General features: G+C 71.2%; 202 protein-coding genes, 6 tRNA genes and 13 pseudogenes (2 of these 221 running past the window's edge). 104 read left to right on the forward strand and 117 right to left on the reverse strand.

Annotated elements, in window-relative coordinates:
- Nucleotides 1-153, reverse strand: the start of a protein-coding gene (locus tag ACTWM8_RS08765; RefSeq protein WP_446213355.1) for a phosphotransferase family protein. The gene continues 966 nt to the left of window position 1, outside the view; the window shows 153 of its 1,119 coding nt (coding positions 1-153); its start codon is at nt 151-153; its stop codon lies beyond the left edge, outside the window.
- Nucleotides 154-302: 149 nt separating this feature from the next.
- On the opposite strand from ACTWM8_RS08765, the gene ACTWM8_RS08770 reads away from it, so the two are divergent.
- Both ACTWM8_RS08770 and ACTWM8_RS08775 read left to right on the forward strand, forming a co-directional pair.
- Nucleotides 303-1,004, forward strand: coding sequence for an amino acid-binding protein (locus ACTWM8_RS08770; protein WP_446213356.1), 702 nt, complete (start codon nt 303-305; stop codon nt 1,002-1,004).
- Between the two features lie 88 nt (nt 1,005-1,092).
- A complete protein-coding gene (locus ACTWM8_RS08775) occupies nt 1,093-2,190 on the forward strand; it encodes a GNAT family N-acetyltransferase (protein ID WP_446213357.1) in 1,098 nt (365 codons plus the stop codon).
- A 293-nt stretch (nt 2,191-2,483) separates the two neighbouring features.
- Here ACTWM8_RS08775 and ACTWM8_RS08780 read toward each other — a convergent pair whose 3' ends face one another.
- The 3 genes from ACTWM8_RS08780 to ACTWM8_RS08790 all read right to left on the reverse strand — a co-directional run bounded on the left by ACTWM8_RS08780 (nt 2,484) and on the right by ACTWM8_RS08790 (nt 6,103).
- Nucleotides 2,484-2,888 (reverse strand): VOC family protein, encoded by a 405-nt coding sequence (locus ACTWM8_RS08780; RefSeq protein ID WP_446213358.1) that lies wholly within the window; start codon nt 2,886-2,888, stop codon nt 2,484-2,486.
- 20 nt (nt 2,889-2,908) lie between these two features.
- Nucleotides 2,909-4,474 (reverse strand): aldehyde dehydrogenase family protein, encoded by a 1,566-nt coding sequence (locus ACTWM8_RS08785; RefSeq protein ID WP_446213359.1) that lies wholly within the window; start codon nt 4,472-4,474, stop codon nt 2,909-2,911.
- 360 nt (nt 4,475-4,834) lie between these two features.
- Nucleotides 4,835-6,103 (reverse strand): LPXTG cell wall anchor domain-containing protein, encoded by a 1,269-nt coding sequence (locus tag ACTWM8_RS08790; RefSeq protein WP_446213360.1) that lies wholly within the window; start codon nt 6,101-6,103, stop codon nt 4,835-4,837.
- Nucleotides 6,104-6,257: 154 nt separating this feature from the next.
- On the opposite strand from ACTWM8_RS08790, the gene ACTWM8_RS08795 reads away from it, so the two are divergent.
- A complete protein-coding gene (locus ACTWM8_RS08795; protein WP_446213361.1) occupies nt 6,258-7,310 on the forward strand; it encodes a GlxA family transcriptional regulator in 1,053 nt (350 codons plus the stop codon).
- 13 nt (nt 7,311-7,323) lie between these two features.
- On the opposite strand, the gene ACTWM8_RS08800 is transcribed toward ACTWM8_RS08795, so the two are convergent.
- The 4 genes from ACTWM8_RS08800 to bioB form a co-directional block, all read right to left on the reverse strand.
- Nucleotides 7,324-8,553 (reverse strand): YbfB/YjiJ family MFS transporter, encoded by a 1,230-nt coding sequence (locus ACTWM8_RS08800; RefSeq protein WP_446213362.1) that lies wholly within the window; start codon nt 8,551-8,553, stop codon nt 7,324-7,326.
- A 141-nt stretch (nt 8,554-8,694) separates the two neighbouring features.
- On the reverse strand, nt 8,695-9,201 hold the full coding sequence (locus tag ACTWM8_RS08805) for a GNAT family N-acetyltransferase (RefSeq protein ID WP_088963257.1): 507 nt from the start codon (nt 9,199-9,201) through the stop codon (nt 8,695-8,697).
- 4 nt (nt 9,202-9,205) lie between these two features.
- Nucleotides 9,206-9,421, reverse strand: a complete 216-nt coding sequence (gene bsaP / locus ACTWM8_RS08810; protein ID WP_154942939.1) for a biotin synthase auxiliary protein BsaP — start codon at nt 9,419-9,421, stop codon at nt 9,206-9,208.
- Nucleotides 9,418-10,413, reverse strand: a complete 996-nt coding sequence (bioB, locus tag ACTWM8_RS08815; protein ID WP_238450585.1) for a biotin synthase BioB — start codon at nt 10,411-10,413, stop codon at nt 9,418-9,420. Before bioB ends, bsaP begins: the two co-directional genes overlap by 4 nt.
- A 212-nt stretch (nt 10,414-10,625) precedes the next feature.
- On the opposite strand from bioB, the gene ACTWM8_RS08820 reads away from it, so the two are divergent.
- Genes ACTWM8_RS08820 through ACTWM8_RS08835 form a run of 4 tightly spaced genes read left to right on the forward strand, consistent with a single transcriptional unit; the run spans nt 10,626 to nt 14,733 of the window.
- Entirely contained in the window at nt 10,626-11,762 is a 1,137-nt protein-coding gene (locus ACTWM8_RS08820; protein WP_446213363.1) for an 8-amino-7-oxononanoate synthase, read from the forward strand.
- Nucleotides 11,759-12,487 (forward strand): dethiobiotin synthase, encoded by a 729-nt coding sequence (gene bioD, locus ACTWM8_RS08825; RefSeq protein ID WP_446213364.1) that lies wholly within the window; start codon nt 11,759-11,761, stop codon nt 12,485-12,487. The genes ACTWM8_RS08820 and bioD overlap by 4 nt, the downstream gene beginning before the upstream one ends.
- Before the next feature lie 54 nt (nt 12,488-12,541).
- Nucleotides 12,542-14,071, forward strand: a complete 1,530-nt coding sequence (locus tag ACTWM8_RS08830) for a sensor histidine kinase (protein ID WP_446213365.1) — start codon at nt 12,542-12,544, stop codon at nt 14,069-14,071.
- An 11-nt stretch (nt 14,072-14,082) separates the two neighbouring features.
- Entirely contained in the window at nt 14,083-14,733 is a 651-nt protein-coding gene (locus tag ACTWM8_RS08835) for a response regulator transcription factor (RefSeq protein ID WP_280836525.1), read from the forward strand.
- 24 nt (nt 14,734-14,757) lie between these two features.
- Here ACTWM8_RS08835 and ACTWM8_RS08840 read toward each other — a convergent pair whose 3' ends face one another.
- From ACTWM8_RS08840 to ACTWM8_RS08855, 4 genes are all read right to left on the reverse strand, one after another.
- Entirely contained in the window at nt 14,758-15,558 is an 801-nt protein-coding gene (locus ACTWM8_RS08840) for an ABC transporter permease subunit (RefSeq protein ID WP_446213366.1), read from the reverse strand.
- The gene (locus ACTWM8_RS08845) at nt 15,555-16,478 is read right to left on the reverse strand and encodes an ATP-binding cassette domain-containing protein (RefSeq protein ID WP_446213367.1); all 924 of its coding nucleotides are present in this window, start codon (nt 16,476-16,478) and stop codon (nt 15,555-15,557) included. Before ACTWM8_RS08845 ends, ACTWM8_RS08840 begins: the two co-directional genes overlap by 4 nt.
- 611 nt (nt 16,479-17,089) lie before the next feature.
- Nucleotides 17,090-18,253: a cytochrome P450 gene (locus tag ACTWM8_RS08850; RefSeq protein ID WP_446213368.1), complete on the reverse strand. Its 1,164-nt coding sequence runs from the start codon at nt 18,251-18,253 to the stop codon at nt 17,090-17,092.
- Nucleotides 18,254-18,262: 9 nt separating this feature from the next.
- Entirely contained in the window at nt 18,263-18,931 is a 669-nt protein-coding gene (locus ACTWM8_RS08855; protein WP_446213369.1) for a class I SAM-dependent methyltransferase, read from the reverse strand.
- A 182-nt stretch (nt 18,932-19,113) separates the two neighbouring features.
- Between ACTWM8_RS08855 and ACTWM8_RS08860 the strand changes: the two genes are divergently transcribed.
- Nucleotides 19,114-19,941 (forward strand): hypothetical protein, encoded by an 828-nt coding sequence (locus tag ACTWM8_RS08860; protein ID WP_446213370.1) that lies wholly within the window; start codon nt 19,114-19,116, stop codon nt 19,939-19,941.
- A 49-nt stretch (nt 19,942-19,990) separates the two neighbouring features.
- Here the strand turns inward: ACTWM8_RS08860 and ACTWM8_RS08865 are convergent, their stop codons facing one another.
- Nucleotides 19,991-22,927, reverse strand: a complete 2,937-nt coding sequence (locus tag ACTWM8_RS08865) for a M36 family metallopeptidase (RefSeq protein WP_446213371.1) — start codon at nt 22,925-22,927, stop codon at nt 19,991-19,993.
- A gap of 221 nt (nt 22,928-23,148) precedes the next feature.
- Here ACTWM8_RS08865 and ACTWM8_RS08870 point away from each other — a divergent pair, with 221 nt between their 5' ends.
- Nucleotides 23,149-24,345, forward strand: coding sequence for an alkane 1-monooxygenase (locus ACTWM8_RS08870; RefSeq protein WP_446213372.1), 1,197 nt, complete (start codon nt 23,149-23,151; stop codon nt 24,343-24,345).
- A 151-nt stretch (nt 24,346-24,496) separates the two neighbouring features.
- Here ACTWM8_RS08870 and ACTWM8_RS08875 read toward each other — a convergent pair whose 3' ends face one another.
- Complete coding sequence (locus tag ACTWM8_RS08875; RefSeq protein ID WP_446213373.1) at nt 24,497-25,078, reverse strand: TIGR03086 family metal-binding protein; 582 nt, start codon at nt 25,076-25,078, stop codon at nt 24,497-24,499.
- Between the two features lie 151 nt (nt 25,079-25,229).
- Nucleotides 25,230-25,832, reverse strand: coding sequence for a TetR/AcrR family transcriptional regulator (locus ACTWM8_RS08880; RefSeq protein WP_446213374.1), 603 nt, complete (start codon nt 25,830-25,832; stop codon nt 25,230-25,232).
- A gap of 299 nt (nt 25,833-26,131) precedes the next feature.
- Between ACTWM8_RS08880 and ACTWM8_RS08885 the strand changes: the two genes are divergently transcribed.
- The 3 genes from ACTWM8_RS08885 to ACTWM8_RS08895 all read left to right on the forward strand — a co-directional run bounded on the left by ACTWM8_RS08885 (nt 26,132) and on the right by ACTWM8_RS08895 (nt 26,393).
- Nucleotides 26,132-26,204 (forward strand) — tRNA-Gly (locus ACTWM8_RS08885).
- Between the two features lie 34 nt (nt 26,205-26,238).
- Nucleotides 26,239-26,309 (forward strand) — tRNA-Cys (locus tag ACTWM8_RS08890).
- A gap of 12 nt (nt 26,310-26,321) precedes the next feature.
- Nucleotides 26,322-26,393 (forward strand) — tRNA-Val (locus ACTWM8_RS08895).
- Between the two features lie 162 nt (nt 26,394-26,555).
- Here ACTWM8_RS08895 and ACTWM8_RS08900 read toward each other — a convergent pair.
- Complete coding sequence (locus tag ACTWM8_RS08900; protein ID WP_446213375.1) at nt 26,556-26,795, reverse strand: DUF6458 family protein; 240 nt, start codon at nt 26,793-26,795, stop codon at nt 26,556-26,558.
- 161 nt (nt 26,796-26,956) lie between these two features.
- Between ACTWM8_RS08900 and ACTWM8_RS08905 the strand changes: the two genes are divergently transcribed.
- A tRNA-Gly gene (locus ACTWM8_RS08905) sits at nt 26,957-27,029 on the forward strand.
- Between the two features lie 9 nt (nt 27,030-27,038).
- Nucleotides 27,039-27,113 (forward strand) — tRNA-Val (locus ACTWM8_RS08910).
- A 258-nt stretch (nt 27,114-27,371) separates the two neighbouring features.
- On the opposite strand, the gene ACTWM8_RS08915 is transcribed toward ACTWM8_RS08910, so the two are convergent.
- The gene (locus ACTWM8_RS08915) at nt 27,372-27,965 is read right to left on the reverse strand and encodes a hypothetical protein (protein ID WP_446213376.1); all 594 of its coding nucleotides are present in this window, start codon (nt 27,963-27,965) and stop codon (nt 27,372-27,374) included.
- Between the two features lie 699 nt (nt 27,966-28,664).
- On the opposite strand from ACTWM8_RS08915, the gene ACTWM8_RS08920 reads away from it, so the two are divergent.
- Entirely contained in the window at nt 28,665-29,669 is a 1,005-nt protein-coding gene (locus tag ACTWM8_RS08920) for an NAD-dependent epimerase/dehydratase family protein (RefSeq protein ID WP_446213377.1), read from the forward strand.
- 87 nt (nt 29,670-29,756) lie between these two features.
- On the opposite strand, the gene ACTWM8_RS08925 is transcribed toward ACTWM8_RS08920, so the two are convergent.
- Complete coding sequence (locus tag ACTWM8_RS08925) at nt 29,757-30,731, reverse strand: Acg family FMN-binding oxidoreductase (RefSeq protein WP_446213378.1); 975 nt, start codon at nt 30,729-30,731, stop codon at nt 29,757-29,759.
- Between the two features lie 184 nt (nt 30,732-30,915).
- On the opposite strand from ACTWM8_RS08925, the gene ACTWM8_RS08930 reads away from it, so the two are divergent.
- Nucleotides 30,916-31,554 carry a response regulator gene (locus tag ACTWM8_RS08930; protein ID WP_154942955.1) on the forward strand — a complete coding sequence of 213 codons (639 nt, stop codon included), beginning with the start codon at nt 30,916-30,918 and terminating at the stop codon, nt 31,552-31,554.
- Nucleotides 31,555-31,627: 73 nt separating this feature from the next.
- Here the strand turns inward: ACTWM8_RS08930 and ACTWM8_RS08935 are convergent, their stop codons facing one another.
- The 8 genes from ACTWM8_RS08935 to ACTWM8_RS08970 all read right to left on the reverse strand — a co-directional run bounded on the left by ACTWM8_RS08935 (nt 31,628) and on the right by ACTWM8_RS08970 (nt 41,289).
- The gene (locus ACTWM8_RS08935) at nt 31,628-33,301 is read right to left on the reverse strand and encodes a GAF domain-containing protein (RefSeq protein WP_446214507.1); all 1,674 of its coding nucleotides are present in this window, start codon (nt 33,299-33,301) and stop codon (nt 31,628-31,630) included.
- A 96-nt stretch (nt 33,302-33,397) separates the two neighbouring features.
- Nucleotides 33,398-34,408, reverse strand: coding sequence for an Acg family FMN-binding oxidoreductase (locus tag ACTWM8_RS08940; protein ID WP_446213379.1), 1,011 nt, complete (start codon nt 34,406-34,408; stop codon nt 33,398-33,400).
- A gap of 263 nt (nt 34,409-34,671) precedes the next feature.
- On the reverse strand, nt 34,672-35,538 hold the full coding sequence (locus tag ACTWM8_RS08945) for a universal stress protein (protein WP_446213380.1): 867 nt from the start codon (nt 35,536-35,538) through the stop codon (nt 34,672-34,674).
- Nucleotides 35,539-35,569: 31 nt separating this feature from the next.
- On the reverse strand, nt 35,570-37,972 hold the full coding sequence (locus ACTWM8_RS08950) for a phosphoketolase family protein (protein ID WP_446213381.1): 2,403 nt from the start codon (nt 37,970-37,972) through the stop codon (nt 35,570-35,572).
- A 126-nt stretch (nt 37,973-38,098) separates the two neighbouring features.
- Nucleotides 38,099-38,929: a universal stress protein gene (locus ACTWM8_RS08955; protein WP_446213382.1), complete on the reverse strand. Its 831-nt coding sequence runs from the start codon at nt 38,927-38,929 to the stop codon at nt 38,099-38,101.
- Nucleotides 38,930-39,067: 138 nt separating this feature from the next.
- The gene (locus ACTWM8_RS08960; RefSeq protein ID WP_446213383.1) at nt 39,068-39,895 is read right to left on the reverse strand and encodes an oxidoreductase; all 828 of its coding nucleotides are present in this window, start codon (nt 39,893-39,895) and stop codon (nt 39,068-39,070) included.
- Nucleotides 39,892-40,452, reverse strand: a complete 561-nt coding sequence (locus ACTWM8_RS08965; protein ID WP_446213384.1) for a TetR/AcrR family transcriptional regulator — start codon at nt 40,450-40,452, stop codon at nt 39,892-39,894. Before ACTWM8_RS08965 ends, ACTWM8_RS08960 begins: the two co-directional genes overlap by 4 nt.
- A 30-nt stretch (nt 40,453-40,482) precedes the next feature.
- Complete coding sequence (locus ACTWM8_RS08970) at nt 40,483-41,289, reverse strand: PP2C family protein-serine/threonine phosphatase (protein ID WP_446213385.1); 807 nt, start codon at nt 41,287-41,289, stop codon at nt 40,483-40,485.
- Nucleotides 41,290-41,424: 135 nt separating this feature from the next.
- On the opposite strand from ACTWM8_RS08970, the gene ACTWM8_RS08975 reads away from it, so the two are divergent.
- The 10 genes and pseudogenes from ACTWM8_RS08975 (at nt 41,425) to ACTWM8_RS09020 (ending at nt 49,681) form a co-directional block, all read left to right on the forward strand.
- Nucleotides 41,425-41,661 carry a helix-turn-helix domain-containing protein gene (locus tag ACTWM8_RS08975; RefSeq protein WP_088963234.1) on the forward strand — a complete coding sequence of 79 codons (237 nt, stop codon included), beginning with the start codon at nt 41,425-41,427 and terminating at the stop codon, nt 41,659-41,661.
- A pseudogene (locus ACTWM8_RS08980) lies at nt 41,661-41,798 on the forward strand (Clp protease N-terminal domain-containing protein); the annotation flags it as partial. The gene ACTWM8_RS08975 and the pseudogene ACTWM8_RS08980, both read left to right, overlap by 1 nt.
- 237 nt (nt 41,799-42,035) lie before the next feature.
- A pseudogene (locus ACTWM8_RS08985) lies at nt 42,036-42,212 on the forward strand (Clp protease N-terminal domain-containing protein); the annotation flags it as partial.
- 244 nt (nt 42,213-42,456) lie between these two features.
- Nucleotides 42,457-43,464 (forward strand): diacylglycerol/lipid kinase family protein, encoded by a 1,008-nt coding sequence (locus tag ACTWM8_RS08990; protein WP_446213386.1) that lies wholly within the window; start codon nt 42,457-42,459, stop codon nt 43,462-43,464.
- Nucleotides 43,457-44,458: a YihY/virulence factor BrkB family protein gene (locus ACTWM8_RS08995; protein ID WP_446213387.1), complete on the forward strand. Its 1,002-nt coding sequence runs from the start codon at nt 43,457-43,459 to the stop codon at nt 44,456-44,458. Before ACTWM8_RS08990 ends, ACTWM8_RS08995 begins: the two co-directional genes overlap by 8 nt.
- A gap of 78 nt (nt 44,459-44,536) precedes the next feature.
- Complete coding sequence (locus ACTWM8_RS09000) at nt 44,537-46,027, forward strand: phosphatase PAP2 family protein (RefSeq protein WP_446213388.1); 1,491 nt, start codon at nt 44,537-44,539, stop codon at nt 46,025-46,027.
- A gap of 11 nt (nt 46,028-46,038) precedes the next feature.
- Entirely contained in the window at nt 46,039-46,848 is an 810-nt protein-coding gene (locus ACTWM8_RS09005) for an endonuclease/exonuclease/phosphatase family protein (RefSeq protein ID WP_446213389.1), read from the forward strand.
- A gap of 234 nt (nt 46,849-47,082) precedes the next feature.
- The gene (locus ACTWM8_RS09010; protein WP_446213390.1) at nt 47,083-47,862 is read left to right on the forward strand and encodes a hypothetical protein; all 780 of its coding nucleotides are present in this window, start codon (nt 47,083-47,085) and stop codon (nt 47,860-47,862) included.
- Nucleotides 47,863-47,936: 74 nt separating this feature from the next.
- Nucleotides 47,937-48,458 (forward strand): SigE family RNA polymerase sigma factor, encoded by a 522-nt coding sequence (locus ACTWM8_RS09015; protein WP_446213391.1) that lies wholly within the window; start codon nt 47,937-47,939, stop codon nt 48,456-48,458.
- Complete coding sequence (locus tag ACTWM8_RS09020) at nt 48,455-49,681, forward strand: hypothetical protein (RefSeq protein ID WP_446213392.1); 1,227 nt, start codon at nt 48,455-48,457, stop codon at nt 49,679-49,681. Before ACTWM8_RS09015 ends, ACTWM8_RS09020 begins: the two co-directional genes overlap by 4 nt.
- Before the next feature lie 81 nt (nt 49,682-49,762).
- On the opposite strand, the gene ACTWM8_RS09025 is transcribed toward ACTWM8_RS09020, so the two are convergent.
- The 3 genes from ACTWM8_RS09025 to ACTWM8_RS09035 all read right to left on the reverse strand — a co-directional run bounded on the left by ACTWM8_RS09025 (nt 49,763) and on the right by ACTWM8_RS09035 (nt 52,453).
- Nucleotides 49,763-50,662 (reverse strand): alpha/beta fold hydrolase, encoded by a 900-nt coding sequence (locus ACTWM8_RS09025; RefSeq protein WP_446213393.1) that lies wholly within the window; start codon nt 50,660-50,662, stop codon nt 49,763-49,765.
- Nucleotides 50,659-51,621, reverse strand: coding sequence for a TIGR03557 family F420-dependent LLM class oxidoreductase (locus tag ACTWM8_RS09030; protein WP_446213394.1), 963 nt, complete (start codon nt 51,619-51,621; stop codon nt 50,659-50,661). Before ACTWM8_RS09030 ends, ACTWM8_RS09025 begins: the two co-directional genes overlap by 4 nt.
- A gap of 265 nt (nt 51,622-51,886) precedes the next feature.
- The gene (locus ACTWM8_RS09035; RefSeq protein ID WP_446213395.1) at nt 51,887-52,453 is read right to left on the reverse strand and encodes a sugar O-acetyltransferase; all 567 of its coding nucleotides are present in this window, start codon (nt 52,451-52,453) and stop codon (nt 51,887-51,889) included.
- Between the two features lie 179 nt (nt 52,454-52,632).
- On the opposite strand from ACTWM8_RS09035, the gene ACTWM8_RS09040 reads away from it, so the two are divergent.
- Nucleotides 52,633-53,157 (forward strand): YcxB family protein, encoded by a 525-nt coding sequence (locus ACTWM8_RS09040; RefSeq protein ID WP_446213396.1) that lies wholly within the window; start codon nt 52,633-52,635, stop codon nt 53,155-53,157.
- A 31-nt stretch (nt 53,158-53,188) separates the two neighbouring features.
- Here ACTWM8_RS09040 and ACTWM8_RS09045 read toward each other — a convergent pair whose 3' ends face one another.
- From ACTWM8_RS09045 to ACTWM8_RS09075, 7 genes are all read right to left on the reverse strand, one after another.
- Nucleotides 53,189-53,704, reverse strand: a complete 516-nt coding sequence (locus ACTWM8_RS09045; protein ID WP_446213397.1) for a GNAT family N-acetyltransferase — start codon at nt 53,702-53,704, stop codon at nt 53,189-53,191.
- A gap of 128 nt (nt 53,705-53,832) precedes the next feature.
- Nucleotides 53,833-55,023: an RNA polymerase sigma factor gene (locus ACTWM8_RS09050; RefSeq protein WP_446213398.1), complete on the reverse strand. Its 1,191-nt coding sequence runs from the start codon at nt 55,021-55,023 to the stop codon at nt 53,833-53,835.
- Nucleotides 55,024-55,089: 66 nt separating this feature from the next.
- On the reverse strand, nt 55,090-55,482 hold the full coding sequence (locus ACTWM8_RS09055; RefSeq protein WP_446214508.1) for a YciI family protein: 393 nt from the start codon (nt 55,480-55,482) through the stop codon (nt 55,090-55,092).
- Nucleotides 55,483-55,596: 114 nt separating this feature from the next.
- Nucleotides 55,597-57,855: an alpha-galactosidase gene (locus ACTWM8_RS09060; RefSeq protein ID WP_446213399.1), complete on the reverse strand. Its 2,259-nt coding sequence runs from the start codon at nt 57,853-57,855 to the stop codon at nt 55,597-55,599.
- Between the two features lie 72 nt (nt 57,856-57,927).
- On the reverse strand, nt 57,928-58,839 hold the full coding sequence (locus ACTWM8_RS09065) for a carbohydrate ABC transporter permease (RefSeq protein ID WP_446213400.1): 912 nt from the start codon (nt 58,837-58,839) through the stop codon (nt 57,928-57,930).
- Nucleotides 58,836-59,792, reverse strand: a complete 957-nt coding sequence (locus tag ACTWM8_RS09070; RefSeq protein WP_446213401.1) for a carbohydrate ABC transporter permease — start codon at nt 59,790-59,792, stop codon at nt 58,836-58,838. Before ACTWM8_RS09070 ends, ACTWM8_RS09065 begins: the two co-directional genes overlap by 4 nt.
- A gap of 21 nt (nt 59,793-59,813) precedes the next feature.
- Nucleotides 59,814-61,139 (reverse strand): ABC transporter substrate-binding protein, encoded by a 1,326-nt coding sequence (locus ACTWM8_RS09075; RefSeq protein ID WP_377612660.1) that lies wholly within the window; start codon nt 61,137-61,139, stop codon nt 59,814-59,816.
- 278 nt (nt 61,140-61,417) lie between these two features.
- On the opposite strand from ACTWM8_RS09075, the gene ACTWM8_RS09080 reads away from it, so the two are divergent.
- From ACTWM8_RS09080 to ACTWM8_RS09090, 3 genes are all read left to right on the forward strand, one after another.
- Nucleotides 61,418-63,454 (forward strand): beta-galactosidase, encoded by a 2,037-nt coding sequence (locus tag ACTWM8_RS09080; protein ID WP_446213402.1) that lies wholly within the window; start codon nt 61,418-61,420, stop codon nt 63,452-63,454.
- A 40-nt stretch (nt 63,455-63,494) separates the two neighbouring features.
- A complete protein-coding gene (locus tag ACTWM8_RS09085; protein WP_446213403.1) occupies nt 63,495-64,271 on the forward strand; it encodes a DeoR/GlpR family DNA-binding transcription regulator in 777 nt (258 codons plus the stop codon).
- A gap of 135 nt (nt 64,272-64,406) precedes the next feature.
- The gene (locus ACTWM8_RS09090; RefSeq protein WP_446213404.1) at nt 64,407-65,369 is read left to right on the forward strand and encodes a sporulation protein; all 963 of its coding nucleotides are present in this window, start codon (nt 64,407-64,409) and stop codon (nt 65,367-65,369) included.
- 68 nt (nt 65,370-65,437) lie between these two features.
- Here ACTWM8_RS09090 and ACTWM8_RS09095 read toward each other — a convergent pair whose 3' ends face one another.
- Together ACTWM8_RS09095 and ACTWM8_RS09100 are read right to left on the reverse strand one after the other, a co-directional pair.
- The gene (locus ACTWM8_RS09095; protein ID WP_446213405.1) at nt 65,438-65,818 is read right to left on the reverse strand and encodes a hypothetical protein; all 381 of its coding nucleotides are present in this window, start codon (nt 65,816-65,818) and stop codon (nt 65,438-65,440) included.
- Nucleotides 65,819-66,010: 192 nt separating this feature from the next.
- Entirely contained in the window at nt 66,011-68,044 is a 2,034-nt protein-coding gene (locus ACTWM8_RS09100) for a glycerophosphodiester phosphodiesterase family protein (protein WP_446214509.1), read from the reverse strand.
- A gap of 183 nt (nt 68,045-68,227) precedes the next feature.
- On the opposite strand from ACTWM8_RS09100, the gene ACTWM8_RS09105 reads away from it, so the two are divergent.
- Entirely contained in the window at nt 68,228-68,650 is a 423-nt protein-coding gene (locus ACTWM8_RS09105) for a hypothetical protein (protein ID WP_446213406.1), read from the forward strand.
- A gap of 109 nt (nt 68,651-68,759) precedes the next feature.
- Here ACTWM8_RS09105 and ACTWM8_RS09110 read toward each other — a convergent pair whose 3' ends face one another.
- The 3 genes from ACTWM8_RS09110 to ACTWM8_RS09120 all read right to left on the reverse strand — a co-directional run bounded on the left by ACTWM8_RS09110 (nt 68,760) and on the right by ACTWM8_RS09120 (nt 73,405).
- Nucleotides 68,760-71,054: a HelD family protein gene (locus ACTWM8_RS09110; RefSeq protein ID WP_446213407.1), complete on the reverse strand. Its 2,295-nt coding sequence runs from the start codon at nt 71,052-71,054 to the stop codon at nt 68,760-68,762.
- Nucleotides 71,055-71,344: 290 nt separating this feature from the next.
- Nucleotides 71,345-72,889, reverse strand: a complete 1,545-nt coding sequence (locus ACTWM8_RS09115) for a tetratricopeptide repeat protein (protein WP_446213408.1) — start codon at nt 72,887-72,889, stop codon at nt 71,345-71,347.
- 57 nt (nt 72,890-72,946) lie between these two features.
- Entirely contained in the window at nt 72,947-73,405 is a 459-nt protein-coding gene (locus ACTWM8_RS09120; RefSeq protein ID WP_446214510.1) for a MarR family winged helix-turn-helix transcriptional regulator, read from the reverse strand.
- 50 nt (nt 73,406-73,455) lie between these two features.
- Between ACTWM8_RS09120 and ACTWM8_RS09125 the strand changes: the two genes are divergently transcribed.
- Together ACTWM8_RS09125 and ACTWM8_RS09130 are read left to right on the forward strand one after the other, a co-directional pair.
- Entirely contained in the window at nt 73,456-73,977 is a 522-nt protein-coding gene (locus tag ACTWM8_RS09125; protein ID WP_280836263.1) for a VOC family protein, read from the forward strand.
- A 25-nt stretch (nt 73,978-74,002) separates the two neighbouring features.
- Nucleotides 74,003-74,905 (forward strand): hypothetical protein, encoded by a 903-nt coding sequence (locus tag ACTWM8_RS09130; protein ID WP_446213409.1) that lies wholly within the window; start codon nt 74,003-74,005, stop codon nt 74,903-74,905.
- Here the strand turns inward: ACTWM8_RS09130 and ACTWM8_RS09135 are convergent.
- Nucleotides 74,865-75,392 carry a potassium channel family protein gene (locus tag ACTWM8_RS09135; RefSeq protein ID WP_446213410.1) on the reverse strand — a complete coding sequence of 176 codons (528 nt, stop codon included), beginning with the start codon at nt 75,390-75,392 and terminating at the stop codon, nt 74,865-74,867. The genes ACTWM8_RS09130 and ACTWM8_RS09135 overlap by 41 nt on opposite strands.
- 140 nt (nt 75,393-75,532) lie before the next feature.
- Nucleotides 75,533-75,712, reverse strand: a complete 180-nt coding sequence (locus ACTWM8_RS09140; protein WP_088963206.1) for a DUF4236 domain-containing protein — start codon at nt 75,710-75,712, stop codon at nt 75,533-75,535.
- Nucleotides 75,713-75,955: 243 nt separating this feature from the next.
- Between ACTWM8_RS09140 and ACTWM8_RS09145 the strand changes: the two genes are divergently transcribed.
- The 7 genes and pseudogenes from ACTWM8_RS09145 to ACTWM8_RS09175 form a co-directional block, all read left to right on the forward strand.
- Nucleotides 75,956-76,033, forward strand: coding sequence for a putative leader peptide (locus tag ACTWM8_RS09145; RefSeq protein WP_349881247.1), 78 nt, complete (start codon nt 75,956-75,958; stop codon nt 76,031-76,033).
- A 138-nt stretch (nt 76,034-76,171) separates the two neighbouring features.
- The gene (locus tag ACTWM8_RS09150) at nt 76,172-77,191 is read left to right on the forward strand and encodes an ABC transporter substrate-binding protein (RefSeq protein WP_446213411.1); all 1,020 of its coding nucleotides are present in this window, start codon (nt 76,172-76,174) and stop codon (nt 77,189-77,191) included.
- The gene (locus ACTWM8_RS09155) at nt 77,188-78,276 is read left to right on the forward strand and encodes an ABC transporter ATP-binding protein (protein ID WP_446213412.1); all 1,089 of its coding nucleotides are present in this window, start codon (nt 77,188-77,190) and stop codon (nt 78,274-78,276) included. Before ACTWM8_RS09150 ends, ACTWM8_RS09155 begins: the two co-directional genes overlap by 4 nt.
- Nucleotides 78,269-79,132 (forward strand): ABC transporter permease, encoded by an 864-nt coding sequence (locus tag ACTWM8_RS09160; protein ID WP_446213413.1) that lies wholly within the window; start codon nt 78,269-78,271, stop codon nt 79,130-79,132. Before ACTWM8_RS09155 ends, ACTWM8_RS09160 begins: the two co-directional genes overlap by 8 nt.
- Before the next feature lie 11 nt (nt 79,133-79,143).
- Nucleotides 79,144-80,478, forward strand: coding sequence for an LLM class flavin-dependent oxidoreductase (locus ACTWM8_RS09165; RefSeq protein ID WP_446213414.1), 1,335 nt, complete (start codon nt 79,144-79,146; stop codon nt 80,476-80,478).
- Nucleotides 80,475-80,993, forward strand: a pseudogene (locus ACTWM8_RS09170) (flavin reductase family protein); the annotation flags it as partial. The gene ACTWM8_RS09165 and the pseudogene ACTWM8_RS09170, both read left to right, overlap by 4 nt.
- Before the next feature lie 417 nt (nt 80,994-81,410).
- Nucleotides 81,411-81,938 (forward strand): annotated as a pseudogene (locus tag ACTWM8_RS09175) (malonic semialdehyde reductase); the annotation flags it as partial.
- A 24-nt stretch (nt 81,939-81,962) separates the two neighbouring features.
- Here the strand turns inward: ACTWM8_RS09175 and ACTWM8_RS09180 are convergent.
- Genes ACTWM8_RS09180 through ACTWM8_RS09190 form a run of 3 tightly spaced genes read right to left on the reverse strand, consistent with a single transcriptional unit; the run spans nt 81,963 to nt 83,849 of the window.
- A complete protein-coding gene (locus ACTWM8_RS09180) occupies nt 81,963-82,481 on the reverse strand; it encodes a GNAT family N-acetyltransferase (protein ID WP_446213415.1) in 519 nt (172 codons plus the stop codon).
- On the reverse strand, nt 82,481-82,936 hold the full coding sequence (locus ACTWM8_RS09185; protein WP_446213416.1) for an RrF2 family transcriptional regulator: 456 nt from the start codon (nt 82,934-82,936) through the stop codon (nt 82,481-82,483). The genes ACTWM8_RS09180 and ACTWM8_RS09185 overlap by 1 nt, the downstream gene beginning before the upstream one ends.
- A 22-nt stretch (nt 82,937-82,958) precedes the next feature.
- Nucleotides 82,959-83,849, reverse strand: a complete 891-nt coding sequence (locus ACTWM8_RS09190; RefSeq protein WP_446213417.1) for a helix-turn-helix transcriptional regulator — start codon at nt 83,847-83,849, stop codon at nt 82,959-82,961.
- Nucleotides 83,850-83,987: 138 nt separating this feature from the next.
- Here ACTWM8_RS09190 and ACTWM8_RS09195 point away from each other — a divergent pair, with 138 nt between their 5' ends.
- Nucleotides 83,988-84,767 (forward strand): SDR family oxidoreductase, encoded by a 780-nt coding sequence (locus ACTWM8_RS09195; protein WP_446213418.1) that lies wholly within the window; start codon nt 83,988-83,990, stop codon nt 84,765-84,767.
- Nucleotides 84,768-84,837: 70 nt separating this feature from the next.
- Here the strand turns inward: ACTWM8_RS09195 and ACTWM8_RS09200 are convergent, their stop codons facing one another.
- Complete coding sequence (locus ACTWM8_RS09200; RefSeq protein ID WP_007457244.1) at nt 84,838-85,269, reverse strand: SsgA family sporulation/cell division regulator; 432 nt, start codon at nt 85,267-85,269, stop codon at nt 84,838-84,840.
- 293 nt (nt 85,270-85,562) lie between these two features.
- Between ACTWM8_RS09200 and ACTWM8_RS09205 the strand changes: the two genes are divergently transcribed.
- Both ACTWM8_RS09205 and ACTWM8_RS09210 read left to right on the forward strand, forming a co-directional pair.
- Nucleotides 85,563-86,198 carry a TIGR02611 family protein gene (locus ACTWM8_RS09205; protein WP_446213419.1) on the forward strand — a complete coding sequence of 212 codons (636 nt, stop codon included), beginning with the start codon at nt 85,563-85,565 and terminating at the stop codon, nt 86,196-86,198.
- Nucleotides 86,199-86,281: 83 nt separating this feature from the next.
- A tRNA-Val gene (locus tag ACTWM8_RS09210) sits at nt 86,282-86,353 on the forward strand.
- A 640-nt stretch (nt 86,354-86,993) separates the two neighbouring features.
- Here the strand turns inward: ACTWM8_RS09210 and ACTWM8_RS09215 are convergent.
- The 7 genes and pseudogenes from ACTWM8_RS09215 to ACTWM8_RS09245 all read right to left on the reverse strand — a co-directional run.
- A pseudogene (locus ACTWM8_RS09215) lies at nt 86,994-87,959 on the reverse strand (site-specific integrase); the annotation flags it as partial.
- Nucleotides 87,959-88,156: an excisionase family DNA-binding protein gene (locus tag ACTWM8_RS09220; RefSeq protein ID WP_355055904.1), complete on the reverse strand. Its 198-nt coding sequence runs from the start codon at nt 88,154-88,156 to the stop codon at nt 87,959-87,961. The gene ACTWM8_RS09220 and the pseudogene ACTWM8_RS09215, both read right to left, overlap by 1 nt.
- Entirely contained in the window at nt 88,153-89,430 is a 1,278-nt protein-coding gene (locus tag ACTWM8_RS09225) for a replication initiator (protein ID WP_446214511.1), read from the reverse strand. Before ACTWM8_RS09225 ends, ACTWM8_RS09220 begins: the two co-directional genes overlap by 4 nt.
- A gap of 1,035 nt (nt 89,431-90,465) precedes the next feature.
- Entirely contained in the window at nt 90,466-92,751 is a 2,286-nt protein-coding gene (locus ACTWM8_RS09230) for an ATP-binding protein (RefSeq protein WP_446213420.1), read from the reverse strand.
- A gap of 434 nt (nt 92,752-93,185) precedes the next feature.
- On the reverse strand, nt 93,186-93,644 hold the full coding sequence (locus ACTWM8_RS09235; protein ID WP_446213421.1) for a hypothetical protein: 459 nt from the start codon (nt 93,642-93,644) through the stop codon (nt 93,186-93,188).
- A gap of 194 nt (nt 93,645-93,838) precedes the next feature.
- Complete coding sequence (locus ACTWM8_RS09240) at nt 93,839-94,186, reverse strand: hypothetical protein (RefSeq protein ID WP_446213422.1); 348 nt, start codon at nt 94,184-94,186, stop codon at nt 93,839-93,841.
- Between the two features lie 365 nt (nt 94,187-94,551).
- A complete protein-coding gene (locus ACTWM8_RS09245; RefSeq protein WP_446213423.1) occupies nt 94,552-94,740 on the reverse strand; it encodes a hypothetical protein in 189 nt (62 codons plus the stop codon).
- Nucleotides 94,741-95,218: 478 nt separating this feature from the next.
- Between ACTWM8_RS09245 and ACTWM8_RS09250 the strand changes: the two genes are divergently transcribed.
- Complete coding sequence (locus ACTWM8_RS09250) at nt 95,219-95,416, forward strand: hypothetical protein (RefSeq protein WP_446213424.1); 198 nt, start codon at nt 95,219-95,221, stop codon at nt 95,414-95,416.
- 429 nt (nt 95,417-95,845) lie between these two features.
- Here ACTWM8_RS09250 and ACTWM8_RS09255 read toward each other — a convergent pair whose 3' ends face one another.
- The gene (locus ACTWM8_RS09255) at nt 95,846-96,007 is read right to left on the reverse strand and encodes a hypothetical protein (protein WP_446213425.1); all 162 of its coding nucleotides are present in this window, start codon (nt 96,005-96,007) and stop codon (nt 95,846-95,848) included.
- Nucleotides 96,008-96,517: 510 nt separating this feature from the next.
- Here ACTWM8_RS09255 and ACTWM8_RS09260 point away from each other — a divergent pair.
- Nucleotides 96,518-97,072, forward strand: a complete 555-nt coding sequence (locus ACTWM8_RS09260) for a hypothetical protein (RefSeq protein ID WP_446213426.1) — start codon at nt 96,518-96,520, stop codon at nt 97,070-97,072.
- A 139-nt stretch (nt 97,073-97,211) separates the two neighbouring features.
- Here the strand turns inward: ACTWM8_RS09260 and ACTWM8_RS09265 are convergent, their stop codons facing one another.
- From ACTWM8_RS09265 to ACTWM8_RS09285, 5 genes are all read right to left on the reverse strand, one after another.
- The gene (locus ACTWM8_RS09265; RefSeq protein ID WP_446213427.1) at nt 97,212-97,523 is read right to left on the reverse strand and encodes a hypothetical protein; all 312 of its coding nucleotides are present in this window, start codon (nt 97,521-97,523) and stop codon (nt 97,212-97,214) included.
- A 134-nt stretch (nt 97,524-97,657) separates the two neighbouring features.
- A complete protein-coding gene (gene fxsT, locus ACTWM8_RS09270; RefSeq protein WP_446213428.1) occupies nt 97,658-101,635 on the reverse strand; it encodes an FxSxx-COOH system tetratricopeptide repeat protein in 3,978 nt (1,325 codons plus the stop codon).
- A gap of 695 nt (nt 101,636-102,330) precedes the next feature.
- Complete coding sequence (locus ACTWM8_RS09275; protein WP_446213429.1) at nt 102,331-102,531, reverse strand: hypothetical protein; 201 nt, start codon at nt 102,529-102,531, stop codon at nt 102,331-102,333.
- A gap of 421 nt (nt 102,532-102,952) precedes the next feature.
- Entirely contained in the window at nt 102,953-103,924 is a 972-nt protein-coding gene (locus ACTWM8_RS09280) for a hypothetical protein (protein ID WP_446213430.1), read from the reverse strand.
- 248 nt (nt 103,925-104,172) lie between these two features.
- Nucleotides 104,173-104,574, reverse strand: a complete 402-nt coding sequence (locus ACTWM8_RS09285; protein ID WP_446213431.1) for a GntR family transcriptional regulator — start codon at nt 104,572-104,574, stop codon at nt 104,173-104,175.
- 145 nt (nt 104,575-104,719) lie between these two features.
- Between ACTWM8_RS09285 and ACTWM8_RS09290 the strand changes: the two are divergent.
- Nucleotides 104,720-105,079 (forward strand): annotated as a pseudogene (locus tag ACTWM8_RS09290) (hypothetical protein); the annotation flags it as partial.
- The gene (locus ACTWM8_RS09295; protein ID WP_446213432.1) at nt 105,076-105,384 is read left to right on the forward strand and encodes a hypothetical protein; all 309 of its coding nucleotides are present in this window, start codon (nt 105,076-105,078) and stop codon (nt 105,382-105,384) included. The pseudogene ACTWM8_RS09290 and the gene ACTWM8_RS09295, both read left to right, overlap by 4 nt.
- A 291-nt stretch (nt 105,385-105,675) precedes the next feature.
- Here the strand turns inward: ACTWM8_RS09295 and ACTWM8_RS09300 are convergent.
- A pseudogene (locus tag ACTWM8_RS09300) lies at nt 105,676-105,798 on the reverse strand (DUF2332 domain-containing protein); the annotation flags it as partial.
- Nucleotides 105,799-105,833: 35 nt separating this feature from the next.
- Between ACTWM8_RS09300 and ACTWM8_RS09305 the strand changes: the two are divergent.
- On the forward strand, nt 105,834-106,487 hold the full coding sequence (locus ACTWM8_RS09305; RefSeq protein ID WP_446213433.1) for a DUF4304 domain-containing protein: 654 nt from the start codon (nt 105,834-105,836) through the stop codon (nt 106,485-106,487).
- Nucleotides 106,488-107,172: 685 nt separating this feature from the next.
- Here the strand turns inward: ACTWM8_RS09305 and ACTWM8_RS09310 are convergent.
- Nucleotides 107,173-107,934, reverse strand: coding sequence for a DUF1345 domain-containing protein (locus ACTWM8_RS09310; RefSeq protein ID WP_446213434.1), 762 nt, complete (start codon nt 107,932-107,934; stop codon nt 107,173-107,175).
- A gap of 33 nt (nt 107,935-107,967) precedes the next feature.
- On the opposite strand from ACTWM8_RS09310, the pseudogene ACTWM8_RS09315 reads away from it, so the two are divergent.
- A pseudogene (locus tag ACTWM8_RS09315) lies at nt 107,968-108,279 on the forward strand (transposase); the annotation flags it as partial.
- Nucleotides 108,280-108,281: 2 nt separating this feature from the next.
- On the opposite strand, the pseudogene ACTWM8_RS09320 reads toward ACTWM8_RS09315, so the two are convergent.
- From ACTWM8_RS09320 to ACTWM8_RS09350, 7 genes and pseudogenes are all read right to left on the reverse strand, one after another.
- Nucleotides 108,282-108,713 (reverse strand): annotated as a pseudogene (locus ACTWM8_RS09320) (transposase family protein); the annotation flags it as partial.
- A gap of 48 nt (nt 108,714-108,761) precedes the next feature.
- A complete protein-coding gene (locus tag ACTWM8_RS09325) occupies nt 108,762-111,239 on the reverse strand; it encodes an ATP-dependent Clp protease ATP-binding subunit (RefSeq protein WP_446213435.1) in 2,478 nt (825 codons plus the stop codon).
- Nucleotides 111,240-111,340: 101 nt separating this feature from the next.
- Nucleotides 111,341-112,351, reverse strand: a complete 1,011-nt coding sequence (locus ACTWM8_RS09330) for a mechanosensitive ion channel family protein (protein ID WP_446213436.1) — start codon at nt 112,349-112,351, stop codon at nt 111,341-111,343.
- A 477-nt stretch (nt 112,352-112,828) separates the two neighbouring features.
- Complete coding sequence (locus ACTWM8_RS09335; RefSeq protein ID WP_446213437.1) at nt 112,829-113,983, reverse strand: low temperature requirement protein A; 1,155 nt, start codon at nt 113,981-113,983, stop codon at nt 112,829-112,831.
- A gap of 133 nt (nt 113,984-114,116) precedes the next feature.
- The gene (locus ACTWM8_RS09340) at nt 114,117-114,617 is read right to left on the reverse strand and encodes an ATP-dependent DNA ligase (protein ID WP_446213438.1); all 501 of its coding nucleotides are present in this window, start codon (nt 114,615-114,617) and stop codon (nt 114,117-114,119) included.
- A gap of 224 nt (nt 114,618-114,841) precedes the next feature.
- Nucleotides 114,842-115,837 (reverse strand): hypothetical protein, encoded by a 996-nt coding sequence (locus ACTWM8_RS09345; RefSeq protein WP_446213439.1) that lies wholly within the window; start codon nt 115,835-115,837, stop codon nt 114,842-114,844.
- A gap of 383 nt (nt 115,838-116,220) precedes the next feature.
- Nucleotides 116,221-116,475: a hypothetical protein gene (locus ACTWM8_RS09350; RefSeq protein ID WP_446213440.1), complete on the reverse strand. Its 255-nt coding sequence runs from the start codon at nt 116,473-116,475 to the stop codon at nt 116,221-116,223.
- 639 nt (nt 116,476-117,114) lie between these two features.
- On the opposite strand from ACTWM8_RS09350, the gene ACTWM8_RS09355 reads away from it, so the two are divergent.
- The 3 genes from ACTWM8_RS09355 to ACTWM8_RS09365 all read left to right on the forward strand — a co-directional run bounded on the left by ACTWM8_RS09355 (nt 117,115) and on the right by ACTWM8_RS09365 (nt 121,098).
- Nucleotides 117,115-117,732 (forward strand): hypothetical protein, encoded by a 618-nt coding sequence (locus ACTWM8_RS09355; RefSeq protein ID WP_446213441.1) that lies wholly within the window; start codon nt 117,115-117,117, stop codon nt 117,730-117,732.
- 1,222 nt (nt 117,733-118,954) lie between these two features.
- A complete protein-coding gene (locus tag ACTWM8_RS09360) occupies nt 118,955-119,926 on the forward strand; it encodes an SRPBCC family protein (protein WP_446213442.1) in 972 nt (323 codons plus the stop codon).
- Nucleotides 119,923-121,098 carry a zinc-dependent alcohol dehydrogenase gene (locus ACTWM8_RS09365; RefSeq protein WP_446213443.1) on the forward strand — a complete coding sequence of 392 codons (1,176 nt, stop codon included), beginning with the start codon at nt 119,923-119,925 and terminating at the stop codon, nt 121,096-121,098. The genes ACTWM8_RS09360 and ACTWM8_RS09365 overlap by 4 nt, the downstream gene beginning before the upstream one ends.
- A 160-nt stretch (nt 121,099-121,258) precedes the next feature.
- Here ACTWM8_RS09365 and ACTWM8_RS09370 read toward each other — a convergent pair whose 3' ends face one another.
- The 4 genes from ACTWM8_RS09370 to ACTWM8_RS09385 are packed head-to-tail and all read right to left on the reverse strand — an operon-like array spanning nt 121,259 to nt 125,158.
- On the reverse strand, nt 121,259-121,786 hold the full coding sequence (locus ACTWM8_RS09370; protein ID WP_446213444.1) for a cytochrome d ubiquinol oxidase subunit II: 528 nt from the start codon (nt 121,784-121,786) through the stop codon (nt 121,259-121,261).
- Between the two features lie 56 nt (nt 121,787-121,842).
- The gene (locus ACTWM8_RS09375) at nt 121,843-123,351 is read right to left on the reverse strand and encodes an ISL3 family transposase (protein WP_446213445.1); all 1,509 of its coding nucleotides are present in this window, start codon (nt 123,349-123,351) and stop codon (nt 121,843-121,845) included.
- A 50-nt stretch (nt 123,352-123,401) separates the two neighbouring features.
- The gene (locus ACTWM8_RS09380; protein WP_446213446.1) at nt 123,402-124,463 is read right to left on the reverse strand and encodes an NAD(P)H-quinone oxidoreductase; all 1,062 of its coding nucleotides are present in this window, start codon (nt 124,461-124,463) and stop codon (nt 123,402-123,404) included.
- Complete coding sequence (locus tag ACTWM8_RS09385; RefSeq protein WP_446213447.1) at nt 124,451-125,158, reverse strand: IclR family transcriptional regulator; 708 nt, start codon at nt 125,156-125,158, stop codon at nt 124,451-124,453. Before ACTWM8_RS09385 ends, ACTWM8_RS09380 begins: the two co-directional genes overlap by 13 nt.
- A gap of 241 nt (nt 125,159-125,399) precedes the next feature.
- Here ACTWM8_RS09385 and ACTWM8_RS09390 point away from each other — a divergent pair, with 241 nt between their 5' ends.
- The 10 genes and pseudogenes from ACTWM8_RS09390 to ACTWM8_RS09435 form a co-directional block, all read left to right on the forward strand.
- Nucleotides 125,400-126,338, forward strand: a complete 939-nt coding sequence (locus ACTWM8_RS09390; RefSeq protein ID WP_446213448.1) for an ABC transporter substrate-binding protein — start codon at nt 125,400-125,402, stop codon at nt 126,336-126,338.
- A 183-nt stretch (nt 126,339-126,521) separates the two neighbouring features.
- Nucleotides 126,522-127,250, forward strand: a complete 729-nt coding sequence (locus ACTWM8_RS09395; RefSeq protein WP_446213449.1) for an ABC transporter permease — start codon at nt 126,522-126,524, stop codon at nt 127,248-127,250.
- On the forward strand, nt 127,247-128,011 hold the full coding sequence (locus tag ACTWM8_RS09400; RefSeq protein WP_446213450.1) for an ABC transporter ATP-binding protein: 765 nt from the start codon (nt 127,247-127,249) through the stop codon (nt 128,009-128,011). Before ACTWM8_RS09395 ends, ACTWM8_RS09400 begins: the two co-directional genes overlap by 4 nt.
- A gap of 86 nt (nt 128,012-128,097) precedes the next feature.
- Nucleotides 128,098-129,330 (forward strand): FAD-dependent monooxygenase, encoded by a 1,233-nt coding sequence (locus ACTWM8_RS09405; RefSeq protein ID WP_446213451.1) that lies wholly within the window; start codon nt 128,098-128,100, stop codon nt 129,328-129,330.
- 22 nt (nt 129,331-129,352) lie between these two features.
- Nucleotides 129,353-130,900 (forward strand): class I adenylate-forming enzyme family protein, encoded by a 1,548-nt coding sequence (locus tag ACTWM8_RS09410; protein WP_446213452.1) that lies wholly within the window; start codon nt 129,353-129,355, stop codon nt 130,898-130,900.
- Nucleotides 130,900-132,423, forward strand: coding sequence for an acyl-CoA mutase large subunit family protein (locus tag ACTWM8_RS09415; protein ID WP_357920498.1), 1,524 nt, complete (start codon nt 130,900-130,902; stop codon nt 132,421-132,423). Before ACTWM8_RS09410 ends, ACTWM8_RS09415 begins: the two co-directional genes overlap by 1 nt.
- A gap of 6 nt (nt 132,424-132,429) precedes the next feature.
- Nucleotides 132,430-133,149: a sulfite exporter TauE/SafE family protein gene (locus ACTWM8_RS09420; protein WP_357920495.1), complete on the forward strand. Its 720-nt coding sequence runs from the start codon at nt 132,430-132,432 to the stop codon at nt 133,147-133,149.
- An 82-nt stretch (nt 133,150-133,231) separates the two neighbouring features.
- Nucleotides 133,232-134,410: a thiolase family protein gene (locus ACTWM8_RS09425; protein WP_357920492.1), complete on the forward strand. Its 1,179-nt coding sequence runs from the start codon at nt 133,232-133,234 to the stop codon at nt 134,408-134,410.
- Nucleotides 134,411-134,424: 14 nt separating this feature from the next.
- Nucleotides 134,425-135,303: a 3-oxoadipate enol-lactonase gene (pcaD, locus tag ACTWM8_RS09430; RefSeq protein ID WP_446213453.1), complete on the forward strand. Its 879-nt coding sequence runs from the start codon at nt 134,425-134,427 to the stop codon at nt 135,301-135,303.
- Between the two features lie 50 nt (nt 135,304-135,353).
- Nucleotides 135,354-135,641 (forward strand): annotated as a pseudogene (locus ACTWM8_RS09435) (transposase); the annotation flags it as partial.
- A gap of 11 nt (nt 135,642-135,652) precedes the next feature.
- On the opposite strand, the gene ACTWM8_RS09440 reads toward ACTWM8_RS09435, so the two are convergent.
- The 6 genes from ACTWM8_RS09440 to ACTWM8_RS09465 all read right to left on the reverse strand — a co-directional run bounded on the left by ACTWM8_RS09440 (nt 135,653) and on the right by ACTWM8_RS09465 (nt 144,769).
- The gene (locus ACTWM8_RS09440; RefSeq protein ID WP_446213454.1) at nt 135,653-136,564 is read right to left on the reverse strand and encodes a hypothetical protein; all 912 of its coding nucleotides are present in this window, start codon (nt 136,562-136,564) and stop codon (nt 135,653-135,655) included.
- A 643-nt stretch (nt 136,565-137,207) separates the two neighbouring features.
- On the reverse strand, nt 137,208-137,357 hold the full coding sequence (locus ACTWM8_RS09445) for a hypothetical protein (RefSeq protein WP_446213455.1): 150 nt from the start codon (nt 137,355-137,357) through the stop codon (nt 137,208-137,210).
- Nucleotides 137,358-137,609: 252 nt separating this feature from the next.
- A complete protein-coding gene (locus tag ACTWM8_RS09450; RefSeq protein ID WP_446213456.1) occupies nt 137,610-140,147 on the reverse strand; it encodes a hypothetical protein in 2,538 nt (845 codons plus the stop codon).
- A complete protein-coding gene (locus tag ACTWM8_RS09455; protein ID WP_446213457.1) occupies nt 140,144-141,478 on the reverse strand; it encodes an SWIM zinc finger family protein in 1,335 nt (444 codons plus the stop codon). Before ACTWM8_RS09455 ends, ACTWM8_RS09450 begins: the two co-directional genes overlap by 4 nt.
- Before the next feature lie 967 nt (nt 141,479-142,445).
- Nucleotides 142,446-144,080 carry an MFS transporter gene (locus tag ACTWM8_RS09460; protein WP_446213458.1) on the reverse strand — a complete coding sequence of 545 codons (1,635 nt, stop codon included), beginning with the start codon at nt 144,078-144,080 and terminating at the stop codon, nt 142,446-142,448.
- Nucleotides 144,074-144,769 carry an SDR family oxidoreductase gene (locus tag ACTWM8_RS09465; RefSeq protein WP_446213459.1) on the reverse strand — a complete coding sequence of 232 codons (696 nt, stop codon included), beginning with the start codon at nt 144,767-144,769 and terminating at the stop codon, nt 144,074-144,076. The genes ACTWM8_RS09460 and ACTWM8_RS09465 overlap by 7 nt, the downstream gene beginning before the upstream one ends.
- A gap of 983 nt (nt 144,770-145,752) precedes the next feature.
- Here ACTWM8_RS09465 and ACTWM8_RS09470 point away from each other — a divergent pair.
- Nucleotides 145,753-146,145, forward strand: coding sequence for a hypothetical protein (locus tag ACTWM8_RS09470; RefSeq protein ID WP_446213460.1), 393 nt, complete (start codon nt 145,753-145,755; stop codon nt 146,143-146,145).
- A 189-nt stretch (nt 146,146-146,334) separates the two neighbouring features.
- On the opposite strand, the gene ACTWM8_RS09475 is transcribed toward ACTWM8_RS09470, so the two are convergent.
- Entirely contained in the window at nt 146,335-147,162 is an 828-nt protein-coding gene (locus tag ACTWM8_RS09475; protein WP_446213461.1) for a hypothetical protein, read from the reverse strand.
- Between the two features lie 502 nt (nt 147,163-147,664).
- Here ACTWM8_RS09475 and ACTWM8_RS09480 point away from each other — a divergent pair.
- Entirely contained in the window at nt 147,665-153,121 is a 5,457-nt protein-coding gene (locus ACTWM8_RS09480) for an ATP-binding protein (RefSeq protein WP_446213462.1), read from the forward strand.
- A gap of 783 nt (nt 153,122-153,904) precedes the next feature.
- Here ACTWM8_RS09480 and ACTWM8_RS09485 read toward each other — a convergent pair.
- Entirely contained in the window at nt 153,905-154,483 is a 579-nt protein-coding gene (locus tag ACTWM8_RS09485) for a hypothetical protein (RefSeq protein ID WP_446213463.1), read from the reverse strand.
- A 593-nt stretch (nt 154,484-155,076) separates the two neighbouring features.
- On the opposite strand from ACTWM8_RS09485, the gene ACTWM8_RS09490 reads away from it, so the two are divergent.
- Both ACTWM8_RS09490 and ACTWM8_RS09495 read left to right on the forward strand, forming a co-directional pair.
- Entirely contained in the window at nt 155,077-155,406 is a 330-nt protein-coding gene (locus ACTWM8_RS09490; RefSeq protein WP_446213464.1) for a hypothetical protein, read from the forward strand.
- Nucleotides 155,407-155,842: 436 nt separating this feature from the next.
- Nucleotides 155,843-156,943 carry a hypothetical protein gene (locus ACTWM8_RS09495; RefSeq protein ID WP_446213465.1) on the forward strand — a complete coding sequence of 367 codons (1,101 nt, stop codon included), beginning with the start codon at nt 155,843-155,845 and terminating at the stop codon, nt 156,941-156,943.
- An 845-nt stretch (nt 156,944-157,788) separates the two neighbouring features.
- Here ACTWM8_RS09495 and ACTWM8_RS09500 read toward each other — a convergent pair.
- Nucleotides 157,789-158,163, reverse strand: coding sequence for a YciI family protein (locus tag ACTWM8_RS09500; protein ID WP_446213466.1), 375 nt, complete (start codon nt 158,161-158,163; stop codon nt 157,789-157,791).
- Between the two features lie 239 nt (nt 158,164-158,402).
- The gene (locus ACTWM8_RS09505) at nt 158,403-159,467 is read right to left on the reverse strand and encodes a transposase (protein ID WP_446213467.1); all 1,065 of its coding nucleotides are present in this window, start codon (nt 159,465-159,467) and stop codon (nt 158,403-158,405) included.
- 1,134 nt (nt 159,468-160,601) lie between these two features.
- On the opposite strand from ACTWM8_RS09505, the gene ACTWM8_RS09510 reads away from it, so the two are divergent.
- The gene (locus tag ACTWM8_RS09510) at nt 160,602-161,021 is read left to right on the forward strand and encodes a DUF2267 domain-containing protein (protein ID WP_446213468.1); all 420 of its coding nucleotides are present in this window, start codon (nt 160,602-160,604) and stop codon (nt 161,019-161,021) included.
- Between the two features lie 1,066 nt (nt 161,022-162,087).
- Here the strand turns inward: ACTWM8_RS09510 and ACTWM8_RS09515 are convergent.
- The 3 genes from ACTWM8_RS09515 to ACTWM8_RS09525 form a co-directional block, all read right to left on the reverse strand.
- Nucleotides 162,088-162,396 (reverse strand): TetR family transcriptional regulator C-terminal domain-containing protein, encoded by a 309-nt coding sequence (locus ACTWM8_RS09515; protein WP_446213469.1) that lies wholly within the window; start codon nt 162,394-162,396, stop codon nt 162,088-162,090.
- Nucleotides 162,397-162,525: 129 nt separating this feature from the next.
- A complete protein-coding gene (gene glpK / locus ACTWM8_RS09520; protein ID WP_446213470.1) occupies nt 162,526-164,049 on the reverse strand; it encodes a glycerol kinase GlpK in 1,524 nt (507 codons plus the stop codon).
- A gap of 40 nt (nt 164,050-164,089) precedes the next feature.
- Nucleotides 164,090-164,857 (reverse strand): IclR family transcriptional regulator, encoded by a 768-nt coding sequence (locus tag ACTWM8_RS09525; RefSeq protein ID WP_446213471.1) that lies wholly within the window; start codon nt 164,855-164,857, stop codon nt 164,090-164,092.
- 194 nt (nt 164,858-165,051) lie between these two features.
- On the opposite strand from ACTWM8_RS09525, the gene ACTWM8_RS09530 reads away from it, so the two are divergent.
- The 4 genes from ACTWM8_RS09530 to ACTWM8_RS09545 all read left to right on the forward strand — a co-directional run bounded on the left by ACTWM8_RS09530 (nt 165,052) and on the right by ACTWM8_RS09545 (nt 169,674).
- Complete coding sequence (locus tag ACTWM8_RS09530) at nt 165,052-165,885, forward strand: MIP/aquaporin family protein (RefSeq protein ID WP_446213472.1); 834 nt, start codon at nt 165,052-165,054, stop codon at nt 165,883-165,885.
- A gap of 46 nt (nt 165,886-165,931) precedes the next feature.
- Nucleotides 165,932-167,446 carry a glycerol kinase GlpK gene (glpK, locus tag ACTWM8_RS09535; RefSeq protein ID WP_446213473.1) on the forward strand — a complete coding sequence of 505 codons (1,515 nt, stop codon included), beginning with the start codon at nt 165,932-165,934 and terminating at the stop codon, nt 167,444-167,446.
- An 82-nt stretch (nt 167,447-167,528) separates the two neighbouring features.
- Entirely contained in the window at nt 167,529-169,253 is a 1,725-nt protein-coding gene (locus ACTWM8_RS09540; RefSeq protein WP_446213474.1) for an FAD-dependent oxidoreductase, read from the forward strand.
- Nucleotides 169,254-169,278: 25 nt separating this feature from the next.
- Nucleotides 169,279-169,674 (forward strand): hypothetical protein, encoded by a 396-nt coding sequence (locus tag ACTWM8_RS09545; RefSeq protein WP_446213475.1) that lies wholly within the window; start codon nt 169,279-169,281, stop codon nt 169,672-169,674.
- Nucleotides 169,675-169,733: 59 nt separating this feature from the next.
- On the opposite strand, the gene ACTWM8_RS09550 is transcribed toward ACTWM8_RS09545, so the two are convergent.
- Together ACTWM8_RS09550 and ACTWM8_RS09555 are read right to left on the reverse strand one after the other, a co-directional pair.
- Nucleotides 169,734-170,759 (reverse strand): LLM class F420-dependent oxidoreductase, encoded by a 1,026-nt coding sequence (locus ACTWM8_RS09550; RefSeq protein ID WP_446213476.1) that lies wholly within the window; start codon nt 170,757-170,759, stop codon nt 169,734-169,736.
- A 16-nt stretch (nt 170,760-170,775) separates the two neighbouring features.
- On the reverse strand, nt 170,776-171,192 hold the full coding sequence (locus ACTWM8_RS09555; protein ID WP_446213477.1) for a nuclear transport factor 2 family protein: 417 nt from the start codon (nt 171,190-171,192) through the stop codon (nt 170,776-170,778).
- A 76-nt stretch (nt 171,193-171,268) separates the two neighbouring features.
- Here ACTWM8_RS09555 and ACTWM8_RS09560 point away from each other — a divergent pair, with 76 nt between their 5' ends.
- A complete protein-coding gene (locus ACTWM8_RS09560; protein ID WP_446213478.1) occupies nt 171,269-171,832 on the forward strand; it encodes a PadR family transcriptional regulator in 564 nt (187 codons plus the stop codon).
- A 235-nt stretch (nt 171,833-172,067) separates the two neighbouring features.
- Here ACTWM8_RS09560 and ACTWM8_RS09565 read toward each other — a convergent pair whose 3' ends face one another.
- The 4 genes from ACTWM8_RS09565 to ACTWM8_RS09580 all read right to left on the reverse strand — a co-directional run bounded on the left by ACTWM8_RS09565 (nt 172,068) and on the right by ACTWM8_RS09580 (nt 175,782).
- Nucleotides 172,068-173,282, reverse strand: a complete 1,215-nt coding sequence (locus tag ACTWM8_RS09565; RefSeq protein ID WP_446213479.1) for an RNA polymerase sigma factor — start codon at nt 173,280-173,282, stop codon at nt 172,068-172,070.
- Entirely contained in the window at nt 173,282-173,698 is a 417-nt protein-coding gene (locus tag ACTWM8_RS09570) for a YciI family protein (protein WP_446213480.1), read from the reverse strand. The genes ACTWM8_RS09565 and ACTWM8_RS09570 overlap by 1 nt, the downstream gene beginning before the upstream one ends.
- A gap of 249 nt (nt 173,699-173,947) precedes the next feature.
- The gene (gene prfH / locus ACTWM8_RS09575) at nt 173,948-174,637 is read right to left on the reverse strand and encodes a peptide chain release factor H (RefSeq protein ID WP_446213481.1); all 690 of its coding nucleotides are present in this window, start codon (nt 174,635-174,637) and stop codon (nt 173,948-173,950) included.
- Nucleotides 174,634-175,782: an RNA ligase RtcB family protein gene (locus ACTWM8_RS09580; RefSeq protein ID WP_446214512.1), complete on the reverse strand. Its 1,149-nt coding sequence runs from the start codon at nt 175,780-175,782 to the stop codon at nt 174,634-174,636. Before ACTWM8_RS09580 ends, prfH begins: the two co-directional genes overlap by 4 nt.
- Before the next feature lie 572 nt (nt 175,783-176,354).
- On the opposite strand from ACTWM8_RS09580, the gene ACTWM8_RS09585 reads away from it, so the two are divergent.
- From ACTWM8_RS09585 to ACTWM8_RS09595, 3 genes are read left to right on the forward strand one after another with little or no spacing between them, the layout of a single operon-like run.
- On the forward strand, nt 176,355-177,197 hold the full coding sequence (locus ACTWM8_RS09585) for a HalD/BesD family halogenase (protein ID WP_446213482.1): 843 nt from the start codon (nt 176,355-176,357) through the stop codon (nt 177,195-177,197).
- A 21-nt stretch (nt 177,198-177,218) separates the two neighbouring features.
- A complete protein-coding gene (locus ACTWM8_RS09590; RefSeq protein WP_446213483.1) occupies nt 177,219-178,070 on the forward strand; it encodes a hypothetical protein in 852 nt (283 codons plus the stop codon).
- 22 nt (nt 178,071-178,092) lie between these two features.
- The gene (locus ACTWM8_RS09595) at nt 178,093-179,898 is read left to right on the forward strand and encodes a choline/carnitine O-acyltransferase (RefSeq protein WP_446213484.1); all 1,806 of its coding nucleotides are present in this window, start codon (nt 178,093-178,095) and stop codon (nt 179,896-179,898) included.
- A gap of 6 nt (nt 179,899-179,904) precedes the next feature.
- On the opposite strand, the gene ACTWM8_RS09600 is transcribed toward ACTWM8_RS09595, so the two are convergent.
- The 6 genes from ACTWM8_RS09600 to ACTWM8_RS09625 all read right to left on the reverse strand — a co-directional run bounded on the left by ACTWM8_RS09600 (nt 179,905) and on the right by ACTWM8_RS09625 (nt 183,760).
- Nucleotides 179,905-180,075 carry a hypothetical protein gene (locus ACTWM8_RS09600; RefSeq protein ID WP_446213485.1) on the reverse strand — a complete coding sequence of 57 codons (171 nt, stop codon included), beginning with the start codon at nt 180,073-180,075 and terminating at the stop codon, nt 179,905-179,907.
- A gap of 81 nt (nt 180,076-180,156) precedes the next feature.
- Nucleotides 180,157-180,678, reverse strand: a complete 522-nt coding sequence (locus ACTWM8_RS09605; protein ID WP_446213486.1) for a tetratricopeptide repeat protein — start codon at nt 180,676-180,678, stop codon at nt 180,157-180,159.
- Nucleotides 180,671-181,255: a signal peptidase I gene (gene lepB / locus ACTWM8_RS09610; protein ID WP_446213487.1), complete on the reverse strand. Its 585-nt coding sequence runs from the start codon at nt 181,253-181,255 to the stop codon at nt 180,671-180,673. Before lepB ends, ACTWM8_RS09605 begins: the two co-directional genes overlap by 8 nt.
- A gap of 212 nt (nt 181,256-181,467) precedes the next feature.
- On the reverse strand, nt 181,468-181,656 hold the full coding sequence (locus ACTWM8_RS09615) for a hypothetical protein (protein ID WP_446213488.1): 189 nt from the start codon (nt 181,654-181,656) through the stop codon (nt 181,468-181,470).
- 76 nt (nt 181,657-181,732) lie between these two features.
- Nucleotides 181,733-182,407, reverse strand: a complete 675-nt coding sequence (locus ACTWM8_RS09620) for a cytidylate kinase family protein (RefSeq protein WP_446213489.1) — start codon at nt 182,405-182,407, stop codon at nt 181,733-181,735.
- A gap of 243 nt (nt 182,408-182,650) precedes the next feature.
- Nucleotides 182,651-183,760, reverse strand: a complete 1,110-nt coding sequence (locus ACTWM8_RS09625) for an IS110 family transposase (RefSeq protein ID WP_446213490.1) — start codon at nt 183,758-183,760, stop codon at nt 182,651-182,653.
- Between the two features lie 383 nt (nt 183,761-184,143).
- Between ACTWM8_RS09625 and ACTWM8_RS09630 the strand changes: the two genes are divergently transcribed.
- From ACTWM8_RS09630 to ACTWM8_RS09640, 3 genes are all read left to right on the forward strand, one after another.
- On the forward strand, nt 184,144-184,773 hold the full coding sequence (locus ACTWM8_RS09630) for a VOC family protein (protein WP_446213491.1): 630 nt from the start codon (nt 184,144-184,146) through the stop codon (nt 184,771-184,773).
- A gap of 235 nt (nt 184,774-185,008) precedes the next feature.
- Nucleotides 185,009-185,632: a hypothetical protein gene (locus tag ACTWM8_RS09635; protein ID WP_446213492.1), complete on the forward strand. Its 624-nt coding sequence runs from the start codon at nt 185,009-185,011 to the stop codon at nt 185,630-185,632.
- 227 nt (nt 185,633-185,859) lie between these two features.
- Nucleotides 185,860-186,816, forward strand: a complete 957-nt coding sequence (locus ACTWM8_RS09640) for an aminoglycoside phosphotransferase family protein (RefSeq protein WP_446213493.1) — start codon at nt 185,860-185,862, stop codon at nt 186,814-186,816.
- A gap of 242 nt (nt 186,817-187,058) precedes the next feature.
- On the opposite strand, the gene ACTWM8_RS09645 is transcribed toward ACTWM8_RS09640, so the two are convergent.
- A complete protein-coding gene (locus ACTWM8_RS09645) occupies nt 187,059-187,187 on the reverse strand; it encodes a hypothetical protein (protein WP_446213494.1) in 129 nt (42 codons plus the stop codon).
- Nucleotides 187,188-187,192: 5 nt separating this feature from the next.
- On the opposite strand from ACTWM8_RS09645, the gene ACTWM8_RS09650 reads away from it, so the two are divergent.
- From ACTWM8_RS09650 to ACTWM8_RS09665, 4 genes and pseudogenes are all read left to right on the forward strand, one after another.
- A complete protein-coding gene (locus ACTWM8_RS09650; protein ID WP_446213495.1) occupies nt 187,193-187,777 on the forward strand; it encodes a DinB family protein in 585 nt (194 codons plus the stop codon).
- A 45-nt stretch (nt 187,778-187,822) separates the two neighbouring features.
- A pseudogene (locus tag ACTWM8_RS09655) lies at nt 187,823-188,640 on the forward strand (IS5 family transposase).
- A gap of 23 nt (nt 188,641-188,663) precedes the next feature.
- A complete protein-coding gene (locus ACTWM8_RS09660; RefSeq protein WP_089014495.1) occupies nt 188,664-188,945 on the forward strand; it encodes a YrhB domain-containing protein in 282 nt (93 codons plus the stop codon).
- 315 nt (nt 188,946-189,260) lie between these two features.
- Nucleotides 189,261-189,971, forward strand: a complete 711-nt coding sequence (locus ACTWM8_RS09665) for a DinB family protein (protein WP_074311022.1) — start codon at nt 189,261-189,263, stop codon at nt 189,969-189,971.
- A 59-nt stretch (nt 189,972-190,030) separates the two neighbouring features.
- Here ACTWM8_RS09665 and ACTWM8_RS09670 read toward each other — a convergent pair whose 3' ends face one another.
- Together ACTWM8_RS09670 and ACTWM8_RS09675 are read right to left on the reverse strand one after the other, a co-directional pair.
- The gene (locus ACTWM8_RS09670; protein ID WP_446213496.1) at nt 190,031-191,188 is read right to left on the reverse strand and encodes an IS110 family transposase; all 1,158 of its coding nucleotides are present in this window, start codon (nt 191,186-191,188) and stop codon (nt 190,031-190,033) included.
- Nucleotides 191,189-191,422: 234 nt separating this feature from the next.
- On the reverse strand, nt 191,423-192,085 hold the full coding sequence (locus tag ACTWM8_RS09675; protein ID WP_446213497.1) for a hypothetical protein: 663 nt from the start codon (nt 192,083-192,085) through the stop codon (nt 191,423-191,425).
- Nucleotides 192,086-192,164: 79 nt separating this feature from the next.
- Here ACTWM8_RS09675 and ACTWM8_RS09680 point away from each other — a divergent pair, with 79 nt between their 5' ends.
- A complete protein-coding gene (locus ACTWM8_RS09680) occupies nt 192,165-192,428 on the forward strand; it encodes a hypothetical protein (protein WP_446213498.1) in 264 nt (87 codons plus the stop codon).
- Nucleotides 192,429-192,538: 110 nt separating this feature from the next.
- On the opposite strand, the gene ACTWM8_RS09685 is transcribed toward ACTWM8_RS09680, so the two are convergent.
- The 8 genes from ACTWM8_RS09685 to ccsA all read right to left on the reverse strand — a co-directional run bounded on the left by ACTWM8_RS09685 (nt 192,539) and on the right by ccsA (nt 199,616).
- Nucleotides 192,539-193,525, reverse strand: a complete 987-nt coding sequence (locus tag ACTWM8_RS09685; RefSeq protein WP_446213499.1) for a serine hydrolase domain-containing protein — start codon at nt 193,523-193,525, stop codon at nt 192,539-192,541.
- A 367-nt stretch (nt 193,526-193,892) separates the two neighbouring features.
- Complete coding sequence (locus ACTWM8_RS09690; RefSeq protein WP_446213500.1) at nt 193,893-194,480, reverse strand: carboxymuconolactone decarboxylase family protein; 588 nt, start codon at nt 194,478-194,480, stop codon at nt 193,893-193,895.
- A 300-nt stretch (nt 194,481-194,780) separates the two neighbouring features.
- Entirely contained in the window at nt 194,781-194,972 is a 192-nt protein-coding gene (locus ACTWM8_RS09695; RefSeq protein ID WP_446213501.1) for a hypothetical protein, read from the reverse strand.
- Between the two features lie 83 nt (nt 194,973-195,055).
- Nucleotides 195,056-195,952 carry a cytochrome c-type biogenesis protein CcmH gene (locus ACTWM8_RS09700; RefSeq protein ID WP_446213502.1) on the reverse strand — a complete coding sequence of 299 codons (897 nt, stop codon included), beginning with the start codon at nt 195,950-195,952 and terminating at the stop codon, nt 195,056-195,058.
- Nucleotides 195,949-196,515: a TlpA family protein disulfide reductase gene (locus ACTWM8_RS09705; RefSeq protein WP_446213503.1), complete on the reverse strand. Its 567-nt coding sequence runs from the start codon at nt 196,513-196,515 to the stop codon at nt 195,949-195,951. The genes ACTWM8_RS09700 and ACTWM8_RS09705 overlap by 4 nt, the downstream gene beginning before the upstream one ends.
- Nucleotides 196,512-198,461, reverse strand: coding sequence for a heme lyase CcmF/NrfE family subunit (locus ACTWM8_RS09710; RefSeq protein WP_446213504.1), 1,950 nt, complete (start codon nt 198,459-198,461; stop codon nt 196,512-196,514). The genes ACTWM8_RS09705 and ACTWM8_RS09710 overlap by 4 nt, the downstream gene beginning before the upstream one ends.
- Entirely contained in the window at nt 198,451-198,861 is a 411-nt protein-coding gene (locus tag ACTWM8_RS09715; protein WP_210778308.1) for a cytochrome c maturation protein CcmE, read from the reverse strand. The genes ACTWM8_RS09710 and ACTWM8_RS09715 overlap by 11 nt, the downstream gene beginning before the upstream one ends.
- Complete coding sequence (gene ccsA, locus ACTWM8_RS09720; RefSeq protein ID WP_446213505.1) at nt 198,858-199,616, reverse strand: cytochrome c biogenesis protein CcsA; 759 nt, start codon at nt 199,614-199,616, stop codon at nt 198,858-198,860. The genes ACTWM8_RS09715 and ccsA overlap by 4 nt, the downstream gene beginning before the upstream one ends.
- Nucleotides 199,617-199,755: 139 nt before the next feature.
- On the opposite strand from ccsA, the gene coxB reads away from it, so the two are divergent.
- From coxB to qcrB, 9 genes are read left to right on the forward strand one after another with little or no spacing between them, the layout of a single operon-like run.
- A complete protein-coding gene (gene coxB, locus ACTWM8_RS09725; protein ID WP_446213506.1) occupies nt 199,756-200,793 on the forward strand; it encodes a cytochrome c oxidase subunit II in 1,038 nt (345 codons plus the stop codon).
- A 17-nt stretch (nt 200,794-200,810) separates the two neighbouring features.
- The gene (ctaD, locus tag ACTWM8_RS09730; RefSeq protein ID WP_446213507.1) at nt 200,811-202,736 is read left to right on the forward strand and encodes a cytochrome c oxidase subunit I; all 1,926 of its coding nucleotides are present in this window, start codon (nt 200,811-200,813) and stop codon (nt 202,734-202,736) included.
- Entirely contained in the window at nt 202,733-203,359 is a 627-nt protein-coding gene (locus tag ACTWM8_RS09735) for a cytochrome c oxidase subunit 3 (protein WP_446213508.1), read from the forward strand. The genes ctaD and ACTWM8_RS09735 overlap by 4 nt, the downstream gene beginning before the upstream one ends.
- Complete coding sequence (locus ACTWM8_RS09740; RefSeq protein ID WP_280839647.1) at nt 203,356-203,760, forward strand: hypothetical protein; 405 nt, start codon at nt 203,356-203,358, stop codon at nt 203,758-203,760. The genes ACTWM8_RS09735 and ACTWM8_RS09740 overlap by 4 nt, the downstream gene beginning before the upstream one ends.
- Nucleotides 203,761-203,816: 56 nt before the next feature.
- Nucleotides 203,817-204,662: a cytochrome c oxidase assembly protein gene (locus ACTWM8_RS09745; protein ID WP_446213509.1), complete on the forward strand. Its 846-nt coding sequence runs from the start codon at nt 203,817-203,819 to the stop codon at nt 204,660-204,662.
- Nucleotides 204,659-205,051 carry a c-type cytochrome gene (locus tag ACTWM8_RS09750; protein WP_446213510.1) on the forward strand — a complete coding sequence of 131 codons (393 nt, stop codon included), beginning with the start codon at nt 204,659-204,661 and terminating at the stop codon, nt 205,049-205,051. The genes ACTWM8_RS09745 and ACTWM8_RS09750 overlap by 4 nt, the downstream gene beginning before the upstream one ends.
- Nucleotides 205,052-205,054: 3 nt before the next feature.
- Complete coding sequence (gene qcrC / locus ACTWM8_RS09755) at nt 205,055-205,855, forward strand: cytochrome bc1 complex diheme cytochrome c subunit (protein WP_446213511.1); 801 nt, start codon at nt 205,055-205,057, stop codon at nt 205,853-205,855.
- The gene (locus ACTWM8_RS09760; RefSeq protein WP_446213512.1) at nt 205,852-206,715 is read left to right on the forward strand and encodes a QcrA and Rieske domain-containing protein; all 864 of its coding nucleotides are present in this window, start codon (nt 205,852-205,854) and stop codon (nt 206,713-206,715) included. Before qcrC ends, ACTWM8_RS09760 begins: the two co-directional genes overlap by 4 nt.
- Entirely contained in the window at nt 206,712-208,490 is a 1,779-nt protein-coding gene (qcrB, locus tag ACTWM8_RS09765) for a cytochrome bc1 complex cytochrome b subunit (protein WP_446213513.1), read from the forward strand. Before ACTWM8_RS09760 ends, qcrB begins: the two co-directional genes overlap by 4 nt.
- 280 nt (nt 208,491-208,770) lie before the next feature.
- Here the strand turns inward: qcrB and ACTWM8_RS09770 are convergent, their stop codons facing one another.
- Complete coding sequence (locus ACTWM8_RS09770) at nt 208,771-209,364, reverse strand: flavoprotein (protein WP_446213514.1); 594 nt, start codon at nt 209,362-209,364, stop codon at nt 208,771-208,773.
- 641 nt (nt 209,365-210,005) lie between these two features.
- Nucleotides 210,006-210,272 carry a helix-turn-helix domain-containing protein gene (locus ACTWM8_RS09775; RefSeq protein ID WP_446213515.1) on the reverse strand — a complete coding sequence of 89 codons (267 nt, stop codon included), beginning with the start codon at nt 210,270-210,272 and terminating at the stop codon, nt 210,006-210,008.
- Between the two features lie 76 nt (nt 210,273-210,348).
- Between ACTWM8_RS09775 and map the strand changes: the two genes are divergently transcribed.
- The 6 genes and pseudogenes from map to ACTWM8_RS09805 all read left to right on the forward strand — a co-directional run bounded on the left by map (nt 210,349) and on the right by ACTWM8_RS09805 (nt 213,496).
- Nucleotides 210,349-211,167, forward strand: coding sequence for a type I methionyl aminopeptidase (map, locus tag ACTWM8_RS09780; protein WP_446213516.1), 819 nt, complete (start codon nt 210,349-210,351; stop codon nt 211,165-211,167).
- Between the two features lies 1 nt (nt 211,168).
- Nucleotides 211,169-211,330, forward strand: a pseudogene (locus tag ACTWM8_RS09785) (transposase); the annotation flags it as partial.
- Nucleotides 211,310-211,756, forward strand: a complete 447-nt coding sequence (locus ACTWM8_RS09790) for an ATP-binding protein (RefSeq protein ID WP_446214513.1) — start codon at nt 211,310-211,312, stop codon at nt 211,754-211,756. The pseudogene ACTWM8_RS09785 and the gene ACTWM8_RS09790, both read left to right, overlap by 21 nt.
- An 8-nt stretch (nt 211,757-211,764) precedes the next feature.
- Nucleotides 211,765-211,962 (forward strand): hypothetical protein, encoded by a 198-nt coding sequence (locus tag ACTWM8_RS09795; RefSeq protein ID WP_446213517.1) that lies wholly within the window; start codon nt 211,765-211,767, stop codon nt 211,960-211,962.
- Between the two features lie 126 nt (nt 211,963-212,088).
- Nucleotides 212,089-212,874 (forward strand): maleylpyruvate isomerase N-terminal domain-containing protein, encoded by a 786-nt coding sequence (locus ACTWM8_RS09800; protein WP_334483501.1) that lies wholly within the window; start codon nt 212,089-212,091, stop codon nt 212,872-212,874.
- A 70-nt stretch (nt 212,875-212,944) separates the two neighbouring features.
- Entirely contained in the window at nt 212,945-213,496 is a 552-nt protein-coding gene (locus tag ACTWM8_RS09805; RefSeq protein ID WP_446213518.1) for an AAA family ATPase, read from the forward strand.
- Nucleotides 213,497-213,770: 274 nt separating this feature from the next.
- Here ACTWM8_RS09805 and ACTWM8_RS09810 read toward each other — a convergent pair.
- Nucleotides 213,771-214,508, reverse strand: a pseudogene (locus tag ACTWM8_RS09810) (class I SAM-dependent methyltransferase); the annotation flags it as partial.
- A 620-nt stretch (nt 214,509-215,128) separates the two neighbouring features.
- Between ACTWM8_RS09810 and ACTWM8_RS09815 the strand changes: the two are divergent.
- On the forward strand, nt 215,129-216,373 hold the full coding sequence (locus tag ACTWM8_RS09815) for an Imm1 family immunity protein (protein WP_446213519.1): 1,245 nt from the start codon (nt 215,129-215,131) through the stop codon (nt 216,371-216,373).
- Between the two features lie 95 nt (nt 216,374-216,468).
- On the opposite strand, the gene ACTWM8_RS09820 is transcribed toward ACTWM8_RS09815, so the two are convergent.
- Both ACTWM8_RS09820 and ACTWM8_RS09825 read right to left on the reverse strand, forming a co-directional pair.
- Entirely contained in the window at nt 216,469-218,124 is a 1,656-nt protein-coding gene (locus ACTWM8_RS09820) for a sensor histidine kinase (protein WP_446213520.1), read from the reverse strand.
- Entirely contained in the window at nt 218,121-218,861 is a 741-nt protein-coding gene (locus ACTWM8_RS09825; protein WP_446213521.1) for a response regulator transcription factor, read from the reverse strand. Before ACTWM8_RS09825 ends, ACTWM8_RS09820 begins: the two co-directional genes overlap by 4 nt.
- A 398-nt stretch (nt 218,862-219,259) precedes the next feature.
- Here ACTWM8_RS09825 and alr point away from each other — a divergent pair, with 398 nt between their 5' ends.
- From alr to ACTWM8_RS09845, 4 genes are read left to right on the forward strand one after another with little or no spacing between them, the layout of a single operon-like run.
- Nucleotides 219,260-220,411, forward strand: a complete 1,152-nt coding sequence (alr, locus tag ACTWM8_RS09830; protein ID WP_446213522.1) for an alanine racemase — start codon at nt 219,260-219,262, stop codon at nt 220,409-220,411.
- Entirely contained in the window at nt 220,408-221,436 is a 1,029-nt protein-coding gene (locus tag ACTWM8_RS09835; protein ID WP_446213523.1) for a D-alanine--D-alanine ligase family protein, read from the forward strand. The genes alr and ACTWM8_RS09835 overlap by 4 nt, the downstream gene beginning before the upstream one ends.
- Complete coding sequence (locus tag ACTWM8_RS09840) at nt 221,436-222,611, forward strand: UDP-N-acetylglucosamine--N-acetylmuramyl-(pentapeptide) pyrophosphoryl-undecaprenol N-acetylglucosamine transferase (RefSeq protein WP_446213524.1); 1,176 nt, start codon at nt 221,436-221,438, stop codon at nt 222,609-222,611. The genes ACTWM8_RS09835 and ACTWM8_RS09840 overlap by 1 nt, the downstream gene beginning before the upstream one ends.
- Complete coding sequence (locus tag ACTWM8_RS09845) at nt 222,608-223,252, forward strand: M15 family metallopeptidase (protein ID WP_446213525.1); 645 nt, start codon at nt 222,608-222,610, stop codon at nt 223,250-223,252. Before ACTWM8_RS09840 ends, ACTWM8_RS09845 begins: the two co-directional genes overlap by 4 nt.
- Before the next feature lie 89 nt (nt 223,253-223,341).
- On the opposite strand, the gene ACTWM8_RS09850 is transcribed toward ACTWM8_RS09845, so the two are convergent.
- Both ACTWM8_RS09850 and ACTWM8_RS09855 read right to left on the reverse strand, forming a co-directional pair.
- Nucleotides 223,342-223,773 carry a hypothetical protein gene (locus ACTWM8_RS09850; protein WP_446213526.1) on the reverse strand — a complete coding sequence of 144 codons (432 nt, stop codon included), beginning with the start codon at nt 223,771-223,773 and terminating at the stop codon, nt 223,342-223,344.
- A 134-nt stretch (nt 223,774-223,907) separates the two neighbouring features.
- The gene (locus ACTWM8_RS09855) at nt 223,908-224,663 is read right to left on the reverse strand and encodes a PIG-L deacetylase family protein (RefSeq protein WP_446213527.1); all 756 of its coding nucleotides are present in this window, start codon (nt 224,661-224,663) and stop codon (nt 223,908-223,910) included.
- An 85-nt stretch (nt 224,664-224,748) separates the two neighbouring features.
- Here ACTWM8_RS09855 and ACTWM8_RS09860 point away from each other — a divergent pair, with 85 nt between their 5' ends.
- On the forward strand, nt 224,749-225,648 hold the full coding sequence (locus ACTWM8_RS09860) for an alpha/beta hydrolase (protein WP_446213528.1): 900 nt from the start codon (nt 224,749-224,751) through the stop codon (nt 225,646-225,648).
- Between the two features lie 385 nt (nt 225,649-226,033).
- Here ACTWM8_RS09860 and ACTWM8_RS09865 read toward each other — a convergent pair whose 3' ends face one another.
- Nucleotides 226,034-227,166 carry the 3' portion of a D-alanyl-D-alanine carboxypeptidase family protein gene (locus tag ACTWM8_RS09865; protein ID WP_446213529.1) on the reverse strand. The gene runs 73 nt beyond the window's last position, so 1,133 of the gene's 1,206 nt are visible here — the last part of the coding sequence; its start codon lies beyond the right edge, outside the window; its stop codon occupies nt 226,034-226,036.

The raw sequence follows: 227,166 nt of genomic DNA on the forward strand, positions 1-227,166 counted from the left end.
GGCCAGCTCGGGCCGGTGGGTGGCCAGGTAGCCGGCGAGCCGGTCGAGGTCCAGCCCCCTGGGCGACCCGCTCCGCCCGGCGGCGGTGGGCGCGGTGTCGGGGGCGGCCGGAGAACTTCCCGGCCGGAGCGCGTCGACGGCCGGATCGGTCATCCGAATAGTTGATGGCAGCTCAGCTTTCTTGTCAAGCCGGGGATTTCCCCCCGGGACATGCCGCTGCAACAGGGGCGAAATGGTCAACCGGCAGGCTGGTGCCCAGCCTGCCGGCCGCCACGGTCGGCCCGCCGAGCGGAGGGACAGACATGTTGCTGAGAGTTCGGGTGACCCTGCCGGACCGTCCCGGCACGCTCGGCCAGGTGGCCCGGACGCTCGGCGTCTCCGGCGCCGACATCGTCCAGGTGGTCGTCCTGGAACGGCTCGGCGGGCGGGCGGTGGACGACTTCACCGTGGTCTGGCCGGGCGCCGCCCGGGTGGAGCGGTTGCTGGCGGGTCTGGCCGCCATCCCCGGGGTACAAGTGGACGGGGTCTGGCGGGCGATCGGCGCGCCGACCACCACCGGCCAGGACGCCGAACTGCTGGCCCAGGTTGCCGCGAACCCCGCTGACGGGGTGGCCACCCTGGTCGACGCGGTGCCCGGGCTGCTCGCCGCCGACTGGGCGGTGGCCGCGGTCGTCCCGATGGACTGGGCCTCGCGGGCCGGCTCGGGGACGGCGACGGTGGGGCACGCGAGCTGGCGGGCGCCCCAGCCGCCGCTGCTGCCCGAGGTGACCCCACTGCGGGCGCGGGCACTGACCGGCACCGACGGCAGCCACTACGCGATCGCGCCGTTCGGCCGCAACGGCCTGGTGCTGGTGGTCGCGCGCGAGCACACCGAGCCGCTCACCGCGGCCGCCTTCCACTCCACCGAGGTGGACCGGCTGGCCCAGCTGGTCCGGGCCAGCGCGGTGATCCTCGGCGACCGGCTCGACCTGGTCGGGGCGCCCTCGGTGACCAGCGTCACCTGAGCACGGGCAACGGTTCCCGGGGTGTCACCGCGGGGCAACGGCGTGGCAACAGCGGCCCGGCAGTGTCGTAGGGGGGAAGGGAGCAGACATGGCGCTATGGCGGATTCGAGCCACCGTGGACGACCGGCCGGGCTACCTGTCGGTGCTCACGGCGAGTCTCGCGTTGCGGGGGGTCAACATCCTCACCGTGCAGGTGCACACCACCGAGGCCGGGGCGGTCGACGACTTCCTCGTCGACGCGCCGGACGCGGTGGGCGAGGCGGAACTGGTGGCCGCCGTGGAACGGGGTCGAGGACGGGACTGCTGGGTGGCGCGCAGCGAGGCGCGGGGCCTGGTGGACCAACCGACCCGGGTGCTCGGGCTGGCCACCCGGCTGGTCCGGGACCCGGACGCGACCGGGGAGATGCTGCGCGCCCTGCTCGGCGCGGACGAGGTGACCTGGCGACCGGCGCCGGCCGTCCCGCACGGCGGCGTCGGCGCGGCGAGCATGCTGGTGGCCGACCCGTGCGGCGGGTCGTACGAGCTGCGCCGGCGGGCGCCCAGCTTCACCCCGGCGGAGTACGCCCGGGCGCAGGCGCTGGTCGAGCTGGCGGCCACCGCGGCCCGCCGGGAGGCCGACCGGGTGACCCTGGTGCTGCCCGACGGCGGGGAGCTGGTGGTTCGCCCGGCCACCGTCGACGACCTGGCCGGCGTGGTGGACCTGCACGAGGCGTGCTCGGCGCGCAGCCGACAGCGCCGCTATCTCGGCGGGGGCGCGTTGCCGTCGCCGAGCCGGATGCGCCGGCTGCTGGAGCCGAGGCGGGGGACCACGCTGGTGGCGACGACCGGCTCCGGTGCGGGGGAGTCGGTGGTGGCGATGGCCAACCTGCTCGGCGAGGGCGACGAGGCCGAGGCGGCCCTGCTGGTGCGCGACGACTGGCAGCACCGTGGCCTCGGGTCGGCGCTGTTGCGCCGGCTGCTCGGGCAGGCCGGCCGGTCCGGGTACGAGGCCGTGGTGCTGCACGTCCAGGCGGAGAACACCCCGATGCTGCGCACCGTGCGCCGGCTCGGGCGGCCGACGCCGATCGAGCGGGACGGCGCGCTGCTGACCTTGACGGTGCCGCTGGTCGCCCGACCCGCGGGGCCGGCACGGCGTGCCCTGCCCTGGCAGGCGGACGCGACCACCCGGCGAGACCGGGCGGGCTGAGACGACGGTCGTGGCCGCGCCGGCCCGGGTACCAGCACCGGCGGCGGCGTGGGCGACGCTCACCGGCGCCGGGCGGCGTACCCACGTCGCCCGGCGCCACCGGGCCGACCTCCGGTGCGGAGGACGGTGAATCGGCAGGGCCCCCGGTGCGGGGGCCCTGCCCATGTCCGGCGGTCGGCGGCGGCCCCGCCACAGCGACGGAGGAACGCCGCCACGGCGAGCTGCGGAGGAACCAGCCATGGCGAGCCGCGGAGGAACCCGCCACGGCGAGCCGCAGCGGAACGCCGTCCGGGTCAGCCGAAGAAGAACCCGGCCCGGCGGTGACCCGAGACGCAGAACCGGTTCCCCTCGGTGTCGGCGAGCACGACGTAGGGCAGCTGGCCCGGTTCCGGCTCGGCCGGGTAGTGCCGCCAGTCGACCCGTTGCGCGCCGAGCGCGACCAGCCGCGCCACCTCGTCGTCGAGGTCACGGTCCCCCGCGTCCAGGTCGAGGTGGACGCGGGGGAACTCAGCCACCGGGCTGTCGCTGACGTCCATCGCGATCGCCGTGCCGGGGATCCCGGGTGGCGGCTCGACCACGATCCAGTCGTCGCCGTCGTAGCGCGGCGGCCGACGCACGTAGCCCAGGGCCGCGGCCCAGAACCGGCCGGCGCGGCGGTCGTCGGTCACGCCCAGCGAGATCTGCTCGATCCGTGCCATCGACCGAGGTCAGCCCGGCCTCAGGTGGCCGGGTAGCTGCTGTAGTCCGGGAAGTTGCCGTAGAGCCGGCCGTCGCCGCCCTGCGTGACCGCCTGCACCAGCAGGTCGCCGCCGACGAAGGCGCCCTTCCAGGAGGCGCCCCGGCCGCCGAACGGCTCCTCCCGGTCGCCCCGGGAACGCGGCTTGTTGATGCCGACCTTGAACGCCTGGAGGTCCACCGCGAGCTTGCCGGCCAGCTCCTCGTCGTCGCAGGCCAGCGAGGCCACCAGCGCGCCGTTGGAGGCGTTCATGGCGGCCAGCAGCTCGTCGGTGGTGTCCACCACGACGATGGTGTCGACCGGGCCGAAGGGCTCGGCGTGCATCAGCCGGGACCGGCCGGGCGGGGCGAGCAGCACCGCCGGCGCCACGTACGCCGAGGTGTCCTGCCCGTCGAGGAAGGGCGCGCCGTCGAGCTTGCCGCGGTGCAGCGGGACGGCGCCGCCGCGTACCGCCTCGTCGACCTTGCGGCGCAGCTCGTCGGCCTTGGCGGCGCTGATCAGCGGGCCGAAGTCCAGCTCGGGCAGCGGATCGCCGGCCTGCCAGGTCTCGTTCACCGCGAGCGGGTGTCCGAACCGGACGGAGCGCACCACGGGCAGGTACATGTCGAGGAACTCGTCGACCAGGTCACGCTGGACCACGAACCGCGGGTACGCGGTGCAGCGCTGCTTGCCGTACTCGAAGCCCTTCTTCAGGTGCGCGGCGAGCAGGTCCCACTGGGAGAAGTTCCAGACGCCCCAGGCGTTGAGGCCCTCCTGCTCGATGAAGTGCCGCTTGTCGGTGTCGAGCAGCGCGGCGGCCACCTTGCCGCCGTTGGACCGCCCGCCGACGAACGCGACGGCGCCGATCTCGGGTGCCCGGACGAGCACCTCGGAGAGTTCCTCGCCGCTGCCGGAGAGCAGGGTGGCGGGAAGCCCGGCGCGTCGCATCAGGGCGTGCGCCACGGTCAGGCAGACCGCGCCGCCCTGCGACGGGGTCTTGGCGATGACCGCGTTGCCGGCGAGCAGCTGCACCAGCTCGGCATGGACCAAGACGCTCATGGGGTAGTTCCACGAAGCAATGTTGCTGACCGGGCCCGGGAGCGGCTCGCGGCCGCCGGCCAGCATCCGGTCGATCTCCTCGACGTACCAGCGGACGCCGTCCAGCGCGCGGTCGACGTCGGCGCAGGCCAGCCGCCACGGCTTGCCGATCTCCCAGACCAGCAGCATGGCCAGCAGGTCGCGGTGCGCGGTGAGGGCGTCCAGCGCCTCGCCGACCCGCGCCTTGCGCTCGGCGAGCGGGGTCGCCGCCCAGTCGCGGTGCGCGGTGGCGGCGTGGGCGACCGCGGCGCGCGCGGTGTCGGCGTCCAACCGGGGCAGGTTGACCAGGACGGTGTTGTCGACCGGCGTGCGCACCGCGCTCGGCGTGCCGACCGCCTGCCACTGCCCGGAGACCAGGTTGTGCAGGGTGGTGACGCCGTCGACCTCGGGCCCGAAGGCCTCCGGTGCGGCGGCCGCCGCGCGGGCGAGCGTGTCGGACCAGGCGGTTCCGTCGGCGAGTCGTAGAGCCATCGCATTCTCCTCAGGGTCGACCGGGGGAGCGGCGGCGTCGACGGCACCGCTGGTGTCGCGTACTGTCCCGCGCCGGAAAGCGGCGCGGCAACAGTACGTTCGTATGCCGGAACGCGAGGCCCGCGCCGGATCGGTCCTGACGCGACCTTCCGGCCCGCGCAGCAGGGCCTTGACCTGCGCGTACGCCGACAATGCATTCACATGTCTCGATGATGTGATGAATCTCCGGGCGACATCGACCGGGTTACCCGTCAGTACGCAGGAACGCCGCGGACGGATCAACGCCCGACCGAACCGGTGCGCAAACGGCGACCGGCCGCCGGACGAGAAGTCCGGCGGCCGGTCGGGCGCTGAGCCAGATCAGCTGGTGAAGGTGATGTTGTCGCGCCGACGGCGCAGCATCAGCAGCACGCCGCCGCCGATCAGGACGAGACCGCCCAGCGCGATGCTGGCGGTCGCCACGCCGGTCGTCGGCAGGCTGCCGCCGTTGCCGCCACCGCCGCCCGTGCTCTGCGACGGCGAGCCGGAGACCGGCGTCGACGGCGAGGTTGACTCGGACGGGGAGCCCGACTCCGTCGGGGTGACCGAGCTGGTCGGGGAGGTCGACTCGGACGGCGAGCCCGACGGCTGCGGCGACTCGGAGGTCGTCGGCGAGGGGCTCGGCGACTGCGTCGGGGCGGTGCCGGCGCAGGCGTGGCTCAGGTTGAACTTGTCAGCCTCGCCGCTGATCGTGGCGGTGCCGTCGACCAGCGTCCACCCGGCCGGGGTGAAGAGGTAGGCGTGGATCATCCGGTCGGTGTTCCCGGCCGGGTAGAGGTGGTCCGGGTAGGCGTCGGTGCTGTCGGGCACCTTCACCGTCACCGTGTTGGTGCCGTCGCTGAAGGTCAGGGTCAGCGTCTCGAAGCTGCCGGACTCGGCGCCGCCGGGGAGCACGAAGTGCCAGCCGTCCTGCCCGGACGTCCGGCCGGCGAAGCGCTCGTCGTCGCACTTCTGCTCGGCATCGGCCGCCGTCGAGCCCTTGTGGGCGGGGTTGAGCGGGGCCGTGCTGCTCGCCCAGGCCGGGGTGGCGAAGGCGAGGCAGGCCGTGGCGGCAGTCGCGGTGAGGGCCGCGCGCGCCACGTACCGACGCTGGGGCATGAGTATTCCTCCGGGATCGGTAGAGGGGACGGCACATGATCCCATGCACGGCATCGAAATGCGACATCGGGCGAACGGCCTGAGCTGGGACGACGCGGCGGATCGGATCGGGAAATCCGGCCAAGTTGTAAGCCGTTCGCGGCGTGTCGATGTAACGCGGACGGGACTGTGGACGCTCCGCCCACCACCGTCCGGCAGAGGTTCTCGGCGTAGCCCCCGCACGCCGGCTTTGGTGGCGGCGGTCGCGCCGGCCAGCACCGCGCCCGGGCCGGCGGCGAGTACGGCCACCCACAACTGCTGGTCCCGCGTCAGCCGGCCGTTGCCGGTGAGCAGGACGCCCCGGCAGATGGGCCGCCAGCGTCCCGACCGGACCATGCCGCGTACCACGCCCTCGGTGAGCAGCCGGGTCGCCTGACCGGTGGTGACGACGCCGGCCTGCTCGAAGGTGAGCCAGTCCAGCGCGTCGGCCTCGTCGCCAGGAAGGGTGAGCACCACCCGCCGACCCTGTCCGGCGAGCCGGGACCGCGCCACCAGATCTTGGACACTTACCGTCCTGCCCGGACGGCAACTGTCCAAGATCTCCAGCGGCAGGCGGCTCCGGGTGAACCGGTCCGCCGGGCGGGAGGGCCTGGCTAGGCTCGACGGCGTGCGGGCCGCGGAACGCAGTGACACCGTGCTCTTCGTCGTCTACGACGGGGTACGGCTGCTCGACGTCACCGGGCCGCTGGAGGTCTTCACCGTCGCCAACGAGCACGGCGGGACGTACCGGCCGGTGGTCGCCTCCCCCGACGGCCGGGACGTGATCAGCAGCGCCGGGCTCCGGCTCGGCGCCGACGTGGCGCTGCCGGAGGTGACCGGGCCGATCGGCACGCTGGTGGTGCCCGGCGCGCCGGACTGGCAGGCCACCGCCGCCGACCGTCCCTTGCTCGACCAGGTCCGCCGGCTGGCGGCCGGCTCCTCGCGCACCGCGTCGGTCTGCGCGGGGGCCTTCACCCTGGCCGCCGCCGGGCTCCTCGACGGCCGCCGGGTGACCACTCACTGGGACCTGGCCGACCAGCTCGCCGCGCACTTCCCGGCGGTCACCGTCGACGCCGACCCGATCTTCATCGCCGACGGGCGGGTGATCACCTCGGCCGGCATCACCGCCGGCATCGACCTGACCCTCGCCCTGGTCGAGGCGGACCTCGGCCCGGAGACGGCACGCATGGTCGCTCGGCAGCTCGTCGTCTTCATGCAGCGCCCCGGCGGGCAGTCCCAGTTCAGCGTCCGGGCCGCCACGCCGAGCACCCGCAACGACGTGCTGCGGCGGGTGCTGGACACCATCGCCGCCGACCCGGCGCAGCCGTACGACCTGACCGGGCTGGCGGCCTTGGCCGGGGTCAGCCCGCGTCACCTGGGCCGGTTGTTCCGCACCGAACTGGGCACCACGCCGGCCGGGTACCTCGACCGGGTCCGGGTGGAGGCGGCCCAGGGGCTGCTGGAGCGCGGCGACGAGACCCTCGACGTGGTGGCCCGCCGGGTCGGCTTCGGCTCGCCGGAGACGATGCGCCGGACGTTCCTGCGGGAGCTGGGCATCACCCCGGGCGCCTACCGGTCCCGCTTCCGCACCACCGGGATCGACGAGCACCGGTCACCGTCCGACCCGGCCGGTGGGCGGGCCGCCCCCGACGACGACGCGCCGGGGACGGCCCCTGCCTGACCGGGTCCCCCGCTCAGCCGCGGGCGGCCAGCGCCGGCTCGCCGGTGCCCGGCGCGGCAGCCGGGGCGGGGTCGCGCTGGCGCAACGCGACCAGCCCGGCGGCGGCGAGCAGCCCCACCGACAGCCAGAGCCCGACCTCCACCCCGCCGGAGTCGGCGAGCAGGCCCGACAGCAGCGGGCCGACCGCCTGGCCCACCGAGAAGGCCACCGTCAGCAGGGCGATGCCGGCGGTCCAGCCGCTCGCCGGCAGGGCCCGGCGGGCGAGCACCGTGGCCGCCGTCGGACCGGCCATGAAGGAGCTGCCGAAGACCACCGCCGACACCACCGCCGCGGGCAGCCCGGCCGGCAGCAGCAGCACCGGCAGCACGCCGAGCAGCACCAGCAGGGAGACCAGCGCCGGCGCGCGGCCGCCCGCCAGCCGGCCGACCACCCGCCCCCACACGGTGAGCGTGGCGACCGCCGAGGCGAGGCCCAGCACCACGAAGAACGCGGCGACGCCGGGGGTGCCGAGGCCCCGGTCGCGCAGCAGCGCGATTACGAAGGTCAGGTAACTCACATAGCCAGCGCCGAAGAGCACGTACCAGCCGAACGTCGGGGCGAGCCGGGCCAGGTCCGCGCGGGGCAACCCCGCCCGGGTGAACCCGGCCACCGGCGCGACCCGCCGCACCGCGAACAGCGCCGGGCCGACCGCCAGCACCGCGACCACGCCCAGCAACAGCCAGCCGGAGCGCCAGCCGGCGTCCCCGGCCACGGTGAGCGCCGCCGGCACCAGCAGGCCCGACAGCGCCACGCCGACACCCACCCCGGCCATGTAGATCGCCACCAGCAGCGCGCCCCGTCGCTGCCCGTCGCCGGTGGCGACCCGGGCGGCGAGCGCCGAGCCGAGGACGAAGGCGACCGCGGTGGTCAGGCCCCCGACGAACCGCAGCAGGTTCAGCACCGGGTAGTCGGCGGTGGTCCCGGTGAGCAGCAGGGCCAGCGCGCCCACCGCCAGGGTGCCGACGAAGGCGGCGCGGTCCCCGAACCGGCGGGCCCAGAACACCGCCGTGCCGGCGCCGATCACGTAACCCGCGGCGTTCGCCGTGTTCAGGCCGCCGGCCTGGGCGTACGTCCAGTGCAGGTCGTCGCGCATGGCCGGCAGCAGCAGCGCGTACGCGAACCGGGTGAAGCCGAGCGCGACGACCGGCCCGGCGGCCAGGCCGAGCGCGGTCAGCGGTTCCCGCCAGCGCGGGGATCGGGACATGGTTCCTCCTTGGTCGGCGGGCTCGTCTGCCCGCTGATCAGGTGGAACCGGGTGGGGTGGGTGGGTGATGGCCGGCGTTTAGGACAGCCCACCCTCGGATCGGGACATGCCGGGTCCCAGCCCGGATGACCGGAACGTGGCTCAGTCGGCCAGTTCGTCGGCGAGCAGCTCCATCAGCAGCGCATCGTGCCAGGTGCCGTCCTCGCCGCGCTCGTAGCGGCGCATGATGCCGACCGGCCGGAAGCCGACCTTCGCGTACGCCCGGATCGCGGCGGTGTTCGCCGCCGCCGGGTCGATGGTGAGCCGGTGGTGGCCGTGCGCGGCGACCAGGTGCCGGGCCAGGGTGCGGATCGCGTCCCCGCCCAGCCCCGAGCCGTGCACCGCCGGGTCGAGGTAGATGTCCAGCGCGGCGTGCCGGTAGTCCGGGTCCGGCTCGGCGTAGTACTGGACCAGGCCGACCACCCGCCCGTCGTGCTCGACGGCGTACGCGATCAGGTCGTCGTCGGCCAGCTCGGCGCGGACCGCCGCGGCCAGGTCGTCGCCGCCGCGCCACCACCGGCGCACCTCGGCCGTGGCCCGGATCGCCGCGAGGGCGGGCACGTCCGCGTCCGTCACCGGTCGCAGGATCACGCTCCGCCCCCGCAGCATCGCCTCAGCCCCGGATCTCGCCGTGCTCGACGCAGGTCGCCGACCAGCCGACCGGCAGCACCTGCACCTTCATCCGGCGGCGGCAGCGCGCGCAGTAGCGCGGCGGCTCCAGCGCCCGGGCCGCCGCGCACGCCGCGTGCGGACCGGCCGTGGCGTCCTCGCCGCAGCGGTCGCACCAGGTCACCGCCGGCTCCACAACGTCGGTCACGGTCGGCCTCACAGCGTGGCGGAGAGCGCCTTGACGGGCATCTTCAGGTCGTCGAGCAGCTGCAGGTCGGCGGTCGCCGGCCGGCCCAGGGTGGTCAGGTAGTTGCCGACGATCACCGCGTTGATGCCGCCCAGCAGGCCGTCCCGGGTGCCCAGGTCACCGAGGGTGATCTCGCGGCCGCCCGCGTACCGGAGGATGGTGCGCGGCATGGCCAGCCGGAACGCGGCGATGGCCCGCAGCGCGTCCTTGCCCTCCACCACCGGCCGGTCACCGAGCGGGGTGCCGGGGCGGGGGTTGAGGAAGTTCAGCGGCACCTCGTGCGGGTCCAGCTCGGCGAGCTGCGCGGCGAACTCGGCCCGCTGCTCCACCGTCTCGCCCAGGCCCAGGATGCCGCCGCAGCAGACCTCCATGCCGGAGTCGCGGACCATCCGCAGCGTCTCCCAGCGCTCCTCCCAGGAGTGCGTGGTGACCACGTTCGGGAAGTAGGAGCGGCAGGTCTCCAGGTTGTGGTTGTAGCGGTGCACGCCCATGTCGACCAGCTCGTCGACCTGCTCCTGGCTGAGCATGCCGAGCGACGCGGCGACCTGGATGTCGACCTCCGCCTTGATGGCGGCGACACCCTCGCGCATCTGCTTCATCAGCCGGGCGTCCGGGCCGCGCACGGCGGCCACGATGCAGAACTCCGTCGCCCCGGTCGCCGCGGTCTGCTTCGCCGCCTCGACCAGCGAGGGGATGTCCAGCCAGACCGACCGGACCGGCGAGGTGAACAGACCGGACTGCGAGCAGAAGTGGCAGTCCTCCGGGCAGCCGCCGGTCTTCAGCGACACGATGCCCTCGACCTCGACCTCCGGGCCGCACCAGCGCATCCGCACGTCGTGGGCGAGCTGGAGGGCGGCGGGCAGGTGCTCGTCGGGCAGGTTCAGCACGGCGAGGACTCCGGCCTCGTCGAGGCCGACGCCGTTCTCCAGCACCTGGGTACGGGCCTGGTCGAGGATCTCTGGCATGGCTCGTACCCTACAAGGCCGCCCCGGGGCGGGAAAACGGCCGAGGTCGAGCGCTCGCCCAGCGTTACCGGCACCCCGGTGCGGCGGCCCTGCGCCACGCCGGTGCCGGCCGGGCGGGTGGTAATTTCGCCCGGCGGCGCGTTGCTCGCCGACGACCTCCTCCGCGCCGGATGCCGGGGAGGCGAGCTGCGCGGCGGAGGGAGACGGTGACGGTGGCGGACTGGCTGGCGGCCCTGGAGCGCCGCGCCGAGCTGCGGGCCAAGGCGGGGCTGACCCGCACGCTGCGCCCGCGCGCCGCCGACGACGCCGTGGTCGACCTCGCCGGCAACGACTACCTCGGCCTGGCCACCCACCCCGAGGTCACCGCCGCCGCCGCGCGGGCGCTGTCCGCGTACGGGCTTGGCGCCACCGGGTCGCGGCTGGTGCGCGGCTCCACCGACGCCCACCACGCGCTGGAGGACACCCTCGCCGAGTGGCTCGGCGCCGACCGGGCGCTGGTCTTCTCCTCCGGCTACCTGGCCAACCTCGGCGCGGTCCGGGCCCTGGTGCAGCCCCGTACGCTGCTCGTCTCCGACGCCCACAACCACGCCTCGCTGATCGACGGCTGCCGGATCTCCGGCGCCGAGACGGTGGTGACCCCGCACGCCGACGTCGACGCGGTGGCCGCCGCGCTCGCCGCCGCCCCCGGCCGCCCGGCCGTCGTGGTGACCGAGTCGGTCTTCTCCGTCGACGGTGACCTCGCCCCGCTGGCCCGGCTGCACGCCGTCGCCCGGGCGTACGGCGCGTTGCTGCTGGTCGACGACGCGCACGCGCTCGGCGTCACCGGGCCGGGCGGCGCCGGCGGGGTGGCCGCCGCCGGCCTGGCCGGCCAGCCGGACGTGGTGGTCACCGCCACCCTGTCCAAGGCGCTCGGCGGGTCGGGCGGGGTGGTCGCCGGCCCGGCCGAGTTCGTCCGGCACCTGGTCGAGACCGGACGCACGTTCATCTTCGACACCGCGCTGCCCCCGGCGGTGGCGGCCGGCGTGCGGGCCGCCGTGACGCTGGCCCGGGCCGGCGACGACCTGCGGGCGGAGCTGGCCGACCGGGCCGCGCTGGCGGTCCGCCGGCTCGGCGCGGCGGGGCTGACCGTCTCCGCCCCCGACGCGGCCGTGGTGTCGGTGACCGCGCCCGGCCCCGAGGCCGCCACCACGTGGGCCGCCGACTGCCGCGACCGTGGCGTCGCGGTCGGCTGCTTCCGGCCGCCCTCCACCCCGGACAGCCGCTCCCGGCTGCGGCTCACCATCTCCGCCGGGGTACCGCGGGCGGAGTTCGAACGGGCCCTGGAGGTCATCGTGGAGTGTGCCCCATGACCGAACCGTGGAAGGGTGCGGTGCTGGTGACCGGCACCGACACCGAGGTGGGCAAGACGGTGGTGACCGCCGCGGTCGCGGCCGCCGCGCAAGCCGCCGGCCTGCGGGTCGCCGTGGTCAAGCCCGGCCAGACGGGTACGGCCACCGGCGAGCCCGGCGACGTCGACTCGGTGACCCGGCTGGCCGCCCCGCTGACCGGGCGGACCCTGGCCAGCTACCCGGACCCGCTCGCCCCGCTCGCCGCGGCCCGGGTCGCCGAGCTGGAGCCGCTGGAGCTCTACACCGCCGTCGACGCCATCCGCGAGGAGATCGACAAGCACGACCTGGTGCTCATCGAGGGAGCCGGCGGGCTGCTCGTACCGATGGGGTTGCGCCCCTCCGGAGAGCCGTGGACCGTCGCGGACCTCGCGGTCTCCCTCGACGCCCCCGCCGTGGTGGTGGCCCGGGCCGGTCTCGGCACGCTCAACCACACCGCGCTGACCCTGGAGGCGCTGGAGCGGCGGGCCGTCCCGGCCGGCGTGGTGATCGGCGCCTGGCCGACGGAGCCGGAGTTGGTGCACTGGGCCAACCTCACCGACCTGGTGCCCGACCTGCTCGGCGCGCTGCCGGCCGGCGCCGGGGCGATGGACCCGGGCGTGTTCCGCCGCTCCGCCCCCGGCTGGCTCACCCCCGCCCTCTACGGGGTGCTGGACGACTGGCGCGCCTGGGCCGAGGACATCAGCTGACCACCTGACCTTCGTCGGTGCCCGGGTCCGTCGGGCGTCGGTAGCCTGGCCGACGTGCGCGAACGCGAGATCTGGCGCCGGGTGGACCGCCGGGTGGCCGGCGACGTGGCGCTCTGGGCCGGGCTCGCCGCCCCGGTGGCGTACGCCCGGCTGACCCCGCCCTACGAGCGGTACGCCGTACCCCTGCTGGTCGGCTCGGTGCTGCTGCTGGCCGCGGCGGTGGTGGTGGGCCGGCGGCTGCCGGCGGTGGCCGTACTGCTGGTGCTGCTCGGCTCGGTGGTGGACGGCAACTTCGTCTTCGCCCTGCTGGTGTTCAGCTACCTGGCCGGGCGGCGCGGGGAACGGGCGGCCCCCGCCGGGGTGCTCTTCGCCGTGGTGGCGGCCGGCGGCACGGTGCTGCACCTGGTGCTGCTGGACACCGGCATGGCGACCTGGTTCCTGCTCAGCTGCGTGCTGCTGGGCGCCGGGGTGTTTCCCTGGCTGGTGGGCCGCTACCGGCGGCAGCAGCAGGCGCTGGTGCTGGCCGGCTGGGAGCACGCCGAGGCGGTGCAACGCGAGCAGCGGGGCGCCGCCGAGCGGATCCGGCTGCGGGAACGGGCCCGGATCGCCCAGGAGATGCACGACTCCCTCGGCCACGAGCTGAGCCTGATCGCGCTGCGCGCCGCCGCCCTGGAGGTCGCCGGCGACCTGGACCCGCGGCACCGGGCGGCGGCCGGCGAGCTGCGGGCCAGCGTGGCGGGGGCCACCGAGCGGCTGCACCGGATCATCGGGGTGCTCCGCGAGGCGGACGTGCCGGCCAGCACCCGCCCCGCCGGGGAGAGCGTCGCCAACCTGGTCGACGGCGCGCGCGAGGCGGGCATGGCGGTGCGCCTGGACCACCCGCCGGACGCCGCCGACCTGTCGGAGCTGACCGCCCACACCGCGCACCGGGTGGTCCGCGAGGCGCTGACCAACGCCGCCCGGTACGCCCCCGGCGCCCCGGTCACCGTCACCCTCACCGGCCTCGGCGACCGGGTTGAGGTGCGGGTGGTCAACGCGCCGCCGCCGGCCGGCCCGCTGCCCGGGCCGGCGTCGCACGGTTCCGGCCTGCTGGCGCTCCGCGAACGGGTACGGCTGGCCGGCGGCGTCCTCGACGCCGGCCCGACCGACGACGGGGGATTCGCCGTGGCGGCCCGGCTGCCGGTGGCCGACGCCGCCCCGCGCCCCGACTCCGGCGACGGGGGACGGGCCGGGGAGCCCGTGCGGCTGCGCGACGCCCGGCGCGGGGTGCGGCGCAGCCTGCTCGCCGCGCTCGCCGCGCCGCCGGCCGTCGCGCTGCTGCTGTCGCTGGTCTACTACCCGGTCGTCACCACCGGCGCGGTGCTGGACGGCCCGGCGTTCGACCGGATGCGGATCGGCACGCCCCGCTCCCAGCTGTCCGGGCTGCCCCGCCGCCAGGTCGAGCCGCCGCCCGACGCGCCGGCCACGACCGCCGACGTGACCTGCGAGTACTACACCGACGGCAACTTCCCGCTCGCCCAGCCGACCTGGCGGCTCTGCTTCGCCGACGGCCGCCTGACCAGCAAGGGACGGACCACGACGTGACCGCTGACGACGTGCCGGTGACGGTGCTGCTCGCCGACGACGAGGCGATGGTCCGGGCCGGGGTGCGGGCCATCCTCGCCGCCGACCCCGGCATCGAGGTGGTCGCCGAGGCCGGCGACGGCCGGGCCGCGGTGGAGCTGACCCGGGCGCACCGGCCCCGGGTCGCGCTGCTGGACATCCGGATGCCGAAGCTGGACGGGCTCGCCGCCGCCGCCGAGATCCGCCGGCTGGTGCCGGCGACGGCCACCGTCATGCTCACCACGTTCGGCGAGGACGAGTACGTGGCCCGGGCCCTCGGTCACGGCGCCAGCGGCTTCCTGCTCAAGGCCGGTGACCCCCGGGAGCTGCTCGCCGGGGTGCGGGCCGTCGCCGAGGGCGGGGCGTACCTGTCGCCGCGGGTGGCCCGCCGGGTGATCGAACTCAACGGCGACCGGATGGCCCGGGTGCCGGCGGCCCGGGACCGTACGGCCGGGCTGACCGACCGGGAGCGTGAGGTGCTCGGCCTGGTCGGGGCGGGGCTGTCCAACGCGGAGATCGCCCGCCGGCTCTTCCTCACCGAGGGCACCGTGAAGGGCTACCTGACCAGCATCTTCACCCGGCTGGACGTGCGCAACCGGGTGCAGGCGGCGATCATCGCGTACGAGGCGGGGCTGGCCGGCTGACCGGCCCGCCCCGCCCCGTGCCGCTCAGGCGTCGCGGCGGCGCAGCGCGGCCCGGCCCACCGCCAGCGCCGCGCCGGCCCAGCCGGCCAGCAGCACCAGACCCACCACCGGCGGGTACGGGTCGGTGTCCCCGGCCAGGAAGTGCCCGCCGGCCACCCCCGGGAACGCGTCGGAGATCCGGGTGAGCACGGCGATGTCCGGCTCCCGCAACGACAGCGGCACGATCATCAGGACGGCGAAGAGCACGGTGAGGGTGAGCACGGCGCTGCGCAGCGCCGCCCCCAGACCCAGGGCGAGCACCCCCACCAGCGCCAGGTACGTCGCCGTCGTCAGCACGTCGCCGACCGTCCCGGCCAGCGGCGCCCGCCCCCACTCGCCGAGCAGGGGCCGGGCCGCGAGCACCCCGACCAGGCCGAGCAGCAGCCCGAAGGCGAACGTCACCGCGCCGGTCACCACCGCCTTGGCCAGCAGCATCCGGCCCCGCGACGGGGTGCCCTGCAGGGTGGTGCGGATGGTGCCGGTGGCGTACTCGCTGGTGATGGCGAGCAGGCCGAGCGCCAGCACCGCGTACTGGGTGAGTTCCAGCGCGCCGACCAGCACGCTGCCGACGGTGACCACGCCCCGGTCGTCGGCCGGGTCGTCGTTGGTGTTGGCGTTGGCCGCGTAGATCGCCAGTTGGGCCGAGGTGGCGGCCATCAGCAGCACCCCGGCCAGCACGGTCCACCAGGTGGCCCGCACCGACCAGAGCCGGGTCCACTCGGCGGCCACCGCGCCGGCGAGACCACCGCCCCGGGCGGCCGGGCGGGCGGGGGAGAGGGCGGTCACCGGGCACCTCCCGCGGCGTACTCGACCGCGTCGCCGGTCAGCCGCATGAACGCCTGTTCCAGCGTGACGGCCACCGGGCTCAGCTCGTGCAGCGGCATTCCCAGCTCGTACGCCAGGTCGCCGACCCGATCGGCGGTGACCCCGCTGACGGCCAGGCCGCGCGGGCCCTCGGCCGTGACCGCGTGCCCCTCGGCGGTGAGCCGTCCGGCCAGCGCGGCCAGCCCCTCCGGGTGTGGCCCGCGGACCCGCACGGCGGCGGTGGCGCCCGTGGCGAGCACCTCCGCGACGGGCGCGTCGGCGATCAGCCGGCCCTTGCCGATCACCACCAGGTGGGCGGCGGTCTGCTCCATCTCGCTCATCAGATGGCTGGAGAGCAGCACGGTCCGTCCCTCGGCGGCGAGGCCGGCGGTGAGCTGCCTGATCCAGCGCACCCCGTCCGGGTCGAGGCCGTTGACCGGCTCGTCGAACATCAGCACCGGCGGGTCGCCGAGCAGCGCGGCGGCGATGCCGAGCCGCTGCGCCATGCCGAGCGACAGGGTCCGTCCCGGCTTGGCAGCGGCCCGGTCGTCCAGGCCGGCCACGGCGAGCACCTCGTCGACCCGCCGGGCCGGGATGCCGTTGCTGCGGGCCATCGCCAGCAGGTGCGCCCGGCCCGCCCGCGCCGGGTGGATCGCCCGGGCGTCGAGCAGCGCCCCCACCTCCCGCAGCGGATGGCGCAACTCCCGGTACGCCCGCCCGGCGACCAGGGCCCGGCCGGCGGTGGGCCGGTCCAGGCCGAGCACCATCCGCATGGTGGTGGACTTGCCCGCGCCGTTGGGGCCGAGGAACCCGGTGACCCGCCCGGGTGCGATGTCGACGGTCAGGTCGTCGACGGCCGTCACCGCCCCGAACCGCTTCGTCAACCCACGTAATGTGATCATGCGTTGACGGTAGGAACCGACGGGCGGGCGCCGCCGCTGCCGATCGGCGTCCGCCGGACCCGACCTTCGTCAGGTAATCCGGCGTTCGCGCCGTGCGCCCGCCCGGGCGGGTCGCCGTCGCCGGGCGGTCCGCCGTCCCGGCCCGCGTGCGCCGTCCGGTGGGGTCGCGGTCGCGGGGCGGTCCGCGTGCGCCGTCCGGTGGGGTCGCGGTCGCGGGGCGGTCCGCCGTCCCGGCCCGCCGTGCGCCGTCCGGTGGGGCCGCCGTCGCGGGGCGGTCCGGCGTCCCGTCGGCCGTGGTGCTCAGGCGCTGTCGAGCTGATGTCACAAACGACTCATTGGCCGGGGCGGGGCAGCCTGAATCGTTTGCGACATCAGGTCGGTAGGACGTGGGGAGGTGGTGTCGGGCCCGGCCGCGAGTGCGGCACCGGACCCGAGTCGCCCGGCTGGCCGACAGAGGCGACCGTGTCAGCCGGCCGCGACACCGGCCCCAAGGGACGTGGGACGTGGCGCCGGCCCGGCCACGAGCGCGGCACCCGGACCCGAGTCGACTGCCGGGGCCGGCGCGGCATCCCCTCAGCCGGCCGCAATACCGCGTCAGGCGGATCCGGAGGTCAGGGCCGGCGGACCACGAACGCGTCCGGCATCCGGAAGGTCAGGTTGTCCGGGCACCAGGGCGGGCGGACCACGGTCACCCCGTCGAGCAGCGGCGCCGCCTCGGCCACCACCACCGCCGCCTCCATCCGGGCCAGCTGCGCGCCGACGCAGCGATGCGCGCCCGCCCCGAAGGCCAGGTGTCGGCGCGAGCCGCGCTGCCCGGGCCGGAACGCGTCCGGCGCGGCCACCACCTCCGGGTCGCGTCCGGCGCGGGCCAGCCACAGCACCACGCTGGTGCCCGCCGCCACCGCCGTCCCGCCCAGCGTGGTGTCCACGGCCGCCACCCGTCGCCAGGTCACGATCGGCGGTTCCAGCCGCAGCCCCTCCTCCACCACGTCGGCGACCGCCACCGTGCCGGCGCGCAGCCCGGCGCGTACCTCGGGCTCAGCGGTGAGCCGGTGCAGCAGCAGGGTGAGGAACTGCGAGGTGGTCTCCTGACCGGCCACCAGCAGGAAGAACAGCGCGCCGACCACCACGTCGGGGGAGTGCCCGTCGGCGCGCAGCGCGGCGGCCAGCCCGCCCCCGGTGGCGGCGAAGTCACGCAGCACGGTGTGGAACCGGCCCACCTCGGCGGCGAGAGCGAGCTGACGGTCGGCGTCCAGCGGCGCCCAGAACAGCTCCAGCGCGGCCCGGGCGAAGTCCTTCACCGCGCCGACCGGGGCGTCCGGCAGCTCGACGAGCCGGGCCAGCACCAGCAGCGGCAGGTCGGCGGCGAGCTCGGCGTACAGGTCGACCGGTTCGCCCGCGTCGAGCGCGGCGGCCAGCCCGGTGACCCGCCGGCGGACCAGCCCGGTCAGCCAGGGCTGCTGCGCGGCCAGCCGGGTCGGGTGCAGGGCCTCCGCCACGATTCCCCGGATCGCCGGGTGGCTGGGCGTGGAGTTGTTCGCCAGCGTCGGCGGCAACCGGAACCGGTGCCCGGCGAGCACCCGCAGCGCGGCCACCGGGACCGGGGTCACCGCGTCCAGGGCGTTGTCCGGCCGCCAGGTGTCCGGGTCGGCGAGGACCTGCCGTACCAGCGCGTGCCGGGTGACCACCAGATGGTCCACGCCGACGTGGTCGGCGACGGTGGCCACATCCGGCCACCGCTCGTCGACGGACTCCCCCCAGCCCCGGAACAGCACGCCGACACGCTAGCGGGCGGCCCTCGGCGGGGCCGGGTCCAGCTCCCAGACGGTGGTGCGCTTCACCCGTACGCTCTCCAACGCCTCCGGCACCGGCACGTCGTAGGCGGCCAGCTCGCGGAACCGCTCGCGGGGCAGGAAGGCCCGCCCCGGGTCGCCGACCAGCACCCGGGCGCCGGAGCGGGCGGCCCGCAGCAGGAAGCGCAGCACCCGCCGGGCCATCGCCTCGCTGTAGAAAACGTCCCCGGCGAGCACCACCTCGGCGTCCCCGGCATCGGCGTCGAGGATGTCGCCGAACTCGGCGTCGACGCGTACCCCGTTGGCCTCGGCGTTGAGCGCGACGGCGGCCACCGCCCGCTCGTCGACCTCGACGGCGCGGACGGCGGTGGCGCCGGCCCGGGCGGCGGCGATGGCGACCAGGCCGGAGCCCGACGCCAGGTCCAGCACCCGGCGGTCGGCCACCAGCTCCGGATGGTCGGTGACGTAGCGGGCCAGCGCCTGGCCACCGGCCCAGGCGAAGGCCCAGAACGGCGGCGGCTGGGAGCTGCGGAACTCGCCCTCGGTCAGTTCCCAGAGCCCGATCGGCTCGTCGGCCTGGTGCAGCCGCACCTCCGGGACGAAGGTCACCGGGGCGAGGCGGGCGTGCAGCCGGACGAAGGCCGCGGAGAGATCGGACACCCAGGAATTGTCTCCCGGGGCGGTTCCCGGGCGTGTCGCGGGTCGGGCGTGACCGGTTCACCACCCAGCGTGATAACCCGACCTGTACTTCACGGTTCGTGCGAACACGCCCGTCTACCGGCTTCCCGGCACCCCTCATAGCGTTGCCAGGTGGATGCGACCGACGGGAGGGCGAGGCGGTGGTGACGGTGTGGCGGAACGCGCTGCGGGCCGGGGTGGTGCTGGCCTGCCTGTCCGTGATGGGGCTGGCCGCGCCCGCGCCGGCCTCGGCCGCGGACGGCTTCGCCACCGAGCTGAGCGGCCTACCGGACGAGTTCAGCGCCGGCGACCAGGTGAGCACCCTGTCCGCGGTGGTGTCGCGCAACGACGGCGGCCGGTGCGTGAAGGTTCGCTGGTCGATGGTGCTCAGCGTCCGGGGCCTGCGGCTGGACCAGGTGAAGGTGGACCGGGTGGAGGACTCGGGCAGCTTCCCGTTGCAGATCCAGACCGAGGGGGACATCGCCCGGCTCACCGACCGTCAGCTCGACCCGGGCACGCTCTGCCCGGACCGGACGGTCACCGCCCGCTACCGGGTGGCCTTCGCCGAGGACGTCAACCGGGGACGGGTGACGCTGGCTGCCGAGGCGTACGACGCCGACCTGCGGCTGCTCGCCCGGCAGAGTGCCACCCGCGACGTGGTCGGCCTGCTCGCCACCGAGGCGCCCGCCACGCCGGAGCCGAGCGGCTCGGCCGTGGCCGTCGACCCGACCGAGCCCGTCGACGCGTCGGCCGAACCGACCGAGGAGGCGGTGGCGCAGGTGCCGCCGGCCGCCGGGCGTCCGGTGGCCGGTGCCACCCGAGGGGGATTCGGCCTGGTGCAGGCCGCCTTTCTCCTCGGCGGGCTGCTGCTCTTCCTCGGCGCCGGGCTGCTGCTCAAGTTGCGGCAGCTGACCCGCGCGTCCCGCGGCGGCGCAGCGGACCTCGGCGGGCCGGCGTACGAACGGCGCCGCTGGGCGGCGGCGCGCCGCTGATCGGGGGCCGCCGGGGCCGGGCGGCGACGCCACCCGACCCCGGCGGGGTTCACTTCGAGAACACCTGGAACTCGGCGATCCGGACCTGGTCGCGTGCCGGGCTGGCGGTCGCGCAGTCGGTGCTGGTGGCCGGGTCGTCGTCCTGCTCACCGGCGTACGCCGGGCCGCCGGTGCACTGGCTGGCCAGCACCTCCAGCCGCACGTGGGTGGCGAGCGTGGTCGGCACCGGGAACGACCGCAGGTTGATGTCCCGCGTGTACGCCCGGTACTTCCCACCCGGGAACGCGTCGCCGGCGCTGGTGTAGATCCGCTCCCAGCGCGCCGGGTCGGCGCAGTCGGTGGTGGTCGCGTTGCAGGTGAGCACGGCGAAGGAACGCAGCGCGGTCAACGCGTTCTGCCCGCCCGCGTCGGGGTCCCCGACGATCGCCGGGCGCAGCATGGCGCTGACGTTGACCCGCTTGACCACCTGCGGGGCGGCACCGGGCAGCGCCACCGTGACGCCCCGGCCGGCCACCCCGGTCAGCGACGCCCAGTTGGTGCTCTCGGTGTCGTCGCCGATCCGCTCCAGGTTCACCCCGTCGCCGGTGATGACCGCGCCGGAGGTGGTGGACGCCAGGTTGCGGCTCAGCCGCAGGTCGACGTACCCCTCCTGGCCGGCGCGGGCGACGACGCTGAGCCGCTGGTGCCCGAAGCCGGGCGCCACCGCCAGCAGCTGGTGCGTGCCGGCGACCGCCTCGAAGGTGTCCGGCAGGGCGGTGGCCGGGTCGGTGTCGGCGATCGGGGTGGCCCGGGCCTCGTAGTCGCCCACGTACAGCCGGATCGGCGCCTCGGCGCTGTCCCCCTTCGGCCGCAGGGTGAGCGTGGCGTTGTCGCCGTACGGGCTGGCGAAGCTCGGCGTCGGGTCGGTGTCGGTGGCGCCGTTGGTGGCGGCGTCCCGGCCCATCCCGGAGCGGGCGAACTCGGCCCAGATCAGCTCCTGGTTGGCCCCGCCGAAGCGGAGCCGGTCGGCGGTGAGCAGGTTGTCCCGCATGTCGAGCATGCTGACCTGGCTGGCCGCCTGGAGCAGGAACGAGTCGAAGACCAGCTGCGCCCAGCGCCGGTTACCCGGGCAGCTGTCCGCGGCGACCTTCCCCTGCGCGCAGTCGAGCTGCCGCTGCGGGGTGCCCGACCCGTACCGCTGCACCAGAGCGGAGCGGATCCGGTAGTTGGTGGCGCTCCAGATCTCCCCGTCGGCGTGCACCGCCGGGCCCGCCGTGTTGTAGCCGACGTCGGAGTAGTTCAGCGGGCTGCGGCTGAAGTCGTAGTTGCGGATGCCGCTGATCAGGTTGCCGGTGACGTACCCGCCGGTGACGAAGGGCGTCTGGCCGGGGGCGCGCAGGCCGTGCTCGTAGAGGTACTCGGCGGCGAGCAGGTCGCTCCACGACTCACCCATCGCGCCGCCCTGGAGGCCGCCGATGCCGCTGTCCGGCCCGGCAATCATGCGGTTGGTGATGGCGTGCGTGTACTCGTGCCCGATCACCGTCATGTCGTAGTCGCCGTCGACGCACGGCGGGTACGGCCCGCCGGCCTGCGGCTGCCACAGGTACATGTTGGTGGTCGGCGGCAGGCCGTCGCGCGGCGTGCCCTGGTTGGCGTTGTTCCGGTTGCCGGACAGCGCGCCCTGCTGGGCGCGGCCCTGCTCGGCGTCGCCGCCGAGGCCGGCTCCGCTCACGTTGACCGCCTGGAGGTTCCAGGTGGCCTCGGTGAAGCCGAGGTGCCAGGCCCAGTCGTGCATCCGGTTGTGCATGGCGAAGAGGTTGGCGATGGCGGCGTCGGCGTCGTTGCGCTGCGCGGAGGTGAACACCGCCGGGTTGCAGCGGGCCTGGTGCCACTGGTCGGTGAACGGGTACTCGTAGCGGCGCTCCGGGCTGGCGGTGGCCGGCAGCAGCGGGCTGCCCGCGCCCCACGAGACCACGGTGTTGGCGGAATTGCCGCGCGAGGTGCCGGTCGGCGTGCCGGTGGCCTTGTCGACGTCCCAGGCGTTGCCGGTGGCCGGGTCGCGGAACGCGGCGGCGCAGCCCGGAGCGGGGTCGCCGCACCAGCGCACCCGGGGGTCCTGCCCGGGGGCGAGGTCCTGCGGCGGGGTGGCCGGGTAGACCGCCCAGCTCGGGTTGTCCGAGTCGAAGTCGACGAGGTCCTCGCGGACCAGCACCGCACCGGTGATGCCGTCGACGTAGGTGGTGAAGGCGGCCGGGTGGTCGGTGTCCGCGCCGATCAGGGTCACCTCGTACGCGGCCCGGGTGCCGTCGAGCGGGGTGGGCACCGCGACCGGGCGGACGCGGTGGCTGGCCACCCGGGCGGCGTCCAGGCCGGCGTCGGTGAGCGCGGCCGCGTACGCCTGCTCGCCGGTGAGGGTGGCGGGGGCGGGCGCGGCGGCGTCCCGGGCGAGCGAGGAGCTGACCGAGATGACGGCGCCGTCGGCGACCGCCACGGTGACCAGCCCGTCGTGGCCGGCGGGCAGGTCGCCGAAGCGCTGCCGCAGGGTGACCACCGCGCCGTCGCCGATCGGCCGGACCAGCAGCCGGTCCATCGCGGCGACGGACGCGGCGTCGAGGCCGAACAGGTCGTGGTTGTCGGTGAGGTAGCGCCGGGCGGCCGCCTCCGGGTCGGCGGGCAGGCCGGTGGCGAGCGGCGTTCGGCTCGGGCCGAGCGCGTGCGGGGTGCCGAGCCGGTTCCACCGCACGTCGGCGTCGACCCGTCGGGCCAGACCGCGCTGCCGGGCGTCGGGCGCGGCCGTACCGGTGCGGTTGTCGAGGTCGGCGGCCTGGTGGCTGTCGTCGGCGAACGAGCCGGAGCGGCCCGGTGTCGCGGTCGCGGCGTCGCCCGGCGCGGCGGCGGCGGTGGCGCCGCCGGGCAGCAGGGCGGCGACCACGGCGGCGGTCGCCAGTACGGGGACGAGCCGGCGTCGGGGCCGGCTCGTCGGAAGTGTCCACTCCGGTCTGGGCACGGGACCTCCTCGTGGGAGCGGGGGCCGACGCTGCGTCGGCCCGGTGCAGGCGCGGTTACGCATGCGCATCTGTGAATACCAGGCAGATCGGGCGAGGGCAAGGTCATCCGTGACGGTCCGTGCGGCGATGATCACCGTGATCGCTTTACAAAAACCTGGGTCTTGTAAAAAGGAGTGGGCGGTGCCACAGTCAGGACAGCCCACGAGATCGGAGGTCGGCGATGGCCATCAGCCCCGACGCGACGGTTCCTCCCGTCGCCTGGCGCGACACCCGCAAGCCGCTCTGGCCGTTGGCCCTGATCGTCCCGGTGCTGCCCTTCCTGGGCTGGCTGGGGTGGCGGGACGGCGGCGGCGCCTGGGCCTGGTGGCTCACCCCGGTGGTGGTCTTCGGGCTCATCCCGGTGGTGGACCTGCTGATCGGCGACGACCGGCGCAACCCGCCCGACGAGGCGGTGCCCCGGCTGTCCGCCGACGGCTACTACCGCTGGCTGACCTACCTCTACCTGCCCACCCAGTACGCCGCCCTGGTGCTCTGCTGCGCGGTCTGGGCGCGCGGCGACCTGTCCTGCGTGGCTGCGGCCGGGCTGGTCGCCACCGTCGGGGTGGTCAACGGCATCGCCATCAACACCGCCCACGAGCTGGGCCACAAGCGGGAGACCGCGGAGCGCTGGCTCTCCAAGGTCGCCCTCGCGCCGACCGGCTACGGGCACTTCTACGTCGAGCACAACCGGGGCCACCACACCCGGGTGGCCACCCCGGAGGACCCGGCCAGCTCACGGCTGGGGGAGAGCTTCTGGGCGTTCTGGCCGCGTACCGTCTGGGGCAGCCTGCGGTCGGCCTGGCGGCTGGAGACCAGCCGGTTCCGGCTCCGGGGCCGCAGCCCGTGGACGTGGCGCAACGACATCCTCAACGCCTGGGCGATGACGCTGGTGCTCTACGCCGCCCTGATGCTCGTCTTCGGCCCCGGCGTACTGGTGTTCCTGCTGCTCCAGGCGGTGGTCGGCTTCAGCCTGCTCGAGGTGGTCAACTACCTGGAGCACTATGGGCTGGCCCGGCGGCGCACCGCCGCCGGCCGCTACGAGAAGGTCGACCCCCGGCACAGCTGGAACAGCGACCGCACCGTCACCAACGTCTTCCTCTTCCAGCTCCAGCGGCACAGCGACCACCACGCCAACCCGCTGCGCCGCTACCAGACGCTGCGCAGCTTCGACACCTCGCCGCAACTGCCGGCCGGCTACGCCACCATGGTGGTCGCCGCGCTGGTGCCCCCGCTCTGGCGGCGGGTGATGGACCACCGGGTGCTCGCCCACTACGGCGGCGACCTCGACCTGGCCAACGTCCACCCGCCGGCCCGGCGCCGGCTGCGGGAGCGCCAGCGCCGTCGCCCCGCGGCCCCCGGACAGGGGTACGCCGGCTGACCCCGTTGACCGCGCCGGTCGGACGCCGGACCCCCTCGGGCGTCCGGCCGGCGCACCGCCTCGACCACCGCCGGCCCCGGCGCGGTCGACACGCTGCGCCAGCTCCTGACCGGCAACGCGACCCGGCCGTCCGCCGGCCTCGGTGATCGGGTCAGGCCGGCGGTGTCCAGTCCGGGTCGCGGCCGAAGGCGGCGATCAGCCGGTCCTGCGCCTCGGCGCCGGCCCGCACGTCGAGCCCGGGCCGGACCAGGTCGCCACTGCGGTAGTCGGCGACCCGGGCCTCGAACCACCGGGTGCAGGCGGCGACCACGTCGCCGTCCAGGCGCGGGTCCGCCCCGATCGCCACCGCCAGGTCCCATCCGTGTACGAGGTGCTCGGCAACGAGCTGGTTCAGGTACTCACCCGCCGGCGTCTCCCCGGCCGTGAGGTGCACCGTGGCCTCGAGCGCACCCGGATGGCTGGCCGCCACCTCGGCCTGGGACGCCACCTGCCGGGCCGCCCCGACCGGGTCGTCGCCGAGCTGGTCACCGTCGAACCGGTCGCCGATCTCCTCGACGGTCCGGCCGGCGAGCAGCGGCGCGGTCCACCGGTCCTCGGTGACCACGTGGTTGACCAGCGCGCGGACGTCCCAGTCGGGGCAGGGCGTCGGGTCCGACCACTGCCCGGGCGCGACCTGCTCGACCCGGTCGACGAACTCGGCCAGGCTCCGTCGGTACGTCTCCAGCAGGTCCATGCCGCCGATTGTCGCGGCTGTCCGTGGCGGTCCGGGCGGTTTTGCCCGGTCGTCCGGCCCTCGGGCGGTCGGTGCCGTGACCCCGGGTCGCCGCCCGCGCCGTCGGCTCGCTGCCCGCGCCGTCGGGTCGTCCCGGGGTGAGGTGGAGTGGTCAGCCGAGCTGGGCGGGGTTGAGGCCGAGCTCCCGGGCGGTGATCAGCCGGATCCAGTCGGCGAACTGCCGCCGGGAGATCACCCGCTCGTGCACGGCGAGCTGGACGGCCAGCCCGTCCATCACCGCGTTGATCCGCCAGGCGGCGGCCATCGGGTCGGCGCAGACGAAGGTGCCGTCGGTCACCCCGTCGGCGATCACCGCGGCGAGGTCCTGCCGCCACCGCAGGTCGAGCCGGCGGGAGACCCTCTCCACCTCCGGGGTGCGCAGCGACTCGGCCCAGCCGTCGATCCACATGGACCAGGAGATCGACCGCCCGGGCGGGGTGTAGAGGCGCAGCAGCTTGCGCAACTTGGTCAGCGGTGGGGCGGAGGAGCGGACCACCACGTCCAGCCGGGCCAGGTCCTGCTCCACCGCGTACGCGAAGGCCTGCGCCAGCAGGCGCTCCTTGGTGGCGAAGTGGTAGAAGACGAGTGCCTGACTGACCCCGGCGGCCTGCGCCACGTCGGCCGTCCGGGTGTTGGCGAGGCCACGCTCGACGATCACGTCGCAGGCTGTTCGCAGCAGGGAATCCAGGCGGACATCGGCGGCACGTCTCGTCACGCGGTTACGTTAACCCATCGATATGACCACAGCGCGTTACCGAGCCGGTCGGCCGGGCGTGCCACAGTCGGAACCCGGACAGCTCTTCTTCGGCGCGTCGCGTCGCCTTCGACCTGGCCCTTCGGTTGACCCCCCGCAATCCCTTCGACCACCCCACCCAGTCTCCTAGGAAGCTCTACGAGGAGCCCTCGCGCTCACGCCCCGGAATCCGCCAGCGACGCGCCGAGGGCACCCCGAGTTGGCAACTCTTCCGAGCCTCGGCTAAAGTTCTCATCCGTCACCGGGAACGCCGGAGACAAGCGGACGTAGCGCAGCTGGTAGCGCATCACCTTGCCAAGGTGAGGGTCGCGGGTTCGAATCCCGTCGTCCGCTCGGAGCTGCCGCCACGCATGACGGGGGCAACCTCGGTGGGGTGGCCGAGAGGCGAGGCAACGGCCTGCAAAGCCGTGTACGCGGGTTCAAATCCCGTCCCCACCTCGGTATGAGCACGGGCGATTGGCGCAGTGGGAGCGCGCTTCCTTGACACGGAAGAGGTCACTGGTTCAAACCCAGTATCGCCCACAGAATGATCAGGCTGGTCACCGGAACCTTCGGTGGCCAGCCTTTTCGTTGCCTCGCCCCTTCCTGGGCTCTGCATGCGAAGGCGCCGGCCACCCGTGGGTGACCGGCGCTCCCTCGTACGCCCGCGACCGATCAGCCCCGTCGGCCGGGTAGTGATGCGCCCTACAGCGGCGGAGCGACGTCCCGGCGCTCCTCCACCCGCCGGTACTCGACCGGCTCAGTGGTGGTGACCACCCGGCGGCGGCGACCCCAGACCAGCGCGGTCATGACGAGACCGAGCAGGCCGGCCGCCATCAGGATCCAGCCGACCACGTCCAGGTTGACGCCGCCGACGCTCGCGTCCAGGGCGAAGGTCAGGATCGCGCCGACGGCGAGCAGGAAAATACTCGTTCCGATTCCCACGACAGCCTCCTTCAGGGGATGCGGTGTGCTGTCGAGGTGAGTCAGTACCCCGTGGGTGACCAGCGCAATCACCGGCGGTGGAGAGGGCGGGTGGGGCGGCGGAGTCGGCGATCTTGCCATCGGGTAGAGTTCAACCCGTCGCCGGGGAGACCGGGCGGCACGCGGACGTAGCGCAGCTGGTAGCGCATCACCTTGCCAAGGTGAGGGTCGCGGGTTCGAATCCCGTCGTCCGCTCTCGACCACGGGCGATTGGCGCAGTGGGAGCGCGCTTCCTTGACACGGAAGAGGTCACTGGTTCAAACCCAGTATCGCCCACCAGGCATTTGCCCGACGTACGGAGCCCCGGCTGATGAGCCGGGGCTTCTGTCGTTCTTCCCCCCGCGCCTGGCTCTTGCTGGTTCCCCCGTCCTTCAAATCCGTGGGTTGCGCTGGTCGGTGGTGGGGGTGTGGCCCGCCGTGCCCGGCTCCGGGCGGTCAGGCTTGATCCCTGCGCCGGGCACGGCGGGCCACACCTGGATATGCCGCTGGCCGGCACCCCGGATTCGGGGTGCCGGCCAGCGTGAATGTTCAGGTGCCTCAGTTCCAGTACTTGGCGACCAGGTCGGCGGCCTGCTGCTCCCACTGGGCGTAGTGGTCCGGGTAGGCCGACACCTGCACGGTCTGCGCGGCCTCGGTCAGCGGCATGTCCTTCCAACCGTCGACCTGCTTCAGACCCTTCAGGAACGCCATCGTGGAGTACTCGGGGTCGGTGATCTGCTCGACCGTGCCCCAACCCGAGGACGGGCGCTGCTGGAACAGGCCCTGCGAGTCGTAGTCGTTGCGCTCACCCAGGTGACCCAGGTTCTCCAGCTTCGACTCCTGCAGCGACGTGGCGATCGCGACCACGGCGGCCCGCTCGTCCATGCCCGACTTCTTCGTCGCCGCGATGATCGCCTTCACGTTCTTCGTCTGCTCGCTGTCCAGGTCGATGCGGGACTGCTTGCCCTGCACGCCGTGCGGGATCAGCTTGCCCTTGTCCACACCCGCCTTGTCGGCCTGCACCACGGCCACCGACTTCGCCTCGGCCGCTGGGGCGGCGTGGGCCTCGGTGACCGGGCCGGCGAAGACGCCACCGGCGAAGGCCAGACCAGCAATACCCAGCACGCTCTTACGCAGAATGGTCGTGTTCATCAGAGTGGCTCCATTCGGGGGTTGGCACCCAAGCTCGATGGGGGTCGAGCGGGCACAAGCACCACGACGGCGCTCAAAAAGATCAAGGGGAAAGTCTCTGCCCGGCAGGCTTCACGAGCGGGGGGCTCGGCGCCGGGTCCATGTGTAACGACCGGCGGCCCACCATCATTCCGGGGCCCGCATCCCGGGCCGGCCACGCGTTCGGGCCAGGCCAGCGGGGTGCTGCTGCGATCGTCCAGGTGATGTAACGACCCCGGGCCGGCCATCATTCCGCCGCCAGGGTGCCGCCGGTCACGGGACGACCCGACACTGGCTGACCCAGACCCGGACATCCGGGCACGCCCAGCGGACCCGATAACCGGACATCCGGCACGCGGATGCCAAACCGGGAGCCAGACAACCGGGCACGCCGATCCGGCCGGAACCGGACATCCCGACACGACGAACGACCGGAACGACCCAGATCGCGCTGGGCCGGGGTCCGGGATCGTCTGAAGCTCACGCACCCCCGGAGCCGGCCTTGGCGGACCACACGCCGACACCCTTCGAGCGGCCGAGCCGGGCGGCCGACCGCCGACGGAGTCGATCGCCCCATCGGGTCGACGACGAGCTGAGCGGGGGCGGGATTCTGCCGTTGGCAGATCCGCTAGCGGTGAACGGGGGGTCCGTCGGGGGCCGGGACCGGACAGGCTGGGACCCATGAGACTGCTGGTGCTGGGTGGAACAGGCTTCGTCGGCGGCGCGACCGTGGCCGAGGCGGTACGCAGAGGCTGGTCGGTGACCGTCTTCAACCGGGGGATGCACGGTGCGGTGCCGCCGGGCGTACACCGGTTGCGGGGTGACCGGACGGCGCCGGACGGCCTGGCGGCGCTCGTGGGCGGCGAGTGGGACCTGGTGGTGGACACCTGGGACGGGGCGCCGCGGGCGGTGGGGGACGCGGCCCGGGCGCTGGTCGGGTCGGTGCCGCACTACGTCTACGTCTCCAGCGGTTCGGTCTACGCCCACCCGCTGCCGGCCGGGGCCGGGGAGGAGGCGCCGATGGTGGACGCCGAGCCGGACGCGGGCGACGGGGACTACGCGCACAACAAGGCGGGCGGCGAGCGGGCCGTACTGGAGGTGTTCGGGGACGCGGCGTTGCTCGTCCGGGCCGGGCTGATCCTCGGGCCCGGGGAGGACATCGGTCGGCTGCCCTGGTGGTTGGAGCGGGTCGCCCGGGGCGGGGATGTGCTGGCGCCGGGCCCGGAGGACCTGCCGATCCAGTACGTGGACGTGCGGGACCTGGCGGCCTGGATGCTGGACCGGGGGGCGGAGCGCGTCGGCGGGGCGTACAACGTGATCAGCCGCAGCGGGCACGCGACGATGGGGGAGCTGTTGGCGGCGGTTGTCGCGGCGACCGGGTCGGACGCGCGGCTGCGCTGGACGGATCCGGAGCGGATCCTGGCGGCCGGGGTGCTGCCCTGGAACGACCTGCCGGTCTGGGTGCCGCGCGGTCACGAGTTCCGCTGGTTGCAGGAGCGGGGCGTGGAGAAGGCGTACGCGTCGGGGCTGACCTGCCGGCCGGTGGCCGAGACGGTCGCCGACACCTGGCGGTGGCTGCGCCAGGTGGGGTCCGTGCCGGCGCGGGCGGGGCGGCCGGCGCGCGCGGCGGTGGGGCTGGACCCGGAGCGGGAGGCGGCCCTGCTCGGCAGCCCCCGCCCCGCCTGACACCGACGCACCCGGCAGGACCGACCACGCTGCCGGCCCCGGGCGACGGGGCGGGGCCGGCAGCGCGCACGGCGGAGGGCGTACGGCTCAGGCCGACACGACGGGCAGGTCGAGCACCTCGTCCACGCTGCGTCGGGGGGTCGCCACCCCGGGCTGGCCGTAGCCGATCCGCATCACCATCTGGGGCGTGCCGAACCGGCCCAGCGACAGCCGCAGCGCCTCGCGCGCCCCCTGCACCTCGATCGGCTGCGACAGCAGGGAGACGCTGAGCCCGGCGTCGGTCGCGGTGAGCAGCACCCGTTGCAGGGCCTGCCCGGCCAGGATCTGGTCGGCGGATGTGTTGCCCGCAGAGCCGAGGACGGCGACCAGCGGCTCCGGCTCGAAGTCCCGGCCGGGGGCCCGGTCGCGGCCGCCGAAGCCGCGCATCGGCAGCAGGTCCTGCGGTTCGCTCTGCGGGCCGCCGGCGGCGGCGGGCACCCCGTCGGGCGCGGGCTCGCGGCGGATCCACTCCGTCCGCTCCCGCCGGTAGTCGGGGTCGCGTTCCAGCACCCGGTGGGCGCTGCGGGCGACCTCGGCGAAGGCGTTGACCGCGCTCGTGCCGATGACCAGTTCCAGCCAGCACTGCTCGGCGCGGGCCGCCTCGCCGAGGCGCCACCGGGCGTCGGCCGGCACCGGGTCGGGCCAGAACGGCGCGCGGTTGCTGAACCGGCATGGGATCGCCGCGTGCAGGCTGCGGGCGGCGGGGGTGGCGGGCCGGGGCGCGTCCGGGACCAGCCGGGCCAGCACGTCCGGTTCGGTCGGGTACGGCCGCAGCCGCACCGTGGCCGGGGTGCCGGCGACGGCGAGGGCGAGCCGCAGGTTGAACAGGGCCGCTCCGCAGGAGATGCGGGCACCCCAGCCGCTCGGGTCGGTGGCGGGCAGCCGGCGGGTCGGATCGACCGACAGCTCGATGCCGCCGTCGCGCAGCCGGAACCGCCAGGGCTGGGTGTTGTGCAGGGAAGGTGCCCGGACGGCGTCCGCGACGGCCGCTCGCAGCTGCGCGACCGTGAAGCCGGTGTCCATGGTGATGCTCCTTCCGTGGCAGGTGGGGCGGCCCCCGCTGGTTCACCTCCACCGTGCGTCAGCGGCCGGGGAGCCGGGCAGGGCCGGATGTCCCGTCCGCCCGGGCCCCCCTTCCCGCCGTGACGCGGCAGGTAGGGGACCTTCGGCCCGTGCGGGGCGCGGCCGGGGCGGGTAGAAACGAGGGATGATTCGGGTGTTCCTCCTCGACGACCACGAGGTCGTCCGTCGTGGCCTTGCCGACCTGCTGCAGAGCAGCGGCGACATCGAAGTGGTCGGCGAGTCCGGCTCCGCGCAGGAGGCGGCCCGCCGCATTCCGGCCCTCCGGCCGGACGTGGCGATCCTCGACGCCCGACTGCCCGACGGCAACGGCATCGACGTGTGCCGGGACATCCGGGCCGTGGACTCCTCGATCAAGGGTCTGATCCTCACCTCGTACGAGGACGACGAGGCGCTCTTCGCCGCGATCATGGCGGGGGCGGCCGGCTACGTGCTCAAGCAGATCCGCGGCACCGACCTGGTGGACGCGGTGCACCGGGTGGCGGCCGGCCAGTCGCTGCTCGACCCGGCGATCACCACCCGGGTGCTGGAGCGCATCCGCAGCGGCGTCGAGCAGCCCCGCGAGCTCAAGACGCTCACCGAGCAGGAGCGCCGCATCCTGGAGTACGTGGCCGAGGGGCTGACCAACCGGGAGATCGCCGGCAAGATGTTCCTGGCCGAGAAGACCGTGAAGAACTACGTCTCCAGCGTGCTGGCGAAGCTCGGTCTGGAGCGGCGGACCCAGGCGGCGGTGCTCGCCACCCGTCTGCTCGGCAAGACCCACTGAGCGCGCGCCGGGACGGGCCGCCCCGGAGCGCCCGCCACGTCGGGAAGGCTCGGGGCGGACGGCCGGACCGGGGTCAGTCCCGCAGCGGGACGCACCAGAACAGCTCGGTGCCGTGCGGCTGCGCCGGGCGTACCTGGAACTCGCCGCCGTGCCGCTCGGCGCGCTCGCGCAGGTTGACCAGCCCGCCGCGCGCGGCGGCGGGGTCGCAGCCGACGCCGTCGTCGGTGACGGTGAGCGCGACCCGCCCGGCGTCGACCCGGATGGCGACGGAGACCCGGCTGGCCTCGGCGTGCCGGACGGCGTTGGACAGCGCCTCGCGGAGCACGGCCGTGAGGTCGGGGCGGACCGGTTCCGGCACGGCGCTGTCGATCGGCCCGTCCAGCTCCACGGCCGGGCGGAAGCCGAGCGACTCGGTGGCCAGGTCGATGGCCTCCCGGATCTCGGTGCGCAGTGCCGCGCTCATCGGGGTGCGCAGCTCGAAGATGGTCCGCCGGATGTCCCGGATGGTGGCGTCGAGGTCGTCGACGGCCGCGTTGATCCGCTTGGCGACCTCGGGCCGGGCGTTCATCGGGGCGGCGCTCTGCAGTTGCAGGCCGGTGGCGAAGAGCCGTTGGATCACCACGTCGTGCAGGTCGCGGGCGATCCGTTCGCGGTCCTCCAGCACCACCAGCAGCTCCCGTTCCTCCTGGCCGCGGGCCCGCTCCATGGCGAGCGCGGCCTGGCCGGCGAAGCTGCTCAGCAGCCGTACGTCGTCGTCGACGGTCCGCGCGGAGTCCGGTCGGTGCGCGATCACCAGCACGCCGTGCAGGGTGTCCGCCGCGGCGAGCGGGGACACCACGGCGGGGCCGGCGACCACCGGCGCCGGCCAGGGGGCGGCCTCGGCGAGGTTGTCCACCAGCTCGTGCCGGTGCTCGGTGACCGGGCCGGCGAAGCTGGTCTCGGCGGCCGGCAGCACCGCGCCGACCAGTTGCCGGTCGGCGCCTACGGCCGAGTCGACCACCTCGACGGTGAACTGGCCGGCATCCTCGTCGTAGAGCAGCACCAGGGCCAGCTCCGCCTCGGCGACCTCCCGGGCCCGCCGGGCGACCAGGGTTAGCGCGTCGGTGCGGCGGACCTCGCCGAGCAGCACCGAGGTGATCTCGGCGGTGGCGGCCAGCCAGCGTTCCCGCCGGTGGGCCAGCGCGTAGAGGCGGGCGTTCTCGATCGCGACGCCGGCCGCGGCGGCGAGCGCGACCACGATCTCCTCGTCGTCCTCGGTGAACTCCGCGGCGCCCTGCTTCTCGGCCAGGTAGAGGTTGCCGAAGACCTGGTCGCGGATGCGGACCGGCACGCCGAGGAAGCTGTGCATCGGCGGGTGGTGCGGTGGGAACCCGTACGACTTCGGGTGCTGGGTGATGTCCGGCATCCGCACCGGGCGCGGTTCGTCGATCAGCAGGCCGAGCACGCCGCGTCCGTGCGGCAGGTCGCCGATCTTGGCGTGCAGCTCGTCGCTGATGCCGTGGATGATGAAGTCGTGCAGCAGCCGGTCCGGCCCGATCACGCCGAGCGCGCCGTAGCGGGCGCCGACCAGCTCGCAGGCCGACTGCACGATCCGTTGCAGGGTGCTGCGCAGGTCGAGGTCGGAGCCGATGCCCACCACCGCGTCCAGCAGGGCGCGCAGCCGCTCCCGGCTGGTGACCACCTCGCCGACCCGGTCGAGCATCTCCTGGAGCAGCTCGTCGAGGCGTACCCGGGACAGCGGGCTCAGCCCCAGCGAGGGAGCGAGCGGCTCGTTGCGGGGCGTCGGTGTGCTGGCGGCCACGCAGGCGATGCTATCGCCCGCGCGGCCGCGGGCACGAGATGGTCAGGAGCGCTGGCCGCGGACCGCCGAGGTGTCGACCACCTGCTCGATGGGGAGCCGCGGGGTGTGCGGCGGCCCCGCGTGCGCCGGGTCCGCGATCCCCAGCCGCACCACGAGGTACGGGAAGCCGAGCCCACTGAGCAGTTGGCGCAGCGTCTGCCGGGTGCCGGGCACCTCCACCACGACGGAGAGCGGCACCACGGACACGCCGAGGCGGGTGGCGGTCAGCCAGAGCGCGGAGAGCGCCTCGCCGGCGCGCAGCCAGCAGTCCGGCTCGTCCTCGTCGCCGTTGAGCAGGCCGTACACGGCGGCCTTGTCGTGGCCGGGGCCGATCGGCAGGGTGCCGGCGCGGCCGAAGTCGCGGCCCGGGACGGTGGTCTGCGGCTGCTGCTCGGGCAGCACCTCCGGCGGCAGCCCCGTGCCGCCGTCGGCCCGGCTGGTCCAGTACTCCAGCTCCTCGCGTAGCTGCGGGTCCTTCGCCTCGACCGTGCCGGCGTGCGAGGCGGCAGCGGCCAGCTCCATCACCTGGTCGGAGTCGAGGATCTGCAGGTTGGCGCCCTCGGCGGCGACCGCCCGGCTGATCTCACCCATCGCGGCAGTCGGGACCGGTTCGTCGCTGACCGGTCGCCGGTCGGTGTGCCGTACCTGCATGCACTGCACCATGCGCATGGCGTCCGCGTCCGCGCCGGACCGGTCCAGCCCGGTCAGTCGGGCCAGCAGGTCCGGCTGCGCCGGGTCGGGCAGCCGCTCCACCACGGCCGTCCAGCCCTCGGCGGCCAGCGCGAGCCGGGCGTGGTGCAGCGCCGCGCCGCAGCTGATCGCCAGCAGCCGCCCCTCCGGGTCGGTCGCGGTCAGCTGACGGTCCCGGACGATCCGTAGTTCCAGGGCGTCGGGTAGCACCAGCCAGCGCCACGGTTGCGTGTTGTGCACCGAGGGGGCGTAGCCGGCGGTCGCGGCGGCCTCCGCGAGGGCGGTGGTCAGCGGGCGGTCCTGTCCCGGCGTCTCGTGGCTCATCGTCACGACCTTTCCGTTTCTCCCCATGTGCCCCACCCCGGCAGTCGCGGTGGTGGGTCACGGCTCCATCCTTCGTCATCCCCGGATCCGGCGCAGCGTACGCAGGCCCAGCGCGCCCGACGCCCGCTTCCTCCGGCATCCCGTCGCCGGCGGCGGGAGCGACACCCCGGATGCGGCGTGTCGCGCTGTCCCGCCCAGGGGAGGCCGCGACACGCCGCAACCGGCGTCGGACCGGACCGGGCCGGTGCCGCGCGCCGGGACCGTCAGCGTTCCCGGGCCACGACGACCGGGCAGGACGAGTGCTGGAGCAGTTGCTGGCTGACCGAGCCGAGCAGCATCCCCCGCAGCCCGCCCAGGCCCCGGCTGCCCACCACCACGAGCTGGGCGCCCCGGCTGGCCTCGACCAGGGCGGCGGCCGGGTTGCCGGTCGCGACCTCGATGTCGACGTCGACGTCCGGGAAGGTGTTCCGCCACGGGGCGAGGGACTCCTCGACCGCGGCCCGTTCCCCGGCGACGGTGGCCTGCTCGTCCTGGTCCGAGGGCCGCCACCGCCCGGCGGGTGGCGCGAAGACCCGCACCACCCGCAGCGGCACCCTGCGCTGCGCGGCGCTCTCCACCGCGAAGCCGAGCGCCACCCGGGAGGACTCGGAGCCGTCGACGCCGACCACCACCGGTCCCGGCCCGGTGGCCTGCCCGGCGCGGACCACCACCACCGGGCAGTGCGCGTGGGCGGTCACCGCGACGGCGGTCGAGCCGGTGAGCAGGCCGGCGAAGCCGCCGTGCCCGCGACTGCCCAGCACCAGCAGCCCGGCGTCGGCGGAGCGTTCCTGCAACACCAGGGCGGGCGGCCCGTCGTACACCTCGCCGTGCACGGTGGTGCCCGGGCGCTGGGCCACCGCGTCGGCCGCGGCCTTGTGGACCAGCTCCTCGACCTGCCGTCGGGCGGTCTCGTCGGGCCAGATCCCCGGGGCCACCCCGGGGCCGATCCAGCCGGCCACGGTCAGCCACTCGAAGACGTACGCCAGGCGGACCGGCCGGCCGCTGCGCTGCGCCTCGTCCAACGCCCAGTCCAGGGCCAGGGTGGCGTCGGTGGAACCGTCGTAGCCGACGAGGATCTCGTCGTCGCTCATCGTGCTCACCTTCCCCTGCCGGCCGGCCGGTTCACTGCCCGCCGCGCAGGGCGGGTTCGGTCTCGCGGATCCAGCGCCACTCGGCGACCCGGGGGTCGTCCTCGCCGTACCGGCGGGTGTAGTCCCGGCAGGCCTGCCGGGCGTCGACCATGTCCTGGCGCAGGTGGGCGGCGCGCGAGGCGAGCCCGGGCACCCGGTCGATCACGTCGATGACGAGGTGGAAGCGGTCCAGGTCGTTGAGCATCACCATGTCGAAGGGCGTGGTGGTGGTGCCCTCCTCCTTGTATCCGCGCACGTGCAGGTTGTCGTGGTTGGTGCGGCGGTAGGTGAGCCGGTGGATCAGCCACGGATAGCCGTGATACGCGAAGATGACCTGCTTGTCGCGGGTGAAGATGGTGTCGAACTCGCTGTCCGGCAGCCCGTGCGGGTGCTCCGACGGCGGCTGGAGCCGCATCAGGTCGACCACGTTGACCACCCGCACCTTCAGTGCGGGCAGGTGCTGGCGCAGCAGGTCCGCCGCGGCGAGGGTCTCCAGGGTGGGCACGTCGCCGGCGCAGGCCAGCACCACATCCGGCTCGCTGCCCTCGTCGGTGCTGGCCCAGTCCCAGATGCCGAGGCCGCGCCGGCAGTGCTGGATCGCCTCCTCCATGGCCAGCCAGTTCGGCGCCGGCTGCTTCCCGGCGACCACCACGTTGATGTAGTGCCGGCTGCGCAGGCAGTGGTCCATGGTGGAGAGCAGCGTGTTGCCGTCCGGCGGCAGGTAGACCCGCACCACCTCGGCCTTCTTGTTCATCACGTGGTCGATGAAGCCCGGGTCCTGGTGTGAGAAGCCGTTGTGGTCCTGCCGCCACACGTGGCTGGAGAGCAGGTAGTTCAGCGAGGGCAGCGGCTCCCGCCAGGGGATGGTCCGGGTGACCTTGAGCCACTTGGCGTGCTGGTTGACCATCGAGTCGACGATGTGGATGAACGCCTCGTAGCTGGTGAAGATGCCGTGCCGGCCGGTGAGCAGGTAGCCCTCCAGCCAGCCCTGGCACAGATGCTCGGAGAGCACCTCCATCACCCGGCCGTCGGGGGAGAGGTGGTCGTCGGCGCCGGAGGTGTCGGCGACGAACGTCCGGTCGGTGACCTCGAAGGCGGCGCCGAGCCGGTTGGAGGCGACCTCGTCGGGGCCGAAGAGGCGGAAGGTCTGCGGGTTGGCGGCGATCACGTCGCGCACCCACGGGCCCAGCGCGCCGGTCGCCCCGGCCATCGGCTCACCCGGTTGCTTGACGTCGACCGCGTAGTCCCGGAAGTCCGGCAGCTCCAGGTCACGCAGCACCCGGCCGCCGTTGGTCACCGGGTTGGCGCTCATCCGGCGGTCGCCCCGGGGCGGCAGGGCGGCCAGTTCGGCGACCGGGGCGCCGGTGGCGTCGAAGAGCTCCTCCGGCCGGTAGCTGCGCAGCCAGCGCTCCAGCTCGGCGAGGTGCTCCGGGTTCGTGCGTACCTCGGAGACGGGCACCTGGTGGGCCCGGTAGGTTCCCTCGACCCGCTTGCCGTCGACCTCGCGGGGACCGGTCCAGCCCTTCGGCGTACGGAGGATGATCATCGGCCAGCGGGGGCGCTCGACGGCGCCGCCGGAGCGGGCCCGCCGCTGGATCTCGGCGATCTCGTCGACCGCCCGGTCCAGCGTGGCGGCGAGGGCCTGGTGCACGGTGGCCGGGTCGTCGCCGGCGACGACGTACGGCTGGTGGCCGTAGCCGTGCATCAGCTCCAGCAGGTCGTCGGTCGGGATCCGGTCCAGCACCGTCGGGTTGGCGATCTTGTAGCCGTTGAGGTGCAGGATGGGCAGCACCGCCCCGTCGCGGGCCGGGTTGAGGAAGACGTTGGACTGCCAGCTGCCCGCCAGCGGCCCGGTCTCCGCCTCGCCGTCGCCGATGACGCAGGCGACCAGCAGGTCCGGGTTGTCGAAGGCCGCGCCGTACGCGTGGCTCAGGGCGTACCCCAGCTCGCCGCCCTCGTGGATCGAACCCGGCACCTCCGGTGCCACGTGGCTCGGGATGCCGCCGGGGAAGGAGAACTGGCGGAACAGCCGGGCCATGCCCCGCTCGTCCTGGCTCACCGCGTGGTAGAGCTCGCTGTAGGTGCCCTCCAGCCAGGTGTTCGCCACCAGGGCCGGGCCGCCGTGGCCGGGGCCGGTGACGTAGATGGCCGACACGTCACGGTTGACGATGACCCGGTTGAGGTGGGCGTAGAGCAGGTTGAGACCCGGGCTGGTGCCCCAGTGGCCGAGCAGCCGTGGCTTGACGTGCTCAGGCTGCAACGGCTCGCGGAGCAGCGGGTTGTCGAGCAGGTAGATCTGCCCGACGGTGAGATAGTTAGCCGCCCGCCAGTAGGCGTCCAGCCGGCGCAGCTCGTCTTCGGTCAGTGGGCTGTGCAGGTCGAGAGCGGTGTCCATGCTGCAATAGCCTCTCGCGCGTCGGGGACTTCTGCAGCCCGAAGGCGGATATCACCCGGGGCCTGTCCAGCTTGACCCGGCCGGGTGCGAGTGGATCAGGGCCGTTGGTCCCGGGACCGGGGGGCGTCACGGCCCGTCCGGTGGCGTGGCGGTCAGTCCACGGACCACGATGACCGGCGACGGCGCGTGGTAGAGCAGGGTCTGGCTCACCGCGCCCAGCATGCCGCGCCACGGCTCGTCGCCCCGGGCGCCGACCAGCGCCAGCTGGGCCGACCGCGACTGCTCGACCAGGACGGCGCCCGGGTCGCCGCGGACGGTGTGGCACTCCGCCGCGACGCCGGGGTAGCGCCGCCCGACCTCGGCCACCGCCTCGATGAGCACGTCGTCGCCGTCGTCGGCCCGTCCCGGCTCGACGACCCGCACCGCGAGCAGCCGGGCCTCCCGGCGGGCGGTGCAGTCGAAGGCGAAGTCGAGCGCCGTCCGCGAACTGGCCGACCCGTCCACCCCGACCAACACCGGCCCGGCGACGGGCGGCTCGCGGCGGACCACCAGCACCGGGCAGCCGGCGCGGGCGGCGAGCTGCACCGCCGGCGCGTCGGCGGGTACGCAGTCCCCGCACGTGGTCATGCCGCCGTCGCCGACGGCCACCAGGAACGCCGACTCGGAGCGGCGGATCAGCGCGTCCAGCGGGCGGCCTTCGACGATCTCGCCGCTGACCGACACCGCCGGCTCGATCTCGGCGGCGGTCGCGGCGGCCCGGGCGATCATCTCTTCGGCCTCGGCGCGGGGCTCGGCGACCGAGGTCGCCTCGAACGCCGCCTGCCAGTTGAAGGCGTGCAGCAGGACGAGGTCCCGGCGGTGCGCGGCGGCGGCCCGGGTCGCCTCCCGGACGACCTCCATGGCCTGCGGCAACACGCTGATGCCGGCGACCACCGGCGCGCCGGCGGATCCGGTCATCCGGCTCACCTCCCGGGCGCCCCGCACGGTACGGCCGCGCCGACCCCACCGACGCTAGTCGCGCCGCCACCCGGGCGGGCCGGGATCGGCACACCGGGCGGCGGCGCGCCGGGCCCGATCGGCGCGCCGCCGGGCGGCTCAGCGGAACTGGAGCCGGGCCACCGCGTCGAAGACCCGCGCGCCGAACAGCCGGCGGGTGTGCACCATCGCCCAGGCGGCGGCGGTGACCAGGTAGCGGGTGCGGGGGCGGCGGGCGGTCACCGCCCGCTCGATCACCCGGGCCACCGTCTCGGGCGTCGCGGCCAGTATCGGGTTGGCGTAGGACTTCGCCATCGCCGCGTCGACCGAGGCGACCATCGTCCGGTACGGCCCGGCCGGGCCGTCGCCCGCGCCGAGCGACTTCGCGGCCACCGCCCCGAACCCGGTCCGGATCAGACCGGGCTCGACGACCGCCACGTCGATGCCGAACGGCCGCACCTCCTGGCGCAGCGCGTCGGAGATCGCCTCCACCGCGTACTTGCTGGCGTGGTAGTAGCCGCCGCCGGGGAAGACCAGCCGGCCGCCCATCGAGCTGACGTTGACGATCCGGCCCCGGCCGGCCCGGCGCATGCCGGGCAGCACGAGCTGGGTGAGCCGGCTGAGCCCGAAGACGTTGGTCTCGAACTGGGCCCGGACCCGGTCCAGCGGGGCCTCCTCGATCGGCCCGTACTCGCCGTAGCCGGCGTTGTTGACCAGCACGTCGACCTGGCCGTGCGCGGCCTCGACGGCGGCGACGGCGGCCCGCATGGACTCCTCGTCGGTGACGTCGAGGGGGAGCAGCCGGGCGCCGCTGTCGGCGAGGTCGGCGATGGCCTCGACCTTGCGGGCGGTGGCGTAGACGGTGAACTCGGGGCGGCGGACGAGCTGGCGGACGGTGGCGCGGCCGATGCCGGAGGAGGTGCCGGTGATCAGGACGGAGGTGGTCATGCGGGGGCTCCCGGGTGGGCGAGGCCGGCGACGAGGAGCGCGACACCCTCGCGCAGCCGTCGCCGGGGCAGGTCGGGGTCGGTGAGGTCGGCCTCCAGGCCGCGGGTGAGCGCGACCAGCACGTCGGCGACGGCGCGGGCGCGCGGCCCGGCGGCGTCGGCGAGCGCGCCGGCGACCACGTCGGTCAGCTCCCGGGTGTACGCCTCGGCGAGGTCGCCGGTGAGCCGGGTGCTGGTGTCGAGGAGTTCGGCGGCGTGCCGGCTCTCCCGGTGCAGCCGGAGGGTGAGTTCGAGCTTGGCGGCGAGCACGTCGTGCAGCCGCTGCCGCAGGTCGGCGTCGGGCGCGGTGGCCGCCCGGCGGGCCTGGGCGAGGGAGTCGGCGAAGAGCCGTTCGGCCAGTCGTCGGTAGGCGTCGTCCTTGTTGCGGACGTACTGGTAGACGGCGGGGCGGGACATTCCGGCGGTGGCCGCGATGTCGTCCATCGTCGTGCGCCGCACGCCGTGCCGGGTGAAGCACTCGTACGCGGCGGCGAGGATCGCCTCCAACCGGTTCGACATGCTGACAATGTTGCACAGAACGTCAGACCGTCAAGCGTGTTCGCCGTCACCCTCGGCGCCGGGCCGGACCCGGAGCACCACGGCGGTGGCGTTGTCCTCCCCGCCCTCGGCCAGGCTGCTGGTCAGCAGGCTGCGCACCGCCCGCTTCGGGTCGCCCCCCGCCAGGGCCTCCCGCATCCGGTGGTAGTCGACCTGGTCGCTCACCCCGTCGGTGCAGAGCAGCCAGGTGTCGCCGACCCGCAGCGGCACGGCGAGCAGGTCCGCGTCCGGGTTGTCGGGGTGGCCGACGTAGCGCAGCAGCTGGTAGCGGGCCCGGGCGGCCTCCGCGGAGCCGGCCCGGTACCAGCCGTGCAGCAGCCCCAGCCAGGCGGCCGTGTGGTCGACCGTCATCAGCTCCAGCACGCCGTCGCGCAGCCGGTACGCCCGCGAGTCGCCGAGCTGGACGAGCCAGGCCTGCTCGCCGTCCGGCTCGACCAGCAGGGCGGTCAGCGTGCAGCCGGTCAGCTCGGTCAGCCGCGCGCCGGCGGCGCGGACCAGGGAGCGGGCGTCGGCGACCGCCGCGCGCAGCTCGCGCGCCCCGACCGCGGGCCAGTCACCGCGGACCGCCTCGACCAGGGTGGTCATCGTCGTGGTGCCGGCCACCCGGGCGCCCTCGCCGGAGCCCATGCCGTCGACGACGGCGACGAAGGGCAGCGTCGCATCGACATGCAGCACGTCGAAGTTGGCCGGATAGCGGTGGCCGACCACGCTGCCGCCGGCGACCTCGAGCGCGACCCGCCCGGCGGCAAGACGGCAGGTCAGCGGCTCGGGTCGGTCGGACGGGGCGCGGCGGAACATCAGCGGACCGTAACACCGTCGAAGCCGCTGGTCGGGGCGTCGGCGCCCGTGTCGGGCGGTCGGTCCGCGCCGGGTCGGACGCCTGTGTTGTCAACGAGGGTTGACAGAGTGGCGGTGTCAACGTAAGTTGACGACATGAGTCAGGCAACGGAACTCGCGGCGGCCGCCGGCAGCACCGACCCCAAGGTCGGGCTCCGGGCGGTGCTCGCCCTGCGCCGGCTCCTCGAACGGCTGGAGGTCGTCCAGGTGGACAACGCCCGTCGACAGGGCTGGTCCTGGCAGGACATCGCCGACGCGCTCGAGGTCAGCCGGCAGGCGGTCCACAAGAAGCACGCCGGGCGACCGGCGGTCCGAGGAACCTGGGAGGCGTGATGTTCGAACGGTTCACCGACCGGGCCCGTGCGGTCGTCCACCGGGCGGTCGACGAGGCGCGGGCCGAGCGGCAGCGGCCGGTCGGCACCGAGCACCTGTTGCTCGGCGTCCTCGCCGACGGCGACGCGCTGGCCAGCCGGGTGCTCACCGAGGCGGGGGTGCGCGCGGAGGACCTGCGCGCCGCCATCGCCCGGCACACCGCGCCCGGCGCCAGCGGTCTCGGCGAGGCGGACGCCGCCGCGCTGCGCGAGATCGGCATCGACCTCACCGCCATCGTCGCCCGGATCGAGGAGTCCTTCGGCCCCGACGCGCTGCGCGAGGCAGCGCCCGCGCCGCGCCGCCGCTGGGGCTTCCGGCGGTACGACGACGGGCGGTTCTCCCCCCGGGCCAAGAAGGTGCTGGAGCTCTCCCTGCGCGAGGCGCTCCGGCTGCGCCACCACCACATCGGCACCGAGCACATCCTGCTCGGGCTGCTGCGCGAGGGCGGCGGCCTCGCCGCCGTGGTGCTCACCGAGGCCGGGCTGAACCTCGACGACCTGCGCCGGCGGGTCGAGACGGCGCTGCGGACGGCGGCCTGACCGGTACCCGGTGCCCCCGGGCTCTCGGTCCGCGGGGGTGGATCGTGCAGGCGAAGCGGGAGGCCACCCGCGCCCGGCGGGTGACCGAGATTGCCGAGGGGGCGGCCCGCGGCGAGCGGGCCAACCGGTGGTGTGGCGTTTCAAACCTGATTGCGGCCAGTGCAACGTCGCCCCGCGTCGGCTCGCTGACCGGCCCCGCTTGCTGCACACTTGCGCCGTGGATGGTGGAGAGCAGACGCGCCCGGTAACCGCCGACGACGCCCCGCCGCGCTCGGCGGTGGTGGTCAACCCCTCCAAGGTGACCGATCTGGACCAGTTCCGCCGCACGGTGGAGGACGCCCTCGCCGCCGCGGGCTGGCCCGAGCCGACCTGGTACGAGACCACGGTCGAGGACCCGGGCCGGGGCCAGACCGAGGCGGCCGTCGCCGCCGGCGCCCAGGTGGTCTTCGCCTGCGGCGGCGACGGCACCGTGATGGCCTGCGTCAGCGGGCTGGTCGGCACCGACGCCGCGCTGGCCGTGTTGCCCCAGGGCACCGGCAACCTGCTCGCCGCCAACCTCGGGCTCTCCAACGACCTGGCCGCCGGCCTGCAGGTCGCCGTGGAGCGCGGGATGCGCCGGCTGGACGTCGGCGCGGTCGATGACCGGTACTTCGCCGTGATGGCCGGGATGGGCTTCGACGCCCAGATGCTCCGGGACACCTCCGAGACGACCAAGGCGCGCATCGGCTGGCCCGCGTACGTGATGGGTGCCGCGAAGCACCTGCGGGACCGGCCGATGCGGGTCTCGATCCGCATCGACGACCGGCCGCCGCTGCGCCGCCGGGCCCGCTCCGTGCTGGTCGCCAACGTCGGCCGGCTCCAGGGCGGGGTGCGCCTGCTCACCGACGCCGAGCCCGACGACGGCTGGCTCGACGTGGCCGTGCTCACCCCCCGTGCGCTGCGCCACTGGCTGGCCATGGGCTGGGCGCTGGTGCGCCGGCGCGGCAGCGTGCCCCGGATGGAGGTCTTCCGGGCCCGCCGGGTGCAGATCACCAGCAACCGGGCCCAGCCCCGGGAGCTCGACGGCGACCTGATCGAGCCCGGGCGCTCGCTGACCGCCGAGATCAAGCCGCAGTCGCTCTGGCTCTGCGTGCCGCGCCCCGAGCGCCACCCCGACCTGTCGATGGACGCCGAGGCGGCGGCGGAGCGGGGCGAGCGGCTGATCGAGGAGGCGCGCCGTGAGTAGCACAAAACTCGTCCCCGAGACCCGGCTGATGGCGGAGGACGACCTCTCCGCCGACGACGCCTGGCGCACCCTGCGCCGGCAGGGCGGCTGGTGCCTGCTGCGCGACGCCTTCATCCGGTTCCGCTACGGCGACGGCTTCAGCCACTCCCGGGCTTTCGCCCTCCAGCTCTGCCTGGCCGTGGTGCCGTTCATGATCGCGTTGACCGGTCTGATCAGCGAACTCGGCGTGGAGGAGGGCGGCCAGGTGGTCGCCGACACCGTGCTGGCCCTCACCCCCGGGCAGAGCGAGTCGGTGGTCCGCGAGCTGCTCGGCGACGGCGAGCGCACCGAGCGGGCCGGCGAGCTGGCGCTGACCCTCGGTCTGCTCACCGGCCTGGTCGCGCTGACCACCACGATGGCCCAGATCGAACGCGGCGCCAACCGGATCTACGGCGTGGAGCGGGACCGCCCGGCCCTGGCCAAGTACGCCCGGGCCGCCGTCCTCGCGGTGACCGCCGGCGTGCCGGCACTGGCCGGCTTCCTGATCCTGGTCGGCGGCGGGGCGATCGGCGACTCCGTGCAGCGGCACTACGAGTGGGGCGCGTTCGCCCACGGCTTCTGGGACGTGATCCGCTGGCCGCTGAGCCTCGGGCTGACCGTGCTCGCCGTGGCGGTGCTCTTCCGGCACTCGCCCCGCCGCAACCAGCCCGGCCTGTCCTGGCTCTTCTTCGGCGCCGGCATCGCCACCGCGCTCTGGTGGCTGGCCAGCCTGCTGCTCGCCGGGTACGTCACGTTCAGCGACGGGTTCGGCCAGACCTACGGCGCGCTGACCGGCATGATGGCCCTGCTGCTCTGGGCCAACCTCACCGGCATGGCGCTCTTCGGCGGGCTGGCCTTCGCCGCCCAGTTGGAGGCGATGCGGATCGGGGTGCAGGAGCCGGCCCAGCCGGACCTGTGGGAGCCCGAGGCCGAGCGCGAGGAGCTGCACGACACCGGCGAGATGACCTCGCTGTAGCCGCCCCTTCCGGCACCCGGTGTACGCGGAGCCCCGATCGGGTACAGCGCCTCGCCAGAAGACAAGGGAGGTGTTCAGGTGACCGCGGTCAAGGAGTCATCGCGACGGCCGCTCGGCCATTTCGCCGAGCGCAGCCTCGCCGGGCTGTTGGTCATCGCCGGCGCGGGGGTGGGGTTCGGCCTGCTGCTGATGCTCGTCCGGTTCCGGTGGAGCCCGCTCTACCACGCCGACCACGAGGTGGCCGAGTGGTTCAACGGGCTGGTGGCCCGGCACCACGCGCTGGTCACCGTGCTCCAGGCGGTCACCGACCTGGGCGGGCGGCCGGTGCTGATCTGGCTGGTCACGATCGCCGTGATCGGCCTGCTGATCCGCCGCCAGTCCCGGCTGGCGGTCTACCTGATCATCACCGGGGTGGGCGGCCTGATCCTCGACCCGTCGCTGAAGACCCTGGTCGGCCGGCTGCGCCCGGTGGTCGACGTGCCGGTCGCCAGCGCCCCGGGCAACAGCTTCCCCAGCGGGCACGCGCTCGGGTCGTTCGTCGCGTACGGGGCGCTGCTGCTGGTCTTCCTGCCGGCCATGGCGCCGCGCTGGCGCAAACCGGCGATCGGCCTCGCCGCCGTGCTGGTGGCCCTGATCGGGCTGACCCGGATCGCGCTGGGCGTGCACTTCGTCTCCGACGTGCTCGCCGGCTGGCTGCTCGGCGCGGCCTGGCTCGGCGTCACCGCGTACGCGTTCCGGCTCTGGCGGCGCGAGCGCGGCCGGTCCGTGCCGCCGCTGAGCGAGGGCCTGGAGCCGGAGGCGGGCGAGGCGATCAGCCCCGCCCCGGCCGAGGAGCACGTACTGGAGCACCCCCGCTCCGCCGTCGCCGAGCTGCTGGTCGGCTGGGTGATCGTGTTCGGCGCGCTCTACGGCTTCGGCATGTTCGTCAGCTACCACGCCAAGGGCACCTTCTTCGCCACCCTCGACACCGAGGTGCCGCGCTGGTTCGTCGAGCGGCACACCGACACGCTGACCGACCTGAGCTGGTGGTGGAGCAAGTTCGGCGACACCCACGCGATCCTGCTGGTGTCGCTGGTGTTCTGCCCGCTGGTGCTGGCGGTCTGGCGGCGGTGGCGGCCGGTGCTCTTCGTGGCGCTGGCGATGTTCGGCGAGCTGACCCTCTTCCTCGCCGCCGCCCGCGCGGTCGAACGGCCGCGCCCGCCGGTGGAGAACCTGGACGGGCAGATGCCGACGTCGTCGTTCCCCTCCGGGCACATCGCCGCGACCATCTGCCTCTGGACCGCGATCGCCGTCATCGTGTTCGTCCGCACCGACCGGTGGTGGCGCTGGCTGTTCGTGGCGCTGGCCGTGATCATGCCGGTCGGGGTGGCCGTCTCCCGGATGTACCGGGGCATGCACCACCCGACGGACTTCATGGGCGCGATCCTGCTCAGCGCGCTCTGGATCGGGCTTCTCTACTGGGTGGTCCGCCCCAACGCCGACGTCTACGAGGGCAACCGGCCGGCCATCGAGTCGGAGCAGGCCGGCGAGCTCGACGACGAGCTGGCCAAGGCCGCCCGGCCGCAGTGACGACGCCGCCCATGCTGCGGGTGATGACCTGGAACATCAGGACCGGCGGTCGGGACCGCACCGGGCCCGACCGGCGGGACCTCGTGGTCGGGGTGGTCACCGCCCAGCGGCCGGACGTGCTGGCCCTGCAGGAGCTGCGGGGCTTCGACCGGGGCGGGCTGCTCGACGACGTGGCGGGCCGGGTGGGGATGCGTCCCCACCTGGCCCGAGCCTGCTTCGGGCAGCCGGTGGCCGTGCTGGTCCGCCCGCCGCTGCGGGTGCTGGCCGCCGGCCGGGTGCGCCGGCCGTTCCACCACGCCGCCGCCTGGGTACGGGTGGACACCGGGCAGGGGCCGTTGACGGTGTTCAGCACCCACCTCAACCCGTACTCCGGGGGCCGGCGACGGATGGAGGCGGACTGGCTGGCGGCCGCCGTGCGACGTACCGGCGGTCCGCTGGCGCTGCTCGCCGGCGACCTGAACACGCTGGAGCCCACGGCGCAGCACACCGACCGGCTGGCGGGCCTGCCGATGCACTACCGCCGCCGGCACCTGCGCCGCGACGGCCGCACCGTGGACACCCGGGCCGTCACCCGGCTGCTCCACGCTGGCCTGGTCGACCTCTGGCCGGCCCGCGCCGCCGGCGCGCCCGAGGCGGCCGGCTTCACCGTGCCGACCCGGCACGGCGGGGCGGAGTTCGCCGGCATGCGACTGGACTACCTGCTCGGCACCGCGCCGGTCGCGGCGCTGACCCGCGAGGTGCGGGTGGTCCGTGGCGGGGACGCCGACCGGGCCTCCGACCACTACCCGGTCGTCGCCGAGCTGGACCTGGGCCCGGCCTGACCGGCTGGCCGCCGGGCGTGCGTCGCGGTTGATCAACACCGGATGCGGCGTGTCGCGGCATCCCCGGCCGCCGGTCACTGCGACACGCCGCACGTCGTGTCGGTCAACGTCGCCCCGGCCGCCCGGAAGGTGCCGGCCGCGCTGGGGCTGCGCCGCGGCACTTCCGGGTGCAACCCTTCACACCGTCACGGCCATCACTTGGGTGACAGCGCTGACGACGCGGGGGAGCGACCGATGCACGGCAGGAACGACCTCGACCTGGTGCGGCCGCTCTTCCGAACGGACTGGCTGCCCGACGGGATGACCCACCGGACGTGCGCCAGCCACCGGGGGGAACGGTCCCTGATCGCCTGGGAGGGCCCGGTGACGGGGCCGATGGGCGGCAGTCGGGTGCTGTCGGTGCGGGTGGGGTCCGCCGTGGACACCTCCGCCACCCACCGCGGCTGGCGGCGCGGCCCGGACGTGTCCGTGCAGGGCCGCACGGCCCAGCTGTACGCCGACCCGGACGACGGGCACACCTCGCTGACCTGGCAGCACCAGCCCGGCGTGGCGGTGACCGTCCTGGGCACCAATCTGCCCGCCCCGGCGCGGACGCTGCGGCGGATCGCCGACGGGCTGGTCTGGACGGAGGAGCCCGCCCGGGTGCCCTTCCTCGCCGTGGCCCCGACCGACGGCGCACGCTGGGAGACGACGGTGGTCGACTGGCGCGACGGCCGGTGGCACCGGGCGCGGTGCGGGTACCGGGTCATCGGCGCGGCGGGACCGCACGAGGACCTGACCGTCGGCGTGGTGCGGACCGGCCCGACGGCCGCCGGACGAGCGGTGGACGCGGCGCCGGGCGGCCTCGGGGCGTACCGGGTGGGTGGGCTGGGCGGGGAGTGCGCCGGCGAGGTGGTGGCGCTCACCATCCGGGGTCTCGCCGCGCTTGGCGGGCCGGACGGCGCCCTCGCCCTCGCCGCCGCCGTGCGGCTGGTCGACCACCCCGGCGAGGAGTGCACCTGGCGGCTTCCGTGAGCCGTGCAACCGTTGCGGGCCCCGTGCCCATCCGTACGGTGAGGACGCCGGCGTCCGGGAACGGGGAGTGGTCGATGCATGCCACGCAACGGCAGGAGTACGTCGAGTTCGTCGAGGCGGCGACACCGAGGCTGCGACGGACGGCGTACCTGCTGACCGGTGACAGGCACCGGGCCGACGACGTGGTGCAGCAGACCCTGACCCGCCTCTACGTGAAGTGGGGCCGGGCGCGGGGCGCCGACGACGTCGGCGCGTACGTGCACCGGATGCTGGTCAACGCGTTCCGGCAGGAGCGGCGCTCCCGCTGGTTCGGCGTGCAGCTCTTCGAGCGGGCACCCGAGCCCGAGTCCCGCGGTGGCTCGTCCGGCCCGGGCGAGTCCGTCGTGGACGCGGTGGCGGTGCGGGCCGCGCTGGCGGCGGTGCCGCCCGGCCAGCGGGTGGTCCTGGTGCTGCGCTTCTACGCCGACCTCAGCGTGGAGCAGACGGCCGAGGTGCTCGGCTGTTCGACCGGGAACGTGAAGAGCCAGACGGCGCGGGGGCTGGCCGCGCTGCGCCGGCGGCTGCCGCTGGGCGACGGGACGGAGGTGAACCGGTGAACCGGGACGAGGAGACGCTGGTCCGGTCGCTGTTGGCCCGGGCCGCGGACGACCTGCCGGCCGGTGGCGTGCCGGCGCAATCGCTGCTGGTCGCGGGGGAACGGGTGGTGCGACGCCAGCGCCGGTCGGCGGTGGCCGCCGTCGCGGCGGTCGCCGCCGTCGTACTGCTGGGGTCGGCCGCCGTGCTGGGTGGGCCGGGCGGCTTCGCCACACCGGCTGACGAGGGGGGACGGTCGCCCGAGCGGGTCGCCCCGAGCCGTGCCGTCGCGACCCCGTCCCGATCCACGGCGGCCCAGGGCGGCCCCGTCACGACCCGGGGCAGGGCGCCGACGGTGGCGCCCACGCGGTTCGACCCGACCCGGCGGTCGTTCCAGCTCGGGTGGGTGCCGCCGGGCGCCATCCACCAGGCGACCCGCACCGACGCCACGATCCTGTCGGCGGAGGCGAACGTGCCCGACCCGCTGGAGCCGGGCGGCCCGGTGGAGCCGGGATCGATGATGGCCGTCGCCGGCTCGGTCACGGTCCGGATGGGCGCGCGGGGAGTGGACGTCTTCTCGCCGCAGCTCGGCTCCGGGCTGACCGGCCAGGTGCCCTCGAAGGAGGCTCCCGGCAGGCCGGTCGCGTCGGTGGACGGGCATCCGGCGTACCTGCACGGCGACCGGCAGCAGGCGCTGCTGTCGTGGCAGTACGCCCCGGGCGGCTGGATCTCCGTCACCGTCCGGAGCATGGCCCGGCCGGAGGAGGTCGCGCGTCAGATCGCGGCCGGGCTGACCTGGCAGGAGGAACGTGTCACCGTACCGTTCCGGCCGGTCGACGTCCCGCCCCGTGCCACGCTGGCCGGCATGGAGCTGCGCACCTGGGAGGGAAGGTGGCTGAACGCGACCGCGTACTACCGCATGCCGGGCGGGACCGGGGACCAGGCGAGCCCGCAAGACCTCTCGATCGGCGTGAGCAACGGGATGTGGGGCAGGGACGGCAGCGAACTGGGCCGCTCCAGGCTCCGGGTGGACGGCCGGGTCGCCACGGCGATGGACGGGCCGAAGGGCCTGGGCGCCTACCGGGTCGCGCAGGTGCCCGGCTGCCGCGACTGCGTCGTCGACGTCGGCTCCGAGTCCTCGGCCGGCCTCAAGGCGTTGGGTGGGCGCGCCGCAGCCCTCCGTCTGGCCGCCGCCATCCGCCTGGTCGCCGATCCCACCGATCCGACGAACTGGCGCCCCCTCTGAACGCGGCAGCGGGCCGGGCTCAGAGGATCACGTTGAGCAGCACCGTCAGCACGACCGAGGCGAGGATCGAGAAAAGGATCATCAGCAGGCAGCCGAGGCCGCCGCCGAGGGGTCGGATCTCCGTGTTTCCGATGCGCATGGATCCACCTTGTCAGGGTCGGGGGCGAGCAGGGCACGGATCGCGTCGGCCACCTGGCGGGGTGCGGTGGTGACCACGTTGTGCGCGGCGCCGGGCACGGTCGCCGCCCGGGCGTGGGGAACCAGCCGGGTCACCTGGGCGCGCCAGGCCGGCGGCACCACGGTGTCCCGGGCGCCGGCCAGCACCAGGGTTGGCGCGGCGACCCGGACCAGGTCCTCCTCCACGCGGTTGTGGACGGAGTGCGACACGGTGGCGGCGACCCGCCAGGGGCGGGCGTCCCAGACGTCGCGGAGCAGGACGGGTGCCTGCAGCGGCGCCTCCGCCACGGTGTCCAGCAGCCAGCGGCCGACCAGGCCCCGGCGGGACCGGGCGGCCGGGTCGCTGGTCGGACCGGCCAGCACCAGCGCGCGGACCGCCCCGGGCCGGCGGGCCGCCAGCGCGGCGACGACCTCCGCGCCGAACGAGTGCCCCACCAGGCAGACCGGCGGCAGCCGGTACGCGGCCAGCCAGGCCGCCAGGAACGCGGCGTGCCGGCCGACGTCGTACGCCCGCTCGGGGCGCGCGGTCAGCCCGAAGCCGGGCAGGTCCGGCACGTACACCGGATGGGTGGCCGAGAGCGCGACGGCCAGCGGGGTGAGGTAGCGGTGGGACACCGCGAGCCCGTGCACCAGCACCACCGGCGGCGCGTCGCTGCCCGGGTTCCGGGAGCGGCGGGTGTGCGTCCGCAGCCCGTCCACCAGCCGCCACTCGCTGGTGAGGCCGGCGGCCGGGCGGGGTGCGGCCAGGGCGAGCCGCAGCTCGGACGCCCCGAAGCGCCCGCGCGCGGTCGGCCGCAGCCTCACAGCTCGCGTAGCCGGGGGAGCAGTTCCTCCTGCGCCCAGTCCAGGAACATCGGCTGCGTCTCGCCGCCCACCTGCACGATCGCCACGTGGGTGAAGCCCGCGTCGACGAACTGCTTGAACGCCTCGACGTGCCGGTCGACGTCGGGGCCGCAGGAGATGCCCTCGGCGACGTCCTCCTCGCGGACGTACTGGGTGGCGGCGGCGAACGCCTCGGGCCCGGGCAGGTCGGCGTTGACCTTCCAGCCCATGCCGAACCAGCGGAACTGGTCGTGCACGAGCTTGCGGCACTCGGCCTCGTCCGGGCCGTAGCAGATGGCCACCTGGCCGTAGCGGGGCTGGCCGGCGCCGCCCGCGTCGTCGTAGAGCTGGATGATCCGGCGGTCGGGTTCGGTGGCGACGATGCCGTCGGCGTACTCGGCGGCGAGCGCGGCCGACGACGGGCCGGAGGCCGCGACGGCCATCGGGACGGGCTGGTCCGGCCGGTCCCACAGGTACGCCTCGGGGACGTCGAAGTGGTTGCCGGAGAAGGTCAGCGTCTCGCCGTTGAGCAGCGGCCGGATGATCTGCAACGCCTCCTCGAACATCTCGTGCCGCTGCTGCACGTGCGGCCAGCCGCCGACCACGTGCTCGTTGAGGTTCTCGCCGGCGCCGAGGCCGAGGGTGAACCGGCCGTCGGAGAGCGCGCCGACGGTGCTGGCCTTCTGCGCCACGACGGCCGGGTGGTAGCGCAGGATCGGGCAGGTCACGAAGGACATCAGCTCGGCGCGGCTGGTGGCGTGCGCGACCGCGCCGAGCACCGACCAGGCGTACGGGGAGTGGCCCTGGGAGTCCAGCCACGGGTAGTAGTGGTCGGAGATCACCAGCTGGTCGAAGCCGGCCGCCTCCGCCCGCACCGCGTAGTCGACCAGTTGCTTCGGGCCGGCCTGCTCGCACATCAGGGTGTAGCCGACGGTGACCATCCTGGTTTCTCCTTCCGCCCCACGATCGTCACGGGATACCCCGCCCGGTGCCGGTCAACCCCACCTGTCCCGTTCCGGCGCGGCCGTCACCCGTGGCGGTGATCCCCCGACGTCGGTGCGGCGGCTCCCCGGCGTCCACCCTTGACGGGAGCGCGAGGCGGGGCCTAGGGTCCGGGCTTAACCGGTTCAGCGCCGGTGGCGTTACATCCTTGTGGTGGGGATGACGGATCCCCGGCGAGGATCTGCCGCCGGCATGCCGCAGGTCTCAGGTGTCTGCCGGAGACGCCGGCTTCAGACGCTTCCGCTCGACAACGCTCGTTGCCGTCACCACACTCAGCGGCGGCACGTCCTTCGCGACAACGGCGCCCGCGCCGACGACCGAGCCCCGACCGATCGTCACTCCAGGAGTGACCGTGGCGGCGGCGCCGATCCACACGTCATCCTCGATGACGATGGGCGCGTGCGTGATGAAGTCGTACCGCTCGTCGAGCTCGACGGGGTGTCCGGCCGTGCTCAGGGTCACGCGGGGACCGATCAGGACGCGGTCACCGATGGTGATGCCGCCGTAATCGAGGAAGAAGCATCCCTGATTGATGAACACGCGGTCTCCGAACGATGCGCCGAGCCCGTAGTCGCAATGGAACGGGGGCAGGATGGACAGCGAGTCCGGGACCGGTTGACCGAAGATCTCGGTCAGCACCGCCCGGCGCGCGTCGAGGTCGTCGAACGGCAGCACGTTGAGGCGCGAGGTCAGGTTCATGACGAGCTGTACGCGCTCCGCGAAGGCTCGGGACTCAGGCGTCCGGGTTCGTAGGCGTTGCTCGTCGCGCACGGGGCGATCTTGGCACGGCGAGGCAGAGACTGGGTGACGACCCACCGGCAGGGAATGCGGCACTCCACGATCGCGTGCTCATCGAACGTCCGGAGCTGCCGCAAGTCGCGCAGTCATGCCGATGACAGGGCGGCTAGTGCATGTGCGCCCAAGCGGAGTGGGGGCACTATCGTTCTGACGTGCACATCCGCTTCGACGTCCCCGCAGACCCCGCCTACCCGGGCCGCGTGGCCGCTGCGCTCAACAGTGTTCGGCTGCGCAAGTACGGCTATATCGGCGCGGTGCTTGCGGCGGTCGGTGCGATCGGTTTCGCCGTCTCGCGGGGGTTCGCGTGGGGCGACCGGATCTCGCCGCTGTGCATGGCGATGGTCGTGGTTGGCCTGCTGTCGATGCTGTACTCACCGTGGGTGCAGTGGCGCGCCCGGCGCCGCTCCAGTCGCTACGCCGTCGAGGGCGGCTACGACATCACCGACGACAACATCATGATGCGCAGCGGCTCGGAGTCCGGCGGCATCGCCTGGGACGGGGTCACCCAGGTGAGGGAGACTCCTGAGTTCTGGATCGTGTACGTCGGCCGGATGCCGGCGACCGTGATCCCACGCCGCCTGATGTCCGCCGAGGACGCCGGGACGTTGCGAGCCTTCATGGCCAGCCGGTCGTGGCTCGCCGAGGTAGCCGGTTCCGATGGACCACCGAGCCGATGAGAGCTGCGCGTTGCCTCGACGGGCGATCGGGCTACCGCGCCTGAGCCGGTCGCGAGGGGGCGTCGAGGAGTACCTCGTACAGGTGGAGGTCACGGTTGGTCCCTGCGTGGCGGAACCCGGCCCGTTCGAGGGTCCGCCGGGAAGCGACGTTGTCCCCGGTGGTGTGGGCGACAACTCGGGACAGCCCGTGATCGGCCGCGATGTGGAGCAGGGCGGCGAGGGCCTCCGCCGCATAGCCGTGACCACGGGCTGACGGGGCGAGGCCGTAACCGACCTCGACACGTCCGTTGTCCGGCCGACCCTTGAAACCGATGCCACCGATGGCCTTCCCGTCGGCGGTCCGGGTGATCCGGTAGTGCCCGAAAGGGAGTTGGTCCCCGTGGGCGGCCGTGGCGGCGAGAAAGGCCGTGACGCCGATGACGTCGCCGTCGAAAGGAAAATCCTCGGCCCAGGCGTCTCCGGCTCCGGCGCGCCGCCCGACGATGCGTTCGCCCTCTGCGGTGTCGATGGCGTGCAGGCACAGGCGCGGCGTTCGAAGGTCGGTCACGGGCAACAGCGAAGCAGCCCTCGACACTCCGCACAAACCGATTACGCCACCTCGGAAAAGTCGGGCCGCGAACCCCTGGGGCACGCGCAGATGCTCACTGGTCGACACCGGCTCGGACGAGTGCCCACCTACTCGCCCACCGACAGCCGGGCCGCCCGCATCCGCAGGTAGTGCTGCTCGGGCAGGCTGGTCGTGCCGCCGGCCGCCGCCCGGTAGTGCGTGACGGCCCGTTCCCGGTCCCCGGCCATCTCGTACAGGTGGGCCCGGGCCGCGTCGAGCCGGTGGTGCCCGGCCAGCCGGGGGTCGGCGGCGAGGGTGGCGAGCGCGGCGAGGCCGGCCTCCGGACCCTCCACCATGGCCGTCGCCACCGCCCGGTTGAGCGCCACCACCGGATTGCCGGAGAGCCGTTCGAGCACCTGGTAGAGGGCCAGGATCTGCGGCCAGTCGGTGGCCTCGGCGGTCGGTGCCTCGTCGTGCAGCGCGGCGACGGCGGCTTGGAGCTGGTACGGCCCGACCGGCCCCCGGGTCATCGCCCGAGTGACCAGCGCGGTGCCCTCGGCGATCGCGGTCGCGTCCCAGCGGGACCGGTCCTGGTCGGCCAGCGAGATCAGCTCGCCGGACGGGCCGCTGCGGGCGTCGGCCCGGGCGTCGGTGAGCAGCATCAGCGCGAGCAGCCCGGCGACCTCGCTGTCGTCGGGCAGCAGCGCGTGCATGGCCCGGGTCAGCCGGATCGCCTCCTCCGACAGGTCGACCCGGCGCAGGTCGGGGCCGAGGGTGGCGGTGTGCCCCTCGGTGAAGATCAGGTAGAGCACGTGCAGCACGGCGGCCAGCCGCTCCTGCCGCTCCCGCTGGTCGGGCAGCCGGAACGGCACCCCGGAGTCCCGGATGCGCTGCTTGGCGCGGCTGATCCGCTGGGCCATGGTGGCCTCGGGCACCAGGAACGCCCGGGCGATCTCGGCGGTGCTGAGCCCGCCGACGGCGCGCAGCGTCAGCGCGATCGCCGATGCGGTCGACAGCGTGGGGTGGCAGCAGAGAAAGAGCAGGACCAGGGTGTCGTCCCGGTCGGTGGCCAGCGACTCGTCCGCCGCCGGGGCCGTCTGCCGCCGGTCGGGCTCGCGCCGGGCGGCGCGGTCCTCCCGCTCGCGCCGGGCCGTCTCGGCCCGGACCAGCTCGATCATCCGGCGGTACGCGACCTGCACCAGCCAGCCGCGCGGGTTGTCCGGCAGGCCCTCGGCGGGCCACTGGGTGGCCGCGTCGAGCAGCGCCTCCTGGACGGCGTCCTCGGCGGTGGCGAAGTCACCGAAGCGGCGGGCGAGCACGCCGAGGACCTGCGGCGCCAGTTCGCGCAGCAGGTCCTCGACGGTGCCGTCCGGGGTGTCCAGTCGTCACATCTCCTGCGGCGGTGCCGACATCACCGGGTGGACCTCGATCGGCATGTTGAGCGGCCGACCGCCGGGGCCGGGCGCGGTGGAGATGTGCGCGGCGATCTCGACCGCCCGCTGCGGGGTCTCGCAGTCGACGATCCACCAGCCGGCGAGGAACTCCTTGGTCTCGGCGAAGGGCCCCTCGGTGACCACCGGCGCGCCGCCCGCGCCGGCCCGGACGATGCGCGCCTGCTGCGGCCCGCCCAGCCCCTCGCCCTGGACCCACTCGCCGTCGGCGGCGAGCTTCTCGTTCACCTCGTGCATGAACGCGATGTGCGCGGCGATCTCCTCGCGCGACCAGGTGTCGATCGAGGGGAAGTCGGTCCCGGCGGCGCTGAACTGCATCAGCAGCATGTACTTCACGGCTGGCTCCTCACGTCCGAGCACCGATTCTCGGTGCTTGCACCCGTAGGTAGAAGCCGCCGCCCCGGTTCTCGACATCCGTCGGGGAAGAAATTCCGAATTTTCTCAGCCGACCGCGGTGACCTCCAGCAGCAGCGCCTGTTCCGGGTGCAGGGCCGGCAGTTGCACCCCGACCGTGCCCAGCACCGCCCCGCTCAGGGTGACCCCCTTCGGCAGCCAGCCCGGCTCGGTCAGCTGCAGCACCGCCGGCTCCGGCAGGCCCGCCGGCGGGCGTACCGCGTAGCGACGGGCCGGGTCCAGGCCCGGCAGGCGTACCGCCCCGGGCACCTGCGCGGCGGAGGTGGTCAGCCGGGACACCGCGTACACCGCCTGGGAACCGTCGTGGGCGATGACGCCGTGGGCCTGCACGGCCGGGTCCGGGTGGTCGACCCGGACCACCCGGCCGGAGTGCAGCAGCGGGCGGAGCCGCTTGTGCAGCGCGACCCAGGCGGCCAGCTCGGCACGCTGCGCGGCGTCGACCGACCCGATGTCCCACTCGATGCCGTGGTGGCCGAAGAGCGCGGTGACGGCCCGGAAGCCCAGGTCGTGCACCCGGTGGGTGGTGTGCGAGCGCTCCGGTCCGATGTGGGTGCCGACCAGCTCGGGCGGGAGCAGCAGCCCGGTCCAGCGTTGGATGGCGAGCCGTTCCAGGGCGTCGTTGCAGTCGCTGGCCCAGACCCGGTCGGTGTGGCGCAGGATCTCCAGGTCGACCCGCGCCCCGCCGGAGGAGCAGCTCTCGATCTCCACGCCGGGGTGCCGGCGGCGCAGCTCGTCGAGCAGCCGGTAGACCGCCACGGTCTGCGCGTGCACCCCCGGCCGGCCGCGGTGTCCGGCCTCGGTGAGGTCGCGGTTGTGGTCCCACTTCAGGTACGCGATGCCCTCGTGCCCGGCCAGCAGCGCGTCGAGCCGGCCGAGCAGGTGCTCGTACGCCGCCGGGTGGGCCAGGTCGAGCACCTGCTGGTGGCGCCACTCCAGCGGTAGCCGGCCCGGTGTGGCGAGCACCCAGTCCGGGTGGGCGCGGAACAGGTCGGAGTCGGGATTGACCATCTCCGGCTCGACCCAGAGCCCGAACTGCATCCCGTGCCCGCGCACGTGGTCGATCAGCGGTTGCAGCCCGTCCGGCCAGACCCCGTCGTCGACGTACCAGTCGCCCAGGCCGGCCCGGTCGTGCCGGCGGCCCCGGAACCAGCCGTCGTCGAGCACGAACCGCTCGACGCCCACCTCGGCGGCCCGGTCGGCCAGCGCGGTGAGCCGGGCCAGGTCGTGGTCGAAGTAGACGGCCTCCCAGACGTTCAGGGTGACCGGTCGGGGCGTGCCCGGGTGCTCGGGCCGGGCCCGCAGGTGGCGGTGCAGCACGTCGCTGAGCCCGTCCAGGCCGGCGCCGGAGTGGACGGCGTACAGCAGGGGAGTGGGGTATTCCTCGCCGGGGGCGAGCACGATCTCGCCGGGGGCGAGGAGTTCCCCACCGCCCAGGGTGGACTCGCCGGTGGGCCGGCGCTCGGCGACGGTGACGTGGTCGCCGCTCCAGGCGGTGTGCACCGCCCACACCTCGCCGTGGCCGAAGCCGAAGCCGGGCGTGCCGGCCACCAGCAGCAGCGTGGCGTCGTGCCCGGTCCGCCCGTGCCGGCCCTCCCGCACCCAGGCGCCCATCGGCCACGGGTGCCGCTGCGGCGCGCGTTCCCGGCACCAGCGTCCGGTGAGGTCGAGCAGTTCGGTGGCGACCGCCGGCACCGGCAGCACCGGAGTCAGCTCGCGCAGCTCGTAGGGGGCGTCGCCGTCGTTGCGCAGCCGGTGCCGCAGGGTCAGCAGGCCGGTCGGGTCGAGGGTGATCTCGACGGTGAGGGTGAGGGCCGCCGCCGGGTCCGACGCCCGCACTGTCACCCGGGCCGCGCCGGGCCCGTCCCGGTCGTCGTTGGCTTCGGATACGCGCACCGGGTCACCGCCGAGGGCCACGCGGCCCGGTTCCGGGCCGGCGGCACTCCCGCTGGTCCCGTCAGCGCCGGCGGTCGTGGTCGCGTCGGCGACGTCGAGCCGGTCGAGTCGGAAGGCGGTGGACCAGGCGGCGCCGTCGCGGTGGCCGGCGAGTCCCGGCCGGCCGCTCCAGCCGGCACTCGCCTCGGGCAGCAGCGACAGCACGGTCGGCGCGTCGAAGCTGCTCGGCACCACCGGCGGGATGGTGGCGTCGACCAGCGCGGACAGGTCGTCGGCGGGCAGCGGGCCCAGGTCGGCACCCCAGTGCACGACCCGGGGCAGGCCCGGGCCACGCGCGTCCAGCACCAGGCTGGTCGCCGCCCGACGCAGGTGGATGACGGACGGGTTCGTCATGGCCGCTCATTTCTCCGTCAGGGCACGCCCAGCCCCGTCACCATCCGTGACGGGGCCGGGCGGCCGGCGAGGTCAGCCCTTCGAGGCGCCGAGGGTCAGCCCCCGGACGAACTGCTTCTGGAGCAGGAAGAAGATCACCAACGTGGGGATGGCGACCAGCACCGAGCCGGCCGAGACCAGGTTGTTGTCGGTGAAGAACTCCCCGCGCAGGTTGTTCAGCGAGCTGGTCACCGGAAACTTGTCGCCGCTGCGCATCAGCACGGTGGCCCAGAAGAACTCGTTGTAGATCCAGGTCACCTCCAGGGTGGCCAGCGCTGCCAGGGCCGGCCGGCACAGCGGCATGGTCACCTGCCAGTACTGCCGCCAGACGCTCGCGCCGTCGACCATCGCCGCCTCGTACAGGTCGCGGGGGAGCGCCTTCATGTAGTTGCTCAGCACGAAGACGCAGAAGCCGCACTGGAAGGCGACGTTGACCAGGATCAGCCCCCAGTAGCTGTCGTAGAGCAGCTCCGAGTCGCTCATGAATTCCGGCAGCGGCACCTCGGTGAAGAGCCGGAACAGCGGGATCAGCAGCGCCTGCTGGGGCAGCAGGTTGGCCGCGGTGAAGAGCCCGAGCAGGACGATGTTCAGTTTCCAGCTGAACCGGGCGATCACGAACGCCACGCAGGAGGCCAGGAAGAGCGTCAGCAGCACCGCCGGGACGGTGATCCAGACCGAGTTGAGGAAGTGCTTGCCGAACTCGGCGGTCTGCCAGGCGGTGACGTAGTTGTCGAAGGTCCAGCCGCCGAGCGAGGCGTACCCGTTCGCGGCGGTGTAGTCGTACGACCGGAGCGAGGTGAGCACCGCCCAGATGATCGGGAAGAGCCACCCGATCGCCACCGCACCCAGGAACAGGTGCAGGGCCACCCGGGCCGGCCGAAGCGGCGCGCGGCGCCTCGCCGGGGTGCCGGCCGCCGGCTCGCGGGTCATGGTCGACGCGCTCATCGCCGGTCCTCCCTCATCACGGTGGCCAGGTAGATGGTGATGAAGATCAGGGAGACGACCAGCATGATCGTCGCCAGCGCGGAGCCGAAGCCGATCCGGCTGGCCTCGCCCACCACGTTCTGGGTGACCAGCGCGGAGAGCAGTTCCAGCCCGTTGCGGCCCTTGTTGATGACCCAGACCAGGTCGAAGGCGCGCAGCGACTCGATCACCGTCACCACCAGCACGATGATGTTGATGGGCCGCATCACCGGGAAGACCACCCGGAAGAAGGTGCTGGTCTCCGAGGCGCCGTCGACGGCGGCGGCCTCGCGCAGCGACGGGTCGACGCCCTTCAGGCCGGCCAGGTAGAGCAGCATGATGTAGCCGACGTGCCGCCAGCCGGCGGCGAACAGCACCGCCCAGATGTTGACGTTCGGGTCGCCGTACCAGTCGGTGTCGCCGCCGAGCACGGCGTTGAGCAGGCCCTGGTCGCGGGAGTAGATGAGCTGCCAGACGAAGCCGATCAGCGCCAGCGAGAGCACCACCGGCAGGTAGAGCGCGGTCTGGTAGAACCGGCTGCCGCGGATCTCCTTGTCCAGCAGCACGGCGAGGAACATCCCGAACGGGGTGGCGACCACGAAGAGCGCCGCCAGCCAGAGCAGGTTGTTCTGCACCGCCGGCACGAACGGCGGGTAGATGTTGACCACGTCGGAGTAGTTGCGACCGCCCACCCACTCGATCTCGCTGAGCGGGCCGATGCCGTCCCAGTCGGTGCCGGAGAGGGCCACGGTGGCCAGCGCCGGCAGCCAGACCAGCGCGACGACGAGCAGCAGCGGTACGAGCACCATCAGCGTGATCACCACGCGGTCGGTGCGGGACAGGAGCCGTAGTCGGCGGCCGCGACCACCCGTGGAGGTGGTCGCGGCCGGCGACGGCACGGCGCGATCCGCTTGGATCAGGGGCAGGTCGGACACGAGGTCCTCCCCCTCTCGCCGTCAGCTGGTGAAGATCGACTTCTTCTGGTTCTCGATGCTGTTCAGCAGCCCGTCGATGTCCTTCGGGTTCTTGATGAACTGCTGGAGCGCCGGAATGATCACAGTGGAGGCGAAGTCCGGCCGGGTGTCGCGGTCGAGGAACTGGGCGATCTCGGTGGCCGAGCCGACCAGCTCGGCGGCCTTCTTCTGCAGCGCGGTGTAGCCGCTGGTGTCGGCGCCGCCGTTGGCCACCAGGGTGCTCGGGTCGTTCTTCACGGTGATGTCCGCGGCGGCCTTCGAGCCGACGTACTCCAGCAGCTTCTTGGCGTTCGCCTCGGACTTCGGCTTGCGGGCCATCATGTAGCCGTCGATCGGCGCGTCCAGGGCCTTCGCCCCGATCGTCGAGTCGACCTCCGGGAAGGTGAAGAAGTCCAGGTCGTCCTGCTCTTCGTTGCTGAACTGCTGGGCGACGAAGAGGCCGAGCAGGTACATGCCGCTCTTCTTCTGCTGCAACGATTGGGCGGCCTCCTGCCAGGTGCGGCCCAGGCTGTCGGCCTGGTGCAGCGGCAGCAGCCCGTTCCAGGCGTCGAAGACCTTCTTCACCTTGTCGGAGGTCCAGGCCTCCTTGCCGGCCATCAGGTCGACGTGGAACTGGTAGCCGTTGATTCGCAGGTTGAGGATGTCGAAGGTGCCCATCGCCGGCCAGCCGTCCTTGTCGGCGAAGGCGATCGGGGTGAGGCCGTCCTTCTTCATCTGCGCGCCGAGGGCGTTGAGGTCGTCGAGCGTCTTGGGCACCTGGTACCCGCGCTGCTGCCAGACCGACTTGCGGTAGAAGACCGCCCACGGGTAGTAGGACGACGGCACGAAGTACTGCTTGCCGTCGTCGCCGGTGGAGGCCTTCTTGAACGCGTCGGAGTAGCCGGAGAGCTTGCCCCAGACGTCGCTGAGGTCGCCGGCCAGCCCCTTGGCGGCGAAGAACCGCATCCGATAGCCGGCGAACCACATGAACACGTCGTCCGGCTTGCCCTGCAGGTAGTTGTTGATGTTCTCCTGGAACGTGTTGTGGTCGACCGTGTTGACCTTCGGCTCGATGCCGGACGCCGTCTGGAAGCCGGTCATCACCTTGGCGATGACCTCCTTCGGCTTCGGGTCCGACTGGTTCGAGCCGATCGACACGGTCTTGCTGTCCGAGCCGGAGTCCGAATCGGAGCCGCAGCCGGCCAGCAGGCCGGTGCCGAGCAGCGCGCCCGCGCCCGCGCCGGCGAGCAGTGAACGCCGCCCGATGCCGGCGACGGAGGGCGGTACGAGCCGGGCGAGGTACTCGGCTTCGGTACGGGGACGGGACATGGTGCCTCCTGCGGATGAAGAGGTGCGGCGCCCAAGGGTTGTCAGTGATGGAGGTGCCGGCGTGTCCGCGAATGCCAACACAGATCCACCGAGATCCAACATTGGCGAACAAGAACAGCCGATGGCGCTTGAAGCTACCCCTCCGTGCGGCCGTGTCAAGAGGGCTGGTCGGGATCGATACCGCAGTGTTGACAAGGGATCCCGTTGGTAAACGTTGGAAACGAGTCGATGTTGGAAAGTGTTGACTTGCGCGGTCATCGGGGGCACTCTCTGCACTCATGCGGCAGCACGGCACCTGGCAGGGCGACGGCATTTTCTACGGCGCGGACTACAACCCGGAGCAGTGGCCGGAGGAGGTGTGGGCCGAGGACGTGGCGCTGATGCGCCGCGCCGGCGTCGACCTGGTCTCGGTCGGCATCTTCTCCTGGGCCTTGCTCGAACCAGCCCCCGGCCGCTACGAGTTCGGCTGGCTGGACCGGGCCCTCGACGTCCTGCACGACGGTGGCATCAAGGTGGACCTGGCCACCGCCACCGCCAGCCCGCCGCCGTGGCTGGCCCACCGGCACCCGGAGACGTTGCCCCGCACCGCCGACGGCACGGTGCTGTGGCCCGGCGGGCGGCAGGCGTACTGCCCCAGCTCGCCGGTCTTCCGGCAGCGTTCGCTCGCCCTGGTCGAGGCGGTCGCCGGCCGGTACGCCGAGCACCCCGCCGTGGTGATGTGGCACGTCTCCAACGAGCTGGGCTGCCACAACGTCCACTGCTACTGCAACGTCAGCGCCGAGGCGTTCCGCCGCTGGCTGCGCGAGCGCTACGGCGACCTGGACACCCTCAACGCCGCCTGGGGCACCACCTTCTGGAGCCAGCGGTACGGCGACTGGGCCGAGATCAACCCGCCTCGCAGCGCGCCGACCTTCGCCAACCCCACCCAGCAGCTGGACTTCCTGCGCTTCTCCTCCGACGAGCAGCGGGCCCAGCTGCGCGCCGAGCGGGAGGTGCTCGCCCGGCTGGTCCGCCAGCCGGTCACCACGAACTTCATGATCGGCACCGGAATCAAGTACCTGGACTACCACTCCTGGGCGTCCGACGTGGACGTGGTCTCCAACGACCACTACCTCACCGCCGCCGACCCGCTGTCGCACCTCGGGCTGGCGCTCGCCGCCGACCACACCCGCGGCGTCGCCGGTGGCGATCCGTGGCTGCTGATGGAGCACTCCACCAGCGCGGTCAACTGGCAGCCGCGCAACGTCGCCAAGACCCCCGGCCAGCTGCGCCGCAACAGCCTCGCGCACGTGGCGCGCGGCGCCGACGGGGTGCTGTTCTTCCAGTGGCGGGCCTCCCGCGCCGGGGCGGAGAAGTTCCATTCCGCGCTGGTGCCGCACGCCGGCCCGGACACCAAGGTGTTCCGCGAGGTGTGCCGGCTCGGCGCCGACCTGAAGGCCCTCGCCGAGGTGCGCGGCAGCCGGGTCGACGCCGAGGTGGCGATCCTGTTCGACTGGGAGGCCTGGTGGGGGGCCGAGCTCGACTCGCACCCCAGCGGCGACGTCACCTACGTCGACCGGCTCCGGGCGCTGTACGGCGCGCTCTGGCGGGCCGGCGTCACCGCCGACGTGGTGCACCCCTCGGCCGACCTCAGCGGCTACAAGCTGGTCCTCGTGCCGACCCTCTACCTGGTCCGCGACGCCGACGCCGAGGCCCTGCGCCGCTACGTCGACGGTGGCGGCACCGCCCTGGTCACCTACTTCAGCGGCATCGTCGACGAGCACGACCACATCCGTCTCGGCGGGTACCCGGGGGCGTTCCGCGACCTGCTCGGTGTCCGCACCGAGGAGTTCTTCCCGCTGCGCGAGGGCGAGCGGGTACGCCTCGACGACGGCGCCACCGCCGACGTGTGGACCGAGTGGCTGCACCCGGAGGGCGCCGAGGTGCTCGCCTCGTACGCCGACGGGCCGCTGCCCGGCGTCGCCGCCCTCACCCGGCACCGGGTGGGCCGGGGCACCGCCTGGTACGTCGGCACCCGGCTGGACGAGGCGGCCACCGACCGGCTGGTGGCCCGGCTGCTCGCCGAGGCGGGGGCGCGTCCCCCGGTGGCCGCGCCGACCGGCGTCGAGGTGGTCCGCCGCCGCGACGGCGACCGGTCCTGGCTCTTTGCCATCAACCACACCGACGCCGAGGTCCGGCTCGACGTCACCGGCACCGAGCTGCTCGGCGGCGCACGCTGCACCGGTGAGCTGCGCGTGCCGGCCGGCGAGGTGGCGGTGGTCCGGGAGGGACACTCCGGTCCGGTCCCGCTCGGCGAGCCGACGGCGACGGCCTGACCTGCGTACCGTTTCAGCGTCCGCCCGGTTAGGAGGCTCGATGCTCGCCCAGCAACGGCAGACCGCCATCCTGGAACTGATCCGGCAGCGCGGCGGCGTGCGGGTCAGCCACCTGGTGAGCCGGTTCGGGGTCTCCGACATGACCATCCGTCGGGACCTGGAGGTGCTCGCCGAGCGGGGGCTGATCGACAAGGTGCACGGCGGGGCGACCCTGGCCGGGCCCGGCTCGGCCGAGGAGCCCGGCTTCGCCGCCAAGTCGATCCGCCAGCAGGGGGAGAAGCGGGCCATCGCCGAGCACGCCGCCGGCATGGTGGAGCCCGGCATGGCGATCGCCCTCTCCGCCGGTACGACCACCGCCGCGCTGGCCACCATGCTCGCCGACGTACGCGGGCTGACCGTGGTGACCAACTCGATCCCGGTCGCCGACGCGCTCTACCAGAACCCGCGCGCCGACCAGACCGTGGTGCTCACCGGCGGCATCCGTACCCCGTCGGACGCGCTGACCGGCCCGGTCGCCGAGGCGGCGATCAGTGCCCTCAACGTCGACCTGCTCTTCCTCGGCGTGCACGGGATGAGCCCGCGGACCGGCTTCACCACGCCCAACCTGCTGGAGGCGGCGGTCAACCGGCGGCTGATCAGCGCCGCCCGGCGGCTGGTCGTGCTGGCCGACCACACCAAGTGGGAGACCATCGGCATCGCCACCATCGCCCCGCTGGAGGAGGCCGACGTGCTGATCACCGACGCGAAGCTGCCGCCGGAGGGGCGCCGGCAGATCGGCGAGCAGGTCGGTGAGCTGGTCGTCGTCGAGGCCGACTGACCGCGGTTCCGGCCGAGGTGGGGACCGGGATGTCCGCCCGCGCTTCCCAGGCACTTCACAGCCGTTCCGATTAGGGTGCCCTGGGTAACGGTCCGCGCTCCACCTCGGAGCGCTTCGTGTGCTGCGGGAGTGTCGATGGTCTTCAAGAAGATGCTGAGCGCGTTCGGTGTGGGTGGGCCCAGCGTCGACACGGTCCTGGCCAACCCGAACACCCGGCCGGGCCTGACCCTCGACGGGCAGGTCAATCTCGTCGGCGGCGACGCCCCGGCGAACATCGAGCAGATCACCGTCGGCCTGGTCACCCGGGTGGAGATCGAGGGCGGCGACACCGAGTACGCCGGCATCATGGAGTTCCAGCGGATGGCGGTCAGCGGGCCGCTGCAGCTGGCGCCGAAGCAGCAGCTGTCGATCCCGTTCCAGCTGCCGGTGCCGTGGGAGGCCCCGATCACCGACGTCTACGGCCAGCGCCTGCGCGGGATGACGATGGGTCTGCGTACCGAGCTGGCGATCGCCCGCGCGGTCGACAAGAGCGACCTGGACCAGGTCAACATCCACCCGCTGCCGGTGCACGAGCGGATCCTGGAGGCCTTCCAGCGGCTGGGCTTCCGGTTCAAGCACGCCGACCTGGAGCGCGGTCACCTCCGCGGCACCCAGCAGACGCTGCCGTTCTACCAGGAGATCGAGTTCTTCGCCGCGCCGCAGTACGCCCAAGCGGTCACCGAGGTCGAGCTGACCTTCGTGACCAGCCCGCACGGCATCGAGGTGATCCTCGAGTGCGACAAGCGCGGTGGCTTCCTCAGCGCGGGCCACGACGCGTTCGGCCGGTACACCGTCTCGCACGCCGACGCGGACCGGGTCGACTGGGGGCAGGTCGTCGACGGCTGGCTGCGCGAGACCACCTCCCGCTACGGCAGCCTGCGCGCCGCCGGCTTCGGCGCCCCGCACGGGTACGGGCACGGCCACCGGGGTCACGGCATGGGCGGCATGGTCGCCGGGGCGGCCCTCGGCGTCGCCGGTGGCCTGGTCGCCGGGGAGATGATCGAGGACGCCTTCGAGGGTGACTTCGGCGGCGGCGACTTCGGCGGCGACTTCGAGTGATCCGACGCGACGATGGCCCCCGGGATTCATCCCGGGGGCCATCGTTCTCACGGCGTTGATCTCGTGGGTCAGTGACGGGCCTTGCGCTCTTCACTGCTGCGGAAGTTGCTGCCGGCCTTGGCCAGGCCCCGGCTGCCCAGGTAACCGATGGTCAGCAGGGTGATGAAGAACCAGGCCTGCGGGGCGCGGAAGATGTCCACCCCGACCGAGTTCTTACCGACCAGGAACGACGCGGCCAGCACGCCGATCACGCCGGCGATGTACACCCAGAACTCCGTCGTACGCAGCGACGGCTTGGTCTCCGTCCCCGGTGCGGGGATTGCCTGCTCGCGGTGCCCGTCGTGCATCATCGGCATCGGACGGGTCGGAGCCTCGGTCATCGCCGCCCGGTTGGGCGCTTCCTGCATCGGCCGGTTGATGGGCCTGGTGGATGCAGCCTGCGTGCTCATCTGGTCCTCCTCAGGATTTGATGAGTACCTGCACTCCCTCGCCCCGCTACCGCGTTTCGGCCACGGCACGGTTCGCGTTCATGGCGCGGGCACCCCGGGTCTACCCGACGCCCCCGAGAGGTAACACCGGCTCACCAGCGGATTGTGACCGCCGGTGGCGCCCTGCGGGGAGAGCGCCACCGGCGTGGTACGTCAGCGCAGGCCGTTGCGCACGGCCACCCGGACGAGCAGCTCCGGGTCGTCGGTGATGAGGCCGTCAACACCCAGGTCGATCACCCGCTGCATGACCGCCGGGTCGTTGACCGTATACGGCACGACCGTGAGCCCGTACCGCCGCTGCAGCTCCGGCACTCGGGGGCCGTGGAAGTAGGCCGGGTCCTCCCGCAGGTACCAGTCGGCCGAGGCGACAGTGCCCTGGCCCGGGTCGTGCACCTGCCAGTTGGCGGAGATCGTCGTCGCGCCGGAGGCGCGGACCAGCTTGCCGAGGTCCTGGTGCTGCCACCAGTCCAGGCCGCCGGTCCACGGGCTCGTGACCGACGGGTCGCCGTAGACGGCGCGCAGCGAGCACTCGTCGGCGAGGGAGGCGCACTCGGCCGGGCCGTACTGCCATACCAGGGCGACCGTCTCGATGCGCGGGTCCAGCCGGTGGGCGTAGCGGATGGTGCGCCAGTCGAACGACTGGATCGTGGTCCGGCGGGTGAAGCCGGCCTGCTGAATCGCGCCGACCAGTTTGCGGGTGAAGCTCGGGTACGGCTCGGTGTCGTCGACCAGCGGGCTGATCTTCGTCTCCACGTTCAGCCGCACGTCGTCGCGGCCGCTGGCGCGCACCAGGGCGAACACCTCGTCGAGGGTGGGGATCCGGGCGCCGGGCGCGGCGACCTGGGCCGGGAACTCCGGCAACGTCCGCGAGCCGCAGTCGACGGTCTTGAGCTGGGCCAGGGTCAGCGCGTGCACCGGCTTGCCGACGTAGAGGAACTGCGGGTCACCCGGGCGGGCCGGCGCGGTGTCGACGCAGTGCGAGCCGTTGACGGTCCGGTCGTGCAGCACCACCAGGTGCCCGTCGGCGGTGACGCCGGTGTCCAGTTCCAGGGTGGAGATCGCCGGGTTCTCCAGCGCGTGCGCGAAGGCGGGCAGGGTGTTCTCCGGGCGGGTGGCCCGGCCGCCGCGGTGCGCCTGGATGTCGAACGGCGAGGCGTACGCCGCGGGCAGTTGCCGGCCGCGGGTGGCCAGCAGGTCGCGGAGCCGGTCCGGGTAGTCGGTGATGAGCCCGTCGACCCCGTCGTCGAGCAGCTTCGCCATGGTCGGCACGTCGTCGACGGTCCACGGGATCACCTTGATGCCGTTGCGGTGCGCGTGCTCCACCATGTCCTTCGTGACGTACGGCCGGTAGCCGGGGTCGGTGACGGTGCCGTTCTGCGGGAAGCCGTGCACCGGGGAGAACGCGCTCGCGCCGAAGCTGCGCACGGCCCGGATCGGGTCGCCGGCGAAGTCGTCGATGTCCAGGCCGCCGAGCCAGGGCGACGCGCCGGGGCGGCCGACCTGGAGGAAGTCGTAGTTGGTCAGGGCGACCAGGGGCAGCCGCGGCTCGACCTGGCGCATCCGCATCAGCGCGCCCCAGTCGAAGCTCTGGACGGTGACCTGCTTGAGCAGCCCGGCGGCACGGATCTCCCGGGCGGTCACCTGGACGAACTGCTCGCGGGGCGCGGTCTCGGTGGGCGCGCCGGCCTCCACCTTGGTCTCCACGTTGAGCGTCACGTCGTCGGCCCGGTAGCGCTTGACCAGGTCGAAGACCTCCCGCAGCAGGGGCATCCGGGCGCCGGGCACGGCCAGCTGGCCGGGCTTGTCCGGCAGGGTCCGGGAGCCGCAGTCGAGGGTGCGCACCTGGGCCAGGGTGAGCGTGTTGACGTACTTGCCGACGTACGGGAACTCCGGGTCCCCGGGGCGTACCGGGGCGGTGTCCACGCACTTGGCCCCGCTGACCTTGCGGTCGTGGGTCACCACGGCCTGGCCGTCCTCGGTGATCTGCACGTCCAGTTCCAGCGTGTTCACGCCGAGCTGGAGGGCGTTGCCGAACGAGGCGAGGGTGTTCTCCACCCGCAGTCCGAGGCCGCCGCGGTGGGCCTGGAGGTCGAAGGTCCGCTCCGGTCCCGGTCGCGCCTGGGCGGGCGCGGCCAGACCGGACGTCACGGTCGCCACCACCAGGGCGGCGATGGCGGTACGGCGCATTCTGCGCACGCTGTCTCTCCTACGGGGGCGGGCGGTTCCCGCCAACCCGCCGGTCAGCATGGGCAGCGGGAACGGCCGGCAGGCGAGCGGCGGGCGGCCGGCCGGTGAACCGGCGCGGACCGGTTTGGTCGCGGCCTGGCCGGGCAGGCAGTGGATTACCGCCAGATCTGCGAGGTGATGGACGTGCGTGACAACGACACGATGCGGGAGTCCGCCCGGCTGGCCGAGGAGCGCCTCACCGCCGGCGTCTACGGCGAGGGCGCCCTGGACGAGGTGACCGTGCCGCAGACGGACGTGCTGCGGGTGATCCAGGAGCAGGACCCGGACGATCCGGCCGACGCCCCGGTCGACCCGAACGTGCTGCGCGACGGCGGCCCGACCCGGGGGCAGGGCGCGATCACCACCACCGGCGGCACCGCCGGCCCGGCCAGCGTGCGCCGGTTGGCCCGCCAGCCGGAGCGGCACCGCGGCACGGTCGCCCCGACCACGACGGGCGACGCCACCACGGGCGGGCTGAGCACGCCCGCCGGTGGCTCGACGAGCGACCAGTCGTCGACCGGCGCCCAGGTGGGTAACTTCACCAACGATCGCGCGAATCCCGGCTGACCCGGTCCCGCGACGATCGCGAACAGAGCAGCAGTGGCCTCACCCGCAAGGGTGAGGCCACTGCTGTCCACATCGGGCCCGCTCCTCGCCGCGGAGCCGGGAGCAGGGGTCAGGACGTGGGGCGGAGCACACCGAGCCGCTGGGTGGCCCGGGTCAGCGCCACGTAGAGGTCGCTGCGCCCGCGCGGGGACTCGGCGACGATGGCGTCCGGGTCGACCACCAGGACGGAGTCGAACTCCAGGCCCTTGGCCTGCCCCACGGTCAGCACCACCACCCGGCTCTCCAGCTCCGGCTGCTCGCCGACCGCCGCCTCCGGCAGCGCGGCCACCACCGCGGCGGCCAACTCGTCGGCCCGGCCCGCCGGCACGATCACCCCGAGCCGCCCGTCGTCCAGACCGGCGGCCTCCCTGGCGGTCACCGCCACCAGCTCCCCGGCCAGGCCGGCCGCGTCCACCGCGCGGTCCCACGGGGGTACGCCGCCGGCGCGTACCGAGCGGGGTGGGCGCAGCGCGGGGTCGATCTCGGCGAGCACCTCGGCGGCCACCGCCATGATCTCGGCGGGGGTGCGGTAGCTGACGGTCAGCTCCTCCAGCCGCCAGCGCCGGGCCACGTACGGCTCCAGCGCGTCGGCCCAGGACGGGGTGCCGGCCAGCGCGCCGGTCTGCGCCACGTCACCGACGATCGTCATCGACCGGCTCGGGCAGCGGCGCATCAGCAGCCGCCAGGCCATCGGCGACAGCTCCTGCGCCTCGTCGATGATCACGTGCCCGAACGCCCAGCTCCGGTCGGCGGCGGCCCGCTGCGCGGTGGTCAGCCGGTCGGCCTCCTCCTGCCGCTCCAGCAGCCGGTCGGCGTCGATCAGGTCGGTGACGCCGAGGATCTCGCCACCGTCGGCCTCGTCCTCGACGTCGATCGAGCGGGAGCCCTTCCAGATCTCCAGCACGCCCTCGGCGTACTCGCGCTGGAAGGAGCGGATCCGCTCGCGGCGGGCGGCGGCGGCCCGCTCGTCCTCGCCGAGCAGCTCGGCGGCCTCGTCCAGCAGCGGCACGTCGGCCGGCGTCCAGCCGCCCGGCTCCCGGTGCAGCAGCGCGCGCTCGGCGTCGGTGAGCATCGGCGCGGCCGCGGCGATCCGGTCGGTCGAGGCGTACAGGTCGGCGAGCAGGCGCTGCGGGGTGAGCACCGGCCACAGCTCGTCGAGCGCGGCCCGGATGCCGGGCTCCTCGCGCAGCTCCCGGCGGATCTCGGCGCGGTCGGCCTCCTCCAGCAGGTTCTCCCCGCCCAGCGGGTCGGCGCCGATCCGCTCGGCGATCTGCGCGGCGAGCGCGTGGACGACCTCGACGTCGAACACGGCGCGGGCCAGGTTGTGCGGGCGGCCGGAGCGGCGGGCCCGGTCGCGGGCCTGGCGGACCATCTCCGGGTCGAGCCGCACCGTGTCCCGCTCGATCTCGATCTCCAGCGGCTCGTCGGGCACCCACTGCCGGTCGTGGACCGCGGCGGCCAGCACCTCGGTCATCGCCGTCCGCCCCTTGAGCGCCGCCGTCTCGGCCGGTTCGGCGCGTCGCGCGCTGACGCCGGGGAAGAGGTCGCCGGGGGTACGCAGCAGCACGCCCGTCTCGGCCAGCGTGGGCAGCACCTGCGAGATGTAGCGCAGGAAGGTCGCGTTCGGGCCGACCAGCAGCACGCCCCGGCTGGAGAGCTCCCGCCGGTGGGTGTAGAGCAGGTACGCCGCGCGGTGCAGCGCGACGGCGGTCTTGCCGGTGCCGGGGCCGCCCTGCACCACCAGCACGCCCGGCAGGTCGGCCCGGATCACCCGGTCCTGCTCGGCCTGGATGGTCTCCACGATGTCGCGCATCCGCCCGGTCCGGCCGGCGTTGAGCGCGGCGAGCAGGGACGCCTCGCCGGTCAGCTCCTCGTGGGCGGTGGGGGAGGCGGTGGCGAGGTCGAGCACCTCGTCGTTGAGCCCGGTCACCTTCCGCTGCCGGGTACGCAGGTGCCGGCGCCGCTTGACGCCCTGTGGGTTGGCGGCGGTCGCGAGGTAGAACGGCCGGGCGGCGGGGGCCCGCCAGTCCATCAGCAGCGGGTCGTAGTCGCCGGTGGTGTCGAAGATGCCGATCCGGCCGATGTAGTGCCGGGCCCCGTCGGTGTCGTCGAGCCGGCCGAAGCAGAGCCCGTTCTCCACGGCGGAGAACTGCTCGACCTGGTCGGCGTACATCTGGACCGCGCTGTCGCGCTGGGACCGGGCCTGCAACGTGCCCCCGGTGTTCCGCAGTTCCTCGGTGAGCCGCTGGGCGGCCTGCTCACGCATGTCGTCCAGCCGGCCGTAGAGCAGCGAGACGTACTCCTGCTCGGGGCCGATCTCGTCGTCGTGCCGCTGCGCGACGGAACCGTCGGATTGCGTTGACAAGCCGTCTCCTCGTCAATTAAGATAGGCGAAGGAATGGCCATGGTTGCCATTCCTTTTTGTTTCTCCGAACGGAGAAAGATACCGCGCCCCGACCCGCCGCACCAAGCATCCCGGCCCCGCGGGCGCCCACGTCACACCCCCGCCACCCCCTGCCCGCCCGCCCCTCGACGGCGACACCGGGCTCATCCCGCCGCGCCGCCCGCGGACGCACTTTCCGAGAAAGAGTGCCTTTACGGTGCCGGATGGCCACGCTTTCTCCGAAACAGGCCAGATCGAGCGGGGTGGGGGAGTCAACGGCGGCGGGTGCATACCTCGGCGGCGCGGGCGACGGTGTCGGTGGACCAGACCACGGCGACGGTGAAGCAGTAGTCGTTGGTGCGGTCCAGGCCGTAGACGACGAAGCTGTTCGTGCCGGCGGGCAACTCCTGGAAGGCGCGCGGGTCCTGCCCGGCGCGGCCGCCGGAGATGACCACCGGCCCCTCCGCGCCCGCCGGGTACTCCCAGTCCAGCGCGATGTTGTCGCGCCGGTCGCGCAGGGTCACCCGACCCGGTGGGGTGCCGGGCGGGGCGGCGACCCCGGCACTGGGCGGCGCGGACGACGCGGTCGGGCTCGGCGCGCCGGTCGGCGCGGCGGCGGGCGCCGGCGGGTCGTCGCCACCGCCGTCGACCTGCGACACCCCGGCGACCACCGCGACGGTGCCCAGCACCACCACGGTCAGCCCGGCCACCACGGCCGGGGTCGCCCGGTTGCGGCGCGGCGGCGGCGCGTGGTGCCGGGGCACCACCACCGGCAGCGGCCGGGACTCCTCCGGGTGGCGCTGACCCACCCGGTGCACCCCGTCGGCCTCCTCGGCGTACCCGTTGGCCAGCCCGACCACGGACGGGGGGACCGGCTCGTGCGCGGCCGGCTCCGGCACGGCGAGCGGCTCCGGCGGCCACCAGTCGGCGTACGGGTCGTCGGCCTCCGGGACGTCGGCGTCCTCGGTGGGCAATCGCTGGCCGGGCACCGTCGGCGGGTACGCCTGGTCGGTCGCCGCCGGCCCCACCGGCCAGGCGGGCGGCTCGGGCGGCCCCTCGTCGGCCGGGGCGGTGCGGGCGGCCGGCACCACCGGGGTGTCCCGCTCCGGCGGTGGCTCGTCGTCGCAGACGTGGTCCGGGTCGGCGGCCGCCCGGGCCAGAGCCGCGACCTGCCGGGCCAGCGGGTCGTCGGCGGGCAGGTGCTGCCGGGCCAGTTCGCGGGCGAGCGCCAGGTTGTCGTGCGCCTCGGTGAACCGGCCGCAGTCGCGCTGCATCGCGCCGAGCCGGGCCAGCATCTTGATGCCGCTGGGGTTGCCGTCGCCGTAGACCTCGCGGTGCAGCTCCCAGGCGTCCTGGAGGCGTTCCCGGGCCTGCGCGCACTGGCCCCGGGCGTACTCCACGGTGGCCAGGTCGGCGTGCGCGGCAAGCACCCGCAGCGACTCCGGCCCATCGTGGGCGGTCAGCTCGAGGATCACGTCGGAGTAGAGCCGCGCGGCGCGGGCGTTGCTGCCGACCCGGTGCAGCACGGCGGCCAGGGTCGCTCCCGCCGAGATCGTCCGCTCGTCCGAGCGCCCGTAGAGCCGGGTGGCGGCCGCGTACGCGAAGGCCGCCCAGCCGCGCGCGGAGTGCGGCTCGCCGAGCGCGACCAGCACCCGCGCCTGGAGCCCGGCGGCGTCGGCCAACTCGGGGGAGGCGTGGTCGGGCCGGGGGTCGGCGTCGGTCAGCGCGTCGGCGAGCAGTCGCTGCGCGCCGGCCAGGTCGCCGGCGGACACCAGGTGGTGCGCCTGGAGGGTCAGTTCACCGAAGCCGGAGGGCACGCCCCATCGTGCTCGTCCGGCCACGGGTTGTACAAGCCCCGACGGTGATCGGAGTCGTCAACCGGTCAGGTGAGCGACCAGCGTCTCGCTGATCCGGCGCAACTGGTCGACCTGGGCCGGGCTGAGCGCGTCGAAGAGGTGCCGGCGTACTCCCTCGACGTGGCCGGGCGCGGCGGCGGCGAGCGCCGCGAAGCCGTCGTCGGTGAGGACGGCGACCTGGCCGCGCCGGTCGGTCGGGCAGTCCTCGCGCCGCAGCCACCCGGCCGCCTCGAGCCGGGCGGCGGCGTGCGAGAGCCGGCTGCGCGAGGAGCCGGTCAGGTCGGCCAGCTCGCTCATCCGCAGTTGCCGCCCGGGGGCCTCGGAGAGCCGGACCAGGATCTCGTAGTAGGCGTGCGGCATCCCCGCGTCGCGTTGCAGCTCGCGGTCGAGGGTGTCCATCAGCGCCCGGGAGGCGGTCAGGAAGGCCCGCCAGGTGCGCTGCTCGTCGGGGTCCAGCCACCGGGTCATGGCGTCCATCATAGCGGCAATGGTTGAACGCTCAACCAAATCGCGCTAGCGTGGAGTGCATGGGAATCCACCGCCTCAACCACGCCGTCCTCTACGTCAGCAACCTCGACCGCAGTGTCGCCTTCTACCGCGACGTGCTGGGCTTCCGGCCGGTGGCGATGACCCCGGACGGGTTCCGCGGCGCCGCGTTCCTCCAGGCGCCCGACTCCACCAACGACCACGACCTCGGCCTGTTCGAGATCGGCGCGGCGGCCGGCCGCTCGCAGGCCGGGCGCGCCACCGTCGGCCTCTACCACCTGGCCTGGGAGCTGGACACCCTCGACGAGCTGGGCGCCACCGCCGAGCGACTGGCCGCCGCGGGCGCGCTGGTGGGCACCTCCGACCACGGCACCACCAAGAGCCTCTACGGGCAGGACCCGGACGGCCTGGAGTTCGAGATCGTCTGGATCGTCCCGGCCGACCTGCTCGACGACGAGGCGCTGGCGGCGCGCAAGCGGATCGGCCGGCTGGACCTCGACCGGGAGCGGCGGCGCTACGGCGGCCAGACCCGGGGCGGGGTGGGCATCTCCGTGCCGGCCTGAGGCCGCCGTACGGTACAACGACAGGATGGCCACCGACACCGTCCTGCGTGAACTGCTCGTCCGGCAGCTCGACCACTGGTTGCCGGGGGCGCTGCACCGTTCCCGGCGGGCCACCCTCGCCCTGTCGTACGCCGATCCTGAGGCCGCCGAGGCGGCGCTGCGGGTGGTGGCCGAGTTCGCCGACCGGCTGCGCGGGCGGCGGCTGACCGTCCTGGTGCTCGCCGGCGGTGGGCCCGACCTGCCGGCCCGGCTCGGTCCGGTCGAGGCGACGCTGCCGGCCGACGTGGCCGTGCACCTGGTCCCGGGAGACGCGTCCCGGCTGCCGGTGGTGCTCAAGGCGGCCGGTGCGGCCGGTGCGCCGCTGCTGACCATGGTGGACGCCGCGGCCGCCGAGCCGGCGCTGCTGGCCGCCGCGGCGACCGGTCGCCCGGCCGAGCTGCTGCTCTCCGCTCCCGCGCCGGCGTCGCTGCGGCCGGCGCTGACCGGCGCCGGCTTTGCGCTGGTCACCGAGGTCGAGCTGGTGCCGGCCGGCGGGTCGCCGGCCCGGCGGGTCGCGTTCGGCACCGGGCTGGAGAAGAGCCTGGAGGCGTTCAAGGACGCGCTGTGGGAGGTCGACGAGTTCGCCGGGGTGCGCTATCGCGACCCCGAGGACCCGGCCGGCGGGCTGCTCGACATCGCCCTGCACCCGGAGCCGGGGCCGCTGCGCCGCGAGCTGCTGGCCGAGCTGGCCCGCTCCGGCCCACGTACGGTCACCGAGCTGCGCCGGCACACCCTCACCGCGACCGTCTACCGGGCCGCGGACACCGTCGGCGCGCTCACCAGCCTGCTGCACTCCGGCGCGGTACGCCGCGACCCCGAGCACGGCCGGCTCGGCGGCGACGTGCTGATCACCGCCGGCCCGGCCGCAGCCGCCCGGTCAACTGCTTGACCAGCACCGACACGCCGGTGGCCACCACCCCGATGCTGAACACCATCTGCACGCAGACCACCACCCGGGCGACCTGCCCCTGGGCGTTCACGTCGCCGTAGCCGACGGTGGTCAGGGTGGCCAGCGCGAAGTAGAGCGCGTCGACGCGGGTCTCGAGGCCGGCGAACTGCCCGGGGCTGCTCCACGCCACCACGTAGTCGGCGAGGGCGAAGGTGAGCACACCCGCGACCAGCGCGACGCCGAGCCGGATCAGCGCGCGGATCCCCTGGTCGCCGGTGGGTGCCCGGCCGGCGAGCTGCCGGCGTACCTGGCCGGTGACGAGCAGGGAGACGATCAGGACCAGCAGCAGGGTGCCGGCCGAGCGCAGGGCCAGCCGGAACCCGTTCGGGTCGGGCGCCACCGGCACCAGGAAGTAGGCGAGCACCAGCAGGAGGCAGGCGCCCACCGCCCGCCGCAGCTCCCGCCGGTAGGACCCGTCGCCGCTCATGCGGCGATTCTGCGCCCCGGACACCGCCGCCAGCGGCGGAACGGCGAAGCCGCCGCCCGAGCCGCCGGTCGCGGGTACGGGCCGCCGAACGTCGAGCGGGGTGCCGGTGAGTCACCGGCACCCCGCTCAACCTCGGGACGTCACGCCCGGGTCTTGTCCTGCTTCCAGGAGAGCGGCCCCGGCAGGTCGACGCGGTGCGCCTTGGCCTTGGAGTTCCAGGACCAGCGACCGATCTTGATGCTCCACGACGAGAAGCCGTTCTCGGTGAAGTTCAGGATGATCGGCCCGTACTTCTTGCGCTTGCGGAACATCAGACCCATCGTGGGCTCCCCTCGCCGTTCCCTGTCGTGCCCTGCTCTGACGTCATCGAACATGCCCGAACCGGCGATTTGCGAAACCTGCCGCGGATCCGCTCTGGACGGTCACCCGAATCTCTACTCAGCAGGTAGGTGTTGCGGGGCGGTAAACGCAGCTCGGCAAGGGATGCAACAAAGTCAGCGACGCGCATCTCATGTTCTGGAAGGGCGTTGACCGGGCTCGTTGCGGCCCGGCAGCATGGGCTCATGTCGCAGCGGGACGAGCTTCTTCTCACCGCTCGCGTGCACGTCGACCTGGTCCGGCACGCGAGCGCGCTCTGTTGAGCTGACGCCCACCGCCGTCCGCACCATCCCTCTTCCGCCACACCGCACGGCCCGGCCCACGACGGCCCGGCGCCGCGCGCCGGCGTACCCCCGCGCCACCGGGCGCGGTCCTCCTCGTGCTCAGATCAGGAGTCGTCCATGTCCTCATTCCGTCGTACCCTCGCCGCCGTCGCGGCCCTGCTCGCCCTGACCAGCACCGCCGCCTGCGGCAGCGACGCCGAGGCGTCCGGCCAGACGAAGGAGCTGCGTTACCAGGGCTCAGTCGGCCTGGTCACCCTCCCCGAACTCGCCGCCGACCTCGGCTACCTCGGTGACGTGAAGCTCAAGTGGATCGGCAACGTCACCGGCGGCCCGCAGGACATCCAGGCCACCGCCACCGGGCAGAGCGACTTCGGCGGCGCGTTCAACGGCGCCATCGTCAAGCTCGCCACCGCCAACGCCCCGATCACCGCCGTGGTCAGCTACTACGGCTCCGACGCGCAGACCTTCCAGGGCTACTACGTCCTCGACGACAGCCCGATCCGCACCGCCCGCGACCTGATCGGCAAGAAGGTCGGCATGAACACCCTCGGCGCGCACGCCGAGGCGGTGCTGAAGATCTGGCTGGCCAGGAACGGGCTCAGCCCGGCCGAGATCGCCCAGGTCGAGCTGGTCGCCATCCCGCCGGTGAACTCCGAGCAGTCGCTGCGGCAGCGGCAGATCGACGTCGCGGTACTCGGCGGCGTGATCCGCGACAAGGCGGTCGCCAACCGCGGCGTCCGCACCATCTTCACCGACTACGAACTGCTCGGGGCGTTCAGCGGCGGCTCCTACGTGTTCCGCGACGACTTCCTCAAGCGCAACCCGGACACGGTGAAGACCTTCGTCAGCGGGGTCGGCAGGGCCATCGAGTGGGCTCGCAGCCAGCCCCGGGAGACCGTGGTGGCCCGACTGGAGGCGATCATCGCCAAGCGCGGCCGCAACGAGGACCCGGCGCTGGTGGGCTACTGGAAGAGCAGCGGCGTCGCCGGCAAGGGCGGCCTCATCACCGACCGGGAGTTCACCACCTGGATCGACTGGCTCGCCGACACCGGCGAGCTCAAGGGCGACAAGCCGAAGCCGGGCGACATCTACACCAACAAGTACAACTCCTTCGCCTCCGGCGGCGGTGTGGCGTGAGCGACGACAAGGTCCTGTTCGACCGGGTCACCAAGACCTTCCCGGTCCGCGCCGGGCGGCGCGCGTCCGCCGGCGCGGTCACCGCCCTGGACCAGCTCACCCTCGGGGTACGCCCCGGCGAGTTCCTGGTCGTCGTCGGCCCCAGCGGCTGCGGCAAGTCCACCCTGCTCGACCTGCTCGGCGGGCTGTCCAGACCCACCTCCGGGGAGGTGCTGGTCGACGGCCGCCCGGTCACCGGGCCCGGCCTCGACCGGGGCATCGTCTTCCAGCAGTACGCGCTGCTGCCCTGGCGTACCGCCGCCGGCAACGTCGCGTTCGGACTGGAGGCCAAGGGCGTGCCCCGCGCCGAGCGGGCCGAGCTGGTCGCCCACCACCTGGACCTGGTCGGGCTCGGCGGATTCGCCGAGCGCTACCCGCACGAACTCTCCGGCGGCATGAAGCAGCGGGTGGCGATCGCCCGCAGCCTCGCGTACGACCCGGACATCCTGCTGATGGACGAGCCGTTCGCCGCGCTGGACGCGCAGACCCGCGACTCGTTGCAGGACGAGCTGGTGCGGATCTGGCAGCGCACCGCCAAGACGATCGTGTTCATCACCCACGGTATCGACGAGGCGGTCTACCTCGGCCAGCGGGTCGCCGTGATGACCTCCCGCCCCGGGCGGATCAAGCAGGTCATCGAGATCGGCCTCGGTGACCGGGGCGCCACCGAGGACGTCCGCTCCTCCGACGCCTTCCGGCACCACCGGCACGAGATCTGGACGCTGCTGCGCGACGAGGTGCGCGCCGCGCAGTCCGCCGAACGCCCCGCCGCCCGGCCGACCGTCGGCCGACCGGGCCGCACCCCCTGGCGGGCCCTGCTCGCCCGGTCGACGCCCGCCCTCGCCCAGCCCGGTCGGAGCGCGGACACCCGGCCCGGCCCGGCGGAACCGGTCGGCGTCGGGCAGCAGCCCCGTGCCGCCGCCCCGGAAGCCGGCCGCTCCGCCGGCACCGCTGTGGACGGTGGTCGTACCCCCGCCGTCGCCGACGCCGCCGCGGACCGCGCGGCGCCGGCGGCGACCCGAACCGAGGAGGCCCGCGTTGGTTGACATCGCCGAACGACCCACCCGGCTGGCGGTCCCCGCCGCCACGCCCCCGGCGGCGCCGGCCGTCGCGGGGCCCACGCTGCCCGGCCGGCTGCTCGGCCTCGGCGGGCGGGCGCTGCACCGCAGCGCCGCGCTGCTCGGCCTCGCCGCCCTGTGGGAGACCGCGCCCCGGGTCGGCCTGGTCGACCGGGTCTTCCTGCCGCCGCTGTCCGAGGTGCTGGTGGCCTGGTGGGCGCTGCTGACCAGCGGGCAGCTCGCCGACCACGTCGGGGCCAGCCTCACCCGCTCGCTGACCGGGCTGGGCCTGGCCGTGCTCACCGCCATCCCGCTCGGGCTGCTGATCGGCTGGTACCGGCCCCTCGCCGACCTGCTCAGCCCGCTGCTGGAGGTGTTCCGCAACACCGCCGCGCTGGCCCTGCTGCCGGTCTTCGTGCTGATCCTCGGCCTGGGGGAGACCTCCAAGATCGCCCTGGTGCTCTACGCCTGCTCCTGGCCGATCCTGCTGAACACCATCGCCGGGGTGAAGGGCGTCGACCCGCTGCTGGTGCGCTCCGCCCGCTCGATGGGGCTCAACCACCTGCGGCTGTTCCAGAAGGTGATCCTGCCGGCGGCGGTGCCGACGGTCTTCACCGGCGTCCGGCTGGCCGGGGCGTACTCGATCCTCGTGCTGGTCGCCGCCGAGATGGTCGGCGCCAAGGCGGGGCTCGGCTACCTCGTCAACTACGCCCAGTACAACTTCGCGATCCCCGACATGTACGCCGGGATCATCACCATCTCCGCCATCGGCCTCGTCGTCAACCAGCTCCTCGTCGCCGTCGAACGCCGCTTCTCCACCTGGCGCGTCGACGTCACCGCCTGAGAGGAAACGCCATGTCCCGCACCCTGCACCTGAACGCATTCCTGATGGGCGTCGGCCACCACGAGGCGGCCTGGCGGCACCCGCGCACCGACCCGAGCCGGGTCGGCGACGTCCGGCACTTCCAGGAGCTGGCCCGGATCGCCGAACGCGGCACCCTCGACTCGGTCTTCCTCGCCGACGGGCTGGCCGTCGGGCCGGCCGTACGGCACAACATCCAGGCCGTCTTCGAACCGCTCACCCTGCTCGCCGCGCTGGCCACCGCGACCGAGCACATCGGGCTGATCGCCACGGTCTCCACCACCTACAACGAGCCGTTCAACATCGCCCGCAAGTTCGCCTCGCTGGACCACCTCAGCGGCGGCCGGGCCGGCTGGAACATCGTCACCTCCGCGCAGTCCCGGGAGGCGTGGAACTTCAACCTCGACGAGCACCCCGCGCACGCTGACCGGTACCGGCGGGCCGCCGAGTTCGTCGACGTGGCGATCAAGCTCTGGGACAGCTGGGAGGACGACGCCCTCGTCCTGGACGCCGCGGCCGGGGTCTTCGCCGACACCGACCGGGTGCACGAGGTCGGTCACACCGGCGACGCGTTCAAGGTCCGCGGCCCGCTGAACACGCCCCGACCGCCGCAGGGCCGGCCGCTGCTGGTGCAGGCCGGCTCGTCGCCTGACGGCATCGCCTTCGCCGCCCGGTACGCCGAGGCGGTCTTCACCGCCCAGCAGACCCTCGCCGACGGCCAGGCCTTCTACGCCGCCCTCAAGCGGGCCACCGCCGCCGCCGGCCGGGACCCGGACCTGGTCAAGGTGCTGCCCGGCATCGCCCCGGTGATCGGCGGTACGGAGGCCGAGGCGCAGGCCCTCGCCGCCGAGCTGGAGGCGCTGATCGTCCCCGAGCACGCCCTCGCCCAGCTCTCCGGCATGACCGGGATCGATCTCAGCGGTTACCCGCTGGACGGCCCGCTGCCCGACCTGCCCGACGTGACCAGCGTCCAGGCCCACCAGAGCCGCTACCAGCTCGTCGTCGAGCTGGCCCGGCGGGAGCAGCTCACCCTGCGGCAGCTGATCGGCCGGCTCGGCGGCGGTCGCGGGCACCGGGTGGTGGCCGGCACCCCGGAGCAGATCGCCGACCAGATCGAGCTGTGGTTCACCGAGGGCGCCGCCGACGGCTTCAACGTGATGCCGCCGCTGCTGCCCAGCGGGCTGGCCGACTTCGTCGACCACGTGGTGCCGCTGCTGCGCGCCCGGGGGCTGTTCCGGCACGAGTACACCGGTCGGACGCTGCGCGAGCACTACGGGCTGCCACGCCCGGCCAGCTCGTACGCCACGCCTGAGCTGGTGACCGCGTGAGCGGCGACCTGCTGCCGGTGGACCGGGACCTGTTCCGGGGGCTGCTGCGCCGGCAGGCGTCCACCGTCACCGTGGTCACCGCCGTCGCGCGGGGCACCGACCCGGCCTGCCTGGGCGGGATCGGGGCGCCGCTGCGGGCCGGCTTCACCGCCACCTCGTTCACCTCCGTCTCGCTGGACCCGCCGCTGGTCTCGTTCTGCCTCGGCGTCGCCTCGTCGAGCTGGCCGGTGCTGGCCCGCGCCGAACACGTCGCGGTGCACCTGCTCGCCGCCGACCAGTCAGAAGCCGCCCGCATCTTCGCCACCAGCGGGATCGACCGGTTCGCCGCGTACCGGGAGTGGACGCCGGGGCCGTTCGGACTGCCGCTGCTCGACGGGGTGCTGGGCCGGCTGCTCTGCCGGGTCGTGCACCGGGTGCCGGCCGGCGACCACACCGTGGTCATCGCCGAGCCGCTGACGCTGGCCGCCGGCGCCGACGCCGAGCCGCTGGTCTACCACCGGGGCGGCTACCAAGATGCGGGCCAGTGCTCCGCCCTTCAGGGTGGGGGTGAGGGCCCGCGCGGAAGGGGCCGCCATGCCCCGAGCGTGCCATTGACCGTGGTAAAATCTCGGCGGGCTCCAGCGATAACCAAGCTGGAGCCCGCGGCACCAGACGTCGCCGCAGGGCTTGCGGAGACGGAAAACGCCTGTGGAGCGGACGTAAGACCGGAGCATGCTCCGGCTGATCGCGGTGAAGCAGGAACCCACCTGGGCGTTGCGCCTTTCGCGCGCAGCGCGGAGGGAATCCCCGCCATTCATGGCGGTGGAGGAAGTCAAACCAGCACCGCCACGGCGGGCGGTGGCCGCGTGACGCGGGCGTCGGTGGCAGCGGATTTGCTGGCGCTGGACCGGGAGGCTCAGGACCTGCTCTTCCGGGCGGCCCGCACGGCGAACACCTTCACCGACGAGCCGGTCACCGACGCCCAGGTCGCCGCCATCCACGACCTGGTCCGGTACGGCCCGACCGCGCTCAACGGCCAGCCGCTGCGGGTGCTGTTGGCGCGGTCCGCCCCGGCGCGCGCCCGGCTGCTGCCGCACGTGTCCGCCGGCAACCGGGCCAAGACGGCCACCGCCCCGCTGGTCGCGGTGCTCGCCGCGGACGTGGACTTCCACCACCGGCTGCCGGAGCTGTTCCCGCACCGGCCGGAGGCGAAGGACTGGCTGGCCGACCGGGCGCAGCGGGTCGCGCAGGCCCGGTTCAACGCCACCCTCCAGGCCGGCTACTTCCTGCTCGGGGTGCGCGCCGCCGGGCTGGCCGCCGGGCCGATGGCCGGTTTCGACGCCGCCGGCGTGCAACGCGAGTTCTTCCCCGACGGCCGGCACGAGGTGCTGCTGCTGGTCAACATCGGCCGCCCGGGGCCGGACGCCTGGCACGACCGGTTGCCCCGGCTGCCCGCCGAGGAGGTGATCCGGACGCTGTGACTCCGGGCGCGCGCCGGCGTCGGCTCAGGCGGGCGCCGGCGCGCGGTCGACGGCGAGGACCCGGGTGACGCTGCCGTCGTCCTCGGTGACGTCCCGCTGATGGACGAAGCCGAGCTTGGCCAGCAGCGCCAGCGAGGCCGTGTTGGCCTCGGCGACGGTGGCGTACACCCGGGTCAGGTCGAGGGTGTCGAAGCCGTACCGGACCAGGGCCCGGGCCAGTTCGGTGCCGAGACCGGCGCCCCAGGCCGGCTTCGCCAGGACGTACACCAGCTCGTGGCCGTCGACCTGGTCGGTGCGCTTGATCTCGGCGTGCCCGACGTACCGGCCGTCGCGGCGCACCGCCCACACGTCGAACAGGTCCTCGGCGTAGACCGTGGTGAACACCCGCCCGAACAGGGCGGCGGCGTCGGCGGGAGTCATCGGGCCGTCGCCCATGTACCGGGCCACCTCCGGGTCGCTGAGCAGGGCGACGAAGTCGTCGGCGTCGGCCGGGCGGTAGGGCTCCAGCAGCAGCCGGTCGGTGCGCAGGGTGGGGGTGGGCATCAGCGGGGCTCCCAGGCGTCGGGCAGAGCGGTCAGCTTTCGGACGTGCGCGGGCAGTCGGCCGTTGACCACCTCGGCGAGGCTGACCTCGTCGAGCACCTGCCGGACGGCGGCCCGCACGGCCACCCAGAGCCGGGGGAGGTTCTCCGCCGAACCCTCGTAGCGGGTCTCCTCGGGGCGCAGGCCGCGCACCCCGGCCAGGGGGCCCTCCACAGCGCGCAGGATCGCCCCGACGGTGACCTCGCGGGGCGGCCGGGCCAGCGTGTAGCCGCCCTCCGCGCCGCGCTGGGCCCGCACGATGCCGGCTCGGCGCAGGTCGGCCAGGACGGCCTCCAGGAACTTGCGCGGCATGTCCTGCTCGGTGGCGATCGCCTGGGTGGACAGCAGCGAGGGGTACGCGGTGGCGAGGCTCAGCGCCGCCCGTACCGCGTAGTCGCCGCGCGCGGAGATCTGCACCCCGCCATCATGCCCGCCCGGCTCACTCCGCCGGGTCGGCGGGCCGACGCTGCCGGACGATCCGCCGCAGCGGCTGCTCCCGCGCGGCCCGGAACGCCCCCGGGCTCACCCCGACCTCGCGGGTGAAGAAGCGGCCGAAGTTGGTCGGCTCGGGGAAGCCCAGCCGGCGACCGATCCGGGCCACCGGCTCGTCGGTGGCGGCCAGCAGCCGGCTGGCCTGGAGCGCGACCCGCTCGTCCACCACCTGCTTGGCGCTGCGCCCGGTCACCGCCAGGCAGGCCCGGGTCAGGGTTCGCACCGAGCAGCCCAACTGGGCGGCGTAGTCCTCGACCCGGCGGGTGTGCTGGTAGCCGCGCTCGATCTCCCGGCACAGCCGGTGGAAGGTGGCCAGCTCCGACCGGTGCGGCCCGCCGTCGGCACCGCCGGGGCGGTTGATGGGGAGCAGCGCCAGGCGCAGCAGCAGCACGGCCAGCTCGTGGCGCAGCAGGGCACGGGCGGCCGGGTTGCCGCGGTGCCGGCGACTGTCCACCGCCAACTGGCTGACCTCGTTGATCACCGCGTCCTCGTCCTCGCCGGCGAGCTGGTGGTGGGTCGGCACGGCGTCCGGGTCGACGTCCAGGCCGCGCAGCGTCTCGCCGCGCCAGCGCACCACCGTCGCGTCGAGCTGCCGGGTGCAGCGCAGCACCTGGCCGGGACTGGCCCGCAGCAGCGTGCCCGGCCGGCACGGCAGCGGACGGAAGTCCAGCTCGGCCGTGCCGTGGCCGCCGGTGACCAGGATCAGCAGATCCGCGTCGAGCAGCGTCGGGCGGCGCCACCCGGGCTCGGGGGCGAGGTCACCGAGGTCGAGCAGGTCGATCTCGGCGGTGGGCAGGTCGGGGTGAGTTGCCGGGGAGAGCTGACCGGAAGGGACCATCACCTGCGACGGTAACCGGAGGTGGGGGTGGTCGCATCCCGGCGACGGGACCGCGGTGTCGCGTACGCGGGGTTGTCCCCGGTCGGGGCCCCGGCTACGTTACCGAGCGGTAGGTCCACCGACTCGCGAGGGATGGGCATGACGGAGCTGTTCTCGGTCGCCGACAAGACGGTCCTGGTCACCGGCGGCACGCGGGGGATCGGGCTGATGATCGCCCGGGGCTTCGTGCAGGCTGGCGCCCGGGTGATCGTCTCGTCCCGCAAGGCCGATGTCTGCGCGGCGGTGGCCGAGGAGCTCTCCGCCGACGGGCGGTGCGAGGGCGTACCGGCCGACCTGAGCCACGACGCGGGGGCCGAGGGACTCGCCGCGGCCGTGCGGGAGCGCACCGGCGACCGGCTCGACGTGCTGGTCAACAACGCGGGCGCGACCTGGGGCGCGCCGCTGGAGGCGTACCCGGAGAGCGCGTTCGACAAGCTCTGGGCGGTGAACGTCAAGGCGGTCTTCCGGCTCACCACCGCGCTGCTGCCGGCGCTGCGCGCCGCGGCCACCGCCGACGACCCGGCCCGGGTGATCAACATCGGCTCGGTCGACGGCATCCGGGTGCCGTTCATGGAGGTGTACGCCTACTCGGCCACCAAGGCCGCCGTACACATGTTGACCCGCAGCCTGGCCCACCAACTGGCCGGCGAGCAGATCACGGTCAACGCGATCGCCCCGGGCCCGTTCGAGAGCAGAATGATGGCCTTCGCCCTGCAGGACCCGGCGTCCCGTTCGGCGATCGAACAGCAGGTGCCGCTGGGCCGGATCGGCCGCCCGGAGGACATGGCGGGCACCGCGATCTACCTGTCGTCGCGCGCCGGCGCGTACCTCACCGGCGCGGTGATTCCCGTCGACGGCGGCCTGACCACGCACGGCTGAGGCGTACCCGGTCGCGGGTGAGCCGGAGCCGCGCGGACTCGGCAGATCCGCGCGGCTCCGATCGGATGGGTCAGCGGCCGGCGAGCAGCCGGTTCACCGCCGTGTCGACGTCGAGGTGCTCGGCCTCGCGGCCGCGCGGGACGACGACGTAGGTCCGACGCAGGAAGCGCACCAGCACGCTGCGCGGCACCTCGAACAGCGCGTTGCCGTCGGGTGACGACAGCGCCAGCGCGACGAAGTCGCCGCGCGGGGTGGCCCAGGGCCAGACCCGGACGTCGCCGATGCCGGCCGGTTCGTCGAGACCGGTCACCAGCAGTTCGCGGGCGAAGGACCAACTGACGGCCTCGCCACCGGCGGATTCGGCGTGGAACAGGACATGGACCGCATACGGGTCAGCAGGGTCGTAACGCAGACTGGCACGCACCGGCAAGGCGGTGGCGTCAGGTGCGACGAGCCTTAGCGACGTCTCGACCTCTACGGTCGTCGGTCGGATGACACTCATGGACGTTCTCCCCCCGGCACCGCTGCGGAACGCGCGTGTCCCGCTTTTCCCATACTCAGGTGCTACTCCTGGCTACGCTCCGCCATACGCTGACTTCACCCAGTGGTGGGAAGTGCCTCGGAAGCGCCGCCAGAATGTGAAACTTCTTGTACGATTTCCGGTCTGCCCAGTGCGTGATCCCGCCCGGCGTCGGGTGGCTCAGTCGTCGACTTACTCCGGTAACGTCCAGTGGTCTGCGCAAGTGACGGGCCGGGGCGACACTGGGGGGTGAAATGGTCACGAACCGATCCTCAATGGATGCGACGACCGCGACCGACTCACCGAAAGTAGGGGCCCGAGCAGCCGAAAGGCGGGGGAACGCGGTGCCGAAGGATCAGCACGACGGGACCGGTCGGCCTGCCTCCGGCGGCCGCTCCGGTCGAGGTCGCGCGCCGGCTCGCGGCGCCGCCTCGCGCCCCGTCCGTCCGGCTCATCGCGGCCCCTCCGACCTTGCCGCCGGCGGTCGCGGTACGGCCGTCGCTGAACGGCCGCCGACCGGCTTCCGGCAGCGGGTCCGGACCAGTCTCGACCTGATCCGCGCCAACCCCACCGGCCGGGTCGCCCTCAAGATCTTCATCGCGATCGCCGGGGCGCTGGTCGTCACCGTCGGCCTCGCCCTGATCCCGCTGCCCGGCCCCGGCTGGCTGATCGTGATCGGCGGCCTCGCCATCTGGGCCGTCGAGTTCCACTGGGCCCGCCGGCTGCTCGCCTTCACCCGCCGGCACGTCCAGGCCTGGACCCGCTGGGCCACCTCCCGGTCCCTGCCGGTCCGCATCGCCCTCGGCTCCGTCGGCCTGATCTTCGTCGCCACGGTGGTGTGGCTCTCGCTCAAGTACAGCCTCGGCATCGACCTGGTGGCCCGGCTGCTGCACTACCTCGCCACGCACTGACCGGGGTTGCGGCGCCGGGGTGCGGCGCGCGGGACCCGGATTTCCGGTCCGCTCACACGATCAGGTAGAGTCATCGGCGCTGAGGGCGATTAGCTCAGCGGGAGAGCGCTTCGTTCACACCGAAGAGGTCACTGGTTCGATCCCAGTATCGCCCACGCAGGTCAAAGGCCACTTCCCGGAAACGGGAGGTGGCCTTTCTGCTGTCGTACAGCAGTGAAGTACAGCAACGGTCAGCGGGCGGGTGATGACCAGGCGAGGTGATGTCCGCCCGTGCTGTTACTTTGCCGGCCGTGAATGATCAGCTGACGTGGATCGACCGGATCATCGATGTGACCGGGTGGCGCCATGAGCCTGAGGGCGGTGCCGGCTGGGAGCAGGCGGAGGCCGAGCTCGGCGTCACGCTGCCTAGCGACTTCAAGGAGTTGTGCCGGCGGTTCGTGCCGGGCCTGTTCATGGGGGTCCTTGACCTACTGCGACCGACCGACGATCACGATTCGACTTCGCTGCTCGGGTGGTGGAACTCCAGCCGGCGTTGGGTGAGCGAGCATGACGATCCCGCCGGGCGCTTGTACGCCCCGCACGATCTGTACAGGCCCGACAAGGGGTCCGGGCTGATCGAATGGGGTCACGACTCGTCCGGGGGTCAGTACTTCTGGCTGGCGGACCGCTCGGTGGAGTCTGATCGGTGGCCCGTGGCCGCTCGGCACGACCCGCCCCACCCGTGGCACCGGTTCGACATGTCTATGACGGAGTTCGTCTACCGCATGCTCGCGGACCCGGAGCTGGAGTCGTTTTGCCGTAGCGGGTGGTCAATACGAGGTCGGCTTCGTGCCATGCCTTGCCAGCGGTTGCCCGTGCCTCGTCCTGTTGCGCCTTCCTGATTTTTAGTGCCGTCGCACAGATGTCTGGCACGGGGAGTGTGGCGTCGGATGCCTGGGTCTTGGTGTCGCGATGGAGCAGCTGGCCGCGGACGCGCTGCAGTTGGCGGCCGACGGTCAACTCTCCCGCGTCGAGGTCGACGTCTGCCCAGGTGAGGCCGAGGGCTTCGCCCTTGCGTAGGCCGGTGACGAGGACCAGGGCGTAGGCGGCGTAGAGCGGGTCCTCGTCGTGGCGGGCGGATTCGAGGAACTTGCGAGCCTCGTCGCTCGACCACGACTTGCCCCGACGGCGGCGGACCGTGGCGAGGGTGACCGGCACGGCCGGGTTCTTGGCGATGAGGTCTTCGGCCTGGGCGTGGGTGAGGGCGGCCCGCAGCGCAGCCCGGATGTCGCTGACCGTGCGCGTCGACGGGATCGCCTGGCAGCACCGACCGACCGCACAGCAGCGCCGCTTGTGCTTCGGCCGGGCGGCGTCCTTGCCCTGGGCGCAGCACTGGCAGGTCCGGGCCACCTGGTTGATCCAGGTCTGCACGTCCCGCGACTGGAGCCGGTCGAGCCGCTTGGCCCCGAGGGCGGGGGCGATGTAGCGGCGGACCAACGTCTCGTAGGTCGCGTAGGTCAGCGGTGCCCGGTTCGGCTGGATGATCTCGGCCAGCCACCAGGTGAGGAAGCTTCCGACTGTCGGGACGCTGGTCGCCACCGGCCCGACCTTGGCCTGTTGGTGCAGTTTGATCCACTTGTCGTGGACGGTCTCGCGGGTCTTGCCGTAGACGTACTTGCGGGTGCGTTTACCGTCGGGCTTGGTGACCCAGACGTAGGCGGCGAAGCCGTTGCGGTAGGGGAAGATGGAGCCTTCGCCGTTGGCTCGGGCGCGTCCGGGCATCAGGCGGCCTCCTGGCGTTCGACCTGTTGGCGGATGTAGTCGTCGACCCATTCGGGGAGGATGCGGCGGTATTTGCCGTCCTTGATGGAGCGCAGCTCGCCGGTGGCGATCTTCATCTTGACCTTGGAGATGCCGAAGCCGAGCAGGACGGCGACCTCGGCAGGGGAGTACCAGCGCGGGGTGAGGTCATGGCTCATGCGGCGGCTCCGGTGAGCCAGGCTTCGTGGGCGAGTTCTTCCCGACCGATCCGTCTGCCCTTTCGTCGCTGTTGGGCGGCGGTGTTGGCCAGGAGCGCGTCGCCTTCGGAGAGCCACCCAGACCCGATGTAGGTGAGGGTGCCGACGGTGACCGTGTCTGCGGGATCGTTGGCTTCGCTACGGCGGTAGGTGGTGCGGGTGTCGCGGAGCAGGCCGAAGGTGACGGAGTAGCGGCGGGCTCTGGTGAGGAAGTGGCCGCCGAAGCCGAGCATGTGCGCCCAGCGCCGCAGTCCGGCGTAGGCGTGGGGTTTGGTGTCAAGGCTGTCTTGACGGTCGCCGCCGGTTGTGGCGCCGCAGGCAACGTCGGTGTGGGTGGGGCGGCCGAGGTGCCAGCAGGCGTCGATGAGGCGGGCGAGGTGGTCGCCTTCGAGGTCGGCGTAGTCGTCGATGGTGGCAGGGGTCAACCGAGTGAAGGAGTGGCCGGTGGCTTCGGTGGCCTTGGTGGCGTACTTGGCGAGGTAGGCGGCGACCTTGTCATCGGTCAACTCGCCTCCGGCGGTGTTGATGCGTCGGACGTCGACCTGCTCGCCCCACGCCACCAGCCAGCCTTCGGGCTGGTCAGGGTGTGGGGGCGTGGTGACGGTGATCCGGGAGGCGGCGGCATGGACGGCTTCCTTTAGTTCGTCGACGGTGATGCCGTCCGGTGGCGGCACAAGGGCATCCGGATCGTCGGGGTCGACGCCGTCGAGGCGCAGCAAGACGTGGAAGTGCACGGCGGCGCGGCGTTGCATCTCGGCGACCTTGCCGTGCGACACCCGCACCGGCGGCACCCAGCGCACCTTGCCGGAGGCGGTGACGACCCGAACGAAGGGGATGCCGCGCCTCCGGCAGAGGGCGGCGAGGTGCCGGTCGATGGCCTGCTTGGTACGCCGCCACAGCTCCCCGGAGAAGTAGTTCCAGACGACCTGGTGGCCGTGGTCGTAGCAGTCCAGGCACAACGGCTGCCCGAGCTGCGGATCGTCGGCGTCGTGCCGGGCGAAGCACGCCGCCGCTTGCCCGTGCGAGCAGGTGCTGGCGGTACTGCGAGCGCGGGCGTGAGCAGCCGCCGGCGGGGGCGGTGTGCTCCAGCCAGCCGGAGAACCCGGAGGTGGCGGCGCGGTGCAGGGCTTGGGCATCCCGGCCGACAGTGAGGTCGGGCCGGAACAGGCTGAACGGGGTGGACACAACTTTCTCCTCACGCGGGGTGGCAGGGACGGGAGACGAAGCACCACCAGCTGTGGACGGCTGTCCGCTGGTGGTGTTCGTCGTGTCTCCTGGCACCGCCGAGAGGGCGGCTGACGCCGGAGGGCGGAATCGTGGTGGTGCCACTTCCCGCCGATGGGTTATGTCCTTTCGCATCGTGGACCTGATGAGTGGGCCGGCACGGGTGGGGAGCCTGGGATACCGGCATCCGGCGGGTTGCCGCAGGCCCCCACCCGTGGAAGCTCACGAATCCGGGCCATCGTGGACGGCAAAAGGCCGTCCTGGGCCACTCAACGGATTTGGGGAACCGGCGCAGCGGCCGGTGCGATCGAGAGCCGGCGGGACGTGGCCCGCGTCAGCGGCAGGAAGGCCGCTCGACATCTCCGACATCGAGTCCAGCGATCCGGCAGGAAGGCCGCGGTGGCGTGCTCGACGAGCGCCACAGTAGCACCGGGTGCCGACACGTCAACCCGCCGTGACCCCGTCCGACGGAGGCGGACCGGCCGGCTGCCGGCCGATGTGGGAGGACTTTCTGTACATCCATCAAGGCGGCCCGCAACGGGCCGCACGCGCCGCCGCCTGGACGCGCGCCGGCCGCTGCCGCTGGCGCTCTGCGGCCGTCACGCCGAACGCCCGGCGGCTGGCACGGAGGGCGGAGAGCCCGGAGGGCCGCCGCAGAACGACAGAGCGTTGACCGGTGGCGTGGTGGGCCGGCAGCCGGCCGGGCCGCGCGGCCACGACCCGCGCGGCGAAGGGGAGTGCACGCCGGCCGCGTCGGCGAGCTGGCGGCGGTCGCGGGGTTGCGGTGAGGGCGCCTCCGGCGGGGGCTCTCCGGCTCCAGGATGGCCGGGGCACCGTCGGCGGGTCACGGTCTGTGGGTGGTTGCGGTAGGCATCCCGTCTGCCATCGACCCGGGCAAGCCGAGCAGACCGCCGCCCGACCCGCCAGCGTCCGAACGGACGTCAAGGTTCGCTTGACATGGCGAGCCGGGCGGCGGCCCGCACCCCGGACGGGCGGGTCGATGGCAGACGGGATGGCGTGATGGCTCAAGGGTGGGAAAGCAGCACCTATTCAGCACTATTTCTTTCTGCGCCGCCATAGGCGAGTCCTTCGAAACCCACCTCCGACCGCAATCTCTGAATATGTACGTATGCGAGGTCCACGCTCGTGGGCATCACGCTACGTGCGACCGCCAGTCTCTCTGCGATCTGGCGTGCCTCCCAGGGCATCTGGTACGCAAATTCCTCGAATATCTCCAGAATGGTCGCGTAATAGTAAAGTGCCACCCCAAGCTGCATGGAGATCCGGGTTCTTGATTCAGGGTTTCTTGCTGATGGCAAAACCTCGGCAGCCGCCCGCAAGAGGCCGCCTGGATCACTATCGGGCCACTCAGAGTCAGCGAGCAGTCTCAGAAGGTCGAGGGAATTAGGCTCCGTTGCATCGGAATTGATCCGACCGATCAGTCCGGATTTTAGTGTTGCTATTTCTTTCCGGACAACCTCTTGTGCTAACGGAACAAGGTGATCCTGGCCGGTGGTCCGGCGGGCGTCGATAAGCCCTCGCGCCGTGCGGATAAGGTCGCGCGGGATCCCACCACTGAGAGCGTGACAAAGAGCGATGAACGCCTGAGGGAAGCCTACAAGTCGACGGGCTAATATTTCTCGGGACTGAGCGAAGGTCAAAATGGGAAGCCGTACCACCTCGTCGAAGGTACTATCGAGTACGGGTCTAATGCCAACCATGCGTCGCTCAAATTGAGCCAGTGCATCTTCTGATACCGTCACCAAATAGGTGCAATGAATGATGCCAAAAATGCCTTTGACATCATTTATGAAACGCTCGGCCGCTTCGACATCGGTTACACGGTCCAGTTCGTCGATCACGACCACTAGGTTTCCTTCTCCTCGTCCCTCGTTGTGTCGCCACCAGGACACGGCATCCGTCGCCAGAGACCTATAGCTTTGCACCAGATCTGGCATCGAGGTCGCCTGCTCCAGAAGCTGCTTCGTGTGTTTGCGTCCGAGGTCGAAGCCAAACGAGGCCTTGAAAACTCCACTACTCTCAATCGCGACGTTCTGAAGAAATCGCAACTTGCTGGATTCGGCTGCGGCTCTTTGGACCAGCTCCGCGGCTCCTCGCATTCCCCGCCTAGGGCGCAGAGTTTCGAGCAACGTTCGAACGACCAGCACGAGGGCTAGGTACGCTGCAGCCTGCCAACCGTTACGCGGCAGGAGGTGTGCAGGCAACTGTGAATTCAGCCAAGTTTCTATCGGAGTCCATTGGCTAACAAGGATGACGAGAGAAAGCAGTATTGCGACGAACCGTAGCGTTGTGATTGCGTTATTGGCAAACCGCCTCGTCGTCGAGTCTGCTAAGCCGGAAGCCTTACGCTGAATGCACGTACATAGCTGCTGGTAGAGTGTTATGACAAATTCTTTTGGCTGGTACGAAGAAGGAGCTTCTAGCGCGATGAACAAGTCCTGAGGCGAATCATAGTGCTCGGCGAGACCACGCAGTAGGGTGCTCTTTCCCGCCCCACGGGGTCCGCTGATTGCAACAGCCGAAGCTCCCAATTCCCGAACTAGGGAGCGGATGCGCCTATGCTCATCTCGTTCAACCAAGTACTTGCCATCGCCCGTGGAACTCAGCCCGGGTGCCTCTTCGAACCTCAGCTCGGTAGGCGATTTCTCGTCCGACCACTCATTGACGGCCACTCGGACGTGAGGTGTGAGCGATTCCTTGGTATCCTCACGGGCTTCGAATGTCTCCCTCAAATAGCTCCGCAGGTCAAGTAGGAGATCGGCCACGACAATAGATACGAGAAACCCCGCCACGATGCCGAGGGCCCAGAATCCTGCATCGCCGAGGGATCGGTGGGCCTCTTCAAGCCAGAGAGTAGAGGGGAATCCTCGTTTGCCTGCGGCATTATTGTCTTCCCATTTCGAGATCAGGCCCTTAATGCCGATGAGGATTAGTAATAAGAATAGGCCAGCTATACTTGCTCCCTTAATAAGGTCTCTGACCATTTGGTTGTAGTGATCCCAAAGCTCATTGAAGATTTCTTTTTCATTCTTTTGGATGTGCTCAACTACATGCTGCCGCGATCCGTGCACGGTCACCGAGTGGGAAAACTCGGGCCGTGCAAGAATTCCGTCAACGGCTTCCTTAATGAGTTTCTCACGCCGTTCATCTCGGTCTCTGCGGCTTGCTTCCCGATGCTCTGCGATGAGTTCTTGGGCAGTTTCGCCGGCCCAGACCACGAGGGCGCCGACCAGCAACCCCATTTTGTACGCGACACTTCGGTCTTCTTGTGGGTCGGAGTCAAGGCCGGGTTTTTCGTCGGTGGCCTGCATTCGAGGCCGTTCCGTGTCGGATTCTTTTGGGCGTGGCAGGGGTGGCGTCGGCACACCAAGTGCATACCGCGTCTGCTATCGGCGCTGCTAGGCCCTCTGCACATCAGTCGCTAACACGACAGAACATGGAAGCTCTTCACCGCGGGGCAGCGAGGCGGTAGACGTCGTCCTGGACCTGGCGGAGCGGCACGGCCTGGTCATCTACGACCGTCATGGTGACGAGGTCACCGGCTTGCGTGGGGACTACGAGGTCCCGGTGACCGGGTGACTAACTGAGTGACGACCGGGACGGACGTCGGCGGACAACCGTGGACGCCGGAGGACCAATCTCGCAGCTCACCTGTCGCGGGGGAGCAGGTCAGGCGGTTGTGTTGGTTGCCTGGGGGTCAAGGAGTCGGGCCATCCTGGAGGGCTTCGCGGTATCGGATAGTCGCTCAGGCTGGGTTGTCGCGAAGAAGCGACTGAGCAGCTACCTTCATGGCCGCCACCGCTTCTTCCGCCTGGTCATACGTTGCGCCCCATCCGGCGTACAGCTCTAAGAATCGATCGCCGACCTCTCGCAGCTCCGGCAGTCCCGAGTAGCAGGCCAGCCAGTAGATCTCGTGTGCCAGGTCCTCAGGGTCGCCCCTCCCTGCAAGGATGTTCGCCGCCGCCTGACGCATGAGATGTAGCCGGGCGCCGCTCTTGTCCGGGACGGGACAGCCAAGCTCATCCATTGCTTGCCGGAAGAGGTCGACGGCGTCCCGCGACTGCCCCTTCGGCAGGCCGGCGAGCTCACGCAAGCTCGGAGAGTCGACGCCTCGGGTCAGGGCATGAGCAGCCGCCATCGGCAGGTCATCTCCGACCGGCTCGTCCATCGCCAGTCGGATGGCAAGGTCTTGCAGCTGCTCCACCCGGGAGAGGCTAAGCGGTGCGTGCATCGCCGGCCAGGGTTGACGACGGATCGCAGCGCCCAGGGCTGCGGGCAAGGTGGGAAGCCCAGGCCGTCGAAGGTTGAACATGGGCGACCAACGACGACCAGAGGCGACGGCGTATACACAGGTAGCGGAACGTGACCTGCGCGACGACGAGGAAGGCGTCGGCTGCCTTACCTGTAGTTGGTGAACCGCAGGGGCGCCCAAGGCAGTGCGTCCCGCCAGCCGGGCAGTTCGAAGGCCCACGACGTGATCACGGAGTGGACGAGCCGCTTGTCCTCGGTGAGTGCCTGGAAGTGCGAGTCTTCGTCGCCCTCGCGGTACTCGACCTGGTATCCGCCCGCATCGGTACGGACAACCTGCGCGAACGTCTGACCGGTGGCGTCGGCGACACGTTCCACGATGAGGAACTGTTCCTCGCCGCGCTCCATGTCCGACAGCAACTCGAACAGCAGATCCTCTGAGGGGTCGTCCCAGATCTGGCCGGACTCCATCCTGACGCGAAGCAGCGCAGCAGTCATATCGCAATGATCCAGGAATCGAGCCCGCAGACGTGGCCGACCGGTGCCCGAAGCTGAGCGGCTCGGTGTTGTTGTGCGATTCCTCGCCTGAACCAGGCGTCCCGGCGCTCCCCCCAATACGCCCCCGGACGGTGAGCGACGGCGGGTAGTGGCTGGACGCAACTAGACCAGACGAGATCGACCCCCGACCGCGTTGCTGCTGGTCAGGGGCCGATCTCGCACCTGGTGGCGGGTAGAGGATTCGAACCTCTGTAGCTTTCGCGACGGATTTACAGTGCGCGCCAACTCTTGGTACGGCGCACCCCGCTCGGTAGGGATGGAACAGAAGAGGCCCGCCCAGGTGGCCGGGCGGGCCTCTTCCATGATCAGTTCAGGTCAGCCAGGTTGACCCGATGCTGATGCCGGCACGGATCAGCCGTCCACACCAGCTCCTCACGGACGGTCCCGGGGCGGACATCGCCGCCGGAGGTGTCCTGCCCCTCCGGGCCGCTCACTGCGGTGACGGTGACGCCGCACTCCGGGCACGGCTCGCCCTTAACGAAGGCCATGGTCATGTCGCTTTCCCTTCAGCCGTGGGTGGGCCGTGTCCAGCCTGAGGCATGGGTGCGACAACCAGGCGCATTTGAAAGCCGCGGCACGTTGCGGGCTCCGAGGGGTGGCCAGGGCCGGGCACAGATCCGGCACAACCGAGCGCGAGTAACGGCGGAAGATGCCGGAAACCGACGCAAGGCGTTTTGGCAGGTCAGGTGCCTCGTCGCGGGTGGCGTGGGAGGTCGGGAAGCCGGCGCTCTTACTCCAGCGGAAATGCACGAACCGGGCCTTGAGCTCTGCGCGCGAGGCCGCTGAGCAGCCACGCGAGCAGCCAAGCCGGCGAGCATCAGCGGACGATCGCGAACCGAGTCGGCATGTCGGGCTCGAGCACCAGGCGGTGGACCAGCACCCGGGTACGGACTCGTAATCCGCTGCCCCGGCGCTCTCAGCGGGCGGTTTCCGTGTCCCACAGGCTCGCGGCAAGGCGGTACGGTGCCCGGCATGACTCAGCAGCACGAATCGCGATGGAGCCTCAGCAGCACCGGAAACCGAGTACTGCTGGCCGTTGTCGTCGGCCTGGTCGTGGGATGGCTGGGCAGTGTCGCCGGCCTGACCGGCGCCGCTCACGTCCTGGTGTTCGTGGTGACTGCCGGCCTCACGTACGCGCTGGTCACTTTGCTGCACCGCTCGCGCCGGTAGCGCCCGCACGCCGCTTCCGCTCGTCGCGGGCGGCCAGCTCGTCGACCAGCTCGTCCAGGCACGCAGCGCAGCGTACGGCCAGGCCGACCCAACGCGCAGAGGGCGTCGCCACGACGGTCACGCCCTCTGTCAGCGAGTGCATGGGTGGAGGCTACCGCCGGTTGCCGCACAGCGACCCGATGAGGCAGGCGAGCAGGAGGTAGAACAAGATTCGGCCCGGGGTAAAGAACGGGCGGTCCTTGCGGGGGAGCGGGGGGAGCGGGGAGCGGTACGGTCGCCGGTTCTTGTATTCGGGCTTGTTCATCCAGGCGGGTGGGGTCACCGGGCGATCTTCGCAGTGGTGGCGGCGTCGCGGTGCACCCGCCCGGCGCGGTTGTCCGAGCCGTACGGCCATGGCCAACCAACGCGCAGAGGGTGCATTGGGGGAGGCTACAGGTGGTCGGCGAGCAGCGACCCGAGGAGGCAGGCGAGCAGGAGGATGAACGCCATCCGGGTCGGATTGAAGGGGCGGCGGGGTTTCGGGTAGCGGTACGGCGGGGGGCTGTACACGGGGCGGTGCGGGGGGCGGAACTTGGGGCGGACGCGGCTCATCGGGCGATCCTCGCACCGGCCGCAGCGTCGCGGTGTACCCGCCGGATGCGGTCCCACAGTCGCCGGCCGATGCGTAGCCGTTTGCCGCTAGCGTCGCACCAGCGGCACGGGCGGGACAGCTTGCGGTTGGACTTGCTGCGGAAGCGGCCCGATGGCAAGGTCGCGCAGCTGCTCCATGCCGGAGAGGCTAGGCGGTGCGCGGATCGCCGGCCAAGGTGTCAGAGACGGATCGCAGCTTCCGAGACGCGGCAGCAACGCTGACAGCAACCGGCCCGCACGAGGACAGCCGGCAATGGCCGAGCGCGGATCATCGCCGGAGGTCGCGTACGCGGACGGATGTTGCCGGACGGAGCGCCCAAAACTTGTAAGCGAGGCATCGGGCAGCAGCGAGGCAGTAAGCCCGCAACGCACGTGGGTCGTGGCTTGGCGCAGCCAGCGGGTGCCAGCCGGCGCTAGCTGCCCCGCCCCGTGACCGTATACAGCTGCATCTAGCGTTGATACGTTGCACCGATGGGGCACACCATGGACGACATAGTTCGATCAGCCTTCTCCCGCGCGATGGCGTCCATGTCCGACGAGCTCCCGTTGATGCCCCTCAGCCGCTGGAACGAGTCGGTCTTTCGCTACCTCTTCTGTCGCAGTCTCGCGGAGGCCCACCCGGGCGTGACGCAGTTCGTGGAGTGCGACCGGATCGACCTGGTGCTGCACCACGCCGAGGAGAAGGCGTTCGTTGAGTTCAAGTTCTACCTGCAGGCGCGAAAGTTCGATCCCTACACCGGCGGCTGGTCGGGCTTCAAAGGCGGCCCAGGCCTCAGAAACCTGGAAGAGTTTCGGAGGTGCGTCGATCACCTGCACGGTCGAAAACCGATGTACGGACTGGCGAAGTACATTGTCCTCGTCTACGCCGACCCGATCGGCGGGAGCACCCCGGGGAACCGGTACTCGGTGCACTACGACGAGTATGCCCATTGGGACGAGAAGGTCACTCTTGATCTGTTGGAATCCCGAGGGCCGATCGAGTCAGGTGAAGACCGAGTCCAAGCCAGGCTTTTTGCCGTCCATTAGGCGAGGAGGAGCGGGATTTGTACGCCGGGCCGGGGTCTTCAGTACGGCGGTGAGCATCGACACCAGTGGCGGGCGCAGGAGCGGCTCGGCGGCCGGGGCGGCGCGGCGATGAGGGACGCGGCACCCTGCAGAGGTTCCTCTACTGCTTGGCCCAGTGACGAAAGACCTCCTGCACCTCGGTGTGCCAGGGAACCCCACCGTCGTCGAAGCCCTTGCCTGGGGCCCCGGTTGCCGAGTTAACAACGAGGGCTGCCAGCGACGGTTCGCCGGCCTCGATACACAGGTCCGAAACACCGTCCAGCACGCGGCCCATTTGGTTGCTGAGGGCCACGCCCGTCATCCCGATCGCTAGACCTAGCTCCTTGTACGTCACCAGCGACCGGCGGCGAGCCGCCAAGATAAGGGCCGCTCGCGCCTGAAGGACCTGCTGTTCTCTCACCGTCGATGCCACACGGACATACTGCCGCCGCGACTAGCGCAATGGAAGAGCGGCTGAGCAGCCAACCGAGCAGCCGAGCCCGCGAACGGCGGGTGTTCGGTCTGTCTGCGGTTGCAAAGCGTCATGACAACGGACAACGACGGCCGTCAGCCCTTACGGCGGAGGGCCTCGATGTCCTCGCTCAGCTGGCGGGCCTGTTGGTGTTCGCCCAACGCGGTGAGCGTGGTGGCGAGGGAGGTGGCCGAGGCCAGAGTGTCGGGGTGGTCGTCGCCGAGGACGCGGCGGGAGCGGGTGAGGGTGTCCTCGCTCAGCTGGCGGGCCTGTTGGTGTTCGCCCAACGCGGTGAGCGTGGTGGCGAGGGAGGTGGCCGAGGCCAGAGTGTCGGGGTGGTCGTCGCCGAGGACGCGGCGGGAGCGGGTGAGGGTGTCCTCGCTCAGCTGGCGGGCCTGTTGGTGTTCGCCCAACGCGGTGAGCGTGGTGGCGAGGGAGGTGGCCGAGGCCAGAGTGTCGGGGTGGTCGTCGCCGAGGACGCGGCGGGAGCGGGTGAGGGTGTCCTCGCTCAGCTGGCGGGCCTGTTGGTGTTCGCCCAACGCGGTGAGCGTGGTGGCGAGGGAGGTGGCCGAGGCCAGAGTGTCGGGGTGGTCGTCGCCGAGGACCTTGCGGGAGCGGACCAAGCCGTCCTCACCAAGTTGGCGGGCCCGCTCGTAACTGCCGACGTGCCCTTGAGCGGTGGCCAGGAGCGTGATCGCCTGGATGAGGTCCTCCGAACCAGGATCATCCTGCAGGCTTTGCATGTGCCTCTCGGCGACCTCGACCGCGTCGTTATACCGACCGACCGCGAGAAGGTACCGGGCAAACCCTTGCGCTATCGCGCTGACCGCATCAGATGCCAATTCCGATTGATGCGCGTGCTTTAGGACGGCCGCAACGTGCGGCACCAACAGTTGCCATACGAGCCAGCCTTGCGGATCCTCGGGACTCGCCGGCGCAGTGGCCACGACGGCGCCGAGCACAGCCTCCAGCAAGTCCCTGGACTCGGTAGGAGACAGTTCCAGCCGAGTCAGTTGCTGCACGAGGGGGTGAACATTGACGCCATCGGCGGCCAGCGAGACGAACGAATACTGCCGTAAGGTCGCGAGCGCGTCGTCGAGGGCGAACTCGTCTTCGAGCCCATCACTCTGGCACTGTCGAGTCGCCTCGGCCAGCAGTTGCCGGGGAACGCCATTGGGGGCCAAGAACGCCAATATCTGCAGCACCCTTAGCGCAGCTGGATTGCGTTGACGGACACTCTCCCTCGATAGGTAGAACACTGACGCCACAGACTCCGCGTCGAAACCGCGGCTAAGTAGGTCGGCAGGGCGACGCCGATACAGCTCCAGGTAATGCGCAGGGGTAACCTGCGCATCCACGATGTAGTTGGCGGCCATCGAGAGGGCGAGCGGCAGATATCCGAGTTCGGCGGCCAGTTTGCTCAGACCTAACATGTCGTTTGATCCGGTCCGCTGGGCAAGGAACGAGGTCGCCTGCGCCGGCGAGAGGAGTTCGAGAGGGATGGCCGTGCCGAACTGTGTCCAGGCATTGTTTCGCGTGGTGATTAGCACGTGTCCAGTGGCAGGCGGCATCAGTCGATAGAGGTCATTGGGCTGCGCGGCATCGTCGTAGATCAGCAACCATCGGTCCCGCTGGGCGAGCGCGCTGAGGCCGGCCCGGGCAGCAGCAGCCGCAGAACCTTGACTGCTGAGCCCGAATACGGTCGCAAGTTCGGCGAGACCCGCCTCGATCGAGTCTACGTCCTGGGCTTGGACCCACCACACCACGTCGTACTCTGCGGCATGCCGGGCTGCGTATTGTTGTGCGGCTACCGTCTTACCTACGCCCCAAATTCCGCTCAACACGCAGATGGTTGGTCGGGCGGTGTGCTTGTCACGCTGCAGGGCCTCACTGATACGCTCAAGCACGTCGTATCTAGGGGCAACGTCAGCCACGAATACGGGCAAGTTGTTGATGCTTGAGCCGTGTCCTGGAAACGCCATTCCCGTCGCGTGTATGGTCACGGATTGACCAGCCGTCACGGAAGACCCCGCCACACCTATGACCCCGCCGCTCTGCGTACTGGGCGGGCTGTCGCCAGACGTTGCCGTAGCGCCGGTTGCTATCCGGTCCTCCGGACGTATCGCGCTCAGAAGTGCCGCCCGCGTCTCGGCGGCGCCTGAGTCCGCGCGGAAAATCGACTCGGCGGCCAAGAAGTCCGGGAGCACGGTTTCATCCACGCGGACTCCGATCAATTTGGTGCGCGACCGGAGTAGCTGAGCCCATTCTCGTTGCACAGCACCGGAGCCCACCGAGGCCCCAGACACAACGGCGACCAAATAATCCGCCGACGCCAGCCGCGCTGACAATTGGGTTGCGTCCTCGTCCCCATGAACCGAGGTGGATACGATGTAGCCTGCCTCTTCGAGTACACCCGACAACCATTCCGCCCATCGAAAGTCACGACGCACGCAGCTCACCACGAACCTCGCGTTACCGGAAAGGCTCGCGGTCGTAGCTACCGGGTCACCCACCGCGACCGGCCGATCGTCTGCCAGGTCCGTGTCGGCCACCACGTCTACCAGCGACAGGTACACCGACACGGTGACGTTCTCAAACGAATCGTCCTCGGCCGCGCTCAGGCATAGCAGGTTCGGCAGGTCCGGATATCTTTCGGCGTAGTTCTCGGCGCGCGCCTCCGATAGCGGATCCACCTGGGCAGCGACCCGTCCCTCCGGTGCCTCCGGTGGCGCGCTCGGCCTTCGATAGTGTCGTTCTAATTGGGTGAGCACCTGGGGGTCGTTGATCGCTTCACGGTAGAGCTCGCGGAACTGTGCCTGGATAACCACAAGCTTGGCAAGCACGCCGGGAACCAGGTGACCGCCCTTGAATTCGCTCGCAGCGAGTTCCTTGAGTAACACGAACATCTGCACATTGCGCTTGATCCGCCGCGGGTTGTAAGGCTTGGCTCCGCGCAGGATCACCTGACAGGCACCGACGTCGGGATCCGTCGTGAGGCCGCGCACATAATCGGCCACTCTCTGCTCGTCGGGCGGTGGCAGGGAGAATGGCAGCTGCACAATCTTTTCGAAATACGTCTCACCCAGGTTGCGCAGCGTGGTTTTCTCGGTCAAGTCCTTGTACTTGACCGCTATTGCGTGCTCGATGATGTCGCGGTCGGCAGCCAGTAGAAACACGCAACCGCGGACATCAAGGAACAGTTTGACAGTCTCGAGAATCTGCAGGGTTTGCTCCGGCAAGCAGCGGTCGAGATCGTCAATGATGATCACCAGCGGCTTGTCAGGGCATGCGACCTCGATAATGTCGCGAAAGTCCTTGTTGAACTCTTCAATAAAAGCGATTTTCTCCCGGTATGTGCGGGGGCGGTTAAATTTCGCAAAGTCGACCCCCAGTTTGACGTCGAAAATCCTCATTAGAACCATCGGGTTGGCGGCCATGAGGGCTGCGGCGCCGACGATCAACTTGAGCGCGGGAGACGTCAGTGTGCTTGCCAAGGCCGGGTACTGTCGAAGGCCTTCGTTTAGCGCCGTGTCGATCGGCTTAGCAACGTCGGCAACGGCGACGCTTGCGAACATCAGAACAAAGATGGCCACCAACGCGACCCGAAACGCCATGCCCCAGACCTTGCGCGCTACTTCCCACATGCCAGCCTGGACATGTAGCGAGCGGCGCCAGATTCGTAGCCGGACCCAGGCTCGACGGCCCCAGCCCTCGATCCGCAGGTCATTGAGGATTACCTGGATGAGGGCCGACCAGAGGTCTTCCTCGCGGCCGTACTTCCAGGCATTGAACCGGACGACTGACGTCAGTTGAAGGGCAACTAACTCCTTTTCCACCAAGTTCAGAAAAGTGGTTTTTCCGCTGCCCCATGCACCGTATATGCCGACGGTCCAAGGAGTGCTTCGGTACGCGATTCCGGCGATATTGGTGGCAAGCAGCTTGGCAAATCGGCCAAATCCGAGCGCGTCTTCGTCGCTAGCGTCATCGGGCACGGCATACGCTGGCCCAGGCTTCGGACTCTTCTTGGGGCCCTTGACGACCCAGTCGTCCCGTTCAGCACGTCGACGGCGCATGCCAGCCTCCGCAAGTCCCCAAAATGCCGCTCGCGTTAGTCTCCGGCAAGTCTGCGGTTGTCGCCGTCCGGCTTTCTGACCAACATCCGACACTCGGTGTCGTATCGGTACCGACTCCGGCCCTACCCACGGCAAACCTTGCCGCATGACGTCGTGCTGGACGCTCTGCTGCAGCGCGCCATCCTCCTCAGCGTCTGGCAGGCCCCCGCCAGTAGCCGGCGGGTCAGCGGTGGCGGTGCACGGTGTTCCAGGTGGGGCGTGGTGCTGCGGTGTGGCCACGTTAACCGGCCGGCGCCGGTGGTTTGCCAGGGCATCTGGCGGTGGCTCGCCTGACAGCAACGCCGACAGCAACGGAGACGCGCCACGGCCGGCGATGCCGCCTCCCCACGATCACGTCTGGCCGAGGCGCGGACCAGGTTGGGTGTTTCTCTTAATCCGCTGGTCCGACGGATGCGGGGTGTAGCAGCGCCTGTAGCAACGATGACGGACGACGGCGCACGATCACGTGCTCCTGCCGGGCCGGAGGGCGACGGGCCGGCCGGGGGCGGACGCAGTCGGAAGGCTGCCCAGAACTTACAAGCGAGGGGTCGCAGGTTCGAAACCTGCCGCGCCCACCACACACCACCAGCAGAAACCGCCCCAAGAGGAACGGTTTCCGTCAGAGGCCCCCTTTGACGGCTAGCTGCGGTCAGGGGTCACCGTCGGCGACGTCCAAGGGTGGGTAGGCCGCCGGAGACAACGCCGCGGATATAATTCGGCAGCGCCCGCTTAGACGGAGCCGGCCGCTCGGCCTCCTGCTCGACCTGCTCGACCGTCTCCCACGTCCGCCGGATCTCCTCCGCCCGTTCGGCCTCTGTCAGCTCCTTCGCCCGCCGCTTCGCCCGCCGCTTGGCCATAGACCTGATGCTATACGTCATTCGTCCCGGGGTCGATGGGCTCTGCACGGGCTGCACTTGAGGTGTTACGAACCGGTGGCGGATGAGGCGTAACACCTCGCGGTGCAAGCCGCTTAAGGGCGCTCAGAACCAACGAGCGAGAGGTCGACGTGGGCCGTCTCCGGGCCGTCGTGGGCCGTCGCTGGGCCGTCAAGCGCCGACCAAAGATGACCGAGGACAACGAACAGCACCCGAAGAAACGGCAGTTCAGCCGCCACGTGAGGGCGGCTGACCTGGTGGGCGACCGACGAGTCGACCTGTACGCCGGATGCGGAATCCAGCGGGTTCGGAGGGCAGCTCGATGGCGCGGAGCATGGCGAGCAGCCCACCGGTTGCGCCCATCGGCCAGTCGGGATGGGTGGAGATCCCGATCTTCGGGGTCTCAGGTCGAGGTTGTCCGGTTGAGAACGGGATCCCCGGTCGGACGGCTGCCGGCAACCGCGCCATCCCCGTTGGTCGGGTCGCCGATCGCCGGCACCGCTGATCCATCCCCGGTTCCCTGAACGGGCGCAGCGGAGACGAGCTGGTACCTAGAGATGGAGCGTGGCGCAGTCAAGGCCCCCCTGACACACTCACGGACGCCCCCCGTGTATCCAGCGTCAACGAGGAGATGCGCGAGTGCCGGCGAGAACGTGTCGACGGCGCTCACGTTGTGCTTGAGGCTTTTCATCCTGTCGGGGGCAAAGCCGTGGACGGGACACGAAGGGTTCTGCTCGGTCGGCAAGATTGAGGGAAGCCCGGTGGAGGAGGCGAGGCTGCGCCAGTAGATGCTCCCGTGGTTGATCCTAGAGATCGACGGTGTCAGGCCAACCCGCCAGTCGAGACGGCGCATCCGTTCGGTACGTCTGCGGGCGTGGATCGCTGCGTACCGTGGGTCGTGGGCCACTTGGTGCATGTGGCAGAGCACGGACACGATTTCGTCGAGGGACAGCTCGACGTTGAGCATGTTCGCCAGCGGCGAGGTTCGAAGTCCCCACTGAAGGGCGACCCGGCCATCCGGATAGATCCGCAGGATGTGGATGGCCTCGGTGAGCGCATCTGGGCCGGGATCCCGAACCTCGTACCGGCATTCAGAGCTACCGGAATATCCGACCTCGAACTGCTGATCGCCAAAGATGAGACCTGCCAGGGCATATGCGTGGTCAGTGAAATCCACAGGTTCAAGCTGCCGTGGGGAGTGACTCGGCGCGACGACGACCCAGAGCCAGAATCGGCCACCGTCGTGGAAGTTGGGCGAGCCTGAAATCGGGCGGTGGTCCGTGATCAGCCGCGCCTCGGCGCGGGCGCTGAGTTGCGGAAGTAAGCGACTTGTCACGGAGAGCGTCTTGCCGATGGCGGTCTCGAAAAACGGCATGTGGAGGGTTCCGAGCGTGAGCGGCGGCGCGGCGGGCCGCCCGAGAGCCTTTGCCGGCGGCACAGTGCATGACAGAGAAAGAGTACACGCGTCGATCTACTCAACCCGACCTCGCCCGTCGCTGGCGAGCAGCCAACGGAGCAGCCAAGCCGGCGACCAACGGCGGACAGCGACGGACCGCAGGCGCAAGCGGACGAGGACCAGGACCACGCCGACCAGCAGACCGCGACCGACTCGTAATGCGTAGATCAGCGACCGACGCGGATGCGGTCGGCGGGGTACAGCTCGCGGGAGCCGTCGGCGCGGAAGACGACCAGGACCGGGACGCCTTCGCCGATGTCCAGCTCGCGACGCTCGGCAGGGGTGGGCATCCGGGCCGAGGCGGTGTCTCCCTTGAGTAGGGTCACCGTCTCGGTCGGCTCCATGCTGCGGACGAACGTACCGCGCGGGGGTTCTACGATCACGAGCCCTTCGGACCGGAGTAGCGAGATGGCCTGCCGGACGCTTGTCCGGCTCAGCCCATACTCCTGAGCCAGCCGCAGCTCGCTCGGCAGTGACGCGCCGGGCGCGAGGTCGCCGGACGTGATCCGGTCACGCAGTAGGTCGGCGAGCTGCCGGAACACTGCCCGATCCGCGCTGGGGTCGATCACGAATGTGACGCTACGTGTCCAACGGCTCTACAGGTTATTGTATCTACAGACCTACGTATGTGCAGTGGCTTCGCAGGTACGGCGGCCGGATGACCAGCTAAGGCCCGGCTGTCGTGCCGTCGATGATGCCGAGGGGAGATCCGGTGCGGCGTGTCTCGTACGAGGAGTACCTGCTCGCTGTCGCAATGACCCTCGCGAGGCGGCATCGGCCGGTCTGGTGTTGGCGGCGATGGCGGCGGGTCTGCCGGTGCGGAGCCGAGCTTCCCTGCCGCGCCCAGCACCGGATTCCGATCAATCGTGGCCTCTGGCCGGGGGAGGGGGAGCGGTGAGCGACTGTCAGGAACAGGCAATCCTCGCGGTTCATGTCCGAGAGGCTGACGGCACGTGCGCCGGTTGCCGGGCTTGGTGGTCGAGGCTCGCTCCGTACCCGTGCTGGCAGGTGGGCTGGGCGCCCAGCTGGCAGGCCCGGACGATCACGACGCGCTTCCTGGATGGTTTCCGGTGACCAACCACGGCCCGGTCATGCCGATCTGGAGCTGCGGCGGCTGCAACGCTCCCTGGCCCTGCCCCACCCGTCGGCGGGAGTTGCGCGCTGAGTTCGCCGACGCCCCCGTCTCCCTCGCCCTCTACCTCGGCGCCTACCTCGTCCAAGCCGCCGAAGACTTGACGTGGGTGCCGGCCGGCACACTGCATCGAAGGTTCCTCGGCTGGACCCGAGAGGCCGACGGGACGGCGCCAGCAGTACAGCAGCGAAGTACAGCAACCGTGCCAGCCACACTGGACCGGAACGAGCCCTGCCAGGCCGGATGACCTCTGACGACGCCTGATCCAACCGGCTCGCCGAGAGTTCACACCGAAGAGGTCACTGGTTCGATCCCAGTATCGCCCACCATGAATATAGGCAGGTAGGAAGCCCGTCGCCGGAATCCCCGGTAACGGGCTTCTCCGCTGTTGCCCCTTAGATTGGGAGCAGATTGGGAGCACGGCGCTCCCGCCCTTGGTTGGCCTGGCATTCCGTATGGTCCTGGGCGGGCGTACACCGGCGTGCCCTGGCTCGGATCCGTCGGTTGGCAAACTCCTCTTGCGACCGGCTTGATCGCATCACGCGAACCAGATGATCGCCTGCTCGTGTGGGGCGGTCCAGGCCAGTGGCATCCCGTCCAGGGCGAGTACGTTGTGCAACGCGACGCCTGGCGGTTCCGGCAGCGAATCGTAGGGCAGCACGTCCGCGTCGCGATGCGGTCTGAGAAGGTGTGTCCATGACGGCGCAGGCAGCGCTCAGGGCGGCGCTACGTGACGTGGTCGCGCCTGCAGCAAGGGCCGAGGGGTTCAAGGGGACTGCGCCCACCTGGCGAATGACCAACGCTCTAGGTGACTGGGCTGTGGTCAACGTGCAGTCCTCCGCATACAGCACCTCGGAGTCGCTCCGGTGCATCATCAATCTCGCTGTTGCGCCCGCGCCATGGCTCGCTTGGCAGCAGCAATCTCTCGGGTCACTCCCCAAAGCGTTCAACGAATCGCTGGGCTTGTACCGCCACCGACTGCACCCCACCGGCACGCCTCCTGGCACGGACGGCTGGTGGGAGGTCAGCGGCGAAAGGGGAGATCCATCGGCGGCGGCAACCGACATGACCGAGCAACTGGCTATCCACGGCTGGCCAACCCTGAAGCGGCTGATGGACCGAGAAGCACTACTCGACCAGATCCGCTCCGGAGACCTCGGACGCATGAAAGCCAAGAACTTCGGGGTCTTCTTTGCTCGGGCAGAGGCCCTCATGCTCGCCGAGAATGGCCCCAGCCCACGGCTCGAAGAACTCCTGAGCTACGCCACGGCTAACGTCATTCCTGCCCAGCATGACAACGCCGTGAGATTCGCCGAATGGGTGCGGACCCGCGCAGCATGCTCGGGGTGAGGTTCTGGCGACGTCCGCTAATGCCGCCGACCAGGCGCCACGCTCCATGAGCCGGATGGGTCAACGCACTCTCAGAGGCAAATCATGGCCGACCCTCCATCCGCCTGAACCGGTGCGCCACCCACACCGGGTGGCCGTCACAGCGACGCGTTGGCGGTCGCGCCGGTATCCCCATCTGCCGCTGATCACGCCCGTTTCCTGACGGTTTGGCTGCCCCAACACGCCAGAAGCGGCCGGAACGGCCGCGGCAGCCGCTGGCGAGCGGTGGGTACCCTGGACGGCCGGGATGGTAGCCGGGAATAACCGAGGAGCCCGCCGACCAGGACGGTTGGCGGGGCTCGCTCGTTGCTGCTGGTAGTTGCGGTGCGAGGGGGCGATCAGCTGCTGCCGTGGGCCTAGCGCAGTGGCGTCAGCAGCCACTGGTAGCGGCCACGGGCGAACCGGCGGACCAGCACGCCGGTCAACAGGTCCACCAACACGGCCGCGCCGACCATGGTCAGCATGATCAACGCTGCGGGCGAGAGATCCCGTCCGCTGCGGTCCTGGTCCCTATCCTTCGCGGCTCCTCACTTCGTGGTACCGCATCAGCTTCACACCGAGCGGCGGCGACGGGGCGCAAATCACCAACGGTCGCGCCTCCGTGGACCGACCGTGCCGCCGGGTCTTGCGTGTGAAGCCTGGTTGATCAGGACTCGCCCAGGCCGGTCACCAGGTTCACGGCCGCGGCGAGGATGACCGTGCCGAACAGGTAGGACAGCAGCGCATGGCCGAGGGCGGTCTTCCGGGTCCGCGTACTGGCCGGTTCGCTCTCCGACACGGCAAAAGACATGCCGACGGTGAACGCCATGTAGGCGAAGTCGCTGTAGGCCGGTAGCTCGCTCTGCTTGAAGTCGATCCCGCCATCCTCAAGGTAGAACATGCGCGCGTACTTGAAGGCGAATACGGTGTTCATCAATCCCCAGGACAGGATCGCCGTGAGCACACTCACGATGACCAGGGTGACCGCGAGCGCGTCCTGGTTGCCTGACGAGTGAACGAGGGCCCAGGCCACGGCGCCGAGGCTGGCCACCGCGGCGATCAGCACCGCGCCGTCGGTGGAGCGTGACCGGCTCTCCTCCTCGGCGAGTCGCTCGGTGCCCTCTGGGCCCTGATGCCAACTGATCCGCCAGACCCAGACCAGCACGATGCTGGCGGCCACGTTCCAACCGACCAGCGGAACCAGTTCGGGGAACCCGAGCACCGCGACGGCCACGGCGACGACGGCGCCGGCGGCCAGCGAGATCGACAGGCGCCGGACGGAGAGGATCCGGCCCGGCGTTTGCATTTTGACCTGACCCATCGGCTCAGGATTCCAGGCGGTCGGAGAAAGGGCGTCTAGTACTCCAACGTCACTTGGCTTCGGCGTTGGGCGTGGCGTGGGCATGAGGACGGCCACCGCGTTGATCATTGATGGTTTGTGAGGACGACCGAAGATCGTCTGGTGGCCGTGGGCCACAGCGTAGATCCCGCCCGGTGGCGGGTCATTCTGGACGAGGCGGTGACGCGTGTCGCGTGCCGGTTCGTGCGGGCGGAGCCGCGCCGGATCGCCGCGGAGTTCGTGGAAGGGCTGCTGTCGGGCGTGGAACGCAAGACCTGCTGGTCCCTGGCGGAACGAGCGGGTCACGACGATCCGCAGGCCACGCAGCGGCTGCTGCGTACGGCGGTGTGGGAAGCCGACGCCGTCCGTGACGACGTCCGCGCGTGGCTGGTCGAGCAGTTCGGCCATCCCGACGCGGTGCTGGTCACCGACGACGGTCAGCCGGCGAGGGCGATGTTGTGGAGGTGGGCGATGCCGGAAGCGGCGTCGGTCAATGTGCGGGCGGCGCGGCGGTAGTCGCGCAAGATCTTCCAGCACTTCATCCTGGCCAGGGCGTTCTCGACCTGTGCCCGGACGCTGCGGTGCTGCTTGTTCAGGTCGGCTTTCCAGTTGGGTGGCTCGCTGCCGTCCGCGGGCTTGCGGTACGGGATGATCACGTCAGGGTTGCCGCGGTAGCCGCCGTCGGCCATGACCGGTCGCCCGTCCAGTTTCTGGTTGATGCCGCTGGTGCGGTAGACGATGGTGTCGTTGCGGTTGCCGGGCTGCGGGTCGCCGACGGCGATGACCAGGCGGGTGCTGGCGTCGATGGCGACCTGCAGGTTGGTGGAGTAGCGGTAGTTCTTGCTCGGGTCGGCCAGGCCTTCTGGACGCCGCCCCGCAGATCTCCTGCGTGTCGTCAGCCCCGGCAGGGGCGGGCGTCACGTGCCGGCCGGCACGGCGGCGGGCCGGACCGAGAGGTCGAGTTCGCCGCCGACGACGTTGACCTCGATGGTGTCGCCCGGATTCGCCCCGTCCTCAAGCAGCAGGGTCGACAGCCGGTCTTCCAGCTCGCGCTGGATGCTGCGCCGCAGTGGCCGCGCCCCGTACTCGGGCTGGTAGCCCCGGTTGGCCAGCCACTGCACGGCGTCCGGGCTGACCTCAAGGTTGATGTCCTGTGCGTGCAACCGGCGGCGGGTGCGGTCCAGCAGCAGGCCGGTGATCTCGAGGAGTTGCTCCCGGTCCAGGCCGGTGAAGATTATGATCTCGTCGATCCGGTTGAGGAACTCCGGCCGGAACCGCTGCCCCAGCAGCCCCATCAGTTCCTCGCGCAGGTCGCTGACTGGACGCCCTGCCGTCTGGGCGGCCAGAATGCGGTCCGCGCCGATGTTGCTCGTCATGATCAGGATGGTGTTGCTGAAGTCGACCGTGCGACCCTGCGAGTCGGTGAGGCGACCGTCGTCGAGCACCTGCAGCAGCGTGTTGAACACATCCGCGTGTGCCTTCTCCACCTCGTCGAAGAGCAGCACCGAGTATGGCCGGCGCCGGACCGCCTCGGTGAGCTGGCCGGCCTCCTCGTACCCGACGTAGCCCGGGGGCGCCCCGACCAGCCGGCTGACCGTGTGCCGCTCCTGGAATTCGCTCATGTCGAAGCGGATCATGGTGGACTCGTCGCCGAAGAGCGCCGCGGCGAGGGCCCGGGCCAGTTCGGTCTTGCCGACGCCGGTGGGTCCGAGGAAGAGGAACGACCCATCGGGTCGCTGGGGGTCACTCAGCCCGGAACGCGATCGGCGTACGGCGGCCGCCACGGCCCGTACGGCCTCGTGCTGGCCGACCACGCGCTCGTGCAGTTGCTCCTCGATGCGCCTCAGCCGCTGCTTCTCCACCTCCGTGAGCTGGGTGACGGGAACACCGGTACGGCGGCTGACCACCTCGGCGATGTCGCTCATGTGCACCTCGGGCACCGGGGGCGTGCCCTCCTGAGCCGCCGCCAGGTCCCGCTCGGCCGCACTGATCTCGGCTTTCAGCGCACCCGCGCGCTGGTAGTCCTCGTTCGCCACCGCGCTGTCCTTCTCCCGGCGCAACTGGGACAGCCGCTTCTCGATCTCCTTCTTGTCCGGAGCCGGGGTACGGGAACGCAGCCGGACCCGCGCCCCCGCCTGGTCGAGCAGGTCGATCGCCTTGTCCGGCAGGAACCGGTCGGTGATGTAGCGGTGGGACAACTCGGCCGCGGCGTCCAGGGCTTCGTCCGTGTAGCGCACCTGATGGTGCGCCTCGTACCGGTCGCGTACGCCCGTGAGGATCGCGACGGTGTCCTCCACGCTCGGCTCCGACACCAGGATCGGCTGGAACCGGCGCTCCAGCGCCGGGTCCTTCTCGATGTAGCGACGGTACTCGTTCAGCGTCGTCGCGCCGACCACGTGCAGTTCGCCGCGGGCCAGGGCGGGCTTGAGCATGTTGCTGGCATCCATCGCCCCCTCGCCGCCGCCGCCCGCGCCGACAACGGTGTGCAGTTCGTCGATGAAGAGGATCAGCCCGTCCTCGGCGGCCGTCACCTCCTGGATCACGTTCTTCAGTCGCTCTTCGAATTCACCGCGGTACTTGGCGCCCGCCACCATCCCGGACAGGTCGAGTGCGACCACACGCCGGTTGGCCAGGGTTTCGGGCACGTCGTCGTTGACGATGCGCTGCGCGATGCCCTCGACGATCGCCGTCTTGCCGACGCCCGGCTCGCCGGTGAGCACCGGATTGTTCTTTGTACGCCGGGAGAGCACCTCGATCGTGTCTTCGATCTCGTCGTCACGCCCCACGACCGGGTCGAGCCGCCCGGCCCGGGCGTCCTCGGTGAGGTCGCGCCCGTACTGGTCCAGGGTGGGGGTGGTGCTGACCCCGCGCCCGTCGGCGCCGCCCGCCGGCCGCGCGGGCCCGGTGACGGCCCCGCCGAGCGCGCGCAACGCCCGGCCCGCGGTCGTCTCCGGGTTTGCGGCGATGCCGAGCAGGATGTGTTCGGGGCCGATGTACGTCGCGCCGGACCGTCGCGACTCGCGGTGCGCGTCGAGCAGGGCGCGCTTCGCCGCTGGCGCGAGCGGAGGCGTGTCCTCGCGTGGCCTGCCCCTGGGGAGGGCCGCCTCTATTTGGCGGGCCAGGTCGTCGGGGTCGGCGCCGCTCGCATCGAGGATCCGGCGGGTGGGGTCGGACTGGGCGGCGGCCCACAGCAGGTGCTCGACGTTGAGGTACGGGCTGCCCCACGCCGCAGCCTGCTCGGCTGCCCGTTGCAGCAGTTGCCGCGATTCGGTGGAGAGCAGCCGGGCCAGGTCCACGCGCTCCACCGGACGTCCCGCGAACGGGTCTCCGCCGAAGAACCGACTGATCAGGTCATCCAAGGAGCCGCCGGGGATGCGGAACGCGTCGAGCGACATCTCATACCTTCCTGTCGGTGGGGTGGGTCCTCGGCACAGGCCCACCTGAACGCTACGCACCTTTCGCCCGTCAAGGCGGCTTTTATGGGTTTGCGGGGAGGTCAGGGTTTGTACTCGCTGCGGGTGCGGGGGAGCCACTGCGGGTGGTTGTCGCGGATGTAGCGGATCAGGCCCTCGCGGAGGTCGCAGCGGAGGTCCCAGGCGCTGGGCCCGTCGGCGGCTGCGGCCTGCACCTCGATCACGACGCTCGATGCGGTGGCGTCGACCATCTGCAGTACCCACTGGCTCCGGTCCCACAGCGGTGAGGACTCGACGAGCCGTTGCGTCTCCGTGCGCAGGTCCTCGAGGTCGGCGGTGTGGTCCACGTGGATCTGGACCTTGCCGACCACCCGCGCCTCGTGCCGGGACCAGTTCTGGAACGGGCGCTCGGTGAAGTACATCGTCGGCAGGATGAGCATCCGGTCGTCCCACAGCCGGACGACCACGTTGGTCAGCTTGACCTCTTCGACCCGGCCCCACTCGCCCTCGATGACCACCACGTCGCCGACGTGCAGACCGTCCGAGAAGGCGACCTGAAGACCGGCGAACGCGTTGCCCAGCGCGGTCCGGGCGGACAGGCCGATGAGCGCGCCGACGACGCCGGCCGAGCCCAGGACGGAGATCCCGAACGCGCGGATGGGCGGGAAGGTGGTCATGATCAGGCCGATGGCCACGATCGTGATCACTACCGCGGTGAAGCGTCGGACGGGGCGGATCTGGGTTCGGGCCCGCCGGATCCGGCGGTCCGCGACCACATCCGCCGGCAGCCGGCTGAAGGTGACGCCCTCGGCGACGTGCAACGCCGTGATCACCAGCCAGGCGACGACGCCGATGAGCAACAGCCCGATGACGTGTCGGACGTCGCCAAGCAATCCGGTCGGCCTCGGCGGCAGGGCGAGGTACAGCCCGGTGAGGAGCAGCACGGCGGCCGTCGGACGGCGGCAGGCGTTCCGCAGTGGTCCCAGGACCCACCGGTAGCGACCGTGGTCGGCGCGACGGACGAGCCTGCGCGTGCCGATGTCCAGCAGCACGGCCACCACCAGCGTGGCCAGCATGATCAACGCCGCGCGCATCAGGCGGCGACCGCCGTGGTCTCGACCGTCATCCCGCTGCGCTCCTCGCCCACGTCATGACGTACAGAGGACGGGTTACCGCCTGACCCTATGCACACCGAAAGGACACGGAGTATTTCCTGCCAAGAACACCCCTTCCGGGTGGCACTCATAGCCGCCGGCACCGCGGTAGGCGCCGAGCGGGTGGCCGCCGTCCGGGTGGGCACGGTCGCCGTCGTCGCCCACCGCCGGAAGACCCTCGGCGGCGGCCTCGACGAGCTGCGGGCGGAGCTGGCCGGCGCGGGCGTCGAGAACCCCATCTGGTACGAGGTGCCGAAGAGCCGCAAGGCCCCGAAGAAGGTCCGCAAGGCGCTGAAGAAGGGGGCCGAGCTGATCTTCGTCTGGCCGTGCGCCCATACCTACCTCCGGATCTCCGGCGCCTGGCACCGCACGGAGTGCGCTTCCGCGGCACGCGGGTCGAGGCCCTCGCGGGCGAGGCTAGTGATCCGTCGGGGTCCGGGCGGCACCCTGCCTGCGTCGGGTAGCGACGACGGTGGTGGCGACGAGGGTGGCGAGGAGCAGAGCGGTCAGGCGTGCCGGCGCCGGCGTGAGCGGTGTGAGCAGCACGAGCGCCGCCGTGGCCCAGTACGGCACGGTCATCTTCAGCTGCTCATACGGGCGGACGTGCAGCGTCCAGACTGCGAGCAGGTAGACGGCGACCGGAGCGGCTACCGCGTACCCTGCGGCGACGCGGCCGAGGTGCGCGGTGCCGGTTTGGTAGTCGACGTCGACGGCGAGGCCCGCGCCGAGCGCAGCCGCCGATGCGAAGATCAGGTACTGACCGTATCCCCACAGGAGCGCCACGCGCGGCGAGGCCGCCAGGTGCTGAACTGGGCGATCGAAGTACAGCCACCACATCGCGAAGACGATCACGATGCCGGCACCGGCGATCGACAGAAGAGTGCTTGCCTTGGCCCCCCGGTCAAAGGCGGTCTGGACGGCGAGGCTGGCCGCGAGTACCGACTCGCCGAGGACGATGATGGTGAATAGGCCGTACCGCTCGGTTATGTGGCGTGGGTGCCAGATGATCGGAGCGGGGCGTCTCGCCCAGAAGGGTAAGAGCAGCTCGGCGAGGACGATCGCCAGGAAGCTGGGCAACAGCCAGTGCCACCCTCCGGGCAGTGCCAGCCGGGCGATCCAGGCCGCCTGCAGCACGATGACGCCCACGGCGTAGCGCAGTGCGGTGGCCCGCCGCTCCGGGTCGCTGCGGGCGACGCGCAACCATTGCGCGACCATCGCCAGCCGCATGATCACGTACCCGTAGGTGATGACGGAGAAGTCGCCGCGGTCGAACGCGTGGGGTACGCCACCGGCGATCACCAGCGCCCCCGCGATCTGGACGAGGGTGGTGAGGCGGTAGACGTCGTCCTCGGGGTCGTACGCGGAGGCGAACGTGGTGAAGTTCATCCACGCCCACCAGATCGCGAAGAACACCGCCGGGTAGAGGCCAATCCCGTGACCGATGTCGGCCTCGCCCAGGTTGTGGTGCAGTCGGTCGGCGGCCTGCCGCACCGCGGCCACGAAGCACAGATCGAAGAGCAGTTCCAGCGGAGTCACCGTCCGGTACGGCTCGTCGGTGGGGCGGGCGACCATCGGCCGGTACCAGGCGCGCACGGGATATCGTGGATGACTCACTGTGTCGGGCATGGCAGCACCTCGGACGGCTCGCGCGACGAAGGTTCCCCTGCGCTGATCATCCCGAACACGGCCCGTCCCGTGCTGACGCTCACCAAAGTTTCACGTGACGGGGCCAGAAGTCGGCTGCACAGGCCGAATGCAAGGCGACTGAGACTGCCCCGGTTGCACGCAGTCTGATCATGGTCTGATGGCCATGGGGAGGAGTCGAAGCGCTGATCGCCGGCGAACCCGGCCCTGGTGCTGGCCGACGTAGTACGGCAGTCGCCATTAGCTGTCTGACCAGGGTGGACGCCGCGAATGGGGCGGGTGAGGTGGGTGCAGCCGCCCTGATGATCATGTGTGTGAAGACAACAAAATTGGCCTCGGTGGTGTGGTAGGCGCGGTACTTCTGCCAGCCGCGCTTGCCGGGCTCGTAGCGGCTGTCGAGCCGTTTGATCATCAGTCCTTCGATGCCGGCGGCGGTCCAGGTGTGCAGCCACTCGGTGGCCTGCCCGACGTCGGTGCTCTGCGGTGACAGGGTGAGCTGTGTCGGGGCGTCGGCGAGCAGTGACGTCAGCAGGGCGCGCCGTTCGGCGAACAGCCCATCCAACCGCTGGAGCCTGAGCCCAGCCGGCCAGGGCTTGTAACCTGCGCACGCAACCGGGCAATCCATAGGTTCAGGGTTCGAGTCCCTAGCGGCCCACTCGTAGGTCGGGAGCTGCGGTGAACATAGCTCCGAACCAGCTTTCAAGACTTGGCGCTCCGCTGCCGGCCGGATCCCACCTCGTGAGCCAGCGGTACCGGTGGGCTCGGGCTCGGTTGGCCCTGGGTCTGTCAACGGCGACGAAGCCTGTCCAACAGCGACCTTTGCCGCGGCGGTGGCGCGGGTGGTCCGCCAAGCGAGGCGCTTCCGTTGCCTGGCCACTCCTGGGATGCAGCGGTCAGATCCACTGCATGGTTAAGGGTTTCGTTTGGCATGCCTGGGGTTATGTAAACCAACTGCGCCACGGAAACGCCAATTGTGAGTGGTCTGGTCTCGGCCGCTTTACGCATCATCAGGTATCTGGTCTCGACCAACCCGGCGACGTCTGAGCGGCATGCTGGGTCCACCCAAGCTGCGGTGATTAGCGCATAGAGCGCGGCTTCGGTAATCCAGTCCTCGACACCGTAGGCCAGGTCGATCAACATTTGTCGCCTGGTCGATGTCGGCCACGGTTGCTCCGGTCGATGATGCAGCAGGCCCAGGCAGCACCACGCCTGGATGTAGCGCTCCCACAAGCCTGGCAGGCGATCCCATCGGCCTGCCGGCATCTGCGGCGGATGAACCATGCTGGCCAGCAGGTCCTCTGCCTCAATGTCTGCAAGCGGACCGGCCGCGTCATACATCATCGGCGGTGGCGCCCACGGCAGGCCGGCAAAGTGAGCTGCGATAGCGGCAGAACCAGCGGTGCTCGGCGGGTTCAACGCCGGCGACGCGTTGACACCGTCGAAACGCCACTGCACGATGCCGGGCTTTGATGGTTTCCGCGGATCGGGCTGCCCGGGATCTCCCATAGCGATGACCGCCTTTGGCCACCAACGGCGGAAGGTGGTCAGGGCACTGGGCACCTCCATCGTGGAGATACCGAGCTCGCAAGGCATTGAGCGGGTTCTCGGGTCAGTCTGGGCGAGAATCTTGATGCACGATTCGGTGGCAGCCGGGACACGGCCGAGCCACGGCAAACCTTCGCAGCTGGTGACCAGCTCGAGACGTTCATGGCTTTGCGCTGGTTTGGCTCGTAGGCGATCAGCCAGAGCGATCAGGCTTGCCGCATTGATGTCTTCAGGCATGTCGCCTCCCCCGTGAACGCGCAAGGCAACATCTTAGGCCGCAGGCGGCCGGAGTGATCGACGTACAGCACAGAAGTACAGCAACGCGAGCGACCGCAGGAGCCGCGACGGGTCCGAACCGTGCCTTCCGATGTCGCACGGCACCGCACGAGACTGCGCCGCCGTGACCTACCGACCAGAAGGTGCCGCGTCAGCATAGAGTCAGCGAACGCTGTGCTGCGCGACCGACTCCAATGGTCACAGCCGGCATGACACCAAAGGCAGGACCACAGGGAACGACACCGGCTGACACTGGCCGACAACGCCGACCAGGCTCCCCCCCGACGGGGGTCATGAACGACGGGTCGGAGGCGCCCGAGTTGACGAGATGCCGTTGCGGCGTGTCACCACAGCTCATCGAGGGCTGCGATCTGCTTGCGGAGGGTTCGGGCGTCCTTCGGCGGCAGGACGGCAACGGCGATGTCCAGGATCCAGCGCAGCTCGGGCGGGTTCGGACAGCACTCCATGACCCCACAGCCGGAAGTGGGGTCCCACAAGCGATGCGAGGGGTGGCGCACGAACCATGACCAGGTCCGCAGTGCATCAGACACGGCCTGGTTCCAGAGGCGGGTGCGTTCGAGGTAGGCGATGGCTTTCAAGCCCCGGAGCGAGAGCCCGGGGATCACAGAGGTTGACCCGTCAAGCCGTCGCCGGTAGATGGAGTCGGCACGCAGTTGTGCGGGGCGCCTACGCGGCATTGCCCTTTCGTGGAGTCGACATGCCGATCATCGTTGCACAGCCGCGTTGGCGGCTCGCCTGCCCGACGACCTACGTGCGTAGGGACCGGTCCACGACGGTTGAAGATCCGGACTTTGCGCGGAGTGGTCAAGCAAGCTCCTGCGGGGCTAACTACGTTTCGGCAGCTGACGGCGCCGTCCAGCAGGAGGTGCTAGCCCATTCCTAAAACGGTGCTGGTCGATTGGTGATGCCTGCGTGACGTGCGATTCAGGCATCACCGCCGCCTTCTACCGCTCGCATCGGCGCGGACTCTGGTCGGTCGATCGATCGCCCATCCGAGAGGGCGGGTGGAGCTACCGATGCGGTCAGTAGTCGTGTGTCGGCCGGAAGGCGAAGCCGGTGTTGTTCCGGTAGGTGGTGACTGACCGAGGACCCGCGCGGCCCGCGCGGCCGTTCCGGATCTGGTGAGCCGACTACTCACCGACGCTTCCGACCAGCGGGTGCCGCCGGCCGGCTGGGCACCGGCCGAGATGCCAAGCCGGGTTGCCGCCATCCACCGGGTGGTCGGCGAGGCCGACGCCGGGGAACTGCGCTACGTCGCCTCGCGGCTGACCAGCCGGGTGCGGCTGTTGACCGGAATGGTCAAGGCCAACCGCGCGGGGCGCGCCCTGCTGGGCCTGTCCAAGCTGCTGGTCGGCGCGTTCGGCACGGCCGCGTTCGCGCTCACCACGAACACCATCTGGCAGATGGGCGATGCGCTCGGAGGACTCCGGCTCGCCGTGATCATGCTACTCGGGCTAACCGCGTTGGTGGCCTGGCTGATCGTCGCGCACGACCTATGGGAGAAACCAGACCGCGAGACGCCGGCTGAACTAGCTCGGCTGTTCAACCTGGGTACGATCCTCACCCTCATTCTGGCCACGGCGGTGTCCTACCTGGTGCTGTTCGCCGGAACGGTGCTCGCCGCGGCGCTGCTGATCGACACATCCGTACTGGAACAGACCCTGCAACGGCCGGTCGATTCCACCGACTACCTGACGCTCGCCTGGATCACCAGCTCGCTGGCCACCGTCGGCGGCGCGATCGGCTCCGGGCTGGAGAACGAGGAAACGGTGCGGGCCGCCGCTTACGGCTACCATCCCGAACCCGGCGGCTGGCGGGACGAGAAGGACGGGTAGCCCCACCCGGGGGGTAAGTGGGCGCATGCCCCGAGTCGGCACCGAACCGCCCGAGGGAGTGGCCTTCTGCCAGCACAGGCCGTTCAGCGTCGCCACCACCCGCCGGAAGTGTCGCTTGACAAGATCCTCAGCCTTGTGGCGAACCTTGCGGAGAGTCCGTTCCGAGGCAGGCGAAACTGCCGCAGCCGGACGTGGCGCCAGAACTCACGAACATCGGCATCGGCAAGACCTTGCTGGCGCTCAAACTCAACTACATCCGGCGCCGGAACTCCGCGCCTGCCGCATAGCATCGTGAGGCGATTGAGGTCGGCGCCATGCACCTCCAACACTTCCTGTGCCAGAACCGCATTCACCGCGGGGGTTGCCAGCTGAGGGGCCAGTCGAGCCGACCGTCCGCGATTACGGCGTGTCGGCACCCGATCTCGATGCCGTTGGCTAGGGCGTTGGCGACGTCGGAGAGCATGCTCGCACTCGGCCAGGTGGGGCCGTCGTACCGCCCTCATCCTTGCGATGCTTACCCACGCAGCCGTACTTCGACAACGTCGAGCTGCTGGGTCACCTTTGCTCGTACCGAAGGCCCTTCTTCATGTCACGCTGCCACACCGCACAAGCGCACAGGTATCGATCTTCGACCTATGCCTGACGCCCAAAACTCCTCATTTACCAGGGTTTGAACCCGGCTGGGCGTGCGGTGGCTCCGCGACGGGCGCCGCGAGGCTCCCGGGCTGCTCCGGTCGCAGTACCTGGATGGCGGCGGGCGGCCTCCGGCGGCTGGCGCACCTGGTGTAGGTGCACCGCAGGTACGTGATTGACGACCCGGTCGCCCGGCTGGCCGTACCGGTGCTGGTGATCCGCGGCCGTGACGACGTGCTGAGCAGCGGGGACTGGGGCCGCCGCCGCGCCGGGCAGGCAGCCGACGGTGACTACGTGGACCTCGCCGACGGGCACCTTTCCCTGGGGACATCCGTCCGCGTGGTGGGAGCCGGTCCCGGCGTTCGCCGGCCGGTTGCCGTGACGATGAGTGCCCCTCCGGACGCCGTCCGGCCGGCCCGGGTCGGCGGTGCAGTCTCCACGCAGCGGTCGATTGGCGGGTTCAGGTGGTTTCTGGGGGGTACCCCGGCCCCAATGCGCCGCGCCCCGGGGGCGCCGTGGACCGGGACTCTCGGCTGGGTGCGATCGGATACGGAGGCCAACCGTGACTCAACTGGCAACCCGAGAGGCAGTGAAGGCCAGGCAGGACGAGGTGCAGCGGCGGGGGCGCGGGCTCGGCTGGATGAGTCTCGGTCTGGGCGTGGCACAGCTGGCGGCGCCGGACACGGTGCGCCGGATCAGCGGCGTGGACGACTCCCCGACGTCCCGGGCGCTGGTGCCGCTCGTCGGGGCGCGGGAGCTGGTACACGCGGCCGGGCTCCTGACGAGCCGGCGGAAGAGCGTCTGGGCGTGGACCCGGGTCGTGGGCGACGCGATGGACCTGACCTCGCTCGGAATGGCCATCGCCCACCGTGGCGGGCGGCGCCGGCGGCGGCTCGTCGCTGTCACCGGCACCGTCGTCGGGATCACGGTGGTGGACCTACTGACCGCCGTGCAGGCCACCCGGGCGAAGGAGATCGGCTCCATGCCGGCGGTACGAGGCTCACGCAAAGGAGGATCCATGGAGCTGACAGCCACGACAACCATTCGCAAACCCCCGCCGGAGGTCTACGCGTTCTGGCGCGATCTCGAGAACCTCCCGACGTTCATGGCGCATCTCGAGGAGGTCCAGGCCACCGGTGACCGTACGAGCCATTGGTCCGCCAGCGCCCCGTTCGGCAAGAACGTCGAGTGGGACGCGGAGATCGTCGACGAGGCGCCCGGCGAGAAGATCGCGTGGCGGTCGACCGGCAAGGCCGACGTGCCGAACGCCGGTACGGTCCGGTTCGTGCCCGCCCCGGACGGTGTGAGCACCGAGGTGCACGTCGTCTTGGCGTACGACATTCCGGGCGGCACGGTCGGCAAGGCGGTGGCCAAGTACTTCGGCGAGGAACCGCACCAGCAGCTCGACGACGACCTGCGCCGGCTCAAGCAGGTGCTGGAGACCGGGGAGGTGGTCCGGTCCGACGGCGCCCCGTGGGGCAAGCGGGCCCGCAAGGAGTTCCCGCAGCGTCCGGCGCAACCGCTGTCGGACTCCGAGCTCGCGAAGGGAGCGGACGCGTGAGGGCGAACACCTGGGCGGGCCGCAACAAGGTGAAGGTCCGTGACGTGCCGGACCCGAAGATCCTGAACAAGCGCGATGCCATCGTACGGATCACCTCCACTGCGATCTGCGGCTCGGACCTGCACCTGGTCGACGGGTATGTGCCCACGATGCAGGACGGCGACGTCGTGGGTCACGAGTTCATGGGTGAGGTGATCGAGGTCGGCCCGGGCGTCGATCCGGATCGGCTGCGCATCGGGGACCGGGTCGTCGTGCCGTTCCCGATCGCCTGCGGCGCGTGCAGCGCCTGCGCCGCCGAGCTGTACACCTGCTGCGAGAACTCCAACCCCAACGCCGGGATCGCGGAGAAGATCCTCGGTCACCCGGTCGCCGGGATCTTCGGCTATTCGCACCTGACCGGCGGCTTCGCGGGCGGTCAGGCGCAGTACGCGCGGGTGCCGTTCGCCGACGTCGGTCCGCTGAAGATCGAGTCCGATCTGACCGACGAGCAGGTGCTGTTCCTCTCCGACATCCTGCCCACCGGCTATATGGGTGCTGAGATGTGCGACATCCAGTCCACGGACGTGGTGGCGGTGTGGGGCGCCGGCCCGGTCGGCCAGTTCGCCATGGACAGCGCCCGGGTGCTCGGCGCCGCGAAGGTCATCGCCATCGACAAGGAGCCGTACCGGCTGCAGATGGCGGAACGGGCGGGCCACACGCCGGTGAACTTCGAAGAGGTAGACGTGCGGTCCCGGCTGCTGGAACTGACCGGTGGGCGGGGACCGGACAAGTGCATCGACGCGGTCGGCATGGAGGCCAGCCACGGCAGTGCGCACGTCCACGCCTACGACCGGGTCAAGCAGGCGGTCCGCTCGGAGACCGAGCGCCCGCACGCGCTGCGGCAGGCGATCCTGTCGTGCCGCGGCGGTGGCATCGTGTCGGTGATCGGCGTGTACGGCGGCTTCCTCGACAAGTTCCCGGCCGGCGCGTGGATGAACCGGGCGCTGACCCTGCGTACCGGGCAATGCCACGTGCAGCGCTACATGAAGCCGCTGCTGAAGCGCATCGAGCGCGGGGAGATCGATCCGACCCGGGTCATCACCCACACCCTGCCGCTCGACGAGGCGGAACGCGGCTTCGAAATCTTCAAGAACAAGCAGGACGACTGCGAGAAGGTCGTCCTCAAACCCTGACGACCACCCGCATCCGGCCACCGCGGCGCGCACGGTGGCCGGATGCGGCGTCTATCCGGAGGCGCTGGTCTGCGGTGCCCGCCCGGCATTCGCAACCAGGCCGCTGCCCTGAAGGCGGAGCAGGACGCAGGCGCCGCCGGGGCTAAACGTCGACGCCGGCTCAGGTGCCACGCTTCAGTGGTGAGGTGTCGGCGTGCCGCCGGGAGGTTTGGAAGAGACTGAACAGCCAGAGCAGGGACGGTGCGAGCAGCAGCGCGCCGACGCCGAGTACGACGAGCACGGTGGTGAGAACGGTCGGGTCGCCAGCTGCCTCGGCCACGGTCAGGTCGGGGGAGAGAAGGACCGGGTACTGGGCGGCCCCCCACGCCCACAGCACGGCGGCGACGGCGAGTGCGGCGGTGACACGTACGAGGCGGTAGCGACCGGTGGTGATCAGCACCAGCGACACGATTCCGGCGGCGAGGGAGAGCAGCACCAGCGGCAGCGCGCGTCCTCGTAGGTCGGCGAACAGGTCGGGTGCGTCGGCGGCCACCACGGCGAGCCCGGCGACGGCGGCCGCCCCGACCAGTACGCCGGTGGCCAGGGCGCGGCGGCGGAACTGTGCGACGAGGTCGTCGGCGTTGACGCGGCGGGCGTCGTGGATGAGGTAGACCGCGGCGAGGTAGGCGCAGACGCCGATCGCCAGCAACCCGAGTTACACCGTTCGTTTGGCTCTGGCGCAGAAACGGTGGTCGGGCGATCGATCTACGCGAGCAGGATTCGCTGCCGGAGTAGGGCGAACCCGGCGCGGCCGTACATCTGCCGCTTGAGGAACTTGACCTTGGTGTTGGCGCCTTCGATCGGGCCGTTGCTGTAGGGCAGGGTCAGGCCGGCGACGACGGCGGGCAGGTCCATACGCATGCCGTGGACGAAGCCGTGCAGGGCGGGCAGGTCATCGGCGTCGACGGCGCTCATCCACGCGTCCAGGGTTTCGCCCCGAGGGCCGGCGAGCAGGCCGGCGAACTCGCCGACTCGCCGGGCCAGCACCGTCAGGTGCGGGCACGCCGCGAGGAGGTCTCGCAGGTGGTCGCGGTGATGGGCGGCGAGATGCTCTGGCTTGGTCATGAGCCAGGAGACCAGGCGACGCGGTGACGGCGGGGTTCGTTCGGCGTCGGCACGGCCCTGGTTGAGGTAGCGCACCAGCAGGTTCGTGCTGCCGGTGTAGCCGAGTTCGCGGATCTCGACCAAGAGCCGGGTCGCCGGAACCTGGGGGTCTTCGGCGCGTCGGCGCCGCAGATGGTCCCGGAACGGGTCGACCAGCGTCTCGCGGTAGCGCGGTGGACGCTGGAGTTGCTCTGCGGTGGCCGCGCGGGCATACCGCTTCACGGTGTTCAGTGCCCAGCCGAGCCGGCCGGCGCATTCGAGCAGCCCGACGCCCTGGCCGAGCAGTGCATGCACGGCCGCATGCCGCTCGCGAGTGCGCTGGTCCAGAGGCTGGTTCGGGCGGACTGGACTGTCGTGCCAGCAGCGGCTGTGCTCGGTTACGGTCTTCTCGACTGCCTTGGCCAGGTTGTGCCACAGGTGCCACCGGTCGCTGACCTGCACCGCCTGCGGCGCGCCGTCACGGATCGCCTCGGCATATGCGGCCGACCCGTCACGGCAGACCACCTCGACTTCCGGGTGTTCGCGCAGCCACGCGGCCAGGGTGGATGCCTTCCGATCAGGCAGCACGTCGATCCGGCGATGAGTGACTGCGTCGATCAGCAAGGTGGCATACCGGCGGCCCCGACGCAGCGCGAAGTCGTCGACGCTGAGGACCGTCGGCACCGGCCCGGCCGGAACCGGCGCCGTCATCAGCACCCGAAGGACGGTGCTGCGGGAGACCCGCACACCCAATCGGGACAGCACCGCCGCGCCGGCCCGGCCCGCGACGGCCACCGCCAGATCGGCGACCAAAGCGGTCAGCTGCCGGGTCCGCCGCGCCCATCGCTGAGTCAGCGTGGGCACCTGTTCCCGAAACGTCCGCCGCGGGCACGACCCCGCCCGGCAGACCAGGCGCCGGACCCGCAGCTGCACGACCACGCAGCGCCCACCAACGGGAAGGTCAGCCAGCCGACGCTGGTGATACGCATGCACCCGGTCGCTGAGCTGCCCACATCCCGAGCACGGCACCGGGGCCACCGGCGTGCGGGCGACCACCCGCACCACCGCCCCTTGATCGATCACCCGGTCGATAACAAGCCCCGACAGCTGAGGGAAGACCGTCTTGATCACATCGCACCGGGGTCAGGATGCCTCACAGCATCGACCACACTGGACTCAGGTCACCACCGTTTCTGCGCCAGAGCCGTTCGTTTGACAGACCCTGCGGGCGAGAGCGGATGAGATCCGTAGAGGCCGTCGGCTGCGGTATATGGCTTCTGCGTCAATAGCACCTTCCCGATGTGCACTCCGCTTTCCAGGTGCTTGTGCGCCGCGAGCGCCTCCCACATCGGGAACTGTGAATCGATGACGGGCAGGAGTTGCCCGGATTCGATCAGTGGCCAGAAGGCTTCTTGCGTGGCCCGTACTATCTCGCCCTTCTCTGCTCGTGTGCGCTGGCGCAGGGAGGTGGCGTGCATGGTTGCCTGCTTGGCCATGAACGGCCCGACGTTGAAACTGCCCTGCCTGCCGCCCTGGGATCCGATGATGACGATGCGCCCTTCCCTCGCGAGAAGGCCGATGTTCCGGTCCAGGTTGTTCGGGCCCACGTTGTCGAGGACCAGGTCCACTCCCCGACCTCCGGTCGCCTTGAGGACCAGGGAGGGCAGATCCTCCTCCCGGTAGCCCCACGCATCCTCCGCGCCCAGTTGGACACAGAGCTTCACCTTGGCCTGGGTCCCGGCGGTGGCGAAGACGCGACAGCCGAGTGCGGCAGCCGCCTGGATGGCGGTGGTCCCGATGCCACTCGCGCCGCCGTGTACGAGGATGGTGGTGTCCCGCTGGGCCTGGCCAACCATCACCAGGTTCGACCAGACCGTGGCCGCGACCTCTGGCAGTGCGGCCGCGACTGCTACCGACATGCCCTCAGGCACCGGAAGAGTCAGGGTTTCGTCGACGCAGACGTACTCGGCGTACCCGCCACCGTCGAGGAGGGCGCACACCTGTTCGCCGATCCGATCTGCCGAGACCGCTTCCCCGGTGTCTACGATCTCGCCCGCGCACTCGAGGCCGAGAACCTGCGATGCGCCGGCGGGCGCGGGATACAGACCCCTGCGCTGCAGGACGTCCGCCCTGTTCAGCGCGGAGGCCGCCACCCGGATGAGGACCTCGTTCGCCCCGGGCTTGGGCGTGTCGACCTCTGCCCATTGGAGACTGCCTTCGCTGCTAACAGTTATGGCATGCATGGTGCGAAGTCCTCCGGGTTGTTTATCTGCCGAGGTACACGGCGCGACCGATGGATCAGCTGCAGCTTCTGTGACAGCTCCCCACCGATCTCTCGCAGTCGGCTCTCCGGCAGCCGGTCCGCTGGCCCGGTGACGTTGACGCTGGCGGTCGCCTCGCCCGACGAGTCGAGGACCGGCGCGGCGACGGCATGTGCGCCGGGAATGGTTTCGCCGAAACTGATCGCGTATCCGTCGTGGCGTGCCTGTCGGAGGTCGGCCCGGAGCTTGGTCTGATCGAGCGGGGGCGGAGCCTCACGGAGTACTGATTCGATCTGGTCGGGTCGCAGCCAGGCGAGGATCGCCTTGCTCGCTGCGGCCGCGGTCAGCGGATACGTGTGCCCGATTCCTGATACCACCCGGACACGGTGCGGGCTCTCGAGCTCCAGGATGCAGACCCGCTGGCTTCCTACGCGTACGTGTAGGCCCACGGTCTCCTCGGTGTCCGCCCTGAGGGTGTCGAGAAGGGGGCCGACATGGGCGAACGCCGAGTGGCCGATGTCGGTCAGTTGCGCCAGCCGCAGCACGGCCGGGCCGACGCTGAACCGCCGGGAGACCTCGTCACGCGTGAGGAACCCCCGGTCTACCAGGGCGAGCGCGATCCGGTGTGCGGTCGGAGCGGTCAGCGACGTCGCTTCTGCGATCTCCGCGATCGTCATTGCGGGCCGTGACGGGCTGAATGCGTCTAGTACGGCAAGCGCCCGGTACACCGCCTGGGCCCCTGGAACTGTGCCCTCGCCGTTCACTCCCACCCCCATGTGGCTCGGTGATTGCACCTCTATTGACTGCCGCTGTGGTGCATCTTACAGTGACTCCACCTTATAGAAGCAACCTCCACATTGTGGAAACCTTCCAGGAGTCGCCATGCGTCGGAGTCGATGGACAACAAGACGTTCCCCTGTGCTGCTCGTCGCCGGACTTGCACTCGCGATGAGCGGATGCGGGTCGGCCTCGAACGCTGGTGACCAGGCCGGCAAGCAGTACGTGATCGGCTCGTGGACGCGTGGCTTCAGCGTCGTGCTGACCGACCGCGTCGCCGATACGGCCGTTGGCGACAAGCAGTTGAAGGTCACCAACTACTCGGACCTCCAGCAGCTGTACACCGACGTGCTCTCGGGCAAGGCCGACATGACCATCGGCGGCCCGGACGTGTTCGCCAGCCAGGCCGCGAAGGGCGCGCCGATCCACATCGCCGCGACGGTCTCGCCGAACTCCACTGCCGTGGTCGGCAAGTCGGAGATCACGTCGGCTGCGGACATCAAGGGCAAGCGCATCGCCGCCATCACCACGAGCGGCGGGTGGCGCATCACCAAGGCCCTGCTCGCCGACAAGTTCGGGGTCAAGGACGGTAAGGACTTCGAAGTCGTCAACGTGCCCAACGCGGAGAGCGGCGTGACCCAGGTGGCCGCCGGCACGGCGGACTTCGCGGTCGGTTGGGAACCGGCGGTCACGTCGGCCGTGCGGGCCAACCCCGGGATGAAGGTGGCGTTCAGCTCGTCGGGCGCCAAGCCCGGCGAGACGTTCGGCACGGGCTGGCAGCTCGTCCTGGCGGTCCGCGACAGCGTGAGCAACGAGGCCGAGCAGCGCGCCGTGAAGCGGCTGCAGGAGGCGGCCCAGTGGCTGAACGAGCACCCGGACGAGGCCGACAAGTACGCCGCTAAGCAGGGGTTCAAGCCGGGCACGGCGGCCAACGTGATGCAGCAGTCGGTGCACGCCTTCGTGGTCAAGCCGGTCGAAGGCGAGATCGTCACCCAGCTCAAGGAGCAGCTCGCGCTGATCCACAGGACTGGAAGCGAGGAAAAGGAGCCGCCGGCGCGGTTCTACGGCGCGTCGAACTGACGAGCCGACCACCCAGCAGCCAGGCAGTGAGAGGGGCTGGCCTTGCCCGAGACCGCAGTCACCACCCGTCCGAACGTAGACAACGACGACAGCGCCGCGACCCGTGAGCCAGCGGCGCTCCCGGCCGCCGCGACCGGCGGCTGGCGGCGGCACCTGTCCGCCCGACGATCCCAGCTGTGGACAGTGCTCGTGCTGCTGGTCGTGCTCGCCGGGATCCAGATTGCCAGCCTGTTCATGCCGGAGTACGTCTTCCCGGACCTTGCCGCGATGGGGCAAGCGCTGATGGAGATCCTGCGCGACGAGCGCGGCGACATCATCGCCACCGTCGTGCGGTTCACCGGCGCCCTGCTGGGCGCGATGGTCGCCGGCTGGGCCATCGGCCTGCTGATGGGCGCGTTCCGTAACACCGTCGGCGAGCTGCTGCGACCGGTGTTCGGCATCATGCAGGCGGTCCCGGCGTTGTCCTGGATCCTGGTCTCGGTCATCTGGCTGCACAGCGTCGAGGCGCGGATCTTCTTCATCGTCTTCGTGATCGGCGTTCCGTTCTTCGTGGTCGCCGTCTTCGAGGGCATCCGCAACATCGACCACGAGCTGATGGAGGGCATCGGGCAGTTCCGGCCATCCCGCCTGCAGATCCTGCGGGTGCTGTTCGTTCCGCAGTCGCTGACCTACATGCTGATGACCCTCCGCAGCGCTGGCGCGTTCTGCCTGCGGATCCTCGTGTTCGCCGAGTTGATCGGCGCGACGGCTGGCGTTGGGTACTCGATGGGACTCGCGCAGGCAAACTTCCGGATCGACTTGATCTTCGCCTGGACCGTGGTGTTGATCGTGTTCAACTTCCTCCTCACGGCGGTCGTCGATCTGGCCGAACGGTATCTGCTCAGGTGGCGCAGGGAGGCGGTTGTCCGATGACTGATGAGACGTTGGTCGAGATCGACCACGCGTCGGTGAGCTTCGACTCGGTGTGCGCGGTCGACCGGTTCAGCCTGCGACTGCGGCCCGGCGAGCGGGTCGCGCTGATGGGCCGGACCGGTGCGGGCAAGTCGACGATCCTGTCGCTGCTGGTCGGTTCGATGCGGCCGACCTCGGGCAGCGTGCGCATCCTCGGGCTGGACCCGTACGCGCAGCACGCCCAGCTTCAGGGCCGGGTTGCCATGGCCTTCCAGACGCCGCGGCTGCTGCCGTGGCGGACCGCGCTCGGCAACGTGGCCGTCGGCCTGGAGATCCTTCGGCGGCCGAAGGCCGAACGGAAGCGGATTGCCGAGGAGTGGCTCGGCCGGGTGCACCTGCAGGACGCCCTGCACAAGTACCCGACCCAGTTGAGCGGCGGGATGCGCCAGCGGGTGTCGCTGGCGCGCGCGTTCGCCGTGAAGCCGGAGCTGATCTTCCTCGACGAGAGCTTCTCGGCGCTCGACGAGGTCACGGCCCGCAGCCTGCGGGCCGACTTCGTCGAGCTGTGCGAGTCGACGGGAACCTCGGCCGTCATCGTCACCCACAGCATCGAAGAGGCGTTCGCCGTAGCCAACCGGGTCATCGTGCTCGGCCGGCCGGCCCGCGTGCTGTGCGAGTACCACGCGGCGCCGGTACGGGCGGGCGGCCAAGCGGAGCTGGATGCGGTCAGCACCGAGATCCGGGCCCGGCTGGCCGAGGAGACGGCCGTCCCATCGGGCTGAGCCGCGACCGGCACGTGACCGACTAAGACAAGGCGGACAACCCACAGCCGAGGGCACTCGGTACAAGCGAGAGGGCGTAGCAGAGGATGCGGATTGCGATCGTAGGCGGCGGAATCGGGGGACTGGCCACCGCCGTGTGCCTGGAGCGGCAGGGCTTCGACGACATCGTCCTGCTGGAGCAGGCGCCCGAGTTCAAGGAGATCGGCGCCGGCATCCAGGTCTCCAACAATGGCGCCCGCCTGCTGCGGCACCTGGGCTTGGAGGACGAGCTGCGGGCGCGGGGCGTCGTCAGCCGGGGCAACTACTACTACGACATCGAAGACGGCGAGCTGATCCTGGAGACGCGCGCCGGCGAGTGGGGTGAGAAGACATACGGCGCGCCGTTCTTCCACATCCACCGCCACCATCTTCTCGACATCCTGCACAAGGCCGTCGTGCGGACCCGGCTGCGGCTGGGCACCGCCGTCACCGGGGTGGAGCAGGACGGCCGCGTCGTCCGGCTCACCACCGCCGCGGGTGACGTCGTCGAGGCGGACGTCGTCATCGGAGCCGACGGCATCCGCTCGACCCTGCGGGCCGAGCTGTTCGGCGCTGGGCAGCCGGACGCGTCCGGTTACGTGTGCTGGCGGGCACTCATCCCGCGGGAGCGCCTTGAGGGCGTGGACGTGCCGCCGAGTTGCACGGCGTGGTGGGGGCCGGACCGCAGCGGCGTCGTCTTCTGGGTCAATGGCGGCACCCACATGAACTTCGTCGGGACCGTGCCCTCGGGCGAGGTCCGGTCCGAGGCGTGGGAGTCCCGCGGCGACATCGAGGACCTGCGGCGCTCCTACGCGGGCGCGAGCGAGCCGCTGGCCACCATCGTCAACGCCATCGACACCCCCTTCATCACCGGCATCTTCACCCGCCCGCTGCTAGAGCAGTGGACGGTGGGGCGGATCGCGCTGCTGGGCGACGCGGCGCACCCGATCTGGCCGTTCCTGGCCAACGGCGCCACCCAGGCGCTCGAGGACGCGTACGTGCTGTCGCGGTGTCTCGCCCGCGGCTCGGTCGACACTGTCGCCGAGTCCCTGCGCGAGTTCCAGCAGCGCAGGTGGGGCCGGGTCGCGGAGGTCGCCCGGGTCTCGCAGGAGATGGCGACCGTGTACCACCTCAGCGAGCCCGCCGCCATCGCCAGGCGCAACGAGCAGATGCGCGAGCGCGCCAAGACCGACCCGTACGGCCTGTGGCTGCGCGGCTGGCTGTGGGGCTACGACGTGGTCTCGGCGGCCGACGCCCCGCTCGACCGGGCGGCGGCGGCCGAGGCGCCGACCCTCGTCTGAACCGGGAAAGGAAGACAACACGATGAGGGACATCGGCCAGCTCGTGGCCCGCGCCGCCCAGCGGTACGGCACCCGGGTGGCGGTGGACGGGCCCGCGGGCAGCCTGACCTTCGCCGAGCTCGGCGACCGGGTCACCCGGCTGGCCAACGGGCTGCGCGCCATGGGGCTGCGGCCGGGCGACCGGGTGCTCGACCTGCAGTCCAACCAGAACAGCTACGTCGAGACCGACCTGGCCATCCGCAGCGCTGGCCTGGTACGCGTCGCGCTCAACTACCGGCTGCACCCCGACGACTGGGCGCGGATCGCCGATGACTGCGGGGCGACGGCGCTCATCTACGACGCCCGCTTCGCCGAGCAGGCGGAGTCGCTGTGCTCGGGCTTCGCCGGCCGGCTCGTTGTCGTCGGCGACGGCCCCGGCACGCGGTACGAACGGCTGCTGGCAGACGCGAGCACGGCCGCGACGGCGCCGCTCGACGTCGAGGCGTTGTGCGGGCTGCACTATTCGAGCGGCACCACCGGCCACCCGAAGGGCGCCCTGCGTACCCATCGCAACTGGTTCGCCAGCCTGGTGAACATGAGCTACGACGTGCTCGGCGGACGCCCCGGCACCGACGACGTCTATGTCCACGCCGGGCCGATCACCCACACCAGTGGGCTGTTCGTCCTACCGTTCCTGGTGGCCGGCGCGACCCAGCTGGTCCTGCCGTCCTGGGACCCGGACGCGTTCGTCGAGGCGGTGGAGCGCCGGGGCGCCACCCACACCGCGCTGGTCCCGACGATGGTCGCCCGGCTGCTCGCCCGCCCCGACATCGACCGCCAACGGCTGGCGGGGCTGAAGATGCTCGGTTACGCCGGCGCTCCGATCCCCCCGGAGCAGATGCGCCAGGCGTACGAGCGCATCACGCCACACCTCGTGCAGTACTACGGCCTGGTCGAGGCGATCCCCCCGGTCACGGTCCTCGGCGCGGTCGACCACGCGCGCGGCCTCGCCGACGAGCCGGAGCTGCTCACCTCGGCCGGCCGGCCCGCGCTGGGAGTGGAGCTGTCCATCGTGGATTCCGATGGTCGGCGGTTGCCCGCCGGCGAGATCGGCGAGGTCATCACCCGGGGCGACCACGTGATGCGCGGCTACTGGAACGCCGAGGACCGCGACGACCTGTCCAAGGCCGTCCGCGACGGCTGGCTGCACACCGGCGACCTGGGCCGTCTGGACTCGGCCGGTCGGCTCTACCTCGTCGACCGCAAGGGAGACATGATCATTTCCGGCGGTTACAACATCTACCCCCGTGAGGTGGAGGACGTCATCGCAGAGGTCCCGGGCGTCGCCGAGGTCGCGGTGCTCGGCGTCGACGACCCGGACTGGGGCCAGCGGGTGACCGCGCTCTACACAGCGCACAGCACCGCCACCGTCACCGACGACCAGGTGCTCGAGCACTGCCGCCGACGGCTGTCCTCCTACAAGAAACCCAAGGAGCTGCGGCGGGTCGACAGCTTCCCGCTCAGCTCCACCGGGAAGATCGCCAAGAAGGTCCTCCGCGAGCGACTCGCCACCGAGACGGCGGGGCGCTGATGCGGCGGCTGCAGGCGGACTACACACCGGTCGGGGCCGAGCGACCCGGCGAGTACCCATACACGCGCGGTGTCTCGGCCGAACCCAAGCCCTGGATCATGGGCCAGTACGCGGGCTTCGGCACCGCAGCCGACTCCAACCGCCGGTTCAAGACACTGCTGGACGCCGGAGTGACCGGGTTCTCCGTGGCGTTGGACCTGCCGACCCAGATGGGTCTGGACTCTGACGACGCCCGGGCGGTCGGCGAGGTCGGCCGGGTCGGCGTCGCTATCGACTCGCTGGCCGACATCGAGACCCTCATGGACGGCATCCCGCTCGAGTCCATATCCCAGGTGCGCACCACCGCCAACTCGGTGGGCTACGTGTGGGCGGCGATGTTCATCGCGCTGGCTGAGAAGCGCGGTGTCGACCCGGGCGAGTTCGGCATGTTCATCCAGAACGACGTGCTCAAGGAGTTCATCGCCCGCGGCACCCAGATCTTCCCGCCCGAGCCGTCGCTGCGCCTGGCGGTGGACACCATCGAGTACGTCGCCCGCAAGGTGCCGAGCTGGGTGCCGCTGGCCATGTCCGGCTACCACATCCGGGAATCCGGCGCCGACGCCGTCCAGGAGATCGCCTTCACGTTCGCCAACGCCCGCGCGTACCTGGACGAGGCGGTCCGGCGCGGGGTGTCGGTTGACGAGGTCGCGCCGACGCTGTTCACGTTCCTCGCCATCACCATGGACTTCCTGCCCGAGGTGGCGAAGCTCCGCGCGGCGCGCCGGGTCTGGGCCCGGCTCATGAGGGACACCTACGGCGCCCGCGACCCACGCTCCCAGCAGCTGCGCATCTTCGCGTTCACCGCAGGCTCGACGCTGACGGCGCAGCAGCCGCTGAACAACGTGGCCCGCACGACGGTCGAGACCCTCGCCGCCGCGCTGGCCGGTGTGCAGACCCTGCACGTGTCGGCCTACGACGAGGCGCTTGGGGTCCCCACCGAGGCCGCCGCGACCCTCGCGCTGCGCACTCAGCAGGTCGTGGCGAACGAGACCGGCCTGGTGGACACCCTCGACCCGCTGGCCGGCTCGTACGCCGTCGAGTCGCTCACCGACGACCTCGAGCGGCGCATCGTTGACGAGCTGGACCGCATCGAGCGGCGCGGCGGCGCGCTGGCGTGCATCGAGTCGGGCTGGTTCGCCCGGGAACTCTCCGACGCGGCCTACGCCCACGCCCGCGACGTCGAAAGCGGCGAGCGGATCGTGGTGGGCGTCAACCGCTATCCGGCGCAGACCGAGCCGCTCGAGGTCTTCAAGGTCGACCCCGCGCTTGAGGAGGCCCAGGCGCGGTCGCTCGCCGCGTTGCGGGACCGCCGCGACGGCGCGGCCGTCGCGGCGGCGCTCGAAGACCTCACCGCCGCGGCTAAGGCCGGCGAGAACATCATGCCGGCGTGCATCGACGCGGTCCGCGCGTATGCGACGGTGGGGGAGCTCGTCGACCGGCTCCGTGAGGTCCACGGGTCGTGGATGCCGACCACATCCTTCTGACTACCCATGTTCAGCTACCAGCTCCTCCTCGTCGTCGGGATCGCCGCATGCGTCGGCGCCCTCGTCCAGAGCTGCGTGGGCTTCGGCCTCGGAGTCGTCGCGGCACCGGTCATCACCGTCGCCGACCCGTCGCTGATGCCCGCGTCGCTACTCGTGATCAACGGCCTGTTGCCGCTGTTGACACTGGCCTGGGAGTGGAAGCACATCGACTTCCCCGGCCTTGGCTGGGCGCTGCTCGGCCGCATCCCCGGCACGATCTGCGGCGTCTGGCTGATCGCCGCGTTCCCCGGACGCGGAATGGAGGCCGTGGTCGCCATGACGGTGCTGGTGGCCGTGGGCATCAGCCTGCTACCCGTGGACGTACCCCGGACGCGTCTGACCCTGTCCGTCGCGGGCGGCGTCGCCGCAGTCACCGGCACCACAGCCGCCATCGGAGGGCCGCCCATGGCGCTCATCTACCAGCGGGCGGGGGCCGCCCGACTGCGCGCCACCCTCGGAGCTTTCTTCGTCGTCGGCGCGGCCGGCTCACTGGGCATGCTGCAACTGGCCGGTCATCTCGAACGGCGCTCGATCATTGGCGGCCTGCTCATGCTCCCCTTTGTCGCGATCGGATTCGCACTGGCGGCCCCGCTGCGCCGGCACCTCGACTCGGGGCGCATCCGGCCCGCCGTGCTCGCCGTCGCCGCCTGCGCCGCCACGGCCCTGCTCGTCAGGGCCGCGATATAGAAGACCCGGCACCCGCCACTACGACAAGACGCGAGGGTACGCCACCGGCGGTCCCGGGCGTACAGAACGGAAAGGACCTCAAGTGGCTGAAGTCTTCGTCCTCGACGCCGCTCGAACGCCTGTCGGCCGCTACGGCGGCGCGCTGGCGGACGTGCGCCCCGACGACCTCGCCGCCCATGTCGTACGAGCGCTGGTAGACCGGTCCCCGGCCCTCGACCCGGCCATGATCGACGAGGTTGTCTTCGGAAACGCCAACGGAGCCGGTGAGGACAACCGCAATGTCGCCCGGATGGCGGTTCTGCTCGCCGGACTACCGACGTCGGTGCCGGGCGTGACGGTCAACCGGCTGTGCGGATCCGGCTTGGAGGCCGTCGTTCAGGCCGCACGCGCGATCGAGACCGGTGACGCCTCGCTCGCGCTGGCCGGGGGAGTCGAGTCCATGAGCCGCGCGCCCTGGGTACTGCCCAAACCCGCCCGGGCCTTCCCGCGCGGGCACGAAACGCTGCACTCGACGACCTTGGGCTGGCGCATGGTCAACCCGCGCATGCCGCAGGAGTGGACCATCGCCCTCGGCGAGGGCGCGGAACTGATGGCCGACATCTACGGCATCTCCCGGGAGGCCCAGGACGCCTTCGCGCTGCGCAGCCACACCCGCGCCGCAGCGGCGTGGAAGAACGGCGTCTACGACGGCGAGGTCGTGCCCGTCGACGGAACCGGGTTGACCAGCGACGAGGGCGTCCGCGGGGACGCCGCGGCGGAGGCGTTGGCCCGCCTCAAACCAGCCTTCAGTACGGACGGCACGGTAACCGCGGGCAACTCCTCGCCGCTCAACGACGGAGCGGCGGGCCTGCTGCTGGGCGACGAGGCCGGTGCACGCGGCATCGGCCGCGAGCCGCTGGCCCGTATCGCCGGCCGGGCAGCCACCGGCGTCGACCCCCACATGTTCGGGATCGGCCCGGTGCAGGCTGCATGGACGGCGTTGGAGCGCGCCGGTATCGGTTGGGACGACCTGTCCGTGGTCGAGCTCAACGAGGCGTTCGCGGCGCAGGCCCTGGCCTGCCTCGCCGAATGGAAGGAACTCGATCCGGAGATCGTGAACCCCAACGGCGGCGCCATCGCCATCGGTCATCCACTCGGCGCCTCAGGCGCCCGCATTCTCGGTAGCCTCGCCCACGAGCTCCGCCGGCGCGGCGGTGGCTGGGGTCTCGCCGCACTCTGCATCGGTGCCGGCCAAGGGCTCGCCGTCGTACTCGAGGCCTGAGGATGAGTACACCTGTGAACGCGAACCGAGCAGCGGTGTTGCCGCGCGACCACGAACAGGAGAAAGGCTTGCAGCACGTGTCCTACTCCACCCACCACGTCGCTGGCCGCAGCGCCATCGATGTCCACGCCGTTGTGGAAGGCCCCGAAGACGCACCTGTTCTCGTTTTGTCCCCAAGCCTCGGCAGCACCCTCGCGACGTGGGAGCCGCAGGCCGCAGCGCTCCGCGACCGGTTCCGCGTGGTGCGCTACGACCACCGCGGCCACGGCGGGTCACCCGTTCCGCCTGGGCCCTATGAGCTGGCCGACCTGGGCGCCGACGTACTGCGGTTGCTAGACCGGCTGGAGGTCCAAGCCGCTCACTTCTGCGGGCTCTCCCTGGGCGGCATGACCGGCATGTGGCTCGCAGCGCACGCTCCCGAACGGGTCCGCCGGCTCGTCCTATGCTGCACCTCGGCCCGCCTCCGACCAGCGGAGGCGTGGGCGGAACGGGCGGACCTGGTTCGCCGAGAGGGAACCGCAGCGGTCGCCGATGGTGTCGTGACCAGATGGTTCACACCCCGCTGGGTACAGGCGCACCCGGAGGCAGTCAGGGACATGCGAGCAATGATGGCGGCTACGCCCGCGGAAGGCTACGCATCCTGCTGCAGCGCGATCCACCGCATGGACCTGACCGACGCACTGCCTACGATCCGCGCCAAAACGCTCGTCATCGCAGGTCACGAGGATTCGGCCACCCCACCAGAGCACAGTCACGCGATCGCCGAGGGCATCAGGGACTCACGTCTCGAGGTGCTCTCGCCGGCCGCGCACCTCGCCAACGTCGAACAGCCAGAGGCCATCACCCGTCTCCTCCTCAAGCACCTGCGGGGGGAGGAGGGCCTGTGGATTTAAGGGTGTTTCGGCCTGACCCGGCTGGCTTCGTGCCTGGTGAGGAAGGTGCCGTGACGACGACACTGGACGACGTGACCGCGAGGAAGAAGAAGAAGCCGAAGCCGTCAGCTGAGGCAGCCGCCGCGGCCGAGCTGGTGCGCCTGGCCAAGGAACAAGGCTTGTCGCTGACTGGCCCGGACGGGCTGCTCAAGCAGTTCACCAAGACGGTCCTGGAGACTGCCCTCGGCGAGGAGATGACTGAGCACCTCGGCTCTGAGAAGCACGACCCTGCCGGGGCTGGATCAGGCAACATCCGCAACGGGACCCGGTCGAAGACGGTGCTGACCGACGCGACGGGCCATGACGTCGATCAGCTCTGCGGCTGTTGCCCCTGCGGTCCTACCAGCCGCGCCGTGACCTGCCTCAGTGGCTGGCTGCTGTTGACGATCTTCTTCATCCGTTGCCACGCCGCTCGGGCCGGAGATCCGCCCATCACGCCACCCAGCCCCCCCGCACCGCCGCCAGCCGCCGCCCCCTTGTTCTGAGCCAGTTGCTGGGTGGTCTGTCCGAGCTGCTGGGTGGTCTGCCCGAGCTGTTGACCGGCCTGCTGGGTGGCCTGCTGCAGCGTCTGCGACAGCGGCCCATTGGGCCCCAGCGCCTGCTGCGCCGTCTGCCCGACGTGGTCGAGCGTCCGCGCCAGCGGCCCCTGCGGCCCGAGCACCTGCTGAGCTGTCTGCCCGACCTGGTTCACGGCGGTGTCCACCGTCTTCACCACCGACTCGATGATCTGAGGGTTGCGCTCGATGGTGCGGAGGGCGCTGTCGAGAATGCCGCGGAGCTCTTCGAGCCGAACCTCGAGCATCGCCTCGGCTTCGACGCCCTTGATGTCGATCTTCACCGTGCCGAGATGCGCCTGAACGCCCACGTCGAGCTGGAGCAGGTTACCCAGCCGGGCTCGCAATGAAACGGAGGCGTCCAGGTTGTCGACCTCGACGTAGATCTGTTCGACCTTGACCTGCGGGATCTGAAGGACGACGTCCGGGTCTGACATCGTCTTGCTGCTGTGCCCGCCAGCCGGCTGGGGAAGGTCGTGCTCACCACTCTGCGGGACGGCGGGGCGTTTGCCGGACTCGGCATCCGTTGGCCCGCCGGCGGGACAGAGGTTCTGGCCCCGACCGGCGACTTCCCCGCCCTCCTCGGCGTCGCGCTGCCGATCGACCTGCTCGCGCGGTTGCGCAGGCGCCTCCCGTGCGCCCGTGTCCCGGCTCTCCGGTTCGGCCATCCCGCACTCCTCGGGCCTCGCCTAGCATGCGGACCGGATGGGGCCCACCATCGGTATGTGGCTCCGATCCTCGGCCCATCCCCTCGGACCGGGTCGCGGTCTACCCGTGTGCCGACGCATCAAACGGTTCAGGGGTGCGGCCGAGGAGACGGCGGATCAGCTGCGCCTGAAAGCGAGGGGCAAGCAGGTGAGCTCCCACCCGTGCCCGCGCTCACGACGACCCCGACGACAGGTCGGCGCCTTCGCCTGGGTGTGGTGCCGACTCCGTCGGACCGGTCGGCTCAAGCTGTCGCCCGGCAAGGCCATCCTGCCCGGCCCCAAGCAGGTCTTCCGTGATCCCGGCGGGGACAGCGGTAACGTCGTCAGGCTACGCGACGAGCCGCCACCGGGCGACCGCCGACCGCTGCTGGCCCCGGTCACGGGCGACGGCCGTCGGGTTGGCCCGGCCGATCCCCCGGCGCGGTACGCGAGCGCCACCGGTTCGACGCCGATCTCGCCTGGCTCCCGGAGGCGGCCCGCAGGCTGGCCGACCCGACGCCACTGACCTCCACCGTCAGCCCGCGCTCACCGCCCTCCACCGCCGGATCGCCGAGCGGATGGCGCCGACCTCGACCGGCGCCGTCCGCCGAAACGGTCGGTGACGCTACAACATCTCCAGCGGCTGCGGGCCGGCCGGCGGCGGGAACGCCGTGTCGAGTGCCGCCACGTCCTCCTCAGTCAGATGCAGGTCGCGCGCTTCCGCGTTCTCCCGGGTGTGTTCGGGCTTGGACGATCGGGGGATGGCCGCGACCATCTCCTGCCGCACTCGCGTGGAGCGCCGCCAGCGGCAACGGCCGGTGGCATGCCGTCCGGACCGTTACCCGCGGGAGCGGCGTGCCGGCTCCGCCGGATCAGCGCAGCGACCGACACCACGCGCATGACACTTCGACCGTCGCCGACAGATGACCTTCACCGTCAGCGGCAGTATCGCGCCGCGGAGGTCCCGCCGGACAGGGCCGGAGGTCGTGAGCCGGCTTCCATCCACGCCTCGCTACCAGCATCCCGGTCACCGGTCGAGCGCGGCGGCCAGGCGCCGCGCCTCGGTGACCAGCCGGCTCGACCCGCCGCGCGCGGCGACCTCGGCCAGCCCGGGCACGTCGATCCGGGCGCCGGCCGCGCCCGCCGTCTCCGCCGCCAGGGTCAACAGGTCCGGGGTGCCGCGCGGGGCCTTCGGCGCCGCGAGCAGCGCGGGTAACGCGGCGGCGAGCAGGCGCCAGGTGCTGAGCGGGGCACCGGCGGCGGCCGCGTCGCGCAGCGGCTGCAGGGTGCGGGTCAGCGTGAGGTCACCGACGGCGGCGAGGGCGCCGAGGTGGGCCCCGACCGCGGGAGCGTCCAGGTCGCCGGCGGCGGCCAGCATCAGCAGGGCGTCAACGGCGGCGACCCGGTCGGACTCGTGCCGGGCACCCAGGCCGTACGCGAGGGCGAGGTCGACGGCGGGACCGCCGTCGCCGCCGCACTCGGCGAGCAGCGGCAGGATCGCGGCGCCGCCGGACAGGTCCTGGTCGGCGCCGCTGGCGATGTCGGGCAGCGCGTACGCCGCGACCAGTCCCCGGTAGCCGGGCAGCACGGCCGGCCAGAGCAGGGCCGCGCCGCCGACGTAGCTGTCCACGGATCCGGCCGGCACGGTGAGCAGGCCGAACGGGTCGTCGACGCCCTCCGGCGGGCTGACCAGCACGTGCGTCCGCTGCCGGGGCAGGTGCTCGTACCCCCAGTAGTAGCCCTGTCGGTGCTCGCTACGGGGCAGCGTGACCACCCGCTGGTCCGGGGTCGGCAGGCCGCCGGCGCGCAGCCATCCGGCGAGCCGGTCACCGGCGGGCGTGCCGAGTGCCGCAGCCCTGGCCGCGAGGGGCTCGTCGACCCGCGCGGGCAGCCGCAGCAGGGCCTGCGTCAGGTCCACCTCCCACGCGCCGCGCTCGCCGAGCCGGTTCAGGCGGTCGTACAGCACCTCCGGGTCGATGGCGCCGTTTGCCGTGGTCGGGGCCGCGAGCAGACCGGGGTGCTGGGGTGGGCCGACGCGGTCACCGATCTCGGCCAGCCGGGCGCGCAGCAGCCGGTGCGGCGGGGGTACCCGTGGATCGAGGGACGGTCCGCCCGGCGTGCGGCGCCGCAACGCCGCCAGCATCGCGGCCCACCGTCCCCGCCGTACGCCCCCCTCGACCGGGTCGGCCGCCGCGTGCAGCACCCCGCCGAGGAGACCGCACAGGCAGCACGGATCCCACGGGTGCTCCTCCGCGCCGGCGCGGTGCCGCCGCAGCACCGGAATCAGGGCGTCTTTCAGCCGGGCCCGGTCGCCACCGGCGAGCCGGACCACTGCGTCGAGGACCCGTTCCAGACCGGACGCCGTCGTGGGGCCGCCGAGCAGGGAGGCGGCCTCCTCCGCCAGCTCGTCCGGGTCGGTGATGGCCGGGGGCGCGGGCAGCGGGCCGGCCGGTGGCGGCAGGTCGTCGCCCACCGCACCGACCACGACCCGCGGGGCGACCACGTGCCCGTGCCGGGCGGCCAGCGTGCCGGCCCGGTCGCGGACGTCCGCCGCCGGGTGGTCAATCGCTGTCGCGATGACCTCGGCGATCTCGGCCGCCCGGTCGGGGTGCCGGCGGGCGAGCTGGTCCAGCCAGCCGAGCTGGGCGCGGACCAGCGCCTTGTCGGGCCGGACGAGGACGGCACGCGACGCGTCGAGCAGCCCCTCGACCTCCACGCCGTCGAGAGCCCGCAGCGTCTTCTGCGCCATCGACGCCACGGACCCGGGGGCGTCGGCGAGCAGGCGCAGGTAGTCTCCGCGATGCCGGTCGACCTCGCTGGCGGTGGGCTCCAGCAGGGCGTGCAGGGTGACGAACGCGCGCAACGCGGCCGGCCGGTCGCCGCGCAACAGCCGGCTCACGCAGCCGTCGAGCAGCATCGTCCGGTCCAGGCGGCCCTCGCCGGCCAGTCGCGCCAGCGCGCGCGGCAGGGCGAGCTTCTCGTCGGTCATGAACTCGTCGAAGGACATCCGCGTCCCGGCGCCGTCCACCTCGAACAGGCGCGGCACCAGGGCGTCGAGGAACACGTCCGCCCGGAGCCGGTCCACCAGCGGGACCGGTCGCTGCCACTCCGGCGGCCACGCCATCAGGGCGAGCCACCCCTCCACGAACTGGTCACCGGTGGGTGTCGCCGCCTTCTCGGCGGTGAGCAGCTCGGCGACGAATCCCCAGCCGTCCATCGGGTCGTCCCGGCGGAGCCGGTCCGCCAGCCGGTCCGCCAGCTCGGCCAGCCAGGGCACCCCGCGCGTCCGCGCGACCTGGACCACCAGCCCTGCGTCGGCGCCCCGCAGCGACACGTTCCGCCGGCCGAGCAGCTCGGCCGCCGTGGCGGCGGTGGGCAGGCACCCGACCGCGGCCACCGCCAGGGCCGTCGCCTCGTTGTTCCACCACCAGTTGTCGCGCCGCCGGCGCACGTGGGCCACCAGCCCGTCGGCGAACGACCGCCGCCCATGGTCGTCGAGGCCGGTGACCGCGTCGACGGCCGCGCCGATGTCGCCCCGGACCAGGAACTCGAACGGATCGGTCACGCCCCGACCTCCACCGGAGCGCCCACCATCGTCGTGGCGAGCGCGTGCTTGCAGGGCCCGCGCTGACCGCGGTGCCGCGCCCACCAGGGGCAGGAGCAGGTGTACGAGCCGTCCGTCCGGCGGCGGACCCGGTAGACCTCGTCGCCGTGGCGTACGGTCGCCGCCTCGCCGTCGAGCGTGACCGCGCCCGCCTCGACCAGCGCCCGCGCCCCGACCAGCCGGGGATTGTCCCGCTCGGCCCGGCCGGCGTCGTACGGCAGCACCCGGTGGAAGTAGCCCGCCTCGGCCACGTCGAAGCCGACCCGGCCGGCGGTGCCCAGCTGGGCCAGCGCGGCCCGGACCCGGTCCGCCGAAATCCCCGCCGAGGCGGCCAGCGCGTGGACATCGATCGTCGGGTCCCAGGACAGCAGCGCGGCGACCAGCGCGGCGTCGTCGGCGACGTCGTCCGTGGCGAGCGCGGTCAGCGCGCCGCCCTCGCCGGAGAAACCCCGGTAGGGCTCCGGCGACAGGGTCAGCGACAGCCGCAGCGCGCCGGTGTCGAGCTCCCACACGCTCGGCAGCGGCGGCGACCCGACCGCCGCCGGTGGCCCGTACACCCGCAGGGTCTTCGCGTACCGGAGCAGCCCACGCAGCGTGGCGAGCCGTCCGGCGCCGGCCAGGCACACCGCGCCGGGCACCGGGCGCGAAGTCAGCCGCAGCGAGCGCCCGGCCGGCACCACCCAGAGCACCGACCGGTCGTTGCCCGCCGGCAGCCGGCGCAGGAAGGCGGCCGCCTCCGCCGCAGGGATCTCCGCCCGCGGTTCCATGGCCGCGGCGATCAGATGGACCTCGGCGAACCCCCGCAGCCAACGCCCGGGCAGCGGCACCTTCTTCTCCACCACCGGACCGTCGAGGGTGGACACGGTCAGGTCGTCCGGCCCCACCGACAGGTGCAGCGGGTCGATGCCGCCCACCCGGGCCAGCGCCTCCCGCAGCGGCGCGTTCACGTCGACGTTGGTGGTGCCGTGCTCGACGATGTCGCCGTCGAACCCGGCCGGCACGACATCCAGCCGCGCGTACACCCCGCAGCAGCCGGAGAACGACTCGAAGCGCATCCGGTCCCGGCTGCCGGTGACCACGGGATCGAGGCTTGCCGGGCTGACCGGCTGGTGGTACCGGGTCCGGGCGACTTCGGCGACCGCCAGCAGCCCGGCGGCCGCCGCCTGCGGAGTCGTCAGAAAACCGGAGAAGAACCGCGGGTTGGTCGCAGGGCCGCCGCTGGTCTGCAGCGCCAGGTCACCCCGGTGCAGCGTGGACGGCTGGAGGTAGCGGTAACTCTGAAGGGCGCTCACGGCTGCAGAACTTACGACCGACCCCCGACAGGGCACGACGGCATGCTGCAACCCCGGCGACAGGGCCCCATCCGACCCGGCAGCGTGGGCCAACGGCCGATCGCCGAAATCCTGTGACATATTGCCCACACCCAGGGGCCAGCGGATCCGACAGCCGATACCTACAGTCGGGCCATGAGCACCGACAAAGGAGTGCGGGTCTGGCCGCCCCAGTGCACATCCGTGTCGAGATCGGTGCGCTTGGCGGTGCCGCTCACGCTCGGGGTGAGGTCCTGTTCGGCGTCTTCAGAGCCGCCCGCCAACGATGGTCGGGGATGACGAGCTTCAAGGCTTCGTCCAGCCATCGACACGCTGGTTCCACGCCTGCTGGTGCCGGCTGAGCTGAAGTTGACTGTCCGCAGCGACACCGCCGAGGAGCGCGAGGACTCGACAATGAGGTGCGCCGGCTAGAACCGGTGATGCGGCTCGCGGAGAACGCGATCCGGCAGGACCTGGGCGATTACTCCGGGAGCACGACGAATGGCGCGGGCGGTGGTGAAGGCGCATGTGGGATCTGGAGGCGGCGGGTCTGTATCAGTACGGCGCAAAAGCCGTCCGCTGGCTGCGGCCCGACGCGCCGGATCTAGCCGCGGATCGATTCTATCCGTTTCCTACCCGTTCGATGCCCAGAGTGTCGGTCACCGACCGCACCCCGATCGTGCTCTTTCGAGCCGTCCTGCTCACTCCATTCCCCCATGGGTTGCTTCATCGGCCGGTGCACCGGGGCATCGCACCCGCCCGTCGACGGGCTCCGCCCGCGGCTCGTCGCGCGCCCGGCGGCAACGGGCGATGTGTCCCGTTGCGATGTCGGGCGCGATCTCCCCTCGCTCGCCGTAGCCGGTTATTCCCGAAACGCGCGCGATCACGCTCGCCTGACGAGCTCCAAAGCCGGTGGCTCACCGTCGGACGACACACCGGCCGGACGGGGTCACGACAGGTCACCGTCGTCGGCCAGCGCCAGGCCGGCGGCGGCCGGCAGCAGGTGCCGCACCTCCGGCTCGCCCTCGGCGAGTTCCTTGGCCAGTTCCTCGGCCTCGCGGTCGGCGCCCGTCAGCCGACCCCCGTGCTGGCGCAGGTGCTCGTCCCAGGACGGCACCAGGTAGACCTCCGCGAACCGGGCCGGGCTCTCGCCCTCGCGGAACAGTCCCCACCGCATCGCCCCGGTACGCTGCCGGAACCCGCGGACGTGGTCCATCGCATCCAGGAACTCGACCTCCCGCCCGGACCGGACGGTGTAGGTGACCACCACCAGCACCGGCCCCACCCGGGGATCCGGTTCGAGGGCCAGTTCCAGGGGCGGCCGGTAGGTGGTCGGGTCCTTGTTCAGCCCGCGCAGCTCGGGCAGCGGCCAGATCTGCGACGTCACCGCGCCGATCAGCATCAGCGCGGCCGCCGCGTAGAACGCGGCCACCAACCCGGCGGTGTCCGCCACCACACCCCAGGCCAACGCGCCGACGGCCTGCCCGCCGCCCTGGACGATCTGGTACACGGCCAGGCCGCGGGCGCGTACCCAGCCAGGCAGGAAGAGCTGGATCTCGGCGTTGACGTTGGCGAGGACGGTCACCCAGGCCACCCCGGCCGGCAGCAGGGCGAGCAGCACCACCGGGACGATCCGCACCGACGCCACCACGATCAGCGTGCCGCCGTAGGTTGCCCCGGCCAGCAGCAGGAACTGGTTCGCCGACATCCAGGTCCGGATCCTCGGCAGCAGCAGGCCGCCGATGATGGCGCCCACCCCGAGCGCGGCCAGCAGCAGGCCGTACCCGCTGGAGTCCATGTGCAGCCGGCGGGCCGCCACCAGCGGCAGCAGCGCCCACAGCGCGCTCGCCGGGATCACGAACACCAGCGCGCGGCGCAGCAGCCGGCGCACGATCGGCGAGTGCCGCACGTACCGGCCGCCGGCCCGCAGCGCGGCGGTGAACCGCTCGGGCACCTCGACGGCGCGGGCGTCGCCGGGCCGCCACCGGAACAGCGCCAGCGCGAAGACCAGGAAGGCCACCGCGTTGAGGGCGAAGACCGGGGCCACCCCGGTGTGGGCGATCAGCACGCCGGCCGCGGCCGGTCCGACGGCCCGGGCCACGTTGACGCTGATCGAGCCCAGCGCCGAGGCCGACCGGAGTTGGTCCCGGGGCACCAGTTCCGGGATCACCGCCGCCCACGCGGGCAGGGTCAGCGCCTGCCCCACGCCGAAGGCGAAGGTGAGGGTGAGCAGCAGCGCCGGGGGCATCCGGCCGGTCGCGGTGAGCAGTGTCAGCGCCGCGGCGACCACCACCAGGAACAGCTGCACCGAGATCAGCAGGTGCCGTCGGTCGAAGGTGTCCGCGAGCGCGCCCGCCGGCAGGGCCAGCAGCAGCGTCGGCAGCAGGCTGGCGGTCTGCACCAGGGCGACCAGGGTGGAGGCGTTCGACTGATGGATCAGCAGCCACTGGGCGCCGACCGTCTGCATCCAGGTGCCGATGTTCGCGGCGAGCAGGGCCAGCCACAGGCTGCGGTAGGCCGCGGTGCGCAACGGCGCCCACGCCGAGACCGTGACCTCGGCCGTGGCGCCTCCGGGCGTCACCACCGCCCGTCCGCGCGGAGCACGCGCTCGCCGGAGACGTACAGGTCGTCGGGGGCGAGCAGCAGCAGCCGTACGACCTCGGTGGCGACCTGCTCCGGCAGCGCGTAGATCTCGTCGAGGAACTCGTCGCCGACCCGTTCCTGCAACCGCGTCGGCATCGGCCCGGGATGCAGCTCCATCACCTTGATCCGGTTGCTGTGCTGGGCCTCGGCCAGCGACTCGACCAGACTGCTGCCGTAGCTCTTGGTGGCCCGGTAGATCGGGATGCCCGGCCGGGGCTTCGTCACGGCCAGCGCTCCGATGTACACCAGGTTGCCGTGACCCTGTCGGCGCAGGTGGTGCAGCGCCTCCTTGAACACGTACGTGGTGCCCAGGGCGTTGATCTCCACGGCCCGCCGGATCCGCTCCGGGGAGAGGGCCGCCAGGTCACCGCCCGCCCACATCGAGGCGCACGCCGCCATCCCGTCGATCACGTCGTACCGGTCGACCACCTCGGCGAACGCGTCCCGGACCTGTTCGTAGGAGGAGACGTCGCAGATCTGCCCGGCGCAGCCCAGCTCGTCCACGACCGTGGCGACCTCGTCGGGCACGTCACCGAGGACGGCGACCCGGTGTTCGTCGACCAGCAGGCGGGCCACCGCCAGGCCGAGGCCGCTGGTGCCGCCGACCACCACGAAGGTTCTGGCACCCATGTCCCTCCCGCTGCCGGCTGCCAAACGGCGCTGCCTTCCCGCTGCCGGAGCTTCCACACGTCGGGCGTTGGGACGGCGCGCCCGGGTCGGATGAGGGCGAATGAACGACGATCGGGTGGACGGTCAACGCCGGCTCCGCTGGCCGTTCCCAGCGGCCATTGCGCAGGATCATGCCGCCGCCCCACTGTCCGGCCCACCAGTCGCTGCTGTCGAACAGCATCGAGCACAGCCAGTTGCGGTTCTGCTCCGCGTCCTGCTGCCGGTACAGGGTACTTTCGGCGTAGTCGGCGAAGTCCGCCCGTTCGCGCGGGTCCGCTGCAGACGCGGCCTGCTGCAGCTGCCACGCGCGGACACCCGCCTCCCGGTCGGCCTCCTTCAAGCGCTGATCCCCAGCATCAGCAGGGGACGCTCAAGACCAACAACACAAGGCCAGAACTGCGGCTGGACATCTGCCCCCCAGGGCGAATCGCGACCACCTTCGATGATTCCAGGCCACTGCAACCGCCGGCGCCGCCCAAAGGTACCGGGTAGTGGCAACGGTCAATCTGCCCCCGGTCGAGTAGCAACCGGGTTGCTTCTGACGCCTGTCGGGTGGCGTCGCCCAGCGCCGCTGACTCGCTCGCCTCGTCGCCGTGAGTAGGTCTCCAACGATTGGGGTCGCCCGGCTTGGCTGTACGGATGGCTGTACACCCAGTTCCTGTCCCGTTGCCAGAAACGGTCAAATGTCGGCCTGACGGGGCGTCCGGCTGCAAGGCCGGCAGCCTCGCAGGCAAAGATCGAGTAGGGCATACTCCCTGCCACGCACCGCTCTTCCGCTTTGCTGGAGGCTCCTGATGACAGCCCGTCTGCCTGCTGCGACCGTTGCCAACGGAGGAGGCGTCTCATCGGTCTGTACCAGGCACGGGGACCCGGCCACGCGCCGCCGCCGCGTGTTGTTTCGGTCGTTTCCTCCAGTCTGGTCATACCTTCTGCTCCCGCTCGGCGTGCTGCCCTTCGCGATCGTCGCGTCGGTGTTGCAGAAGCGGGTGAGGGTGCCAAACTGGCCGTTCTGCGCGAAGTGTGGACGGCTTCGGGTGCGCCGAGTGTTCAGCGGCATCGGGCTGATGCTGCTTGGCTTCGTCGGTGTGGTCGGCTTTTCGGTCGCGCTACCGCCTGAAAGCAGCGCGACCGCAGTTGTTGTCATCTTCTGCCTTCTCGTGCTCTTCACGGGCTTGGTGATCGCCGGAATGACCGGATGGGCCACGGTCGCGTCGGCGTATGTATCAATGGACGGCACCACGTTGCATGTTCGCCGGCCGCACCCGCGCTTCGCAGAGAAGACCGCCACCACGTGCGAGAGGCTGGTGGCATCGAGGCAGAATCCCGTGTCTCAGTAGCAGACCTTCAAGAGCGTGGTCGGCCTGTGGATTAGAAGATCAGGAATGGCTGGTCGGGCCGCTGTGTCCCTGGTCAGCCCGTCCGTGGTTGTCGGGCGACGTCGGCCTCAGTGGGCGGCCTTGGCTGTACGGATGGCTGTACAGCCAAGGCCGTACCTCATGATCTGCAACCGTTGCTGTCGACCGTTCCTAGAGGCAGATCCAGCAGTGGATGCTTTCCCCGCTCGTGCGTGCTCTGCGGGCCAGCCCAACAAATTCCCGCAAACGCGACAGCATGACCTCCGGCTGCGTGTCGCTGTAGTGGGACAGTTCCTCGATGTGTGACCACCGATCTGCTAGGCCCGGCAAGCGGTCGTCCGGGATTTCGGCAAGCGCATCGCGGGCACGCTCGCTCATTGCGACGACCCAGGGTCCTTCGTACTCAGGGTCCTCACCAGCGCCGTCCGGCCAGATAAGTCGTTCCCCGATCAGGTCGGTGGCCCATGGCACGTCGAGAGCGAACGAAACGACCTTACCGAGGGCTACGGGAGGATCGATCCCCTTGCCGTCCACGGCATCCACGACAGGAGAATCTCCCTCTCGCACCACAGGGCCGCCATCGGTAGCGGCCATCAGCTTTGCGACGGCCTCGTCGTCAGAAGCGCGGAAGTAGTCGTACAGAACACCCACAGAAGCCTCCCGATCGGCTGCCATGCCGCCACTTGGAGGGCGACCGAGAGAACAAATAACCCGGCCGCCAGGGGAGTCGGATTTCCTCGTCGGGCTCGGCGGCGGCTGCGTCCGTGGCGTGGACCGCATCTGGATCGGCTGATAGGCCAAGGCTCGGTCAACCACCTCAGCAGCCGTCAACTGGGGGTCAGTCCAGAAGATCAGGCCGGAGACGCTGCCGTCCGGGCAGGCGAGGTCTCGCTCAAGTTGGTCCAGCCACCCGTCCGCCTCAGCGTCGTCCGCGTAGTCGCCCCTCATGATCCGCTCCACGAGGGCAATCGCCTCGTCTCGGGTCAGTTTCGCTGCCAAGTCCCGTGGATGGCCCGGCACGATCGGCTGGTGCCGCTCTTCTCCGGTCCCCCGAGAGGTGCCAGATCCTCGGCTCTCGGTCGGCGTCAAGGGGTGGCCGTAGAGCCATCGGCGTAGCCGACGCGAAGCGCCCTTGACGCCGGCCGAGAGGCGTGGAGAGAACCGGGGGACGGACCCCAACCACGACCACCCGGCGAGGTCTTGCGGTCGCATCATCGCGGCTGGCTCGGCGATGCCGACCGGAGGCGGTTGCGCCGACAGGTGCGGCGCACTCTGGTCGGCGGCGACGGGCGGCCGGGGCGATTGCCGTCGGGTCGTGGTCGAGGGGCCGAACCGGCGGTGCGGGGGACCAAAAACTTTTGGTGGTTTCCTACAAATGACGGGTGGGTGGTTCGGTGATAGCGCCATGGCGCTCCCGGCCGGCAGGCGGAAGGGTAACCACTACCGGGAGCCGTCGTCTCGCGGCGCGCACGCCATGGGTCTACCAAAAGGGGTCAATCGGGTGTTCAACCGTGTCGCCATCGTCAACCGTGGTGAGGCTGCCATGCGGCTCATCCACGCCGTCCGAGAGTTGGCTGCGGAGACCGGCGTCCCGATCGAGACCGTCGCTCTGTACACCGACGTCGACCGCACCGCGACCTTCGTGCGTGCGGCGGACATCGCCTACGATCTCGGTCCGGCGTCCGCCCGCCCGTACCTCAATCTGGTGGCGCTGGAGCGCGCGCTGACGGAGACCGGGGCCGACGCCGCGTGGGTCGGCTGGGGTTTCGTCGCCGAGGATCCGGCGTTCGCGGAGCTGTGCGAGAAGATCGGGGTCACCTTCGTCGGGCCGAGCGCGGAGGCCATGCGCCAGCTCGGCGACAAGATCGGCGCGAAGCTGATCGCCGAGGAGGTCGGTGTGCCGGTCGCGCCGTGGAGCCGCGGTGCCGTCGAGACTGTGGATGCCGCCCGGGCGGCGGCGGCCGAGATCGGCTACCCGCTGATGCTGAAGGCGACCGCGGGCGGTGGCGGGCGCGGCATCCGGGTGATCAGGAACGAGGACGAGCTCGCCGACGCGTACGAGCGCACCAGTCAGGAGGCGGCGCGGGCGTTCGGCAGCGGCGTCGTGTTCCTGGAGCGCCTGGTCACCGGGGCCCGGCACGTCGAGGTCCAGGTGATCGCCGACGGGCAGGGCACCGCGTGGGCGCTCGGTGTCCGCGACTGCTCGGTGCAGCGACGCAACCAGAAGGTCATCGAGGAGTCGGCGTCGCCGGTGCTCAGCCCGGCGCAGGCGGCCGAGCTCAAGGCGTCGGCCGAACGGCTGGCCGTGGCGGTCGGTTACCGGGGCGCGGCGACCGTCGAGTTCCTGTACCACCCCGGCGACGGGGTGTTCGCGTTCCTCGAGGTCAACACCCGCCTGCAGGTCGAGCACCCGATCACCGAGTTGACCACCGGGTTCGATCTCGTCAAGGCGCAGCTGCACGTCGCCTCCGGTGGGCGACTCGACGGCGAGCCGCCGGCGGAGCGCGGGCACGCCATCGAGGCCCGGCTGAACGCCGAGGACCCCGACCGCGACTTCGCGCCGTCGCCGGGTCGGATCGCGCGGCTGGACCTGCCCACCGGCCCGGGGATCCGGGTGGACACCGGCGTCAGCGAGGGTGACACCATCCCGGCCAACTTCGACTCGATGATCGCCAAGATCATCGCGTACGGCCGCGACCGACACGAGGCGCTCGGCAAGCTGCGCCGGGCGATGGCGAACACCACGGTGATCATCGAGGGTGGGGCGACGAACAAGAGCTTCGTCCTCGACCTGCTCGACCAGCCCGAGGTGATCGACGCCAGCGCGGACACCGGCTGGATCGACCGCGTCCGAGGCGAGGGCAGGCTCGTCGCGCACCGGCACTCCGCGGTCGCGCTGGCCGCCGCCGCCATCGAGGCGTACGAGGAGGAGGAGCGCGTCGAGCGGCAGCGGCTGCTGTCGACGGCGTCCGGCGGGCGCCCGCAGGTGCAGCACCGCAGCGGCCGGCCGCTCGACCTCAAACTGCGCGGCGTCACCTACCGCATGCGCGTGGCGCGGGTCGGCGCGCACCGGTTCCGCGTCGGCATCGAAGCGGGCTCCGCCGTACGCACCGCCGACGTCGAACTTGACCGCTTCGACCGGCACACCGGCCACATCGTCGTCAACGGCTCCCGGTACCGCCTGCTCACCGGCACCCACGGGCCCACCCACCTGGTCGAGGTGGACGGCGTGACGCACCGGGTCAGCCGCGACGAGGGCGGTGTCGTCCGTTCCCCCATGCCCGCGCTGGTCGTCGCCACGCCACTGGAGGCCGGCGACGAGGTCGAGGCGGGCGCGCCGGTGCTGGTGCTCGAAGCCATGAAGATGGAGACGGTGCTGCGGGCGCCGTTCCGGGCGCGGCTGAAGGAGTGCGCCGTCTCCGTGGGCAGCCAGGTGGAGGCCGGTGCGCCGCTGCTGCGGCTGGAGCCACTCACCGACGGGGCCGCCGAGACCGCGAGCGGCCCGGCCGCCGTTCCCGTCGAGCTGGACCTGCCCGCCGCGTCCGAGGACGTTCCGGCGTACCGGCGCAGCAGGCGCGGCCGGGAGGACCTGCGCGGCCTACTGCTCGGCTTCGACGTCGACCCGCACGACGACCGTCGAGTGCTCGACGATTACCTCACCGCGCGGCGGGCGGCCACCGAGGACGGCCACCGGCCCTTGGCCGAGGAGCTCGACCTGGTCACCGTGTTCGCCGACCTCACCGAGCTGAGCCGCAACCGGCCGACGGGCGAGGACGGCGACGGCCACGTCTACAGCGCCCGCGAGTACTTCCACACATACCTGCAGAGCCTCGACATCGAACGGGCCGGCCTGCCCGGTTCGTTCCAGGCCAGGCTCGCCAAGGCGCTCGGGCACTACGGGGTCACCGACCTGGAGCGCTCTCCCGAGCTCGAAGCCGCCGTGTTCCGGATCTTCCTCGCCCAGCAACGGGCGTCCGCCGACGCCACGGTCGTCGCGACGCTGCTGCGCGCGTGGCTGCGGGAGCCGCCGCCGGACGAGACGCTGCGCGAGCCCGCCGGCCTCGCGCTGGAGCGGCTGGTGGCCGCGACGCAGGTCCGCTTCCCGGTGGTCGCCGACCTCGCCCGCGGCGTGGTGTTCGCCTGGTTCGCCCAGCCGCTGCTGCGCCGCAACCGCGCCCGCGTTTACGCCCAGGTCCGGGGCCACCTTCGTCACCTGGACGCGCACCCGGACGCGCCGGATCGCGCCGAGCGCATCGCGGAGATGGTGCGCAGCACCGAGCCGCTGGTCCGGCTGCTCGGCCAGCGGCTCGTGCGCGACTACCTCGACAACACGGTCATGCTGGAGGTGCTAACTCGGCGGTACTACGGCAACAAGGCGCTCACCAGCGTGCGTGCCCGCGAGGTCGCCGGCTGCCGGTTCGTGGTCGCCGAGCGCGCGGACTCCAGCGTGGTCTCCACCGCGGTGAGCTTCGACGCGCTGGGCAGCGCGCTGCGCGGGCTCGCCGAGCTGGCCAGCGACGAGGACGCCGTCGACGCCGACATCTACCTCGGCTGGGAGGACCAGCCGGAGGACTTCGACGCGATGGCTGCCGCGCTGCTCGAGGTCATCACCGCGCACCCGCTGCCGCGGGTCCGCCGGCTCACCACCACCGTCGCGGGTCGCGGCGGCGCGGTGATGCACCACCACTTCACCTTCCGCCCGTCGGGCACGGGGATCACCGAGGACCGGCTGATCCGCGGCCTGCACCCGTACATCGCGCAGCGGATGCAGCTGGAGCGGTTGCACAAGTTCGACCTGACCCGGCTGTCGTCGTCGGACGAGGAGGTCTACCTCTTCCAGTGCGTGGCGCGGGAGAACCCGTCCGACGAGCGCCTCGTCGCGTTCGCCCAGGTGCGGGACCTGACCGAGCTGCGCGAGCAGGACGGTCGACTGGTCGCGCTGCCGACCACCGAGGACGCCATCGCCACCTGCCTCGACTCGATCCGCCGCGCCCAGTCGCGGCGACCGTCGAAGACGCGCTTCACCACCAACCGGATTGTGGTCTACGTCTGGCCGCCGAATGAACTCACCCGCGAGGAGATGGAGATGATCGCCGGGCGCGTGCGCCCGACGACCGCGGGCGCCGGGCTGGAGGAGATCCTGTTCATCGCGCGGCAGCGCGACCGCCGGACCGGCGAGCTGACCAAGATCGCCGTACGGATCTCCTTCGACGCCGCGGGCGGCGCCGAGCTGACCGTCGGCGAACCGCCGGTCGAGCCCGTCGAGCCACTCGACGAGTACCGGCTGAAGGTGCTGCGCGCGAGCAGCCGCAACACGGTGTACCCGTACGAGCTGACCGGCCTGCTCGGGAACTTCGTCGAGCACGACCTCGACGACCACCACGCGCTGGTGCCGGTGGACCGGCCGAGGGGGCGCAACAGCGCCGCCATCGTCGCCGGGGTGGTCACCACGCCGACCGCGCGGCATTCGCAGGGTGTCGCCCGGGTCGTGCTGCTCGGCGACCCGACGAAGTCGCTGGGCGCCCTGTCGGAGCCGGAGTGCCGGCGCGTGATCGCCGCGCTGGACCTGGCGGAGCGGATGCGGGTGCCGCTGGAGTGGTGGGCGCTGTCCGCCGGGGCCCGGATCTCCATGACCTCGGGCACCGAGAACATGGACTGGGTGGCCGCGGCGCTCAAGCGGATCGTCGAGTTCACCCAGGCCGGCGGCGAGATCAACATCGTCGTCGCGGGCATCAACGTGGGCGCACAGCCGTACTGGAACGCCGAGGCGACGATGCTCATGCATACCCGGGGCGTCCTGGTGATGACGCCGGACTCGGCGATGGTGCTCACCGGCAAGCAGTCGCTCGACTTCTCCGGTGGGGTGTCCGCCGAGGACAACTTCGGCATCGGCGGCTACGACCGGGTGATGGGACCGAACGGGCAGGCGCAGTACTGGGCGCCGAACCTGACCGCCGCGCGGGACGTGCTGATGTCGCACTACGACCACACGTACGTCGCGCCCGGCGAGAAGGCGCCGCGCCGGGCGAGCACCACCGACCCCGTGGACCGCGACATCTCCACCTTCCCGCACGACGTGCCGGGCAGCGCCTTCGGCACCGTCGGCGAGATCTTCTCCGCAGAGGCCAACCCGGAACGCAAGAAGCCGTTCGACATCCGGACCGTGATGCGGGCGCTCTCCGACCAGGACCACCCGGTGCTGGAGCGCTGGGCGGGCATGGCCGACGCGGAGACCGCGGTGGTGCAGGACGTACACCTCGGAGGCATCCCCGTGTGCCTGCTCGGCATCGAGTCACGAGCCGTGCCACGGCGCGGCTTCCCGCCCACCGACGGCCCGGACACCTACACGGCGGGAACGCTGTTCCCCCGGTCGTCGAAGAAGGCGGCGCGGGCGATCAACGCGGCCAGCGGCAACCGGCCGCTGGTGGTGCTGGCGAACCTGTCGGGCTTCGACGGCTCACCGGAGTCGATGCGCAAGCTGCAGTTGGAGTACGGCGCCGAGATCGGCCGGGCGATCGTGAACTTCCGCGGGCCCATCGTCTTCTGCGTGATCTCGCGGTACCACGGCGGCGCGTTCGTGGTGTTCTCGAAGGCGCTGAACCCGAACATGACCGTCCTCGCGCTGGAAGGCTCGTACGCCTCGGTCCTCGGCGGCGCCCCCGCCGCCGCAGTGGTGTTCTCCGCCGACGTCAACGCCCGCACGGCGGCCGACCCCCGGGTGCGGGACCTGGAGGCCCGCGCCGCGGCCGCGGCCGGCACCGCACGCGCCGCGTTGACCGCGGAACTCGACGAGCTGCGCTCCTCGGTGCGCGCGGAGAAGCTCGGCGAAGTCGCCACGGAGTTCGACCGCGTGCACAACATCCAGCGCGCCGTCGAGGTCGGCTCGGTGGACGCCGTCATCCGCGCCGCCGAGCTGCGTCCGCGCATCATCGACGCCATCGAGTCGCGGCTGCTTTGATCCCTGCCTGGCCGGGGACTTCCACCAGGGAGTCCCCGGCCTCCCGCCGGTGACGCCTCAGCCGCCCGCGGTTGACCGCCTGCTGCACCGAGCTGGAGAACGCTCTCGTTGCTCTGTTGTGGTGCCGATGACGGTAGTGGCGCGGTCCTACCGGCAGGAGATCTTCGACGGCCTGCGGGATCGCGGTGTGATCGTTGATCACTTGTTCGGGCGGCTGCCACGACGGCAGGCTGAAATCTCTACTCCACCATAATACGGAGGTTTGAGGTCTCCCTGTGCAGGCCATCTGGTAGCTGCTTCCCCGGTCAGCCCGTCTGGCGTTGTCGGTTCGCGTCGGCGTCAGCGGGTGGTCTTGGCTGTATGGCTGGCTGTACAGCGAGCGGTTCGCGGGATCTCCTCGGTCAGGCACGCTTGTCCCTGCGCGAGGGGAGCCCGGCCCACCCGCCTTCGGGGGATCTCTTAGGGAAGGCCGGGGTGTGGGGCGGAGCCCCACGGTTACCGGGTGGGCGGAAGGATTCCGTCGACGGTGTATCGCTCTCCTTCGTCGCCTTGGAGGTCGGCCCGCAGGTCCTCGGCAAAGGCTTCCGAACTCCCGGTAGGGGTCGCTGCTGAATGACCCTTGATGTTGATGCCACCTTCGAACCAGGTCAGCGAAACCTGGACGACAGCCGCTGGCCGGCACCCGACATGTCGGGTGCCGGCCAGCGGCAGATCCACTCATGGGCGACGGCTGACCCGGCCCTGCCGGGACAGCACCCCGGCGTACGGATGAACCGGCTCAGGTCAGGCGACGTAGCGACGACGCCGTTGCCCGAGAAGCAGTACGAGGCCGACCATGATGAGACTGCCGCCCACGGCAGTGAGCTTGCCGAGCGTCGGACCGGAGATCGCCGCGCCGGTCACCGGCAGGCTGGGGCTGGGTGTCCCGCCGGTCGCCGGGCAGGTCTGCGCCAGGTCGAATGCTCCGTCGGTACCCGTGATCACCGCCGTGGCGTTGGTGAGCGCGAACGGATTCACCAGCTCGCCGGTTGCGGACAAGCCGGCTGGCGTCCTGATCCACGCCCGGTCGCCGACGATCGCACGGTCACCGGCGGGCGTGGTCGTGATGGTCTCCGTGACGGGGCCACCCTCCGTGGCGAACTCGATGGTCAGTGAGGTGAAGGTGCCCTGCTGCGCGGCCCGCAGGGCGAAGACCCAGACGTCCTCGCCCGGGAAGGGGCCACCACCGAGGTTTGGGTCGCACCTGTGAGTGCCGAACGCGGCCGCCGTCGTGCCGGTGTCCGCCGGATCGATGTTGATCGTCGTGCCACCCCCAGCCCACGCTGGTGCGGCAGACCCAAGGCCGATCACGGCGGCCAGCACAGTGGCCGCCGCAAACCGGATGAATGATGGTTTGGTCAATGAAATCCCCCCAGACAGCGTATTTCTGTTAACACCTAGTGAAGTGGGGCGCGACCCGATGCCAGGTAACCACGGATGACGGCTGCGGACTGCCAGAATCGAGCTCTATCCATCGAGGGCCAGAGGGCCGTGATAGGCCATCTGCGAGCTGCGACTCCGGGGAAAAGTTTCCCGGACCAACCGATGTAGCAGCTCGGCCGCAGTCACCGCGCTCGTTCCGGTGATGGCCCGTGCGGCGTCGGACGCAGGGGACATCAGCACGATCCCGCAGGCGACGTTGAGGGTGAGGTGGAGCAGTTGTCAGCACTGTTGAGTGGGACGGAATTGGGTGAACCCTCGCGGCCGGTGCCAGGCCGTAGATCTGTCCAGGCCGCACTACCACTCTCCCGGAGAAGACCGAAGTAGTCAGGCATCGCTGCTCCTCGCCTGGCTGGCTGCCGGCTGCCGGCTGTCGTCTCGAGCTCGCTGAGCCGACCGCTGAGAGCCTCCGATCCTGGCTCGGGGGGCAGGGAGTCGGTGAATGGCGCGCCCAGTACGAGGCCAGTGCGTCGGAGTTGCTCGATCTGCTCGATTTCACCAGGCTGCGACGACGAAGCCTTTTAAAGGCGCTCCTTGAATCGGGCCGGATTCAGGTCGATTTGACTGGCCCCGTAGGGCCGATTGCCGGTCGACTCACGTTGGAGCCTAAGCGAGGAGAGCCGTCACCGGCTCCGCTGTGCATTTACGCTCAGGACGAGGAAGTGGCCACCACAGCGCCGCACGATCACGCCGATCTCGATGCGATCCTCAACACCGGACTAGACATTGCGGTTGCGATTGAAGAAATCGACGGCGCCACGCAACTGATCGTCACTACTCCCTTGGCATCTGACGGAGCCGACTGAGGGTGGGTTCACCGCCACCGGCGACTCGTTGCTGAGGACTTAAGCCGCAGGTAGACGGTCGGCTTGGTGACGTGCCGTGCAAGCGGAGGGAGCCGTCCTACTCGTGAACCTCCCACCGGCGGCGACCCCAGCGTGACCCCAACCGGCCGCAAAACCAGCACGGCTGGCACCGGAGCCGAGCGGGCCACAGTGAGGTCTGCGGACTTGACCATAATGCGGAGACAGCACTCTTAATCCGCTGGTGCGTCAGCAATCCCCGAAGATCACGATCGGGCCCCGATCGGGAGTCGGGTCCGACCGGGCCGTTGACGGCCCGGTGCATCTCCCGTGTGCTGTGCGCGGGCAGGACGCCCGGATCGGGGGAACGACGATGGAATCCACGGCACCGGGACCGGCACCCGTTACGCCGCCGGGACCGCACCGACTTCGGGGATGGTTGGCGGTCGCGCTGGCCGGGGTGCTGGTCGGCGGGGCCGCCGGGGTCACGGTCTGGCGGACGAGCGCCACCCGGTCACCGGCATCCGCCGAGGTCGCCGCCCCGGTCACGGCCCGGGAACTCCTCGCCGGGCTGCCCGGCCGGCTGCTGCCGCCGGCCACGCCGACCGCCCTGCCCACCGACCGGGCCGTGGGACGGGGAGCCCTGCTCTACCAGATCAACGACCCCGATGGCTTCGACGTGGCGACCGGCGCCTTGCCTCGACGGCCGATGTATCTGGTGACCGCCTCCAGTGAACAATTCGGCGTCGGGCTGGCGGCCACCATGGGCGAGTTCAGTCAGGCGCTCTCTCCGGACGGGCGGTGGTTCGCCCAGCGCCGAGACGGGCAGTGGTGGATCCGCGACCTCACCGGGATCACCGAGCGGGCCGTCCCGCCCGGGTACGAGTTGCGGCAGTGGTCGACCGACGGACGGGCGTTGCTGCTCGGGCAACCCTCCGGCGCCGGCGAGGTGTACGCAGCGTTCACCCTGCCCGGTGGGGGGCTGCGCCCGCTGGCGTTACGCGGGACGCCGGGCCGCCGGATGCTGGCATTCCTGGACGGGCGTGAACTGGCCACCGCGGAGTTCAACGTCGGCCCGAACGCCCGGCCGCACCGCCAGCTCACCATCGCAATTCAGGACGTCGACGGCCGCACCGCCCGCTCGGTGTCGCTCGCCACCACCCAACAGGTGGGCTCCGGCGACATCCGCAACGCGCTCGTCCCGCTCGTGCGCGGCGGCGGCGATCCGCCGGCGGTGTGGGCTCTGGTCACCCGGCGGGAGGAGGTCCCGACCGCCCAGCCGGAGGGGGCGCGGGCGGTGCCCCCCATGACGTTGGTCGGGGTCGATCTGCGGTCCGGCCGACCGGCCGGCCGGATCGACCTCGTGGTGCCCGGGGGTGGCGAGGGCGAGAGCTTCCTCGGTCTCGCCGGCACCGAGGTCCTCCTGCAGCGCTGGGCCGCGGACGGCGGTGAGCTGGTCGCCGCCGACCCGGCCACCGGCCGGCGTCGGGTACTGACCTCGCTGCCCGACCATGCGCGGGTGATCGTCCCCGGCGACTAAGGGGCCGGGGCCTAGACGCGGTGAGGCCGCTACGTCAGCAAGAAATCAGCAAGAGGTTCGGCGGCATCTGTCATTCGGCGACATCTGAAGGTATCCGGCCAGCACCTGACGGCAACAGACGGCAGCGGCTAAACCGCGACGGCAGGTGAGATCGACATTCACACCGAAGAGGTCACTGGTTCGATCCCAGTATCGCCCACGCAGGTCAAAGGCCACTTCACGGGTTCGGGAGGTGGCCTTTCGTCCTGGCACCGCCGAGAGGGCGGCTGACGCCGGAGGGCGGAGTCGTGGTCATGCCACTTCCCGCCGATGGGTCATGTCCTTTCGTGGTCATGGACCTGATGAGTGGCTGGCACGGGTGGGGAGTCTGGGGTATCGGCATCCGGCGGGTTGCCGCAGGCTGTCCCCACCCGTGGAGGTGCGCGAATCCGGGCCATCGTGGACGGCAGGGAAGGCCGTGCTGGGCCGCTCAGCGGATTCAGGGAACCGGCATGGTGGCCGGTGCGATCGAGAGCCGGCGAGACGTGGCCCGCACCAGCGGCAGGAAGGCCGCTCGGCATCTCCGAAGTCGAGTCCCGCGATCCGGCAGGAAGGCCGTGCTGCGTGCTCGACGAGCGCCAGAGTAGCACCGGGTGTCGACACGTCAACTCGCCGTGATCCCTCGGGCCGGGCGGTTGCGGGGGTCGGCCAGGCCGGAGGACCCGGGCTTCGTCCCACGCCCGATCCCGGGGGTGACCGCCCCGCGTCTCCAGTTCAGGTCGAGGCGCAGACCCGCGTCGTCAACCGCGGCCACGCAAGTCTCGCTCTAACTGGCGGGTCTCCCTCGACCAGTCGTCGTCGGGATGTCACCCTCGCCTGTCAGCCTGGCGGAGCATCGCGTCTTGTTCGGGGTCGGGCATGAGCTCCCGGACCTCTTGCGCACAGCGGCAAGCAACGGCGATCTTGGCAGCCCACGCCAGCGCCTCCTCGCGTGAGGCCACGTCGACGATCGAGAACCCGCCAATGACCTCCTTGGTCTCCGGGTAAGGGCCGTCGGTGACCATCCCGTCCGTGGCCACGACGCTCGCCCTCTGGCGTTCGAGTCCGGCGCCGAACACCCACACGCCGGCGCTCACCGCCTCCTGGACCACCGCGTGCGAGGCCTTGCCCACGTCGGGCATCTCCTCGTCGGGGATGTGGTCCATCGCGCCGTCATTAAACGAGATCAAGTACCGGGCCATCCCATGACTCCCTTGTCCCGGCGGCCTCGTCCGGCCGCCTCTCGCCTGTTCTACGATCGACTCGCCCCGGATCCGACGCTATGCCAGAAGAATTTTTCACGCGACCCCCGCCCCTCGGCGCCTGCGGGCGTCATGTCGCCCCTGTTCGCGGAGATCATCGCCGCCCCCACCGGCTACGAGTAGTCCCACCGCACTTGTCTGGCACCCCTCTGTGTCAAGAGGCCGCGGCGAGGGTTGTTCTAGGCTGGGCTGTGGCGGGTCCGGGAAGTGACTTTTCCGAAGTGTCGATCTCGGGGTTCAGGTCGGCCGCGCTGGATTGCAGAGTCGCCCCCGCGTGTCCTCCCGGACCCGTCCTGACCAGCTTCGCGTCGGCCACCATCTGCCGGTAGACGATGTCGGACAGCCGCCGCTTCAGTGCCCGTAGGGGCCTCCATTGGGGTCTTGCCCGCGGCCAGTCTGCGCCGGTAGTAGCGGCGCCCTTCGGTGTCACGGCGGAGCTGGACGATGGCCATGATGTGCAGGGCCCGGTTGATGCGCCGGTTCCCGGCTCTGGAGAGCCGGTGCCGGTTCTGGTCGCCGGACGAGGCGTCGATCGGTGCGGTGCCGTTCCACGAGGCGAAGTGGGCGCGGCTGGTGAACCGGGCGATGTCTGCGATGTCGCCGATCAGGCGGGCGGCGCCGGACGGTCCGATGCCGGTCAGGTCCATCAGCCGGCTTCCGGTGCTGTTGACCAGGTCGGTGAGCTCCTGTTTCGCGGTTTTGATCTTCTTGTCGATGACGACGAGTTCGCCGATCAGCTCGGAGGCCAGCCGGCGGCGGGTCTTGCCGACCACGTCGCGCGGGCGCACGGTGCCCAGCAGGGCGCGGGCCTGCTGGGCGGACAGGTCCTTTTTCGCGCCGTCGGGCACCAGTTCGAGTAGCAGGTGGTGCAGCCGGGAGACCACGTCGGTGCGGGCGCGGCCGAGCTGGTCACGCCGGTCGACCAGCAGCCGTAACGCGACTGTGGTGTCGTCGGTGACGACCTGCCGCAGACCTTCGGTGCGCAGGGCGACCACAGCGACGCTGCGGGCGTCGACCGGGTCGGTCTTGCGGCCCTGGCCGGTGGCGAACACCCGGGCCCGGGCGGACAGCTTCGCGGGAACGTCCACGACGGTCTCGCCGTCAGCGACCAGGCGTTGAGTGCCCAACTGAACGGCGTTGAGGCTAGCTGAGCAGATCACCGTCCGGCTTGCAGGGAGGATCTTGACCTGCGCCGCAGCGTCCGAGTCGTCGAATAGCGTCGAGGCGGTTGGTCTCCATGCCATCAACGGTGTGCATAGTGGTCAAACCGGTGAGCAGAGCTGACAATCTACCGCGCGACCTGGTCAAGCCATCCCGTTGTCACAGGGATAGCTTGACCAGGCTCAAGCGCACCAGGTGCTGCCGGTGGGGCCTGGTTGGTCAGGGCCTGTAACGTCCATCCGGAGGGCAGTATTGAATCATGCCAACCCAAGTGTTACCATCCCGGCCGTGCCGGTTCCAATAGTCGTTGGCACAATCGCCGCTGTATTTCGCGATAAGATGGCCGTCATAGGTGCTGACTCGCAAGACTAGTCCCCCGGAACAGCTACCATATTGGGTCCGGAGGATATTCCTGGTCTCATTTATCTGCCAGCATTTCCAGATCTCTCCTCCTCCTAGGTCTGCCGAGGCCGCCGAGGGCGCCGCCAGCGGTGCCGCGATGAACATCGCAGCCCCGACGAGTCCGAGGGCTAACTTTTTCACTTCGAATCCTCTCATTTGAAGTGTGATGCTTTGATCGGTGCGAGTGGATGAATGGTATGCGCGTCGAATGGGGTGTGAGTTGACGCCTGACGCCAGGGGGTTGACTATCCATGCCGCACCGTCCGACGTGGTCGACGACGGAGGTGCCAACGGTCCTCCGGACAGGGGCGCAAAGGTTGCGCCCCGGGATGCGGACACGGCGTGGCGGGAAGTCGGAGACGGCAGACGCTGTCCCACCTAGGCGGCGGGCCGGCGCGGTGCTGAACGGGGCTACAGCTACGACCAGGCGAGGCCGGAGGCAGCCATGAGGCAGCAAGCGCTTTGATCCGGGTGGGTACGAGCCGGCAGAGGACGCCTAGCGTCAGCTGCTCGACCGCAATGGTCGGCAACGATCGGCACGAGTCGACGAGGTGTGTCCAGCTCCCCCCAGCGGGGGTCGGAGCCTCGTCCCGACCTGATTGCCGTACAGCGCAGAAGTACAGCAACCCACCCAACCGCTGGAGCCTGAGCCCAGCCGGCCAGAGCTTGTGACCTGCGCACGCAGCCGCCAGCAACCGCCTCGCGGGCAATCCATAGCTTCAGGGCGACCCCGAGGACCGAGACCAGGTCGAGGAGGCCGTTTCACCGTGAGGGGCGCGGGTAGACGATGGCCTGGTCGGACAGGAGGCTTCAAGGTGAATTACGGCGAATTCGTAGAGGTTGTGGCAAGGCGTGCCGGGGTGCCGTCAGAGAAGGCGGAAGCCGTCAGCCGCGCGACTTTGGAAACGTTGACCGACCGGGTCACTGCCGGTCAGGCGAGCAACATCGCCGGGCAGCTTCCGAGAGAGCTGCGGCAGCATCTGCACAAGACCACCACCGCTATTGGGTCGCAGAACGCCGAGCCGTTCGGGCTGGACCAGTTTGTCGAGCGGGTGGCGAGACGTGCCGGGGTCGATGTGCCGATGGCCGATGCCGGTATGCGGGCCGTGCTCAGCACCATCGGGGAGGCCGTGAGCAAGGACGAGTTGGAGGACCTGGTTTCGCAGCTCCCGAAGGAGTTCTGGGAAATCATTCAGGCCGGCGCGGGGGTCGAGGTCAGGCCGCGCGGCGCATAGTGGAGGGTTGCCCCAGCTCCGACTAAGTGTTGTGGCAGCCCACAGCCGCATGATCGTTCCTTGTGCCGAAGAGGTCGCTGGTGCCCCGCGCGACCCGTAGGACGTGCCAGATCTGTGCCAGGTCGACAGGTCATGTCGGGGGATTGACGGGGACTGACGGAGAGAGTGGATGGCTGGCCGCAGGTCAGCGCCACGCCAGGTCAAAAGAGTTCGGGAGATCCCTGGCAGTGTGGGGGTCAGTCTTCGGGGGAGCTCGCCGACCATGCGCGATGCACAAAAGAGGCCCCCGGGAGAACCGGGGGCCTCAGCGGTGTTACCTCAAGTGTCAGCAAGAGAACAACCAGAAAGGGAAACGCCCTCCAGGCACCGCAAGACCTACGATACCAGTGAAGATCCAATTCGGTGTTGTCCGAATGGACACCGAGCAGCCAACCGAGCAGCCAAACCGGCGAACAGGTGCGGACGAGGGCGGACAGGGGCACCAGTTGGTGCGTGCCGAGTGCGCGTGAGAGCAGGAGCCAGGAACGAACTGGCCGGCACACTGCATCGAAGGTTCCTCGGCTGGACCCGAGAGGCCGACGGGATGGCGCCAGCAGTACAGCAGCGAAGTACAGCAACCGTGCCAGCCACACTGGACCGGGACGAGCCCTGCCAGGCCGGATGACGTCTGACGACGCCTGATCCAACCGGCTCGCCACGAGTTCACACCGAAGTGGTTACCCATCCGGCGCGTGGGCGCTGAGCAACGTCAGATACCAACTCGCTGGCTGGGTCGCGCCAGCGGTGTGGCGGGTCATAGGTGGCCGTCTCTGCGCGCACCTGTCTGTCAGTCCGGAGTCGTCCTGCTCTCTGGAAGATCAGTCTCAGCGCCACCGCCCTGACCAGCTGGCGAGCGGGATCTCTCGGCTGAACCTCGTCGGGCACCGCCGAACGCAAACGGTGAGGGGACCGTACGCGGGTGCGATCACCGGAAAAGTCCCCGTCCTACGGCCCGGTCTCGAGAGCCAGCTGGGCGTACGTCAATGACAGCAACCGATACCGAAAGCCAGGCAAGGGAGCCTCTCGCTCAGCGCAGGCCGGCCGCCCAGCGTGCATTGCGGACGAACGTGCGGCGGGTGACGTCGGGGTCGTCGAGGAAGCAGCCGACCATAAGGGCGTCGCGCAGCATGGCGAGGGTCTCGGCCTTGGTGTCAACCTCGTCGCGGCCGGCCTCGGCGAGCAGGCGCCGCAACTCGGTGTGGAACCAGGCGCGGTGCTTGTTGATTACCTGGCGCACTGAGCTCTTTGGGTCGGGGAACTCGCCGGCCGCCTTGATGAACGGGCAGCCGCGCGTGTGGTGCCGGTAGGCGTCGTCGGCGATCCCTTCGATGGCCATCTCGATTGCATGGTCGGCAGAGACGGCGCGGCCAAGCCCCTCGTTCCAGGGAGCTCAACACGTACTGGTGAGCACCGAGGTCGGAAGCGCGGCGATCGAGGCCCAGGTGGAGATCTGCGCCGTGATGGGTCATCCGTTGCCGGTTCGGGCCCCAGGCTTGATCCAGTCGAAGGTGCGCTCGACCGCGCGCTGCCAGTTGTCCCGCTCCTCGGCCCGGACGGCGTTGTCCATCTGGGGCACCCACCGGGAGGCGAGGTGCCAGTTGCTGCGCAGTCCCTCCAGGTCGGGCCAGTAGCCGACCGCCAGCCCGGCGGCGTACGCGGCGCCGAGGGAGACCGTCTCGGCGACCATCGGGCGCACCACCGGCACCGCGAGCACGTCGGCGACGAACTGCATCAGCAGGTTGTTGGCGGTCATCCCGCCGTCCACCCGCAGCGCCGTCAGCGCCAGGCCGGAGTCGGCGTTCATCGCGTCGACCACCTCGCGGGTCTGCCAGCCGGTGGCCTCCAGCACGGCGCGGGCCAGGTGTCCCTTGGTGATGTACGACGTGAGCCCGACGATGAGCCCGCGCGCCTCGCTGCGCCAGTGCGGCGCGAACAGCCCGGAGAAGGCCGGCACGATGTAGCAGCCTCCGTTGTCGTCCACGGTGCGTGCGAGGGTCTCGATCTCCGGCGCGGTGCTGATCAGCTCCAGCCGATCGCGGAACCACTGCACCAGGGAGCCGGTGATCGCGATGGAGCCTTCGAGGGCGTAGACCGCCGGCTGGCCGCTGATCTGGTAGCCGACGGTGGTGAGCAGCCCGTGGCTGGAGTGCACCGGTTCCGTTCCGGTGTTGAGCAGCAGGAAGCTGCCCGTGCCGTAGGTGCACTTGGCGTCGCCCGGCGCGAAACAGGTCTGGCCGAACAGGGCGGCCTGCTGGTCGCCGAGCGCCGCCGCGATCCGCACGCCGGGCAGGACGGCGGTCGCGGTGCCGTACACCTCGGACGAGGAGCGGATCTCGGGCAGCATGGCGGCCGGGATGTCGAAGAAGGCCAGCAGGTCCGGGTGCCAAGTGAGCGTGCGCAGGTCCATCAGCATGGTCCGGCTGGCGTTGGTCACGTCGGTCAGGTGCAGACCGCCGTCGGGGCCGCCGGTGAGGTTCCAGATCAACCAGCTCTCCATCGTCCCGAAGAGCACCTCGCCGCGGTCGGCGCGCTCGTACAGCCCGGGCGTGTGGTCGAGCAGCCAGCGCAGCTTCGGGCCGGAGAAGTACGTGGTCAGGGGCAGCCCGCAGCGCTGCCGGACGTCCTCGGCGCCGGGCGCCTGGGCCAGCGTCTCCACGAGCGCGTCGGTGCGGGTGTCCTGCCAGATGATCGCCGGCGCCACCGGGGCGCCGGTGCGCCGGTCCCACACCACCGTGCTCTCCCGCTGGTTGGCGATGCCGATCGCGGCGACCTGGCCGGCGACGATGCCGGCCTCGGCGAGGGCCCTCGGCACCACCTTGCCGACGTTGCGCCAGATCTCCAGCGCGTCGTGTTCCACCCAGCCGGGCCGGGGGAAGTGCTGTTGGTGCTCCCGCTGCGCCACCGAGACGAGGTTGCCCCGGCGGTCGAACACGATGCAGCGGGTCGAGGTGGTGCCCTGGTCGATGGAGACGACGTAGCTGTCAGTCATTTTTCGTCCTCTCTGGCCTGGCGGGGAGCAGGTGGACGGATCACCAGCGTGCGGCGCCGAGATCCCGGGACACCGCGCGGGCGGCGTCGCGGACGTACGCGACGAGCGTCGGGCGGGGTTGGCCCTGCCCGTCGCAGACGCGGTCGACCGGGCCGGAGAGCCCGATCGCGCCCACGACGAGGCCGCCGTAGCCGCGGATGGGTGCGGCGATACTGGCTTCGCCGAGGGTCATCTCCTCGATTTCGGCGCCCCAGCCGTTGTCCCGGATCTTGGTCAGGGCCTGGTTGAGGGTCCGGGCGGTGACCACGGTGCGCCGGGTGTACGGCTCAGGTTCGCCCTGCATGACGGTGTTGGCGGCGCCGACGTCGTAGGCGAGCAGGACCTTGCCGAGCGCGGTGGCGTGCGGGGGCAGCAGGGACCCGACGTCGAGGGTCTGGAGGGTGTCGTCGGGTCGGAAGACGTGGTGGACCACCAGCACCTTGCCGTCCAGCAGGGTGCCGATGCGGACGGCCTCGCCGCTGCGCGCGGCCAGCGGGTCGGCCCAGTTGATCGAGCGTGAGCGCAGTTCGTTGACGTCGAGGTAGCTGGTGCCCAGGTGCAGCAGCGCCGCCCCGAGCTGGTACTTGCCGGAGGTCTTGTCCTGCTCCACGAAGCCGACGTCCTGCAGGGTGCGGACGATGCCGTGCGCGGTGCCTTTGGGCAGGTCGAGGGACCGGGCGATCTCCCCGATGCCGAGCCGGCCGGAGCTGGCGGCGAGCAGGCGGAGGATCGCCGCGGCCCGCGCGATGGACTGCACCTGACCCGGCATGGGCGGGAATGCTAACGGCATTCCGGCGGCCGCAACAGTGTTCGACATTGTCGACTGGGGTTCGTTGACCCGGCCTCGAGTGTTTCCTACGGTTCACGGCACGGTGACGCCCGACGCCGCAGCGTCACCGACCGGCCCTCCGCTTCCCCCCAACGAAGAGGGCCGTCACCCCCCCACCACCTCTGGAGGCACCCATGGCGCAACGGTTGAAAGTCCCCGGCCTCGTCGGCGAGTTGGCCGCCGAGTTCGCCGGCACCGCGATCCTCATCCTGTTCGGCGTGGGCGTGGTCGCCCAGGTGGCCGCGGCGGGGACCGGAGAGTTCGACAGCATCGCCTGGGCCTGGGGCCTCGGCGTCACGCTCGGCGTGTACGTGGCGGGCCGGATCAGCGGCGCCCACCTCAACCCGGCGGTCACCCTCGCCCTGGCGGTCTTCAAGGGCTTCTCCTGGCGCAAGGTGATGCCGTACGCGCTGGCCCAGACCGCCGGCGCCTTCGTCGCGGCCCTGATCATCCGCTGGAACTACAGCGAGGTGCTGTCCCGGTTCGACCCGGGCCTGACCAGCAAGAGCCAGGGCGTCTTCTCCACCCTGCCGGGCGCCGGTGTGACCGAGTGGGGCGCGCTGCGCGACCAGATCATCGGCACGGCCATCCTGCTGTTCCTCGTCCTGGCGGTCACCGACGCGCGTAACTCGCTGCCCGCCGGCAACCTCGCCCCGCTGATCGTCGGCCTGATCGTGGTGGCGATCGGCATGGCCTTCGCCGTCAACGCCGGCTACGCCATCAACCCCGCCCGCGACTTCGGCCCCCGCCTCGCCTCGTTCCTGACCGGTTACGAAACGGCCTTCCAGGACACCAGCGGATATCCGTACTTCTGGGTGCCCATCGTCGGGCCGCTCGTCGGTGGCGTCATCGGCGCCGGCCTCTACGAGGTGATCATCGGCCGCTTCCTGCCCAGCGAGGACGAGCTGGAGCCGGGCGCCCTGGCCACCGAGAACGCCCCGGCCGAGGGCGAACTCGCCCGCGTCTGACATCGCCGACCCGCATCCCCACAAGAAACCAGAAGGAGACCCCCGAATGGCTGACTTCGTCGGCGCGGTAGACCAGGGCACCACCAGCACCCGGTTCATGATCTTCGACCACGGCGGCAACGAGGTCGGCCGCCACCAGCTCGAGCACCAGCAGATCCTGCCGCAGGCCGGCTGGGTGGAGCACAACCCCCTCGAGATCTGGGAGCGGACCCAGACGGTCATCCAGACCGCGATGAACGAGCGCGGCCTGACCGCCTCCGACCTGGCCGCGCTCGGCATCACCAACCAGCGCGAGACCACGGTCGTGTGGAACCGCCGGACCGGCCGGCCCTACTACAACGCCATCGTCTGGCAGGACACCCGTACCGACCGGATCGCCTCGGCCCTGGAACGTGACGGCAAGGGCGACGTCATCCGGCGCAAGGCCGGCCTTCCCCCGGCGACGTACTTCTCGGGCGGGAAGATCCAGTGGATCCTCGAGAACGTCGACGGGGTCCGCGAGGCCGCCGAGCGCGGCGAGGCACTCTTCGGCAACACCGACACGTGGTTGCTCTGGAACCTCACCGGCGGCACGGACGGCGGGGTGCACGTCACCGACCCCACCAACGCCAGCCGCACGATGCTGATGAACCTGGAGACGCTGGACTGGGACGACGAGCTGCTGTCGTTCTTCAACATCCCTAGGGCCATGCTGCCGCAGATCCGGCCGTCGTCCGACCCGCGCTCGTACGGCAGCACCGTGAACGGCCCGTTCAACGGCCCGGTCCCGCTCACCGGCGACCTGGGCGACCAGCAGGCCGCCACGGTCGGGCAGGTCTGCTTCGCCCCGGGCGAGGCGAAGAACACCTACGGCACGGGAAATTTCATGCTCCTCAACACCGGCACGGAGATCGTACGGTCGGAGGCGGGGCTGCTCACCACGGTGTGCTACCAGTTCGGTGACGACGCCCCGGTGTACGCGCTCGAAGGCTCGATCGCGGTCACCGGCTCGGCCGTGCAGTGGCTGCGCGACCAGCTCAAGATCATCAGTAGCGCCGGGCAGAGCGAGATCCTGGCCCGCCAGGTGGCGGACAACGGCGGGGTGTACTTCGTGCCGGCGTTCTCCGGCCTGTTCGCCCCGTACTGGCGCTCCGACGCCCGCGGCGCGATCGTCGGCCTCTCCCGGTTCAACACCGACGCCCACATCGCCCGCGCCACCCTCGAGTCCATCTGCTACCAGAGCCGTGACGTTGCCGAGGCCATGGAGCAGGACTCCGGGGTGCACCTCGAGGTCCTCAAGGTCGACGGCGGCGTCACCGTCAACGACCTGTGCATGCAGATGCAGGCGGACATCCTCGGCGTGCCGGTCAGCCGGCCGGTGGTCGCCGAGACCACCGCGCTCGGCGCGGCGTACGCCGCCGGCCTGGCCGTCGGGTTCTGGAAGAACACCGACGAGCTGCGCGAGAACTGGAACGAGAGCCACCGCTGGCAGCCCACCTGGTCGCCGGAGCAGCGCGAGACCGGCTACGCGCGGTGGAAGAAGGCGGTCCAGCGCACCCTCGACTGGGTCGACGTCGACTGACCGCCGGCCCCACCCCTCAAGGATCCGGGCGGCCGGCGCCCGTCGCCGGCCGCCCCCACCCCTCCCAGGAGAGAGAAGACGGATGCACTCCGCGACACTGTCACCGGCCGCCCGTGAGCGGTCCCTGGCCGCCCTCAGCAGCGGTCAGGAACTGGACGTCCTGGTGATCGGCGGCGGCGTCACCGGCGCCGGCTGCGCTCTCGACGCCGTCACCCGCGGCCTGTCGGTCGGGCTCATCGAGGCCCGCGACTGGGCCAGCGGCACGTCGAGCCGGTCCAGCAAGCTCATCCACGGTGGCCTGCGCTACCTCGAGATGCTGGACTTCGGGCTGGTCCGCGAGGCCCTGCGCGAGCGGGGTCTGCTCCTGCAGCGGCTCGCGCCGCACCTGGTCCGCCCGGTGCCGTTCCTCTACCCGCTGCGCCACCGGGGCTGGGAACGCCTGTATGCCGGCGCCGGCGTGCTGCTCTACGACGCGATGAGCCTCTCCGGCACCCATGCGCGCGGCGTGCCGGCCCACCGGCACCTGAGCCGCCGCGGGGCGCTGCGCGCCTGCCCGTCGCTGCGGCCGGAGGCGCTGGTCGGCGCCCTGCAATACCACGACGCGCAGGTCGACGACGCCCGACTGGTGACCTGCCTCGTCCGCACCGCCGCCGCGCACGGGGCGCACCCGCTGTCGCGGGCTCGCGTCGTGGGTCTGCTGCGCGAGGGCGCCCGGGTCACCGGCGCGCGGGTGCACGACCTGGAAACCGACCGGGTGTTCGAGGTGCGCGCCCGGCAGGTCATCAACGCCACCGGGGTGTGGACCGACGACACCCAGGCCCTCGTCGGCGAGCGGGGCCAGTTCCAGGTGCGCGCCTCCAAGGGCATCCACCTGGTGGTCCCGCGCGACCGGATCCGGTCCAGCACAGGCCTGATCCTGCGTACCGAGTCCAGCGTCCTGTTCGTGATCCCGTGGGGCCGGCACTGGCTGATCGGCACCACCGACACCGACTGGGACCTGGACAAGGCGCATCCGGCGGCGACCAGCCGGGACATTGACTACCTGTTGGAGCACGTCAACGCGGTGCTGGCCACCCCGCTGACCCGCGACGACGTCGAGGGCGTGTACGCCGGCCTGCGCCCGCTGCTGTCCGGGGAGTCCGAGGCGCCCGCCAAGCTGTCGCGGGAGCACACCGTGGTCAGCCCGGCGCCCGGGCTCGTGGTGGTGGCCGGCGGCAAGTACACGACGTACCGGGTGATGGCGCGCGACGCGGTCGACGAGGCGGTGCGCGGCTTCGGCGCTGCGGTACCCGCCTCCTGCACCGACCGGGTGCCGCTGCTCGGTGCCGAGGGTTACGTCGCCCGGTGGAACCAGCGGCGCCGGCTGGCGCAGCAGTTCGGCCTGCACACCGAGCGCGTGGAGCACCTGCTGCGGCGCTACGGCGCCGCCGTCGACGAGGTTCTGGCGCTGCTGCGGGAGGATCCCACGCTCGGTGAGCCGCTCGACGGCGCGGAGGACTACCTACGGGTGGAGGTCGTCTACGCGGCGTCCGCCGAGGGGGCACTGCACCTGGAGGACGTGCTCACCCGGCGCACCCACATCTCGATCGAGACCTTCGACCGCGGCCTGCTGGCCGCTCGGCCCGCGGCGACACTGATGGCGCCGGTCCTTGGCTGGGACGACGAGCGGGTCGACCGGGAGGTGGCGCACTACGTCGCGCGCGTCCGGGCCGAGCGGGCCGCGCACGAGCAGCCCGACGACGCGGGGGCCGACGCCGTCCGGCTGGGCACGCCCGACGTGGTGCCGGCGGCGGCCATGGCAGCCTGAGCGGGCTCCGGCGGGTCAGCGGGTCTTGCGTGGTGGCCTCTTCGGCGGCCCCGAAGAGGTCACCACGCAGCTGGACCTGGGTGGGCCGCACAGTCTTGGCGATCGTCGTCCACAGTGGTTCGCGCTCTGCGTGCTGGTCACCTGGGCGGTCTACTTCCGCTCAAGGGTCGGCGCCCGGCCCGGGTCTGACCACGAGTACGGGCTGCTCGGCGCGGAGGCCCTGCTGTCGTTGGACTCCGTGGTGGCGGAGCACCTGGCCGGCACGCCCGGGACCGACCTCGGTCCCGACGACATGTTCGCGGTGTTCACCTCCGTGGCGGCGGTAGGCATGCGATCCAAGGCCGACGAGAACTCGTCGACGTTTGCCCATCGGCGCGGCGCCCAGTACCTGCGGCTGGCGAGCAGTCCTTCGCTATCCTGACGCACGTCGGCGAGGGGGTCCCGCGCAGGGAGGTGCCTTCCCAAGGTCGACGCGTGTCGTCAGTCGACCAGCTCGGCGAATTGGCGCAGCTGCCGTGGGCCGCCGGAAACCAGCAGAGTGGTGATCACGGTCTCGCGCCACCGCTGCAGCTCGTCCTTGATCTTTGCGGCCGGACCGATCAGCGCGATGTCCTCCACCAGCGCGGTGGGCACGGCGGCGATGGCCGCCTGCTTGTTGCCCGCCAGGTACGCCTCGGTGATGATGTCGCACTCCCGCTCGTACCCGAGGCGGGCGATGACGTCACGGTGGAAGTTTGCCGACTTGGCACCCATGCCGCCGACGTACAGCGCGACGAACGGCCGGATCCGGTCGGCCGCCCGCTCCACGTCGTCGTCGACGACGATCGGCACTGTCGCGGCGATCTCGAACTCGGCCGGGCCGCGGCGGGCGCCCGGTCGGGCGAAGCCCTCGGCCAGCGCGGCGCGGTAGAAGCCGTCCGCCTTGGGGGAGAAGAACAACGGCAGCCAGCCGTCGGCGATCTCGGCGGCCAGCGCCACGTTCTTCGGCCCTTCGGCGGCGAGGAAGACGGGGATGTCGGTCCGCAGCGGGTGGACGGTGGACTTCAGCGGCTTGCCCAGGCCGGTGCCGCCGCGATGCGGCAGCTGGTAGAACTCGCCGTCGTACTGAACCGGGCCGGTGCGGGCGAGGACGGCGCGGATGATCTCGATGTACTCCCGGGTGCGGGCCAGTGGCCGGGGGTAGGGCTGGCCGTACCATCCCTCCACGACCTGCGGGCCCGAGGCGCCGAGCCCGAGGATGAACCGGCCGCCGGACAGGTGGTCGAGGGTGAGCGCCGCCATCGCGGCGGCGGTCGGCGTGCGGGCCGACATCTGCATGATGTTGGTGCCCAGCCGCACGCGGGAGGTGCTGGCGCCCCACCAGGCGAGCGGTGTCAGGCAGTCCGACCCGTACGCCTCGGCGGCCCAGACGGAGTCGAAGCCGAGGCGGTCGGCCTCCGCTATGGCCTCCGTGACGCCGGCGGGTGGGCCGGAGGACCAGTAGCCGGTGGTGTACCCGAGTTTCATCGCGCGGCCTTCCGTGTCACGGGGCGATGCCGTCGGCGGCGAGACCGGCGACGACCGCCTCGCTCAGCGCGTTGACGGCGGACAGTGGGCGGACCATGACCGTGAACTCCTCGATCAGACCGTCGTCGCCGAGCTGGAGCAGGTCGATGCCGTGGATCTGCTTGCCGCGCACGGTCGCGCGGAAGATGAGGATGTGCGACTCGACCGGTCGGCCCGCCTTGCCGATTTCGGCCTCGCCGGTCAGCTGCCCGACGTACCGGAAATCCTCGAACGTGCGCAGGAGCACGCCGAGGAGCCCGTGGACGGCCTGCGCTCCCTCGAACGGCGTGAACTTCACCGGGCTGAAGAAGCGGACGTCCGGGCTGAACAGCCCGTCGAACGCGCCCAGGTCCCGGGCCTCGACGGCGGAACGGAACCGCTCGACGGTCGTCACGGCGGCCTCCCTATAGTCAACAATAGGAGTAGTCATATCACTGACTATGCAGCGAGGGAAGTGGGAGGTGTGGCCGATGGCGTTGCGCCACGCGGTACTGGCGGCACTGCTTGACGGCGAGTACAGCGGGTACCAGCTGGCCAAGACCTTCGATGTGTCGCTGTCGAACTTCTGGTACGCGGTGCCCCAGCAGCTCTACGCCGAGCTGGCCAAGCTGGAGCGCGAGGGGCTGATCGCCGGCCGACAGGTCATCCAGCGGGACCGGCCCAACAAGCGACTGTTCACGGTCACCGACGCCGGCCTCGCGGAGCTGGCCGCGTTCGCTGCGACGCCGTCGAAGCCGTCGTCCATCCGGGAGGACCTGCTCGTCATGGTCCAGGCCGTCGACCGGCTGGACCCGGCCCCGGTCATCGTCCAGCTCGAGGAGCGCGCGGTCACGGCCGCGGCGAAGGTGGAAATCTTCGATCGGATGCTACAGCGGATGCGTGGCGAGCTGGACGAGGAGACGTTCCTGCGTGAGGGCGACCGGATCGGGCCGTACCTGACGTGTCTGCGCGGCCGCCGGTTCGAGCAGGAGAACCGCGAGTGGTGCGAGCGCGTCGCGGCGCTGCTGCGCGCCCGGGCGCCGCTGCCGGGCTGACCCCGCTGTCAGTGCCATCGGCGCGGCGTAGCGCCCGACGAGGTCTACGCGCCGACCGTGGGCGAGTTTTCTCACCGGGTTCGCCGCGCTCCCGCCGCCCGCGTTCGGGGATTCGGCCGACGCGATCGTCGCGATCGCCGGCATGGCGGAGCCGCCGCTGCGCCGGGCCGTCGGGGCCGACGCGATCGAGGCATCCGGGCTGCACTCGAATCCCGGCCGGCCGAGCTGGAGAAAGTCAGCCCAGCGCGGCCGCCTTGCGCAGCAGCACTGAGCGTTCGCGCTGGTTGGCGCACAGCCGGGCCGCCAGCTCCAGTTCGGTGCGCGCCTCCGGTCGCCGACCGAGGCGGGCCAGCAGCTCCCCGCGTACGGTCGGAACCAAATGCGAACCGGGGAGCCGGTCCAAGGCGATCAGCTCGTCCACGATGGCCAGGGCTTGCGCCGGACCCGAGGCCATGGCCACGGCGACGGCCCGGTTGAGCTCGACCACCGGCGAGGGCGCGACCCGGCCGAGCGCCTCGTAGAGCACCACGATCCGGTCCCAGTCGGTCGCCTCGACCGAGGGCGCCGACGCGTGGGCGGCCGCGATCGCGGCCTGCAGGCCGTAGGGGCCGAGGCCGCGAGTCGATGCCTTGGCCAGCGCGGCCAGCCCACGGCGGATCGCCGAGAAGTCCCACCGCCGCCGGTCCTGGTCCTCGAGCAGGACCGGCGAACCGTCCGGGCCGGTCCGGGCCGGGAAGCGCGCGGCCGTCAGCTCGCACAGCGCGAGCAGGCCGTGCACCTCCGGCTCGTCCGGCTGCAGCGCGGCCAGCGTGCGGGCCAGCCGGATCGCCTCGTACGCGACGTCGGGGCGCAGCAGCCGGTCGCCCGACGTGGCCGTCGATCCCTCGGTGAAGATCACGTAGACGACGCTGAGCACGCCGCCCAGCCGCTCCCGGCGCTCACCGGCTGGCGGCAGCTCGAACGGCACCCCGGCCGCCGCGATCGTCTTCTTCGCCCGCGTGATGCGGGCCTGCACGGTCGGCACGGGTACCAGGAACGCGCGGGCGATCTGTTCGGTGGACAGGCCGCCGACCACGCGCAGGGTCAGCGCCACCCGGGCCTCCGGGGAGAGCACCGGGTGGCAGCTGACGAACATCAGCGCCAGGACGTCGTCGTCGATCTTGTCGGGGTCGATTTCTTCGTCGACCACCGGGTCGGCCGCCAGCAGGGCGTATCGGCCCTGGAGGGCGGTCCGGCGGCGGATCGCGTCGATCGCCCGCCGGCGGGCCGTGGCCATCAGCCAGCCGGCGGGATTGGCCGGAGAGGTGAGCGGCCACGACACCAGCGCCTCGGCCACCGCCTCCTGGGCGGCATCCTCGGCCAGCCCGAAATCGCCGGTGAACCGGGTCAGCGCGGCGACGATCCGCGCCGACTCGATCCGCCAGACGGCCTCGACGTCGGCCGTACCCATCAGATCCGGCCGGTGCTCTCGCTCCCGGCCCGTTCCTCGACGGACCCCACGTTGTCCAGCGGCATCTCGTCGTCCCCGGCCACCCGCCGGACCTCGATCTTGGACCCGGTGACCGACGGGACCCGCTTGGCCCACTCGACCGCCTCCTGCTTCGAGGCGACATCGAGCAGGAAGTAGCCCCCGAACAGTTCCTTGGTCTCTCCGTACGGCCCGTCCGTGACCACCGGAGCCTCGCCGCTGAAGTCGACCACGACGCCCTGGCGCGCATCGTCCAGCCCTTCGGCCGCGACGAACACGCCGGCCTTGACCAGTTCCTCGATGTAGTGGTAAGTCGTGGCCGCCAACTCTTCGAACCCGGCCATCAGGGCCGCGTTCGACTCATCGGTGCCCCGCATGATCAGCATGTACTTCGGCATCGTGGTCTCCTCGTCCGGCGGGGCCGCCTCTCGGCCCTCGCACTCGCACCCACACGTCGAACGAGCGGCCCGCGGATCGACACGGCCCCGGAGAAATCTCTCGCCGCGACGCAGCCGAATCCGTCCGACCCGCGTTGCGCCCGTCAGACCTGGCCCTGAGCGATGGCTGACGCGGACGCCCTGCTGATCAGAAAGCTTATCGTCGCAGCTTTGGAAGGCGGCGACGCTCACGTCCAGCGGCGGGGTGTCTTACCGCGGCGAGCGCGGCCGTGGGGACTGCCGCCGTCGCTGGCGCGTCCATTCCTGGGGGGCCAGGTCCTGTCCCGACGTCTCCGGACGTTCGATGCGGGTGGGGTTGCCACGTTCGAGCTGATCGTGGATGCGCCAGCGGGCGGTGGTAACGGCGCGCCCTGCCGCCTCGTCGCCGTGCTCGATGCGCCGTCGCAGGAGCTGCATGGCGGTGCGGCGGTTGAGGCTGAACTGCCGCTCGGTGTCGACCACGACGACTATCCCCGAGGGGCGGTGGGTCGCCCGCACCGCCGTGCTGGCCTTGTTTCGGTGTTGACCGCCGGGTCCGCCGGTGCGGCAGGCGATGACGTCGACATCCGCTTCCGCGAACGTCGTGCGCGGGATGCCGGCCTGGCACGGTTCGGCGATGACATACCAGTTCTTTCGACCGGTGTTGGCCCGGTATGGGCTGGGGGCCTGCCAGCACAGGGTTCCGGTCCACGAGGCAGCGAACGCCTCGGCGCCAGCTCCGGAGATCTGGACCAGGACCGATCGGTAGGTGTCGGGCCGGTCACCGGGAACGGTCTGGACCCGATGGGTCTCCAGATTCTGCCGTGTGGCGTCGGCTTCCAGGCGGCGCAGCAGCCGGGCCAGCGCCCAGGCACACTCCTGCGGGCCGCGCCCGGCCGACAGGAGTAGGTGGAGGCTCACCGCCGGCCTCGCATGCGGCGGCGGTCCCGGCGGTCCCGTTGGGGCGTGGACCCGAGGTCGGGCGTCTTGTACGTGACCAGGGGGACCGTGGTGGCCACGGGCGTGGCCAGGTCGTGGTCGACGAGGTCGGCGATCACTTGCTCGATGCGCTTGTAGGCCGTTGGCGCCTCCTCGAAGAGCAGCTGGCGGTCGCCGCACACCACCAGCGACCCCACCGGCGTGCGGCGCAGCTCCTCGACCGTGTGCTTGGCCCGGCCCCGGCGCAGGGCGTCGGCGCGCGACATCTTGCGGCCCGCGCCGTGCGCCACCGAATGGTTGGCATCGGGGCCGGCGTGGGCGGCCACCAGGCAGGAACGGGTGCCTCGCGTACCGGCGATGAGCACGTCGCGGCCGTCACCCGGCGCCGCCCCCTTGCGGTGCAGGTAGACCCCGTCGCGATTCTCGACCAGGTTGTGGCACTGGTCGACGATCGGCTCGGTGGGCTCGGTCCCCAACGCATGGGCGACCCGGGCGGCCATCAGCCGCCGATTGAGTGATCCCCAGCGTACGGCGTCGTCATGCATCGCCAGATAGTCGGCGGGATCCGGGGCGGGACCCGCGCCGTGGACCGCGGTGTGCGCCCGCAGGATCCGCTCGCCCAGCCCTCGGGAACCGCTGTGGACAATGAGAACGAGGTCGCCGGTGGCGAGCCCGAGACGGCTCGCGTGGCCCGGCTCGAAGACGGTCTCGATCCGCGCCAGCTCAACGAAGTGGTTACCCCGGCCGACCGTCCCGAGGCCCTCGACGTGACCGGCGGGAATATCGCCCTCCACAACGGCCCAGGCCGGGTCGTCGGCATCCTGCTCAGGACGCAGCGCTCGGTCGAGGTCGGGGAACTGGGCGGCAAGCTTCTCGGGCACGGCGCGCTTGAGCTGGATGGGGAACACAGCGATGCCGCAACCGATGTCGGAGCCCACCAGGAACGGGTACAACACGGTCGACGCCATGGCGGCGCCGATGGGGGCGCCCTTGCCGGGGTGCAGGTCCGGCATGGCGGCGACGTGGATCATGCCGTCGAGGGCGGCCACCTGGTGGCACTGCGCGTGGGCATCGGACTCGATCCAGCTTGTGGGGGAAGCGAACACGGTGACGGTGGCCGAACCCATGGCCGGGGTGGACCGCGGCAGGAACTCCTGCCGCAAGTGTCGCTGAGACAAAGACGCACTCTTCCCTGAAAGAAGGTATGGACGGACGGCATGACGGCGCGGGTCGGCGCCGTGGAGCCTCGGAGCAACGGGTTGCTGTCCGTCAGAACGTCATGGACACCACCTTCCCTGAGCCCACCGGGTGCAGCAAGCGGTTTTCGGTTGTACGGGCCCGTATGCCTGCGCGCTCCGCCGTCCACCGACGTGCGCTTGCGCTGCGGACACGCGGAGATCACGGCGGCACCCTGTTCCTGCGCGGTGAGCTGACCCGGGCCGGGGAGACGGTGCATGACGTTCCGGGCCTGTTCGGACGCCGCCCGTAGCGCCTCGGCCGCGCGACGGGACGCGCCATGACCGTCGGCCGGCCCCGGGGCGGCACCCCGGGCGGACTACCAGTAGTTGGGCTGGTCCAGCGGGCCGCGCTCCGGCCGCGGCGCTGTGAACAATGTAACCAACATGGGGTAGACGCCGGTGAATTTTGTTAGGATTCCGCATTTCTTCATGTCGCCACCATTGAAGAAGGGATCCGTCCAATGCATGTCGTGGACACCGCGCGCTATCCACTGGCCGACCCGGGAAGCGACGCATGGGAACGCGTCGTTTCCCGAACGCGCACCGAACTGCGCGAAGTCGGGTGCAGCGTGCTGCCGGAGTTCATTCTGCCGAGCAGCTGGGAGGCGCTGCGGCGGGAAGGCGCCGGGGTCGCCCCGCTGGCGTACTACGACGTTGAGGAGACCAACGTCTACAACATCGCGTTCGACGACGACCTGCCGGCCGAGCACCCGGGCCGCATCGTCATGCAGCGCGGCAACGCGTTCGTCCCGCGCGACCGGATCCCCACCGACAGTGTCATCCAGCGGCTCTACATCGACCCGTCGTTCGTGCGCTTCGTCGCCGCCTGTTTCGAACTCCCGGAGCTGCACGAGCTCGCCGACCCGCTGTCCGGCCTGGTGCTCAACGTCGTGCAGCCCGGCATGGAGCACCCGTGGCACTTCGACACCAACGAGTTCACCGTCAGCATGCTGACCCAGGAGCCGGAGGAGGGCGGCGTCTTCGAGTACTGCCCGAACATCCGTTCGGCGGGCGCGGAGAACTTCGGCGCCGTCCGTTCGGTGCTCACCGGCGCCGACCGCTCGCCGGTGCGGGCCCTGACCCTGCGCCCCGGTGACCTCCAGCTGTTCAAGGGCCGGTACGCGCTGCACCGGGTGAGCGCGGTGCGCGGCGCCACCGCCCGGCACTCAGCGATCTTCGCCTACTCCGAACGCCCCGGCGTGATGGGCAGCGTCGCCCGTACGCGGCAGCTGTTCGGCCGGGTCCTGCCCGCGCACCGCGACGCCGAGCGCAATGCCGTGCGAGTCGACCAGTTGCTGGATTAGTAATCGCGAGGAGCCGCCCCCGTGCGTTTCGACCGGACCGGAAAAGTTTCCCTCGACGGCATCTACACGCAACCCGATCCCCGCGCCTATTTCACCACCCTGCGTGAGCTCGACTATTACATTCCCCAACTCGCCAAGCCCTATTTCCAGCAAATCATCGGGCAGTACCGCCAATCGCGGCAGGTGGCCGTCCCGACCGTCGTCGACGTCGGCTGCTCCTACGGCGTCAACGCGGCGCTGCTGCGCTGCGACGCCACCATGGACGACCTGTACGACCGCTACGCCGGCGCCGAGTGCACCCGGCAAGCGCTGCTGGAGCGCGATCGTGAGCTGGTCCGGGCGCACCGGTCCCCGGCCCGGTTCGTGGGGCTGGACGTGTCCCGGCCGGCGCTGGGGTACGCATCGGCGGCCGGGTTCCTCGACGACGCCGTGCAGGCCGACCTGGAGGCGCGCGAACCCACGGCGCGGCAGCGCGCCCTGTTCGCCGGTGCCGACATCGTGATCTCCACCGGATGCCTCGGCTACGTCACCGGCCGGACGCTCGTGCGCGTCGTCGACTCCCGCCGGGACCGGCTGCCGTGGATGGCGCATTTCGCGCTGCGGATGTTCCCGTTCGAACCGATCGCCGACAGCCTCGCGGCCCTCGGTTACGACACGGTGCGGGTGGACCGGACGTTCCGGCAGCGCCGTTTCGCGTCCGACCGGGAACAGCGGCAGGTGCTGGAGACGATGTCCGCCGCCGGCGTTGATTCGGAGGGTCTGGAGACCGACGGGTGGTTGTACGCTCAGCTCTACGTTTCCCGGCCCATCGGCACTCCGGACCCCTTGACCTTTGACGTTGACCAGTCACTGACCCAGAAGGCCGCCCGATGAGCAGCGAATTCCAGGAGACCGAGTGAGCACGTTCGAAAACGAGAACACGCTGCCGCGGGTGCCGTTGCCCGCGCTGGAGGACACCTGCGCCCGGTTCCTCGAGTGGTCTACGCCGCTGCTGACGAAGGAAGAGTTCGCCGACACCGAGGCCGCGGTGCAGGAGTTCGGGCGGGCCGACGGTCCGGGGCCGAAGCTGCACGCCGATCTGGTGCGGTACAACGCGGATCCGGCCACGCACAGCTGGTTGGACACGTTCTGGCCGGCGCGCTATCTCGGTCGCCGGGACCGGATCGCGTTGAACGCCAACTTCATCTTCCTGTTCCGCGACACGCCGTTGCGCGGGTTCGCCGAGCCGCAGGTGGAGCGCGCGGCGAGGCTCATCGCCGCCGCCGTGAACTACAAGACCCAGCTCGACGACGAGCGCATCCCGCCGATCGTGACGCGCGGGCAGCCGTTGTCGATGGAGCAGAACAAGTTCCTGTTCTCGACCACCCGCATCCCGGGGCCGGTGCAGGACACCGTCCGAGCGCCGTACAGCGACGAGATGCCGGGCCCGTCGACGGCGCGGCACATCGTGGTGTTCCAGCGCGGCAACGCGTTCCGGATGGACGTGGTCGGTCCGGACGGGCGCCCGTACTCCCTCGACGACCTGGCGTCCGGCCTGCGTGAGGTGCAGAAGGCCGGTGCCGCGCGGGCCGCGACGGCCACCGCGGCCGGTCATCTCACCACGATGGCCCGGGCCGAGTGGGCGGCGGCCAGGGACCGGCTGGCGGCACTGGATCCCGGTAACGCCGCGGCGCTGGACACCATCGAGACGGCGCTGTTCTGCGTGTGCCTGGAGGACCTGACGCCGGCCGACGACCTGGCGGCCTGCGACCAGTTGCTGCACGGCGACAGCGGCAACCGGTGGTTCGACAAGGCGGTGTCGCTCATCGTGTTCGCCGACGGCACGTCCGGCATCAACGTCGAGCACTGCGGGCTGGACGGCACCACCATCCTCAGCTTCGTCGACACGATGCTCGCCGCGTCGCCCGAGGAGCACGCCGCGCAGTCGGGTGCGGCGGCGCAGGGGGTGCCGGCGATCGAGCCGGTCACGTTCGTGCTCGACGACGCGCTGCGGGCGGACATCGCCGCCGCGGCACGGTCGTTCGCCCAATACGGCGCGGACACCGCCACCGTGACCCTGTCCTTCGACGAGTTCGGGGTGGACGAGGTCAAGCGGCTGCGGGTGTCGCCGGACGCGTTCGTGCAGGTGGCATACCAGCTCGCGCACAAGCGGGCCAAGGGCTTCATCGGCGCCACGTACGAGTCCATCGCCACCCGCCAGTACCTGCGGGGGCGGACCGAGGCGATGCGCGTCGTCACGCCCGAGGTGCTGCGGTTCGTGTCCACGATGGACGACCCCGCCGCGTCACCCGACGAGCGGCGGGCGGCGTTCCGGGCCGCGGCCGACAAGCATGTCGAACGGGCGAAGCAGTGCCAGGCCGGTGCGGCACCGGAGCAGCACCTGTGGGAGCTGCAGCTGATCCAAAAGCGGCGTGGGGCGGCGCTCGGCGTGCCCGAGTCGTCCCGGCTGTACGAGACGCCGGGGTGGCTCAAGATGCGCGACGACTACCTGAGCACCAGCTCGGCGCCGTCGACCAGCATCCGCTACTTCGGGTTCGGGGCCACCAGCAGTCGCTGCATCGGGATCGCGTACGTGCTGCTGCCGGACCGGTTCAACCTGTACCTCAGCACCCCGCGCCCGGTCGCCGGCATGATGTACACGTTTGCCGACCGGCTCCGCGAAGCGTTGCGTGAGCTGCGCGACCTGCTCGACGAGCGGTAGCCCGGGTTACGGGTCCGCCGCCGGCCGCTCGATCTCCGCGACCTGGTGGTCGGCGTGGCGGCGGACCCCGTCCCGCAGCGCGTCCCAGGTCTCGGCGGCGAGCCCGCGATAGATCGCCCGGGCGGGCAAAAACGATCGGGTGTACGCACATGCCGCGATCAGTGCGCTACTCAGCATCGCGACAAGCCTCCGCGGCACGCGCACGGACGTGTCGAGATGAGGATGTGTACGGCCCAGTCAGCTGCCGCATCCGTGCCGCTACGCCGGGTTCCCCTCGATGAGCAGCCGGGCATAATTGCCCATCGACCGCTGGTAACGCGCCAGGTGCGGGGCGAGTGCGCCCAGCGCCAGCACGACGGCCTCCCGCTCGCGCCCGACGTCGACCAGCGCCAGAGCCAGGAACCCCGCGACCGCGTCGTCGAGTTCGTCGCTACCGGCGTCCCGTTCGGCCATCAGGAGCGCCACGCTCTCCCCGGCGCGACCGAGGTTGCGCAGCGAGCTGGACATCTGGATGATCGTCCGGCGCCGCCGCAGCCCGGTGAGCCCAGCCTGCAGTGCCTGCCGGTAGAGCGGGACAGCCAGATCGGAGTGCCCGGTCGAGTCCCACGCGCAGGCGCGCTCGAACAGGCCGACCGCGCTGTCGGCCGGTAGTTCAGCGGCCAGCTCGCCGATCCGACTGACGAAGTCGTCCTCGGCGAAGCTGTCCATCGTCGCCCACGCCTCGGCGACCCGCCGCTCCCAGTCGGCGCTGATCTCGCTCTGGCTGGTCACGTCATGCACGGCGATCTCCCTCGTTTCGGGCGGCCGGTCGGCTCGCGCTCGCCCATCCTGGGAGAGTCGCTAGACTCGACACCACTGATTCGGTCACATCCGAATCTCTCAGGCTCTGCGAGGAGGAGCCCGTCATCGCGGCATTGCCCATGACGAAGACGGAGTCGGCCGGCACGGTAACCGCGGCGAACCGGCGCGGCCCGCAGTAGTTTGGGTTCGGCGGCTCGTCGAGCGACGCGTCCTCAGCCACATACGGCTCGGCCAGCGGCTTACCGTCGACCGTCACCTTGCCCGAGGTATCGCAGCAGGCGATGGTTTCGCCGCCGACCGCGACGACGCGTTTGAGCAGCGGCGCCTTATGGTCACCCCAGAGACCGCCGGGGGAACGGATCAGGACGACATCGCCGCGCCGTGCCTCATACGTGCCGGTTACTGTCCGTGCGGTGACAACCTGGCCGGCCTTGACCGTCGGCTCCATACTGACGCCGCCCTGGGTGAACTGTTCGGTGGCTCCCGTCTCGGTCGCGTCACCGTCGCCGCAGCCGGCAACAGCCATCACGAGAAGGAGCACCATCAGTCTGCGCATCCGACGGATCCTGCCAGAAGCGGCGGTGTCGTGCGGTCCGCCGGGCGCGGCGCTACCCGGCACTGCTGCCCCAAGGTCACATGCGCTGTCATGCCGCTCCGGGTGGGCTGGTGTTCATCGCCGCTGGTGACGCACGGTGATGTATGGCTACCTCTCCTGCTTCCGCTTCTAGTGTCGTACCGGTCGATCAGCTCGTTGTGCGCGCTGCGGTGTCAGCCTTCCTTGGCCGCTACCGTGGGCAGACTCGCGTCCACACCGAATCCGACCTGCGAGTCTTCCTCCGTTGGTGCACCGACCAAGACGTTGACCCGCTGGCTGCGGCGCGGGTGGACATCGAGCGGTACGTACGTTGGCTGCAGGACGTACGCCGGTACCAGGCCCGCAAGAACCTCGATCGTCACCCCAACTACATCCTCGCCGCCTACATGGCCTCCGGAACATAGCCAGCCGTTCGCGGCTCTGCCGAACTGAGCGCGGTCAGTGTGTTTGGGTCTCCCAGACCGGCTGCTGGGGCTCGTCGTTGTGCACGATGATGTCGACGTGATCGGTCGGGCGGACCGTAGCGAAGTAGAGCTGTTGGGAGGGGATGTAACGCTCGCGCCAGCGCCGTTCGACTTCGGCCCGAGATAACACCCGGCGCTCTCGGATCACGGCACGATCCACGGTCTTCTCGAGCGCGGTCGACACGAAGACGCGCAGATCCCACCGATCAATCAGTTCCGGGCGCATGAGGAAGACGCCGTCGAAGACCAGCACGGCGTCGGCGGGGGCAGTCATGACCGGCGGGGACAGGGCAGTATCCGTGGTGCGGTCGTACACCGCGTACTGGAAGCGTCGATCTCCGCCCGGGCCGAGCGGATCGAGCAGAACCCGGTTCAGCGCGTCGTAGTCGTGGGTGTCGAAGTAGCAGCCTTCGGCCGAGTACTCGCCGCGCGGATAGCGCTGTGCCCGGGGGAAGAGGAAATCGTCGATCGTCGCGCGGATGACGTCGCGGCCCTGTGTGCGCAGGACGATGGCCAGCTCGTCGGCGAGCGTGGTCTTGCCGGCGGCGGGCGGTCCGTCGATGGCAACCCGCGTCGGGCGTGCGACTGTGACGGACCCGACTGCCTCAGCCAGGCGGCCGAGCACCTCGTCGCGGATGCCTTGGTCCATGTCCTGCCCCGTCCTAGTCTCGCGAAGGCCGCCGTGTTGAGCCGACCTTATGCCCGCCAGGCTCTTCGCGCGCCCACTCGCCGAGTGGGCGAGATTGCCGCATGCGGAGTGGCGCAAACGGACTGCCGCTGTCATGCCGGCGCTGGTTGCTCGGCATAGCGTGACCGGTCATGCCGCGATCCGCGCGCTATGCAGTTGCGGCAAGTCGGCGCCGTCAGCGCACGGACATGGCTCCCCTCTGTGTCAAGGCGCCAGCGAGACTGAGGTTCTAAGCTGGTTGTCGGCGGGTTCGGGAAGTGACTTCTCCGAAGAGCCGGCGTGGGGATGAGAGCTGGTCGCGCTGGAGTTTGTTGACGCTCCCCGGTGTCCTCCCGGACCCGTCGCCACAGTTGCCGTGGCGTTGTTGATCATCTGTCGGTAGACGACATCGGACAGGCGCCGCTTCACGGCCCTCATGGCTTCCATCGAGGTCTTCCCGGATGCCTTTTTGCGGTCGAAGTAGGCGCGGCCTTCGGTTGGGTTGCGTAGCTGGACGGTGGCCATGATGTGCAGGACCCGGTTGATCTGTCGGTTGCCCGCTCGGGAGAGCCTGTGGCGGACCTGGTCGCCGGAGGATGCATCGATGGGAGCGGTGCCGTTCCAGGACGCGAAATGTCCTCGGTCCGGGAAGCGGGTGACGTCGCCGACTTCGACCAGCAGTCGTGCGGCGCCGGACGGTCCTATGCCGTGCAGGTCCATCAGTGTGGTGCCGGTGGCAGCGACCAGTTCCTTGAGCTCTTTGTCGGCCTGCTTGGAACGCTGGTAGATCCGCTCGAGGTCTGCGATCAGTTCCGCGGCTACCCGGCGCCGGGCCTTGCCGGCCGCGTCGCGCGGTCGGACCGTGGCCAGCAGGGCCTTGGCCTGGGCGGCGGACAGGCTCTTCTTGGCCCCTCCCGGGATCAGTTCCAACAGCAGTTGGTGCAGTTGGGACACCATCCGGGTGTGGTCCTCACCGAGGGACCGGCGGCGGTCGACCAGAATCCTCAGAACGGCCAGCTGTTCGTCGTTGACCAGCGGGCGCAGCCCTGTCATCCGCGTGGCGACCAGGGCGATGGAGTGGGCGTCGGTGGCGTCGGTCTTGCGGCCCTGGCCGGTCGCGAAGACCCGCGCTCGGGCTGACAGCTTCGGTGGGACGTCGACGACTTCCTCGCCGTTGGCGAGCAGCCGGGTGGCGATGTGCCGGCCGATGCCTTGGCATCCTTCGACAGCCCAGACCCGGTTCGGCCACTGCTGGGCATACTTGACCATCGCCGCATAGCCGTCGCGGTCGGTGCTGAAGCGGCCGGTGCCCAGGATGGTTTCGTCGCTGGTCATCACCTCGATGGTGGCGGAGCATTTGTGCGGGTCCATGCCGATGACCACACGGTCCGACGGGTTCACATGTCCTCCGTTGCTCGATCCGACCGGTTCGTCGAGCTGGGAGGGCATCGCTACTTCGAGCTGCGCAAACCCCTCTTGAGCCTCTCCCTGCTCTGCAGCGACGCCCGGGACTGCGCAGGCCAAATGAGAGCCACACCAAGGTGGGCAGCCGATGTGAGAGCGACAGCCCGAGCGTCTAGACCGAAGCCTGGCCGGGCCGCGGTCCTAGAGCAATGAAACAAGTAGCCGATGAGCGGACGCCTTGACGGACCGTCCCCGGAGGGGGTCGCCAAGCCGCAGTGGGTATTCGGTCCGCCGTCGATGTTAGGTTCGCAAACGTGACGGTGCAGATCACTGCTGGGCGTTTCCACGCGGCTGACGGTGTCGAGGACTGGCGTTGTCTCTACCACCTGGTCTCGGCCTACTTCCGGACCGGCTCGCTGTCGGCGGGGATCGCGTTCGTCGAAGAGATCGGCCGTCTTGCCGGCCGGGACGAGCAGGAGCATCTCAACCTGGACCTGCGCCACGCTGGCGTCACCGTGTCGCTGTCCCGGCGTGACATCTCATTGGCTCGACGGATATCGGCCGCTGCCCGGGCGCTGGGCATCCCCGCCGACCCCAACGCGGTGCAGCTCATCAACATCACCCTCGATGCCCTGGTGAACTCCGACGTGCTGCCGTTCTGGCAGGCGCTGCTTGGGTACCAGCAGATCGGTGACGACTACCTGGCCGATCCGGCGCGACGGGGCCCCGGATTCGGGCTGCAACCCATGGAGACGGTGCGACCGCAACGCAATCGGATGCACGTGGACATCGCCGTCCCGCACGATCAAGCGGAGGACCGCATCGCCGCCGCCCTGGCAGCCGGGGGGCGCGTCGTTTCCGACACGCATGCGCCAATGTGGTGGGTGCTGGCCGACGCCGAGGGTAATGAGGCATGCATCGCGACCTGGGTCGGCCGCGAGTAGCGGACACAGCAGGAACGCGGAGAGTACGAGTGTCCTAAGGACGCGAATGGGATTGGTCGCGTCCGGATCTGCCGCTGTCCGCGCGTTGGCCCCGCCCGGCGCAGTGCGCTGTCGTGCCGACGAGCGGATGCTTCGAGTTCATCCGGACCATCGAGTACGAGACCATCGGGCGGTGCCTGGCAGCCACAACGGGGCTGTCGATCACTTGGAATCTTGTCGTACTAGTCTTCGCCGCATGGCCTTGCGACCGGACGAGTTCTATGACCACGCAGTCGCCGTCGCGGACAGCGAACGCCGGCTCCCGTTGGCGCGCATGACGGGATGGGAGATCAGCCCGTTCGAGCCGGACGGACTGCGCGTAGCGCCGTTGCGCCCGCCGGTGCTCCCGGAGCCCGCGCGGCACGGCGAGGATCCGTCGGACTGCAACGCCTGCCGCGACCGGGACGAAGGGATCTGGTTCAACGATCACTGGCGCCTGGCCCGGATTCCGGGAGTGGGCGTCCCGCTGGTGCTCATGCTGTATCCGCGCGATCACTACGACATGGCGGATCTACCTGACGAACTGGCCGCCGAACTGGGGCTATTGAGCACTCGCATCGTCCGCCACATGCAGGCACTGCCGCACATCTCGCGGGCCCACGTCTACCGCATCGGAGATGGTGGCGCCCACCTGCACGTCTGGTTCTTCGCTCGGCCCGAGGGGCAGGCCCAATTGTACGGGTCGTGGCTGGTCGTCTGGGACGACCTGCTACCGGAGTACCCAGCGGACGTCGCAGAAGCTGACGCTGAAATCGTCGCAGACGCGTTGGTCGCGTGCCACGGAGGCCACCGGTCGCCCACTAGCGAACCGGCCGCCTGACCGGCCTGATCCACGATCCGATTGTCACCGTCACGGCTGTTACCACCGCCGCCGTGCGGATTTGCCAAGGTCACGTATCCGGATCTGCCGCTGACCGGGCGGTGACACCGCGGTAAGGCTCGGATTTCGTGGACGTCTCCGGTTGCCAGTGGATACCGTCGCCCGGTGAGGCAGGCCAGGCGGTACAGCTACGTTGGGCCTCCTGAGCTGCACGGTGAGGACACTTCTTGAGCGACACTCCAGATCTCGGCCCGCTTCCCAAACGCATCGCGGTCGACGTGGACCAGGTGCGCCGGCTCGTCGCCAGCCAGTTCCCGCATTGGGCTGACCTCCCGGTCGAGCGGGTCGCCAACGGCGGCTGGGACAACTGGACCTTCCACCTCGGCTCCGGGATGTCGGTGCGCCTGCCGAGCGCGTTCGAGTACACCGAGGCGGTCGACAAGGAGCACAAGTGGCTTCCGGTGTTCGCCCCCCGTCTCCCGCTGCCTATCTCCACCCCGATGGCGAGAGGCGAGTCCGGCGAGGGTTATCCGTACTCCTGGTCGATCTACCAGTGGCTCGAGGGCGAAACCGCGCGGTTGGACCGCATCGCCGACCCGGTCCGGTTCGCGCTCGACCTGGCCGAGTTCATCGTGGCCCTGCAAGGCGTCGATACCGCTGACGGCCCCCGTCCAGGCCAGCACAACTGGTACCGGGGTGGCACCCTGCGCACCTACGACGGGGAGGCCAACCGAGGGCTCACGGCACTCGACGGCCGTATCGATGTCGATATGGCCAGCGAGATCTGGAAGTGCGCCTTGGACGCGCGCTGGGACGGTGTGGAGCGCTGGTTCCACGGTGACATCGCGCAGGGAAATCTCCTGCTCAACGGCGGGCAACTGGCGGCGGTCATCGACTTCGGGACCTGCGGTGTTGGGGATCCCTCCTGTGACTTGGCGGTCGCTTGGATGTTGCTGACTGGCGACGGCCGGCGGGCGTTCCGGGAGCGCCTGTCCGTCGATGACGCGACATGGGCGCGCGGGCGTGGCTGGGCGCTCTGGAAGACGCTTCTCAACTACGCCAACGCGCTGGACGACGGCGAGGCGGCGACGGCGAGCTCGCGGAGGATCCTCGACGAGATTTTCTCCGAGTACACCGACGGCGACAAATCGGTGGGCCAGGCCGCCCGTCGGGTGTCGCGGTGAGAATGGCGTCGAGGTCGCGGTCGAACAGTTCATCGTCGTTCCAGCAGCCGGCATCGAGGGTGGCCTGAGGCGTTGAGGATCTACGTAGAAACTGCAAAAAACATCCCAAGATCTACATCACTGTCATGCCGCGATCCGAGCGCTACGGGGCGTCACGCCGAGCTGGCCTGGTTGCCGTCCGGACGTGCCGATGGCAGCGCGTTGGCTCGGTCCTGCATGTCGTCTCAGCGTTAGAGGTTGTCTCACGTGGCAAGTTTCGCGAGCTTCTTGTAGCAGGTCAGGGCGGCGGCCATGGCCAGGCCTCGGCTCTGCCAGCCGTTGCGGACCACGTACGGGATCTTGAGACCACGAGCAGCCCGTGGCAGGCTCATGCCGCATGATCGACGACTTCGCGAAAGACAACCTGTACGGGAGACTGCGGCGGGACCGCAAGGCGCTGCTCTGGAAACTCGACGGCTTGTCCGAATACGACGCCCGCCGACCTTTGACAGCGACCGGGACCAACCTCCTCGGCCTGGTCAAACACGTGGCCACCGTCGAGGCCAGGTACTTCGGCGAGGTCTTCGACCGCCCTTCCCCGGAACCGCTGCCCCGGTGGCAGGACTCCAACGGCAGCGATCTGTGGGCGACTGAGGACGAGACCCGCGATCAGATCATCGGGTTCTACCGGCGCACGTGGGAACACTCGGACGCGACGATCAACGAGCTTCCCCTCGACGCCCCCGGCCACGTGCCGTGGTGGCCGGAGCCTTATGCCGACACGAACCTGTTCGCCATCATGGTCCATGTCCTCGGCGAGTCCATCCGGCATGCCGGGCACGCCGATATCCTGCGCGAGGGCCTCGACGGCCGGACCGGGTTGCGCGCCGAACACGAGAAGCAGATCGACGAGGAAGCCCGTGCAGCCTACTGCGCGAAGATCGAGCAGGCCGCCAGGTCGGCCGCACCAATCAAGGCTTAGAGGTTGTCTCACGTGACTTGATGTTCGTGCGGCATGATGCCGGTCGTGGGTGCTGATCTATCGAAGCGTCTGGTTCCTGATGAACTCTGGGAGCTGGCCGCCCCGTTGCTGCCGTCGTTCGCTGCTCGTCCGTAAGGTGGTGGGACCGCTCTGTGTGACGAGCGGGCCGTGTTCACGGCAGTGGTGTACGCGCTGACCAGCGGCTGTGCCTGGCGGCATCTGCCGCCGACGTTCGGCACGTCGCCCGCCACCGCGCATCGCCGCTTCACGGTATGGACCGAGGCCGGCCTGTGGCGTCGGCTGCACCGGGCGGTGCTGGACGAACTCGGGGCCCGGGGCGAGGTGGACTGGACCTCGGCGATCGTCGACGCGGCCTCCGTTCGCGCCAAAAGGGGGGATCGCTGACCGGGCCGAACCCGGTCGATCGCGGCAAGAAGGGCAGCAAGCTGCACGTGCTGTCCGATGCCCAGGGCATCCCGCTCGCCGTCGCCGTGTCCGGCGCGAACATGCACGACAGCCTCGCCCTCAAGCCGCTCATCCGCGGCATACCCGCCGTCCGGTCCCGCCGGGGACCACGGCGGCGCCGACCCGTCAAACTCCGCGTGGACAAGGCGTACTTCTCCGCCGAACACCTGGCCTGGCTGCGCGAGCGCGGGCTCGGCGCGCGCATCGCGCGGCCCGGCATCGAGTCCGGCGAACGCCTCGATCGGCACCGCTGGAAGATCGAACGGTCGATCGCCTGGCTCTTCGGCTACCGCCGCCTCGCCGTCCGATACGATCGAAAGGGCTCGCACTTCCTCGCCGTCCTCGACCTGGCCGCCGCCCTGACCTGCTACAAGAAGCTCGCGAAACTTGCCACGTGAGACACCCTCTTAGGGACACGAGCATGACCGATGAAGAGGCTCGCGAGGTCGCATTTGCCTTCCTCGCTGACCGCATTGACAAGGTTCGCACCGGTGAGTGGGTGATCATCGGTGCGTGGGAGCACGAGACCGCATGGTCCGTGGGCTACCAGTCCCGCGCCTTCATCGAGTCAGGCGACATACACGATTCGTTGGTAGGCAACGGACCTGTGGTCGTGCCCAAGTCCGGCGCGGATCCATGGCTGGCCTGGTCCGGTCGGCCGGTGGAAGAACAGATCGCCGAGGGGCGACCCACCCTCGGCTGAACGCACTGACATGCCGCGACCCGCGAGTGCTCGCCGACCGAGGCGATCACGCTCGGTAGCTAGCCTCTGAGTCGAGCGGGCATCCTGACCTGCCGAATTGAGGACGTTCAGCGAGTGCCTGCTTATGGCACGCCCGCGTGCGCATCCGGAAATCGACGATCGCTCGCGTGTACCTAGCCGAACGTTGACCTCGTCTCGTATGGTGCGAGGTCGCCGGCTCGGCGTGTTTCCGCTGGCAGCCTCCAGGCCCGGCTACAGCACCCTCTACCCGCGGTAACTGCGCGGTTGTCGGTACGCCGGTGGATACTGCCCGGCATGGCGAGCTTCAAGGACCAGGACCTGACTGATGCCGAGTTCCGCGAGTGTGACTTGACCCGCGCTCGTCTGATCGGGGTGGTAATGCAGGACGCTGTGATCGACGGGCTGGTCACCAATCTGGTGGTCAACGGAGTCGAGGTGACGTCGTACGTCGAAGCCGAGCTTGACCGCCGGTATCCGGTGCGGCTGCTGCTCCGGTCAGCCGATCCGGCGGACCTGCTGCAGGCTGTCCGGCAGCTGCGGGCCGGCTGGGCGGAGACGATCGAGCGGCTGCGAGCGATGCCCAGGGGTTCGGAGCAGCAGCGCGTCGGCGGCGAATGGTCGGCGGTAGAGACCCAGCGCCATCTGGTGTTCGTGCACGACTCGTGGTTCCGCCGCTGCTGTCTGGGATCGACCGAGCCGTTCACCGCGATCGGGCTGGCGTCCGAGTTCGTCCCTGACCAGGAGGAGCAGGGCCTGGACCGAGCGGCGGCCCCCAGTCTCGACGAGGTGCTGGCCGCGCGAGACGTGCAAGGCGCTGAGCTAGAGCGTTGGCTGTCGACGGTGACGGCCGATCAGCTCTCGGCGCCCGCGCCAGTGCCGGCGGGCCCGGGTTGGCCGCCGTATGCCAGGGGAAAGTCGGTGCTGGAGTGCGTTCAGGTGGTACTGGACGAGGAGTGGGCGCACCACGGTTTCTGCGTTCGTGACCTCGATCTACTCGGATCATGACCCTCGCCACGAGGTTGCGTGCGACTAGCAAGGATTCACTCTCATGGCACCCCTTCATGTCAAGGCACTGTCGGAACCAGGGGTCTAGGGTGGTTGGTGGCGGGTCCGGGAAGTGGCTTGTCCGAAGGGCCGATGTCCGGGGTCAGGTCGGTCACGCTGGATTGCAGAGTCGTCCCCGAGTGCCCTCCCGGATCCGCCGCCTGCCTGCGTTTTTGGTCGGTGACCATGCGGGGGTAGACGACGTTGGACAGTCGGCGTTTCATGGCGCGCATGGCCTCCATGGAGGTCTTCCCGGCGGCTTTCTTCGCGTCGAAGTAGGCGCGGCCTTCGGTGCGGTTGCGCAGCTGGACCACGGCCATGATGTGCAGTGTCCGGTTGATCCGCCGGTTGCCGGCGCGGGAGAGCCGGTGACGCTTCTGGTCGCCGGAGGAGACGTCCAGCGGGGCGGTGCCGTTCCAGGACGCGAACCGGTCGCGGTCGGCGAAGCGGCGGATGTCGCCGACGTCTGCCAGCAGCCGGGCCGCCCCTGAGGGACCGACCCCGTGCAGGTCCATCAGGGTGCAGCCGCGGGCCACCACCAGCTCCTTGAGGTCCTTCTCCGCGGTTTTGATCTTCTTGTCGATGCCCTCAAGTTCACCGATGAGCTCGACGGCGAGGCGGCGCCGGGTCTTGCCCACGATGTCGCGGGGTTTGATGGTCGCGATCAGCGCACGTGCCTGCCGTGCGGACAGGAGCTGCTTTGCCCCGCCAGGAAAAAGCTCCAGCAGCAGCCGGTGCAGCCGGTTGATGGTCTGCGTCCGTGCGCGGCCCAGCTCGTCGCGACGGTCGACCAGCATCCCCATCACCTGCAGGTCCGGATCAAGCTGGACCTGCACGAGGTTCGGGGTGCGCAGTGCGACCATCGCGACCGAGTGCCCATCCACCGGGTCTGTCTTGCGGCCGTTGCCGGTGGCAAACACCCGCACCTGCGCAGACAGCTTCGCGGGCACGTCGAGCACCGTCTCATGCAGCAGGCGGTGGGCGATGTGGTTGCCGATGCCGTTGCAGCCCTCGACCGCCCACACCCGATCGGCGTACTTGCGGCCGGCGGCGAGCATCTGCGCGTAGCCGGTCTTGTCGGTGCCGTACCTGCCCACTGCGAGCACCCGGGCGCGTTCGTCGACAACCTCGATGGTTGCTGAGCGCTTGTGCGGGTCCATCCCGATGATCACCGACATCGGCGCCTCCCCTTGACTGAACTCTGTGAGTTGTCAGCAAGGAGGGCACCGCTACTTCGAGCAGGACAAACCCCTTTCCAGCCTCTCCTCGCGCGGTGCCCGGCGAGACCGCAGGCCATGAGAGAGCCACACCAATGACACCCGTGGGCAGCCGCAATGTGGGAGCGTCTCGCCGAGCACCTGGACCGACGCAACCCTGCCCTGCCCTGCCCACGCGGACGCCCGGGCCTGCGCTCAGTCCACGTCGGCCGGGATCGGCTCGAACGACGTCCCGTCCGCCGGGCCCACCTCGTGCAACCGCCCGTCCCGCACCAGGTACACGAAATTGTGCCGGGTCCGCGCGGCGAAGTCGGCCCGCTGCTCGTCGGTCCAGTCGTCGCGGTGGGTGCGGGGGTACTCGGCGTGGTCCGGTTCGGTCAGCAGCCGGACCACGTAGACGGCGTTGGCGCGCACCTCGATACGCCAGCGGTCGTCGGGCCACTCGCCCTCGGCCTCGATGACGCCGTCGACGACGTGGTCGAAGGTGAACCTGTCCAGCGCGGGCGGATACACCCGGCCGGGCACCGGGTCGACCCGCTCGCGCGCGACGGTGGCGTCCTGCTTCAGGAAGGTGTGCACCAGGTACCCCATCCAGAATTCGGCATCGTAGAACTTCTCGTGCTCGTTCCAGGCGATCGCGGTGCCGTCGGCGGTCGGCGCCCACTTGCACCAGTACCCGGGCTTGCTCGGGTCTGGATCCCTGGCGTCCTCGATCTCGTCGCCGTAGCCGAGGGCGTAGGGGCCGGTGGACCGGGGTTCGTGCCTGGTCTCGGCGAACGCCAGCAGGTAGTCGATCTCGTGCTGGTTCAGCGGAGGAGTGATCGTCACCTGGCCGGTGAACGTGGTCTCGTAACCCACGGCGGTTCCCTTCCACGAAGCGTCGCATGTGTATACCAAAGCGTGGAAGGCGCTGATCCGAGCGTGCAGGAGTTCGGGAGTGGAGCTGACCGGCACGTTGGCGGAGACCCACTGGGAATCGCATCGACCTGCGATTCTCGGGGCGGCCTACCGGATCCTCGGTTTCGAGGCCGAGGCCGAGGCCTGCCTGTCGGCGGCGTGGCAGCGCAGGAGCCGAACGCAAGATCTGAAATCGGCGAAGGCATCCGCTTCTGCCGCGAAGCGCTCGTCACGCAAGGTAACCAGCTCACGCGTGCATGCATCCGGGGTTGCCGATGACCGGATGTCGGGTCGGGTGCCGTGACACGGATGCACCTCCGGCGAATGGAGCAACTGTCCCAACCACATGTGTCAGGTGGCGTTCGGCCCAGATGCCTGCTATGCCGACACGGCTGACTGGAGGACCCGGCGCCGTCAGGCCATTGCGGGGAGGATGATCCGCTCCAGCACCCCGAGCGGGATCCGCCACTGGTCGGGGTCGTCGTAGTTGCCGGCGGTAATGGCCACGGTGAGGTCCAGGTCGGGCAGGACGAACAGGCGCTGCCCGCCGTTGCCCATGCCGGCTACCAGCCGACGGCCCTCAATGGATTCGATGTACCACTGGTAGCCATACTGCGCGCCCCAGCTGGTCTGCAGGCGTGGCTGGAGCATCGTGCGGATCCAGTCCTCCGGGACGATTTGCTGACCGTCCCAGGCTCCCTCGGCCAGAATCAGCTCGCCGAGCCTGGCCAGGTCGCGGGGCGCGAGTCGCAGCCCGGACGCGGCGGAGGCCACTCCGTCCGCGCCGGTCATCCATCCGAAGTTGTCGATTCCCAGCGGCTCGAACAGGACGGCCTGCCCGTACTGCGGCAGCGACTGCCCGGTGCCATCGGCGATCAGTCGGCCGAGCAGGGCCGTGGCACCGCCGCAGTAGGTCCATCGGGCGCCGGGCGGCTCGATGATCGGCCGCTCCAGAATGTACCGGTACCGATCCGGCGCCAACTCCATTGCGATCTCGGCGTTGGCCGGGCTGTTGTACGGGAGATCTTCGCGCCATTCCACGCCCAACGACATCGTCAGCGCGTGCTCGACGGTGAGCAGGGCACGCTGGGGGTCGGCCGCCAGGTCGGGGTACTGCGGGAACCCCCGCAGGAGCGGCTCCGCCGGCGGCGGGACCAGCCCTTCGCCGTGCGCGATGCCGTACAACAGCGCGGTCACGCTCTTGGTGACTGACCGGATGTCGTGCAGCGTCTCGGGCCCGAACTCAACGACGCCCAGCGAGTCGCCCCAGGCGAAGTCCTCGCCCGTTCCGTAGTACTCCAGCAAGGTTTGGCCACCGCGAACTGCCGCGACGGCGTGCAGACCGTTGACCTGGCCAGCTTGGAGTATCTCGCTGAGGCGGGCACGCAACTGCGTCGTCATGGGGCACTCCGAAAAGGCGATGTCGGCCAGCGGAACTGCACGCTCGTTATACCGGAGTTTCCGCTTTGGAGCGGCCCGAGCGGGAGGGACCAGCCCGGCCCGCCGCAGCTGCCCGCCGCGGCCATGATTCGGTCGCGAGAGGCGGCCACCTCTTGGCTCAGCCTCGACGTCGACGTCCAGGGCTGTGCCGGCCCGTTTGCGTACCACACCTCGATGAGGTCGCTGTCGACGTTGCGCGGGCCGGCGCCGAGCACGAGCAACACAACGGCCACGTCCAGCGCGAACTGCCGACGGGCATCCGCATCTGCCGCTGACAGCGCGAGCCCCATGCGGCGCCGCTGTCGGTGGGGGCCAAGGTTGTGTGCGGCTAGACTTGGCGGCCGTAGGTGACGGCTTCCCGGACGAGCCGAGGCGCCTTCTCGGCAAGCTGTGGATCTGGCCGTGCTCCCAGCGCGTCGTTGATAGTGGAGAACGCCAGCCGGAACGCGATCCAGGTCGTCGCCTCGAAGATCTCCTGGTCATTGAGGCCCGCGTCGCGCAAGCGCTCCACGTGGGCCTCGGTCGTGGCATTCGGATCCTGGACGACCTGACGAGACCAACCGGCCAGTGCGGCCTCCCGCTCGGACAGGTCACTGTCGACGCCTTGCAGCACCCTTGCGGCGGTCGCCTCGTCACTGAGCTCGGCCAGCCTGGAACCCCACGCCAGCGCACAGTAAGCGTCGCTGCGGGCAGCGGCGGTGGCGGCGACCATCACGGCTACTTCCCTGGGCGACAGGCCTGAATCGGCCAGGAGGTCAGCACGCAGGGCCTGGAAGGACGCCAGCACATCAGGACGCCAGCACCAGACACGAGTGAGGTTGTTGACGTAGCCGTCGGAGGTGAGATCGGCCTCGTAGGCGGCAGTCACCGCCGGGCTTTGCGGCGGATCGGCGAGGAACGCAGCCGGACGGTTCATAGGGTCAGTTTGCTGCACCCAGCGACCGCCCAAAGACCGATCAACGACAGCTCGGAAGTCACATTCTTCTCCCGCGAGTCGTGGGTCTCTACCCGACGCGCCCGGACGGCTCTGGTCACGGCGTGCGATCGCACACCATGATGGTCGCCCTCCCCGCCGGCATCCTCAACTGCCGCCGACCATGCGGCACGGCCTCTGCGAACCGTCGCCGCGCATAGTTGGACGGGCGAGGCCGGCATCCAGGGGTTGCAGCGTTCGAGGCGGCGCCGGAGTTCGCGCACTTCGGGACTTGTGAGCTGTCTAGATGTCCCAGACGTAGTCGATGAGCGTCCGGCGGTAGGGCTCGGGCACCTGCGGCGCCAGTTCAGTGAGCGTGTCCAGGTCGGCAAGCGATCCCGTCGAGCGGGCACGATACGCGGCGGCGGCCGCCCGGCGCCGCACGGCGTCGGCCCGGTCGCACAGGGCGAACGACGCCTCGATGCGGCCGCACACGCGCAGCAAGATCGCCCCAGCTGCGACATACCCGGCACATGGCTGCGCTGATCGCGGATCTGGGGGCGCGCGCTCCGTCAGGATCACGGGGCGGTGACCAGCAGACGGCTGATCTCCCCGGCGGCCGGGTGCTCCGGATCGACGGCCAGGAAGCGTCGCAGGGTGCGTGCCGCCTCGGCAGAATGGCTGCCGCGCTGCGCCAGCCCCAGCACGAGCAGCCCGTCCGGGGAGTCCGGAGAGCGGGCCAGCACGTCCCGCGCGGTCTGCTCCGCGCCCGTCGTGTCGCCGGCTCGGAGCAGCGCGAAGGCGAGCCGCAGTCGGATCGCGTCGTCGGGCCGGTCCCGTAGCGCCTCCCGGTACATCTGCGCCGCGGCGTCGTACCGGTTCTGGGTCTCCAGGTCGCGGCCCAGTTGCACGGCGACCGCGACCGGGTCGGCCGGTGGCGGCTGCGGCGAAGGCCGGTCGAGAGCGCCGGCGGCGACCGCCACCGACGCGACGAGGGCCACCAGCCCGACCGACCCGGCTCGCCACGCCCGGCGGGCGGCCCGGCCGATCGGCGCGGGCCGCACCTGCGTGGTGGGAGCGGTCGACGTCGCGGGCGGGCGCAGCGTGCGCAGGGCCGCGTAGCAGCCGGCCAGCAGGGTCAGCGCGGGTACGGCCCAGAGCAGCGGTTCCGCACCGCCGGCCGGTGGATCGGTCAGCACCTCCGCGCCGTAGCGCTGCACGAACCACTGCCGGATCTCGTCGCGGTCCCGCCCTTGTGTCAATTGGTCCGCCACTACCTGCCGCATCGCCGCCGCGATCGGTGACCGGGAGTCCGCCACCGACTCGCCCTGACAGGCCGGGCAGCGCAGACCGGCGGCCACCGCGCGGACCGGATCCTCCCCGCCGCTGTCGTTGGCCGACCGGACCAGTCCCGCGCCGGCCGCGGCTGTCAGGGCGGTGAGGACGAGTGCCGCCAGGGCTGCGGGCCACCTCATCCGGCCAGTAGCGGCGCCACCCGCTGCTCCAGCCACTGCCGGGTGACCACGCCCTGCTGCCGGTCGACGATGCGGCCGTCGCGGTCCACCACGAAGGTCTCCGGCACCGCCCGTACGCCCCAGTCGACCGCCCGGGTGCCCTCCGGGTCCGGCAGCACGGTCAGTCCGCGCGCGCCGGTCTCCTCGAGCAGCGCCCGGACCGCCTCGGTGCCGTCGCGGACGTTCAGCGCGACCAGCCGCAGTCCCTGCGGCGACCAACGTCGTTCCGTGTCGACCAGCAGCGGCAGCTCATTCCGGCACGGGCCGCACCAGGAGGCAAAGACGTTGACCAGCAGCACGTGGCCGCGGGCGTCGGCCAGGTCGAACCGGCCACCGTCCAGGGTGGCGCCGGAGAGCGCCGGGGCCGACGTGGGCGTCACAGCGGCGGTGCCGACGGGCCCCGGCGTGGCCGGCGACCGGAGGCCGAGGGCGACCAACGCGCCGACGGCGACGGTCACGGTCAGCACCAGCGCGGGTCCGGTGCGCAGCGGGCGCGGTCGTTGACGGGTGCCGGGGCTGATCATTTCGGGGCCCCGGCGGCGACCGGTCCGGGAGTCGGCAGGGCGACGTCCCGATGCAGCCGGCGCCGGGAGCGGGCGGTGCCGATCGCCGCCAGGAGTCCCCCGGTGGCGGTCAGCGCGCCGCCGGCCCAGAGCAGCCCGACGAGCGGGTTTACCGCGAGCCGTACGGTCGCGCTGCCGCTGTCCGGGGCGACCGCGATCAGCGTCACGTACGTGTCCCGCAGCAGCCCGGTGTCGATCGTCGGCACGGTTACCGCGGTGTCCCGGGCGGGGTGGTAGCGCAGGGCCGGCGTGACGTCCCGCTCCGCGTCGCCCGACTCGGTGAGCCGGAGCCGCGCGTGCACCGCCATGCCACCGCTGCCGGCGGCCCGGTCCACCCCGAGCAGGCGTACGGTCACGTCGGCCACCCGCAGGGACTCTCCGGTGCGGAGGGTCCGTTCGGCGTCCTGGCCGTATGCCGAGGATCCGGCGACGCCCACCGCGACCAGGGCGATTCCGGCGTGCCCGACGAGCCCGGCGAGCCTGCCCGGTCTCCGGTCCTGGCCGGACCGTCCCAGCCGGCCGCCCAGCTCTGCGGTCAGGCCGGTGAGCACGAACGCCGCCGCGCCGAACGCGGTGAGCGCTGCCGGGCCGGGCCGGCTGAGCAGTCCCACCACCGCGACGGTGGCGAGCGCTACGCCGCCGGGTACGGCGAGTCGCCGCAGCGCCTGCGTCCGGTCGCGTGCCCGCAGGGCCGGCGTCACCCCCATCACCCCCATCACCAGCAGCACCGCGATCGCCAGCGGTACCGCGGTGCGCTGGTAGTAGCCGGGCCCGACCGAGGTGCGCACCTCGCCGAGCGAGTCGGAGAGCAGCGGGAAGATCGTGCCGATCAGCACCACCGCCGCGATCGTCACCAGGAGCACGCCGTTGACCAGCACGGCGGAGGTTCGGGACAACAGCGGTGTGCTCTGGCGGGCCGGTTCGGGGGTGTGCCATCCGGTCAGGACGGTCGACACGACGACCGTCAGCAGTACGAAGCCGAGCAGCATCGGCCCCAGCGGTGAGTCGGTGAAGGCGTGCACGCTGGCGACCGCGCCGGACCGGGTGAGGAACGTGCCGAGCAGCACCAGCACGAAGCTGGCGCAGGCCAGGGTCAGGTTCCAGCCGGCCCGGCCGGCGGCGCGGCCGAGGGTGGTGTGCAGGAAGGCGGTGGCGGTCAGCCAGGGCAGCAGGGAGGCGTTCTCCACCGGGTCCCACGCCCAGTAGCCGCCCCAGCCCAGCACCGCGTACGACCACCAGGCCCCGAGCCCGATGCCGGCGGTCAGCGCCGCCCAGGCCGCCAGGGCCCAGGGTCGGGCGGCCCGCAGCCAGCCCCGCCCTTCCTGGCCGGCCAGCGGTGCGGCGATCGCGAAGGCGAACGGCACGACCAGGCCGATGTAGCCGGCGTAGAGCAGGGGAGGGTGCACCCCCATCGCCGGGTGTTGCTGTAGCAGCGGGTTCGGTCCCGGGCCGTCGGCGGGTACCGGACTGACCTCCCGGAACGGGCTCGCGGCGAAGTAGGACAATGCGAAGAAGAACATGGTCACCGTGCTGACGACCACCATCGCGTACGCGTGCAGCCGGGCCGGGTGCCGGCGGTGGGCCAGCAGTGCCGCGTACCCGGCGAGGATCAGCAGCCAGAGCAGCAGCGACCCGTCCAGGGCGGACCAGAGACTCGTCAGCGTGTAGTACACCGGCACCTGACGTCCGCCGTTCTCCGCCACGAAGCGGACGCTGAAGTCGTGCCGGAGCAGGGCCGCCTCCAGCAGGCCGCAGGCGACGGCGGCGGTCGCCAGGGTCGCGGCGGTGGCGAGGCGGGCCGGTCGGGTGGGTACGGCGAACAGGGCCGTCCGCAGCCAGAGCAGGGCGGTCAGGGTGGCGCAGAGCAGCCCGACCGCGAGGCTCGCGGTGCCGAGGTCACCGAGCATCTACCGGCCCTGCCGGGGCGGTGGACGGCCGGTACTCGTTACCGTGCCGGACCACGACGTGGTCGGAGCGGAACACCCGGTCCGGCGACAGGGTGCCCTCGACGACCGCTCCCTCGCCCTCCCGGAACGTCTCCGGTGGGACGCCGCGCTGCTCGACGGTGATCTCGTGACCGTCCTCGGCGAGGCGGAACACCACGAGGTCGCCGGTGTGACGCAGCGACCCGGGCACCACGTCGCCGCCGAGGCGTACCCGTTCCCAGGTCGCGTCCGGGTCGCCGAGCACCTCGCCCGGGGTGCGGTAGTAGGTCAGGGTGTCCCGCAGCGCGCTGGTGACCAGCAGCGCGCCGGCGGCGAGGAGCACGGCGACGACGGCGGTCCGGCCCGCGCGGCGACGGATCATCCGACCCGGACCGGGACGCGGTCGGGGGCGGGGGACGCGTCGGGGGTCAGTCGGCGTTCCAGCCGGACCACCCGGTACAGCAGGACGCAGAGCGCGGCGAGCGTCGCGGCGGCCGCGGCGAGCAGCAGGGCGACGCCCATCCTGGGGTCGATCGGCGGGCGCTGCGGGGCGAGCACGGTCGCCTGCTGGTGCAGCGACCGCCACCAGACGACGGAGAAGTGCACCACCGGGACGAGCAGGAAGCTGGCCACGCCGACGACCGCGGCCGGCCGCGCCACCCGGTGGTCGCCTCCGTCGCGCGCCCCGGTCCGCTCCGCCACCGCGCGGCGCAGGGCCAGGTAACCGGCGTACGTGAGCAGGAGCAGGACGGTGCTGACCAGCCGAGGGTCCCAGGCCCACCAGACACCCCAGACCAGGTGCCCCCAGAGCGACCCGGTGGCGATCGCGACGGCGGTCAGCGCCGCCCCGATCTCGGCGCCCGCCCGGGCGAACCGGTCCCAGCGCAGGTCACCCCCGATCAGGTACGCCCCGCTGGCGGCCAGCACGACGGCGAACGCGGCGTAGGCCACCCAGGCGGCGGGGACGTGCAGGTACATCAGTCGCTGCGCCTGGCCCTGCACCTCGTCGGGGGGCGCCAGCCACCCGCCGGCCACCGTCGCCGCCGCGGTGAGCCCACCGGCGAGCCAGGCCATCGTCCGGCGGCCGGCGGCGGCTCTGCCGGTGTCCGCGACAAGGTCCACCGTGGAGGCTCGCATGATCTCCCTGTCCGCGCCCTCAGGGGCGCTTGCGGATGAACGAGTGCGAACTCACCATAAATCGCTCTGGTCGCACCCGTCGGGGTATCAGTCGCAAACTGGGACAAACAGCGGTCAGAAGGGCCTAGTGTCGCTCCCGGTGGACACGACAGCAGGGATGACCCTGAGCGCGGCCCGACCCGCCGGGCGGCGCCGGCAACCGCGCCCGGCGCTGACGACGCTGTGCGGCGTCGCGCTGCTCGCCGGATGCGCCGGCAATCCGCCGTCCGCCTTGAACCCCGCCGGTACCGGGGCGGCCCGGATCGCCGACACCTGGTGGCTGCTGTTCTGGATCTCCACGGCGGTGGTTGTCGAGGTCATGGTGCTGCTGATCTGGGCGCTGGTGTTCCGGCGGGGCAACGCCCGGGTGCGCCACGGGCAGCCGCTGCGCTTCGTCACGATCGCCGGCGCCGGGCTGCCCTTCGTCATCCTCGTCGCCGTCTACGGAGTGGGTCTGCGCGACCTCGCCGCGCTCGGTGACCATCCCGGCCCGGACGCTCCGACCGTGGAGGTGACCGGGCACAAGTGGTGGTGGGAGGTGCGCTACCAGGGGGCGTCCGGAGCCACCGCCAACGAGATCCACATCCCGGTGGGGGAGCGGGTGAAGGTGCGCCTGCGCACCGACGACGTGCTGCACAGCTTCTGGGTGCCGCAGCTCATGCCGAAGACGGACCTGATCGCCGGCGAGACCCGGGAGACCTGGTTGCGGGCGGAGCGGGCCGGCCGCTACCGCGGCCAGTGCGCCGAGTACTGCGGCACCCAGCACGCCCACATGGCCTTCCTGGTCGTGGCGGAACCCCGCACCGACTTCGACGCGTGGCTGACCCGCCTGAACGCCCCGGCCCGTCAGCCGCGCACCGCGGCCGAGCGCCGCGGCCAGCAGGCGTTCCTGCAGGGCACCTGCGCCGCCTGCCACGCGGTGCGGGGCACCGGCGCCCAGGGCCAGGCGGGGCCCGACCTGTCGAACGTCGGCACCCGGTGGAGCCTCGGCGCCGGGGCGGTGCCCAACGACGCCGGGCACCTCGGCGGCTGGATCGCCAACCCCCAGACGGTCAAGCCCGGCAACGCGATGCCCCCACAGCCGGTCGACGCCGCCCAGCTGCCCGACCTCATCGCGTACCTGCGGTCGCTGGAGTAGGCCGGGGAGGGGAGACGATGTCCACCACCACCACGCCGTCGCCCGGCGTCAGCCGGGAGGACCTGGCGCGGCTGACGGAACACTGGGGCGAGCGACCCTCGCTGCGGGCCTGGTTCAGCACGGTCGACCACAAGAGGATCGGCCGCCGCTACCTGGTCACCGCCGGGTTCTTCTTCGTCCTCGCCGGGCTCAGCGCCCTGGCGATGCGCACCCAGCTCGCCCGACCCGAGGCGGGCATCCTGTCGCCCCAGGAGTACAACCAGCTCTTCACCATGCACGGCACGGCGATGATCTTCCTGTTCGCCACGCCGATGCTCTTCGGGTTCGGCAACTTCCTGCTCCCCCTGATGATCGGCTCCCGGGACATGGCGTTCCCGAGGTTGAACGCCTTCGGCTACTGGGTGTTCCTGTTCGCGGGGCTGTTCATGTGGGCGAGCCTGCCCTTCGGCGCCGCCCCCAACAACGGCTGGTTCGCGTACGCGCCGCTGAACTCGGAGCAGCACAACCCTGGCCTGCACATGGACGTCTACGCCCTCGGGCTGCTCTTCCTCGGCATCTCGACGACCGCCAGCTCGATCAACTTCATCGCCACCGCGCTCAAGCTGCGCGCACCGGGGATGTCGCTGAACCGGGTGCCGCTGTTCGTCTGGACGATCGTGGCCACCGCGTTCATGGTGATCTTCGCGTTGCCGGCGCTGAACCTGGACAACGCGATGCTGTTCCTCGACCGCCGGTTCGGCACCCACTTCTTCGACCCGTCCGCCGGGGGGAACGTGCTGCTCTGGCAGCACCTGTTCTGGATCTTCGGGCACCCCGACGTCTACATCATCGTCATGCCGGCGCTGGGCATCGTCTCCGCGGTGCTGCCCGCCTTCACCCGGCGCGGCGTGGTCGGCTACCCGCTGATCGTGCTCTCCATCGTGGCGATCGCGATCATCTCGTTCGGGGTCTGGGTGCACCACATGTTCGCCACGGGCCTGCCGGCGCTGTCCTACAGCTTCTTCAGCGCGGCCAGCACCATCATCACCATTCCGTCCGGGCTGCAGATCTTCGCCTGGCTGGCCACCATGCTGCTCGGCCGGCTGGTGATCCGCGTGCCGCTGCTGTTCGTCATCGGCTTCGTCGTGACCTTCGTGCTCGGCGGTGTCACCGGCACGATGTTCGCACTCACCGCGTTCGACCAGCAGGTCACCGACTCGTACTTCGTGGTGGCGCACTTCCACTACGTGCTGATCGGCGGCGCGGTCTTCCCGATGCTCGCCGGCATCTACTACTGGCTGCCCAAGATCACCGGCCGGATGTACCACGAGCGGCTGGGCCGCTGGGCGTTCTGGCTGGTCTTCGCCGGCATGCACGTCACCTTCTTCCCGATGCACCTCTACGGCCTGTTCGGCATGCCCCGCCGGATCTACACCTACCCCGGCGAGCCCGGCTGGGGCGGGTGGAACCTGGTCAGCACGGCCGGGTCGTATCTGCTCGCCCTCGGACTGCTGCTCGTGCTCGTCGGCGTGGTGCACGCCGTCCGCCGCGGCCGGCCCGCCCCGGCGGACCCGTGGGACGCCGACAGCCTGGAATGGGCCACCGCGTCGCCGCCCGAGCCGTACAACTTCCCTGTCCTGCCCCGGGTGCACAGCCTGCACCCGGTGTGGGACAAGCGGACCGCCGAGTCGACCGGCGCGGGTGCCACCGAGGACCGCATCCTCAGTGCGGGGCGCCGCACCCTGTTCACCAGCGAGCTGGACGCCCGCTGCGAGCGGGCGGTGGAGATGCCGGAGTCGACGTTGAAGCCACTCGTGCTCGCCGGCGCGCTGCTGATCTTCTTCACTGCCCTGCTCTTCGCCTGGTACCCGGTGGCGGCCGTCGCCATGGTCGCGGTCATCGCGACGATCGCGGTCTGGCTCTGGCCGCCCAGCCCGGATCAGGAACCAGGGGGGACGGCATGACGGGTCGGCGCGGAGTCGTGGCGGCGGCCACCGGCGCCGAGGCGCTGAGCACGGAGCTGCCGGTCGGCCGGTCCTCCGGCTGGTGGGGCATGGCGATGTTCGTGGCCACCGAGGCCACCCTCTTCGCCTGCCTGCTCGGCAGCTACTTCTACCTCCGCTTCCAGTACGGCCCGCAGTGGCCGCCAAACGGCATCGGGGCACCGGAGCTGGTCAAGCCGCTGGTGATGACGGCGGTGCTGCTGCCCAGCAGCCTGCCCATGATCTGGGCCGAACGTGGCATCCGGCGCGGCCAGCTCTGGCGGCTGCGGTCCGGGCTGGCCGCCACCATGGTGCTCGGGTTGACCTTTCTGGCCCTGCAGGCCACCGAGTACGCCGAGAAGCTCCGGCACTTCACCATGACCACCGACGTCTACGGCTCGCTGTTCTACCTGATCACCGGCTTCCACGGGCTGCACGTCCTGGTCGGACTGACCATGATCGGCTGGCTGCTCGCCACCTCCCAGGGCGGCGGCTTGGGCGCCCACCACCACGAACGGGTCCGCAACGGCGCGATCTACTGGCACTTCGTCGACGCGGTGTGGGCCGCCATCCTGTTCACCATCTACCTCTCCCCACGACTGTGACGACCACGCGACCCGGCCCCCGGGCCCGCCTCACCGGCGGGCTGCTGCTCTGGTACGGCGTGCTCGGTGGCGCCGTCGCCTGGGCGGTGCACGTGCTCGTCGCCTGGGGCCTGGACGAACTGGCCTGCGCCGCCGGCTCCGAGCGCGTCTCCGCCGTACCGCTCGGGCCGGCCGTCGGGCTGGCGGTGGTCGTCCCGGCCCTGGTCACCGCGGGCTCGCTGGCGGTCGCCGCGCTGGTGTGGCGGCGCACCGCCGGCGCGCAGTCGGCGGGTGCCGAGGACCGGGCGTTCGGCCGGTCCAGGATGCTCGCCGTGGTGGGCATCTGGCTCAACCTGCTGTTCCTGACGATCATCGTGCTCGGCGGGGTCGCCGTGCTGGTGCTGCCGCCATGTCAGAGCTGAGCGTCTACCGGGCTCACGAACCCGGTCAGAGTCCGGTCGCCGAGAGCCTGCTGACCATGCTGGCGGTCGTTACGGTCTGCCTGCTCGCGGCCGGTTACGGGCGGGGCGTCCAGGAGCTGTGGACCCGACGCGGTACCGGCCGGGTCATCCCAGGCTGGCGGGTCGGCGCCTTCGGTGCCGGGCTGCTGGTGCTGCTCGGCGCGGAGCAGGGACCGGTGCACGACATGGCGGAGTCCGGCCTGGCCGGGCACATGGCCCAGCACATGCTGCTTCTGCTGGTGGCCGGGCCGCTGCTCGCGGCGGGCGCGGCGGGGCTGCCGCTGAGCATGGCCGCGCCACTGCCGCTGCGCCGGCTGCTCGCCCGCTGCCGGGTGGCGCCGCCGGTGCGCCGGCTACGCCATCCGAGCACGTACGCCCTGCTGGCCGGTGGCGGGCAGACCGTCGTGCTCTGGTTCTGGCACCTGCCCGGGCCGTACGCCGCCGCGGTCGACCGGCCCGCCGTGCACACCACCGAGCATCTGTGCTTCCTGGCCACGGCCTGGCTGTTCTGGGCCCCGGTGCTCGGCTCGCCACGGCACCGCGCGCCCGCCCCGGTGACGGTGCTGCTGCTGGCCGGCACCATGCTGCCCGCCTCTGCCCTCGGCGCCGTGCTCACCTTCGCCCCGCAACCGGTCTATCCACAGCGGGTGCTCGGCGCCGACCCGCTGGCCGACCAGCAACTCGCCGGCCTGTTGATGTGGGCGCCGATGGACCTGGCCGTGCTGGTCGTGGCGCTGGCCGTGTTCCTGCGCTGGCTGCTGCGGATGGACCGCGACCGGCCCGACGGCCTGCGCGGAAAGCCGGTACCCCAAGGGGCCGTACCGATGGCGACAACAGCTGAAACGGAAAGGATGGTCCGATGATGGTGCCCCGCCGGCTCTGGGCGCTCGGTGCGGCCCTCATGATCCTGCCGGTCGTCGCGGTCACCGCCTGCGCCTCGACGACCCCACCGCCACCACGGGAGTCGCGGACCGGACAGCCCGACCGGGGCGCGGAACTGATCGCCCAGTACGGCTGCGGATCGTGCCACACCATCCCCGGCGTCAACCGCGCCGACGGCCTCGTCGGCCCGCCCCTGACCCGGTTCGGCGCCCGCTCCTACATCGCCGGCCAACTGCCCAACAACGCCGACAACCTGCAGCGCTGGATCGCCGATCCACAGGCGGTGGAGCCGGGCACCGCCATGCCGAACCTGGGCGTCACCGCAATCGACGCGCAGGACATCGCCGCCTACCTCTACACCCTGGACTGACCTATGCGGCGATCACGAGCGGCCATCCGCCGCCCCGCCCTGCACCCGCACCGAGCCCTCACGGTCGGGACGGTGCTGCTGCTCGCCGCAGGCCCGGTGGCGCTCGCCCCCGCACCGCGCCCCGGGGAGTCCGCGACCCCGGCCGCTTCCGCACCACCGGCCGGCACGGGGGACCGGGGCGCCCCGCTCTACCTCGAGCACTGCGCCAGCTGCCACGGCGAGCAGGGGCAGGGTACGCAGCGGGGACCGTCCCTGATCGGCGTCGGCCCCGCCTCCGTGGACTTCCAGGTCTCCACCGGACGGATGCCGGTCTCGCAGGAGGTACAGCAGCCCCAGCGTCGGGAACCGGCGTTCTCGGCCGACGACATCGCGGCACTGGTGGACCACGTCGACAGCTTCGGCGGCGGCCCGCAGATCCCCCAGGTCTCGGCGGGAAACCTGACCTCCGGCCGGGAGATCTTCGCGGCCAACTGCGCCCCGTGCCACGGCGCGACCGGCTCCGGGGCCGCGCTGACCCACGGCTGGAGCGCCCCGCCGCTGTACGACGCGACGGCGACGCAGGTGGCCGAGGCGGTCCGGGTCGGCCCGGGGCTGATGCCGGTCTTCCCCAGTCAGGTGCTCGACGACCAGCAGGTCAACGACGTCACCGCCTACGTGCAGCGGCTACGCAGCGAGCGGCTGGACCGGGGCGGCAACCCGCTCGGCCGGCTCGGCCCGCTGGCCGAGGGGCTGGTCGCCTGGGTGGCGGTACTGGCGCTGCTGGTCGCCGCCGCCCGATGGTTGGGCAGGAGGGCGGGGGATTGAGCGGTCGACGCCCGTCGACGAGCGAGCGGGCGGCGAGCCGTCGGGTCGTCGCCGCGTTCCTGACCAGCACGGCCGGGGCGGTGGGGTTCGCCGTGACGTACGGGCTGGGCGGCAACACCCGCTGGGAGGGGATCTGCCTCGCGGTGGCCTTCGCCGGACTGGCCGTGGGCCTCGCCGTCTGGGGGCGGCGGCTCGTGCCGGTCGGCGGCTACGTCGAGGAGCACGAGGGCTTCGCGCCCACCCCGGCGGAGCAGGCGATGACCGCCGCGGTGCTCACCGCGCCGGACAGCCCGGTGCGGCGGCGGGGCCTGCTCGCCGCGCTCGGGCTGGCGCTGACCGCGCTCGGCGCCGCCGCGCTGTTCCCGCTGCGCTCCCTGCTGCCGTTCTCCGGTGCCCGCCCGGTCCAGGACCTCAAGGAGACTCCGTGGGGGCCGGGCGTGCGGCTGGTCGACGCCGACGGACGACCGTTGCGGCCGCAGGACGTGCCCGCCGACACCGTGGTCGGCATCTTCCCGGAGGGCCACCTCGACACCGGGGACGGGCCCGCCTTCGCGGTCCGCCTCGACCCGGCGCGCTTCTCCCGGCCGCCCTCCGGCGGGCACCTCGACGGCCTGGTCGTCTACTCACTGCTCTGCACGCACGCCGGCTGTCCGGTCCGGCTCTACCTCAAGGGCACCGCAGGGGTGCTCTGTCCCTGCCACCAGTCCTCGTTCGACTTGCTGGCCGACGCCCGGCCGGTCGCCGGCCCGGCCGCGCGGGCACTGCCCGGCCTGCCGATCGAGGTCGGCCCGGACGGCTTCCTCCGCGCGACCGGCGACTTCACCGCCCCACCCGGCGCCGGCTTCTGGAGCCGGCCGTGATCACCGACCGGCTGGCCAGAGCCCTCGACGACCGGCTGCGGCTCTCCCCGGTCACCCGCCGAGCGCTGGCGAAGGTCTTCCCCGACCACTGGTCGTTCATGCTCGGCGAGATCGCGCTCTACTCGTTCGTCGCGCTGATCCTCACCGGCGTGTACCTCACCTTCTTCTTCGACGCCAGCTCCGCCGACCGGGTCTACCACGGCGACTACGCCCCGCTGGACGGCGCGACCACCTCCGCCGCGTACGCCTCGACCGTGCGGCTCAGTTGGGACGTCCGGGCCGGTCTGCTGATCCGGCAGACCCACCACTGGGCCGCGCTGGTCTTCGTCGCGGCGATCGTGCTGCACCTGGCCCGGATCTTCTTCACCGGGGCGTTCCGCAGACCCCGGGAGCTCAACTGGCTGATCGGCGTGACCATGCTGACCCTCGCCCTCGCCAACGGCTTCACCGGCTACTCCCTGCCCGACGACCTGGTCTCCGGGGTGGGCCTGCGGATCATCACCTCGGTGGTGGAGTCGATCCCGGTGGCCGGGGCGTGGCTGGCCGCCCTGGCCCTGGGCGGGGAGTTCCCCTCCGACGCGATGATCCCCCGGATGTACGTCACCCACGTACTGCTGGTGCCCGCCGTCCTCGTCGCCCTCGTGTCGCTGCACCTGGGGATCCTGGTGCGACAGAAGCACACCCAGTTCCCCGGCCCGGGACGGACCGAGCACAACGTGGTCGGGTCGACGCTGTGGCCGAGCTACACACTGCGCACGCTCGCCCTGTTCGCCTGGGTGCTGGCGGTGCTGTTCGCCCTCGGCGGCCTGGTGCAGATCAACCCGGTCTGGATCTACGGCCCGTTCGAACCGGCCCAGGCCACCTCACCGGCTCAACCCGACTGGTACGTGGCGTGGGGCGACGGCGCCCTGCGGCTGTTCCCACCCCTGGAGTTCCGCATCGCCGGGCATCTGGTGCCGGCGCCGTTCTTCCCCGGCGTCGTGCTCGGCGGGCTGACCTTCCTCGCCCTCTACGCCTGGCCGTTCGCCGAGCGGCTGCGTACGAAGGACCACCGACAGCACCACCTGCTCGACCGGCCCCGCGACCACCCGGCCCGGCTGGCCGTCGGGGTCGTAGCGCTGACCTTCTATGCGGTGCTGACCGTCGCCGCCGGGGACGACATCCTCGCCCGGCTCCTGGGGGTGCCCGTCTACGACCTGCTGTCGGTGTTCCAGGTGCTGGTGCTCGTCCTGCCGCTCCTCGCCGGGCTGCTCGCCTTCCTGGTCGCGCGGGCGCTGCGCCGCGGCGACGCCGCCGGCATCGGCGAGCTCACCCGCGCCGACCTGCGGCGGGCGGCGCGGCGGGCGGCCCCCGGGTCCGACGGCGAGGATCCCTCCGGTGCCTCCGACATCCCCGCCAGGGACAGGCCGGGGGAGCGAATCGAGATGTGGCCGGAGGGCGAACTGTGGCGGTGGCGCTACCGGGACGAGGCACGGCACATCGTCATCACCGCGAGCCGGGCCGTGCGATCGGAGGAGGAGGCGGTCTCGGCTTCCCGGCTCGCGTATCCCGGGGTCGACCGGGTGGTGGTGCCCGGGCCGCCCCCGCCCCCACCACCCGGCCCGGTCCGCGTCGCCCTGCGCCGGTGGGGCCGCGCCGCAGCCGTCGGGTCGCTACTGCTCGCGGCGCTCGTCGACCGGCGGCGGGACCGCCGGCGACAGGAGCGGGAGCGAAGGGATCGTGCGTCGCCGCCGGAGCCGTCGGACGAGACGACGACCGGCGCCGGGCGGACATGAGACAGCTACGGCGGTGCGTCGCCGTGATCCGGTCGACTCGCCTGCGGGGCAACTGCTCGCGACCCTGCGTCTCGACCCCGCCGAACTCGGTGAGCCGACAGCTCGGTGAGAGTCGCCCTGCTGGGACCTGCACCGACCACCGCACCCACGCCAAGCAGGACGCCGCCATCGGCGCGTACATCCGTTGGCGCACCTATCGCTCCCAACCGACATCCGGATTCGCCGTTCAACTCCAAGATCCGCCACCCGGATCACCCGTTCAAGGCTGCACGACGAGGCGCTAGCCGGACTGCCGCGCCAAGTCGTCGGAGCTGCGCTGCCGCTCTCCGGTGGGCTGCCCGGGGACCCGGGCGAACCGCGTCCATGCGGAGATCACCTGCACGGCGGCGTGCCACGGGACCGGGTCGGCGACCTCGGACGGCTCGGCGGGCCGGGTCACCGTCACGCCCCAGTGCCGCAACCGATCCAGGCTCTCCAGGAATGCGGGGTGCCGGGCGAGCGCCGGATCCGGGGCCGGCACGGCGACGACCGGCAGGCCGACGGCGATCGCCTCGTTGAGCAGCCGCAGGCCCAGATTGTCGTTGAGGCCGTACGCCCACTTGTTCACCAGGTCGAAGCTGGCCGGCACGACGGCGAAGGCGTCGGCCGGCGGCAGGGGATGGAGCGTCTCCAGCTGCTCGTCCTCGCGTACCGGATGGTGGGTGAGGTCGGCGAGCCCGTCCCGGTCGATCGAGTCGACCGCGTCCGGGGTGGCAATGAGGTGGACCTCCCACCTCAGCTCCTGGCAGGCCGTGATGAACGGTCCGAGCTCGACGGCGGGCTCGGCGCGGCAGACGACGAGGTGCAGGACAGGCGATCGTAACTTCCCGGGCATGACGCTCCTATCGGCATGAGATGTCCCGCGCGCCAGTCGTGGCGAGAGCCGGCTGTGCGCCGGGACGTCGATCGCCTGCGTCACCGGCGATCTCGCCGATCGAGTGGCTCCGGATGTCCGTGTGGATCCCGAAGCCGAGAGTATCGAGCCGGCTGCGAACGCGAGCCGTTATCCAGTGAACCGGCTGGATGGATCTGGCGCCGCTCCATCCGAGGAGCTGATCGAGCGGTCGGCCGGGCGTCCGTAAGCGGAGGATTCGGCGGTGAAGGTAGACAAAACAGGGTCACGTCCGCGCGAGGTCGCTCGTCCGGGCAGATTTGGAGTCATGCGCCGTGGTTCCTGCCGCGTGGCGCCCTCGACCGGGCTACCAAACAAGCCAGTGACATCTTCAAGGAGCTGGGCACCTCGCGCCAGCTTCCAGGAGACACGCCTAGTCGTACCCGTCTGCGCGGCCCATCCCTGGTCACGAGGACGACGCGAGCGCACGAAGCGCGACTCGCGGCAGAAGTGGATACGGGCACGGGCATGACGGATGCCTGTGCCGACGCCAGGAGCACAGGCGAGGGACTGCTGGCTATGCGCGGGCATGGCCTGCTTGCTGTTTTCAGCCTGTCCTACTGGAGTACCTGGGCGGCTGGTCTCTAGGACGCTTGGCGGATGGGCATGTCGGCCCGCCAGACGTCGGCCAGGTCGCTGAGGGGGACGTCGAGGGCCTGGCTGAGGCAGACCACAGTGCCGAACGCCGGTGCGGGAAGGCGGCCGGCCTCGATCTTGCGCAGCGTCTCGGGGGAGATGCCGGCTGCCAGGGCCACCTCGACGAGGCTGCGGCCGACCCGCGCGGCCCGGAGGGCGGCTCCGAGGCGCTGGCCCGCTGCGATCTGTTCGGCGGTGAGTGGTTGGCGAACCATGCCAGCAGGATATCCCACCGGACCATCCCCGACCTGGCGTGGTATAAAAATACCGCACACGGAGAGGGAGGCTGTCGTGATCGAGCTCAAGTCCGCCGAGGAGATCGGCCGGATGGCGGTGACGGGCCAGTTCGTCGGCGAGCTGCTCGCCGAGCTGAGCGGTGTCGCCGCGGTCGGCGTCAACCTGATGGACCTCGAACACCACGCCCGCCGCCGGATCAAGGAACGCGGCGCCGAATCCTGCTACTGGGACTACGCCCCTTCGTTCGGCCGCGGCCCGTTCCGCAACGTGCTGTGCCTGTCGGTCAACGAGGCGGTGCTGCACGGCCTGCCGCACGACTATGTTTTGCGGGACGGTGACCTGCTCAGCATCGACATGGCGGCCGGCATCGACGGCTGGGTCGCCGACTCCGCGCTCTCCGTCATCGTCGGCACCCCCGACCCGGCCGACCTGAAGCTGATCGAGGCCACCGAGGTCGCACTGGAGGCCGGCATCACCGCCGCCCAGCCCGGCGGCCGCCTCGGCGACATCTCCGCCGCGATCGGCGAGGTCGCCCACTCCTACGGCTACGGTGTCAACGCCGAGTTCGGCGGCCACGGCATCGGCCGCACCATGCACGAGGCCCCACACGTCTCCAACAACGGCCGCGCCCGCCGCGGCATGAAACTCGACCCCGGCCTCACCATCGCCATCGAGCCCTGGTTCTGCCGCTCCACCGACAAAATCAAGTTCGACAACGACGGCTGGACGATCCGCTCCGCCGACGGCTCCCGCACCGCCCACTCCGAACACACAGTCGCCATCACGGCTTCCGGCCCCCAGGTCCTGACCCGCCGCCCCACTCACGGCGCCACCTCGGCCGACCCCACCAAAGAGCCCGCCACAGCCTCCTGACCCACTGCCCGCCCGACGCGGCGTCGCCCACGGCTCCGGGCTCGGCAAGGTCCGCTGGGTGGTCGAGCGCGCGTTCGCCTGGCTGCACCAGTTCAAACGGCTCCGCATCCGCTACGAACGACGCGCCGACCTCCATCAAGGCCTGCTCGAACTCGCCTGCAGCGGGGCTGGCACAGGTGAACCGGTCTACGGCTCGGCGAGCACGGCCAGGGCGTCGACCTCGACCCGGAACCGGGGTGCACCAGCGCGCGAACTCGTCGAAGCCGCCGACGACAAGATCCTCAACAAGACCATCGCCCGTTACGGCCGCGTCGATCTGCTTTGCATTGACGAACTCGGTTACATGGAGCTCGACCGGCACGGCGCCGAGTTGCTGTTCCAGGTACTGACTGAACGCGAGGAGACCAACTCGGTGGCGATCGCGTCCAACGAGTCGTTCTCCGGCTGGACGAAAACCTTCACCGACCCTCGCCTCTGCGCGGCGATCGTCGACCGGCTCACCTTCGGCGGCAACATCATCGAGACCGGCACTGACTCCTACCGCCTCGCCCACGCTCACCAGAAGAACCTGGCCATGGCCGCGGACTGACCCACGCCATGAGCGACCCGACCATCCCCACACCTGCCGAACGGGCCGCGCTCAACGCCGCCCTGCTCGCCACCGGCGCCGAGACCGGTTTCTGGGACGACACCGGCCGCCCCGCACCCTGGCCCGACGACATCGACGAATGGACACCCGCAACAGAGAATCCGCCATCCGGGCACCCCAGCGTGAGCGGTGCTGTTGCCTTCTGAGGATCGCCGATCTGAGGAAGGGGCGCCCGCGCGTCATCCAAGGGCACGTATCAGTGCCGGGGCGGCCGCCGCGTCGGCTGCGAAATTCGCTGTCCGGTCGTCGGAGCACAGTGATAGGAAGCCGGGGTGCACAAAATTCTCACGTTCCCTGATCATCTGCGGCTGATCAACGAACGGTCGGCCGCCTTCCGCGCTGCGGTCGCCGCGGCACCCAGCCTCGACGCGCTGGTGCCGACCTCTCCCGAGCGGACGCTGTTCGATCTCGTGCAACACGTGGGGATGGGCCGCCGCAAATCAGCCGCCATCGTCGCCGCAGGGCCCGCGGACGCGCCCCCGGAGAAGTCGGCTTGGGAGGACGGCATGGGTGCGCCTCGGGAACGCGAGGCTCTCCTGGCCTGGTGGACCGAGTCCGTCGAGCAGCTGACGAGCGCGCTGCGTCAGGCCGGCCCGGACCGCGGTTGTTGGACGTGGTGGGGGGACTCGCCGTCACCGCAAACCTCTGGTGCCTGGGCGCGGCGACAGGTTCCCGAGATCGCGGTGCACACCTACGACGCCCAGCTCACGGTGGGTGCCCCGCAGCCGCTATCGGACGAGGTCGCCCTCGACGGTTTCGACGACTGCCAGTTCACCCTCTGCGCGACGACGGTCGCCTGGCCACACGAACCCGCCATCGTCGATTACCACGCCACCGAGGGCCACTCCTGGCGCCTTCGGCTTTCCCACGACGGCGCACAGGTCGCCCACCTCACGCCCGCTGCCGGCGAGGACCCCGACACGGCCGACGCCTCCGCCCGGGGCACGGCCAGTGACCTGGTCCTGTTCTTCTACGGCCGCATACCGCTGGATTCGCTGAAGTTCGAAGGCGACCGTCGTATCTTCGATCAGCTCGTAGCGTGGGACCCGTCCGTGTGACAACCGACGACATGCGATCTCGTGCACCCGGAGGCCGAGGCCGCAGCGAAGTCGCAGGTATCCGGCTCGGGTGGCTACGCTCGTGAACAACGTTGATGTGCTCGTCCTGCACGGATCGCCGGGCTCGGGAAAGTCCAGCCTGTCGGGTGCCATAGCGGACCTGCTGCGTGAGTCCGGTTTGGCGAACGCGGTGATCGACCTCGATGACCTCACCATGGTCTACCCGCACCCCGAGCGGTCTTTCGGGCTCAACAATCTCAGGGCTATCTGGCCCAATTACGCGACTATTGCGGGTTTGCGGCTCGTCATTCCCAGTGTTATCGCGGACGAGGACGAACGGGTGCAGCTTCGCGCTGCCGTGCCGGGTCCACGGTTCGTCGTCTGCGAGCTGACCGCCCCTGAGACGGTCTTGAAGGAACGGGTCGCTGCACGGGAACCGAACGAGTACTGGCGCAGCCGGCTGCGCAACTTCGTCGATCTCTACCAGCAGCGGAGCGATCTTGCGAGGGTCCGAGACTTTCAAGTGTCGACCCACGCAAGGTCTGTTGCGGAGGCAGCTCGCGAAGTCATCGAACAGGTCGGGTGGCAGCTTCGGCCTGAAGCCGAGCGCCTACATGCCTAACGCACAGTCACTGATCTGAGTTCCTGCGGCAGGCCGGGGTGGGGCCAAACCGGGCCGTCACACCATCGCACGCCTCCACCACGATGGGGCCACCACAGACCGTCCGAGCGGGGCCACCGCAGGCCGTCATCATCACTAGATGACCGTCTGTCGTGGACATTACTGAACATGTGACGACGGCCGCTGGGTTTGAAGCTATCCGTTTGACCGATGCGAGTGGGGCCTGGACCGCCCATGGCTTCGGGCAGCGAAGTCGTACCCGGATGTGGCGGGTTCAGGCGATAAGCAGGCGAAGGCCAAGCTCTGCTGCATCGAGATCGACGAGGTCGCCGTTGCGTTCTGCCCACCGACCTGACGCGAGGTCATCACGGAGGCTGTGCACTGCCCTCTGCTCGGCGTCCGGCCCGACTCTGGCCCAGACCGATACCCCGCGACGGACGTTCTCGTCCAGGTACGCCTCGGGCCGGCGCCAGTAGGCCTCGAAAAAGCCGTCAACGCAGTCCCACGGGATGAGCACCGGCTCCACGCGGGCTCCGATCGCGCTGGCCAGCTCGGTCAGCGAAGGCCGGCCGACAAGGAGGTCCGCGACTTCAGGAAGGTAGTCGCGAGTAAGCCAGAACCGACGAAGCCATCCGTTGTCACTGGTGTCGTGCGTGAACACCACCACGCGGCGAGCAACGCGCCGCATCTCGCGCAGGCCCGCGATCGGGTCCTGCCAGTGATGGATGGTGGCAAAAGCCATCGCTGCGTCGAAGGACTGGTCCTCGAACGGAAGGCTCTCCGCGGCGGCAGCCACGCACGGCGCTGCGCCTGCGGGGCGCTGCGCACGCATGAGCGTCGACGGTTCCACCGCGGTGACGTCACGGTCGGCGGGCTCGTAGGAGCCGGTGCCAGCCCCGACATTCAATACCGTCCGCGCATCGCCGAGCGCAGCCCAGACCCTTGCGGCGATCCGCGGCTCGGTGCGCCGCGTGACGGTGTAAGTGGCTCCGATGGTGTCATACACCTGCGCGCTGGACATGTCGCCGCCTCCCTGGCTGTCACCAGCCCCACGCCGCGCACGGGGCCTAGCGTCGCTGCCCTGGAAAGTAGGTCACCTGCGCACCATCTCACCACATTGGCCGATCGGCGTGACCTTCGTTTTCTCGCACCTTGTCTGACAGGACCGTTGGAAGTTGCGCGGCTCGATGGGCGTGCCATAGCGGGTGGTGAATACCAGGTCGTTTTCCTGCGATGCCGGCGCGCAGGCGGCCGTCGCACCGCCGCGCCGTAGCGTGAGTCACCGCCGGCCGTGGTGGGGATGCGGCGCGGAGGATGCGGGGCCACCCTTCCAGGGTCAAGGGCGCTTCGCGTCGCTGCGCCACGACCCTGCGGACCGCCCTTGACCCCGGAGGATCCGCGACCCCTCGGGCCGGCTATTGCCGGCAGGCCAGGGGCCTGCCCGGGTGCACGCGCCGCATCCCCACCACGGCCTCGTCGCGTAGCAAGCCAACGCCGTCACCGCGTCAAGAGACTGTGAACTCCGGTTGACGCGTGCGGGGTTGCGGCTCCACGGAGAGATCGTGGTCTAATCGCGCAGCGCTGGTGCCGGCAAGTGATCATGACAACGCTGAAGCAGGACGTAGGTGTGGAGTGGACAGTTACCAGAGTCAGATCGAGGCGGCACGGCGCAGTAGCGAGGATCGAATCGAGGCGGCACGCCGTAGTGGTGCCTCCTCGTTGGATCTGGGTGGGCTCGCGTTGGGAACCCTGCCGGAGTCGCTGGGTGATTTGACCGCCCTCACCCGGCTGGACCTGGGCGGCAATCAGCTGACCGTGCTGCCGGCATGGCTGGGCAAATTTACCGCCCTCACTCAGCTGAACCTGACCGCCAACCAGCTCACTGTGCTGCCGGAATGGCTGGGCAACCTTACCGCCCTCACCCGGCTGGACCTGGGCGGCAATCAGCTCACTGTGCTGCCGGAGTCGCTGGGTGACCTTACCGCCCTCACTGAGCTATTCGTGTGGGGCAACCAGCTCACTGTGCTGCCGGAATCGCTGGGTAACTTGACCGCCCTCACCGAACTGTTCGTGGGCCGTAACCGGCTCATGGTGTTGCCGGAGTCGCTGGGTAACCTGACCACCCTCACCCGGCTGGGCCTTTCCGGTAATCAGCTGTCGGCGCTGCCGGAGCCGCTGGGTAAGTTGACCGCCCTCACCTGGCTGGACCTGGCCAACAACCAGTTGTCGGCGCTGCCGGAATGGCTGGGTAACCTCACCGCCCTCACCCGGCTGGACCTGACCGAAAACCAGCTCACTGTGCTGCCGGAGTCGCTGGGTAACCTGACCGCCCTCACCCAGCTGTTCCTGACCGCCAACCACCTCACCGTGCTGCCCGGGTCGCTGAGTAACCTCACCGCCCTCACTCGGCTGGATCTGGCCGGTAACCAGCTCACTGTGCTGCCGGAATGGCTGGGCAATCCCACGGCTAGCAGGCATCCGATGAACGCACCTCTGCAAGCCTGGATCGACGACACCCCCACCACCGTGGCCAGCACTGCCGACCTCGACACCATCCTTGACCGCGTACCGCGCAGCGGCGTGTCGCTGATCAGCGAAGACGGTGTGCGGAGTCTGCACATCACCCTTCACGGGGACCGATCCGGACTGGTATGGGAAAGCGAGGACGAGATCATGCTCAGCTGGGGACCAGTGCCGCCTGGGGCCCCACCCGGCCAGACAGTTGGCGACGCCGAAGACGCATTCTCCGACCCGTGGTTTACCGCCGCAGGCGCTGAACCCTTTGATCTCACCGAAGAACAGGCCCGTCAAGCAGGGCACGAATTCCTGCGCACCGGCCGGCGCCCCATCAGCGTCCAATGGGTCGACAAGCCGTAGGTTCGCCGAGAAACAAACACACGGAGCCCCGTGAATGTTGCTCGACACGGAAACGGACGCAATCCCAGGCCGCGCCGCACAGGTTGAAGATCAAGCTAGTCGGCGCGGGGAAGCGTGATGGTGAATGTCGTCCCGACGCCGACCTCACTCGCGACCGTGATGGTGCCCTGGTGATCGGTGACGATCTGTCGGGCGATAGCGAGGCCGAGGCCACTGCCCCCGGTACGGCGGCCCCGTGCGGAGTCGGCCCGCCAGAACCGGTCGAACACATGCGGCAGCGCGTGCGCTGCGATTCCCGAGCCGGTGTCGACGACCCGGACGATCGCCTGCGTGTCGGTGCGGCTCGCGACCAGCCGGACGCTGCCGCCCGCAGCGGTCGCCCGTAGGGCGTTGGTGACGAGATTGCCCACCACCTGGCGGAGCCGGTCGGGATCGGCGTGTACAGCAACCGGCTCGGCCGCCACGCGCAACGACACCCCGGCCGACTCCGCCCGGGCGTGGTGGGCGGTGCGGCAGGTCTCGAGGAGTTCGGCCAGATCCACGGTGACCCGGTGGTACGCCAGGTTGCCGGCCTCAGCCAGGGCCAGGTCCTGCAGGTCGTCGACGATGCGCTGTTGCAGCACCGCCTCTTCGTGGAGTGACGCGAAGAGCTCCTGGTCCGGCGTGATCACGCCGTCGGAGAGCGCCTCGAGGTAGCCGCGCAGGTTGGCCAGCGGCGTACGCAGTTCATGTGCGACGTCGGCGACCAGCCGGCGTTGCCGCTCCTCCCCGCGCTGCAGGGAGTCGGCCATCCGGTTGAACGACCGGGCCAACTCCGCCAGCTCGTCGTTGCCCCGCACCGGAACCCGTCCGGTGAGGTCGCCCCGGCCGAGCCGCTGAGCGGCCGCGGTGAGCGTGTCGATGGGGCGCAGCACCCGCCGGCTCAGCAGCACGGTGCCGATGACCGCGACCGTCGCAACGCCCGCTGCCGCGGCGAGCAGTGGACCGGCGGTCAACACGGACGCCGGATCGCCGCGAGCGCCGAGGTAGACCCGGGCGGGTACCGGCGCGACGTCACTGATCTCGTTGGTGAAGGCCTGGGCCAGGCAGGAATCCAGTGGTTGCACCGTCGAGGTGCCACAGACCTGCACCCGGGCAGCGTCCACCAGGTCCCGGCCCGGCTCGGCCGCGACGTCGCGACAGCCGCCGACGATCTCGTCGACACCCTGGCGATCGCGCACGTCGGCCGTGCTCAGGTCGACGTCGAACTGCGGAACTCCCGTGCTGGTCGGTGAAGCGACAACAGGGACGGATTCCCGCGTCAGGCAGGCCGCGAACCGCACGCCGGTACGGTAGGCGGCGATCGCGCCGACCGTGCCTTTCTCCCGGCCCGCCGGCTCCGCTGGCAATGCTGCCAGATTCAATACCGGCCGCGGGTCGACGAACCCGACCATCGTGCCGAGCGGCCGGGCGTCGCGGTTCTCCTGGGTGTCCGTGTCCACGATCACCTGGCCCGTGTCGGCGACCAGGTGGATCCGCTGACCGGTCTGGGCGCGCAGGTCCCGCACCAGGTCGGGCACGCCCTCCCAGGTGCCGTGCAGGCTGCCGTACATCCTGAGTCGGGCGACGACCTGGTCGAGTTGCGCCCGGTCGGTGGTGGCCGAGTCGCTGATCTGTTGCGAGGCCTGCCGCAGGGTCAGCCACGCGGTCGCCGCGGTCGCGCTCACCGCGACGAGGACGACCAGCCAGAGCACCCGTAGCCGAAAACTCACCGGCTGACTCCGGGCGTGCCCTCGGGCGTCGGCGCCGCCGCCAATTCCGGCTCCGGTTCGGCGAGCCGGTAGCCACGGCCGTAGACGGTGTGCACGTACCGCGGCTCGGCAACGTCGTCCTCGATCTTGCGGCGGAGGTTCATCACGTGCGCGTCGACAGTGCGTTCGAGCACGAAACGATCGAATCCGAAGGCCCGGTCGATGATCTGCGCCCGGGTGAACACCCGCCCGGGCTCGCCGGCGAGCACCTCGAGGATGCCGAACTCCTTGGCCGTCAGGGCGACCGGCCGGCCGCCGACGCGTACCTCGAACCGGCCGGCGTCCACCTCGAGCTCGCCGACGCGCAGCACCGCCCGGTTGTCGGCGCTAACCACCCGCGCCCGGCGCAGCAGCGCCCGTACCCGGGCCGCCAGTTCCCGCGGGCTGTACGGCTTGGTGAGGTAGTCGTCGGCGCCGAGGTCCAGGCCCAGCAGCATGTCTTCCTCGGTGGTACGGGCGGTCAGCAGCAGGATCGGGATGTCCGATTCGGCACGGAGGATCCGGCACACGTCGAGGCCGTCGACGACCGGCATCATCACGTCGAGGACCACCAGGTCAGGCCGGCGGGACCGGCACTGGTCCAGCGCGGCCCGCCCGTCGCCGACCAGCAGCACGCTGTGCCCCTCGCGTTCGAGATAGACCCGTACCAGGTTGGCCTGCTTGGGGTCGTCCTCGGCGACCAGGATCCGCGCGCTCATGTTTCCCCATTCTGCCTGGTGGTGGCGGGGGTCAAGTAAACCCGAAACCCGTGAAGAACTGATGTGGGCGGGCTCCGGAGAGCGGCGAGCGGGATATCCGCACAGCTGGCCCACGGCTTCTTCAAGGGTTCTTCACAACCGGCTGCCTACCGTGCCCGTCGTGTCAGTCAGGAGCCGGACATGATCTTCGAACCAGCACACCGAGGCCGCCGCGACGAGCAACAGCGGCGGGCGGCCCGCCGGCGGATCCGGGAGACGCTCGCGGTGCGCCGGGCCGCCGCGGTCGGCGGGCAAGGGGCCGCCGAACCGCCGGATGAACCGCCCGTCGAGCCTGGGGCCGCCGGGTGACGCCGGGTACGCGTGGTCGGCGCGCCGGGACCGGTGTGATCAACGAGAGTGTGCAGCTGGCCGAGGCCGTGATCGATCTTGCGGCGATCGCGGAGAACATTCGGACGATCGCGGCGATTGCACGTACCGGGTTGATGGCCGTGGTGAAGGCCGACGGGTTCGGGCACGGCGCGGTGCCGGTGGCGCGGGCAGCGTTGGGCGCCGGCGCCGCCTGGCTGGGCGTGACCTCGGCGACGGAGGCGGTGGCGCTGCGATCGGCGGGCATCGACGCGCCCGTCCTGAGCTGGCTGCACCGGCCGGACGAGGACTTCACCCGCCTGATCGCCGCGGACGTCGACATCGCGGTGTCGACCCTGACCCACCTGCGCGCGATCGCCACCGCGGCCACGGATCTCGGTGTGCCCGCCGCGGTCCAGCTCAAGGCGGACGTCGGTCTGTCACGCAACGGTGCCAGCGGCGACGAATGGCCCGAGCTGGTCGCCTGGGCTCGCAAGCACGAGGCGGAGGGCAGTGTCCGGGTACGCGGGGTGTGGTCCCACCTGACGAACGCCGACGTGCCGGGCTGCCCGAGCATCGCCCGGCAGCTGTCAACGTTCCAGGAGGCGCTGCGGATCGCTCGGGACACCGGGCTCGACCCCGAAGTGGTGCATCTGGCGAACTCGGCGGCGGCACTGGCCGCCCCGCAGACCCGGTTCGATCTCTGCCGGATCGGCCTGGCCATGTACGGCGTCGACCCGTTCGGCGCGACCGGTCCCCGCCGCTACGGCCTGCGACCCGCCATGACCCTGCGGTCAAGGGTGATCAACCTGAAGCGCGTGCCCGCCGGTACCGGCGTGTCCTACGGCCCCGATCATGTGACCGATCGGCCGACCACGCTCGCCCTGCTGCCGCTCGGGTACGCCGACGGCCTGTCGCGCACCGCCGAGGGCCGCGCGTGGGTCTGGCTCGCCGGTCGGCGCTGCCCGATCGTCGGCCGCATCGCCATGGATCAGTGCGTCGTCGATGTCGGCGACCTGCCGGTGGCGCTCGGCGATCCGGTGGTCGTCCTCGGTCCCGGCGCCGAGCCCGGCTCGCCCGACCCGGCCGAGCCGACGGCCGCCGAATGGGCGCGGTGGGCCGGCACCAACCCGCACGAAGTCTTGACCGGAATCGGCGCGCGAGTGGCGCGCGTACACCTACATGGGGAAGCGGCAACATCATGACTGTTCGTTTGGCGGTGCTGTTCGGTGGGCGCAGCGGGGAGCACGACGTCTCCCGGCGCTCGGCGGAGAGCATCCTGGCCCACCTCGACCCCGCCGCCTACCAGGTGACCGAGGTGCTGATCGAGCGGGACGGCCAGTGGCGGGTGAACAGCGACCGGGCCACGTTCGCGCAGGCGCTGCGGACCCTCGGCGACCAGGACGTGGTGTTCCCGGCGCTGCACGGCCCGTACGGTGAGGACGGCACCGTCCAGTCGATGCTGGAGTGGCTCGGCGTCGCGTTCGTCGGAAACGGTGTCTTCGCCAGCGCCGCGGGGATGGACAAACCGGTCACGAAGAAACTCCTCGCCGCCGACGGCCTGCGCGTGGCCGACGGGGTGACGCTGCGGCCCGACGAGGATCTGTCGTCGCGGGATCAGGAGCGGCTGGGGCTGCCCGTCTTCGTCAAACCGGCCCGGGCCGGCTCCAGCCTGGGAGTCTCCAAGGTCGAACAATGGGCGCAACTGCCCGCCGCCCTGCGGCTCGCGCGCGAGAGCGACGCGAAGGTTCTCGTCGAACGCGCCGTGCGCGGGCGCGAGATCGACGTCGCCGTCCTTCAGCACCCCGACGGTCGCGTCGAGGCCGGGCCGCCGCTGGAGATCCGGGTGGCGAACGCCACCTTCTTCGACTACGACGCCAAGTACGACGGCGGTGCCGTCTTCCACATTCCGGCCCAGCTCGACCCCGGCACCACCCGACTACTGCAGGACCGGGCCGTGCAGGCGTTCCACGCGCTCGGCTGCCGCGGGCTGCTCCGCGTCGACTTCTTCCTCCCGGATCCGGACGCCGACCACGGCACGGGGTGGACCGGAGACTACCGGGAGCCGGTGATCAACGAGGTCAACACCTTCCCCGGATTCACCGCCGCCTCCCAGTACCCGCAGATCTGGCAGCGGGCCGGCGTCGGCTACTCCGCACTGCTCGACATCCTCATCCAGGGCGCACTGCACCGGCGCGACACCGCCTCCCCCTGCCCGAGTCCCTGCTGATGGCCGTCTACACCGCGGAACATCTCCGTGGTCTCCGCATCATCGTCACGGGCGGGGGAACGGGCGGGCACACCTACCCGGCGCTGACCACGATCCGTACGCTCCGCGACCGGCTGGCGGCAGCTGGCACCGCACCGGACGTCCGCTGGGTGGGCGTCGCCCACGGACTGGAGGCCAGCATCGCCCGGCAGGAGGGCATTCCCTTCACGGCGATCACCACCGGCAAACTGCGCCGCTCGCCGAACCTGCACGAGTGGGGCCGCAACGTCGCCGACGCCTTCCGCGTGCCGCTCGGCATCTTCCAGGCCATCATGATCGTGGTGCGCACCCGGCCCGAGGTGGTCTTCTCCACCGGCGGATACGTCTCCGTCCCGATCGGGATCGCCGCCTGGATGACCCGCCGCCCGCTGGTCATGCACGAGCAGATCCTCACGCTCGGGCTGGCGAACCGGATCCTCGCCCGCCTCGCCGATCGAGTCCTGCTGAGTCACGAGTCTTCCATCGACCATCTGCCCGCCCGAGCGAGAACCCGCGCGGTGGTCACCGGCAACCCGATCCGGCCCGAGATCCTCACGGGCAACCGCGACCGGGCGCTCGCCGCGTACCACCTGGATCCGCGCCTGCCGCTGGTGTACGTCACCGGCGGCGCCCAGGGCGCCGTCCAGGTCAACAACCTGATCGCCGACATCATCCCCGGACTCCTGCAGAAATGTCAGGTGCTGCACCAGTGCGGCGACTACTCCCTCCACCGGATGCGGCAGGTCGCGGCCGCCCTCCCGGAACACCTGCGCAGCAGGTACCGGGTCGTCGACTACGTCCACGGCGAGCTGCCCGACGTCCTGAGCGCCGCGGACATCGTCGTCGCGCGCAGCGGCGCCGGCACCGTCGCCGAACTCACCGCCCTGGGCAAGGCATGCGTCTTCATCCCTCTCATCCCCACCGGCGGCGACGAACAGCGGCGGACTGCACGGCACCTCGCCGACGCCGGTGCCTCCCGCATGCTCGCCGGCCCCGACGCCTCCGCCAACCGCCTCTACGAGGAGATCATGGTGCTGCTCGACCACCCGGAACGACGCCAGGAGCTGGCCAACGCCGCCCGTCAACACGGCCGGCCCCACGCGGCCACGGCCGTGGCCAGCGCGATCATCGACGCCGCTGGGCGGTACCGGTCATGATCCTGCTGTCTGATCGGCGAATCTCGGCCATCCCGCTCGGCGACAACGGGGAGGCCCTGGTCGACGTACGCCAGGTCGCGGACCTTCGGGTGGACGACCGGCTGGCCGACGAGGCCGGCGCGTACGCGCACCTGCGCGAGGCGGCGGTGCAGCGTCTACTCGCCGCCCAGCGGGCCCTGCCCGGAGGGCTGCGGCTGCTGGTCATCGAGGGGTACCGGCCGCTCAGCCTGCAGACGACCTACTTCGAGAGCTACCAGGACGAACTGCGCCGCAGGTACCCAGAGTGGGACTCGGCGCGCCGGCACGTGGAGGCCAGCAAGTACATCTCGCCGCCCGAGGTGGCTCCGCACAGTACCGGCGGGACGGTCGACCTCACGCTCTGTACGGCCGATGGGATCGAACTGGACCTGGGCACGATCGTCAACGCCAGCCCGGTGGACAGCGCCAACGCCTGCTTCACGGGATCACCCCACATCTCCCCGCGGGCCCGCGCCAATCGCGACATCCTGGGCCAGGCGCTGTCGTCTGCCGGCATGGTCAACTACCCGACCGAATGGTGGCACTGGTCGTTCGGCGACCGCTACTGGGCTCTGAGCACCGGGGCCGCCCGGACCCGGTACGGGCCGGTGGATCTGCCGTGAAGCGGCCGAACATGGGTTCTTCTGGTGGACGTTGCAGCGCCCGCCACCAGTGGCGTTGGTACAGCGTTTGCCGCTTTTCTTCCGGTCGGCTATGGGTGGTCCAGCGGAGGAAGCCCCACAGGCTCGCCAAACGGCTCGATGGATCCATCCCAACCGTTCCCACCCTGTTGAGTGATCTGCCCGTCGGCGTAGGTGTAGAACCAGCGGGCACCGTCTTCACCTTCGATCTGGACGACTCCCGAGCGAACGAACGGCGCAATCGCGACGTAGAAGGCGGTGGCCTGATCCGACCACTTGGGGTCTCCCTCGTCGTCGTGATCAAACTCGATCCAGTCTCCGTCTCGGGTGACCGAGGCTGCAGCCGCCCACGCTATGTCGGCCAGTGTGTTGCTTGAAGGAGACACATCCGGGTGGAACCAACCATCTCGTACAGTCCAGGCGGCCTTGACAGCGGCGACGGCAGCGACGTCGTCCGACTCCGAGAGGTTCAGCCGTCCCGAAGGCTCCACTAGGTATCCCACGGTGCGCACCGTACGGCACTCAATGCCCACCACGCCGCTGTTGATCGGTGCATCGGGCAGGGGTCGGGCATGCCGGCGGGCGGCAGATCCCTTTGTGGCGCGGCCCGGAGTGGAATCATGGGCGCCTGTGAGGCTCAAAGCCAGGGTGGTGGACCCTCGAAGGTAAGGGCGTGCACATCGAACAGGATCGCCGCCTCCACGCCCAGAGCCGGTCCGCCCTGGCGGGCCGCCCAGGTCAGGAACGGCCCGGGTTCGGGGCCGGCCACGCCCAGGCCTTTGGTGTACGCAGCGTGCGCTGCTAGCGAGGCGATACCCCGCTGCAACGGCTCGCCGGTGATGTCCACGCCGTGCGTGGGGAGCTCAGCGCCAGCGAAGCAGACGTAGCGCACGCCGCCCCAGGGGGGTAGCCCCTCGTCCACCAGTTCCGGGAAGATCCACCGGTTGCCCGCGTCGCGGGCGGCGTCCAGCGTAGCCAGCCCCACCGCCCGGTGGTCGGCTTGGTTGGTGATGCCGCCCACCATACGGACGGTGAAGGCGCCCGAGACGATGACGTCGGGCCGGTGCCGGCGGATCGCACGCACGATGTCGCGGCGCAGGTCTGGACCGTACTCGACGACACCGTCGCGGTGGTCGAGGAACTCCACGACGTCCACGCCGACCTCCCGGGCCCCGGCGCGCTGCTCCTCCTCGCGCAACGGCGCGGCCTGGTCCGGGTGCATGGCGTCGATTCCTGCTTCGCCCCGGGTGGCCAACAAATAGGTGACCTGCTTGCCCTGTGCGGTCCAGCGGGCGATCGCTGAGGCCGCGCCGTACTCGATGTCGTCGGGGTGCGCGGCCACCGCGAGGCAGCGCTCCCAGTCCTCCGGCAGTGCCGGTAGAAGCTCATCCACGGTCCACACCGTATTCGCCTCTCCGCCGATCCGTCACCGCCGGACCGGCAGCGTTGACATCCGTCGAGCAGGCGATAATGACCGGATGGACTCCAGCCGGCTCCACCCGCAGGCGCGGGCGGCGATGCAGGTCCAGCAGCGTGTCCCGCTCACCCGGGCGGCCCTGCCGGCGGCACGGCTCAGCATGGTCGAGGCGACTCCGGCCGAGGTGGGCGGCGCACCGGCGATCCGGTCCGTGGTGACCGTCGACGCCGGCGGCGTGGCCGCCCGGCTCTACCGCGACGGCGATCACGATGCGATGCCGGTGGTCCTTTATGCGCACGGCGGGGGCTGGGTGATGGGCAGCGTGGAGACCCACGACGGGCTGTGCCGGCACCTGGCGGCCGCGTCCGGCTGGGCCGTGCTCTCCGTGGACTACCGACTCGCCCCCGAGTATCCCTACCCGGCTGCGGTGGACGACATGGCGCGAGCGCTCACCTGGCTGCGCGGGCCTGGAGCGGCTCGGCACGGCCTCGACCCGGGCCGGATAGCGGTGGCGGGTGACTCCGCGGGAGGGCACCTTGCGGCGGTGACCGCTCGGCGCGCCCGGGATGCGGGGACCCGTCTTGCGGGGCAGATCCTCATCTGCCCGGTCATCGACCCTGCGGCCGACTATCCGGCACTGGACGAGTACGGCCTGGACCGGGAGGAGATGCGGTTCTTCTGGGACGCGTACGCCCCACCCGGCGTGGACCGTACACATCCGGATCTGGATCCACTGCGGGCCGACCTCACCGGCCTGCCCCCCGGCGTGGTCATCACGGCCGAGCTCGACCTGTTGGCCGCCGAGGGCGAACGGTACGCGGCCAGGCTGCTGGCCGCCGGCGTTCCCGTCACCGCAGCCCGGTACCAGGGACTCATCCACAACTTCCCGCGGAAACTGGCCCTCTTCGACGCCGCCCATGTCGCCCTGGCCCAGTTGGCCGCCGCGCTCAACCGTTGGTGAAAGAGAGCGTGCGCCTCGACGTCCGCTTCTGCGCTGACGACGCGTTCACGTTCCACCCACCTCCTGGGCACGAACCCCGGCCGCAGTCGCGGCTTGGCCTTCAAGTGGAGGCGGTCCGGGAGCCGCCACCTTTCGGGCTGGTAAATGGAATCCGTCCTTGGCGCAGCCCTGACGCCGTCGAATTGGTCATCCTGCCGAAGTGCTCATCCGGCCGTGTCCAGCCGGTGCGCTGACCAGCAACGATGACGCGCTCCGGAGCGGGTCGATGACCCGCTCCGGAGCGCTGACCTCCCATGACGCTGCTGGCGCACGTCCACCGGGGTACCGTTCATCCGCGACCGCCGCAATGGTGTCGGAACTACCGCCCCCGTTGGTCGTCGGCTTCCTACGGGTTGGCCGCCCGGCGGGTGGCCCTCAGTCGCCAGGAAGCCGCCAGGAGGAGGACGGCCAGTACGACGGCGGCGCCGAGGCCGAGGATGGCCGCCAACGAGAACGATGGTCCTGCCCCAGCCTGACCGTGGCGCTCGCTTTTGACCTCGGCAATGGGACGGTCCTGCTTCTTCTCATCGGGGGTGACCAGGCGGCCGACCGACGCGTCGGGCGGGAGAGCGAAGCCCCAGTCCAGCAGGGCCGCCGCCTCGCCCAGGCTCCCCAGTGGCGCGGTCTCCGCGCCGAGCAGGGTCACGGCGAGCCGCCGGCCGTTACGTTCGGCCACCCCCACGTATGTCTGTCGCGCCAGGTCGGTGAAGCCCGTCTTCCCGCCGAGCGTCCCCGGGTAGTGGTCCAGCAGCGTGTTGTCGTGGGTGATGGAGAAGCCTGGCGTTCCCGGCGTTGCCGGTATCTCCGCCACTCGGGTCGCGATGTATCGCCGGAAATCTGCGCGGGCGTAGGTGGCGCGCGCGATCAGCGCCAGGTCGTACGCGCTGGTGTACTGACCGGGACCGTCCAGGCCGGACGGTGTCGCCGCGTGGGTCTGGTTTGCGCCCAGCCGGTGCGCCTCGTCGTTCATCGCCTGCACGCCGCCCTGCCGCCCGGCGGTGCCGCCGCCGGCGCGGGCCAGCACGTTGGCCGCGTCGTTTCCCGATTTGAGGAGAAGCCCCAGCCACAGGCTCTCGATCGAGTAACGGCCGCCCTCGACCACCCCCATCACTGAACTGGCCGGATCAAGATCCTGCAGATCCGCCCGGGTCACCTCGACCACCTGTGCAGGGTCGAGGTGAGGCATCAGGGCCGCGGCCAGCAGCATCTTCTGCACGCTGGCTGGCGTGCGGTGTTCGTGCGGGCCGCATCCACCCAGCACCGCGCCACTGTCGAGGTCGGCCACGACCCACGAGGTGGCGGTCACCGACGGTGCCATCGACGCACCCGCGGGAATGGCCAGCCCCGCCGTCGCCAGCGACTCGCCGCCGACGGCCAGGTCGGCGGGACCGACCGGTGGCGGCGACGGTGCGGCGGGCGGGGGCGCCGGCGGCTTCACGGCCGGGCAGGGCACGTACGGCGCGGACGTCGCCAACGTCG

It is taken from the genome of Micromonospora sp. IBSANI012 (assembly GCF_052814045.1).

Excerpts from the sequence above, each read along its gene's own strand:
- ACTWM8_RS09250 (WP_446213424.1), top strand. The coding sequence starts at position 95,219 with ATGACTCAGCAGCACGAATCGCGATGGAGCCTCAGCAGCACCGGAAAC.
- ACTWM8_RS09660 (WP_089014495.1), top strand. The coding sequence starts at position 188,664 with ATGACCGATGAAGAGGCTCGCGAGGTCGCATTTGCCTTCCTCGCTGAC.
- ACTWM8_RS09515 (WP_446213469.1), bottom strand. The coding sequence starts at position 162,396 with ATGGCCATCGAAGGGATCGCCGACGACGCCTACCGGCACCACACGCGC.
- glpK (WP_446213473.1), top strand. The coding sequence starts at position 165,932 with ATGGCTGACTTCGTCGGCGCGGTAGACCAGGGCACCACCAGCACCCGG.
- ACTWM8_RS08785 (WP_446213359.1), bottom strand. The coding sequence starts at position 4,474 with ATGGCTCTACGACTCGCCGACGGAACCGCCTGGTCCGACACGCTCGCC.
- ACTWM8_RS09570 (WP_446213480.1), bottom strand. The coding sequence starts at position 173,698 with ATGCCGAAGTACATGCTGATCATGCGGGGCACCGATGAGTCGAACGCG.
- ACTWM8_RS09665 (WP_074311022.1), top strand. The coding sequence starts at position 189,261 with ATGGCGAGCTTCAAGGACCAGGACCTGACTGATGCCGAGTTCCGCGAG.
- ACTWM8_RS09750 (WP_446213510.1), top strand. The coding sequence starts at position 204,659 with ATGATGGTGCCCCGCCGGCTCTGGGCGCTCGGTGCGGCCCTCATGATC.
- ACTWM8_RS09120 (WP_446214510.1), bottom strand. The coding sequence starts at position 73,405 with ATGGACGCCATGACCCGGTGGCTGGACCCCGACGAGCAGCGCACCTGG.
- ACTWM8_RS09245 (WP_446213423.1), bottom strand. The coding sequence starts at position 94,740 with ATGACCATGGCCTTCGTTAAGGGCGAGCCGTGCCCGGAGTGCGGCGTC.
- ACTWM8_RS09540 (WP_446213474.1), top strand. The coding sequence starts at position 167,529 with ATGCACTCCGCGACACTGTCACCGGCCGCCCGTGAGCGGTCCCTGGCC.
- ACTWM8_RS09415 (WP_357920498.1), top strand. The coding sequence starts at position 130,900 with ATGCGGCGGCTGCAGGCGGACTACACACCGGTCGGGGCCGAGCGACCC.
- ACTWM8_RS09015 (WP_446213391.1), top strand. The coding sequence starts at position 47,937 with ATGCATGCCACGCAACGGCAGGAGTACGTCGAGTTCGTCGAGGCGGCG.
- ACTWM8_RS09005 (WP_446213389.1), top strand. The coding sequence starts at position 46,039 with ATGCTGCGGGTGATGACCTGGAACATCAGGACCGGCGGTCGGGACCGC.
- ACTWM8_RS09400 (WP_446213450.1), top strand. The coding sequence starts at position 127,247 with ATGACTGATGAGACGTTGGTCGAGATCGACCACGCGTCGGTGAGCTTC.
- glpK (WP_446213470.1), bottom strand. The coding sequence starts at position 164,049 with ATGACTGACAGCTACGTCGTCTCCATCGACCAGGGCACCACCTCGACC.
- ACTWM8_RS09030 (WP_446213394.1), bottom strand. The coding sequence starts at position 51,621 with ATGGTCACCGTCGGCTACACCCTGATGTGCGAGCAGGCCGGCCCGAAG.
- ACTWM8_RS09530 (WP_446213472.1), top strand. The coding sequence starts at position 165,052 with ATGGCGCAACGGTTGAAAGTCCCCGGCCTCGTCGGCGAGTTGGCCGCC.
- ACTWM8_RS08950 (WP_446213381.1), bottom strand. The coding sequence starts at position 37,972 with ATGGACACCGCTCTCGACCTGCACAGCCCACTGACCGAAGACGAGCTG.
- ACTWM8_RS09735 (WP_446213508.1), top strand. The coding sequence starts at position 202,733 with ATGACGGGTCGGCGCGGAGTCGTGGCGGCGGCCACCGGCGCCGAGGCG.
- ACTWM8_RS09230 (WP_446213420.1), bottom strand. The coding sequence starts at position 92,751 with ATGCAGGCCACCGACGAAAAACCCGGCCTTGACTCCGACCCACAAGAA.
- ACTWM8_RS08875 (WP_446213373.1), bottom strand. The coding sequence starts at position 25,078 with ATGGACCTGCTGGAGACGTACCGACGGAGCCTGGCCGAGTTCGTCGAC.
- ACTWM8_RS09745 (WP_446213509.1), top strand. The coding sequence starts at position 203,817 with ATGCTGGCGGTCGTTACGGTCTGCCTGCTCGCGGCCGGTTACGGGCGG.
- ACTWM8_RS09165 (WP_446213414.1), top strand. The coding sequence starts at position 79,144 with ATGTCCCGCACCCTGCACCTGAACGCATTCCTGATGGGCGTCGGCCAC.
- ACTWM8_RS09195 (WP_446213418.1), top strand. The coding sequence starts at position 83,988 with ATGACGGAGCTGTTCTCGGTCGCCGACAAGACGGTCCTGGTCACCGGC.
- ACTWM8_RS09095 (WP_446213405.1), bottom strand. The coding sequence starts at position 65,818 with ATGAGCACGCAGGCTGCATCCACCAGGCCCATCAACCGGCCGATGCAG.
- ACTWM8_RS09010 (WP_446213390.1), top strand. The coding sequence starts at position 47,083 with ATGCACGGCAGGAACGACCTCGACCTGGTGCGGCCGCTCTTCCGAACG.
- ACTWM8_RS09075 (WP_377612660.1), bottom strand. The coding sequence starts at position 61,139 with ATGTCCCGTCCCCGTACCGAAGCCGAGTACCTCGCCCGGCTCGTACCG.
- ACTWM8_RS09205 (WP_446213419.1), top strand. The coding sequence starts at position 85,563 with ATGGATGCGACGACCGCGACCGACTCACCGAAAGTAGGGGCCCGAGCA.
- ACTWM8_RS08945 (WP_446213380.1), bottom strand. The coding sequence starts at position 35,538 with ATGAGCGACGACGAGATCCTCGTCGGCTACGACGGTTCCACCGACGCC.
- ACTWM8_RS09600 (WP_446213485.1), bottom strand. The coding sequence starts at position 180,075 with ATGCTGAGTAGCGCACTGATCGCGGCATGTGCGTACACCCGATCGTTT.
- ACTWM8_RS09465 (WP_446213459.1), bottom strand. The coding sequence starts at position 144,769 with ATGGGTGCCAGAACCTTCGTGGTGGTCGGCGGCACCAGCGGCCTCGGC.
- ACTWM8_RS09140 (WP_088963206.1), bottom strand. The coding sequence starts at position 75,712 with ATGGGTCTGATGTTCCGCAAGCGCAAGAAGTACGGGCCGATCATCCTG.
- ACTWM8_RS09060 (WP_446213399.1), bottom strand. The coding sequence starts at position 57,855 with ATGACGAACCCGTCCGTCATCCACCTGCGTCGGGCGGCGACCAGCCTG.
- ACTWM8_RS08870 (WP_446213372.1), top strand. The coding sequence starts at position 23,149 with ATGGCCATCAGCCCCGACGCGACGGTTCCTCCCGTCGCCTGGCGCGAC.
- ACTWM8_RS09685 (WP_446213499.1), bottom strand. The coding sequence starts at position 193,525 with ATGACGACGCAGTTGCGTGCCCGCCTCAGCGAGATACTCCAAGCTGGC.
- ACTWM8_RS09280 (WP_446213430.1), bottom strand. The coding sequence starts at position 103,924 with ATGCCGTTTTTCGAGACCGCCATCGGCAAGACGCTCTCCGTGACAAGT.
- ACTWM8_RS09710 (WP_446213504.1), bottom strand. The coding sequence starts at position 198,461 with ATGCTCGGTGACCTCGGCACCGCGAGCCTCGCGGTCGGGCTGCTCTGC.
- ACTWM8_RS09385 (WP_446213447.1), bottom strand. The coding sequence starts at position 125,158 with ATGACGATCGCGGAGATCGCAGAAGCGACGTCGCTGACCGCTCCGACC.
- ACTWM8_RS09275 (WP_446213429.1), bottom strand. The coding sequence starts at position 102,531 with ATGGCCAAGCGGCGGGCGAAGCGGCGGGCGAAGGAGCTGACAGAGGCC.
- ACTWM8_RS09585 (WP_446213482.1), top strand. The coding sequence starts at position 176,355 with ATGCATGTCGTGGACACCGCGCGCTATCCACTGGCCGACCCGGGAAGC.
- ACTWM8_RS09645 (WP_446213494.1), bottom strand. The coding sequence starts at position 187,187 with ATGAGCCTGCCACGGGCTGCTCGTGGTCTCAAGATCCCGTACGTGGTC.
- ACTWM8_RS08965 (WP_446213384.1), bottom strand. The coding sequence starts at position 40,452 with ATGTCGAACCGGTTGGAGGCGATCCTCGCCGCCGCGTACGAGTGCTTC.
- ACTWM8_RS08925 (WP_446213378.1), bottom strand. The coding sequence starts at position 30,731 with ATGGACACCGGCTTCACGGTCGCGCAGCTGCGAGCGGCCGTCGCGGAC.
- ACTWM8_RS09150 (WP_446213411.1), top strand. The coding sequence starts at position 76,172 with ATGTCCTCATTCCGTCGTACCCTCGCCGCCGTCGCGGCCCTGCTCGCC.
- ACTWM8_RS09130 (WP_446213409.1), top strand. The coding sequence starts at position 74,003 with ATGGCCACCGACACCGTCCTGCGTGAACTGCTCGTCCGGCAGCTCGAC.
- ACTWM8_RS09625 (WP_446213490.1), bottom strand. The coding sequence starts at position 183,760 with ATGACCAGCGACGAAACCATCCTGGGCACCGGCCGCTTCAGCACCGAC.
- ACTWM8_RS09310 (WP_446213434.1), bottom strand. The coding sequence starts at position 107,934 with ATGATCAACGCGGTGGCCGTCCTCATGCCCACGCCACGCCCAACGCCG.
- ACTWM8_RS09650 (WP_446213495.1), top strand. The coding sequence starts at position 187,193 with ATGATCGACGACTTCGCGAAAGACAACCTGTACGGGAGACTGCGGCGG.
- ACTWM8_RS08960 (WP_446213383.1), bottom strand. The coding sequence starts at position 39,895 with ATGACCACCTCCGTCCTGATCACCGGCACCTCCTCCGGCATCGGCCGC.
- ACTWM8_RS09255 (WP_446213425.1), bottom strand. The coding sequence starts at position 96,007 with ATGAGCCGCGTCCGCCCCAAGTTCCGCCCCCCGCACCGCCCCGTGTAC.
- ACTWM8_RS09080 (WP_446213402.1), top strand. The coding sequence starts at position 61,418 with ATGCGGCAGCACGGCACCTGGCAGGGCGACGGCATTTTCTACGGCGCG.
- ACTWM8_RS09620 (WP_446213489.1), bottom strand. The coding sequence starts at position 182,407 with ATGGACCAAGGCATCCGCGACGAGGTGCTCGGCCGCCTGGCTGAGGCA.
- ACTWM8_RS09335 (WP_446213437.1), bottom strand. The coding sequence starts at position 113,983 with ATGGTCGCCCGCCCCACCGACGAGCCGTACCGGACGGTGACTCCGCTG.
- ACTWM8_RS09090 (WP_446213404.1), top strand. The coding sequence starts at position 64,407 with ATGGTCTTCAAGAAGATGCTGAGCGCGTTCGGTGTGGGTGGGCCCAGC.
- ACTWM8_RS09845 (WP_446213525.1), top strand. The coding sequence starts at position 222,608 with ATGATCCTGCTGTCTGATCGGCGAATCTCGGCCATCCCGCTCGGCGAC.
- ACTWM8_RS09440 (WP_446213454.1), bottom strand. The coding sequence starts at position 136,564 with ATGGCCGAACCGGAGAGCCGGGACACGGGCGCACGGGAGGCGCCTGCG.
- ACTWM8_RS09565 (WP_446213479.1), bottom strand. The coding sequence starts at position 173,282 with ATGGGTACGGCCGACGTCGAGGCCGTCTGGCGGATCGAGTCGGCGCGG.
- ACTWM8_RS09200 (WP_007457244.1), bottom strand. The coding sequence starts at position 85,269 with ATGAGTGTCATCCGACCGACGACCGTAGAGGTCGAGACGTCGCTAAGG.
- ACTWM8_RS08930 (WP_154942955.1), top strand. The coding sequence starts at position 30,916 with ATGATTCGGGTGTTCCTCCTCGACGACCACGAGGTCGTCCGTCGTGGC.
- ACTWM8_RS09635 (WP_446213492.1), top strand. The coding sequence starts at position 185,009 with ATGGCCTTGCGACCGGACGAGTTCTATGACCACGCAGTCGCCGTCGCG.
- ACTWM8_RS09330 (WP_446213436.1), bottom strand. The coding sequence starts at position 112,351 with ATGCGCGCGGCGTTGATCATGCTGGCCACGCTGGTGGTGGCCGTGCTG.
- ACTWM8_RS08920 (WP_446213377.1), top strand. The coding sequence starts at position 28,665 with ATGAGACTGCTGGTGCTGGGTGGAACAGGCTTCGTCGGCGGCGCGACC.
- ACTWM8_RS09085 (WP_446213403.1), top strand. The coding sequence starts at position 63,495 with ATGCTCGCCCAGCAACGGCAGACCGCCATCCTGGAACTGATCCGGCAG.
- ACTWM8_RS09055 (WP_446214508.1), bottom strand. The coding sequence starts at position 55,482 with ATGCTGCTGATGCAGTTCAGCGCCGCCGGGACCGACTTCCCCTCGATC.
- ACTWM8_RS09580 (WP_446214512.1), bottom strand. The coding sequence starts at position 175,782 with ATGGGTTCGGCCACCGTCACCGTGTTCGCTTCCCCCACAAGCTGGATC.
- ACTWM8_RS08970 (WP_446213385.1), bottom strand. The coding sequence starts at position 41,289 with ATGTTCCGCCGCGCCCCGTCCGACCGACCCGAGCCGCTGACCTGCCGT.
- ACTWM8_RS09405 (WP_446213451.1), top strand. The coding sequence starts at position 128,098 with ATGCGGATTGCGATCGTAGGCGGCGGAATCGGGGGACTGGCCACCGCC.
- ACTWM8_RS08780 (WP_446213358.1), bottom strand. The coding sequence starts at position 2,888 with ATGGCACGGATCGAGCAGATCTCGCTGGGCGTGACCGACGACCGCCGC.
- ACTWM8_RS09795 (WP_446213517.1), top strand. The coding sequence starts at position 211,765 with ATGAGCGACCCGACCATCCCCACACCTGCCGAACGGGCCGCGCTCAAC.
- ACTWM8_RS09145 (WP_349881247.1), top strand. The coding sequence starts at position 75,956 with ATGTCGCAGCGGGACGAGCTTCTTCTCACCGCTCGCGTGCACGTCGAC.
- ACTWM8_RS08940 (WP_446213379.1), bottom strand. The coding sequence starts at position 34,408 with ATGAGCCACGAGACGCCGGGACAGGACCGCCCGCTGACCACCGCCCTC.
- ACTWM8_RS09180 (WP_446213415.1), bottom strand. The coding sequence starts at position 82,481 with ATGCCCACCCCCACCCTGCGCACCGACCGGCTGCTGCTGGAGCCCTAC.
- ACTWM8_RS08915 (WP_446213376.1), bottom strand. The coding sequence starts at position 27,965 with ATGAACACGACCATTCTGCGTAAGAGCGTGCTGGGTATTGCTGGTCTG.
- ACTWM8_RS09825 (WP_446213521.1), bottom strand. The coding sequence starts at position 218,861 with ATGAGCGCGCGGATCCTGGTCGCCGAGGACGACCCCAAGCAGGCCAAC.
- ACTWM8_RS09420 (WP_357920495.1), top strand. The coding sequence starts at position 132,430 with ATGTTCAGCTACCAGCTCCTCCTCGTCGTCGGGATCGCCGCATGCGTC.
- ACTWM8_RS09670 (WP_446213496.1), bottom strand. The coding sequence starts at position 191,188 with ATGTCGGTGATCATCGGGATGGACCCGCACAAGCGCTCAGCAACCATC.
- ACTWM8_RS08845 (WP_446213367.1), bottom strand. The coding sequence starts at position 16,478 with ATGATCACATTACGTGGGTTGACGAAGCGGTTCGGGGCGGTGACGGCC.
- fxsT (WP_446213428.1), bottom strand. The coding sequence starts at position 101,635 with ATGCGCCGTCGACGTGCTGAACGGGACGACTGGGTCGTCAAGGGCCCC.
- ACTWM8_RS09135 (WP_446213410.1), bottom strand. The coding sequence starts at position 75,392 with ATGAGCGGCGACGGGTCCTACCGGCGGGAGCTGCGGCGGGCGGTGGGC.
- ACTWM8_RS09690 (WP_446213500.1), bottom strand. The coding sequence starts at position 194,480 with ATGAACCGTCCGGCTGCGTTCCTCGCCGATCCGCCGCAAAGCCCGGCG.
- ACTWM8_RS09410 (WP_446213452.1), top strand. The coding sequence starts at position 129,353 with ATGAGGGACATCGGCCAGCTCGTGGCCCGCGCCGCCCAGCGGTACGGC.
- ACTWM8_RS09240 (WP_446213422.1), bottom strand. The coding sequence starts at position 94,186 with ATGACTGCTGCGCTGCTTCGCGTCAGGATGGAGTCCGGCCAGATCTGG.
- ACTWM8_RS09835 (WP_446213523.1), top strand. The coding sequence starts at position 220,408 with ATGACTGTTCGTTTGGCGGTGCTGTTCGGTGGGCGCAGCGGGGAGCAC.
- ACTWM8_RS09860 (WP_446213528.1), top strand. The coding sequence starts at position 224,749 with ATGGACTCCAGCCGGCTCCACCCGCAGGCGCGGGCGGCGATGCAGGTC.
- qcrC (WP_446213511.1), top strand. The coding sequence starts at position 205,055 with ATGCGGCGATCACGAGCGGCCATCCGCCGCCCCGCCCTGCACCCGCAC.
- ACTWM8_RS08805 (WP_088963257.1), bottom strand. The coding sequence starts at position 9,201 with ATGCTGCGGGGGCGGAGCGTGATCCTGCGACCGGTGACGGACGCGGAC.
- ACTWM8_RS09775 (WP_446213515.1), bottom strand. The coding sequence starts at position 210,272 with ATGGTTCGCCAACCACTCACCGCCGAACAGATCGCAGCGGGCCAGCGC.
- ACTWM8_RS08800 (WP_446213362.1), bottom strand. The coding sequence starts at position 8,553 with ATGTCCCGATCCCCGCGCTGGCGGGAACCGCTGACCGCGCTCGGCCTG.
- ACTWM8_RS09525 (WP_446213471.1), bottom strand. The coding sequence starts at position 164,857 with ATGCCGGGTCAGGTGCAGTCCATCGCGCGGGCCGCGGCGATCCTCCGC.
- bioB (WP_238450585.1), bottom strand. The coding sequence starts at position 10,413 with ATGCCAGAGATCCTCGACCAGGCCCGTACCCAGGTGCTGGAGAACGGC.
- ACTWM8_RS09500 (WP_446213466.1), bottom strand. The coding sequence starts at position 158,163 with ATGGCCCGGTACTTGATCTCGTTTAATGACGGCGCGATGGACCACATC.
- ctaD (WP_446213507.1), top strand. The coding sequence starts at position 200,811 with ATGTCCACCACCACCACGCCGTCGCCCGGCGTCAGCCGGGAGGACCTG.
- ACTWM8_RS09380 (WP_446213446.1), bottom strand. The coding sequence starts at position 124,463 with ATGCATGCCATAACTGTTAGCAGCGAAGGCAGTCTCCAATGGGCAGAG.
- ACTWM8_RS09715 (WP_210778308.1), bottom strand. The coding sequence starts at position 198,861 with ATGATCCGTCGCCGCGCGGGCCGGACCGCCGTCGTCGCCGTGCTCCTC.
- ACTWM8_RS09100 (WP_446214509.1), bottom strand. The coding sequence starts at position 68,044 with ATGCGCCGTACCGCCATCGCCGCCCTGGTGGTGGCGACCGTGACGTCC.
- ACTWM8_RS09260 (WP_446213426.1), top strand. The coding sequence starts at position 96,518 with ATGGGGCACACCATGGACGACATAGTTCGATCAGCCTTCTCCCGCGCG.
- ccsA (WP_446213505.1), bottom strand. The coding sequence starts at position 199,616 with ATGCGAGCCTCCACGGTGGACCTTGTCGCGGACACCGGCAGAGCCGCC.
- ACTWM8_RS08975 (WP_088963234.1), top strand. The coding sequence starts at position 41,425 with ATGAGTCAGGCAACGGAACTCGCGGCGGCCGCCGGCAGCACCGACCCC.
- ACTWM8_RS09445 (WP_446213455.1), bottom strand. The coding sequence starts at position 137,357 with ATGGTCGCGGCCATCCCCCGATCGTCCAAGCCCGAACACACCCGGGAG.
- ACTWM8_RS09220 (WP_355055904.1), bottom strand. The coding sequence starts at position 88,156 with ATGAGCCATGACCTCACCCCGCGCTGGTACTCCCCTGCCGAGGTCGCC.
- ACTWM8_RS09560 (WP_446213478.1), top strand. The coding sequence starts at position 171,269 with ATGGCGTTGCGCCACGCGGTACTGGCGGCACTGCTTGACGGCGAGTAC.
- ACTWM8_RS09065 (WP_446213400.1), bottom strand. The coding sequence starts at position 58,839 with ATGAGCGCGTCGACCATGACCCGCGAGCCGGCGGCCGGCACCCCGGCG.
- ACTWM8_RS09345 (WP_446213439.1), bottom strand. The coding sequence starts at position 115,837 with ATGCCTGAAGACATCAATGCGGCAAGCCTGATCGCTCTGGCTGATCGC.
- ACTWM8_RS09770 (WP_446213514.1), bottom strand. The coding sequence starts at position 209,364 with ATGCCCGGGAAGTTACGATCGCCTGTCCTGCACCTCGTCGTCTGCCGC.
- ACTWM8_RS08770 (WP_446213356.1), top strand. The coding sequence starts at position 303 with ATGTTGCTGAGAGTTCGGGTGACCCTGCCGGACCGTCCCGGCACGCTC.
- ACTWM8_RS09705 (WP_446213503.1), bottom strand. The coding sequence starts at position 196,515 with ATGATCAGCCCCGGCACCCGTCAACGACCGCGCCCGCTGCGCACCGGA.
- ACTWM8_RS09840 (WP_446213524.1), top strand. The coding sequence starts at position 221,436 with ATGGCCGTCTACACCGCGGAACATCTCCGTGGTCTCCGCATCATCGTC.
- ACTWM8_RS08955 (WP_446213382.1), bottom strand. The coding sequence starts at position 38,929 with ATGACCGGATCCGCCGGCGCGCCGGTGGTCGCCGGCATCAGCGTGTTG.
- ACTWM8_RS09505 (WP_446213467.1), bottom strand. The coding sequence starts at position 159,467 with ATGGCATGGAGACCAACCGCCTCGACGCTATTCGACGACTCGGACGCT.
- ACTWM8_RS09125 (WP_280836263.1), top strand. The coding sequence starts at position 73,456 with ATGGGAATCCACCGCCTCAACCACGCCGTCCTCTACGTCAGCAACCTC.
- ACTWM8_RS09700 (WP_446213502.1), bottom strand. The coding sequence starts at position 195,952 with ATGAGGTGGCCCGCAGCCCTGGCGGCACTCGTCCTCACCGCCCTGACA.
- ACTWM8_RS09550 (WP_446213476.1), bottom strand. The coding sequence starts at position 170,759 with ATGAAACTCGGGTACACCACCGGCTACTGGTCCTCCGGCCCACCCGCC.
- ACTWM8_RS09325 (WP_446213435.1), bottom strand. The coding sequence starts at position 111,239 with ATGTCGCTCGACGCGTTCCGCATCCCCGGCGGCTCCTTGGATGACCTG.
- ACTWM8_RS09190 (WP_446213417.1), bottom strand. The coding sequence starts at position 83,849 with ATGGTCCCTTCCGGTCAGCTCTCCCCGGCAACTCACCCCGACCTGCCC.
- bioD (WP_446213364.1), top strand. The coding sequence starts at position 11,759 with ATGACCGAACCGTGGAAGGGTGCGGTGCTGGTGACCGGCACCGACACC.
- lepB (WP_446213487.1), bottom strand. The coding sequence starts at position 181,255 with ATGCGCAGACTGATGGTGCTCCTTCTCGTGATGGCTGTTGCCGGCTGC.
- ACTWM8_RS09305 (WP_446213433.1), top strand. The coding sequence starts at position 105,834 with ATGACGGCGCAGGCAGCGCTCAGGGCGGCGCTACGTGACGTGGTCGCG.
- ACTWM8_RS08775 (WP_446213357.1), top strand. The coding sequence starts at position 1,093 with ATGGCGCTATGGCGGATTCGAGCCACCGTGGACGACCGGCCGGGCTAC.